Annotated in this window: 190 protein-coding genes, 4 tRNA genes and 1 rRNA gene (1 of these 195 only partly in view); 67 read left to right on the plus strand and 128 right to left on the minus strand. The window is 59.0% G+C overall.

Annotated features, from left to right (window positions below; all coding sequences use genetic code 11):
* Positions 1-887: the 5' portion of a cytochrome ubiquinol oxidase subunit I gene (locus tag AD668_RS23285; protein ID WP_053162602.1), read on the minus strand. 550 nt of this gene lie to the left of the window's left edge; 887 of the gene's 1,437 nt are visible here — the first part of the coding sequence; its start codon is at positions 885-887; its stop codon lies off the left edge, out of view.
* 563 nt (positions 888-1,450) lie between these two features.
* Between AD668_RS23285 and AD668_RS23290 the strand changes: the two genes are divergently transcribed.
* Positions 1,451-2,689, plus strand: coding sequence for an MFS transporter (locus AD668_RS23290; RefSeq protein ID WP_053162604.1), 1,239 nt, complete (start codon positions 1,451-1,453; stop codon positions 2,687-2,689).
* Between the two features lie 3 nt (positions 2,690-2,692).
* Here AD668_RS23290 and AD668_RS23295 read toward each other — a convergent pair whose 3' ends face one another.
* Both AD668_RS23295 and AD668_RS23300 read right to left on the minus strand, forming a co-directional pair.
* Complete coding sequence (locus AD668_RS23295) at positions 2,693-3,247, minus strand: DJ-1 family glyoxalase III (protein ID WP_053162606.1); 555 nt, start codon at positions 3,245-3,247, stop codon at positions 2,693-2,695.
* Between the two features lie 69 nt (positions 3,248-3,316).
* Complete coding sequence (locus AD668_RS23300; protein WP_053162850.1) at positions 3,317-3,763, minus strand: DUF4879 domain-containing protein; 447 nt, start codon at positions 3,761-3,763, stop codon at positions 3,317-3,319.
* Between the two features lie 223 nt (positions 3,764-3,986).
* Between AD668_RS23300 and AD668_RS23305 the strand changes: the two genes are divergently transcribed.
* The 5 genes from AD668_RS23305 (at position 3,987) to AD668_RS23325 (ending at position 8,822) form a co-directional block, all read left to right on the plus strand.
* Entirely contained in the window at positions 3,987-5,282 is a 1,296-nt protein-coding gene (locus tag AD668_RS23305) for an NCS2 family permease (protein ID WP_053162608.1), read from the plus strand.
* On the plus strand, positions 5,279-6,358 hold the full coding sequence (trmA, locus tag AD668_RS23310; protein WP_053162610.1) for a tRNA (uridine(54)-C5)-methyltransferase TrmA: 1,080 nt from the start codon (positions 5,279-5,281) through the stop codon (positions 6,356-6,358). The genes AD668_RS23305 and trmA overlap by 4 nt, the downstream gene beginning before the upstream one ends.
* Positions 6,359-6,469: 111 nt before the next feature.
* Positions 6,470-7,381, plus strand: coding sequence for a LysR family transcriptional regulator (locus AD668_RS23315; protein ID WP_053162612.1), 912 nt, complete (start codon positions 6,470-6,472; stop codon positions 7,379-7,381).
* Between the two features lie 140 nt (positions 7,382-7,521).
* On the plus strand, positions 7,522-7,962 hold the full coding sequence (gene aroQ, locus AD668_RS23320) for a type II 3-dehydroquinate dehydratase (protein WP_053162614.1): 441 nt from the start codon (positions 7,522-7,524) through the stop codon (positions 7,960-7,962).
* A gap of 5 nt (positions 7,963-7,967) precedes the next feature.
* Complete coding sequence (locus AD668_RS23325; RefSeq protein WP_053162852.1) at positions 7,968-8,822, plus strand: shikimate dehydrogenase; 855 nt, start codon at positions 7,968-7,970, stop codon at positions 8,820-8,822.
* Positions 8,823-8,958: 136 nt separating this feature from the next.
* Here AD668_RS23325 and AD668_RS23330 read toward each other — a convergent pair whose 3' ends face one another.
* A complete protein-coding gene (locus tag AD668_RS23330) occupies positions 8,959-9,636 on the minus strand; it encodes a TetR/AcrR family transcriptional regulator (RefSeq protein ID WP_053162615.1) in 678 nt (225 codons plus the stop codon).
* 102 nt (positions 9,637-9,738) lie between these two features.
* Positions 9,739-11,640 carry a 3-dehydroshikimate dehydratase QuiC gene (gene quiC, locus AD668_RS23335; RefSeq protein WP_053162617.1) on the minus strand — a complete coding sequence of 634 codons (1,902 nt, stop codon included), beginning with the start codon at positions 11,638-11,640 and terminating at the stop codon, positions 9,739-9,741.
* A 384-nt stretch (positions 11,641-12,024) separates the two neighbouring features.
* On the opposite strand from quiC, the gene AD668_RS23340 reads away from it, so the two are divergent.
* The gene (locus AD668_RS23340; protein WP_053162619.1) at positions 12,025-13,362 is read left to right on the plus strand and encodes an MFS transporter; all 1,338 of its coding nucleotides are present in this window, start codon (positions 12,025-12,027) and stop codon (positions 13,360-13,362) included.
* A 139-nt stretch (positions 13,363-13,501) separates the two neighbouring features.
* Here AD668_RS23340 and AD668_RS23345 read toward each other — a convergent pair whose 3' ends face one another.
* Positions 13,502-14,386, minus strand: coding sequence for a DMT family transporter (locus AD668_RS23345; protein ID WP_053162621.1), 885 nt, complete (start codon positions 14,384-14,386; stop codon positions 13,502-13,504).
* Positions 14,387-14,510: 124 nt separating this feature from the next.
* Positions 14,511-15,287, minus strand: a complete 777-nt coding sequence (locus AD668_RS23350; RefSeq protein ID WP_053162623.1) for an IclR family transcriptional regulator — start codon at positions 15,285-15,287, stop codon at positions 14,511-14,513.
* A gap of 155 nt (positions 15,288-15,442) precedes the next feature.
* Here AD668_RS23350 and AD668_RS23355 point away from each other — a divergent pair, with 155 nt between their 5' ends.
* Together AD668_RS23355 and AD668_RS23360 are read left to right on the plus strand one after the other, a co-directional pair.
* On the plus strand, positions 15,443-16,336 hold the full coding sequence (locus AD668_RS23355; protein ID WP_053162625.1) for a neutral zinc metallopeptidase: 894 nt from the start codon (positions 15,443-15,445) through the stop codon (positions 16,334-16,336).
* Entirely contained in the window at positions 16,337-17,296 is a 960-nt protein-coding gene (locus AD668_RS23360) for an alpha/beta fold hydrolase (RefSeq protein WP_053162627.1), read from the plus strand. It begins immediately after the preceding gene.
* A 113-nt stretch (positions 17,297-17,409) separates the two neighbouring features.
* Here AD668_RS23360 and AD668_RS23365 read toward each other — a convergent pair whose 3' ends face one another.
* From AD668_RS23365 to AD668_RS23375, 3 genes are all read right to left on the minus strand, one after another.
* Positions 17,410-18,003 carry an HAD family hydrolase gene (locus AD668_RS23365; protein ID WP_053162630.1) on the minus strand — a complete coding sequence of 198 codons (594 nt, stop codon included), beginning with the start codon at positions 18,001-18,003 and terminating at the stop codon, positions 17,410-17,412.
* Entirely contained in the window at positions 18,000-18,869 is an 870-nt protein-coding gene (tesB, locus tag AD668_RS23370) for an acyl-CoA thioesterase II (RefSeq protein WP_053162632.1), read from the minus strand. The genes AD668_RS23365 and tesB overlap by 4 nt, the downstream gene beginning before the upstream one ends.
* Positions 18,870-18,972: 103 nt before the next feature.
* On the minus strand, positions 18,973-19,542 hold the full coding sequence (locus AD668_RS23375; RefSeq protein WP_053162634.1) for a GNAT family N-acetyltransferase: 570 nt from the start codon (positions 19,540-19,542) through the stop codon (positions 18,973-18,975).
* Positions 19,543-19,621: 79 nt separating this feature from the next.
* Between AD668_RS23375 and AD668_RS23380 the strand changes: the two genes are divergently transcribed.
* Both AD668_RS23380 and AD668_RS23385 read left to right on the plus strand, forming a co-directional pair.
* Complete coding sequence (locus AD668_RS23380; RefSeq protein WP_053162854.1) at positions 19,622-20,542, plus strand: histone deacetylase; 921 nt, start codon at positions 19,622-19,624, stop codon at positions 20,540-20,542.
* A 282-nt stretch (positions 20,543-20,824) separates the two neighbouring features.
* The gene (locus tag AD668_RS23385) at positions 20,825-22,066 is read left to right on the plus strand and encodes a TIGR03862 family flavoprotein (protein WP_177330211.1); all 1,242 of its coding nucleotides are present in this window, start codon (positions 20,825-20,827) and stop codon (positions 22,064-22,066) included.
* Between the two features lie 117 nt (positions 22,067-22,183).
* Here the strand turns inward: AD668_RS23385 and AD668_RS23390 are convergent, their stop codons facing one another.
* Positions 22,184-23,524, minus strand: a complete 1,341-nt coding sequence (locus tag AD668_RS23390) for a DEAD/DEAH box helicase (protein ID WP_053162638.1) — start codon at positions 23,522-23,524, stop codon at positions 22,184-22,186.
* Positions 23,525-23,576: 52 nt separating this feature from the next.
* Entirely contained in the window at positions 23,577-24,506 is a 930-nt protein-coding gene (gene yedA, locus AD668_RS23395) for a drug/metabolite exporter YedA (RefSeq protein WP_053162640.1), read from the minus strand.
* Positions 24,507-24,669: 163 nt separating this feature from the next.
* Here yedA and AD668_RS23400 point away from each other — a divergent pair, with 163 nt between their 5' ends.
* Positions 24,670-25,122, plus strand: a complete 453-nt coding sequence (locus tag AD668_RS23400; RefSeq protein ID WP_007990688.1) for an Lrp/AsnC family transcriptional regulator — start codon at positions 24,670-24,672, stop codon at positions 25,120-25,122.
* 118 nt (positions 25,123-25,240) lie between these two features.
* Here the strand turns inward: AD668_RS23400 and AD668_RS23405 are convergent, their stop codons facing one another.
* From AD668_RS23405 to AD668_RS23415, 3 genes are all read right to left on the minus strand, one after another.
* A complete protein-coding gene (locus AD668_RS23405; RefSeq protein WP_053162642.1) occupies positions 25,241-25,846 on the minus strand; it encodes a PolC-type DNA polymerase III in 606 nt (201 codons plus the stop codon).
* A 22-nt stretch (positions 25,847-25,868) separates the two neighbouring features.
* Entirely contained in the window at positions 25,869-26,348 is a 480-nt protein-coding gene (locus AD668_RS23410) for an NYN domain-containing protein (RefSeq protein WP_007946629.1), read from the minus strand.
* 199 nt (positions 26,349-26,547) lie between these two features.
* Positions 26,548-27,282 (minus strand): DUF2076 domain-containing protein, encoded by a 735-nt coding sequence (locus tag AD668_RS23415; RefSeq protein ID WP_053162644.1) that lies wholly within the window; start codon positions 27,280-27,282, stop codon positions 26,548-26,550.
* A 178-nt stretch (positions 27,283-27,460) separates the two neighbouring features.
* On the opposite strand from AD668_RS23415, the gene AD668_RS23420 reads away from it, so the two are divergent.
* On the plus strand, positions 27,461-28,135 hold the full coding sequence (locus AD668_RS23420; protein WP_053162646.1) for a YciC family protein: 675 nt from the start codon (positions 27,461-27,463) through the stop codon (positions 28,133-28,135).
* Positions 28,136-28,201: 66 nt separating this feature from the next.
* Positions 28,202-29,281 (plus strand): endonuclease/exonuclease/phosphatase family protein, encoded by a 1,080-nt coding sequence (locus AD668_RS23425; protein ID WP_053162647.1) that lies wholly within the window; start codon positions 28,202-28,204, stop codon positions 29,279-29,281.
* 114 nt (positions 29,282-29,395) lie between these two features.
* Here the strand turns inward: AD668_RS23425 and AD668_RS23430 are convergent, their stop codons facing one another.
* From AD668_RS23430 to AD668_RS23450, 5 genes are all read right to left on the minus strand, one after another.
* Positions 29,396-30,229, minus strand: a complete 834-nt coding sequence (locus AD668_RS23430; protein WP_007975815.1) for an ABC transporter ATP-binding protein — start codon at positions 30,227-30,229, stop codon at positions 29,396-29,398.
* Positions 30,217-31,020 (minus strand): ABC transporter permease, encoded by an 804-nt coding sequence (locus AD668_RS23435; protein WP_053162649.1) that lies wholly within the window; start codon positions 31,018-31,020, stop codon positions 30,217-30,219. The genes AD668_RS23430 and AD668_RS23435 overlap by 13 nt, the downstream gene beginning before the upstream one ends.
* Positions 31,021-31,028: 8 nt before the next feature.
* Positions 31,029-32,015 (minus strand): ABC transporter substrate-binding protein, encoded by a 987-nt coding sequence (locus tag AD668_RS23440; RefSeq protein ID WP_053162651.1) that lies wholly within the window; start codon positions 32,013-32,015, stop codon positions 31,029-31,031.
* A gap of 391 nt (positions 32,016-32,406) precedes the next feature.
* A complete protein-coding gene (locus AD668_RS23445) occupies positions 32,407-33,777 on the minus strand; it encodes an aspartate aminotransferase family protein (protein WP_053162654.1) in 1,371 nt (456 codons plus the stop codon).
* Between the two features lie 21 nt (positions 33,778-33,798).
* Entirely contained in the window at positions 33,799-35,289 is a 1,491-nt protein-coding gene (locus AD668_RS23450; protein WP_053162656.1) for an aldehyde dehydrogenase, read from the minus strand.
* Positions 35,290-35,515: 226 nt separating this feature from the next.
* Here AD668_RS23450 and AD668_RS23455 point away from each other — a divergent pair, with 226 nt between their 5' ends.
* Positions 35,516-36,445 carry a LysR family transcriptional regulator gene (locus tag AD668_RS23455; RefSeq protein WP_053162658.1) on the plus strand — a complete coding sequence of 310 codons (930 nt, stop codon included), beginning with the start codon at positions 35,516-35,518 and terminating at the stop codon, positions 36,443-36,445.
* Between the two features lie 309 nt (positions 36,446-36,754).
* On the opposite strand, the gene hrpB is transcribed toward AD668_RS23455, so the two are convergent.
* On the minus strand, positions 36,755-39,271 hold the full coding sequence (hrpB, locus tag AD668_RS23465; protein WP_053162662.1) for an ATP-dependent helicase HrpB: 2,517 nt from the start codon (positions 39,269-39,271) through the stop codon (positions 36,755-36,757).
* A 100-nt stretch (positions 39,272-39,371) separates the two neighbouring features.
* On the opposite strand from hrpB, the gene AD668_RS23470 reads away from it, so the two are divergent.
* Positions 39,372-39,791 carry a hypothetical protein gene (locus AD668_RS23470; protein WP_053162664.1) on the plus strand — a complete coding sequence of 140 codons (420 nt, stop codon included), beginning with the start codon at positions 39,372-39,374 and terminating at the stop codon, positions 39,789-39,791.
* Between the two features lie 41 nt (positions 39,792-39,832).
* Positions 39,833-40,729 (plus strand): cation diffusion facilitator family transporter, encoded by an 897-nt coding sequence (locus AD668_RS23475; protein ID WP_053162666.1) that lies wholly within the window; start codon positions 39,833-39,835, stop codon positions 40,727-40,729.
* On the opposite strand, the gene AD668_RS23480 is transcribed toward AD668_RS23475, so the two are convergent.
* Positions 40,726-41,769, minus strand: a complete 1,044-nt coding sequence (locus tag AD668_RS23480; protein ID WP_053162668.1) for a DUF6515 family protein — start codon at positions 41,767-41,769, stop codon at positions 40,726-40,728. The two genes, AD668_RS23475 and AD668_RS23480, sit on opposite strands and share 4 nt — an antisense overlap.
* A 437-nt stretch (positions 41,770-42,206) precedes the next feature.
* Between AD668_RS23480 and AD668_RS23485 the strand changes: the two genes are divergently transcribed.
* On the plus strand, positions 42,207-42,686 hold the full coding sequence (locus AD668_RS23485; protein WP_007937367.1) for an Lrp/AsnC family transcriptional regulator: 480 nt from the start codon (positions 42,207-42,209) through the stop codon (positions 42,684-42,686).
* A gap of 214 nt (positions 42,687-42,900) precedes the next feature.
* A complete protein-coding gene (locus tag AD668_RS23490) occupies positions 42,901-43,110 on the plus strand; it encodes a DUF2788 domain-containing protein (RefSeq protein ID WP_003228500.1) in 210 nt (69 codons plus the stop codon).
* Here AD668_RS23490 and AD668_RS23495 read toward each other — a convergent pair.
* From AD668_RS23495 to AD668_RS23510, 4 genes are all read right to left on the minus strand, one after another.
* The gene (locus AD668_RS23495) at positions 43,105-43,740 is read right to left on the minus strand and encodes a pseudouridine synthase (protein WP_053162670.1); all 636 of its coding nucleotides are present in this window, start codon (positions 43,738-43,740) and stop codon (positions 43,105-43,107) included. The genes AD668_RS23490 and AD668_RS23495 overlap by 6 nt on opposite strands.
* 69 nt (positions 43,741-43,809) lie before the next feature.
* A complete protein-coding gene (gene amn, locus AD668_RS23500; protein WP_172681859.1) occupies positions 43,810-45,309 on the minus strand; it encodes an AMP nucleosidase in 1,500 nt (499 codons plus the stop codon).
* 179 nt (positions 45,310-45,488) lie between these two features.
* Entirely contained in the window at positions 45,489-47,138 is a 1,650-nt protein-coding gene (locus AD668_RS23505; RefSeq protein WP_053162672.1) for an acyl-CoA dehydrogenase family protein, read from the minus strand.
* Positions 47,139-47,212: 74 nt separating this feature from the next.
* Entirely contained in the window at positions 47,213-49,597 is a 2,385-nt protein-coding gene (locus AD668_RS23510) for a hybrid sensor histidine kinase/response regulator (protein WP_053162674.1), read from the minus strand.
* Positions 49,598-49,981: 384 nt separating this feature from the next.
* Between AD668_RS23510 and AD668_RS23515 the strand changes: the two genes are divergently transcribed.
* The 4 genes from AD668_RS23515 to AD668_RS23530 all read left to right on the plus strand — a co-directional run bounded on the left by AD668_RS23515 (position 49,982) and on the right by AD668_RS23530 (position 53,523).
* Positions 49,982-50,779 carry a hydroxymethylpyrimidine/phosphomethylpyrimidine kinase gene (locus AD668_RS23515; protein ID WP_053162676.1) on the plus strand — a complete coding sequence of 266 codons (798 nt, stop codon included), beginning with the start codon at positions 49,982-49,984 and terminating at the stop codon, positions 50,777-50,779.
* A gap of 26 nt (positions 50,780-50,805) precedes the next feature.
* Positions 50,806-51,429: a thiamine phosphate synthase gene (gene thiE, locus AD668_RS23520; RefSeq protein ID WP_053162677.1), complete on the plus strand. Its 624-nt coding sequence runs from the start codon at positions 50,806-50,808 to the stop codon at positions 51,427-51,429.
* 32 nt (positions 51,430-51,461) lie between these two features.
* Positions 51,462-52,745, plus strand: a complete 1,284-nt coding sequence (hemL, locus tag AD668_RS23525; protein ID WP_053162678.1) for a glutamate-1-semialdehyde 2,1-aminomutase — start codon at positions 51,462-51,464, stop codon at positions 52,743-52,745.
* Between the two features lie 223 nt (positions 52,746-52,968).
* Positions 52,969-53,523 carry a tetratricopeptide repeat protein gene (locus AD668_RS23530; RefSeq protein ID WP_053162680.1) on the plus strand — a complete coding sequence of 185 codons (555 nt, stop codon included), beginning with the start codon at positions 52,969-52,971 and terminating at the stop codon, positions 53,521-53,523.
* 153 nt (positions 53,524-53,676) lie between these two features.
* On the opposite strand, the gene AD668_RS23535 is transcribed toward AD668_RS23530, so the two are convergent.
* Complete coding sequence (locus tag AD668_RS23535; protein WP_003185742.1) at positions 53,677-54,006, minus strand: DUF1820 family protein; 330 nt, start codon at positions 54,004-54,006, stop codon at positions 53,677-53,679.
* A gap of 134 nt (positions 54,007-54,140) precedes the next feature.
* Between AD668_RS23535 and miaB the strand changes: the two genes are divergently transcribed.
* From miaB to lnt, 5 genes are all read left to right on the plus strand, one after another.
* On the plus strand, positions 54,141-55,469 hold the full coding sequence (miaB, locus tag AD668_RS23540) for a tRNA (N6-isopentenyl adenosine(37)-C2)-methylthiotransferase MiaB (RefSeq protein ID WP_053162857.1): 1,329 nt from the start codon (positions 54,141-54,143) through the stop codon (positions 55,467-55,469).
* Between the two features lie 212 nt (positions 55,470-55,681).
* Positions 55,682-56,689, plus strand: a complete 1,008-nt coding sequence (locus AD668_RS23545) for a PhoH family protein (RefSeq protein ID WP_053162682.1) — start codon at positions 55,682-55,684, stop codon at positions 56,687-56,689.
* Positions 56,682-57,176, plus strand: coding sequence for an rRNA maturation RNase YbeY (ybeY, locus tag AD668_RS23550; protein WP_053162684.1), 495 nt, complete (start codon positions 56,682-56,684; stop codon positions 57,174-57,176). The genes AD668_RS23545 and ybeY overlap by 8 nt, the downstream gene beginning before the upstream one ends.
* 5 nt (positions 57,177-57,181) lie before the next feature.
* Positions 57,182-58,021 carry an HlyC/CorC family transporter gene (locus AD668_RS23555; protein ID WP_027924283.1) on the plus strand — a complete coding sequence of 280 codons (840 nt, stop codon included), beginning with the start codon at positions 57,182-57,184 and terminating at the stop codon, positions 58,019-58,021.
* A gap of 8 nt (positions 58,022-58,029) precedes the next feature.
* Positions 58,030-59,553, plus strand: a complete 1,524-nt coding sequence (gene lnt, locus AD668_RS23560) for an apolipoprotein N-acyltransferase (protein ID WP_053162686.1) — start codon at positions 58,030-58,032, stop codon at positions 59,551-59,553.
* Positions 59,554-59,662: 109 nt separating this feature from the next.
* Here lnt and AD668_RS23565 read toward each other — a convergent pair whose 3' ends face one another.
* Both AD668_RS23565 and AD668_RS23570 read right to left on the minus strand, forming a co-directional pair.
* Complete coding sequence (locus tag AD668_RS23565) at positions 59,663-60,424, minus strand: YdcF family protein (RefSeq protein WP_053162688.1); 762 nt, start codon at positions 60,422-60,424, stop codon at positions 59,663-59,665.
* Positions 60,425-60,527: 103 nt separating this feature from the next.
* Positions 60,528-60,848, minus strand: coding sequence for a hypothetical protein (locus AD668_RS23570; RefSeq protein ID WP_053162689.1), 321 nt, complete (start codon positions 60,846-60,848; stop codon positions 60,528-60,530).
* 280 nt (positions 60,849-61,128) lie between these two features.
* Between AD668_RS23570 and leuS the strand changes: the two genes are divergently transcribed.
* From leuS to AD668_RS23595, 5 genes are all read left to right on the plus strand, one after another.
* On the plus strand, positions 61,129-63,735 hold the full coding sequence (gene leuS / locus AD668_RS23575) for a leucine--tRNA ligase (protein WP_053162691.1): 2,607 nt from the start codon (positions 61,129-61,131) through the stop codon (positions 63,733-63,735).
* Between the two features lie 87 nt (positions 63,736-63,822).
* Positions 63,823-64,428: an LPS assembly lipoprotein LptE gene (gene lptE / locus AD668_RS23580; RefSeq protein ID WP_053162693.1), complete on the plus strand. Its 606-nt coding sequence runs from the start codon at positions 63,823-63,825 to the stop codon at positions 64,426-64,428.
* 39 nt (positions 64,429-64,467) lie between these two features.
* Positions 64,468-65,505: a DNA polymerase III subunit delta gene (gene holA, locus AD668_RS23585; protein ID WP_053162695.1), complete on the plus strand. Its 1,038-nt coding sequence runs from the start codon at positions 64,468-64,470 to the stop codon at positions 65,503-65,505.
* Between the two features lie 200 nt (positions 65,506-65,705).
* Positions 65,706-65,870: an alternative ribosome rescue factor ArfA gene (arfA, locus tag AD668_RS23590; RefSeq protein ID WP_007946659.1), complete on the plus strand. Its 165-nt coding sequence runs from the start codon at positions 65,706-65,708 to the stop codon at positions 65,868-65,870.
* Between the two features lie 61 nt (positions 65,871-65,931).
* Positions 65,932-67,254: a lytic murein transglycosylase gene (locus tag AD668_RS23595; RefSeq protein WP_053162697.1), complete on the plus strand. Its 1,323-nt coding sequence runs from the start codon at positions 65,932-65,934 to the stop codon at positions 67,252-67,254.
* A 94-nt stretch (positions 67,255-67,348) separates the two neighbouring features.
* Here AD668_RS23595 and AD668_RS23600 read toward each other — a convergent pair whose 3' ends face one another.
* The 13 genes from AD668_RS23600 to AD668_RS23660 form a co-directional block, all read right to left on the minus strand.
* The gene (locus AD668_RS23600; protein WP_053162699.1) at positions 67,349-68,296 is read right to left on the minus strand and encodes an LD-carboxypeptidase; all 948 of its coding nucleotides are present in this window, start codon (positions 68,294-68,296) and stop codon (positions 67,349-67,351) included.
* Between the two features lie 174 nt (positions 68,297-68,470).
* Complete coding sequence (lipA, locus tag AD668_RS23605) at positions 68,471-69,469, minus strand: lipoyl synthase (protein ID WP_162130451.1); 999 nt, start codon at positions 69,467-69,469, stop codon at positions 68,471-68,473.
* A gap of 25 nt (positions 69,470-69,494) precedes the next feature.
* Positions 69,495-70,142 (minus strand): lipoyl(octanoyl) transferase LipB, encoded by a 648-nt coding sequence (gene lipB, locus AD668_RS23610; protein ID WP_053162701.1) that lies wholly within the window; start codon positions 70,140-70,142, stop codon positions 69,495-69,497.
* Positions 70,142-70,417, minus strand: coding sequence for a DUF493 domain-containing protein (locus AD668_RS23615; protein ID WP_053162703.1), 276 nt, complete (start codon positions 70,415-70,417; stop codon positions 70,142-70,144). Before AD668_RS23615 ends, lipB begins: the two co-directional genes overlap by 1 nt.
* 83 nt (positions 70,418-70,500) lie before the next feature.
* Positions 70,501-71,658 (minus strand): D-alanyl-D-alanine carboxypeptidase family protein, encoded by a 1,158-nt coding sequence (locus tag AD668_RS23620; protein ID WP_053162705.1) that lies wholly within the window; start codon positions 71,656-71,658, stop codon positions 70,501-70,503.
* Between the two features lie 184 nt (positions 71,659-71,842).
* A complete protein-coding gene (locus tag AD668_RS23625) occupies positions 71,843-72,850 on the minus strand; it encodes a septal ring lytic transglycosylase RlpA family protein (protein ID WP_053162707.1) in 1,008 nt (335 codons plus the stop codon).
* Positions 72,850-73,860 (minus strand): lytic murein transglycosylase B, encoded by a 1,011-nt coding sequence (gene mltB / locus AD668_RS23630; RefSeq protein ID WP_053162709.1) that lies wholly within the window; start codon positions 73,858-73,860, stop codon positions 72,850-72,852. The genes AD668_RS23625 and mltB overlap by 1 nt, the downstream gene beginning before the upstream one ends.
* Positions 73,861-73,877: 17 nt before the next feature.
* The gene (gene rodA, locus AD668_RS23635; protein ID WP_053162859.1) at positions 73,878-74,981 is read right to left on the minus strand and encodes a rod shape-determining protein RodA; all 1,104 of its coding nucleotides are present in this window, start codon (positions 74,979-74,981) and stop codon (positions 73,878-73,880) included.
* A gap of 31 nt (positions 74,982-75,012) precedes the next feature.
* Positions 75,013-76,908, minus strand: a complete 1,896-nt coding sequence (gene mrdA, locus AD668_RS23640; protein ID WP_053162711.1) for a penicillin-binding protein 2 — start codon at positions 76,906-76,908, stop codon at positions 75,013-75,015.
* Between the two features lie 10 nt (positions 76,909-76,918).
* Positions 76,919-77,386, minus strand: coding sequence for a 23S rRNA (pseudouridine(1915)-N(3))-methyltransferase RlmH (gene rlmH, locus AD668_RS23645; protein ID WP_007937439.1), 468 nt, complete (start codon positions 77,384-77,386; stop codon positions 76,919-76,921).
* Between the two features lie 9 nt (positions 77,387-77,395).
* Positions 77,396-77,890, minus strand: a complete 495-nt coding sequence (rsfS, locus tag AD668_RS23650) for a ribosome silencing factor (RefSeq protein WP_053162713.1) — start codon at positions 77,888-77,890, stop codon at positions 77,396-77,398.
* 72 nt (positions 77,891-77,962) lie between these two features.
* Positions 77,963-78,652 (minus strand): nicotinate-nucleotide adenylyltransferase, encoded by a 690-nt coding sequence (gene nadD / locus AD668_RS23655; RefSeq protein ID WP_172681860.1) that lies wholly within the window; start codon positions 78,650-78,652, stop codon positions 77,963-77,965.
* A 1-nt stretch (position 78,653) separates the two neighbouring features.
* Positions 78,654-79,925 (minus strand): glutamate-5-semialdehyde dehydrogenase, encoded by a 1,272-nt coding sequence (locus AD668_RS23660; protein ID WP_053162717.1) that lies wholly within the window; start codon positions 79,923-79,925, stop codon positions 78,654-78,656.
* A gap of 190 nt (positions 79,926-80,115) precedes the next feature.
* Here AD668_RS23660 and AD668_RS23665 point away from each other — a divergent pair, with 190 nt between their 5' ends.
* A complete protein-coding gene (locus tag AD668_RS23665) occupies positions 80,116-80,811 on the plus strand; it encodes a DNA-3-methyladenine glycosylase (protein ID WP_053162720.1) in 696 nt (231 codons plus the stop codon).
* A 112-nt stretch (positions 80,812-80,923) separates the two neighbouring features.
* On the plus strand, positions 80,924-82,240 hold the full coding sequence (locus AD668_RS23670; protein ID WP_053162722.1) for a bifunctional DedA family/phosphatase PAP2 family protein: 1,317 nt from the start codon (positions 80,924-80,926) through the stop codon (positions 82,238-82,240).
* Positions 82,241-82,380: 140 nt separating this feature from the next.
* Here AD668_RS23670 and AD668_RS23675 read toward each other — a convergent pair whose 3' ends face one another.
* From AD668_RS23675 to AD668_RS23690, 5 genes are all read right to left on the minus strand, one after another.
* Entirely contained in the window at positions 82,381-83,019 is a 639-nt protein-coding gene (locus AD668_RS23675; protein WP_053162724.1) for a hypothetical protein, read from the minus strand.
* Between the two features lie 104 nt (positions 83,020-83,123).
* Positions 83,124-83,297: a hypothetical protein gene (locus AD668_RS29695; RefSeq protein WP_172681861.1), complete on the minus strand. Its 174-nt coding sequence runs from the start codon at positions 83,295-83,297 to the stop codon at positions 83,124-83,126.
* 102 nt (positions 83,298-83,399) lie between these two features.
* Entirely contained in the window at positions 83,400-83,990 is a 591-nt protein-coding gene (locus AD668_RS23680; RefSeq protein WP_053162726.1) for an LON peptidase substrate-binding domain-containing protein, read from the minus strand.
* A 12-nt stretch (positions 83,991-84,002) separates the two neighbouring features.
* Positions 84,003-84,719 carry an LrgB family protein gene (locus AD668_RS23685; RefSeq protein ID WP_053162728.1) on the minus strand — a complete coding sequence of 239 codons (717 nt, stop codon included), beginning with the start codon at positions 84,717-84,719 and terminating at the stop codon, positions 84,003-84,005.
* Complete coding sequence (locus AD668_RS23690) at positions 84,716-85,081, minus strand: CidA/LrgA family protein (RefSeq protein ID WP_053162729.1); 366 nt, start codon at positions 85,079-85,081, stop codon at positions 84,716-84,718. The genes AD668_RS23685 and AD668_RS23690 overlap by 4 nt, the downstream gene beginning before the upstream one ends.
* Positions 85,082-85,276: 195 nt before the next feature.
* Between AD668_RS23690 and AD668_RS23695 the strand changes: the two genes are divergently transcribed.
* The 3 genes from AD668_RS23695 to AD668_RS23705 all read left to right on the plus strand — a co-directional run bounded on the left by AD668_RS23695 (position 85,277) and on the right by AD668_RS23705 (position 88,234).
* Complete coding sequence (locus AD668_RS23695) at positions 85,277-85,732, plus strand: MaoC family dehydratase (protein WP_053162731.1); 456 nt, start codon at positions 85,277-85,279, stop codon at positions 85,730-85,732.
* Between the two features lie 114 nt (positions 85,733-85,846).
* Positions 85,847-87,565 (plus strand): C13 family peptidase, encoded by a 1,719-nt coding sequence (locus AD668_RS23700; protein ID WP_053162733.1) that lies wholly within the window; start codon positions 85,847-85,849, stop codon positions 87,563-87,565.
* 27 nt (positions 87,566-87,592) lie between these two features.
* Positions 87,593-88,234 (plus strand): oxidoreductase, encoded by a 642-nt coding sequence (locus tag AD668_RS23705; protein WP_053162735.1) that lies wholly within the window; start codon positions 87,593-87,595, stop codon positions 88,232-88,234.
* A gap of 76 nt (positions 88,235-88,310) precedes the next feature.
* Here AD668_RS23705 and AD668_RS23710 read toward each other — a convergent pair whose 3' ends face one another.
* The 4 genes from AD668_RS23710 to AD668_RS23725 form a co-directional block, all read right to left on the minus strand.
* A complete protein-coding gene (locus AD668_RS23710; protein WP_053162737.1) occupies positions 88,311-88,595 on the minus strand; it encodes a YceK/YidQ family lipoprotein in 285 nt (94 codons plus the stop codon).
* Complete coding sequence (gene ubiX / locus AD668_RS23715) at positions 88,588-89,220, minus strand: flavin prenyltransferase UbiX (protein ID WP_053162741.1); 633 nt, start codon at positions 89,218-89,220, stop codon at positions 88,588-88,590. Before ubiX ends, AD668_RS23710 begins: the two co-directional genes overlap by 8 nt.
* A complete protein-coding gene (gene mpl, locus AD668_RS23720; protein ID WP_053162743.1) occupies positions 89,217-90,566 on the minus strand; it encodes a UDP-N-acetylmuramate:L-alanyl-gamma-D-glutamyl-meso-diaminopimelate ligase in 1,350 nt (449 codons plus the stop codon). Before mpl ends, ubiX begins: the two co-directional genes overlap by 4 nt.
* A 163-nt stretch (positions 90,567-90,729) precedes the next feature.
* Complete coding sequence (locus AD668_RS23725) at positions 90,730-92,640, minus strand: sigma-54-dependent Fis family transcriptional regulator (protein ID WP_053162744.1); 1,911 nt, start codon at positions 92,638-92,640, stop codon at positions 90,730-90,732.
* Positions 92,641-93,028: 388 nt separating this feature from the next.
* Between AD668_RS23725 and AD668_RS23730 the strand changes: the two genes are divergently transcribed.
* The 9 genes from AD668_RS23730 (at position 93,029) to AD668_RS23770 (ending at position 102,784) form a co-directional block, all read left to right on the plus strand.
* Complete coding sequence (locus AD668_RS23730) at positions 93,029-94,549, plus strand: aldehyde dehydrogenase family protein (protein WP_034148108.1); 1,521 nt, start codon at positions 93,029-93,031, stop codon at positions 94,547-94,549.
* Positions 94,550-94,943: 394 nt separating this feature from the next.
* Positions 94,944-96,338, plus strand: coding sequence for an ethanolamine ammonia-lyase subunit EutB (locus tag AD668_RS23735; protein ID WP_053162746.1), 1,395 nt, complete (start codon positions 94,944-94,946; stop codon positions 96,336-96,338).
* An 8-nt stretch (positions 96,339-96,346) separates the two neighbouring features.
* A complete protein-coding gene (eutC, locus tag AD668_RS23740) occupies positions 96,347-97,171 on the plus strand; it encodes an ethanolamine ammonia-lyase subunit EutC (protein ID WP_053162862.1) in 825 nt (274 codons plus the stop codon).
* A 113-nt stretch (positions 97,172-97,284) separates the two neighbouring features.
* Positions 97,285-97,740 carry an N-acetyltransferase gene (locus tag AD668_RS23745; protein ID WP_053162749.1) on the plus strand — a complete coding sequence of 152 codons (456 nt, stop codon included), beginning with the start codon at positions 97,285-97,287 and terminating at the stop codon, positions 97,738-97,740.
* 310 nt (positions 97,741-98,050) lie between these two features.
* Positions 98,051-98,707: a DedA family protein gene (locus tag AD668_RS23750; protein ID WP_053162750.1), complete on the plus strand. Its 657-nt coding sequence runs from the start codon at positions 98,051-98,053 to the stop codon at positions 98,705-98,707.
* 6 nt (positions 98,708-98,713) lie between these two features.
* Positions 98,714-99,526 carry a zinc-dependent peptidase gene (locus AD668_RS23755; protein WP_053162752.1) on the plus strand — a complete coding sequence of 271 codons (813 nt, stop codon included), beginning with the start codon at positions 98,714-98,716 and terminating at the stop codon, positions 99,524-99,526.
* A 113-nt stretch (positions 99,527-99,639) separates the two neighbouring features.
* Positions 99,640-100,167 carry an inorganic diphosphatase gene (gene ppa, locus AD668_RS23760; protein WP_003205933.1) on the plus strand — a complete coding sequence of 176 codons (528 nt, stop codon included), beginning with the start codon at positions 99,640-99,642 and terminating at the stop codon, positions 100,165-100,167.
* A 230-nt stretch (positions 100,168-100,397) separates the two neighbouring features.
* Positions 100,398-101,150 carry a S24 family peptidase gene (locus tag AD668_RS23765; protein ID WP_053162754.1) on the plus strand — a complete coding sequence of 251 codons (753 nt, stop codon included), beginning with the start codon at positions 100,398-100,400 and terminating at the stop codon, positions 101,148-101,150.
* A gap of 458 nt (positions 101,151-101,608) precedes the next feature.
* The gene (locus AD668_RS23770) at positions 101,609-102,784 is read left to right on the plus strand and encodes a diguanylate cyclase (RefSeq protein WP_053162756.1); all 1,176 of its coding nucleotides are present in this window, start codon (positions 101,609-101,611) and stop codon (positions 102,782-102,784) included.
* Here the strand turns inward: AD668_RS23770 and AD668_RS23775 are convergent.
* Genes AD668_RS23775 through AD668_RS23800 form a run of 6 tightly spaced genes read right to left on the minus strand, consistent with a single transcriptional unit; the run spans position 102,771 to position 112,924 of the window.
* Positions 102,771-103,583 carry a YfaP family protein gene (locus tag AD668_RS23775; protein WP_053162758.1) on the minus strand — a complete coding sequence of 271 codons (813 nt, stop codon included), beginning with the start codon at positions 103,581-103,583 and terminating at the stop codon, positions 102,771-102,773. The two genes, AD668_RS23770 and AD668_RS23775, sit on opposite strands and share 14 nt — an antisense overlap.
* 3 nt (positions 103,584-103,586) lie before the next feature.
* The gene (locus AD668_RS23780; RefSeq protein WP_053162760.1) at positions 103,587-105,206 is read right to left on the minus strand and encodes a DUF2300 domain-containing protein; all 1,620 of its coding nucleotides are present in this window, start codon (positions 105,204-105,206) and stop codon (positions 103,587-103,589) included.
* Position 105,207: 1 nt separating this feature from the next.
* A complete protein-coding gene (locus AD668_RS23785; RefSeq protein WP_082344554.1) occupies positions 105,208-109,767 on the minus strand; it encodes an alpha-2-macroglobulin in 4,560 nt (1,519 codons plus the stop codon).
* Positions 109,764-110,414, minus strand: a complete 651-nt coding sequence (locus AD668_RS23790) for a DUF1175 domain-containing protein (protein ID WP_053162762.1) — start codon at positions 110,412-110,414, stop codon at positions 109,764-109,766. The genes AD668_RS23785 and AD668_RS23790 overlap by 4 nt, the downstream gene beginning before the upstream one ends.
* Positions 110,399-112,096, minus strand: coding sequence for a DUF2138 domain-containing protein (locus AD668_RS23795; protein ID WP_053162764.1), 1,698 nt, complete (start codon positions 112,094-112,096; stop codon positions 110,399-110,401). Before AD668_RS23795 ends, AD668_RS23790 begins: the two co-directional genes overlap by 16 nt.
* A gap of 36 nt (positions 112,097-112,132) precedes the next feature.
* Entirely contained in the window at positions 112,133-112,924 is a 792-nt protein-coding gene (locus AD668_RS23800; protein ID WP_053162766.1) for a YfaP family protein, read from the minus strand.
* Positions 112,925-113,291: 367 nt separating this feature from the next.
* On the opposite strand from AD668_RS23800, the gene AD668_RS23805 reads away from it, so the two are divergent.
* The 4 genes from AD668_RS23805 to AD668_RS23820 all read left to right on the plus strand — a co-directional run bounded on the left by AD668_RS23805 (position 113,292) and on the right by AD668_RS23820 (position 118,443).
* Positions 113,292-113,534 carry an exodeoxyribonuclease VII small subunit gene (locus tag AD668_RS23805; protein WP_007970180.1) on the plus strand — a complete coding sequence of 81 codons (243 nt, stop codon included), beginning with the start codon at positions 113,292-113,294 and terminating at the stop codon, positions 113,532-113,534.
* A complete protein-coding gene (gene ispA, locus AD668_RS23810) occupies positions 113,531-114,418 on the plus strand; it encodes a (2E,6E)-farnesyl diphosphate synthase (RefSeq protein WP_053162768.1) in 888 nt (295 codons plus the stop codon). Before AD668_RS23805 ends, ispA begins: the two co-directional genes overlap by 4 nt.
* 91 nt (positions 114,419-114,509) lie before the next feature.
* Entirely contained in the window at positions 114,510-116,408 is a 1,899-nt protein-coding gene (gene dxs / locus AD668_RS23815; RefSeq protein WP_053162769.1) for a 1-deoxy-D-xylulose-5-phosphate synthase, read from the plus strand.
* 151 nt (positions 116,409-116,559) lie between these two features.
* Entirely contained in the window at positions 116,560-118,443 is a 1,884-nt protein-coding gene (locus AD668_RS23820) for a TonB-dependent receptor domain-containing protein (RefSeq protein ID WP_053162771.1), read from the plus strand.
* 26 nt (positions 118,444-118,469) lie between these two features.
* On the opposite strand, the gene AD668_RS23825 is transcribed toward AD668_RS23820, so the two are convergent.
* The 12 genes from AD668_RS23825 to nrdR form a co-directional block, all read right to left on the minus strand.
* Positions 118,470-119,270, minus strand: coding sequence for a cobalamin-binding protein (locus AD668_RS23825; RefSeq protein WP_053162773.1), 801 nt, complete (start codon positions 119,268-119,270; stop codon positions 118,470-118,472).
* Entirely contained in the window at positions 119,270-119,689 is a 420-nt protein-coding gene (locus tag AD668_RS23830; protein ID WP_053162775.1) for a hypothetical protein, read from the minus strand. Before AD668_RS23830 ends, AD668_RS23825 begins: the two co-directional genes overlap by 1 nt.
* A complete protein-coding gene (gene ribA / locus AD668_RS23835) occupies positions 119,686-120,303 on the minus strand; it encodes a GTP cyclohydrolase II (RefSeq protein ID WP_008053837.1) in 618 nt (205 codons plus the stop codon). Before ribA ends, AD668_RS23830 begins: the two co-directional genes overlap by 4 nt.
* Before the next feature lie 214 nt (positions 120,304-120,517).
* Positions 120,518-121,255 carry an ABC transporter substrate-binding protein gene (locus AD668_RS23840; RefSeq protein WP_053162776.1) on the minus strand — a complete coding sequence of 246 codons (738 nt, stop codon included), beginning with the start codon at positions 121,253-121,255 and terminating at the stop codon, positions 120,518-120,520.
* 39 nt (positions 121,256-121,294) lie between these two features.
* A complete protein-coding gene (locus AD668_RS23845) occupies positions 121,295-121,798 on the minus strand; it encodes a phosphatidylglycerophosphatase A (protein WP_053162780.1) in 504 nt (167 codons plus the stop codon).
* The gene (gene thiL / locus AD668_RS23850) at positions 121,795-122,760 is read right to left on the minus strand and encodes a thiamine-phosphate kinase (protein WP_053162782.1); all 966 of its coding nucleotides are present in this window, start codon (positions 122,758-122,760) and stop codon (positions 121,795-121,797) included. The genes AD668_RS23845 and thiL overlap by 4 nt, the downstream gene beginning before the upstream one ends.
* Before the next feature lie 18 nt (positions 122,761-122,778).
* Complete coding sequence (nusB, locus tag AD668_RS23855; protein WP_003185935.1) at positions 122,779-123,279, minus strand: transcription antitermination factor NusB; 501 nt, start codon at positions 123,277-123,279, stop codon at positions 122,779-122,781.
* Entirely contained in the window at positions 123,276-123,752 is a 477-nt protein-coding gene (gene ribE / locus AD668_RS23860; RefSeq protein WP_003228649.1) for a 6,7-dimethyl-8-ribityllumazine synthase, read from the minus strand. Before ribE ends, nusB begins: the two co-directional genes overlap by 4 nt.
* A gap of 91 nt (positions 123,753-123,843) precedes the next feature.
* Positions 123,844-124,935, minus strand: coding sequence for a bifunctional 3,4-dihydroxy-2-butanone-4-phosphate synthase/GTP cyclohydrolase II (gene ribBA / locus AD668_RS23865; protein WP_053162784.1), 1,092 nt, complete (start codon positions 124,933-124,935; stop codon positions 123,844-123,846).
* Positions 124,936-124,951: 16 nt separating this feature from the next.
* Positions 124,952-125,614: a riboflavin synthase gene (locus AD668_RS23870; RefSeq protein WP_053162786.1), complete on the minus strand. Its 663-nt coding sequence runs from the start codon at positions 125,612-125,614 to the stop codon at positions 124,952-124,954.
* Between the two features lie 47 nt (positions 125,615-125,661).
* Positions 125,662-126,795 carry a bifunctional diaminohydroxyphosphoribosylaminopyrimidine deaminase/5-amino-6-(5-phosphoribosylamino)uracil reductase RibD gene (gene ribD / locus AD668_RS23875; protein WP_053162787.1) on the minus strand — a complete coding sequence of 378 codons (1,134 nt, stop codon included), beginning with the start codon at positions 126,793-126,795 and terminating at the stop codon, positions 125,662-125,664.
* Entirely contained in the window at positions 126,792-127,256 is a 465-nt protein-coding gene (nrdR, locus tag AD668_RS23880) for a transcriptional regulator NrdR (RefSeq protein WP_003228656.1), read from the minus strand. Before nrdR ends, ribD begins: the two co-directional genes overlap by 4 nt.
* A 127-nt stretch (positions 127,257-127,383) precedes the next feature.
* On the opposite strand from nrdR, the gene AD668_RS23885 reads away from it, so the two are divergent.
* From AD668_RS23885 to trxA, 3 genes are all read left to right on the plus strand, one after another.
* A complete protein-coding gene (locus tag AD668_RS23885) occupies positions 127,384-127,848 on the plus strand; it encodes a YbaY family lipoprotein (RefSeq protein WP_053162790.1) in 465 nt (154 codons plus the stop codon).
* Complete coding sequence (locus tag AD668_RS23890) at positions 127,845-128,501, plus strand: methyltransferase (RefSeq protein WP_053162792.1); 657 nt, start codon at positions 127,845-127,847, stop codon at positions 128,499-128,501. The genes AD668_RS23885 and AD668_RS23890 overlap by 4 nt, the downstream gene beginning before the upstream one ends.
* Before the next feature lie 132 nt (positions 128,502-128,633).
* Positions 128,634-129,506 carry a thioredoxin gene (gene trxA, locus AD668_RS23895; RefSeq protein ID WP_053162794.1) on the plus strand — a complete coding sequence of 291 codons (873 nt, stop codon included), beginning with the start codon at positions 128,634-128,636 and terminating at the stop codon, positions 129,504-129,506.
* An 85-nt stretch (positions 129,507-129,591) separates the two neighbouring features.
* Here trxA and AD668_RS23900 read toward each other — a convergent pair whose 3' ends face one another.
* Positions 129,592-129,933 (minus strand): hypothetical protein, encoded by a 342-nt coding sequence (locus AD668_RS23900; RefSeq protein ID WP_053162795.1) that lies wholly within the window; start codon positions 129,931-129,933, stop codon positions 129,592-129,594.
* Positions 129,934-130,069: 136 nt separating this feature from the next.
* Here AD668_RS23900 and AD668_RS23905 point away from each other — a divergent pair, with 136 nt between their 5' ends.
* The 5 genes from AD668_RS23905 to AD668_RS23925 all read left to right on the plus strand — a co-directional run bounded on the left by AD668_RS23905 (position 130,070) and on the right by AD668_RS23925 (position 134,184).
* The gene (locus AD668_RS23905; RefSeq protein WP_053162796.1) at positions 130,070-130,639 is read left to right on the plus strand and encodes a DUF2796 domain-containing protein; all 570 of its coding nucleotides are present in this window, start codon (positions 130,070-130,072) and stop codon (positions 130,637-130,639) included.
* 163 nt (positions 130,640-130,802) lie between these two features.
* Complete coding sequence (locus tag AD668_RS23910) at positions 130,803-131,513, plus strand: ABC transporter ATP-binding protein (RefSeq protein WP_053162797.1); 711 nt, start codon at positions 130,803-130,805, stop codon at positions 131,511-131,513.
* Position 131,514: 1 nt separating this feature from the next.
* Complete coding sequence (locus tag AD668_RS23915; protein ID WP_053162799.1) at positions 131,515-132,780, plus strand: ABC transporter permease; 1,266 nt, start codon at positions 131,515-131,517, stop codon at positions 132,778-132,780.
* Between the two features lie 11 nt (positions 132,781-132,791).
* The gene (locus AD668_RS23920) at positions 132,792-133,310 is read left to right on the plus strand and encodes a DUF3299 domain-containing protein (RefSeq protein WP_053162866.1); all 519 of its coding nucleotides are present in this window, start codon (positions 132,792-132,794) and stop codon (positions 133,308-133,310) included.
* Positions 133,311-133,485: 175 nt separating this feature from the next.
* Positions 133,486-134,184 carry an OmpW family protein gene (locus AD668_RS23925; RefSeq protein WP_053162801.1) on the plus strand — a complete coding sequence of 233 codons (699 nt, stop codon included), beginning with the start codon at positions 133,486-133,488 and terminating at the stop codon, positions 134,182-134,184.
* A 184-nt stretch (positions 134,185-134,368) separates the two neighbouring features.
* Here AD668_RS23925 and AD668_RS23930 read toward each other — a convergent pair whose 3' ends face one another.
* Positions 134,369-135,298 (minus strand): NAD-dependent epimerase/dehydratase family protein, encoded by a 930-nt coding sequence (locus AD668_RS23930; protein ID WP_053162803.1) that lies wholly within the window; start codon positions 135,296-135,298, stop codon positions 134,369-134,371.
* Positions 135,291-136,175: a sugar nucleotide-binding protein gene (locus AD668_RS23935; protein WP_053162806.1), complete on the minus strand. Its 885-nt coding sequence runs from the start codon at positions 136,173-136,175 to the stop codon at positions 135,291-135,293. The genes AD668_RS23930 and AD668_RS23935 overlap by 8 nt, the downstream gene beginning before the upstream one ends.
* A 228-nt stretch (positions 136,176-136,403) precedes the next feature.
* On the opposite strand from AD668_RS23935, the gene AD668_RS23940 reads away from it, so the two are divergent.
* The gene (locus AD668_RS23940; RefSeq protein WP_053162808.1) at positions 136,404-140,720 is read left to right on the plus strand and encodes a DEAD/DEAH box helicase; all 4,317 of its coding nucleotides are present in this window, start codon (positions 136,404-136,406) and stop codon (positions 140,718-140,720) included.
* 127 nt (positions 140,721-140,847) lie between these two features.
* On the opposite strand, the gene AD668_RS23945 is transcribed toward AD668_RS23940, so the two are convergent.
* The gene (locus AD668_RS23945) at positions 140,848-142,977 is read right to left on the minus strand and encodes a mechanosensitive ion channel family protein (RefSeq protein ID WP_053162868.1); all 2,130 of its coding nucleotides are present in this window, start codon (positions 142,975-142,977) and stop codon (positions 140,848-140,850) included.
* A 225-nt stretch (positions 142,978-143,202) separates the two neighbouring features.
* Here AD668_RS23945 and AD668_RS23950 point away from each other — a divergent pair, with 225 nt between their 5' ends.
* Genes AD668_RS23950 through AD668_RS23965 form a run of 4 tightly spaced genes read left to right on the plus strand, consistent with a single transcriptional unit; the run spans position 143,203 to position 147,185 of the window.
* The gene (locus AD668_RS23950) at positions 143,203-144,129 is read left to right on the plus strand and encodes a DUF72 domain-containing protein (protein ID WP_053162809.1); all 927 of its coding nucleotides are present in this window, start codon (positions 143,203-143,205) and stop codon (positions 144,127-144,129) included.
* The gene (locus AD668_RS23955) at positions 144,126-144,923 is read left to right on the plus strand and encodes an endonuclease/exonuclease/phosphatase family protein (protein ID WP_053162811.1); all 798 of its coding nucleotides are present in this window, start codon (positions 144,126-144,128) and stop codon (positions 144,921-144,923) included. The genes AD668_RS23950 and AD668_RS23955 overlap by 4 nt, the downstream gene beginning before the upstream one ends.
* Positions 144,920-146,212, plus strand: coding sequence for a cardiolipin synthase ClsB (gene clsB, locus AD668_RS23960; RefSeq protein ID WP_053162813.1), 1,293 nt, complete (start codon positions 144,920-144,922; stop codon positions 146,210-146,212). Before AD668_RS23955 ends, clsB begins: the two co-directional genes overlap by 4 nt.
* Positions 146,199-147,185 (plus strand): lysylphosphatidylglycerol synthase domain-containing protein, encoded by a 987-nt coding sequence (locus AD668_RS23965; protein WP_053162815.1) that lies wholly within the window; start codon positions 146,199-146,201, stop codon positions 147,183-147,185. The genes clsB and AD668_RS23965 overlap by 14 nt, the downstream gene beginning before the upstream one ends.
* A gap of 66 nt (positions 147,186-147,251) precedes the next feature.
* Here AD668_RS23965 and AD668_RS23970 read toward each other — a convergent pair whose 3' ends face one another.
* From AD668_RS23970 to AD668_RS23980, 3 genes are all read right to left on the minus strand, one after another.
* Positions 147,252-148,010: a S9 family peptidase gene (locus AD668_RS23970; protein WP_053162817.1), complete on the minus strand. Its 759-nt coding sequence runs from the start codon at positions 148,008-148,010 to the stop codon at positions 147,252-147,254.
* Positions 148,000-149,109 carry a DUF3182 family protein gene (locus AD668_RS23975; protein ID WP_053162818.1) on the minus strand — a complete coding sequence of 370 codons (1,110 nt, stop codon included), beginning with the start codon at positions 149,107-149,109 and terminating at the stop codon, positions 148,000-148,002. Before AD668_RS23975 ends, AD668_RS23970 begins: the two co-directional genes overlap by 11 nt.
* 285 nt (positions 149,110-149,394) lie before the next feature.
* On the minus strand, positions 149,395-150,387 hold the full coding sequence (locus AD668_RS23980) for a GlxA family transcriptional regulator (RefSeq protein WP_053162820.1): 993 nt from the start codon (positions 150,385-150,387) through the stop codon (positions 149,395-149,397).
* Between the two features lie 102 nt (positions 150,388-150,489).
* Here AD668_RS23980 and AD668_RS23985 point away from each other — a divergent pair, with 102 nt between their 5' ends.
* Both AD668_RS23985 and AD668_RS23990 read left to right on the plus strand, forming a co-directional pair.
* Positions 150,490-151,044: a cysteine hydrolase family protein gene (locus AD668_RS23985; RefSeq protein WP_053162822.1), complete on the plus strand. Its 555-nt coding sequence runs from the start codon at positions 150,490-150,492 to the stop codon at positions 151,042-151,044.
* 36 nt (positions 151,045-151,080) lie between these two features.
* A complete protein-coding gene (locus AD668_RS23990; RefSeq protein WP_053162870.1) occupies positions 151,081-151,905 on the plus strand; it encodes an alpha/beta fold hydrolase in 825 nt (274 codons plus the stop codon).
* A 79-nt stretch (positions 151,906-151,984) separates the two neighbouring features.
* Here the strand turns inward: AD668_RS23990 and AD668_RS23995 are convergent, their stop codons facing one another.
* Both AD668_RS23995 and AD668_RS24000 read right to left on the minus strand, forming a co-directional pair.
* Positions 151,985-152,506, minus strand: coding sequence for a single-stranded DNA-binding protein (locus AD668_RS23995; RefSeq protein ID WP_053162823.1), 522 nt, complete (start codon positions 152,504-152,506; stop codon positions 151,985-151,987).
* A gap of 9 nt (positions 152,507-152,515) precedes the next feature.
* Positions 152,516-153,913 (minus strand): MFS transporter, encoded by a 1,398-nt coding sequence (locus tag AD668_RS24000; protein WP_053162825.1) that lies wholly within the window; start codon positions 153,911-153,913, stop codon positions 152,516-152,518.
* Positions 153,914-154,104: 191 nt separating this feature from the next.
* Here AD668_RS24000 and uvrA point away from each other — a divergent pair, with 191 nt between their 5' ends.
* The gene (gene uvrA, locus AD668_RS24005) at positions 154,105-156,939 is read left to right on the plus strand and encodes an excinuclease ABC subunit UvrA (RefSeq protein ID WP_053162827.1); all 2,835 of its coding nucleotides are present in this window, start codon (positions 154,105-154,107) and stop codon (positions 156,937-156,939) included.
* A gap of 63 nt (positions 156,940-157,002) precedes the next feature.
* On the opposite strand, the gene bfr is transcribed toward uvrA, so the two are convergent.
* From bfr to rrf, 50 genes are all read right to left on the minus strand, one after another.
* Positions 157,003-157,467, minus strand: coding sequence for a bacterioferritin (gene bfr, locus AD668_RS24010; protein WP_007970123.1), 465 nt, complete (start codon positions 157,465-157,467; stop codon positions 157,003-157,005).
* Between the two features lie 148 nt (positions 157,468-157,615).
* The gene (locus AD668_RS24015) at positions 157,616-159,070 is read right to left on the minus strand and encodes a catalase (protein ID WP_053162829.1); all 1,455 of its coding nucleotides are present in this window, start codon (positions 159,068-159,070) and stop codon (positions 157,616-157,618) included.
* 238 nt (positions 159,071-159,308) lie between these two features.
* The gene (gene rplQ, locus AD668_RS24020) at positions 159,309-159,695 is read right to left on the minus strand and encodes a 50S ribosomal protein L17 (protein ID WP_007970429.1); all 387 of its coding nucleotides are present in this window, start codon (positions 159,693-159,695) and stop codon (positions 159,309-159,311) included.
* Positions 159,696-159,737: 42 nt separating this feature from the next.
* Complete coding sequence (rpoA, locus tag AD668_RS24025; protein WP_007970428.1) at positions 159,738-160,739, minus strand: DNA-directed RNA polymerase subunit alpha; 1,002 nt, start codon at positions 160,737-160,739, stop codon at positions 159,738-159,740.
* A 22-nt stretch (positions 160,740-160,761) separates the two neighbouring features.
* Positions 160,762-161,382 carry a 30S ribosomal protein S4 gene (gene rpsD / locus AD668_RS24030; protein WP_003176404.1) on the minus strand — a complete coding sequence of 207 codons (621 nt, stop codon included), beginning with the start codon at positions 161,380-161,382 and terminating at the stop codon, positions 160,762-160,764.
* 18 nt (positions 161,383-161,400) lie between these two features.
* Entirely contained in the window at positions 161,401-161,790 is a 390-nt protein-coding gene (gene rpsK / locus AD668_RS24035; RefSeq protein ID WP_002555466.1) for a 30S ribosomal protein S11, read from the minus strand.
* Positions 161,791-161,820: 30 nt separating this feature from the next.
* Entirely contained in the window at positions 161,821-162,177 is a 357-nt protein-coding gene (rpsM, locus tag AD668_RS24040) for a 30S ribosomal protein S13 (RefSeq protein WP_009045849.1), read from the minus strand.
* A gap of 130 nt (positions 162,178-162,307) precedes the next feature.
* Entirely contained in the window at positions 162,308-162,424 is a 117-nt protein-coding gene (rpmJ, locus tag AD668_RS29590; protein ID WP_002555468.1) for a 50S ribosomal protein L36, read from the minus strand.
* A gap of 24 nt (positions 162,425-162,448) precedes the next feature.
* Complete coding sequence (gene secY / locus AD668_RS24050; RefSeq protein WP_003228718.1) at positions 162,449-163,777, minus strand: preprotein translocase subunit SecY; 1,329 nt, start codon at positions 163,775-163,777, stop codon at positions 162,449-162,451.
* Positions 163,778-164,215 carry a 50S ribosomal protein L15 gene (gene rplO, locus AD668_RS24055; RefSeq protein ID WP_003228720.1) on the minus strand — a complete coding sequence of 146 codons (438 nt, stop codon included), beginning with the start codon at positions 164,213-164,215 and terminating at the stop codon, positions 163,778-163,780.
* A gap of 3 nt (positions 164,216-164,218) precedes the next feature.
* Positions 164,219-164,395: a 50S ribosomal protein L30 gene (gene rpmD, locus AD668_RS24060; protein ID WP_003186033.1), complete on the minus strand. Its 177-nt coding sequence runs from the start codon at positions 164,393-164,395 to the stop codon at positions 164,219-164,221.
* A 2-nt stretch (positions 164,396-164,397) separates the two neighbouring features.
* Entirely contained in the window at positions 164,398-164,898 is a 501-nt protein-coding gene (gene rpsE, locus AD668_RS24065) for a 30S ribosomal protein S5 (RefSeq protein WP_003186035.1), read from the minus strand.
* A gap of 3 nt (positions 164,899-164,901) precedes the next feature.
* Positions 164,902-165,252, minus strand: a complete 351-nt coding sequence (rplR, locus tag AD668_RS24070; protein WP_053162831.1) for a 50S ribosomal protein L18 — start codon at positions 165,250-165,252, stop codon at positions 164,902-164,904.
* 10 nt (positions 165,253-165,262) lie between these two features.
* The gene (gene rplF, locus AD668_RS24075) at positions 165,263-165,796 is read right to left on the minus strand and encodes a 50S ribosomal protein L6 (protein ID WP_003176412.1); all 534 of its coding nucleotides are present in this window, start codon (positions 165,794-165,796) and stop codon (positions 165,263-165,265) included.
* Positions 165,797-165,808: 12 nt separating this feature from the next.
* The gene (gene rpsH / locus AD668_RS24080; protein ID WP_003186040.1) at positions 165,809-166,201 is read right to left on the minus strand and encodes a 30S ribosomal protein S8; all 393 of its coding nucleotides are present in this window, start codon (positions 166,199-166,201) and stop codon (positions 165,809-165,811) included.
* Between the two features lie 209 nt (positions 166,202-166,410).
* Positions 166,411-166,716 carry a 30S ribosomal protein S14 gene (rpsN, locus tag AD668_RS24085; RefSeq protein ID WP_003176414.1) on the minus strand — a complete coding sequence of 102 codons (306 nt, stop codon included), beginning with the start codon at positions 166,714-166,716 and terminating at the stop codon, positions 166,411-166,413.
* 13 nt (positions 166,717-166,729) lie between these two features.
* A complete protein-coding gene (gene rplE, locus AD668_RS24090; RefSeq protein ID WP_003210069.1) occupies positions 166,730-167,269 on the minus strand; it encodes a 50S ribosomal protein L5 in 540 nt (179 codons plus the stop codon).
* A 22-nt stretch (positions 167,270-167,291) separates the two neighbouring features.
* Positions 167,292-167,606 carry a 50S ribosomal protein L24 gene (rplX, locus tag AD668_RS24095; protein WP_003176416.1) on the minus strand — a complete coding sequence of 105 codons (315 nt, stop codon included), beginning with the start codon at positions 167,604-167,606 and terminating at the stop codon, positions 167,292-167,294.
* A gap of 11 nt (positions 167,607-167,617) precedes the next feature.
* A complete protein-coding gene (gene rplN, locus AD668_RS24100) occupies positions 167,618-167,986 on the minus strand; it encodes a 50S ribosomal protein L14 (RefSeq protein WP_002555479.1) in 369 nt (122 codons plus the stop codon).
* Positions 167,987-168,009: 23 nt separating this feature from the next.
* Positions 168,010-168,276: a 30S ribosomal protein S17 gene (rpsQ, locus tag AD668_RS24105; RefSeq protein WP_003176419.1), complete on the minus strand. Its 267-nt coding sequence runs from the start codon at positions 168,274-168,276 to the stop codon at positions 168,010-168,012.
* A gap of 2 nt (positions 168,277-168,278) precedes the next feature.
* Positions 168,279-168,470, minus strand: coding sequence for a 50S ribosomal protein L29 (rpmC, locus tag AD668_RS24110; RefSeq protein ID WP_002555481.1), 192 nt, complete (start codon positions 168,468-168,470; stop codon positions 168,279-168,281).
* Positions 168,470-168,883: a 50S ribosomal protein L16 gene (rplP, locus tag AD668_RS24115; protein ID WP_003228729.1), complete on the minus strand. Its 414-nt coding sequence runs from the start codon at positions 168,881-168,883 to the stop codon at positions 168,470-168,472. The genes rpmC and rplP overlap by 1 nt, the downstream gene beginning before the upstream one ends.
* Positions 168,884-168,895: 12 nt before the next feature.
* On the minus strand, positions 168,896-169,582 hold the full coding sequence (gene rpsC, locus AD668_RS24120; protein WP_007970424.1) for a 30S ribosomal protein S3: 687 nt from the start codon (positions 169,580-169,582) through the stop codon (positions 168,896-168,898).
* A 13-nt stretch (positions 169,583-169,595) separates the two neighbouring features.
* Positions 169,596-169,928, minus strand: coding sequence for a 50S ribosomal protein L22 (rplV, locus tag AD668_RS24125; protein WP_003103908.1), 333 nt, complete (start codon positions 169,926-169,928; stop codon positions 169,596-169,598).
* An 11-nt stretch (positions 169,929-169,939) separates the two neighbouring features.
* Positions 169,940-170,215 (minus strand): 30S ribosomal protein S19, encoded by a 276-nt coding sequence (gene rpsS, locus AD668_RS24130; protein ID WP_002555486.1) that lies wholly within the window; start codon positions 170,213-170,215, stop codon positions 169,940-169,942.
* A 16-nt stretch (positions 170,216-170,231) separates the two neighbouring features.
* Positions 170,232-171,056 carry a 50S ribosomal protein L2 gene (rplB, locus tag AD668_RS24135; protein WP_008053874.1) on the minus strand — a complete coding sequence of 275 codons (825 nt, stop codon included), beginning with the start codon at positions 171,054-171,056 and terminating at the stop codon, positions 170,232-170,234.
* A gap of 14 nt (positions 171,057-171,070) precedes the next feature.
* Positions 171,071-171,370 carry a 50S ribosomal protein L23 gene (rplW, locus tag AD668_RS24140; RefSeq protein WP_002555488.1) on the minus strand — a complete coding sequence of 100 codons (300 nt, stop codon included), beginning with the start codon at positions 171,368-171,370 and terminating at the stop codon, positions 171,071-171,073.
* Entirely contained in the window at positions 171,367-171,969 is a 603-nt protein-coding gene (gene rplD, locus AD668_RS24145) for a 50S ribosomal protein L4 (RefSeq protein ID WP_003228735.1), read from the minus strand. Before rplD ends, rplW begins: the two co-directional genes overlap by 4 nt.
* Positions 171,970-171,981: 12 nt before the next feature.
* Positions 171,982-172,617, minus strand: a complete 636-nt coding sequence (gene rplC / locus AD668_RS24150) for a 50S ribosomal protein L3 (RefSeq protein WP_003186059.1) — start codon at positions 172,615-172,617, stop codon at positions 171,982-171,984.
* A gap of 80 nt (positions 172,618-172,697) precedes the next feature.
* The gene (rpsJ, locus tag AD668_RS24155) at positions 172,698-173,009 is read right to left on the minus strand and encodes a 30S ribosomal protein S10 (RefSeq protein WP_003186070.1); all 312 of its coding nucleotides are present in this window, start codon (positions 173,007-173,009) and stop codon (positions 172,698-172,700) included.
* Positions 173,010-173,167: 158 nt separating this feature from the next.
* Positions 173,168-174,361 (minus strand): elongation factor Tu, encoded by a 1,194-nt coding sequence (gene tuf / locus AD668_RS24160; RefSeq protein ID WP_008053875.1) that lies wholly within the window; start codon positions 174,359-174,361, stop codon positions 173,168-173,170.
* Positions 174,362-174,392: 31 nt separating this feature from the next.
* Positions 174,393-176,498: an elongation factor G gene (fusA, locus tag AD668_RS24165; RefSeq protein ID WP_053162832.1), complete on the minus strand. Its 2,106-nt coding sequence runs from the start codon at positions 176,496-176,498 to the stop codon at positions 174,393-174,395.
* Positions 176,499-176,528: 30 nt separating this feature from the next.
* Positions 176,529-176,999, minus strand: coding sequence for a 30S ribosomal protein S7 (gene rpsG, locus AD668_RS24170; protein ID WP_002555493.1), 471 nt, complete (start codon positions 176,997-176,999; stop codon positions 176,529-176,531).
* A gap of 118 nt (positions 177,000-177,117) precedes the next feature.
* Positions 177,118-177,489, minus strand: coding sequence for a 30S ribosomal protein S12 (gene rpsL, locus AD668_RS24175; protein ID WP_002555494.1), 372 nt, complete (start codon positions 177,487-177,489; stop codon positions 177,118-177,120).
* A gap of 216 nt (positions 177,490-177,705) precedes the next feature.
* Positions 177,706-181,905: a DNA-directed RNA polymerase subunit beta' gene (rpoC, locus tag AD668_RS24180; RefSeq protein ID WP_053162834.1), complete on the minus strand. Its 4,200-nt coding sequence runs from the start codon at positions 181,903-181,905 to the stop codon at positions 177,706-177,708.
* A 64-nt stretch (positions 181,906-181,969) separates the two neighbouring features.
* Positions 181,970-186,043 (minus strand): DNA-directed RNA polymerase subunit beta, encoded by a 4,074-nt coding sequence (gene rpoB / locus AD668_RS24185; RefSeq protein WP_053162836.1) that lies wholly within the window; start codon positions 186,041-186,043, stop codon positions 181,970-181,972.
* 220 nt (positions 186,044-186,263) lie between these two features.
* Positions 186,264-186,629 carry a 50S ribosomal protein L7/L12 gene (rplL, locus tag AD668_RS24190; RefSeq protein WP_053162838.1) on the minus strand — a complete coding sequence of 122 codons (366 nt, stop codon included), beginning with the start codon at positions 186,627-186,629 and terminating at the stop codon, positions 186,264-186,266.
* 75 nt (positions 186,630-186,704) lie between these two features.
* A complete protein-coding gene (gene rplJ / locus AD668_RS24195) occupies positions 186,705-187,205 on the minus strand; it encodes a 50S ribosomal protein L10 (RefSeq protein ID WP_007970413.1) in 501 nt (166 codons plus the stop codon).
* A gap of 198 nt (positions 187,206-187,403) precedes the next feature.
* A complete protein-coding gene (gene rplA, locus AD668_RS24200; RefSeq protein WP_003186095.1) occupies positions 187,404-188,099 on the minus strand; it encodes a 50S ribosomal protein L1 in 696 nt (231 codons plus the stop codon).
* A complete protein-coding gene (rplK, locus tag AD668_RS24205) occupies positions 188,099-188,530 on the minus strand; it encodes a 50S ribosomal protein L11 (RefSeq protein WP_007933726.1) in 432 nt (143 codons plus the stop codon). The genes rplA and rplK overlap by 1 nt, the downstream gene beginning before the upstream one ends.
* Before the next feature lie 117 nt (positions 188,531-188,647).
* Entirely contained in the window at positions 188,648-189,181 is a 534-nt protein-coding gene (gene nusG / locus AD668_RS24210) for a transcription termination/antitermination protein NusG (protein ID WP_007984405.1), read from the minus strand.
* A gap of 9 nt (positions 189,182-189,190) precedes the next feature.
* Positions 189,191-189,559: a preprotein translocase subunit SecE gene (secE, locus tag AD668_RS24215; RefSeq protein ID WP_007984402.1), complete on the minus strand. Its 369-nt coding sequence runs from the start codon at positions 189,557-189,559 to the stop codon at positions 189,191-189,193.
* A gap of 45 nt (positions 189,560-189,604) precedes the next feature.
* Positions 189,605-189,680: transfer RNA gene (locus tag AD668_RS24220), tRNA-Trp, on the minus strand.
* Positions 189,681-189,854: 174 nt separating this feature from the next.
* A tRNA-Thr gene (locus tag AD668_RS24225) sits at positions 189,855-189,930 on the minus strand.
* Positions 189,931-189,956: 26 nt separating this feature from the next.
* Positions 189,957-190,030: transfer RNA gene (locus AD668_RS24230), tRNA-Gly, on the minus strand.
* A gap of 23 nt (positions 190,031-190,053) precedes the next feature.
* Positions 190,054-190,138, minus strand: a tRNA-Tyr gene (locus tag AD668_RS24235).
* 143 nt (positions 190,139-190,281) lie between these two features.
* Positions 190,282-190,719 (minus strand): hypothetical protein, encoded by a 438-nt coding sequence (locus tag AD668_RS24240; protein ID WP_053162840.1) that lies wholly within the window; start codon positions 190,717-190,719, stop codon positions 190,282-190,284.
* Positions 190,720-190,726: 7 nt separating this feature from the next.
* Positions 190,727-191,476: a pantothenate kinase gene (locus AD668_RS24245; RefSeq protein WP_053162842.1), complete on the minus strand. Its 750-nt coding sequence runs from the start codon at positions 191,474-191,476 to the stop codon at positions 190,727-190,729.
* On the minus strand, positions 191,466-192,422 hold the full coding sequence (gene birA / locus AD668_RS24250) for a bifunctional biotin--[acetyl-CoA-carboxylase] ligase/biotin operon repressor BirA (protein ID WP_053162844.1): 957 nt from the start codon (positions 192,420-192,422) through the stop codon (positions 191,466-191,468). Before birA ends, AD668_RS24245 begins: the two co-directional genes overlap by 11 nt.
* Positions 192,423-192,556: 134 nt before the next feature.
* Positions 192,557-192,672 (minus strand): 5S ribosomal RNA (gene rrf / locus AD668_RS24255).
* Positions 192,673-192,782: the final 110 nt, after the last annotated feature.

Below are 192,782 nucleotides of genomic sequence, written 5' to 3' on the forward strand. Positions count from 1 at the left end.
ATCAGGCTGCCCAGGTAAGGGATCTCTACGGCAAATTTGGTTCTCTCCTCTTTCATGTCCGGCCAGCCGAACAGGATCAACGGAGTCGCCTCATCGCCCTTGTTTTCCCAGTGCCCCTCGATTGCCGCAATTTTTGCTGGCTGATGCTCGAGCGTGTTGAGGCCGTGGAAGTCACCGATAACGGCCTGGATCGGCGCGACAATCAGGGCCATCCACATCGCCATCGAAAGCATTTTACGGATCGCCGGGTTGTCCTTGCCGCGCAGCAAATGCCAGGCCGCGGAAGATCCGACAAAGAACGCCGTGGCGACGAACGCCGCCGTCGCCATGTGCATCAGGCGGTACGGGAACGATGGGTTGAAGATAATCGCCAGCCAGTCGGTGGGGATGACCTGGCCATTGATGATTTCGAAGCCTTGCGGGGTTTGCATCCAGCTGTTGGAGGCGAGAATCCAGAAGGTCGAGATCAGTGTGCCGATGGCCACCATGACCGTGGAGAAGAAGTGCAGGCCACGCCCGACTTTGTTCCAGCCGAACAGCATCACACCCAGAAACCCGGCCTCGAGGAAAAATGCCGTGAGCACTTCGTACGTCAGCAACGGACCGGTCACCGCCCCGGCAAAATCGGAGAAGCGGCTCCAATTGGTGCCGAACTGATAGGCCATGACCAGGCCAGAAACCACCCCCATGCCGAAGTTGACGGCGAAGATCTTCGACCAGAAATGGTAGAGGTCACGGTAGGTGTCGTTGTGGGTTTTCAGCCACAGGCCTTCGAGAACCGCCAGGTAGCTCGCCAGACCGATGGTGATGGCCGGAAACAGGATGTGGAACGAGATGGTGAATGCGAACTGAATTCGGGCGAGATCAAGTGCCTCTAAACCGAACATAAGTCTTCCTCTGTCAGGTAGTACGGCTGCGGGCTGAAAGCCTGCACCCACGGCCCCCACGGATATGGAGTGTGGCGAATCTCTGTTTGTTCTTTTTTTATACGCATCACAACGCAGGGAGTCAGGCCTTGCGGCCGCCGGATCAATTCCATTTGAGGGTTTTGATCTGGATCAATCAACGTTGAAAGAGTAGTCCCATTTCCGGGGAGGACTCGCGTGGTCTTTTGCCGCGTGACAAGTTGCCTCAGGGTTGGCGAAATGGCCTGAAACAGATTTTTGGATAGAACAACATCAATGTGGTGAGGGGGCTCGTCCCCGTCAGGTTGTGAAGCGACTTCAGCCCCCGGCAAAAAATGCATTTATCAGTTAGCCCTGCTTGATCGTTTTTACGGCTGCTACGCAGCCGAACGGGGCAAGCCCCCTCGCCACAGCAAGCTCCCTCTCCAGAAGATTTTCTATTGAGTGGACAATCGATGTCTGGCTAACTAAATTTTCTGTCACTGCAACTTCCTGTTACAGCTTGGTGATAACCTCGCCGTTCCCCTCCCCCAGATTTGCCGCAGATGCCCAGCCAAGAGCCCTTGCTGTTACGTCACCATCGTCCGTTCCTCGCGTTCTGGCTGGCCCGGATTTTCACCGCCAGCGGTTTTCAGATGCTCACGGTGGCTATCGGCTGGAACCTGTACCAACTGACGGGGAACGTGCTCGACCTTGGCTTGGTCGGCCTGGTGGAGTTTGCCCCGCGCGTGTTGTTCATGCTGCACACCGGGCACGTCGCGGATCGCTATGACCGGCGCAAGGTCGCGGCGATCTGCCAGTCGTTGCAAGCGCTGATCGCCTTATCGCTGGCCATTGGCAGTGCGACGGATCATGTCACTCGGGAACTGATCTTCATCCTCGCCTTCCTGCTCGGTGCGGCCCGCTCCTTCGAGATGCCGACCACCCAGGCCCTGCTGCCGAGCATTGTGCCCAGCGCCCTGTTTCCCCGGGCCGTTGCCGCTGCACAGTCAGCGCAGCAATCGGCGACCATCGTTGCGCCGGCCCTCGGCGGTCTGCTCTACGCCTTCGGCAGTGTCTGGGTGTATGGCCCCACCGTGCTCCTCTATGTCATCGCATGTTCATTGATGCTCAACCTGCCGGCCCGGCAAACGCCGTTGAACAAAGGCAAAGCCACATTGGACTCGCTTTTGGCAGGCGTTCGTTTCATTCGCAGCCGACCGGACATTCTCGGGGCCATTTCCCTGGATCTGTTCGCCGTTCTGCTGGGTGGGGCGACGGCGCTGTTGCCGGTGTTCGCCAAAGACATACTGCTGACCGGCCCGTGGGGGCTTGGCCTGTTGCGCTCGGCACCGGCAGTGGGCGCCTTGCTGATGTCACTGTTCCTGGCGCGATTCGCCGTGGAACGCAATGTCGGGCGCGTGATGTTTACGGCCGTGGGTGTGTTCGGCGTGGCAACCATTGCCTTCGGCCTGTCGACCTCGTTCTGGTTCTCGCTGGCCGTGCTGGTGGTGCTGGGCGCCGCCGACATGATCAGCATGGTGATCCGCGCATCGTTCGTACAACTCGAAACACCGGACGAAATGCGCGGTCGGGTCAGCGCCGTGAACGGTTTGTTTATCGGTGCTTCAAATCAGTTGGGCGAATTTGAATCGGGATTGACCGCCCACTGGTTCGGCACCGTGCCAGCCGTGGTCATGGGTGGAATCGGTACGCTGGTGGTGACCGGGACCTGGATCAAGCTGTTCCCGACCCTGGCCAATCGCGACCGCATGCATGTGCCAAAGGAAGAGGTGAAGGCCTGACCCTCACTTGATCAACATCTCCCCCGCCACCGCCGAACGCGTGGCTTTGCCACAGAGTTGCTCAACCAGCACCAAGGCAAACGCCAATGCCGCGCCCGAGCCTTGGGCGGTGATGCAGTTACCGTCGACCACCACCGGCTGATCGACGAAGTTACAGCCCGACAGCTGATGACTGGCCGAAGGCAGGCATGTCATGCGCCGTTGCCGCAATACCCCAAAGGCTTGCAGCGCCACCGCAGGTGCTTCGGCAATTGCTGCGAACAGTCGACCGGCGGCGGCCTGGTCCTTGATCAATTGCTGCACGGGCTGGTGCGCCGCCAGATGTTGCGCACCCACCGCACCGCCTGGCAGGGCGATCAGGTCAAAAGGCTGGGCCAGCAAATCCACCAACATCGCATCGCAGGTCAGGCGGGTGCCGCGGGCGCAGGTGAGCATGCGTCGCCCCTCGATGCTTGCCACCACCACTTCAACCTGGGCGCGGCGGAGCACATCGATCAAGGTCACGACTTGCAGGTCATCAACACCCTCGGCGAGGGCAATCAAGGCACGAAAGGTCATGGGCTACGATCCACAAAATGATTCTTAAAGCGTAGTCAGCTTTCGTGCCCTCTGTTTCTGGTCCGGCCGTTACTTGATGTAAAGCTGAGTAGACAGCGTATTGCCCGGTGCATTGAGCGAGGTGTTGCTGAAGCTGAAAGTGCCTTCCTGTTTGCCCGCGAGATCGAAGGCATATAAATAGCCGACGGTTTTTTCTCCGGGGGTGCAGGTGGTCAGGTTTCCATTCCTGAAAGCACAGACCGGCGTGCGGGTGCCATTCACTTCGAAGCCGTCCAGCGCGACACGGGGCTCGCGGCCGTAACCGACTTCCAGCACGTAAACAAGGATGTTCGATCCGCTGTGGTCACAACGCGTCTGTTTTTGTCCCTCGTCGATACTTTCGACGCCGCAGGAAGGCGAAGCGACCTTGAGCACCTTCACTTCACTCAAGGGCGGGGCCGATGCCGCCTTGGCCACTTGAGTCCCGAGAAACAACGCCATCAGTACGCCAAATACGCCAGCCAGACGCTTTTTCATCCAGGACCTGTCCACCTCAAAAAACCAGCGCGCAGTATGGCGCACTTGGCTTTGTCGCAAAACATCGACGACGATCACCGCCATAAGCAGCCATAACCCCACGCGACTGGTATGATGCGCGGCTTTTTCCGACCCACAGTATTTTTCAGGCGCGTTCTGCGGTCTGTGCTTTGCTGTTGAGGTCGATACATTCACGGCGCCCGGCGCGCCACGGGGAGCAGACATGCTGGAAAGGCTGTTTCAACTCAAGGCACATAACACCAATGTACGCACCGAGATTCTCGCGGGCGTCACGACCTTTTTGGCCATGGCCTACATTCTGTTCGTCAATCCGAGCATCCTCGGCGAGACCGGCATGGACAAGGGCGCGGTGTTCGTCGCCACCTGCCTGGCAGCCGCCATTGGCTCCACGGTCATGGGCCTGATCGCCAACTACCCGATCGCCCTTGCACCGGGCATGGGTCTGAATGCCTTCTTCACTTATACCGTGGTCCTGCACATGGGCCATACCTGGCAAGTGGCGCTGGGCGCGGTGTTCATCTCGGCGGTGTGCTTCTTCCTGCTGTCGATCTTCCGCATCCGCGAATGGATCATCAACAGTATCCCGCTGCCGCTGCGCTCGGCGATTGCCGCCGGTATCGGTCTGTTCCTGGCCCTGATTGCCCTGCACAACGCCGGCATTGTTGTCAGCAACTCGGCGACCATGGTCGGCCTCGGCGACCTGAAACAGCCGGCGCCGATCCTCGCCACCCTCGGTTTTGCCCTGATCGTCGCCCTTGAAGCCCTGGCCGTGCGCGGTGCGGTGCTGATCGGTATTCTGGTGGTCACCATCATTTCCATCGTCATGGGCTTCACCCCGTTCGGCGGCGTGATGTCGATGCCGCCATCCCTGGCGCCGACGTTCCTGCAACTGGACATCAAAGGTGCGCTGGACATCGGTCTGGTCAGCGTGATTTTCGCCTTCCTGTTCGTCGACCTGTTCGACAACTCCGGCACCCTCATCGGCGTGGCCAAGCGCGCTGGATTGATGGGCAAGGACGGCCACATGCCGAAAATGGGCCGTGCGCTGATCGCCGACAGTACCGCTGCAATGGCCGGTTCCCTGCTGGGCACCTCGACCACCACCAGCTACATTGAGTCCGCTGCCGGCGTAAGTGCCGGGGGCCGCACCGGCCTGACCGCTATCGTCGTGGCGATCCTGTTCCTGTTGGCGCTGTTCTTCTCGCCACTGGCCGCCAGCGTTCCAGCCTTCGCCACTGCACCGGCCCTGCTGTTCGTCGCCGTGCTGATGACATCCGGCCTGGCCGAAATAGACTGGGACGACATCACCGTCGCTGCACCTGTCGTGATCACCGCGCTGGCCATGCCGTTCACTTACTCCATCGCTAACGGCATCGCCTTCGGTTTCATTGCCTGGACCGCCATCAAGCTGATGTCCGGTCGTGGTCGCGAGCTGAACCCGGCGCTGGTGATCCTGTCGATTCTGTTTGTGATCAAACTCGGTTGGTTCAACGCATGACTTTTGATTCCCAGGCTTACGCCACTCAACTCGAAGAGAAGGTCACGCGCTTGCGGGACCTGCTGGCCCCGTTTGATGCGCCGGAGCCGGCCGTATTCGACTCGCCGTTGCAGAACTTCCGCCTGCGCGCTGAGTTCCGCCTGTGGCGCGAAGCCGGCGAACGTCATTACGCGATGTTTTCCCAGGAAGACAAACGCACGCCAATCCTGATCGAAGAGTTCCCGATTGCCAGCCTGCGCATCAACCAGTTGATGCCGCAGCTGAAGGCAGCGTGGCAAGCGAGTGCGCCGCTGAGCCACAAGTTGTTCCAGGTGGAGTTCCTGACCACCCTGGCTGGCGATGCGATGATCACTCTTTGCTATCACCGTCCACTGGACGAGCACTGGCACGCGGCGGCCACAAAGCTGGCGGCCGAGCTGAATGTCAGCATCATCGGCCGTTCCAAGGGCAAGCGCGAAGTCATCGGGCACGATTACGTGGTCGAAAAGCTGGAAGTCGGCGGCCGCACTTTCAGCTATCGCCAGCCGGAAGGCGCGTTCACCCAGCCCAACGGCACGGTAAACCAGAAGATGCTCAACTGGGCATTCGATGCGCTTGGCGATCGCTCCGATGATTTGCTGGAGCTGTATTGCGGCAACGGCAACTTCACCCTGCCGCTCGCCACCCGCGTGCGCAAGGCGCTGGCCACCGAAATCAGCAAGACCTCGGTCAACGCGGCCTTGAGCAATCTCAGCGAAAATGCTGTGGATAATGTCACCCTGGTGCGTTTGTCCGCCGAAGAGCTGACCGAAGCCCTGAACGAAGTTCGTCCTTTCCGGCGCCTGCACGGCATCGACCTCAAGAGCTACGAGTTCGGCAGCGTGTTCGTCGACCCACCGCGCGCCGGCATGGACCCGGACACCTGCGAGCTGACCCGACGCTTCGACAACATCCTGTACATCTCCTGCAATCCGGAGACCCTGGCAGCCAACATCGCCCAACTGCACGACACCCACCGCATCACCCGATGCGCGATGTTCGACCAGTTCCCGTGGACTCATCACATGGAATCCGGGGTGATGCTGACCCGGCGTTGAGTGCATCTGCAAGACGCAAAAACCGTCCTCGTGACGGTTTTTTTGTATTCGTAGGTTTGGCGCTGATAAATACTGGGTCGAATACTTCATCTACCCCCGGTGTAACCCATCATGCAGCGACATTTCGACGATCTACAGCTGGGCAGCATCGAGCTGTTTTGCCTGGCCGCCGAGGCTGGCAGCTTCACCGCGGCGGCGCTGGTGGCAGGGGTAACACCGGCCGCGGTGAGCCGTTCAGTGTCACGCATGGAGGAGCGCCTTGGCGTGCGCTTGTTCGCCCGCACCACGCGCAGCGTCAAATTGACCGACAGTGGCCGCCGTTATTACGAAGAATGCCGCCAGGCTCTGGCACAACTGGTCGAGGCCCAGCGTGAGGTCATGGGTCAACAGCAAGAGCCATCAGGAACCTTGCGCATCAGTATTCCGACCACCTACGCACACCATCGAATTCTGCCGCTGCTGCCCGAATTCCGGGCGAGGTTCCCGGCTGTGAAAGTCGAGTCGCACATCAGCAATCGCAACATCGATTTCGTCGGTGAAGGCTACGACATGGCAATTCGCGTGCGAGCCATCCCGGATTCCGGTCTGATCGCCCGGCATCTGGAAGACGCCGCACTGGTGATGGTCGCCAGCGCGGATTACTTGAAACGTAACGGTACTCCGCAAACCCTCGGCGATCTTGAGCAACACGAATGCATTCAGTACGAATTGCCCAGCAGTGGTCGGCGTATTGCCTGGCTGTTCAATGATGCCGGCGTACAACGGGAGATTCTGGCCGAGGGCAACCTCAGTTGCTCCGACGACGTACTGGGTGGCGTGACCCTGGCCAAACACGGCGCCGGATTGTTCCAGACCTACCGCTTTATCGTGGAAAAGGAACTGGCCGATGGCTCGCTGCTGGAAGTGCTCAAGCCTTATGGCGGGCGCTCACGGCCGTTTACCCTGCTCTACCCGCAAAGCCGTCACGTGCCGCTGCGGTTGAGGGCGTTCATCGACTTCCTCGTAGAGCATTTACCGCGTTAGCCGCTGAAAGTGTCCGATCACCGCCCACAAACAGCCAGCGTGCAGTCACTTCAATTGACCGAATTAACCAGTTAGTACAATTTATCTCCACAGGCTGAAACATACGGCCGAATCCAAAAATAATAAGTGGAGAAATTGCGATGCCCCCTATCGTTCTGGTGCTCAACGGCCCGAACCTGAACCTGCTCGGCACCCGTGAACCGGCAACTTACGGCCACGAAACCCTGGCAGACATTTCGGTCCTGTGCGCACGTACCGCCGAAGAGTTCGGCCTGGCAGTGGAGTTTCGCCAGACTAACCATGAAGGTGAATTGCTCGACTGGATTCACGCCGCCCGCGGACGCTGTGCCGGGATCGTCATCAACCCTGCCGCGTGGACCCACACTTCCGTCGCCATTCGCGACGCCCTCGTCGCCAGCGAACTGCCGGTGATCGAAGTGCACCTGTCCAACGTCCACGCCCGCGAGCCCTTCCGCCACCACTCTTTTGTATCCGCCATTGCGACCGCTGTCATGGCCGGTTTCGGCAGCCACGGCTATCGCCTGGCGCTGGAGCATTTCAGTCAGCGTTTGAAGGGGTGACTACCGTGACTCAGAACTCCGCGATCCTGGCCGGGCTGATCGGCGCCGGCATTCAGGCCTCCCGCACACCAGCGTTGCACGAGCACGAAGGCGACGCCCAAGGGCTGCGTTATCTCTATCGCCTGATTGACCTTGATCAGTTGAAACTCGACAGCAATGCCCTGCCCGACCTGTTAATGGCTGCCGAGCGGATGAACTACACCGGGTTGAACATCACCTTTCCGTGCAAACAGGCGATCATCCCGCTGCTCGACGAACTGTCGCCGGAAGCCCGCGGTATCGGTGCGGTCAACACCGTGGTGCTGAAAGACGGCAAGCGCATCGGCCACAACACCGATTGCCTGGGATTTGCCGAGGGTTTTCGTCGCGGTTTGAAGGGTGTTGCCGTTGAGCGCGTGGTCCAAATGGGCGCCGGCGGTGCAGGTGCAGCGGTGGCTCACGCGTTGTTGAGCGAAGGCGTACAACAGCTGAGCATTTTTGACGTGGATATCCGCCGCGCCCAGGATCTGGCTGACAATCTCAATCAGCATTTCGGCGTGGCACGAGCGGTGGCCGGGTATGACCTGTCAACCGCCATGGCTCAGGCTGACGGTTTGGTGAACACCACGCCGATGGGCATGAAAAAACTGCCGGGCATGCCGGTGCCAGTCGAGCTGCTGCGAGCCGAACTGTGGGTGGCGGAAATCGTCTACTTCCCGTTGGAGACCGAATTGCTGCGCAACGCCCGTGCATTGGGTTGCCGGACTTTGGATGGCGGCAACATGGCGGTGTTTCAGGCGGTGAAGGCGTTCGAATTGTTCAGCGGTGTGGTGCCGGATGTCCAGCGAATGCTTGAGCATTTCCAGAGCATGAATGACTGAAGCGCCAACCTGCTTTTACGTAGGAGCCGGCTTGCTGGCGAAGCAGGCGATGCGGTGAATCAGGTCAGCCGCCTTCGCTGGCAAGCCAGCTCCTACAGAGTGTTGCGTGAATGCGATTGGTTGAGAACCAGGACAATCAAGCCTGCAGGTAGCGCAAAACCGACTCGCAAATCATCTCGCGATGACGCTGTTTGACAGCCTCGTCCGGCAGATCGATCTGAAAAATCTCCCCCACGGTATGGCGGTTCGAAACCCGATAGAAGCAGAACGAACTGATCAGCAGATGCACATCCAGCGGCACCAGGCCCGCGCGGAATACACCCTCTTCAACACCCCGGCGCAGAATCACATCGAGTGAATCGAGCACGGTGTTGTTCATCGCCCTGATCGCCTCGGAACGCTTTACAAACTCGGCGTTGTGGATGTTCTCGATGCTGACAATCCGCACGAAATCCACGTTGCGGTCGTGGTGATCGAAGGTGAATTCAACCATCCGCCGAATGGCATCCACCGGCGCCAGCTCGGTCAGGTGCAAACGGCTTTCGGTGTTGCGGATGTCGCCGTAAAGCTTCTCCAGCACCTCAACGTAGAGCTGTTCCTTACTGCCGAAGTAGTAATAGATCATGCGCTTGGAGGTGTGAATGCGCTCGGCGATGGCGTCGACACGAGCACCGGACAACCCCTGCTGGACGAACTCGACGATCGCCTCTTGCAGGATGTTCTCGCGGGTCTTTTCCGGGTTGTTCTTGCGACTCTTGCGCGGCTCGGCAACGGGCTGGTCGGGCACTGAAGAGAGTTCTGAAATTGTTGTCATCGCGGGCTCACGGCCATCACTGCACAGGCGGCGATTATGGGCTGCGCGGCACAGTGAAGGAAGCCGCGCAGCAGCGCTTTTGTTACCGTGATTACGATTTCCCTACAACTTTGCCTGACGTACGGCGCCGCTTCGGGATTTGGCCATGGCCGCCAAACGCACGGCTACGTTGGCCGCACCGTAGCCGGCGTAACCATTCTTGCGCTGGATGATCTCGAAGAAGAACCGCCCTTCGAACGGCTCGGTGTACACGTGGAACAGCTCGCCGCCCTGGGCATCGCGGTCGTACAGCACGTTGTAGTACGCCAGTTCGCTGAGGAACTCATCGTCGAAATCGAAGCGCGCCGCCAGGTCATCGTAATAATTTAGCGGGATGTCCAGCAGCGGCACACCCGCCTCTTTCGCCCGGCTGACCTGGGCAAAGATATCGTCACAATCAAACGCAATGTGATGCACCCCGGAGCCGCGATAACTCGACAGCGCGTGTGAGATCGCAGTGTTGCGGTTCTCGGAAATGTTCAGCGGCAGGCGGATCGAACTGTCCCGGCTGCGCAGTGCCCGACTCTTCACCAGACCATAGGGATCGGGCAACACCACTTCGTCATCGGCCTCGAAATCCAGCAGGCTCTTGTAAAACAGCACCCAGCTGTCGAGGCTGTCGGCGGGCAATGCCATGGCCATGTGATCGATGCGCTTGAGCCCTCCGCTGACCAGCGCTTGCGGGGACAGGTTGAAGTCGGTGCCATAGACATCGGCATCCTGATCCACCAGGTAAATCAGGCTGCCATCGGGTGCGCGCACGGCGGCGAGCTCCAGTTCATTGGGGCCGACCAGCCCGCGATACGGCTGACCTTTGTAAGCCACGGCCCGAGCCAGCGCACTGCTGCTGTCCTTGACCCGTACGGCGGTAGCACACAGCGAAGGACCGTGAGCCTCGAAGAAACTGTGCGCAAACGAGTACGGTTCAGAGTTGAGGATCAGGTTGATATCGCCTTGGCGAAACAGGCTGACGCTTTTGGAACGATGTTGCCCGGCTTTGGCGAACCCCAAGCGTTCCAGCCAATGGGAAAGCTTGGCGCCGAGACTTTCGTCCACTGCGAATTCGAGAAACTCGATACCGTTGTATTCGCTGGCCTTGGGCGTTTCAAAGAGAATTTCGCTGTTGCTCGCAGGCTGGGCTTCCATGGCCAGGCGTTCGCGGGTTTTTTCTTCCAGATACAGCAACGAACGCAATCCATCGGCGGCGTTGGCCCGAGGTGGCGCGGCGCGGAAGCCGTCGTTGAAGATTTCCAGCGATAGCGGCCCGGTGTAGCCACTCTTGATGATCGGTGCGAGAAAGCCTGGCAGATCGAATTCACCCTGGCCCGGGAAGCAGCGGAAATGTCGGCTCCACTCCAGTACATCCATGGCCAGAATCGGCGCGTCGGCCATTTGCACGAAGAAGATCTTGTCGCCGGGAATATCGGCGATGGCACTCGGATCCCCCTTGAGCGACAGCGTGTGGAAGCTGTCGAGCAGCACGCCGAGGTTGGGATGATCGGCCTGGCGCACGATGTTCCACACTTGCTGCCAAGTGTTCACATGCCGCCCCCAGGCGAGCGCTTCGTAACCGATGCGCAGCCCACGGGCACCAGCGTGCTCGGCCAGCAAACGCAAATCGTCGACTAAAATCTGTTCATCACCCATGGAGTCGGCCGAGGCGTTACTGCACACCAACACCAAGTCAGTGCCTAGTTCCTGCATCAGGTCGAACTTGCGTTCGGCCCGTTCCAGGTTGCGTGCCAATCGATCACGGCGGCAACCCTCGAAATCGCGGAACGGTTGAAACAGGGTGATGGCGATCCCGAGATCGGCGCACATCTGTTTAATTTCCCGAGGGCTGCCGTCGTAGTAGAGAAGGTCGTTCTCGAAAATTTCGACGCCGTCGAAACCGGCGGCGGCAATGGCTTCGAGTTTTTCCGGCAGGGTACCGCTCAAGGACACGGTGGCAATGGAACGCTGCATAGTTCGGCTCCCGGTGGAGGCAATCTTGTTAGGGGCGTTGCACGCTTTGTATGTAGGAGCTGGCGAAGGCTGCGATCTTTTGATGTTGATTTCGGTTGATCGAGGATGGCCAAAATCAAAAGATCGCAGCCTTCGGCAGCTCCTACGAGGATAGCGTTTGTCTTGGGAGAATTATTGGGCTGACAGCGTGACACAGCAATTCAAAGTGTACTATCTGGTTAGTTTTGTGTGCGATTATCGAACAAAATGGCCGTAGGCGAATTGACGGTTTTTCGTCTTCTGCCCAACATCGACTCCACATTGAGGCCATACCGGTCGCAGTGAACAACAACCAGTTCGATGCTTCAGAACACCACATAACAAATTCAAAAACGGGTGGCACACATGATTCCTTCCCAAAGCTCACGCATGGCTCCGGCCATGAGCGTCACTGCCGGCGGTATCGGCGACAAAATCCGCGGCGCCATGGCAGTCGGCAAAACCCGTTGGGGCATGCTGGCGCTGGTGTTTTTCGCCACCACCCTGAACTACATCGACCGCGCCGCCCTGGGCGTGATGCAGCCAATCCTGGCCAAGGAAATGAGCTGGACGGCGATGGATTACGCCAACATCAACTTCTGGTTCCAGGTTGGGTACGCCATCGGTTTCGTGCTGCAAGGCCGCTTGATCGACCGAGTTGGCGTCAAGCGCGTGTTCTTCTGCGCGGTGCTGCTCTGGAGCCTGGCGACCGGTGCCCACGGCCTGGCCACTTCAGCGGTCGGCTTCATGGTTTGCCGATTCATCCTCGGCCTGACCGAAGCAGCCAACTACCCGGCCTGTGTGAAAACCACACGCCTGTGGTTCCCGGCCGGCGAGCGCGCCGTAGCGACCGGTATCTTCAACGCCGGCACCAACGTCGGGGCGATGTTCACCCCAATGCTGCTGCCGCTGATCCTGCACGTCTGGGGCTGGCAAGCCGCGTTCCTGTGCATGTCGGCGCTGGGCGGGGTCTGGTTGCTGTTCTGGGGCTTGAAGTACTTCAACCCGGAAGATCATCCGAGCGTGAAACAGTCTGAGCTGGACTACATCCAGAACGAAGTCGAACCGGAACAAACCCGCGTACCGTTCTCGAAAATCCTGCGCATGCGCGGCACCTGGGCCTTCGCCCTCGCCTACTCGATGACCGCACCGGTGTTCTGGTTCTACCTGTACTGGCTGCCGCCGTTCCTCAACCAGCAATACAACCTGGGCATCAATGTGACCCAGATGGGAATTCCGCTGATCATCATCTACCTCACTGCCGACTTCGGTAGCGTTGGCGGCGGCATCCTCTCCTCGTTCCTGATCGGTCGCGGTGTCAACCCGATCAAGGCGCGACTGATGTCCATGTTCCTGTTCGCCTGCTGCATCATCGGGGTGATCATGGCGGCCGGTTCCAGCAACCTGTGGGTCGCGGTGGCTGCCATCTCCCTGGCCATCGGCGCCCACCAGGCCTGGACCGCAAACATCTGGAGCCTGGTGATGGACTACACGCCCAAGCACATGATGAGTACGGTGTTCGGCTTCGGTGGCATGTGTGCGGCGATTGGCGGAATGTTCATGACCCAGTTGGTCGGCCACATTCTGACCATCACCAACAACAACTACACCGTGCTGTTCACCATGATCCCGGCGATGTACTTCATTGCACTGATCTGGATGTACTTCATGGCTCCGCGCAAGATTCCGACCATCACCGACTGACGTTCGGCGCATTACCCCCTGTAGGAGCGAGCATGCTCGCGAAAAACCTGAGCGCGATGCGGGTATCCAGACAACCCGCGTCATCGTTAACGAACATCGCGAGCAGGCTCGCTCCTACAGGTCGTTTCTCTTTGGGCTTTTACCGGCGGCTTTGCTGCCACGCCGCCGCCAACCCACTGCAGCAGATCACGGCAATACCGATCACGGTGGTCAAGGTCGGCGTGTGGGAAAACAGCAGCCAGCCCAGCAGACCGGCAAAAATGATCTGGCAATAGCTGAATGGTGCCAGCAACGCCGGTGCCGCGAGGCGGAAAGCCTGGGTCAGAAACAGGTGCGCCGTCATCCCGCAAGCTCCCAGCGCCAGCATCATCGCGCCATGCACCAGGTTTGGTGTCTGCCAGAAGAACGGCACCAGCGCACTCATCACCAGCGTGTTGCACAAGCCGGCGAAGAAGTTACTGGTGGTCGGGCTGTCGATCTTGCTGAGCTTGCGCGTCAGCAGTTGATAGAAGCAGAAAAACAGCGCCGAACAGAATGGAAGCAATACCGCCGGGGTAAACAGATCCCCACCGGGATGAACAATGATCAGCACCCCGATAAACCCGAAAATCACCGCCAGCCATTGTCCTCGCGTCACCCGCTCGCCCAGCAGCGGCACCGACAGCGCAGTGACCAGCACTGGAGCCAGGAAGTTGACTGAGGTCGCCTCAGCCAGCGGGATATACATCAGCCCCGTGGTAAAAAACAGGCTGGTACCCAACAGGCACAGCGCCCGGGCCAGCTGAAGCAGTGGCCGCTTGGTTCGCAGTACTCGCAGCCCGGATTGCGGCAGGAAAATCCCGGCCATCAGCAAGGTATGCACCACATAGCGCGCCCAGACCACCATGACAATCGGGTAGAAACCGGACAGGTATTTGGAAAAAGCGTCGTGGCTGGAAAACAGGAAGGTGGCTACAACGATCAGCAAGATCCCTTTAAAGGGATGGTTGACGCCGGAAAGCGGGGTGCTGGTAGGCGACGTCAAAGCGAAGTCCTTTTTAGGTTGAGGCGCGATTCGATTAATTTAGAACTTGGTTCCACTTTTTCACACAGAGAAAGCAAAAAAAAGGGCGAATACCGCACACTTCAGAATGACAACGCCAAGGCGCTCAAGTGAACAACTCCGACGCCTGACTCGCCGCCGACAATTCCTCAGTGTATTTCAACAACGTGGGCGCCAACTCATGTAATAGCGCGCCCGGTAATCGTGCGCTCGGACCGGCAATGCTGAGCACGCCGATCACTCGCCCCTCCCGTGGATGGCGTATCACCGCCGCAATCGCCGAAGTGCCCACTGCAGAACTTTCTTCGACCCAGGCATAGCCCTGCTCCCGGGCCAGACGCAAGCGCTCCAGCAGTTCAATGTTGGAACGTGGTGCATTCGGTCCAATATCGTGAGGCAACTCTTGCGCCTGCTGCTCCACTCGCGACAACGCCTCGGCATCACTCATGCTGGCCAGCCAGGCGTGCCCGGAAGCGGTGTAGAACAATGGCGCGTCGCGTCCCATGTCGGGGTCGTATCGCAGGCCCGAACGGGCGCCCTGGGATTTGGCGATCCACACTTGTCGTTCGCCCTGGACAACGCCCAACCGCACCAGCTCACCGGTTTCCCGGGCCAAACGATCGAGCACTGGCTGAACGATATCCGCACCACTGACCGACAAGTAACGAAACCCCATGGCGACCAGTCTGGTGGACAGGTGATAGCGCAGGTTTTCCGGATTTTGTCGCACATAGCCCAAACGGATCAGCTCGGCCAACAAACGATGGGTCGCGCTTTTGGGGATGTCCAGTTGTTCGGCCAACGTCTGCATCGGCAAACCCTGAGGTTCACCGGTCAAACTTTCCAAAACGCTGAAGACACGTTCGATCTGACTGCCTGCCATGGGACGTTCCAAAGAAAAATTTTGTTGATTCTAGAAGATAAGGCGATTGAAGCGAAATCTGGAACCACAAGTACAAAAAGCAGTCTGACGACCGGACTGGCGCGGGTCCCACTCAACAGCAACACTCATCGCACGGACAACCAGAGGATTCCCACATGCTATGGAAAAAAGGCCGACGCAGCGACAACGTGGTCGACGCCCGTGGCGATAATGTCGGCGGTGGCGGTGGCGGCATGCGCTTTGGTGGTGGCAAGGGCCTGAGCCTGACGGCGATCCTCCTGATTGTCGGCATTGGCTGGATCACCGGCCAGGATCCGTTGCAAATCCTCGGGCAGTTGACCGGGCAAATGGGCCAGCAATCGGCACCGGCCACCAACCAGAGTCGTCAGGCGCCACCGGCCAATGACCAGGGGGCTGAGTTTGTGCGCTCGATCCTCGGCGATACCGAAGACACCTGGGGTCAGATCTTTCAGCAGGCCGGTCGTCAATATAAGGACCCGACTCTGGTGTTGTTCAGCAACCGCGTCAATTCAGCCTGTGGTCTGGCCACCTCCGCTACCGGTCCGTTTTACTGCCCCGCTGACCAAAAGGTCTACCTGGACATGGCGTTCTTCCAGGAAATGTCCCAACGGTTTTCTGCCGCTGGCGACTTCGCCCAGGCCTACGTGATCGCTCACGAGGTCGGACACCATGTGCAGACCTTGCTGGGCGTCTCCGCGAAAATTCAGACCGCGCGCCAACAGGGTCGGCAGATGGAAGGCGACGGTGGTCTGTTGGTACGCCAGGAACTGCAAGCCGATTGCCTCGCCGGGGTCTGGGCCAACAATGCGCAGAAGCGTCTGAACTGGCTGGAACCGGGCGATATCGAAGAAGCACTGAATGCAGCGAACGCCATCGGCGACGATCGGTTGCAGCAACAAGGGCAGGGCCGTGTGGTGCCGGACTCGTTTACCCACGGTACGTCAGCGCAACGGGTGCGCTGGTTCAAAACCGGTTTCGCCCAGGGCCAGGTTGGCCAGTGCGATACCTTTGCGGCGAAAAATCTGTAAATGAAGAAGTGGTTGTTGGTTGTTCTGTTCACATGCGCAACGTCCCAGGCCGCCGAACGGGCGGTCAACGAGATCAGTCCCGGACGCCTGCTGTTGAAATCAGGCGAAATTGCAGTGGGCATCAGCCCCGCCCCGGCAAAACTCGAACGGGTATTGATCATCCTCCACGGTCGCCTGCGCAATGCGCAAACCTATCTGCAAAGTGGTGAACGGGCGGCCGAACTGGCCGGGCAAAGCGCGACGACCCTGGTGATCGCCCCGCAATTTCTCAACGACACCGACGTCGCGCTGCATCCGGTAGCGGACACCGTTTTACGCTGGCAGGGCGACGAATGGATGGCGGGTGGGGAATCTACCGCACCGTTTCGCCTGAGTTCTTACCAGGCGCTGGACGATATCATCGCCCGCCTGGGTGACCGACAGCAGTTTCCCGAGGTGAAACAGATTGTCATTGCCGGACATTCCGGCGGCGCGCAGGTTGTTCAGCGCTACGCATTGCTCGGTCACGATCAGTCAGCCCTTGAAGCCTCCGGTGTGCAGGTGCGTTATGTGATTGCCAACCCTTCGTCTTACGCCTATTTCGACGAGCGTCGGCCGGTGGCGTTCAACCATGCAGGCTGTCCGGATTTCAATCGCTGGAAATATGGACTGGCTGATTTACCCGCTTACGCCGAAGGACAAACACCCGCACAGTTGCAGGAAAAGTACCTCAAGCGAGACATCGTTTACCTGTTGGGCCAGCAGGACACCAACCCGAATCATCCACAGCTAGACACGCGTTGCGAGGCCAAGGCTCAAGGTCCCTCTCGGTTGGCGCGGGGGCGTTTTTACTTTAGTTATCTGAAGCGGCTGCAACCCGAAGGGCTGAATCAGCAATTGATCGAAGTACCCGGCGTCGGGCATGACGGGGATGGGATGTTTACATCGCCGCAGGGCCAGAAGGCGCTGTTTGGGCAGTAGGGAATGCAGTGGCTGATATGACGCCATCGCGAGCAGGCTCGCTCCCACACTGGAAGGCGATCATCTGTAGGGCGAGCCTGCTCGCGATGGCGATCAAGCAGAGAACAACGCCCTCATGCGCAAAGCATTTGGCGTAACTCAATACAATCGGCTGCATGCCAATCGGTCAATTCCGGCCACGGATTATCCGGCAGATTGACCAGCACCGTCCGCGCTCCCGCTGCCCGACCGCAATCCAGGTCAAACCGGTAGTCACCCACCATTACCAATTCGCTGGCCGGCACGTTCCACGCTTGCGCCAGCTTCAGCAATCCGCCGGGATGCGGCTTCGGTGGTGCTTCATCGCGACCCAGAACATCTTCCACCGCAAAGCAGTCGGCCAGGCCGATAGCTTCCAGCGTGACGTGCGCCAGCTCGCGGGCATTGCGCGTGAGGATGCCCAGGCGATAACCGCGACCGGCCAGTTCACGCACCAGTTCCACGGCACCCGGCGCGGGTTTCGATCCCAGCGCCAGGTCTCGTTCGTGCTCCAGCAGCCAGGCGTGTTTGGCTGCCGCTTCATCGGCCGGCAACGCGGCGAGATGGGTCAGGATGTCGTCCTCGGCAGGAATCGACAACGCCACGCGAATCGCGGCGAAGTCGTGCACGGCGACGGTCAAGGTGCCGTCCATATCAAACACCCAATGACGCACGTCGACCAGACTCATGCCCAATCCTTGCGATGACGAATCAACCCTTCCTGGGTCACCGACGCCACCAGTTGTCCGGCACGGTTAAACACGCTGCCACGGTTGAACCCGCGTGAGTTGCCGGCCCACGGGCTGTCCATCGCGTAAAGCAACCAGTCGTCCGCGCGCAAATCCTGGTGGAACCACAACGCGTGGTCGAGGCTGGCGACCTGCATGTCCTTGTCCCAGACCGTTTTGCCGTGGGGTTGCATCGAGGTCACCAGCAGGCCGAAGTCCGAGGCGTAGGCCAGCAGATATTTATGCAGCGCCGCGGAGTCGGCCAAGGCGCCATCGGCGCGAAACCAGACGTACTTGACCGGATCGCACGGCAGCGGGTTGTAGGGATCTTTTTCGGTCACCGGGCGGAATTCGATCGGCTTGGGGCACAACAGTTTTTCGCGCATTTTCTCGGGGATCAGGTGTGCGCGCTGCTGAGTGATCTCCAGCTCCGACGGCAGGTTTTCCGGACCGACCACTTGCGGCATTTCGGTCTGGTGCCGGAAGCCTTCTTCGTCGTATTGAAACGACGCACTGCACGTGAAGATCGGGTGGCCTTTCTGGATTGCCGTCACCCGACGCGTGCTGAAACTGCCGCCATCACGCACCCGGTCAACCTGATACACCACCGGCAAACCGGCATCGCCCGGACGCAGGAAATAGCCGTGCATCGAATGCACATGGCGCGCCTCTTCAACCGTCTGACTGGCTGCCGATAGCGACTGGCCGAGCACCTGACCGCCGAACAACTGGCGAAAGCCCAGGTCCTGGCTGCGGCCACGGAACAGGTTTTCTTCGATCGGTTCCAGGGTCAACAGGTCGACCAGATCTTCCAACACTTGGCTCATTCAGACTCTCCTCACATACAACATTACCGCGCAGTCTTGACTGCGACAGTCAATTCAATTTCCGGACTGGGCCTATGGGGTCATTGTAAACATCCAAGCAGGCTTATCCATGCAAGGTTTGCAGCCATTGCTCACGGTTGATGCGATACAGCACATGGTGACGCAAGGGATGATCGACGGCGAGCTTGGGGTGGTTGAAATCGTCGGCCGGATCATGCTGCATACCGATTGCCTGCATGACTTTCTGTGATGGCAGATTGTTGTCAGCGGTGAACGAGACGATTTCATTGACCGAAAGGCGATCAAACCCGCACCGCAGAGCGGTCCACGCCGCTTCACTGGCGTAGCCCAGCCCCCAATGTTCACGAGCCAGGCGCCAGCCGATTTCAATGGCCGGGGTAAACGGCGCGTCGAAGCCGACGACGCCAAGCCCGGTGAAACCGATGAACTGGCCTGTGTCCTTGCGTTCAAGCGCCCACAGCCCGAAACCATGCTCGGCAAAATGTCCCCGGATTCGCCCGATCAATGAAGCACTTTCCAATCGACTCAAGGGGGCTGGAAAGTAGCGCATCACCTGCGAGTCGGCACACATTGCCGCAAATTCCGGCAAGTCCTCGTCGCGCCACTGACGTAACAACAATCGCGCACTTTCAAGTTCCAGTATCGGCTCCATTGTTCCCCCGCCCTCCGTTTGCATGCTGCAAGTCTACAACGCTGGTAGGATCCTTCTCTCATTCCTATCCGAAATGACCATGTCACTGCCACTGATTTATCACGAAGACTACAGTCCCGAGTTCCCGGCGGAGCACCGCTTCCCCATGGACAAGTTTCGCCTGCTGCGCGATCACTTGATTGACAGTGGTCTGACCCGCGATGTTGATTTGCTGCGACCTGAGTTGTGCCCGGCAGAGATTCTCGCCCTCGCCCATGACCCTTCGTATATCGAACGCTACATGAGTGGCGATTTGTCCCGCGAAGATCAGCGCCGCCTCGGCCTGCCGTGGAGCGAAGCACTGGCGCGGCGAACCGTTAGGGCAGTCGGCGGTTCGATACTGGCGGCCGAACAAGCGCTGGAACACGGCTTGGCCTGTCATCTGGCGGGCGGCACCCACCATGCTCATTACGACTACCCGGCCGGGTTCTGCATCTTCAATGACCTGGCGGTGATCAGTCATTACCTGCTGCAAAGCGGTCGGGTCAATCGGGTGCTGATCTTCGATTGCGATGTGCATCAAGGCGACGGAACTGCACGGATTCTGCACAACACTCCCGAAGCGGTGACCGTTTCCCTGCACTGTGAGAAAAATTTTCCGGCACGCAAAGCCGAAAGTGACTGGGACATTCCGCTGCCCAATGGCATGGGTGATACGGATTACCTGAGGGTGGTGGATGACGCACTCAATTACTTGCTGCCCCTCTATCAACCAGACCTTGTGCTGTACGACGCCGGGGTCGATGTGCACAAAGACGACGCCCTGGGTTATCTGAAGCTGACAGACGAAGGCGTTGGCGCCCGGGATGAAAGCGTCATGCGCCATTGCCTGGGCCGGGATATCCCGGTGGTCGGGGTGATCGGCGGCGGCTACAGCAAGGACCGCCATGCGCTGGCCCGTCGTCACGGCATCCTCCATCACAGCGCGCAGCGCGTCTGGGCGTCATCAGGTTGTCACTGACGTGTGGATGCTTTACCCACAATGCCTGTGGAACTGCCTGTGGATAACCTGAGTGAAAGCGCCTACAGCCCTTGCTACTTACAGACTACAGAGAAGTGGTTATTTTTTAACCAGCATTAAAAACACCGCTCCCCCCCCCTGTAGGAGCAAGCTTGCTCGCGATGGCGCAGGCACATTCAACGCATAACCTACTGACAGACCGCTATCGCGAGCACGCTCGCTCCTACAGGGGATCGGGCTGGTAGAATGCGCGGCTTATCCAGCCAAACCGCAGCGCACTCCATGACCCAGCCTTCGAATACCTCCCCTTCTACGGTCGCCATCATCGGTGGTGGCCCCGCCGGTCTGATGGCGGCCGAAGTGTTGAGCCAGGCCGGGATCAAGGTGGATCTGTACGACGGCATGCCTTCAGTCGGTCGCAAATTCCTGCTGGCCGGTGTCGGCGGCATGAACATCACCCATTCCGAAGCCTATCCGGCATTTCTCTCACGCTACGCCGAACGCGCCCCGCAGATCGCACCGTTGCTGAGAGGTTTCGGTGCCGATGCGTTATGCCAATGGATTCATGACCTGGGCATCGAAACCTTTGTCGGCAGTTCCGGCCGGGTGTTTCCGACCGACATGAAAGCCGCCCCCTTGCTGCGCGCCTGGCTCAAGCGCCTGCGCGACAGCGGTGTAGTTATCCACACCCGTCACCGTTGGCTGGGATGGAATAACCAAGGTGACTTGCGCATCGACAGCCCGGAAGGCGAAAAAACCGTGCAAGCCGACGCCACCCTCCTCGCCCTCGGCGGCGGCAGTTGGTCGCGCCTGGGCTCGGACGGCGCGTGGATGCTGCCGTTGGAGCAACGCGGCGTAGGACTTGCACCCCTGCAGCCGAGCAACTGCGGCTTCGAGGTGCAGGCCTGGAGCGATTTAATGATCAGCAAATTCGCCGGCGCCCCGCTGAAAAACATCGCCATTGGCCTCAATGACGACGTACCACGGCTGGGTGAATGCGTGATCACCGCCACCGGAATCGAAGGCAGTTTGATCTACGCCCTGTCTGCACCGATTCGCGAGGCGATCAACCGGCATGGCTCGGCAACGATTCATTTGGATCTGCTGCCGGGTCGGCCTGTGGATAAAATCCAGGTTGCGCTGAACAAGCCACGGGGCTCACGCTCCATGGCCAAGCACTTGCACAGTCAGTTGGGTATCGATGGCGTGAAAGCCGCACTACTGCGAGAACTGACCCCTGCCGACACTTTCACGGACCCGGCCCTGCTGGCCAACGCGATCAAGGCGTTGCCCCTGACGCTGGTAAAAACCCGCCCACTGGACGAAGCCATCAGCAGCGCGGGCGGTGTGCTGTTCGAGGCGATGGATGAACGCTTGATGCTCAAGCAAATACCTGGCGTGTTTTGCGCCGGGGAAATGCTCGATTGGGAAGCGCCGACGGGTGGCTATCTGCTGACCGCGTGTTTCGCCAGTGGGCGAGCGGCCGGATCGGGAATGGTGCAGTGGTTGCAGCGCAAGGGCTAATGACCGCGTAGCTCCCATCGCCAGCAGGCTGGCTCCCACAGGGGATATGTGTCGTTCACAAAAAACCTGTGGGAGCCAGCCTGCTGGCGATGACGGCCTAACGGACGCAGTGCGAAATTACGGCTTACGCTTACGCGGCCCAGTATTGAACACCGGCACTTTTCGCACAGGCTTGATCGACGGTTCCGCTGGCGCAGCTTCCCCGCTATCGACCCATTTACCCAGATTGCGTTTACCGCCGCCGCCGCCCGAAGCCTTTGGCTTCTTCGGTTTCTTCGGCTTCTTGACCACCTGACCGCTGGCATCGGTGTCCGGCACGCGGTGCTCCGGTTCAAAATCCGGCTCGCTCTGACGCTTCAAGGTCTGGCGCGTCAGCATCTCGATGGCCGACAGCAAATTCACTTCATCGGCACACACCAGCGAAATCGCCTCGCCAGTCGCACCCGCGCGACCGGTACGACCGATGCGATGGATGTAGTCCTCGGCCACGATCGGCAAGTCGAAGTTGACCACCAGCGGCAAGTCTTCGATGTCCAGGCCTCGGGCGGCCACGTCAGTGGCGACCAGGATTTGCACTTCACTCGCCTTGAAACGGTCCAGTGCACGCTGACGGGTTGCCTGGGGTTTGTCGCCGTGGATGCCGTCGGCATTGATGCCCAGGCCCTGAAGTTTTTCCACCAGCGCGTCCACGCCGTTGCGGGTCTTGGCGAACACCAGCACTTGTTTCCACTTGCCCTTGCGCATCAGGTGCACGAACAGTTCCGGCTTGCGTTTCTTGTCCACCGTCACGATCCATTGCTTGACCGTGTTGGCCGCGACGTTGCGCGGGCTCACTTCAACGGTCAGTGGGTCGTTGAGCATCTGCCCGGCAAGCAGGCGGATCTCATCGGAGAAGGTGGCGGAGAACAGCAGCGTCTGGCGTTTCTTCGGCAGCGCACGGTAAATGTTCGCCAACTCCTCGGAAAAGCCCAAGTCGAGCATGCGGTCGGCTTCGTCCAGTACCAGAGTTTGCAACTGGTTGAACTTCAGCGCGTTCTGGCGGAACAGGTCGAGCAAGCGGCCCGGGGTGGCAACCAGCAGATCAACGCCGCTGCGCAGCTTCATCATTTGCGGGTTGATGCTGACGCCGCCGTACACCGCGTAAGTGCGCAATGGCAGATTCTCGGCGTACTGGCGCACGGCTTCGTGAACCTGCTCAGCCAGTTCGCGGGTCGGCACCAGGATCAGCGCACGCACCGAGTTGGCGGTGACTTTCGGCCCTTCCATGGCCAGCAGTTGCAGCAGCGGCAGGGCGAAACCTGCGGTCTTGCCGGTGCCGGTCTGGGCGGCGGCCATCAGGTCGCGACCGGCCAGCACCGCCGGAATGGCTTGCGCCTGAACCGGCGTAGGCGTCTGGTAGCCGAGCGTCTCAAGGGAGCGCAGCAAGGGTTCGATCAGGCCAAGGGAGGCGAAAGTCATGGGAGTACCGTAGGAAAATTCAGCGCGGGTGTGCAATGCCGCGCAGTTTACCCTAATTCACGCGGGATTCTGTCGGCACTGCCGTCACCACTGGCCGCTGCGGTGTCCGGCGCCATTGCGGAAGGCCAATCAGCACCACCGCGCTGATGATCACCAGCATGGCCAATGCTTCCTCGATGCCGATGCTTTCACCGACAAACACGATGCCCAGCAACACCGCCACCGCCGGGTTGACGTAGGCATAGCTGGTCGCTGCCGCCGGACGCACGTGTTTCAACAAATACATGTAGGCGTTGAAGGCGATGATCGAACCGAACACGGTGAGGTACGCCAGTGCGGCCCAGCCTTCGATTGGCGGCATTTTCTCCAGGTGCTCACCGCTCGCAGCGCTGGCGATCAGAAGCACGACGCCGCCCACCAGCATTTCCACGGCACTGGCCATCGCGCCTTGGGGCAACGGCAGGTGTTTGCTCCACACCGAGCCGAACGCCCAGGTGGCCGCCGCAAAAATCAACAACGCCGCACCCAATGGACTCGATTGCAGGTTGGAACCCAGGTTGAGCATGGCAATGCCGATCATCCCGAGCACAATCCCGGCCCATTCGAGACGGGTATTACGTGCGCCCCAGAAATATCCGCAGAGCAAGGTAAACAACGGCACCGTCGCCACCGCCAGTGCCGCGACGCCGGAAGCCACGCCGGTGTGTTCCGCCACGCTGACCGCGCCATTACCGCACGCCAGCAGCAAGATCCCGATGATACCTGCCGCTTTCCACTGCGCCCAGGTCGGTGCCGGCGCCCCGCGCCAGCGCAGAAAGACGTACATCAGCGAGCCGGCAATGACGAAACGAATACCCGCCAGCAGCAACGGCGGCCAGTACTCCACGCCGATACGGATCACCAGATACGTCGAACCCCAAATCACGTACAACGCGAAAAAGGCAGCGATCAACGGCAAAGGAAAGCGACGGAGGCCAGGCATGGTGACAGCTCGCAGGCAAGACAAGTGAACGGCTATTCTAGAAAGGCCAACGGTGGAAAATAAGTTACAAAACGTGTTTATAGCGCCAGTACACTTTTCAAATCACGGAGTTTGTTGCAATAAACCGTGCTTTCGAAAGTCTGTCATTTCAGGAGCCTGCTCGATGGACAAATATGACCGCATGTTACTGAGCGCCCTGTTGGAAAACGGTCGCGCGTCCTACGCGGACCTGGCGCGCAAGGTCAACCTGAGCGCCCCGGCGGTGGCCGAACGCGTGGCCAAGCTCGAAGCCAGCGGCGTGATCACCGGGTACCAGGCGAAAGTCGATATGGCCAAGCTCGGGCTACCGATCCAGTGCGTGATCGAACTGCGCCTGAACCAGCACGGCAACCAGAAGGCCTACGACGACCTGATCAAAATCCCGCAATTGACCGAATGCCACCGGGTGACAGGTGACCCATGCGTGATCATGCAAGCGGCGGTGGGCTCGATGCCGGAGCTGGAAGAGCTGATCAACCGGATTGCCACGTTCGGGTTCAGCAAGACGTCGATTGTGTTGTCGAGTGCGATAGAGAAGCGCGTGCCGCTGGGGCATATCGAAGGGAATGGCAAATAGTTACATCTAGGCGCTGGCGTGCCAGCGATGACGGATTCAAATTCAAACCCAATGCTGGCTGATCCACTGCGTTCGCCAGCAAGCCGGCTCCTACAGCGGATATGCGGTGTACTCGGGATCAGCGATAGCGCTGGAGATGCTCGGTTACTTTCGCGGCCGGTACTTTCTGCAACTTGCACAGCAAATCATGGGACAGCTCGCGCAAGCCATGCTTCTTCAACAACTCTTCGGCGAGATGGGTGGTCAGGTTGGCCGCCATCTCGGCATCGGCCATCGCCCGGTGGGCCTTGCCGGTATTTGGCAGGTTGGCGAATGTGGTGAGCGTGCCGAGTTTGTGGTTCGGCGCAGCCGGCATCAGACGTCGGGCCAATAACAGCGAACAGGCAAAGTTCTGCAACCGGGTGCGCTTGATCCGCCCCAGTTCAAAATCCCAGAACTTCTGGTCGAACGCGGCGTTGTGCGCCAGCAGGGGCGTAGTGCCGACGAACTCATTGACCTCGTTCATCACCTGCTCCGCCGACGGCGCGGTGCGCAGCATGGCATTGCTGATGCCGGTAAGTTGCTCGATGAACGCCGGGACCCGCACACCGGCGTTCATCAGGCTCTGGTAACGCTCGACGATGCGCCCCTGTTCAAGGATCACCACGGCGATTTCCGTGGCCCGGCAGCTGCTGCTTGGGGAGATCCCGGTGGTTTCAAAGTCGATGACTGCGATGCGTTCCAAACCTGTTTCAACTCCGTAAAAATCAATTCTTGAGCAGCAACGCGCCTTCGATCGGCACGTAGCGGCTGGCGGCGCGGATCAGCGAATTGGCGGTCAGGCCTGGGACGCCGTAGGCCACCGCTTGCACGCCATGTTTACTGATGATGCGTTCGAGCAACATGTCGAAATCACCGTCGCCGGACGCCAACACGACTTCGTCGACATGGTCCGCGGCGTCCATGATATCGAGGGTAATGCCCACGTCCCAGTCGCCCTTGGCCGAGCCGTCGCTGCGCTGGATGTAGGGTTTGAGCTTCACGGTGAAACCGAGGTTGCGCAGGATCTGCTGGAACTGCTGCTGTTTGCTGTCGCCACGGTCGATGGCGTAGGCATAGGCTTCAACGATTTCGCCCTGTTTGCTGATGTCAGCCCACAGCGCGGCGTAGTTGAAATGGCAACCATAGGCCTGACGCACGGTGTAGTAGAGGTTTTGGACATCGGCGAACACTGCGATTTTTTTCACCGGCATTCCTCAAAGGCGGAAATCAGGCTCCAGGCCCGAAAGGCGCCCAGTATGCCAGCCCTGAGGAATGTTCCGCGAATAATCGGCTATGTGGCGAGGGAGCTTGCTCCCGTTGGGGTGCGAAGCAACGCGCTTGCTTTAGAACCCAAAGGGCCTGCTACGCAGTCCAGCGGGAGCAAGCTCCCTCGCCACAGGTGTGTCAGACGAAAGAATCGTCGTCGCCGCTGAAGAACGATTCATCACCGTAATCGGCGTCGTCGAAGCTACCCTGATCGTTGCCCGCCATACGCTGATCATCGCCCCAGGTGTTGTTGCTCTGGTCGTTGACCTGGGCCGGCTCTTCCTTGATGACTTCGACGACTTCCTGCGGTTGCTGATTGTGCTGGAACAGGCTGCTGATGCCTTGTGCCAGCATCACGCCACCCGCCACGCCAGCGGCGGTTTTCAATGCACCACCGAGAAAACTGCTCCCTGCCGCTGCTGGCGCCTGAGGGGCGTAATTGTGCTGCGGTGCTCCGAAGTTCTGCTGTGAACCGAACGACGAGCGTCCCGGTTCACGCCAGCCAGCGTTCGAAGGCGGCGCACTCTGGGTTGGCACGGGCTGTGGATCGCGGGTAGCGCCGCCGAAGATGCTCGACAAAAAGCCGCCGCTGCTCGCTGCAGGGGCCGGGGCCGACTGCGCCTTGGCTTGTTGCAGCTCAGCCTGCAATTGCTGGATCTGTTGGGTCTGTCGCCTGTTCTGTTCATCGAGACTCTTGATCGCCGCCTCTTGAACCAGAATCGCCTGAGTCATGAAATAACCTGCCGCCGGCTGGCGCGTCAGGTGTTCCTTGATCCGCGCCTCGGCCTGGCCGTCGCGCGGGGCTGCGTCCGATTCGGCTTGTTGCAGCCGGGAAAACAGTCCATCGATCAGGGTTTGTTCTTCGCTGTTCATGGCGACCTCATAGATTGCCGGGAAAATCGTTGCCTTTATCCATTAAGGATAAGGTGCTCGACCTTAATGGAGGCTGAAACAAGATGTTTCAATGTCCTTTACCGAACGTTTACGTTTGCTAACGCCTGCATATCATCGGTTACAGTGTGCACCTGATTACAACCTGCGATAACGACTGATGAACCCCTTAGATGTACTGCGTGACTCCCTGTATTTCTTCAAGCGCAATCTGGGTCAGATCGTGCAGCTATGCCTGCCGCTGGTGATCCTTGAAGCGCTGCTGCAACAAGTGGTCGACCACTCCACCGAGCCGGACAGCTTTCCCGGCATCAGCGTGATCGTCGGCCTGCTGGTGTACCCGCTGTACACCGCCGCACTGATTCTGTTTCTCGACGCTCGCAGCCGTGGCGAATCGCCGAGCAATCGCGAGCTGTTGTCGAGGGCCGCTTACCTGTGGCCACGCTTCGCCCTGTTGACAGCGCTCAACACCGTACTGATTCTGCTGGGTCTTTCGCTGTACTTCCTGCCGGGTATCTACTTGATGGTGACCTTGGCGTTCGGTGAATACCTGCTGGTCCTGCGTGGCCTGGCGCCACTGGCCGCGATGAAGGAAAGCCTGCGCACGACCAAAGGTCACTTCCTGCGCATCCTGCTGTGCATTCTGTGTGTGATGGGACCGTTGTGGCTGCTCAAAGGCCTGACGCTGGCGGCTTACCCGGAACCGCAGAACCCGGTGGTATCCGTGCTGATCGACAGCGCCCACAGCTTCCTTCAGCTGTTTACCAGCGTTGTGCTCTTCCGGCTGTTCATGCTGATCAACCCGTTGCCCGAGAACAATGACGCAGCGCTCTGACCGTGGGCGCGGCCATCGCGCTCAGGTATGCTCGGGAACAATTTTGTAACGCTAATAAGTCGAGCCATGACCCGTCTACTGCGCTACACCCTGCTGGGCCTGATGATTGTGACCGGTCTGCTCGCACTGTCGATCTACAGCCTGACCTGGCGCCCCGAGGCCAAGGAAGTGCTGCCGGTCAATTGCAGCTCCAAGGCACCGACACTGGTCCCCGGCCAGGCGCTGAAGGTGATGACCTGGAACGTTCAGTACCTGGCCGGCAAGCGTTATGTGTTCTGGAACGACCTGGCGGCCGGCACCGACGACAGCCCCACGCCCGAAGACATGGCCTTCAGCCTCGACGAAGTGGCGCGGGTGATTCGAGACGAGCAACCGGACGTGGTGCTGTTGCAAGAGCTCGACAACGGTGCCAAGGCCAGCGATTACCAGCACCAGCTCAAACTGCTGCAGGAACGGGTCGCCGACTTGTATCCGTGCAGCGCCAACGCCTTCGACTGGAAGGCGGATTTCATCCCCGATCCACACATCTTCGGCAGCGTTGGCCGGCAGTTGGCAACCCTGAGCCGCTTCCAGATCGAACATGCCGAACGATTGCAACTGCCGGTCGCCTCGGCCAACCCGATCAGCCGCCAGTTCAATCCCAAAAACGCCGTGCTGGTGTCCTACTTGCCGTCGAGTGATGGCGGGCAGATGGCGGTCCTCAACACTCATCTGGACCGCGCCACCCAGAGCGACGATACATTGCAGGCCCAGGTAAGCGCCGTGGCCAAGATGCTCGACAAGTTCGAAGGTCGTGGCACGCCGTGGCTGATCGGCGGTGACTTCAACCTGTTGCCGCTGGGCCAGTATCGACGCCTGCCGGAAGATCAACGCACGCCCTACTCCGCCGACAGCGCGCTGCATGTGCTGTGGGACAAGTACCCGATGATCCCGACCAACAACGAGGCCGGAGGTGTCGACCGCGAGCGCTGGCTGACCCACTACCCGAATGATACGGGGCTGAGCGGCCCGGACCGGACTGTCGACTATCTGTTCTACAGTCCGCGGATCAAACGGGTCGAGGCGCAGGTCAGGCAAGACGATACGCTGCGTATTTCCGATCACCTGCCGGTGATTGCCCGGTTCCTACTCCCGGCTGCGCCTTAACGCATAACCTGTAGGAGCTGGCTTGCCAGCGATGACGTAATGTCGACATCATCGTTGAATGTTCAATCGCCATCGCTGGCAAGCCAGCTCCTACAGGGGGTGTGCGTTGGCGGCTTAATGCACCTCTTCCAGATCATCATGCAGCAGCCCGAAGATCTCACGCTTCATCTCGATGAATGAGCGCTCCATGACCATATCGAGGTTGCGTGGACGCTCTATCGGCACATCCAGGATCTGTTTGATCCGTCCAGGTCTGGCACCCATCACGTACACCCGGTCGCCGAGCAGAATGGCTTCGTCGATGTCGTGGGTCACGAACAGAACGGTCTTCTTGCTGTTGCCCCACACCCGCAGCAACAACTGCTGCATTTGCAGGCGGGTCTGGCTGTCGAGGGCGCCGAAGGGCTCGTCCATCAGCAGGATCTGCGGATCGTTAGCCAATGCCCGGGCAATCGCCACGCGCTGCATCATCCCGCCGGACAGCTGCTTGGCGTAGTTGTCGGCAAATCCGCTCAGGCCCACTTCATTGACGTAATAGTCGACGATGTCCTTGCGCTGCGCCGCCGGCATGCCGCGACGCTTGAGACCGAATTCGACGTTCTGCCGCACGGTCAGCCACGGGAACAGCGTGTAGCTCTGGAACACCATGCCGCGATCCGCGCCCGGGCCTTCGACTTGCTGGCCGCCGACGTAAATCTCGCCTGAGGTCGGTTCCGCGAGGCCGGCGGTGAGGTACAGCAGGCTCGACTTGCCGCAACCCGACGGCCCGACGAGCACGGCGAATTGCTGGTCCGGCACTTCGAACGACACTTCCTCCAGCGCAGTAAAAGTACCGCCATCGGGTTTCTTGTAACGAAGGCTGACCTTGTCTACTTGCAGCCGGGGCGCGTTCACCGGGGCAGCCTGAGGGGCGACAAAACGATGAGTGGCGGCGGTTACTGAGCCCATGCGGTGATCCTCAGGCGAAGGAAACGAAACAGTTGATCGGTGAACAGGCCCAGCAGGCCGATGATCGCGATAGCGAGGAAAATCACGTCCACCTGAAAGCCGCGCATCGCCTTGAGGCTCAGGTAACCCAGGCCACTGGAAGCGGCGACCAGTTCAGCCACCACCAGGTAAGTCCAGGCCCAGCCCATGGTCACGCGCAGGGTGTCGAGCACACCGGGGAGGGAAGCCGGCGCGATCACATGCAGCACGGCATCGCGGCGATTGGAGCCCAAGGTGTAGGAGGCGTTGATCAGGTCCTTGGAGATGCCTTTGGACACGTCCGCGATCATCACCAGTTGCTGGAAGAACACGCCGAAGATGATCACCGACACCCGCTGCTCCAGACCGATGCCGATCCACAGGATGAACAGCGGCACGAACGAGGTTACCGGCAGGTAGCGAATGAAATTCACCAGTGGTTCAAGGAAGGCCTGGACGATGCGAAAACTGCCCATCAACAGCCCCAGCGGCACCGCCACCAGGGACGACACAATGAAGCCGACCATCACCACTTCAACGCTGGCCCATACATGCTGGCCAAGGGTGCCGTCGCGACCCAACCGCACGGCGGCCTCGACCACCGCGCCCGGCGTCGGCAGGAACATGCCCGGCACCACGCCGCCGTAGGACAACCCGGCCCACAGCCCGACCAACAGCACCCAGGCCAGGCCGCTCGCGCTCCAGATCACCGAGACCGGCAAACCGGTCTTGGGCGTTATGCAGCGGCTCAGCCATGAATTGCGCTTGAACATGCAGCCTCCTAGAGCGGGGTGACGAAGCGGTTGTCGATCAGGTCGTCATTGCTGACGTTGTAGGGCTTGCCTTGCAGCTCGCTGGCGGTCTCGTTGGCCAGCTTGATCAGCGGTGCGCTGTCACCCGGTTGGCCCGGCGAGCCCAACAGTTTTTCGCTCATCGCCTGATCGTAGAAACGTACCCCTTGGGCGGCGGCTTCCAGCTCTTTCGGATCGGACAGGTAACCGCCGACCCCCTTGGCCATGATTTTGTAGGCTTCCTGCGGATGGTCCTTGGTGTATTGCACGGCTTTATACAAACCGGCCACCAGCGCCTTGACGTCTTCCGGCTGTTTTTCGATCACGCTGCAGTTCAGTGCGACCACGTCGACGATCACTCCCGGCGTGCTGCTGCTGTCGATCAGCACCTTACCCTGCTGCTTGTCGCGGACCATCGACAGGTGCGGTTCCCAGGTCACGGCGGCCGGTACGCGACCGGCGATAAATGCAGTGGCGGCGTCGTCGGCCGTCATGTTCTGCACAGTGATGTCGCTCATGCTCATGCCGTGTTTTTTCAGCAGATACGAGAGCCAGAACTGCGAGGTCGAACCTTCGTTCACCGCCACGGCCTTGCCCTTGAGTTCCTGCAGGCTCTTGACGTCCTTGCCGACCAGCACGCCGTCGCCACCATGGCTGTCATCCAGCGCGGCCACAGCCTTGAAGCAGAATTGCGGACGGTACTTGAGCACCTCGTCGATGGTCGACGCCGAGCCGGACAACTCGCCGGACGCTTGCGCGGCCATGTACATCGCCGCTTCCTCGACCACCGGCAACTCGACGGTCAACCCGTTTTCCTTGAAGTAGCCAAGGTCCTGTGCGAGGTAAAGGGTGCCGTAGCCAACCCAGGTGGTATGACCGATGGACAGGGTGCCGGCCTGGGCGCTGGTGGCGACCGTCGCGGCGATGGCGGTGACCGCCAGTGGATGGGCAACGCGGGTAAGCAAGGACTTGATCATGGAGCACTCCCAAAGCTGTTGATTTAGTTTTGTCATGGGCAGTACGGCGAGCCCTGAATCGGCTGCAACCTGTGGTCTCTCGGGGACCCTTCGGTGGGCAGCGTTCGGTGGGCTGGCGAGATCGATGGTGGCCCAAGGGCGGGATTAGGAAAATGAGGAAATATGTGGATGTGGACGATGAAAATACTGCTTAGCGCGCACCGGGAAAGAGCGCTGTAGGCGGTGATGCCCGAGGTGGGTGCAGAACCTGGAGAATGTGTTGAATGTGCAATAGCGATCGCCGGCAAGCCAGCTCCTACGGTTCTTTGTCGCACCCAAAAAACAGGGTCGACGCAAACCCTTTAGGAGCTGGCTTGCCGGCGATCAAGGTCCGAAGAACCTTCAGGCGATATCAGAGCCGGCCGTATTCCTGCGCCGTACGATCCATCGCTTTCAGGGTCTTGCCGATCAGCTCGTCAATCTCTTCACGACTGGCAATCAACGCTGGCGCCATGATCATCCGCCCCAACGTCGAGCGAATAATTACACCTTCCTCGAAACCAATCGTGCGGCAGCGCCAGGCGATGTCATTCTCGTTGGCAAAGCGCTTGCGGCTGGTTTTGTCTTCAGCCAGTTGCAGCGCCGCAACCATCCCGGTGCCCTGAATGTCACCCACCAACGGATGCTTGCCGAACACTTCGCGCAGGCACTGTTGCAGGTACGGGCCGATGTCGTCCTTGACCCGCGTCACCACACCTTCATCGCGCAGGGCCTTGAGGTTGGCGATCGCCACCGCCGCCGCCACCGGGTGCCCGGAGTAGGTCAGGCCGTGGGCAAATACACCGCCCTGCTCCACCAGCACCGAGGCCATTTTCTTCGACAGAATCAAGCCGCCCATGGGGATGTAACCCGAGGTCAGGCCCTTGGCGATGGACAGGGTGTCCGGCTCGAAACCGAAGTACTCGTGGGCGAACCATTCGCCTGTACGACCGAAGCCGCCGATCACTTCATCGGCGCACAACAACACATCGTACTTGCGGCAGATGCGCTGGATTTCCGGCCAGTAGCTTTCCGGCGGGAAGATCATCCCACCCGCGCCCTGAAACGGTTCAGCGATGAAGCCGGCAACCTTGTCCGCCCCCAGTTCAAGAATCTTGGCTTCCAGTTGCTGCGCCGCACGCAGACCGAATTCGGCCGGGGTCAGATTGCCCTCGTGAGCGAAGAAGTAAGGCTCGTCGATGTGCTCGATGTCCGGAATCATGCCGCCCATTTCGTGCATGAATTTCATGCCGCCGAGCGCCGTCGCGGCCAGGGTCGAACCGTGGTAACCGTTCCAGCGGCCGATCATGATTTTCTTCTCGGGCTTGCCGAGCACCTGCCAGTAGCGACGCACCGTACGGATCAACACCTCGTTGGCTTCGGAGCCAGAGTTGGTGTAGATCGCGTGGCTGTAGTGAGCCGGCAGCAGGCTGAACAGCAGCTCGGACAGTTCGATCACCTGCGGGTGGGTGGTGTGGAAAAACATGTTGTAGTACGGCAGCTGTTCCAACTGCTGGCTCGCAGCGGCGGCCAGGTCCTTGCGCCCATAGCCGAGGTTGGTGCACCACAACCCGGACATACCGTCGAGGTAACGCCGGCCATCGTTGTCCCACAGGTGCAGGCGCTCGCCACGGACCATCACCCTTGGCCCCTCGTCGTTGAGGGCTTTCTGATCGACGAACGCATGGATGTGGTGCGCAGCGTCGGCGGCCTGGTAGTCGCGGGTATCACGTGGTGTGGTCATCACCGGTTCTCCGTTTTGTTATCAGCGCAATTGAAACCAGGTGGTCTTCAACTGGGTGTATTTATCGAATGAATGCAGGGACAGGTCGCGGCCGAAACCGGACTGTTTGCCACCGCCAAAAGGTACGGTCACGTCCAGCGCATCGACGCTGTTGACCGACACCGTGCCCGCTCGCAATTGTCGCGCCACACGATGAGCGCGGTTGAGGTCGTCGGTCCACAGCGAAGCCGCCAGACCGTAGACGCTGTCGTTGGCAAGTTGCAACGCGTGGGCTTCGTCGTCGAACGCCGTGACGGCCAATACCGGACCAAACACTTCATCGCGAAACAGCGGCATGTCCGGGGTCACACCGGTGAAAATCGTCGGCTGAATGAAGTTGTCAGAGCCGTTGAAAATCGACTGCCGACCGCCACAGACTCTGGTCGCGCCTTGCTGTTCGGCCTGTTGGATGAACTTCATGATGCGCGCGGTCTGACGGTTGTCGACGATGGCCCCCGCGGCGCTCGACGGGTCCAGCGGATCGCCCGGTAGCCAACGTTCGGCCTGGGCCTTGAGGCGCTCGACGAACTCGTCATGAATCGAACGCTGCACCAGCAACCGCGAGTTGGCCGAGCAGACTTCGCCCTGATTGAAGAAGATGCCGAACGCGGCTTTTTCCGCTGCCAGATCGAGGTCCTGACAATCGGCGAAAACCAGGTTCGCACTCTTGCCGCCGCACTCCAGCCACACCTGCTTCAGGTTCGATTGCGCCGAGTACTGCATGAAATATTTGCCGACTTCAGTGGAGCCGGTGAACACCAGGCAGTCGACGTCCGGGTGCAGACCGAGGGCCTTACCGGTTTGTTCGCCGAGACCCGGCAGCACGTTGAGCACTCCTGCTGGAATCCCCGCCTCTAGCGCCAGCTCAGCCAGGCGCAGAGCGGAAAACGGCGACTGCTCGGCAGGTTTGAGAATGACGGAGTTGCCAGCGGCCAGGGCCGGGGCGAGTTTCCATGCGGCCATGTCCAGCGGGAAATTCCACGGCACTACCGCTGCGACCACACCGAGTGCTTCGCGGGTGATGGTTGCCAGCACGTTCTGCGCACTCGGCGCGATCTGGTCGTAGAGTTTGTCGAGGCTTTCGGCGTACCAGCGGAACACCCCGGCGGCACCCGGCACGTCGATGTTGTAGGCGTCCGTGACCGGTTTGCCCATGTTCAGCGAATCGAGCAGCGCCAGTTCTTCACGGTTTTCCAGGATCAAGTCGGCCAGGCGCAACAGCACTTGCTTGCGTTCGCTCGGCGAGCGTGCCGACCAGGTACCGACCTCAAACACCTGCCGCGCATTGCGTACTGCCACGTTTACGTCTTCTTCGCCGCAGGCGGCAACGTTGGCCAGGCATTGCCCGGTGGCAGGATTGATCGAAGCGAATGTCTGCCCCGATTGCGCAGGGCGGCGTTGACCGTCGATCACCGCCAGGTCGGGAAACCGCACTGTGGCGGCCTTGCGTTGCCAATACTCAAGATCGAACACGTTCAGATGCTCCAGAGGACATTCTTGTGTATTGGATAGTCGCTCAGGCCCGAGCGGTGCAAAACCAGTAAAAATGTGTTCGCAGGCCAAGAAAAAACTACGTAGCCAATCTCCCTTCTGGCGCAGCATGTGGTTATTGTTCAAACACAACAAATCGCTACCCGAGTGGATAGGGGTGGCGCGCAAATTGCCAGGATGCCTGATCCGTTCTCCCCCGAGGTTTGCTGTGGCTGCCTACAATCTGCGTCAACTGAAATACTTCATCACCACCGTCGAGTGCGGCAGCGTCGCCGAGGCTTCACGCAAGCTGTACATCGCCCAGCCTTCGATCTCCACGGCCATCAAAGGGCTGGAAGACAGTTTCGGCGTGCAGCTGCTGATCCGCCACCACGCCCAGGGCGTGTCATTGACCCCCAGTGGTGCACGCTTCTACCGCAAGGCCCAGGAACTGCTGCGCATGGCCAAGGAGTTCGAACAGAACGCGTTGGCCGACAACGACGTAGTGTCCGGACAGATCGATATCGGCTGTTTCGAAACCGTCGCTCCGCTGTACCTGCCGCAATTGATCGCCGGGTTTTCGGCGTTGTATCCGGGGGTGGAGATCCGCATTCGCGACGGCGAACAACAAGAGCTGGTGCAGGGCCTGACCTCCGGCGCCTTCGACCTGGCGATTCTGTATGAACACGACCTCGACGGCACCATCCAGACCGAGCCCTTGATGCCGGCACAGAGGCCTTACGCGCTGCTGCCGGCGGATCACCGCTTTGCCCAACAGGCTCAGGTGTCACTGCGGGACCTGTGCCTGGAGTCGATGATTCTTCTGGACGTGCAACCGAGTCGGACCTACTTCGTCAGCCTGTTCGATGAGCTGGGCCTGACCCCACGCATCGCCTTCAGCTCGCCTTCCATCGAGATGGTGCGCGGCATGGTCGGCCAGGGATTCGGCTTCTCGATCCTGGTCACCAAGCCACACTCGGAGTGCACCTACGACGGGAAGAAAGTGGCGTGCGTGAACATTGCAGAAGAGGTCACCGGTTCAGGGCTGGTGGCGGCATGGCTCAAGCGCGGGCAACTGACCAAGCCGGCGCAGTTGTTTGCTGATTACTGCCGCGAACAACTCACCGCCAAATCCGAACGTTCACACCCTCCCCTGTAGGAGCTGGCTTGCCAGCGATGGCGTCATCGCAGCCGATGCAAATCTCAAGGGTCTCATCGCCAGCAAGCCGGCTCCTACAAAATCAAACCTGCGCACAACCCTCTGTAGGAGCTGGCTTGCCAGCGAAGGCGTCATCGCAGCCGATGCAAATTTCAGGGACCTTATCGCCAGCAAGCCGGCTCCTACAAAATCAAACCTGCGCACAACCCCCTGTAGGAGCTGGCTTGCCAGCGATGGCGTCATTACAGCCGATGCAAATTTCAGGGACCTTATCGCCAGCAAGCCGGCTCCTACGTAATCGCGTTGCGATTATTTACGCGGTTTGATCCGCGCAGTCGCCTCGGCCACCAACGGATCATCCGGCCAATAATGTTTCGGATAACGCCCTTTCAAATCCTTCTTCACCTCGGCATAGGTGCTGCGCCAGAAGTTCGCGAGATCCTGCGTCACCTGCACAGGCCGCCGCGCCGGCGACAGCAGATGCAGTTTCACCACTTGCCGACCACCGGCGATGCGCGGGGTTTCGGCCAGGCCGAACAACTCCTGCAAACGCACAGCGAGAATCGGCGGTTGCTCGCTGTAATCCAGACGAATCGAGGAGCCCGACGGTACGCTTAAATGGTGCGGCGCCAACTCGTCCAGCCGTTGTGGCAGCGGCCATGGCAACAAGTTGCGAATGATGCTCGACAGGTCGAGATTGGCAAAATGACTGAGTCGCGAAACTTTGCCCAGATACGGCATCAACCAGTGTTCGAGGCTTTTGAGCAGCGCAGCGTCGCTGACATCCGGCCATTCGCTTTCGCCCTTGCCGGTCAGATCCAGTTGCCGCAACAGTGCGACCCGCGCCTGCCACTGGCGCAGCTCAGGAGTCCACGGCAACAACTCCAGCCCTTTGCGTCGCACCAGGTTGACCAACGCCTGGCTGCGGGCACTTTCGTCGAGGCCGGTCAGCGGTTCGCGGCTGAGGATCAACTCCCCGACCCTACGCTGGCGCTCGGCGCGCAGCACACCTTCGCGTTCGTCCCAATCCAGTTGATCGACGCAGCGCACCTGTTCGGCCAGCACTGAATCAAACAGCGCCGGATCGAAATCCGTCGCCAGATAAATCCGTTCTTCACGCTGCCCCTGACGACTGCCCAGATCGGCAATCACCAGCCACGGCTGCTTCATCAAACTGTCGGCTTCGGCGAACAACGCGGCGCGACCGTTGGCCAGGCGATACTCCGCGCCACCGGCGCGGCGCTGTTGGGCCACGCGGTCCGGATAGGCCAGCGCCAGCAACGCGCCGAGCCAGCGTGGATGATCCGGATCGCTGATCGGTTCGGATGCTTTGCCGCGCAGATAGCCGCGATACTGCCGTGCCAATTGCCGAGCTCGCTGTACCCCGCCCTGTGCGCCGCGCGCGGCACGTTCCTCGCCGGATAACAGGGTCAATCGACTGTGCAGATCCGCCCCGGCGCCGCGCAGGATATCGCGCTCGCCAAGCAATGCGGCGACATCGCAAGCCATGTCCGCCAACCCCAACGCCTGACCACGCAACAGCAAATGGGCGATGCGCGGATGCGCCGGCAGTTCGGCCATGGACTGACCGTGACGGGTCAGCGTTTCCCCCTCCAGCGCACCGAGGCGCTGCAGCAAATCCTGAGCCTGTGCATAAGCGGCCGCGGGTGGCACGTCGAGCCACACCAATTGCCCCGGTGTCACGCCCCAACGGCGCAGTTGCAAGGCCAGCCCTGCGAGGTCCGCCGAAAGAATCTCTGCGCTGCCGTAAGCGGCCAGTTGCTCGTGCTGATCCTGCGACCACAAGCGATAACACACGCCCGGCTCCAGTCGCCCGGCACGACCCGCGCGCTGGGTAGCACTGGCCTTGGAAATGCGTTGGGTGTCGAGGCGGGTCATGCCGCTGCCGGGATCGAAACGCGGCACCCGCGCCAGCCCGGCATCGATAACCACGCGCACGCCGTTGATGGTCAAACTGGTTTCGGCGATGTTGGTGGCCAGTACCACTTTGCGTTTGCCCGCCGGTGCCGGATCGATGGCCGCACGCTGCGCGGCCAGGTCCAGTTCACCGTGCAACGGGCAGAGTAAAACCTGAGTATTTACGCCCAAGGCATCGGCCAGTTGTTGATGCACACGACGGATTTCCGCCTGCCCCGGCAGGAACACCAACACGCTGCCGGTCTCGTCGCTCAAGGCTTCGAGGATGGTCTGCACCAGACGCGGCTCGAGGAACTCTGCGGCCTGAAACGGCCGCCCCCAGCGCATCGCCACCGGGTACATGCGCCCTTCGCTGCGCAGGATCGGCGCGTCGTCGAGCAACCCGGCCAGGCGCTCGCCTTCGAGGGTGGCAGACATCAAGAGGATTTTCAGCGGCTGGTCATCCCGGAACAATTCCCGGCCGTTGAGGCTCAGGGCCAACGCCAGATCGGCATCGAGACTACGCTCATGGAATTCATCGAAAATCAGCAAGCCCACGCCTTCCAGCGCCGGGTCGTCCTGCAACCGTCGGGTGAGAATGCCTTCGGTGACCACTTCGATACGGGTGTTGGGGCCGACCTTGCTGTCGAGTCGAATGCGATAACCCACGGTTTCGCCGACCTTCTCGCCCAACTCGCTGGCCAGCCGTTCGGCCGCGGCGCGGGCAGCCAGGCGGCGCGGTTCGAGCATCAGGATGGTCTGCCCGGCCAGCCAAGGTTCGTTCAACAAGGCCAATGGCACGCGGGTGGTTTTACCGGCGCCGGGCGGTGCTTCGAGCACGGCTTCGTGGCGTGTAGCGAGGGCTTCACGCAGGGCGGGTAAAACTTCATCAATCGGCAAAGAAATCATGCTGGCTCCAAAACAGAGCGGCGAGTATAACGGCGAACTGTTTGGCGTAGTCTGGGCTCAAACCAGTAACGTTCTTGGCGTTCTACTCAGGAGATTTCATATGCGTGCTCCCTTTCGCCTGATTGGCGGTGTTCTGGTCGCAACCTTGCTGACTCAAGTGACCGCCTGTGGGTCGATTTTCTATCCCGATCGCCGTGGCCAGATCGACGGCAAGATCGACCCGGCCATTGCCGTGCTCGATGCCGTGGGCTTGCTGTTCTACATCATTCCCGGATTGATCGCGTTCGCCGTGGACTTCGCCACCGGCGCGATTTACTACGCACCGGGAGAGACCGCGCAAGTTGCACCGCAAAAGCTCAAGGAAGCCATTGGCGCCGACGGCAAAGTCGATAACTGCAAGTTGCAGACTATTCTCGAACGTGAACTGGGCCGCAGCTTTCCGCTGGACGATCCGCGCTTGATCCAGAGCAAAGGCAGCGCCCAGCAATTGGCGATGCTCGGCCTGCAACCGTCCGCGTAACCCATGCGGGTGAAGGATCACTTTAAGGAACAGCTGTCCCTATGACCTCCAGCTCCGAACACGCCCGCTTGCTGCGGTTGGCGACCCGTGCCTCGGTGGCGGTGGCGTGCACGCTGATCGTCGCCAAAGCCATCGCCTGGTGGCTGAGCGGTTCGGTGAGCATGCTCGCCGGCCTCACCGACTCGACACTCGACGGCGTTACGTCTCTGCTCAACCTGCTCGCTGTGCATTACGCCCTGCGCCCGGCCGACGACGATCATCGCTACGGGCATGGCAAGGCCGAGTCACTGGCGGGCATGGCCCAGGCGCTGTTCATTGGTGGCAGTGCGGTGCTGATTGCGTTGCAGGCCTACGATCGGTTGAAACATCCCGAGCCCGTGGGCGCGCCGTGGATCAGCATCGCGGTGATTGTGTTCTCGCTCGCGCTGACCCTGGCCTTGTTGATGTTTCAATATCGTGTGGTCAAGGCCACCGGTTCCAATGCGGTGCGCGCCGACTCCCTGCACTACCGCTCGGACATGCTGCTCAACGGCAGCATTCTGGTGGCTCTGGTGCTGGCCGGGTTTGGCCTGCATCAGGTCGACCCCTGGTTCGGTCTGGGAATCGCTGCCTACATTCTGTGGAGCGCGGTGCAGATCGCCCGGGAAAGTTTTGCGGTGTTGATGGATGAAGAGCTGCCACCGGATGTCAGCCAGCACATGCTGGAACTGGCTTGCAGCGTGCCCGGGGTGCTGGGCGCGCACGACCTTCGAACGCGCATCTCCGGCAATCAATGGTTCGTGCAATTGCATCTGGAATTGCCGGGGGATCTGACATTGTCAGTCGCTCATGGCATCAGCGACCAGGCCGCGGCAGCCATTCACAGCGCCTACCCGCGCGCCGAAGTGCTGGTGCACGCCGACCCGCAGGAAGTGGTGAACGCCGCACGGGCTCGCTAATTCACTTGATAGCCACGACTGCTCAGGCAGTTTCCCTGGGCTTGTTGGTAGCTTTGCACTACGGAAGGGTCTGGCTGATAGGTCGCTGTGCGCGGGTCAAAACCGCTCTGCTGCACCGCGTACTGATAACACTCGAAACCATCCCCGCTGACCTGTTCCGGCGACTGGCCGTTGGCCGGATACGCCACCACGTCATAACCATTGCTGCCGGCCGGTGGCACCGGTTGTGATTGCGGGCTGCCGACCGGCGGCTCGACCACGACGTAATCCTGAGTGCTTTGCTGATAGGCGTAATACGAGCCTGCCGCGAGGAACAGCAGCGCCCCGCCGATCCAGACTTGCTGGGCGTATTCAGGCAAGTAGCTGACACGAATCCCCCTCGGCGGCTCTACCACCACATAACGCGGACCAAGTGGGCGGTACCAGTAGCCACCGGAATAGTGGTAATCCATGCCCCGGTAAGGCACGCGGTAGTCGCGTTCCGGGAAGCGATCGATTACCTGGCCGGGACGATATCTGGGTCCGGGGCCCCAGCCGTTACCGTGTCCGCCCGGACGTCCCTGCCACTGATTGTCATGGCTGGGCGCCCCCACATAGCCGCCCCAATGCTGGTTGTAATCATTGCGACGCGGCGGGTCCTGATAGTAACCACGTTGAGGTTCCTGGGTCTGGCGCACGGTGTCGGGTTTACCCTGGATCGGCAGGTCATTGGCCGGCAATTGTGGTGGTGGTGGCGGGGAGCGAACCCGGCTGTTGTAGTCTGGTGGTGGGTGGTTCTGCGATTGGCCGTTCGGGTGCTGGCCGTTATGCTCGAACTGGCGACTGTTGTCGCCGTGAATGACGTCGCTGTTCTGTTGCTGGCCGTTTTGCGGGCGCGGTTGATCGTTGCCGCCATGTCCCTGATTGCTGCCCTGATGGCCGCCCTGGCCATGTTGTCCGCCATCGCCACCCCGATTCTGCGTCTCATCGGCCAGCGATTGCGCAGTGACACTGATACACAGCAAACCAACACCGGCCAAACGCCAGATGCGCGACTTCATGCTTTTCCTCATTGCCGGTTAGAGCCTGTACGTAAGACTGGGAAAGCACAGGCCGGTTCTGCAACAGGTTATCAGTCACGAAACTTATTTATTGAGGGGCGGCGGTAAATTACGGGTAAAGAAAAAGGGGAGACCCGTCGGCCTCCCCTTGAGAACTTCGTCCTGGCTCAACGCTTTTGACGTTGGCTCACCTCACGCCGTCTTCTGGACAGTGTGTAGCTCGGGGGCCGGCACATCCCCGGTGGGGGGCGGCGGCCGCCGCTGGCCTGATTGGGCGAGCGGCTGTGGACTGTTTGTCCGAGCAGTGATTCTGGTGATAAGAATAGGCTTGGAGCACCAGCAGAGGATTGCGAAGATTGCTGAAATAAACATCACTTGCGCAATTTTTAACCCTGGATAGATAATCCATCGCAATAGTTACAACAAAGGACTGATTGATGAGCAAGCTCGACCGTTATGACCTGAGCATTTTGGCGGAATTGCAGCGCGACGCGCGCATCTCCAACCAGGAGCTGGCCGAGCGCATCGGCCTGTCGCCTTCGCCGTGCTCGCGACGGGTCAAGCAATTGGAGGACGACGGCTACATTTCCCGCCAGGTCGCCCTGCTCGACCGCAAAATGCTCGGTTTGAGCCTGACCGCCTACGTGCTGATCGGCATGGACCGCCACACACCGGAGCGCTTCGAGAACTTTGAAGCGGCCATTCGCACCTTGCCGCAAGTGCTCGAATGCAGCCTGGTGACCGGGATGGACGCCGACTATCAGCTCAAGGTCGTGGTGCCGGACATGGATCACTATCAGAAGCTACTGCTGGGACACCTGACCCGGATTGAAGGCGTGACCAGTGTGCGCTCGAGTTTTGTGCTCAATCAGGTATTGAACAGCACCGAACTGCCGTTGACTCATCTGCGCAGTTGAGGACGCTATCGCTGGCAAGCCAGCTCCTACAGGTTTTGTGTCGTTCGCAACGTTGTGACCGGCGCTAGACCTTGTAGGAGCTGGCTTGCCGGCGATGGGGACGGCACAGGCGACGAATGACTGCGACACACCGACGCAGGTCGATACAGCGTGAACCCGCGCAGGCGTATACTCCCCGCGCCCTTTTTAGCCGCCTGCGCGCTGGAGATGTTCGATGGATCCTGCAGTATTCGAAGAGTGGATGATGACCGGACTGGTCAGCATCCTGATCATTTTCATGGGTTTCATCGTCTGGGATCTGGCAAAGAAGTCCAAGGCCGGGCGCTTTGGCTCGTTCATTCTGTTTTTCGTGCTGGGCCTGGGCGTGGCAGCGTTCATCATCAAGAGCGTGGTGATCGGCCTGATCGAATCCGGCGCCCTATAAGCGCGCTGGCACTTCCTTCCACTGGCCTTGATCGAGCCCTTCGATCGTCCAGTCGCCGATTCTGACCCGTACCAGGCGCAACGTCGGCAAACCGACCGCCGCCGTCATGCGCCGCACCTGCCGGTTGCGCCCTTCACGAATCACCAACTCCAGCCAGCTGGTGGGTACGCTTTTACGAAAGCGTACCGGCGGGTTGCGAGGCCACAATTCGGGTTCGTCCAGTGGACGCGCCTCGGCGGGCAGGGTCATGCCGTCATTCAATTCGACGCCGTCACGCAAGCGCTGCAACTGTTCGGCGCTCGGCTCCCCTTCAACCTGAACCCAATAGGTTTTGGCAAGCTTGTGTTTCGGATCGGCGATGCGCGCCTGTAGCTGGCCATCGTTGGTCAGTAGCAACAAACCTTCACTGTCTCGGTCCAGTCGCCCCGCCGGATAAATCCCCGGTACATCGATGTAATCCTTGAGCGTCGCCCGCCCTTCGCCGTCACTGAATTGGGTCAGCACATCGAACGGCTTGTTGAACAGGATCAGTTTCGGCTCCGCTGGCGGTGCCTTGGCAACACGGCGCGGGGCTGCAGCAGGAGGCTTCACACCGGGGCGGCGGGAAACGGGACGTTGAGGACGGGACATGGCGGCGAGAACATCTAGCGATCAGGGCTGACAATGCTAGTGCCCCGACCGCTAAATGACCATCGCGAATCAGCGGAACGGCGGCTCGTCGAAGCTGCGCAGTTTGCGCGAGTGCAACGAGTTAAGCTCGGTGCGCAGCAGATCCACGGCGGCGATACCGATTTTCAGGTGCTGGCTGACCGCACGCTCATAGAACGCGTTGGCCGAGCCCGGCAGCTTGATCTCGCTGTGCAACGGCTTGTCCGACACGCACAGCAACGTGCCGTACGGCACCCGCAGGCGATAACCCTGAGCCGCAATGGTGCCACTTTCCATGTCCACCGCCACGGCGCGGGACAAGTTGATCAGCGGACGTTCCTGGGCCCAGCGCAGCTCCCAGTTGCGGTCGTCGTAGGTCAGCACGGTGCCAGTGCGCAGGCGTTTCTTCAGCTCATCGCCCTTCTCCCCGGTGACATTGGCTGCCGCCTGCTGAAGCGCCATCTGCACTTCGGCCAGGGCCGGAATCGGAATGTTCGGCGGCACGACCCGGTCGAGAATCCCGTCACGGCGCATGTAAGCGTGCGCCAGCACGTAGTCGCCAATGGTCTGCGACTGACGCAAGCCACCGCAGTGGCCGATCATTAGCCAGCAATGCGGGCGCAGCACGGCCAGGTGATCGGTGATGTTCTTGGCGTTGGACGGGCCGACGCCGATGTTGACCAGGGTCACGCCGTGGCCATCACTGGCGATCAGGTGATACGCCGGCATCTGGTAGCGATGCCAGACCACGCCCGCGGCAATCGCCGATGCTTCGCCGTGATCCATGCTCTTTTCGATGATCACATTGCCCGGTAAGACCATGCGCACAAAACGCGGATCGCTGCGCAATTGTTCCAGGCCATGGACGATGAACTGGTCGACGTAACGGTGATAGTTGGTCAGCAGGATCCACGGCTGCACATGACGCCAGTCGCTGCCGGTGTAATGCACCAGCCGACGCAGGGAGAAGTCCACACGAGCGGCGTCAAATAGCGCCAGGGGTAGCGGATCGGTGTTTTCCCAATCGTACAAACCATCGGCAATACCGTCGGTCGCCGCCGACAGGTCGGTGCTTGGAAACACCCGCGCCAGGACGGCGGCGGTCACGCCGGAGCCGGCCAGCTCATCGCCCTGCTCGACCACGTACGGATATGGAATGTTCTGCTGACTGACACCGACTTCGACGGTCACCGTGAAGTCGTGCATCAGCGGCACGAGTTGCTCCAACAGGTATTTACGGAATGCGGCGGGATGGGTGACGGTGACGCTGTATGTGCCCGGTAACTGGACTTTGGCGTAGGCGCGGGTGGTTTGCGGGACTTCGCCCTGGCAATGGTAGGTCAGACGCAATTCGGGATAGCGGAACATCGAGCGCTGTTCGGCATCGGGCTCGACACGATCCTTGAGGTAACGCTTGAGCGCCTGATTCAGCGCGGTGGTTGCACGATTGTGCAAGAGTGCAAGCCGGTCCACGGCTTGCTCGGCGGTTTGAACGACAATAAAAGCTTCGGTCACGATCAGCATCCTGTGTTCTGACTTGCAGACCTTCATCTTGCCTGCATCATCGCTTCACGGGAACAGTGGCGTATTGGCAATGCAGAAGAATTGCGGTGAATGCAAAACCCCTGTGGGAGCCAGCCTGTTGGCGATAGCGCAATTACATTCACCCTGTCTGCTGGCTGTGGCACCGTTATCGCCAGCAGGCTGGCTCCCACAGGTTTTTACAGTGTTCAGAATCCTTGCGGGGTGGACCGAGCGACGATGGCTTCCACATCCAGGCCACGTGGCAAGGCGCCGTAAACCCGACCGTTCGAACCAAGTCGACTGGCAATAAACGCATCACTCACCACCGCATTCCCCGCCTCCAGCAACAGCTTGGCCTGCAACCCCAGCGCAATGTCTTCGGTCAGTTGTCGCGCCCGGTACTGAATGTCACCGGTGTCTTTGAACGCCGCCTGCAATTGATGGATGTGCGCCGCCAGCCGTTTATCGCCATGACCATCGCCCAATTCGCTGAACAGCGCATCGAGAACGCCGGGCTCTTTGGATAGCGCACGCAGCACGTCAAGGCACTGCACGTTGCCGGAACCTTCCCACGTCGAATTCACCGGGGCCTCGCGATACAGACGCGGCAGGATGCTGTCTTCGACATAACCCGCGCCGCCCATGCATTCGGCGGCTTCGTTGATCATCGCGGGGGCGCGCTTGCAGATCCAGTACTTGCCTACGGCCGTGACCAGTCGCGCAAACCTGGCTTCCTGGCTGTCGTCCAGATGATCCAGCGCCTTGCCCATGCGCAGGCTCAACGCCAGCGCCGCTTCGCTTTCCAGCGCCAGATCCGCCAGCACGTTCTGCATCAAGGGTTGTTCGCTGAGCAACTTGCCACCCACCGAACGATGGGCGCAGTGATGGCTGGCCTGCGTCAGCGCCTGGCGCATCAGCGAACTGGAACCGACCATGCAATCAAAGCGCGTCATGGCAACCATCTCGATGATCGTCGGGACGCCGCGCCCTTCTTCACCGACCATCCACGCCAGCGCGCCACGGAACTCCACTTCGCTGGAGGCGTTGGAGCAATTGCCGAGTTTGTTTTTCAACCGCTGGATGTAGAACTGATTGCGCGCGTCGTCGGGACGATGGCGCGGCAGCAGGAAGCAGGTCAGCCCCTTGTCCGTCTGTGCCAGGGTCAGGAACGCATCGCACATCGGCGCCGAACAGAACCACTTGTGGCCAACCAGTTCGTAGGCCTGGCCAGGACCGCTGGCGCCGACCGGATAGGCCTTGGTGGTGTTGGCGCGAACATCGGTACCGCCCTGCTTCTCGGTCATCGCCATGCCGATGGTTACGCCAGCCTTGTGGGCCATGCCAACATTGCGCGGGTCATATTCGGTGGCGAGGACTTTGGGCAACCACTGTTTCGCCAAGTCCGCTTGCAGGCGCAACGCCGGGACGCTGGCGAAGGTCATGGTCAGCGGGCAGCCACTGCCGGCTTCGGCCTGGCTGTGCAGATACGTCATGGATGCGCGAGCGACATGGGCGCCGTCCTGCGGGTGCGCCCAGGGCAATGAGGTCAAGCCGTGCTCGACGGCCGTGCGCATCAGTTCGTGATAGGCCGGATGAAACTCCACCAAGTCGATGCGATGACCATAACGGTCATGGCTGCTGAAAACCGGTTTGTTCTGATTGGCCAGGAACCCTGCTTCCATCAGCGGCCCACCCGCCAGTGCGCCGTAGGCCTCGATCCGCGATTGCGCCCAACCGGCACCGAACCGCCGCGACCATTCCTGCAACGGCAAGTCGATACGGTACAGATTGGCGCCGTCCAGTGATGGCGGCTGGTTGGTGACTTCGTGGGTTTCGGCGAACTGATGCAAGTTCATGACAGGGCTCCTTTGGTCGGCCAAGGGAGTTCAGTTAAGCACCGCCTCTTGACCGAACAAAGTGTCATATCCGCCTAATTGTCGGCGCTTTCGCCCTGCTGAAAACAGAGCACTCGACGATAGAGTATTGCCTGCAAGTCTTCGAACTTCACCGGTTTGCTGAGGTAATCGATCATTGCGCCGGTCGGGCAGTGCTCCCGGTCAATACCGAGGGCGATCATGAACAGCGGAACCTCGGCGTAACCCGCCAAGGCGCGAATCTGGCAGCAGAACGACACCTCTTCCCGACGCGGCGACCGATAATCGATCAGCACTGCGTCGAAGATTTCCTGCTGCAATTGTTCGAGCGCCATGGCGTCGTTGTCAGCCGTTCGCACACGAAAGCCAAGCTTGAGCAACATGCCGCGCATCACCAGTTGGCTGATGCTGTTGTCGTCCACCAGCAGCACCGTGCAATCCTGGGGCAGACGCAACGGTGGAAAAACCCTGGGCATCGAGGGCATCGCCGGCCGTTCCGCCATGGGTTGTTCTACCACGACGTCGAGCTGGAATCGGCTGCCGCGTCCGGGCTCGGAACGGTGAGTCAGGCGCCCTCCCAGCAACTCCACCAACTGTCGGCAAATCGCCAGGCCAACCCCCAAACCGCCGTATTCACGGGTCATCGAACCATCAAGCTGGAAGAACCGCTGGTACATCGTCGCTTCCCCCAGATCAGTGAAGCCGATGCCCGTGTCGATCACTGCAAAGGTCAGCGCAAGACGGTCGGGCTCGATGGTCTTGCCGGTCACACGCAGGGCCAGGCCGCCGATGCGGGTGAACTTGATGGCGTTGTCCAGCAGGCATTCCAGGCATTGCGCGATCTTGACGCTGTCGCCCTGCATACGATCCGGCACCCCCGTGGCCACATCGACCTTGAAATCCAGCGACTTGGCCAACGCATTGCCTTCGAACTGCATGCGCAATGCCTCGACCATTGCGCGCAGACTGAAGGTGCTCGCCGAGGCCTTGAGCTTGCCAGCCTGCAATTCGGTCAGGGTCAGTATGCCGTTGACCATGCGCATCATGTCCCGCGCCGAGACTGAAGCCGTTTGCTGATACTGCTCCAGTTCCGGGTCCATCTGGACAGTCTGCATCAGCTCCAGTGAGCCGATCACCCCGTTCATGGGCGTACGCAATTCATGGGTCAGGGTGGCGAGGAATTCATCCTTGAGCTGGTTACTGTGCGCCAGTTGCTGGTTCAGCACTTCGAGTTTTTGACTGGCATCGAACAGGGTTTGCGCCTGTTGCTCGCGCATGGCGTTGATGCGGTCGGCCAGGGCCAGGGACAACAACGCCACTTCAATCGCCGATCCGATCTGGCTGGAGTACATGGTCAGGAACACGTTTGGCAGGTATCCCAGCACCATCAGCGTATTGACGATGCCGCCCAGCAAAAACGCCGACCAGGCGATGATGAAGTACCGCGCCACCCGCAAACCGCGCAGCCAGGCAAATATACCGGCGGCAAAAATCGCCACGGTGAACGTCAACGCCAACGCCGTCGCCAGGCGTAGCGCCAGGGCGTAGCTGGCCATCAGCGACAGGCCGACCACGAGCGCACTGAACGCCACCAGCGCCAACAACAAGCGGTCGACCCAGCGGCTGTGCGTGGACATCTGCAAAAAGCTGCGGGCGAACTGACTGCCGAACAGCCCTGCGCACCCGATGAAAAACGGCGTCGCGGCGTTAGCCCACCACGGGTTGTCCGGCCAGAAATACTGCACCGCCGCCCCATTAACCGAGAGCTGATACAAGCCGAACGAAGCGATGTAGAAAATGTAATAAAGGTAACTGGTGTCACGTACGCTGAGATAGATGAACAGGTTGTAGACCAGCATCCCCAGCAGCACGCCGTAGATCAAACCCAACACGTAGAGGCGCACGGGCTGTTCTTCGAGAAACGCTGTACTCGACCATAAGGTCACCGGTGCCTGAATCGAGCCTTGGCTTTGCAGACGCAGATAAACGGTTTGCGCCTGATCGGGTTTGAACGTCAGGTCGAACAGATAATTGTTCTGGCGAATCTCACGACTGTCGAACGGCAAGGCATCGCCGGTCTGCCGCGCCAATTGATAGTTGCCGGCGGCATCCGGCAAATACAGATCGAGATGATCGAGAGGCGGGTAAGCCAGTTCCAGCAACCAGCTGCGCTGTGCCACCGGGTTGGACGGACGATAATGCAGGTCGATTTTTAGCCAGTACACCGAACGTGAATACCCGGCATTGAGCGTGTCTTTATTGTGGGGTTTGAAATTGCCCGCCGCCGCTTGCGCACGGATATCCGCGATGGTCGCCTGACCTGCCGCGTCTTCAAACACTTGCAGGGTTCGGCCCAAGGGAAGGCTCTGAGTGAACTCGTCGAACTCGACGGCGTTTGCCAAAAGGGGCAAACACAACAGCAACATTAGCAAATAGCGCATTTAAGCCCCAGCGTGGCCTGTCCGGTCCTGTCAGAAGCCCCCCATTTCCTTTTGAGCAGACGTAAAACCGGTATTACCTGTTATTGGTTTGGATCCACTCTAGCATAGCCGTTGATGGCCATTAAACACCATTGAAACATTTAAAGAAAAGGCTCTAGGACGGGCGTTACAGCGACACTTACGGTAAATCGAGCAACACTGTGGCGAGGGAGCTTGCTCCCGCTCGGCTGCGAAGCCGTCGTAAAGTCCGGCAACGCGGTATAGCAGAAAAAAAGCCAGGGCCGCTTCGCTGCCCAACGGGAGCTGGCCCGCTCGCCACAATGTATCGACCAAACACACTGCCACAACACCCGAAAAACAGGTTTGGTGGTAAGCTCGCGCACCATGAATATCTACAGCTCTCGCCCCGTTGTCCTCTGTCTCTCCGGCCACGACCCAAGTGGTGGCGCCGGCTTGCAGGCAGATATCGAAGCCCTGCTCGCTCAGGGTTGCCATGCGGCTCCGGCCGTCACCGCCCTGACCGTGCAAGACACCGTCAATGTCACTGACTTCCGCGTCCTCGACCGTGAGTGGGTAATGGCTCAGGCCAACGCCGTGCTTAACGATTCCGAAGTCGCGGCGGTTAAACTGGGCATGCTGGGCTCCCTGGAAATGGTCGACACCGTCGTCGAACTGCTTTCAGCGCACCCGCATTTGCCGGTGGTCTGCGACCCGGTGCTGCGCGCCGGCGGCGGCGGACGCCTGGGCAAGGACGAAGTCGGTTACGCCATGCGTGAGCGCCTGCTGCCCCTGTCGATCATTGCGACACCTAACCTTCCTGAAGCCCGCATCCTCGCCGAACTGCCTGAGGGCACCGCCGACGAGTGCGCTGAAAAACTCCTGCCGTTCGTCAAACACCTGCTGATCACCGGCGGTCATGGCGATGAAACCGAAATCCACAACCGCCTGTACAGCCGTGACGGCTTGCGCCAGACCTTTACCTGTCAGCGTCTGCCGGGCAGTTATCACGGTTCCGGTTGCACCTTGGCCAGCGCCTTGGCCGGTCGTCTGGCCCAAGGCGAAAACCTCGCCAGTGCCGTGCAGACCGCGCTTAACTACACGTGGCGCACACTGCGCGATGCCGAGCAGTTGGGCAAAGGCCAGTTCGTGCCGCGTCGCTTGCCACTGGATTTCTGTTCGTAATTCCTACATGCGGTGAGGCTTGTCCGATGAAACTACGTGGGCTGTACGCCATTACCGACAGTCAGCTACTGGCCGGTAAATTTCTTTCGTACGTGGAGGCGGCACTGGAAGGCGGCGTCGCCCTGCTGCAATACCGCGACAAGAGCAATGACGAGGCCCGCCGCCTGCGTGAGGCCGAGGCCCTGCGCGATCTGTGCGAACGCTACAAAACCCGGCTGATCATCAACGATGACGCCGAGTTGGCGGCACGCCTGAACGTTGGCGTACACCTGGGCCAGACCGACGGTCCGCTGACCCCGGCCCGGGCATTGCTCGGCTCCAGGGCCATCATCGGATCGACCTGCCACGCGCAACTCGAGCTGGCTGAACAGGCTGCCAGGGAAGGCGCCAGCTATGTCGCCTTCGGCCGTTTCTTCAATTCGAACACCAAACCCGGCGCGCCGACCTGCAGCCTCGAACTGCTGGACCACGCCCGCAAGCAATTGCACCTGCCGATCTGCGCGATTGGCGGCATCACCCTGGAGAACGCCGCCCCGCTGGTGGAGCATGGTGTCGACCTGTTGGCAGTGGTGCAGGGTCTTTTTGGCGCCGAGAGCACGGCTGAAGTGACCCGCCGAGCTCGCGCCTTCAACCAATTGCTTTCTATTTAATTCGCTTAAATATCTGATTTGAGAGCCCGATCATGTCTCGTTCCGAAACCCTGTTTGCCAACGCCCAGAAACACATTCCCGGGGGCGTGAACTCGCCAGTCCGCGCATTCAAGAGTGTCGGCGGCACCCCGTTGTTCTTCAAGCATGCCGAAGGCGCCTACGTGACCGACGAGGACGACAAGCGTTATGTCGATTACGTCGGCTCCTGGGGCCCAATGATCCTCGGCCACAGTCATCCGGACGTGCTGGACGCCGTGCGCAAGCAACTGGAGCACGGCCTGTCCTACGGCGCCCCGACCGAGATGGAAACCCAGATGGCCGATCTGGTTTGCTCGCTCGTGCCGTCGATGGAAATGGTGCGTATGGTCAGCTCCGGCACTGAAGCGACCATGAGCGCAATCCGTCTGGCCCGTGGTTTCACCGGTCGCGACAGCATCATCAAATTCGAAGGCTGCTACCACGGCCACTCCGACAGCTTGCTGGTCAAGGCAGGCTCTGGCGCACTGACTCAGGGCGTGCCGAGTTCCGCCGGTGTACCGGCGGCGTTTGCCAAACACACCCTGACCCTACCGTTCAACGACATCGACGCCGTCGAAGCCATGCTTGCCGAAGCAGGACCGGAGGTGGCCTGCATCATCGTCGAGCCAGTGGCTGGCAACATGAACTGCGTACCGCCGGCGCCGGGGTTCCTCGAAGGCCTGCGCACCCTGTGCGACAAGCACGGCGTTGTGCTGATTTTTGACGAAGTGATGACCGGTTTCCGTGTCGCCCTCGGCGGTGCCCAGGCTCACTACGGCGTAACGCCGGACCTGACCACCTTTGGCAAGATCATCGGTGGAGGCATGCCGGTCGGCTGCTTCGGCGGCAAGCGTGAAATCATGTCGCGCATCGCCCCGCTCGGCCCGGTCTACCAGGCCGGTACGTTGTCGGGTAACCCGCTGGCGATGGCCGCGGGCCTTACCACTCTGCGCCTGATCAGCCGCCCGGGCTTCCACGCGGAACTGAGCGACTACACGACCCGCCTGCTCGACGGCCTGCAACAGCGTGCCGATGCGGCCGGCATTCCGTTCGTGACCACCCAGGCCGGTGGCATGTTCGGCCTGTATTTCAGCGGCGCAGACGACATCGTCACCTTCGATGACGTGATGGCCAGTGACGCAGCGCTGTTCGGACGGTTCTTCCATCTGATGCTGGAAGGTGGAGTGTACCTGGCACCCAGCGCATTCGAAGCCGGTTTCACCTCGATTGCCCACGGCGAAGCCGAATTGAAACTGACCCTGGACGCGGCTGAACGCGCGTTCGCAGCATTGAAATAAGACTGCATCGCTGACGCTGGCCGCTGCCAGCGTCAGCTTTCACCGACATTCCTGCACATTCTTCTGCTCATCTGCTAATAATCTCTCGCATAGCGGGGAAATAATTCCCGCGTAGCAGAAAAACGAGTAAAGACTTTGTAAGGTTGGTCCTGCTTATTTCATAATGCGCGCTTATTGGATCCCTCGATGGGTCCGCGCGCCCTTCAGAGGTAAGTCGATTCCCATGAACCGCACCGGCCGCGCCCTTTCACTGGGCTGCCTGTTGCTCCTTCAGCCCCTGCTCGCGCTCGCACAAGCAGGCGGCAACTCGTTGTTAATCCCAGCGATGGGTCGCTGCACCCTCAATACTCAGCCGCAAGACCTGGCACAGGCACTCGCCGCCTGCCAGAAAGCGTCGAATGAAGGGGATGCCCAGGCGCAATACGAGTTGGGTGAGTTCTATTACGAAGGTAAAAATACGCCGCGCGACCTCAATCAAGCCTTGAGCTATTTCGAAAAGGCCTCACTGCAAGGCCATGCACAGGCGCAATTCAAGCTCGGCAGCATGTTTTTCCATGGCGAAGGCGTACCGGCCAATAACATCCAGGCATACATTCTGTTGAAGATGGCGGCGGTCAATGGCGCCGAAGAAGCATTGGATACTGCCGACGAAGTCACTGAAAAGATGCCCCGCGAAGAACTCGAGATAGCCACTCAGGTGCTGGGACAAATATTCCGTAAATATTTGATGGAATTGCAGAGCGCTGATGGGCGCACGCCTTTTTCGCCTCTTCCCTGATTTTAGCGCCGAGCCGGCTGTCGCCTTCGCTGCGATGCGGCGACCCGACAAGCCAGCTCCTACAGTTGATCTCGGGCGCTCACCCTATCGTGATCGCCACAATTCCCTGTGGGAGCTGGCTTGCCAGCGATAGGGGCGACCCGGTCCCTTGCCTTACTTCTCAGGCATCGGCATCGGAAACGGCATCACATTGCCGACCGCGCCCCGGGCTTCGCTGATTTTCGGTGTGCCCAGACGCTCGACTTCGTCGATGCGCACAATCGAATGCATCGGCACAAAACTGCGCACTACGCCTTCGAACTGAGCCTTGAGCTTCTCCTCGCTCGGATCGACGACCACTTGCGTGCGCTCGCCAAAGACGAACTCTTCCACTTCCAGAAAGCCCCACAGATCACTTTGATAGATCTGCTTGGCGTACATTTCGAACACCTGGCCCTGGTTGAGGAAAATCACCTTATAGATTGGAGCTTCACGTTTGGTCATGGTGGGCGAGTAACACGTCGGGGATAAAAATGAGGGCGCAAACTATAGCATAGCCACCGGACGCACAGCGGTAGGAACCGCGCAACATGTTCCCTATAATGGGCGGTTCTTTGAATCACGTGATGAATCTTTCCATGGCCAAGAAGCTTTACATCGAAACCCACGGTTGCCAGATGAACGAGTACGACAGCTCGCGCATGGTCGATCTGCTGGGCGAACATCAGGCCCTGGAAGTCACCGCCCGCGCTGAAGACGCCGACGTGATCCTGCTCAACACCTGCTCGATTCGCGAACGCGCGCAAGATCGCGTCTATTCCCAGCTCGGTCGCTGGCGCGAGCTGAAACTGGCCAACCCTGACATGGTGATCGCCGTCGGCGGTTGCGTAGCCAGTCAGGAAGGTGCCGCAATTCGCGATCGCGCCCCTTACGTCGATGTGGTCTTCGGCCCGCAGACCCTGCACCGCCTGCCGGAAATGATCGACGCCGCGCGCAGCAGCAAACTGCCGCAAGTCGACGTCTCGTTCCCGGAAATCGAAAAATTCGATCACTTGCCCGAGCCCCGTGTCGACGGCCCGAGTGCTTATGTCTCGGTCATGGAGGGTTGCAGCAAGTACTGCACGTTCTGCGTAGTGCCTTACACCCGCGGGGAGGAGGTCAGCCGGCCATTCGACGACGTGATCGCCGAGATCATCCACCTGGCCGAAAACGGCGTTCGCGAAGTCACCTTGCTGGGGCAGAACGTCAACGGCTACCGTGGAACCACTCATGAAGGTCGCCTGGCCGACCTCGCCGAGCTGATCCGCGTGGTTGCAGCCATCGACGGCATCGACCGCATCCGCTACACCACCTCGCACCCGCTGGAATTCTCGGACAGCCTGATCCAGGCCCACGCCGACGTGCCGGAACTGGTCAAACACCTGCATTTGCCGGTGCAATCGGGCTCGGACCGCATCCTCGCAGCGATGAAGCGCAACCACACCGCACTGGAATACAAATCCAAACTGCGCAAACTGCGGGCTGCCGTGCCGGGCATTTGCATCAGCTCGGACTTCATCGTCGGCTTCCCCGGCGAGACCGAGAAAGATTTCGAACAAACAATGAAGTTGATTCAGGACGTCGGGTTCGACTTTTCCTACTCGTTCGTCTACAGCCAGCGTCCGGGCACACCGGCCGCAGACCTTGCCGACGAGACGCCGGAAGCGCTGAAAAAAGAACGCCTCAACGCACTGCAGCATCGCCTGAACCAACAAGGTTTCGAAATCAGCCGACAAATGGTCGGTTCGATTCAGCGAATTCTGGTTACAGATTATTCGAAGAAAGACCCTGGCGAACTCCAGGGCCGGACCGAGAACAACCGGATCGTCAACTTCCGCTGCGATAATCCGAACTTGATCGGCCAGTTCGCCGATGTACATATCGATGCCGCGCAGCCGCACTCGCTGCGCGGTTCGTTGCTCCAATAACACCGATCCCTGTGGGAGCTGGCTTGCCAGCGATAGGGCCAGCAAGCCCGACAAAGATGTCGCCAGTTACATCGCCATCGCTGGCAAGCCAGCTCCCATAGTGAACTGCATTGCTCTTGAGAATGGATTGATCCATTTAAGAGCTTTCGCACCCGCGCCACTGGCGCTATCCTTGATTCATCTCAATTGCCCCAGGGCGGCTAAATACGACCTTGAACGCACCCATCGAACCACATCGTTTCATCCTCGAGCCCTTTGAAGCTCGCCGCTTCGCCAATCTGTGCGGGCAATTCGACGAGCACCTGCGCTTGATCGAACAGCGCCTGACCATCGAGATCCGCAACCGCGGAAACCAGTTCGAACTGATCGGCGAACCCAAACACACCACCTCCGCGGAAAACCTCCTGCGCCGCCTGTACCGGGAAACCAAGGGTACCGAGTTGTCGCCGGACATGGTTCACCTGTTCCTGCAGGAATCTGCCGTCGAAGAGCTGGACAACCACTCGCCCGCCGAAGCCTCCGTCGCCCTGCGTACCAAAAAAGGCATGATTCGCCCACGCGGCTTGAATCAGCTGCGCTATGTGAAGGAAATTCTCGGTAACGATATCAATTTCGGCATCGGCCCGGCCGGTACCGGCAAGACTTATCTGGCGGTTGCCTGCGCGGTGGACGCGCTGGAACGCGAACAGATTCGCCGCATCCTGCTGGTTCGCCCGGCGGTCGAAGCGGGTGAAAAACTCGGTTTCCTGCCCGGCGACCTGTCGCAGAAAATCGACCCTTATCTGCGCCCGCTCTATGACGCGCTCTACGAAATGCTGGGTTTCGAATACGTCGCCAAGCTGATCGAGCGTCAAGTGATTGAAGTCGCGCCACTGGCGTACATGCGCGGCCGTACGCTGAACAACAGCTTCATCATTCTCGATGAGAGCCAGAACACCACGGTCGAGCAGATGAAGATGTTCCTGACCCGGATCGGTTTCGGCTCAACAGCGGTCATCACCGGCGACATCACCCAGGTTGACCTCCCACGCGGCACGAAATCCGGCTTGCACCATGTGATCGAAGTGCTCAAGGACGTACCAGGTATCACCTTCACCCATTTCCAGCCCAAGGACGTTGTGCGCCATCCATTGGTGCAGCGCATTGTCGAAGCCTACGAGCGCTTCGAAACCAAAGCGGCCGATGATGCAGCCGCCAAGGATAGCCGCCGCGATGCTTGAGCTTGATCTGCAAATCGCCACCGACGCCGCTGCCCCTGGCGAGGCCGAGTTCCGCCAATGGTGCGAACTGGCCCTGCGCCAGCGCACTGCCGACTCGGAAATGACCATTCGTCTGGTCGACGAGGCTGAAGGTCGCGAGCTGAACCACACCTGGCGGCAGAAGGATTACGCCACCAACGTCCTATCGTTTCCGGCCGATGTACCGGACGAGTTTCTCGACATCCCGTTGCTGGGCGATCTGGTGATCTGCGTCGCCGTGGTCGAGCGCGAAGCTGCCGAACAAGGCAAGGCACTCAACGCCCATTGGGCGCATCTGGTGATTCACGGCTGCTTGCATCTACTTGGTTACGACCATATAGAGGACGAGGAAGCCGAAGAAATGGAAGCACTGGAACGAACGTTGCTTGCTGAACTGGGCTTTCCCGATCCGTACGCGGATGACGAAACTGACGTACCCCCTACCAAAACAACAAAGGATTCAGAGTAATCGCTATGAGCGAAGATCGATCGAGCAACGGGCAGAAGTCATGGCTGGGCAAGCTCACCCAGGCTTTTGCCCACGAGCCGAAAAACCGCCAGGAGCTGCTGGAGCTGCTGCGCGATGCACATCAGAACAAACTGCTGGACAGCGAAGCGCTGGCCATCGTCGAAGGTGCCATCCAGGTAGCCGACCTGCAAGTTCGCGACATCATGGTCCCGCGCTCGCAAATGGTCAGCATCAAGGCGACCCAGACACCCCGCGAATTCCTGCCTGCCGTGGTCGACTCGGCGCACTCGCGCTACCCGGTCATCGGCGAAAGCCATGATGACGTGATGGGCGTGTTGCTCGCCAAGGACTTGCTGCCGTTGATCCTCAAGGAGAACGGCGATAGCTTCAACATCAAGGACCTGCTGCGGCCGGCCACTTTTGTACCCGAATCCAAGCGCCTTAATGTGTTGCTGCGCGAATTCCGCGCCAACCACAATCACATGGCCATCGTCATCGACGAATACGGCGGTGTGGCAGGCCTGGTGACCATCGAAGACGTGCTGGAACAGATCGTCGGCGACATCGAAGATGAACACGACGTCGAAGAAGACAGCTACATCAAGCCACTACCCAGCGGTGACTTCCTGATCAAGGCCCTGACGCCGATCGAGAACTTCAACGAGTTCTTCGACAGCGAATTCTCCGACGACGAATTCGACACCGTCGGCGGCCTGGTGATGAGCGCATTCGGGCATCTGCCCAAGCGCAACGAAATCACGGAAATTGGCCCCTACCGCTTCCGCATCCTCAATGCCGACAGTCGTCGGATTCACTTGCTTCGCCTGACGCCTATTGCTCGCTAAGGATTGAAATGCGCTGGACAACCCGCCCCGGCTGGCCCGGTAACCTGCTGGCCGTGGCGGCCGGTGCAATCACCACCCTGGCGCTGGCGCCGTTCGATATCTGGCCATTGGCATTACTGGCAGTCGGCCTGTTCTACGCCGGTCTACGTGAACTGAGCCCGCGCCAAGCGCTGGGACGCGGCTGGTGTTTCGGCTTCGGCCTGTTCGGCGCCGGCACCAGCTGGATCTACTACAGCATCCACCACTTCGGTGGTGCTTCGGTGCTGCTGGCCGGCTTCCTGATGCTGATCTTCACCGCGGCGATTGCCTGGTTCTTCGCCCTGCCCGCCTGGCTCTGGGCGCGCTGGCTGCGCCGCAATGAGGCGCCGCTAGCCGATTCGCTGGCTTTCGCGGCGTTGTGGGTAGGCCAGGAAGCGTTCCGCGGCTGGTTCCTGACCGGCTTCCCATGGCTTTACTCCGGCTACAGTCAGCTCGATGGCCCGCTAACCGGGCTCGCGCCTGTCGGCGGGATGTGGCTGATTTCCTTCACCCTGGCTCTAACGGCCGCGCTGATCTACAACGGCTTGCGGCTGGTTCGTACGGGCCGTAAAGGCTTCATTGCTGCGGGTGTGGTTCTGTTGACCGGACCATGGGTGGCCGGCATGGCGCTCAAGCATCACGCCTGGACCAGCCCTTCAGGCGCGCCACTGAGTGTCGCGGCAATCCAGGGCAATATCGAACAGAGCATGAAGTGGGATCCGGCGCAGCTCAATGCACAGCTCGCGCTGTACCGTGACATGAGCTTGAGTTCCAAGCGTGTCGACTTGCTGATCTGGCCAGAAACGGCGGTTCCGGTGCTTAAGGAATCTGCCCAGGGCTATCTGGACATGATGGGCAAATTCGCTGCCGAGCGAGATTCGGCGCTGATTACCGGCGTGCCGATCCGGCAAATCGTTCATCAGGAAAAGCGCTTCTTCAATGGCATCACCGTTGCCGGTGAGGGCGACGGTACTTACCTCAAACAGAAACTGGTGCCGTTTGGCGAATATGTGCCGCTGCAGGACGTACTGCGCGGGCTGATCGCCTTCTTTGACCTGCCAATGTCGGACTTTGCCCGCGGCCCGGCCGACCAGCCGCTACTGCAAGCCAAGGGCTATCAGATTGCGCCGTTCATCTGCTACGAAGTGGTGTACCCGGAGTTCGCCGCCAGCCTGGCCGCCCGCAGTGATTTGCTGCTGACCATCAGCAATGACACCTGGTTCGGCACGTCCATCGGCCCACTGCAACACTTGCAGATGGCACAGATGCGTGCCCTTGAAGCCGGCCGCTGGATGATTCGCGCCACCAACAATGGCGTAACCGGCCTGATCAACCCCTTTGGCCAGATCACCGAGCAGATTCCGCAGTTCGAACGCGCAATCCTGTATGGCGAAGTGGTACCGATGCACGGCCTCACGCCTTATCTTCAATGGCGTTCTTGGCCGTTGATCATTGTTTGCGTGTTGTTGTTTGGCTGGGCGCTAATGGCGAGCCGGATGGCCAAGACTGTCTGAAGACTTGAGGCGACGGTGAAAAAATCGCAGCCTCATTTCACTCGACAGCTCCTACAGGGTGTACGCAATCCCAATGCAGGAGCTGCCGCAGGCTGCGATCTTTTGCTCTTCAGCGATAGAACAACGAGTACCCAACCTGCCCGACCGCTTCATTCATCAACTGCCCGCTCTGCCAGATCGACTTGAACTCCGGCATCCAGCCTCCCAACGGTCGAGCATTGTCCCCGCCCAAAAACCCAACGGGCGCGGGTATCACTTCAAATCCTGCCTTGCGAAAGCTCCAGACAGAACGAGGCATGTGTGCAGCCTGCGTCACGACCACCACGCGCTTGATCCCTTGGGGCAACAACACTTGCGCCGTGAGTTGCGCGTTTTCCCAGGTGGTACGGCTCTCGCCCTCCTGCCAGCGCACCGTCACACCAAAATCGTCACGCAGAGAATCAGCCATCAACTGCGCTTCGCTCGGTGGCGAACCGTAATGCAGTCCGCCGCTGGTCAACACCGGCAACCCGGACGCCTTGGCTAGCCGCGCCGCATAGCGTTGGCGCTCCAGACCAATGCCTGTGGGCTGATCGGCGCCCCAGGCCAGGTCACCCCGTTCACGCCCCGAGCCCAATACCACGATAGCGTCGGCGCGCTGACCCAAAGTTGCCCATTCGTCGCGTCTGAGCGGGGGTTCGGTTTCAAGCAGCCTGGCACTCCATTCCACCGCCACGGGCAGACTCATCAGCCAAAGCCCGCCCAAGCCCAGAGTAAAGCACACACCGGCCAGCCGCGGCCTTGAGCGGCGCAACCACCAGGCGAGCAAAAGCAGCAGCAAGAGAATGCCGGGCGGCAACAGTAGTTGTTTCATGAAATAACGAAAAGGCATCGAGCATCTCCTTGAGATGCCCGAAGCCTAAGTGGGTTGGCACAATGCGACAATAAATATGGAAGGACTATGCTTCAAAAAATCCTGGAGCATGGTTTTGTGACTACTTGTATTGCAAAGACCGGACCTTTACCGCGTCTCTGCCGGGAACCTTGTCCTTTAGCCAGATGATCTTGGCCGAACGTGGTGCATCAAGTTGCTTCACTGCTTCTGACAAGCATCCATGTGTCTCACGTTCACTGCGATCCAGATACGCCTTGACCAAAGCAAACTCTGCGGGGCTCAAGCCACGCAGTTCCAGTTCCAGAGGGCGTTCGTCGCGCAGCCGACCTGCGGTTTTTGCCGCTTCCAGGGCCAGCCCCAGACGATCGATCAGTCTTTCGTACAGCTCCGGTTTCGATGCTTTTTGCCGTGACTCAACCATCCCTCACCTCATTGGAAGATAAGACCTACTCCCCAGTTAGAGCTTAGCTTCCATCAACAAACCGGCTGAGTGCCGCGACCAACGGCCCTCGCAGCGGTTTTACGAGACGCGCGGCAGCAATCAGGGTTTCCCTCGGTAGAGCGCGGTCATGTATGCTACGGCGCTTCCTGTAACTCCACTTCCAGCTCGGCTGGACATCGAAAACGCCAATAGGGCGTGATCACTGTCCAGCGTTGCATTGAAGAGGATTAGGCCACCCCTATTCAGTTCAAAAGTAGCCATGCACGAACAATATCAGCCCCGTGAAATCGAAGCCGCCGCCCAGTCTTTCTGGGATGAGCAAAAGTCCTTTGAAGTCAGTGAACAGCCAGGCAAGGAGACCTTCTACTGCCTGTCGATGTTCCCTTACCCCAGCGGCAAGCTACACATGGGGCATGTGCGCAACTACACCATTGGCGACGTGATCTCCCGCTACCAGCGCATGCTCGGCAAGAACGTTCTGCAACCCATGGGTTGGGACGCCTTCGGCATGCCTGCGGAAAACGCCGCAATGAAGAACAACGTAGCGCCTGCCAAGTGGACCTACGAAAACATCGCCTACATGAAAACCCAGCTGCGCAGCCTGGGTCTGGCGGTGGACTGGTCGCGCGAAGTGACCACCTGCAAACCCGATTACTACCGCTGGGAACAGTGGCTGTTCACCCGCCTGTTCGAAAAAGGCGTGATTTACAAAAAAAGCGGCACCGTGAACTGGGACCCGGTCGACCAGACCGTCCTGGCCAACGAACAGGTGATCGACGGTCGCGGCTGGCGCTCCGGTGCGCTGATCGAAAAACGCGAAATCCCGATGTACTACTTCAAGATCACCGCGTACGCGGATGAGTTGCTGGAGAGCCTCGACGAGCTGACTGGCTGGCCTGAACAGGTCAAGACCATGCAGCGCAACTGGATCGGCAAATCTCGCGGCATGGAAGTGCAATTTCCGTACAACGTCGACTCCATCGGCGAATCCGGCGCGCTGAAAGTCTTCACCACCCGTCCAGACACTTTGATGGGCGCAACCTACGTTGCCGTGGCCGCCGAGCACCACCTGGCCACCCTGGCCGCACAGAACAATCCTGAACTGCAAGCGTTCATCGCTGAATGCAAAGGCGGTAGCGTGGCCGAAGCCGACGTCGCCACCCAGGAGAAAAAAGGCCTGCCGACCGGCCTGTTCGTCGAGCACCCGTTGACCGGTGAAAAACTCCCGGTGTGGGTCGCCAACTACGTGCTGATGCACTACGGCGACGGCGCAGTCATGGCGGTTCCCGCCCACGACGAACGCGACTTCGAATTCGCACACAAGTACAACCTGCCGGTCAAATCGGTTGTGCGCACCAGCTCCGGTGACACCAACCCCGCACCATGGCAAGACGCCTACGGCGAGCACGGCACGCTGATCAATTCCGGTGAGTTCGACGGCCTCGACTTCGTAGGGGCCTTCGATGCCATCGAAGTTGCGCTGATCAAGAAAGAACTGGGCGCCTCGCGCACCCAGTTCCGCCTTCGCGACTGGGGTATCAGCCGTCAGCGCTACTGGGGCTGCCCGATCCCGATCATCCACTGCAACACTTGCGGTGATGTGCCAGTGCCGGAAGATCAACTGCCTGTGGTGCTGCCGGAAGACGTCGTACCCGATGGTGCCGGTTCGCCACTGGCGCGCATGCCCGAGTTCTACGAGTGCAGCTGCCCTAAATGCGGCGCGCCTGCCAAGCGTGAAACCGACACCATGGACACCTTCGTCGAGTCCTCGTGGTACTACGCCCGTTACGCCTCGCCGCACTTTGAAGGTGGCCTGGTCGAAAAATCGGCGGCCGACCACTGGTTGCCGGTGGATCAGTACATCGGCGGAATCGAACACGCGATTCTTCACCTGCTGTACGCGCGCTTCTTCCACAAGCTGATGCGCGACGAAGGCCTGGTGAGTTCCAACGAACCGTTCAAGAACCTGCTGACCCAAGGCATGGTGATCGCCGAGACTTACTATCGTCGCGAAGCCAACGGGGCTTACACCTGGTTCAATCCGGCGGACGTCGAACTTGAGCGTGACAGCAAAGCCAAGGTGATCAGCGCCAAGTTGAAATCTGACGGCTTGCCGGTAGAAATCGGCGGCACCGAGAAGATGGCCAAGTCGAAGAACAACGGCGTCGACCCACAGTCGATGATCGACCAGTTCGGCGCAGACACCTGCCGTCTGTTTATGATGTTCGCTTCGCCACCAGACATGAGCGCAGAATGGTCCGACTCCGGCGTTGAAGGCTCACACCGTTTCCTCAAGCGCGTCTGGCGTCTGGCTCAGGCGCACGTCACGCAGGGTCTGCCGGGCAAACTCGACGTTGCCAGCCTGAACGATGAACAGAAGGCTGTACGCCGCTCGATCCACCTGGCCATCAAGCAGGCCAGCCAGGACGTCGGCCAGAACCACAAATTCAACACCGCCATCGCCCAGGTGATGACACTGATGAACGTGCTGGAAAAAGCCGCGCAAGGCACCGAACAGGATCGTGCACTGATTCACGAAGGCCTGGAAACCGTGACGCTGCTGCTGGCTCCGATCACGCCGCACATCAGTCATGAACTTTGGAATCAACTGGGCCACGCCGAACCGGTGATCGACGCTGGCTGGCCGGTGCTGGACGAAACGGCCTTGGTGCAAGACAGCTTGCAGCTGGTGATTCAGGTCAACGGCAAACTGCGCGGTCACATCGAAATGCCGGCCAGCGCCAGCCGCGAAGAAGTCGAAGCCGCCGCCCGCGCCAACGAGAACGTTCTGCGCTTTGTCGACGGCCTGACCATTCGTAAAGTGATCGTAGTGCCCGGGAAACTGGTCAATATCGTCGCCAGCTAATTGGAGCAGGCGCCAGGTCAGCCTGGCGCCGAGTAAAACCTTTCGGGCCGCTCGATCGGCCCACATGGTTTCAAGGGGAACAACAAGATGATCAAACGCAATTTGCTGGTAATGGGCCTTGCGGTTCTGCTGAGCGCCTGCGGTTTCCAGCTGCGTGGTACCGGCACCAACGAACTGGCGATCAAGGAACTTGATCTGAGCGCCCGCAACGCTTACGGCGAAACCGTGACGCAACTGCGTCAGATGCTGACCAGCAGCGGCGTCAAGGTTTACACCGGCGCACCCTACAAGCTTGTGCTGACTGACGAGCAGGAAAGTCAGCGCATCCTCAGCTACGCCGGTGCCGGCCGTACGGGTGAATACCAGGTGACGACCGTACTCAACTACGACATCCGTGGCCAGGGCAACCTGCCGCTGTTAAGTGACAAGCTTGAAGTACAAAAAATCTTCCTTCACGACGGCAACAATCTGGCGGGCTCGGACCAGGAAGCCACAACCGCCAAGACGGAAACCCGTCGTGAGCTGGTTCAACGCATGATGCTGCGCCTGTCGCAGCTGAGCCCAGCGCAACTGGATCAGCTGCAACAGACCGCCGAAGCCAAAGCCAGGGCTGATGCTGCGGCACTGGAAGCGGCGCAAAAAGCTGAAGCGCAAACGCCGCGTCAGTCGCCAATCCAACTGCCGAAGCAGTAAGACTTACGGGGCGCTCAAGCGCCCCGTTCGCCCTCTCTTATGAAACTCGCCCCCGCCCAACTCGCCAAACACCTGCAAGGTGCCCTCGCGCCTGTCTACATCATCAGCGGCGATGATCCGTTGCTGTGCCAGGAGGCCGCGGATGCCATTCGCTTGACCGCCCGCCAGCAGGGTTTTGATGAACGCCAGGTGTTTGCCGCCGATGCCAGTTTCGACTGGGGTACATTGCTGCAGGCTGGCGCCAGCATGTCGCTGTTCGCCGAAAAGCGCCTGTTGGAATTGCGTCTGCCTTCCGGCAAACCCGGTGACAAAGGTGCAGCCGCGCTCATTGAGTATTGCTCGCGACCGGCCGAAGACACACTGTTGTTGATCAGCCTGCCCAAGCTCGATGGCAGCGCGCAGAAGACCAAGTGGGGCAAGGCCCTGGTTGAAGGCCAGCAAACCCAGTTCGTGCAGATCTGGCCGGTGGATGTCAGCCAGTTGCCGAGCTGGATCCGCCAGCGCCTGTCCCAGGCCGGGCTTTCTGCTAACCAGGATGCCGTTGAGCTGATTGCCGCGCGGGTCGAAGGTAATCTGTTGGCCGCAGCCCAGGAAATCGAGAAGCTCAAACTGATGGCCGAGGGTGGCCAGATCACCGTTGAAACAGTGCAGGCGGCCGTGGCCGACAGTGCTCGCTTCGACGTGTTCGGTTTGACCGATGCGATCCTCAATGGCGAAGCGGCCCATGCCTTGCGAATGCTCGAAGGGTTGCGCGGTGAGGGCGTCGAGCCACCCGTGATTCTCTGGGCCCTGGCCCGCGAACTGCGCCTGCTGGCCAACATTTCGCTGCAATACAGTCAGGGCACGCCGCTGGACAAAGCCTTCAGCCAGGCCAAGCCGCCTGTCTGGGACAAACGCAAACCGTTGATGAGTAAAGCCCTGCAACGCTACTCGGCGCAACGCTGGGCGCAGTTGTTGCTGGAAGCGCAACGCATTGATGCGCAGATCAAAGGCCAGGCGGCTGGTTCGCCGTGGATGAGCTTGAGTCGGTTGACACTGTTGATGGCTGGGCAAAAATTGGCGTTGCCTGCCGAGTAAGATCAAGAAATCGCAGCCTTCGGCAGTTCCTGCAGATTGAAACGCGATCCTGCGTAGGAGCTGCCGAAAGCTCGGGCCGCATTCGGACCATCCTTTGATCTTTGTTCCTGCAAAGTCCCCATCGATCGCCCCTATAGACAGAACCTCAACTTCAGCCGATGATTTACCCCGCAAAAACCACACACTTGCGAGAAATCATCATGAGCAAAAAGCCATCAACGCATGGCCCCAACAAGGCCAAATCCATCATCGCCCAGCCACTGTTCCGCAGCCGTCAGGAACGTGCCGGCAAAGGCAAAGGCAGCTACCGCCGCGAAGCCTTCCAGTCTAATAGCTGGGAGGCTTCTTACTTTCTGGCCGCTTGAAGCAGAACACCCCTTCTACATGTTAAGGTCTGTACCTGAATCGTTTTCCCTGGACCTGTGCATGCCCTTTTGTATTCCCCGTCGTTGGCACCTGCGCCAATTGATTGCTGCCTCCAGCCTTGTTTTGCTTGTCGCCTGCGCGGAAAAACCGACCGCTGCCGACGCTCAACCCCTCCAGACGTCGCCCGTTGCCACCGCCCCGGCGGTTGTTCCGCCAGTGGTTCCGACCGGTGAGAACGTCGACATCCAGCCGACGCAGACCTTCGCCGAATGGCAGGCAGGTTTCCGCAAGGATGCCTTGGCCGCCGGCGTGCGCGCCGATCTGTTTGATCGCGCTTTCGCCAATGTCAGCTTCGACCCCAGCGTGATTCGTGCCGATCGCAGCCAACCGGAATTCGCAAAACCGGTGTGGGAATACCTCGACGGCGCCCTGTCGCCACTGCGCGTGCGCAAGGGCCAGACGCTGGTCACCCAATACGCCGATGTCCTGCAAAGTATCGAGCAGCGCTACGGCGTCGATCGCCAGGCGTTGGTGGCGGTGTGGGGCATGGAGAGTAACTTCGGGCAATTCCAGGGCAGCAAATCGGTGATCAATTCGCTGGCGACTCTGGCCTATGAAGGTCGCCGCCCAGGCTTCGCCCATGCGCAATTGATCGCGGCCCTGCAGATCCTGCAACAAGGTGACATCGAGCCTGAGAAGATGCTGGGCTCCTGGGCGGGCGCGATGGGCCAGACCCAATTTATCCCGACCACCTACAACACCCACGCCGTGGACTTCGACGGCGACGGCCGCCGCGATATCTGGGGCAGTTCGGCAGATGCCCTGGCCTCGACCGCGCATTACCTGCAAAGCTCCGGCTGGCAGAGAGGTCAGCCATGGGGCTTTGAAGTCCAGCTGCCGGGCGGTTTCGATTACGTATTGGCCGACGGTACGATTCGCAAGACTGTCGCCGAATGGCGCCAACTGGGCGTCATGTTGCCCAACGGCGGCCAGGCCCCGGCCGGCTCCGAGCAGTTATCCGCCGCCCTGTTGCTGCCGGCTGGCTATAGAGGCCCGGCATTCCTGGTGCTCGATAACTTCCGCGCGATTCTCAAGTACAACAACTCGTCGTCCTATGCCCTGGGGGTGAGCCTGTTGTCCGAACGCTTCAACGGCGCTGGCTTGATCAGCGGTTCGTGGCCCAAGGATGACCTGCCGCTGAGCCGTACCGAACGGATTGAACTGCAAAACCTGTTGAGTGCCCAGAACTACGACGCAGGCACCGCCGACGGCATCATTGGCGCCAACACGCGCAAGGCCATCCGCAGCGCCCAGCAGTCGTTTGGCTGGCCGGCGGATGGTTACCCGACGCACAAGTTGCTCGAAGGGTTACGCAACCGCTAAAAGCAAAAGATCGCAGCCTGCGGCAGCTCCTACGGGATTTGGGGTACATCCGTAGGAGCTGCCGCAGGCTGCGATCTTTTCAGATGCTCGCGACTTAACTGACCACCACATCCTGCTCCAACAGTAACTCCTTGTTCCCAGCATCCAAGCGCACCAACGCCCCCATGGGTAGCGTAAGGTTCGGATCGCAATGGCCGCTTCGCCACCCGGACAACACCGGAATCTTCAATGGCGCGAAGGTCTGCTTGAGCAACCGGTCCAGCGCTGCCACCTCAACACCCGCGACATCCCCGACCAACACGCCGCGCAGCTTGTGCAACGTGCCGGCCAGCCGCAGCTGCGTCAGCAACCGGTCGATGCGATACAGAGGCTCGTTGATATCCTCGATCAACAGAATGACGCCCTCGACATCAATCTCGTAGGGCGTGCCCATGGTCGCGGCGATCATGGCCAGATTGCCTCCGAGCAAGCGTCCATGAGCAACGCCTGGCTCGATCGTCGTCAGCGGGTAAGCCACCGGATGAGCCAGCACCGTGCCCGCCCTTACCTGCCCGCGCAACATGTTGAAGAACGAAGACTCCGTAGGTATTTGCTTGTCACCCAGCAGGTCAGCATTGAGCAACGGACCATGAAAGGTCACGAAGCCGGCATAACGACTGATCGCCAAATGCAGCGCGGTGATATCGCTGTAGCCGACGAACGGCTTGGCGTTGTCACGCAGCAAATCAAAATCGATGCGATCGAGCAGTCGCGGTGTGCCGTAACCGCCGCGCAGGCAGATGATCGCATCCACCTCGCTGTCGGCGAATGCTGCATGCAGGTCGCCAAGTCGCACCTCGTCGCTACCGGCCAGGTAACCGTTTTTTTCGTAGACCCCGGGAAACACTTTCAGTGAATAACCCCGGGCACGCATCCATTGCACCGCCTTGTCGGTGTCCAGCGGCGCGGGACCGGCGGGTGCGATGACACCGATCATGCCTTCCGACGGCAGTGCCGGGACGGGGGCATGAGGGCAAAGGGTGTGGGTCGGTCGAGCGGTCATCCGTGAATCTCCCTGTGTGAAATCTTCAGCACACAGTAGTCAGGAACGGGGACAAACAGAAGAGGAACCGTTGCCCCGCAGGTTGCAGGAAAAAACAGCCATTGCCGTAGGCCAGGCAAAAAAACGCCCGCGAGGCTGGATGCCGTGCGGGCGCTTTTCATTTCATTGCGTCGATCAGGACGACATCAGTTCAGCCTTGACCAGCTTCGCCTGCTCGTCGGCGTGATACGAAGAACGTACCAACGGGCCGGATGCGACGTTCTTGAAGCCCATCTTGTAACCTTCTTCGGCGAACCAGGCGAAGGTATCCGGGTGCACAAAACGTTGCACCGGCAAGTGGCTGCGGGACGGCTGCAGGTATTGGCCGAGGGTCAGCATGTCAATGTCGTGTTCGCGCATGCGCTTCATGACTTCGATGACTTCTTCGTCGGTCTCGCCCAGGCCCAGCATCAAGCCGGACTTGGTCGGAATGTGCGGCATCATCTGCTTGAAGCGTTGCAGCAGGGTCAGCGACCACTGGTAGTCGGAACCCGGACGCGCAGCCTTGTACAGGCGCGGCACGGTTTCCAGGTTGTGGTTGAACACATCCGGCGGCTCGGCGGCAGTGATTTCCAGGGCTATGTCCATGCGGCCACGGTAGTCCGGAACCAGGGTTTCCAGTTGCACATTCGGCGACAGCTTGCGGATTTCACGGATGCAGTCGGCAAAGTGCTGGGCACCGCCGTCACGCAGGTCGTCGCGGTCTACCGAGGTGATCACCACGTACTTGAGACGCAGGTCTGCAATGGCGATGGCCAGGCTTTCCGGTTCGTTGACGTCCAGCGGCTTCGGACGGCCGTGACCAACGTCGCAGAACGGGCAACGACGGGTGCAGATGTCACCCATGATCATGAAGGTCGCGGTGCCCCCGGAGAAGCACTCACCCAGGTTCGGGCAGGACGCCTCTTCGCAGACGCTGTGCAGCTTGTGTTTGCGCAGCAGGGCCTTGATGCGGTCGACTTCCGGCGAAACCGGGATGCGTACGCGAATCCAGTCGGGCTTCTTCGGTAGTTCGGTGGTCGGAATGATCTTTACCGGGATGCGTGCAACCTTCTCGGCGCCGCGCAGCTTGACGCCGGCTTCAACCTTGGGACGCGGGGCCGGGCGCTCGGAGACATCGAGCGTCGGGATCATGGTTTGCACTGCATCAGTAGTCATATCAGTCGATTCCGCCCGTCAGGGTCGTCTGCTCAGCATAGTCGAGGTGTTTGACGAGCTGCGCGCGCAGCCGGGCACTTACCTCGGCAAATTCAATCGGTCCTGCGTGATCGCTCAGCTGGGTCATCGCCAGCCCGGCATAGCCGCAGGGATTTATCCGTCGAAACGGTTCCAGGTTCATGTCCACGTTCAGGGCCAGGCCATGAAAGGAACAACCGTGGCGGATCCGTAGACCCAGGGAAGCGATTTTCGCTCCATTGACGTAGACACCCGGCGCGTCGGGCTTGGCCGCGGCGGTCACGCCGTAGCTCGCAAGCAGCTCGATCAGACACTGCTCCATCCGGCTGACCAGATCGCGCACGCCAAACCCCAGCTTGCGCACATCCAACAGCAAATAAGCCACCAACTGGCCGGGACCGTGGTACGTCACCTGACCACCACGATCAACCTGCACCACCGCAATATCGCCGGGGAGCAGCAGATGCTCGGCCTTGCCAGCCTGTCCCTGGGTAAATACCGGCGGGTGCTCGACCAGCCAGATCTCGTCGGCGGCATCATTGCCGCGTTCGTTGGTGAATCGTTGCATGGCGTGCCAGACCGGCTCGTAAGCCATCTGGCCGAGTTCGCGAAAGCCCAGCGTGCCAGACATCACAGCACCATGTGCACGAAACCGGTGGCCCGCAGTGCGCTGTTGATGTTGTACAGCTGGTCCTGGTCGGTCGCAACGATGTGCAACTGAATCGTGGTGTATTTGCCGTTGCTGCTCTGGCGCTCGTCAATTCGCTCATCATTGATCGTGGCGTACTTCTTGACGATGTCGATGATCCTGTCCTTGTTGCCCACGCCGGTGTCGCTGATCACCTTAACCGGGTAATCGTTGGCAGGGAATTCGATCTTTGGCGCCTTTACTTCGGTATCGGTCATGGCGTAACGGCCTCGTAAGCGTAAGCCGTGGCGACGGCAAGGCCCTACGCCAGATCAGCGCGGGGCCTTGCAGGTGCACACTATCAGTTGAACAAGCCGTAGAAGAATAGACGGATGCTATCCCACATGCGGCGGAAGATACCACCCTCCTCGACAGCGTCCAGGGCGATCAGGTCGGCGCTGTGCACCACTTTGTCGTCCAGTTTCACTTCGACTTTACCGATCACGTCACCCTTGGCGATTGGCGCGATCAGTTGCGGGTTCATGGTCATGCTGGCCGCGAGCTTTTTCAGCTGGCCTTTGGGCAGGGTCATGGTCAGGTCTTGCGCCAGGCCAGCCTTGACTTGATTGGTGGAGCCTTTCCAGACCGGCGCCTGAGCCAGCTCGGCGCCTTTCTGATAGAAGGTCTGGGTTTCGAAGAAGCGGAAACCGTAGGTCAGCAGCTTCTGGGTCTCGGCGGCGCGGGCCACTTCGCTGTTGGTGCCGAAAACCACAGCAATCAGGCGCATGCCATCACGTACGGCCGAGGACACCATGCAGTAGCCAGCTTCGTCGGTATGGCCGGTTTTCAGACCGTCGACTGTCTTGTCACGCCACAGCAGCAGGTTGCGGTTCGGCTGCTTGATGCCGTTCCAGAAGAACTCTTTCTGCGAGTAGATCGCGTAGTGAGCAGGATCTTCGTGGATGATTGCACGAGCCAGCACCGCCATGTCGTGAGCCGACGAATAGTGCTCAGGGTTCGGCAGACCGGTCGGGTTCATGAAGTGGCTGTTGGTCATGCCCAGGTCGCCAACGGTTTTGTTCATCATGTCGGCAAAGGCGTCTTCGCTGCCGGCGATGTGCTCGGAAAGCGCAACGCTGGCGTCGTTGCCCGACTGGATGATGATGCCGTGCAGCAGGTCGCTGACGGTGACTTGCGAGCCGACCTTGATGAACATCCGCGAACCGCCGGTACGCCAGGCATTTTCGCTGACGGTCACCGGATCGTTTTCGCCGATCTGGCCACGACGGATTTCGAGGGTCGCGATGTACGCGGTCATCAGCTTGGTCAGGCTGGCCGGCGGCAGACGCTGGTCACCATTGTTCTCGACCAGCACGTTGCCGCTGCTGGCATCCATGAGCACGTAGGCCTTGGCGGCCAGTTGTGGTGGCGACGGCATCATCTCGACCGCGAAAGCGGCGGGTGAGAGGAGCAGCGGGACTAACAGGAACAGGCGTTTGGCAAAGGTGGTGATGTTCATCCGTCTCTCGAAATCGCTAATGGAAACTGCCCAAGGGCAAAACTAATCAAATAACCTTCTAACGGGTTATCGCGTGTTCAGTTGCTCACTCCAGTCACCCTTGCCGGGCTTTTGTTCTTCAACGAGTCAACAACCTGGTCCGCCCCCCAAAACCGCAGACGAACCGTCAATCAAGTCTTACGTATTACTCAGTCACAACACTTGGCGAACCGAGGTTGGCCAGGCGCACACTGTTCTGTACCTGCTGGACTTCACCCGGCGAACCGATCGGCCCCAAGCGCACCCGGTGCAGGGTCTGCTGATTGCGCACGATCGAACTGATGAACACCGGAGCGCTCACCATCCCGCTGAGCTTCGATCTCAGGAGTTCTGCAGCGTCCGGGTTGGCGAACGCGCCCACCTGCAGATACTGGCCAGAGGCTGCTGCAGAAGCGTTTTTTTTTGCATCAACCGGTACAGGCACTACCGCGGCGGCGTGTTGCTGCGGTGGCGGCGTCCATTGCTCGACAGTGCCGGCCGAAGCCGTAATCACCGGAGCGCTATTTTGCGCGACTTTCGGTTCATTGAGCATTAACGGTGCCGGACGGCCCTTGGCGGCCCACCATTGCTGCGGATCGATACCTTCAACCTTGACCCGCGCAGTGCCGGTTTCGGCATAACCGAGTTTTTTGGCGGCCGCATAAGACAAGTCGATGATCCGGTCCGAGTAGAACGGCCCCCGGTCGTTGACCCGCAGGATCACGCTCTTGTTGTTGTCCAGGTTGGTCACCCGAACGTAACTCGGCAACGGTAGCGTCTTATGCGCGGCACTCATGCCGTACAGGTCATACACCTCGCCGTTGGCGGTGTTCTGGCCGTGAAACTTGGTGCCATACCAGGACGCCGTGCCCGACTGCACATAGGTCTTGGACTCTTGCAGCGGGAAGTAGGTCTTGCCCAGCACGGTGTACGGGTTAGCCTTGTACGGGCCGGTGTGCAGGGTCGGCGTGGCGTCCGGGATACGCGAAACATCGACGTCCCACCAAGGCGCGCCATCCTTGTGGGCGCGGTTGATGTCCAGTCCCGGTGTCGTGCGTACGGCGGCAGGAGCCTTCTGCGCTGGTGGGCGACTGGTCGAACAACTGGCGACCAGCATCGCCAGCGCGGCAAATGCCATCAGCTTCAGGGGTTTATTCATAGGCAATGCCCGCATTACTTGACGCCCCGTGCTTGGACCAGCTGTTCAGACAGTTGATGTACGGCCATGGCGTACATCACGCTGCGGTTATAACGCGTAATCGCGTAGAAATTCTTCAGACCCATCCAGTATTCGGGGCCATTGTCGCCTTCCAGGCGGAAAGCTGTAACCGGCATATCATCGCGCAGCGCATCATGACTTGACCACCCCAAGGCTCGCAACTCCCCGACGGTTTTCGCCGGCTCGATGCCCGTGGTCAAACCTTCGTCCACCTGCTCGCCGCGCACATCGGCGCGGCTGACCACCGGTTCGCCGGCGACCCAGCCATGACGCTTGAAATAACTGGCGACACTGCCAATGGCATCGTCCGGGTTGTTCCAGATATTGATGTGGCCATCACCGTCGAAATCCACTGCATAGGCGCGAAAACTGCTCGGCATGAATTGCGGCAGCCCCATTGCCCCGGCGTAAGAGCCCTTGAGTGTCAACGGATCGACCTGCTCCTCACGGGCCAGCAAAAGGAATTCACGCAGTTCCTTGCGGAAAAATTCGGCACGGGGAGGATAGTCGAAACCCAGCGTCGACAAGGCATCGATTACGCGGAAATTACCGGTATTGCGCCCGAAAAAGGTCTCAACGCCGATGATCGAAACAATGACCTGCGCCGGTACGCCGTATTCCTGCTCGGCTCGTGCCAGGACTGCCTCGTGCTGGCGCCAGAAGTCCACACCGCGTGCAATGCGCGCGTCGGTAATGAACATCGGGCGATACTCGTTCCACTGTTTTACCCGTTCGGCAGGTTTGGAGATGGCATTCAGAATCGACTGTTTGCGCTCGGCTTCGCGGAACACGCCCATCAGTTGCTCACCAGCGAACCCGTAGTCGCGGGTCATTTCACCGACGAATTCGGCCACCTGGGGTGAACCTTCGTAATCGCCGGCCAATGCTGTCTGCATTGTGCCAAGGATGCTTACCAGGCCGACCCATGGCGCGTATCGAGTCGCCCAGCCACGCATTACTTGCATTGAAATCTTCACCTTATTCAAACCTGCGCGATCCACTTGCGATGGGTATGGATCGACATCAAAACCCCAAACGCTGACAGTAGCGTCACCAGCGAAGTTCCTCCGTAGCTAATGAACGGCAACGGAACCCCCACCACCGGCAACAGGCCACTGACCATACCGATGTTGACGAAAACATAAACAAAAAACGTCATGGTCAGGCTGCCCGCGAGCAATTTGCCGAACAATGTCTGGGCCTGGGCGGTAATCACCAGGCCACGACCGATGAGCAGCAGATAAATCAGCAGCAGCGCGCAGATACCCACCAGGCCGAACTCTTCACCCAGTACCGCAATAATGAAGTCGGTGTGGCTTTCTGGCAGAAAGTCCAGGTGCGACTGGGTGCCGAGCAGCCAGCCTTTGCCGAACACCCCACCGGAGCCGATGGCGGCTTTCGACTGAATGATGTTCCAGCCAGTGCCTAACGGGTCACTTTCCGGGTCGAGGAAAGTGAGGACGCGCTGTTTCTGGTAATCGTGCATCACGAAGTACCACATGGCCACGGACACCGGCACGGCAGCAGCGAGCACGCTGAGGATCCAGCGCCAGCGCAGGCCGCCCATGAACAGCACAAAGGCGCCCCCCGCCAGAATCAGCAATGAAGTGCCGAGGTCGGGCTGACGCACGATCAGGATGAAGGGCAAGCCAATCAGGAACAGGCTGACCCCCACATGTTTGAGTTGCGGCGGCAAGGTGCGCTTGGACAGGTACCAGGCGATGGTCGCCGGCATCAGGATCTTCATGAATTCCGAAGGCTGGAAGCGGATGACCCCGGGAATGTTGATCCAGCGCGTGGCGCCCATGGCGTTGTGCCCCATGATGTCGACGACCACCAGCAACAACACGCCGAGCACATAACCCACCGGGACCCAACGGGCCATGAAACGCGGTTCGAACTGGGCGATGACAATCATCGACACCAGGCCGATGCCGAACGAAGTGGCTTGTTTGGCCAGTAGATCCCAGCTTTTGCCACTGGCCGAATAGAGTACGAACAGGCTGCCGGCCGCCAGAGTCAGCAGCAGGATCAGCAACGGGCCGTCGATATGCAGACGCTGCAGCAACGTCGCACGACGACGCATCACATCCTCGCTCGAGAGCATGCGATCGAAATTATTCTTCACGGGCTGTTGCCTCAGGGCTGATAGGGCTGGCGTATTCAGGCTTCAACCGGCCATTCTGGTCCAGGAGCCAGGCGTCCATGATCTGCCGCACCACGGGCGCGGCGACACCAGAGCCGGACTCACCGTTCTCGACCATTACCGAGACCACGATTTTCGGATCATCGGCCGGCGCGAAGCCAACGAACAAGGCGTGGTCGCGATGGCGCTCCTGAACCTTGGAACGGTCGTACTTCTCGCCCTGCTTGATCGCGACCACCTGGGCCGTACCCGACTTGCCGGCAATCCGGTACTGCGCACCGATCGCGGCCTTGCGCGCCGTACCCCGGGCACCGTGCATCACCTGCTGCATGCCATGGTTGACCTTGTTCCAGTCCGACGGGTCGCGCAGGATGATGTCCGGCATCGGATTCTCATCAACAGGTTTCACACCCTCGATGGTCCTGGCCAGGTGCGGACGGTTCCAGACGCCTTTGTTGGCGACCAGCGCGGTGGCTTGGGCCAGTTGCAGCGGGGTCGACTGCATATAGCCCTGCCCAATCCCGAGAATCAGCGTTTCGCCCGGGAACCACGCCTGCCGACGGGTCGCACGTTTCCATTCGCGGGACGGCATCAACCCCGGTGATTCTTCGAACATGTCCAGCGAGACTTTTTGACCGATGCCAAACTTGGTCATGTATGCCGCCAACCGATCGATCCCCAGCTTGTGGGCCAGGTCATAGAAGTAGGTGTCGTTGGAGCGCATGATCGCCGTATCGAGGTCGACAAAGCCGTCACCGGTACGGTTCCAGTTACGGTATTTGTGATCGTAGTTGGGCAGCATGTAATAGCCCGGATCGAACACTCGCGACGACGCCGTCACCACACCCGCGTCCAGACCGGCAATCGCCACCGCCGGCTTGATGGTCGAACCTGGCGGGTACAGGCCTCGCAATACGCGGTTGAACAGCGGCCGGTCAATGGAGTCGCGCAGTTCGGAATAGGCCTTGAAACTGATGCCGGTGACAAACAGGTTCGGGTCGAAACTCGGCTGGCTGACCATGGCCAGTACTTCGCCGGTTTTCGGGTCCAGTGCGACCACCGCGCCACGACGACCACCGAGCGCCGCTTCGGCGGCTTCCTGCAATTTGATGTCCAGGCTCAGGACGATGTCCTTGCCGGGAATCGGATCGGTACGCTTGAGCACGCGCAGAACGCGGCCCCGGGCGTTGGTCTCGACTTCCTCGTAACCCACCTGGCCGTGTAATTCAGGCTCGTAGAAACGCTCGATACCGGTTTTGCCAATGTGGTGAGTGCCGCTGTAATTGACCGGATCGAGGGACTTGAGCTCCTTCTCGTTGATCCGCCCCATGTAACCAACCGAGTGCGCAAAGTGCGCACCCTGCGGATAGTGACGTACCAATTGCGCGACCACTTCCACACCAGGCAGGCGGAACTGGTTCACCGCGATCCGGGCGATCTGTTCTTCGCTCAACTCAAACAGGATTGGCACCGGCTCGAACGGACGACGGCCCTGGCGCATGCGTTTCTCGAAAATCACCCGATCCTCGGGCGTCAGCTCCAGCACTTCGACAATCACATCGAGCACTTGCTGCCAGTCGCCGGAGCGCTCGCGGGTCATACTCAAGCTGAAACTCGGCCGGTTGTCGGCAATCACCACGCCATTACGGTCGAAGATCAAACCGCGCGTCGGCGGAATCGGCTGCACATGGACACGGTTGTTTTCCGACAGGGTCGAGTGGTACTCGTACTGGATGACCTGGAGAAAATACAGACGCGCAATCAACACGCAGATCAGCGTCACCACTGCAATTGCCCCGAACACGACGCGGCCACGCACCAGACGGGCGTCTTTTTCGTGGTCCTTGATGCGGATCGGCTGGGACATGAGGGCAGAATTACTTGTGGTAAGGGTGACCGGACAGCACGGTCCAGGCACGGTACAACTGTTCGCCGATCAGAATCCGCACCAGCGGGTGCGGCAACGTCAGCGGCGACAACGACCAGCGCTGGTCAGCCCGGGCACAGACTTCCGGCGCCAGCCCTTCTGGGCCGCCGACCATGAAGTTGACGGTGCGCGAGTCCAGCCGCCAGCGATCGAGTTCGACCGCCAGTTGCTCGGTACTCCAGGGCTTGCCATGGACTTCGAGGGTGACAACACGCTCGTTCGGCCCGACCTTGGCCAGCATGGCTTCGCCTTCCTGACGGATGAAGCGTGCCACGTCGGCGTTCTTGCCCCGGGTGTTGAGCGGTATTTCCACCAGTTCCAGCGCCAGCTCGGACGGAAGACGCTTGGCATATTCATGCCAGCCTTCTTCCACCCATTTAGGCATGCGGGAGCCGACGGCGATCAGTCGCAGTCGCACAGCCGTTCCTTATTCCTGGTCTTTGTTGAGCTTGGTGAAATGCTCGTGACCAACTTCAGGGCTGTGGTGTTTGCCATCAGCGGCACGGCTCTGCTCGGCGCCTTTCCACAGGCGCTCCAGGTCGTAGAACTGACGGGCGTTGGAGGTCATCATGTGGACGATCACGTCATCCATGTCCAACAGGACCCAGTCGCTGTCGCCCTTGCCTTCTTCGCCCAGCGGCTTGATGCCCAAGGCCTTGACCGCTTCGCGAACCTTGTCCAGCATCGCGCCGATCTGGCGGTTCGAGGTACCGGTGGCGATGATCATGAAGTCGGTGATGCTCTGCTTGTCGCGAACATCGATCACCAGCACGTCCTGGGCCTTGACGTCTTCCAGGGCGGCTACGGCGACCTTGACCAGCTCGTCACCTTTAGGCGGCTCGACGGCGAGAACTTTCTCAGGCAGCGGGGCGCTCTTGAATGTGCCTTTGCGTTTAACTTTGCTTTCGTTGTTGCTCGTCATATAAAACTCGTTTTGCTCGTTTGTTCGGGGCTTCGATACACGTTGTTGCCACGTGCCTTGAAGCACTCCTATTCAGTTCGACGCACGGTAGAGCCCGTGCGCATCGATGTAGGCCAGGACCGCGTCGGGCACCAGGAAACGTACCGACTTACCGCTGGCCAGCAGTTGACGGATCTGGGTGGCGGATACCGCGAGCGGTGTCTGCCAGACGAATGCAATCTGTCCGCTCGGCCCCTTGAGGGCCAGCGGGTCGCTCACCGAGCGCGCTGCCAGCAGGTTGCGCAAGGCATCCGGCGGTTCGCTGTCGGCATCCGGGCGTTGCAACACCAGGATATGGCAATGCTGGAGCAACTCTTCCCAGCGGTGCCAAGTGGGCAGGCCGCAAAATGCGTCCCAGCCCAAAAGCAGAAAAACCTGGTCGGACACAGCCAGTTCGGCGCGCATCAGTTCCAGGGTATCAATGGTGTAGGACGGTTTGTCCCGCTGCAATTCGCGGGCGTCCACCACCAACGGAGCCACACCGGCCACCGCGCACTCGACCATCGCCAGACGGTCTTGTGCCGAAACCTGGGGTGTGTCCCGATGAGGCGGCCTGGCACTGGGTGTCAGACGCAGCTCATCGAGCGCCAGGGTTTCGGCGACTTCCAGCGCACCGCGCAAATGGCCGATGTGCACCGGATCGAAGGTTCCGCCCAGTACGCCAATGCGCCGAGGTGCTGGCTCGCTGGCGGTCAACGGGGCTGACGGGTCGAGATCGCCCAAGTCAGACCGGCTCCTGTCCGCGCAGCTGTCCATCACCGACTACGATGTACTTCTCGCAGGTCAGGCCTTCGAGGCCGACCGGGCCACGGGTGTGCAGCTTATCAGTAGAAATGCCGATCTCGGCACCCAATCCGTATTCAAAGCCGTCGGCGAAGCAGGTCGGCGTGTTGATCATCACCGATGACGAGTCGACTTCAGCCACGAAACGCCGGGTGTCACCCTGGTGTTCGCTGACTATCGAGTCGGTGTGGTGAGAGCCGTAATGGTTGATGTGTTCGATCGCCTGGTCCAGCCCGTCGACCACACGGATCGACAGAATCGCCGCCAGGTACTCGGTGCTCCAGTCGTCTTCGCTGGCCGGTATGGCATCAATGATCGACCGGGTGCGTTCGCAACCGCGCAGCTCGACGCCTTTTTCGCGGAACTGGGCCGCCATCGACGGCAGGAAATTGTTGGCAACGGTTTGATCGACCAGTAACGTTTCCATCGCACCGCAGATGCCATAACGGTAAGTCTTGGCGTTGAACGCGATGCGCTGGGCTTTTGCCAGGTCGGCGTGTTCGCTCACATAAACGTGGCAGATACCGTCCAGATGCTTGATGACCGGCACGCGGGCGTCGCGACTGACACGCTCGATCAGGCCACGACCGCCACGGGGCACGATGACGTCGACGTATTCAGGCATGGTGATCAGTGCGCCGACGGCAGCACGGTCCGTGGTTTCGACCACTTGCACCACGGCCGCCGGAAGATTGGCCTCGGCCAGACCACGCTGAATGCAGGCAGCGATGGCACGATTGGAGTGAATCGCCTCGGAACCGCCGCGCAGGATGGTCGCGTTACCGGACTTCAGGCACAGGCTGGCGGCATCGATGGTCACGTTCGGCCGGGATTCGTAGATGATCCCGATCACTCCCAGCGGTACGCGCATTTTGCCGACCTGAATGCCGGACGGACGGTAGCTCATATCTCGGATCGCACCGACCGGGTCCGGCAATGCCGCGACCTGACGCAAGCCGATAATCATGCCGTCGATGCGCGCAGGGGTCAGCGCCAGGCGCTCCAGCAAAGCCGGCTCCAGACCATTGACGCGGCCGGCTGCCAGGTCTTGCTCATTGGCAGCGGTCAGCTCGGCGCGTGCAGCGTCCAACGCGTTGGCGGCAGCCTGCAAGGCGCGGTTTTTCTGCGCGGTGCTGGCACGGCCGATCACGCGGGAGGCTTCGCGGGCAGCGCGACCCAAGCGGGTCATGTAGTCAAGAACGGACTCAGTCATGGTCTGGGCGAGGTCTTTGCTAAGGTCGTGGTAAAGAGTAAAGCGGCAGATTATAGCTGTCGCGCCTTCCGACTAACAGCGGTGACGGGCGGATGGTCGAAATCGAGGGTGATTTGTCCACGTTCAGCCGGAATTAAGCTGCAAATTGTTATCATCACGACTCATTCAACCCTGACAAACGCCGAATATCATGTCCAACCTGACCATTCGAGCACCCACCACTGGCCAGCCCACGGGTCTTCCAGACGTATTTTTCGACCGCGACGCGCAGACTCTGGCCCGGGACCTACTGGGAAAAGTCATCCGCCACCGAGTCGGCGACCTGTGGCTCAGCGCTCGAATCATCGAGACCGAAGCCTATTACTGTGTCGAAAAAGGCAGCCACGCGTCCCTCGGCTACACAGAAAAGCGTAAGGCTTTGTTTCTGGAAGGCGGCCACATCTATATGTATTACGCCCGGGGTGGCGACTCATTGAACTTCAGCGCCCAAGGACCGGGCAATGCGGTTTTGATCAAATCCGCCTATCCGTGGATCGATGAGTTGAGCGGACCGGCCAGCCTGGCGCAGATGCTGTTGAACAATCCCGACGCCCAAGGCCATCCTCGCCCGTCACAAAAGCTTTGCGCAGGCCAAACCTTGCTGTGCAAGTCTCTGGGCTTGAAGGTGCGGATGTGGGACGCCAAGCGTTTTGACCATGAGGTGCTACTGGTCGAAGACGTCGGTCCTGTGCCGGCACAAATCATCCAGACGACACGCCTGGGTATCCCCCATGGGCGCGATGAACACCTGATGTACCGTTTCGTCGATGCGGCCTATGCGCCGTACTGCACGCGCAACCCGCTGCGGCGGGGGCAAGTCGAAGGGCGCGATTACATCCTGCTGTAAACAAATTCCTGTAGGCGCTGCCGCAGGCTGCGATCTTGTGATTTTTGAAAGGCAAAAGATCGCAGCCTGCGGCAGCTCCTACGGAGCAACCAATGAAAATGGAGTTGGACTTATGGGCCCATGGCTCGACAGCGTGACCGGATGGCTGGCGGTCAACCCGCAATGGCTGGCCGCGGCGGTATTCATCGTGGCTTTTGTCGAGTGCCTGGCGATTGCCGGGCTGATCGTCCCAGGCACCGTGCTGCTGTTCGCCGTGGCGGTATTGGCCGGCAGTGGCGCGCTGACGCTGAGCGAGACGCTCTTGCTGGGCTTCGTCGCCGGGGTGCTGGGCGATGTCGTTTCGTATTTCCTGGGCCGTCACTTCCACCAGAACATCCGGCGCCTGCCGGGCTTGCGCCATCATCCGGAATGGATTGCCGGGGCCGAGTCTTATTTTCAGCGCTACGGTATTGCCAGCCTGCTGGTCGGACGCTTTATCGGCCCCCTGCGTCCGATGCTGCCGATGGTGGCCGGGATGTGCGACATGCCGTTCCCGCGCTTCTTCGCCGTCAGTCTGTTGGCCGGTGCGGGCTGGTCGGTGGCTTACCTGATGCCTGGCTGGGCAACCGGAGCGGCAATACGCTTGCCGTTGCCGGAAGGCTTCTGGCTCCAGGCCGGAATTGTTGCCGGCAGTATTGCGGTGATGATTGGCTTAAGCGCGACCAGCAGCCTGCGCCGGCATCGCCGCGCGACGCTGTTCATTGCCGGGATGAGCCTGCTGATTCTGGCGGGACTGTTTATCGGTTACTCGCACCTGTCTGCACTCGATCAAGGCGTGATGACGCTGGTGCAGGAACATCGAAAACCGATGCTGGATGAAGTGGCAGTGGTGTTCACCCTGATCGGGGAATTCCGCAACATGTTGCTGCTCAGTGCGCTGCTGACCGGTTTGTTGCTACTGATGCGGCAATGGCGACACGCTATTTTCGTCGGCGGCACACTACTCTTCACGGCACTGGCCAATACCGCGACCAAATACTTTTTCGCCCGTCTGCGCCCGGAAGTGTTGAGCGATCCGCTCACCAGCTACAGCATGCCCAGCGGCCACGCTTCAGGGTCTTTCGCGCTGTTCCTCACCCTCGCCGTACTGGCCGGCCGCGGACAACCCCCGCGGATGCGCCTGACCTGGTTGCTGGTGGGTTGCCTTCCGGCGCTGGCGATTGCTTTGTCACGCGTCTATCTGGGCGCGCACTGGCCAACGGATGTGCTGGCCGGCGCCATGCTGGCGGCATGTGTCTGTGCGGCGAGCCTGGGGTTGAGTCAGCGCCAGACGCCACTCAACGCCATGCCACCCAAGGTCTGGTGGCTGATATTGCCGGCAATGGTGGCGCTGTTCGGGTTCTTTGCGTTGCGGCACCTGCCCCATGCCATGATGAAATATGCCTATTGACGCGCAATCCCTTGAAGCAACTGCTGCAGGTCGCATTTATTAGTGTTCGCCAGGCGAACCACCTCACACTGAAAATCACACAGCAACGTCTGAATCATATTCAGCCGTTGCTGCAGACCTATAAGTCACAACAAGGCATATTATCCAGCCAGAAACCAGTCATCACCATCGTCCCACTCAGGCTGCTTAACCACCTTAAGAACAAATTTCGCGACCTCTCCGTTAAAAGCGTCATGCCCGGTAAAGTTAGGATTTACATCAACAATAATTTTCTTGACGGCCGGCCTTTTAATATCCGGTCGCTTATCTCGATAATTTGTAGTGGTCAGATAAATCCCTGATTTTCGCTCTTCACTCACCAACACCACCGACAAAGAGCCAACACTCAAATCGTCTACACCCAGCCTCACCCCTTCCTTTCCTATGAGCGAGAAAAGCGCATCCGTGGAGCTATCCACCACACTCATATGCCGTTTTACCGGATCCATATGCAAACGCCACCCTTGGTACTTGCCAGGCGAATCCGCATACATTTCATAGACGTTATCGCCAGCCACTACAAAACGAAACAATAGCGGATCGTCATCGTCATGAGCGGCAACTGTCACAAACCGTGGCAGATCCTTATCCGCCAGATCAGAATCGACCTGCAGACGCTCATTCGTCGTTATACGCTTATCAAGTAGTCGCTGCTCCATATGGTGTAGATTCAGCACCAGCGGGAGTCCATTTACAAAAAGATGAGCAGAAAAATCTAACCGGGGCCATTCCGTTATCATAAAACACCTGAATATCCATATCAAACCAGCCATTCTTCAGCAAGTGCAGCCGAATGTTTTGGCAACCCAATCAATTGGGAATTATCAACGTATAAAAACCCGACTCATTCTGGATTTTTCTTACGCTTGCGCTTGCGTCGCTCAATTACCATTTGGTCTGCATAGAAACCAGCCGCCTCGATAATATCCTTGGCACTCGTATCATTTGAAGCGTGCTTTAAAATGAACCTGCCTGCAATATCATCCCAAAAAGCATACTCATCTTCATAAATAGTCATAAGATCATCCATTAATTATCAAACAGCTCAGCGCATCCGAGCCATTGGAAAAATAATTGACGAGCAGAGAAAAAACAACAGCCCACATAATTCAAAGTACAACTATGCAAACAACTCACCCTGCAACTCGTCCAACAACGCCTGAATTGCATCCAGTCGTTGTTGCGGATCATCAAGTTGCAGCAAGTCGATCTTGTCGACTTCGGCAAACGGCAGCAGGTACGCCAATTGATTGGCCAGTGATTGTTGCCCGGTCGCCTCAGTGCCCATGTTCAACGCTTCGACCATCGGGTGTTCCGCCAGGGCCTTGAGCAATGCCACCAGGTCGGCGTCCTCATCCTGCAGTGGCTGCTCGGGCTCGTCTTCCAGCCACTCGACCTCGGCGACGGTCAACTGATCGCGCTGGACTTCCGTTCGCAATACATGGAAACGCCGTCCGCCCTGAACCCGAATCCCCAGCAGGCCGTTGTCCTGCTGTTTGAAATCGGTGATCAGCGCCTCACACCCGACCAGGGCGTAACCCGCCGGGGCGATACCGACTTCTTCACCTTCGAGGATGCACACCACGCCGAAGCCGCCGCCCTGCTTCATGCAGCGACCGATCATGTCCAGATAGCGCGCTTCGAATATCTGCAAATCGAGGATGCAGCCAGGAAACAGCACTGTGTTCAGCGGGAAAAGCGGCAGACTCATAGACATTTTTCCTTACACCACCATCGACACCACCAACGGCAGGAACACCGCCGTGGCCACGCCCATCAGACTCATCGCCAGCGCCGCGAAGGCGCCGCACTCTTCACTTTCCTGCATCGCCACCGCTGTGCCGACCGCATGGGCGGTCATGCCCAACGCCATGCCCCGGGCTTCGGCGCTGTGCACACCGAGCCAAGTCAACAGACCTGGACCGAAGATGGCTCCGATCACCCCGGTGATCAATACAAACACCGCTGCCAGCGCGGCGACCCCACCGATCTGCTCGGCCACCAGTATGGCGATTGGCGAGGTCACCGACTTCGGCGCCATGGTCATCAGGATCATGTGTTCGGCGCCGAACCACCAGCCGAGCAACACGCCCATCCCCGTGGCCACCACGCCGCCTATCACCAGCGTAGTAAATATCGGCCAGAACAACTGTCGAATCCGCCGCAGGTTCAGATAAAGCGGAACAGCCAGCGCCACTGTCGCCGGGCCGAGCAGGATGCTGAGAATTTCGGTGCTCTTGCGGTACTCGGCGTAGGTCAGGCCGCAGCCCACCAGCACACCGATCACCAACAGCATGGAGACCAGCACCGGCTGCAAAAAGATCCAGCGGGTTTTCTCGAACGCTGCCAGCACCAACTGATAAGCACCGAGGGTGATACCGATCCCGAACAGGGGATGATGAATTACCGACGCCCAGGCGCCGTGCCAATCGAAGATCATTGCCCGTCCTCGGGGTGATGAGCGTGACGCTTGACCAGGCGCTGCATCAGCACGCCGGCAAAGGCCATCGACAACAGCAGCGACAGTACCAGTGCACCGACGATGGCCCAGAAGTCCGCCGCAATGTCGGCGGCATACACCATCACACCCACGGCCGGCGGCACCAGCAACAATGGCAAGTATCGCAACAGGCTGCCGGCCGCCAGGTTCAGTGGCTCACCGACCTGACCACGACAAATGAGATACACCAGCAACAGCAGCAACCCGACAATCGGCCCCGGCAACACGGGTAAAAACAAATGATTGATCGCGGTGCCCAGCAATTGGAACAGCACCAGCCACGTCAGGCCCCGTAACAACATTTTCGATCTCCTGAAAAACCCGTCACCCGCATTGGACCGGGCATTATAAGCACGCCTGCGCTATGAACCGGCATTCGCCAAAAGCATGGTGAGTTGACCGGAGCGTTTTGCCATGATGATCTAAAGTGGTAATCCGGGAGGTCAAATCCCCCCCACCTCAAAACTATAAAAGCGATACACCCAAGGAGAGTCTCAATGCCCTATGTTCCCGTTGCAGAGCTCAAAGATTATATCGGCAAGGAACTTGGACGTTCCGAATGGCTCACCATCGATCAGGACCGCATCAACCTGTTCGCCGAAGCCACAGGGGATTTTCAGTTCATCCACGTCGATCCCGTCAAGGCCGCGCAAACGCCTTTCGGCAGCACCATCGCCCACGGTTTCCTGTCGCTGTCACTGATCCCGAAACTGATGGAAGACATCCTCGTCATGCCCGAAGGCTTGAAGATGGTCGTCAACTACGGTCTTGATAGCGTGCGTTTCATTCAGCCGGTCAAAGTCGATTCGAAAGTGCGCTTGAAGGTCGAACTCACTGAAGTCAACGAGAAGAAACCTGGCCAATGGCTGCTCAAGGCCACCGCCACCCTGGAAATCGAAGGTTCGGACAAACCGGCCTACGTCGCCGAGCCCTTGTCGCTCTGCTTCGTGTAAACCTTCGCTGATGCGAAGCAGCTCACGCTGTTTCGCACTGTCTCGCTCTGCCCCACTCTATATAAGGACACATGGCTGCGGCATACTCGGTCGCCTAATTGCCCGGAACCCGCTATGCGCCCACTTGCACTGCTTGCCTTGACCCTGCTGCTCACCGCTTGCGGAGACGGCGAATCGCCATTACCCCCCGATGCTCGCCTGCCGGACGGCGGACGTTATCGCGGCGATCTGGTCGACGGCATGCTGCAAGGCCAGGGTCGCATCGACTACCCGAATGGTAGCTGGTACGCCGGCGAATTCGACAAGGGCCAGTGGCATGGCCAGGGCGAATGGCACGGCAGTAACGGCGAGGTCTATCGCGGTCAGTTCAATCAGGGACTGTTCGACGGCCAGGGCACTTTGACCACCAGCGCCAGCAGTTACAGTGGCGGTTTCAAAGCCGGCCGACGCTCGGGCGAAGGGACCCTCAAAGAAAACGGCATGAGTTATCGCGGCGAATTCAAAGCCGATCAGTATTCAGGCCTGGGTCGCCTCGAACTCGATGACGGCAGTTCCTACCAGGGCCAATTCGCCCACGGCAAACCCAACGGCGAAGGCCAGCGCGGCGACGCCAGCGGCAACCAGTTCACCGGTCACTTCGTCGACGGCCAACTGGAAGGCAACGGGACTTTCAACAGTGCCGACGGCGACATCTACATCGGCGCCTTCAAGAACAACCAATTGCACGGCAAAGGTCGTTACGAAAACGCGGACGGCGATGTCTGGCTGGGCCAGTTCAAGGAAGGCTCGCTCAATGGCAAGGGCGAATTGATTGGCGCGGACGGCAGTCACTACATCGGTCAGTTCAACGACTGGCGTTTCAGCGGCCAAGGCCGATTGAACCTGGCGGACGGTAGCTTCTACACCGGACAATTCGACAACGACAGCTATCAGGGCCACGGCACGTTGGTGCTGACGGACGGGACTGTACTGAGTGGAACATGGGTCAACGGCCAGCGCGTACGGGACTCTGCGGGCAAATTGTTGCCCGATACGCTGGAGCTTGGCCTGCTGGCCCAGGGGCGCTTGCTCGAAGAAGCGCTGGCCAACGTTCCAGCCTCGACCCCCGCCGTTGAACTCTACTCATTGACCCTTGCCGGTGACGGCAAGCAAAGCGTGTTCCTGCGCGAGTCGGATTATGTCGCCAACATGCTCGCCAGCCGCTTTGGCGCCTACGGCCAGATCCGTCTGGTCAACCACCGCGACCACCTTGGCGACCGCCCGATGGCCACTCGGGAAAACCTGCGCCGCGCCGCCTTGACCCTGGCTGAACGCAGTGGACCGGAAGACCTGATCTTCCTTTACCTGACCAGCCACGGCACCAGCGAACACGAACTGGTGCTCGATCAACCGCGTATGGAACTGGCCGATCTGCCGGCCGACGAAATGGCCGCGGTCCTCGCCCCGCTGAAAAATCGGGACAAGGTGATCGTAATCTCGTCCTGCTATTCCGGCGGTTTCATCCCGGCCCTCAAGGATGAACGGACCTTGATCATGACGGCCTCGCGGGCCGACCGGGTTTCCTTCGGCTGCTCGGAGGAAGCCAATTTCACTTACTTCGGCGATGCCCTGTTCTCCCAGGCATTGAACCAGACCGATGACCTGGAACAGGCCTTCAAACTCGCCAAGGCCACCGTTGCCGAACGCGAACTGGCGGACGGTTTCGAAGCATCGGAACCACAGATCTGGGCACCGAAAACCGTCCTCTCGCACTGGCAGCTGTTACGTAAGCAGCAGGCACGAAAAGCCTTACAAAGTGCCTTGATCAACGGCAAGCCTGCAAACAACAACTAAGCTGAACAGTATCAAGGGAGAAACACTATGTACTTGACGCCTCAGCACGTATTGCTTGCCGGAGCTACCGGTTTGACCGGTGAGCACCTGCTTGATCGCCTGCTTAACGAGCCCACGATCAGCCGGGTATTGGCGCCTTCGCGCCGGCCACTGGCCAAGCATCCGCATCTGGAAAACCCGGTAGGGGACCCAACGGTTTTTCTGCCGCAACTGAACGGCCGCGTCGACATTGCCTATTGCTGCCTGGGCACCACCATCAAGCAAGCCGGCTCGGAAGAAGCGTTCCGCGCGGTGGATCTGGACATGGTGGTGGCCTTTGCCAAACGCGCACGGGAGATGGGCGCACGGCATCTGATTGTGATCAGTGCGCTGGGAGCCGATCGCAGATCTTCGATTTTCTACAACCGGGTCAAAGGCGAGATGGAGCACGCATTACGCGCGCAGGACTGGCCACAACTGACCATCTGCCGCCCCTCGCTGCTGCTGGGCGAGCGCACTCAACCACGCTTGGGCGAGAAAGTTGCCGGCCCCTTGTCGCGGCTGATCCCCGGTAAATACCACGGCATCGAAGCCTGCCAACTGGCCCGCGCGATGTGGCGTCTGGCGCTGGAAGAACAGGACGGCGTGCGGGTTGTCGAGTCGGATGAGTTGCGCAAATTAGGCAAGTAGGTTCAAAAGATCGCAGCCGTCGGCAGCTCCTGCTCAATCATCTGCAGGAGCTGCCGAAGGCTGCGATCTTTTGTTTTTACAACCCGCCCGTGGCCTGAAAGCTGACACCCAAGACCGTCAACAACGACAGCGGCAACAGTAGCGTGTCGAGCAAAGCGCTGGCCGGCAGGTCGACTCCGGGATAACTCGGCGCCTCGGCACCGAAACGGTCCATGGCGCAGCAACCCCCCTTCAACGCATACAAATCCAGACGCGTTCCCGAGTACACCACCGGCGCCCCCGGCTTGGCCGCATCCAGCGTTCGCACCGTGGCGCAACCGGTCAGTTGCAACACCAGCACCATCACCAACAGCTTATTCATCGCTGGTCAGATGATGCTCGCCCCAGCGCGGCAGCATGTCCTGGGGAATATTCAGCAGATTGAGAATCCGTGCGACGACGAAGTCGATCAAATCGTCGATGGTTTGCGGCTGATGATAGAAGCCCGGTGACGCCGGCAAAATCGTCACGCCCATGTTCGACAACTTGAGCATGTTCTCAAGGTGAATGCTCGAATACGGCGCTTCACGAGGGACCAGGATCAACGGGCGACGCTCCTTGAGCGTCACGTCAGCGGCCCGTTCGATCAGGTTGTTGCAAGCGCCGGTAGCGATGGCCGACAAGGTGCCCGTGGAACACGGCACCACTACCATCGCCGCTGGAGAGCCGGAACCCGAAGCCACCGGCGACATCCAGTCTTCCTTGCCATACACGCGTATCTGCCCGGCGGCGGCGCCGGTGTATTCGGTCAGGAATGCCTGCATCATCTGCGGTTTGGCCGGCAGCGTGACGTCGGTTTCGGTGGCCATCACCAATTGCGCAGCCTTGGAGATCAGGAAGTGCACTTCCCGATCCTCTCGCACCAGACAGTCGAGCAGGCGCAAACCGTATTGAGCGCCCGAAGCGCCGGTCATCGCCAGCGTAATGCGGTCCGGGCCGTTGTTCATTTCAGCGCCTCGGCAAGTTTGCCGTGCAGGCCGCCGAAGCCGCCATTGCTCATGATCACCACGTGGGTGCCCGGCTGCGCCTGACTCTTCACACGCTCGATGATGCCTTCCAGCGAATCGCTGACAATCGACGGCACGGTGCACAGGGCCGCAGTGCCCGCCAGGTCCCAGCCGAGATTGGCCGGTGCGTACCAGATCACCTGATCGGCATCGACCACGCTTTCCGGCAATCCGTCACGGTGTGCGCCAAGCTTCATGGAGTTGGAGCGCGGCTCGATGATTGCGATCAACGGTGCATCACCAATGCGTTTACGCAGGCCATCCAGCGTGGTGGCAATGGCCGTCGGGTGGTGAGCGAAGTCGTCATAAATGGTGATACCACGGACTTCCGCGACTTTCTCCATCCGGCGTTTCACGCTTTTGAAGGCGCTCAAGGCGGCGATGCCCATGGACGGAACCACACCAACGTGGCGTGCGGCAGCCAGGGTCGCCAAGGCGTTGGCAACGTTGTGCTGGCCAGTCATGTCCCACTCGACCACGCCTTGGGCGACGCCTTCGAACATCACTTCGAACTTCGAGCCATCTTCGCTGAGCAACTTGACCTGCCACTGACCGCCGGCACCGGTGGTTTGCACCGGAGTCCAGCAACCCATCTCAATGACCCGCTGCAACGCGGGTTCGGTGGTCGGGTGAATCACCAGGCCTTCGCTCGGGATGGTCCGCACCAGGTGATGGAACTGCCGTTCGATGGCCGGCAGGTCCGGGAAAATGTCAGCGTGGTCGAATTCAAGGTTGTTCAGGATTGCCGTGCGTGGACGGTAGTGAACGAATTTGGAACGCTTGTCGAAGAACGCGCTGTCGTATTCATCGGCCTCGATAACGAAAAACGGCGTATCACCAAGACGCGCCGACACCGAGAAATTCTGCGGCACGCCGCCGATCAGGAAGCCGGGGCTCATACCTGCGTGTTCCAGCACCCAGGCGAGCATGCTGCTGGTGGTGGTTTTGCCATGCGTACCGGCAACCGCCAGCACCCAACGACCTTGCAGCACGTGATCGGCCAGCCATTGCGGACCTGAAACATAAGGCAGGCCTTTGTTCAGAACATACTCAACGGCCGGATTACCCCGGGACATGGCGTTACCGATCACCACCAGATCAGGGGCCGGATCCAGTTGCGCCGGGTCGTAGCCTTGGGTCAGTTCAATCCCCTGAGCCTCCAGCTGAGTGCTCATCGGCGGATAGACGTTGGCATCGGAGCCCGTCACGTGATGACCCAGCTCTTTGGCCAGAACCGCCATCGAGCCCATGAAAGTCCCGCAGATACCCAGAATATGAATGTGCATAGTCGACCTCGTAAAACATGGCCGCAGGTTAGCGTAGGGAGGGGAAAATCGCACCTTTGTTTCGATTGTGCTCAGTGCAAAACCTGTAGGAGCCGGCTTGCTGGCGAAGCAATCTCAAGATCGCCTTCGCCAGCAAGCCGGCTCCTACAGGTCGTCGTGGCAATTAGCGGGCAATACCATGTTTGCGCAGCTTGCGATAAAGGGTATTTCGGCTAACCCCCAATTGCTCAGCCGTATGCGTCATGTGCCACCGCGTATGCTCCAGCGCATTCAACAGCGCCAGCCTCTCGGCATCTTCCAGCGGATATTCGCAAGGTTCATCAACCGCGTGTTCAGCCGGTCGCGCCTGACGAATCATTACCGGTAAATCTTCCAGTCCGATCCGCCCGTTCTCACAAAGCGCGGTCAACGTACGCAGTACATTTCGCATCTGCCGCACGTTGCCCGGCCAGGCAAACCCAAGCAACGCCTCACGAGCGGCTGTGTCGATCAATACGGTTTCCCCGCCCGCCTCCTGAGTTAGCAAAAAATCGAGCAGTCGGGATTTGTCACTGCGTTCACGCAGCGCGGGCAACGCAATCTCCAAACCATTGAGGCGGTAATACAAGTCCTCGCGGAAACCACCGTCCTGCACCCGCGCCAGCAAATCTCTGTGCGTTGCGCTGATGATCCGTACGTCCACCGATTCCGGCTCCCCACCAATCGGCACCACCTGACGATCCTCCAGCACCCGCAACAGCCGCGTTTGCATGGCCAGCGGCATATCGCCGATTTCGTCGAGGAACAACGTCCCGCCATCGGCCTGCTGCAACTTGCCGCGCATGCCTTCCTTGCGTGCACCGGTAAAGCTGCCACCGCGATAACCGAATAGTTCACTCTCGATCAGACTTTCAGGGATGGCTGCACAGTTGAGGGCGACAAAGGCTTTTTGCGCCCGCTGGCTGGCCTGATGCACGGCTTTGGCGAACGCTTCCTTGCCCGACCCGGTTTCACCATTGACCAGCAGCGGCACATCCCGCTCGTAAACCCGCAAGGCCTTGCGAAAGCTTTCTTGTAGCGACGAATCCCCAAGACAAATACCGGACGTACCTGCCTGCGCCTCAACCAGCGGCCGCTGCACCAACGGAGCCTGAATGCGACGGGGTTGCCCACGCAAGACGGCAAACAAACTGCGCCCGTCACGGGTGCGCAGTGGCCAGCTGGCGTTGGCATCGATGCTGGCGCGACCGAGCAATTCATCCAGCGAGCAATCGAAAAACGCCTCCACCGGATGACCCAGCAAGCCGCTGCGAATATGCCCCAGCAGGTTCAGCGCGCTCTGATTGACCGCGCTGATGCGTCCTTCCCCGTCAAACGCCAGCAACCCTTCACTGAACAAACCGACAGATTCGGCCTGCAAGTGAAAACGCAATAACCAGTGATTGTCGAAGCTGCGCAGAAAGTAGCAACTCTCGATCATCTTCGCCGACAGATTGACCAGCGCCATGGTGTGGAACTGGCTTTGCCGCGAGACATCCCGGCGGGCCGAGGAAACGTCCAGAACAGCGAGCAATTCGCCATGGGGATCGAAAACAGGACTCGCCGAACAGGTCAAGCCAGTGTGGCGACCGCGAAAATGCTCATCTTGATGGATAGTCAGCGACTGGCGCTCCACCAGGCAGGTGCCGATACCGTTGGTACCTTCGCAGGACTCACTCCAGTCAGCGCCCAGCCAGAGACCGGCGCGCTCGAAGATCTGGCGTTCGGCCGGGGCCGTCACGCAGTTGAGAATCACGCCCCGGGCATCGGTCAACAGCACCGCATGTCCGGCACCTGAGAGCTGTTGATGCAGGCTGGTCATTTCATTGCCGGCGATGTGCAGCACTTGCTGCAACCGTTCGCGACTTTCGAGGACGCGGCCATGTTCCAGCACCGTAGGCGCCATGGTCAGGGCCGGGTCGAGGTGATAATCCTCAAGGCAGCGCAGCCAGGAACGGGCGATTGACGGATCGCTGCCAGGCCCCTGCGAATGGGCTTTACCCTGGGTCACGGTCAACACCTGGCGAGCATGTCGACTCAAATGGTTGTCGTGCATTTTCTTATTATTCTCCCCGAAAAGTCCTACTCAGCGTAGGAGCTGCCGAAGGCTGCGATCTTTTTGATGTTGATTTTTCAATCCATAAAATCGCAGCCTTCGGCAGCTCCTACAGCTTGTCTCTGCAGCGATGGCCCGAGCATCCTCCAGCCTGACCTGCATTGCAATGCTGGTAAGACCGATCGGTCACGAGCTGTGCCATTAGCGGTACAAAGTGTCACATCACCTGTACCAAAAGCGTCACAAGCGTACTCCATCCGTCCGACAAAAACGTTGCAAGGCCTTGATCTTCCTGACCTGCACGGCACTGGCCCGCCCCTTGCTCTACGCTTATACCAAGCGCACATGCGCGCCTCCCTAATAAGCACAAAAGCCAGGAGAAACCACCATGCGTTACGCTCACCCCGGTACTGAAGGCGCTATCGTTTCGTTCAAAGCCAAATACGGTAACTACATCGGCGGCGAGTTCGTCGCGCCTGTCAAAGGTCAGTACTTCACCAATACCTCGCCAGTGAATGGCCAACCGATTGCCGAATTCCCGCGCTCCACGGCCGAAGACATCGACAAGGCCCTGGACGCCGCCCACGCCGCTGCCGATGCCTGGGGCGCCACGTCCGCTCAGGCGCGTTCACTGGTGCTGCTGAAAATCGCCGACCGCATCGAGCAAAATCTCGAACTGCTGGCCATCACCGAATCCTGGGACAACGGCAAAGCCGTTCGCGAAACCCTGAACGCCGACATCCCGCTGGCTGCCGACCACTTCCGCTACTTCGCCGGTTGCATCCGCGCCCAGGAAGGCAGCGCTGCCGAGATCGACGGCAACACCGTGGCTTATCACATCCATGAACCACTGGGCGTGGTCGGGCAGATCATCCCGTGGAACTTCCCGATCCTGATGGCCGCCTGGAAACTTGCCCCGGCCCTGGCTGCCGGTAACTGCGTAGTGCTCAAGCCTGCCGAACAAACCCCGCTGGGCATCACCGTGCTGGTTGAACTGATCGGCGACCTGCTGCCACCCGGCGTACTGAACATCGTACAAGGCTTCGGCAAAGAAGCCGGCGAGGCCCTGGCAACCAGCAAACGCATCGCCAAGATTGCCTTTACTGGTTCGACCCCGGTCGGCTCGCACATCATGAAATGCGCAGCGGAAAACATCATTCCGTCCACCGTGGAGCTGGGTGGCAAATCGCCGAACATCTTCTTCGAAGACATCATGAAGGCCGAACCGTCTTTCATCGAAAAAGCCGCCGAAGGCCTGGTACTGGCGTTCTTCAACCAGGGTGAAGTCTGCACCTGCCCTTCCCGGGCGCTGGTGCAAGAGTCGATCTACGACGAATTCATGGCCGTCGTAATGAAGAAAGTCCTGCAAATCAAACGTGGCGACCCGTTGGACACCGACACCATGGTCGGCGCCCAGGCGTCCGAACAGCAATTCGACAAAATCCTTTCATACCTGGAAATCGCCAAGGGTGAAGGGGCCGAGCTGCTGACCGGTGGCAAGGTGGAAAAACTCGAGGGCAACCTGGCGAGCGGCTATTACATCCAGCCAACCCTGCTCAAGGGCACCAACAAAATGCGTGTGTTCCAGGAAGAAATCTTCGGCCCGGTGGTGAGCATCACCACGTTCAAGGACGAAGCCGAAGCCCTGGCCATCGCCAACGACACCGAGTTCGGCCTGGGTGCCGGCCTCTGGACCCGCGACATCAACCGCGCCTATCGCATGGGCCGCGCCATCAAGGCCGGTCGTGTGTGGACCAACTGCTACCACCTGTACCCGGCGCATGCCGCGTTCGGTGGCTACAAAAAGTCCGGCGTCGGCCGAGAAACCCACAAGATGATGCTCGACCACTATCAGCAAACCAAAAACCTGCTGGTGAGCTACGACATCAATCCGCTGGGCTTCTTCTGACCGAATAGCAGCCATTCGCCAGCAAGCCGACTCCTGCAAGATCGCGCAAAACCTGTAGGAGCTGGCTTGCCAGCGAAGCCCGCCACTAACACACAAGGCCAGACCGCTCCGGCGCGGTCTTTGCTTGCCCATCATTCAGTAATGCTCTTGACCGTCGGCCAGGCAGCGCTCCAGGGGCCCGCCGACGCTATGCACAGTCGAGATCACCGGCACCTGGAGAGTTGGCCGGTGTCTGCCTTGTTGAGGTGCATGAAGATCCAAAACGGGAACGGGTTCGCCCGTGAATGCGGTGTGTCATTGTGCATAAAAGCCTCTGGCAAATCGCATTCGCGAGCAAACTCCAACGGAAATTCGCGAAGCAATCAATGCTTGTACACAACAGGAGCCCCGCCCCATGGCCGCATTTGCCCATTCCGTCGGCGCCCAGACCTACCGATTCGACAGCCTCAAGGACGTCATGGCCAAGGCCAGCCCGGCGCGTTCCGGCGACTTTCTGGCAGGCGTGGCAGCGCTCAATGATGGCGAGCGTGTGGCCGCGCAGATGGTATTGGCCGATATTCCGTTGCGCCACTTCCTGCAGGACGTCCTGATTCCCTACGAAGCCGATGAAGTCACCCGACTGATCATCGATACCCATGACAAACAGGCTTTCGCCGTCGTCAGCCATCTCACGGTGGGCGACTTTCGCGACTGGCTGCTTAGCGACGACGCCGACGAACAGAGCCTGCGCGCCCTCGCCCCCGGCCTGACCCCGGAAATGGCCGCCGCCGTGTCGAAGATCATGCGCGTACAGGATCTGGTCCTGGTGGCGCAAAAAATCCGTGTAGTCACCCACTTTCGCGGCACCCTCGGCCTTCGCGGCCGCCTGTCCACCCGCCTTCAACCCAACCACCCGACCGACGAGCCGGCCGGTATCGCCGCAAGTATTCTCGATGGCCTGTTGCACGGTAACGGCGATGCAATGATCGGCATTAACCCGGCCACCGACAGCGTCGCCTCGATCTGCGCCATGCTGGAGATGCTCGACGCGATCATCCAGCGCTACGAAATTCCGACGCAGGCCTGCGTGCTGACCCATGTCACCACGTCGATTGAGGCGGTAAACCGTGGCGTGCCACTGGACCTGGTGTTCCAGTCGATCGCCGGCACCGAGGCGGCCAACGCCAGCTTCGGCATCAACCTGAACGTGCTAAAGGAAGGGTACGACGCCGGATTGAGCCTGAATCGCGGCACACTTGGGCAAAACCTGATGTATTTCGAAACAGGCCAGGGCAGCGCTCTGTCGGCCAACGCCCATCACGGTGTCGATCAACAGACCTGCGAAGCCCGTGCCTACGCTGTAGCGCGACACTTCAATCCGTTTCTGGTGAACACCGTCGTAGGCTTCATCGGCCCGGAATACCTGTACAACGGCAAACAAATCATCCGCGCCGGACTCGAAGACCACTTCTGCGGCAAGCTGCTGGGCGTACCGATGGGCTGTGACATCTGTTACACCAACCACGCCGAAGCCGACCAGGATGACATGGACACCCTGCTGACCCTGTTGGGCGTAGCCGGGATCAACTTCATCATGGGCATTCCAGGGTCCGATGACATCATGCTCAACTACCAGACCACTTCATTCCATGATGCGCTCTATGCCCGCCAGACGCTGGGACTCAAACCGGCACCGGAATTCGAGCAGTGGCTGGCCAAAATGGGCATCTTTACCCAGCCGGACGGCAAGGTTCTCTTTGGCGACAACCTGCCGCCAGCCTTCCGCCAGGCCCTGGCGCAACTGGGATGAATGATGACATGGATAAACTACCCTTCGACCCGCACAATCCATGGCTGGAACTGCGCCGGCTGACACCCGCCCGGATCGCCTTGGGCCGTACTGGCACCAGCATCCCCACCCGCGCACAACTGGACTTCCAATACGCGCATGCTCAGGCGCGGGACGCTGTTCATTTGCCTTTTGATCATGTCTCACTCGGTGCGCAACTGCTCGATCGTGGTCGCGAGAGCTTGTTCCTACATAGCGCGGCGCCGGATCGAAACACTTACCTGCAACGCCCGGATTTGGGGCGAAAACTCAGTGATGCATCGGCGCAGACCCTGCGCGAATACGCGTCAAGCCATCCCGACGGCGTTGATCTGGTCATTGTGATCGCCGATGGCCTGTCGGCATTGGCCGTCCATCGCCATAGCCTGCCGTTTCTGGCACGCCTCGAGGAACAGACTTCAGTCGAGGGCTGGTCCGTTGCACCGGTCATCCTCGTGGAACAGGGACGCGTGGCGGTCGCCGACGAAATTGGCGAACTGCTTGGTGCGAAAATGACCGTGATACTTATCGGTGAGCGCCCCGGCCTCAGTTCCCCGGACAGCCTGGGCCTTTACTTCACCTACAACCCGAAGGTCGGCCTGACGGATGCCTGGCGCAACTGCATCTCCAATATCCGTCTCGAAGGCCTGAGTTACGGCATGGCGGCACATCGCTTGGTGTATTTGATGCGGGAAGCCTGCCGGCGGCAGCTATCGGGAGTCAATCTGAAGGACGAGGCACAGGTTCATACGCTGGATGCGGACATGAGTGCAGACATGAAAAGTAATTTTCTGTTGAATCCTCCGAAAACCTGAACCGTTTCCGCATTGCGTTTGCATTCCGATTTGAGGCAGGATCGATTCACGGCCGCCAGGGTTTCCCGTCGCCGACAAAGATGTGAGACAGCCACTTGCAGACGAGACCTACCATGCGGATTATTCAAGCGACCCTCGAACACCTGGACCTGTTGACTCCGCTGTTCGTCAGATATCGCGAGTTTTATGGTTCCCTGCCGTATCCGGACTCGTCCCGGGCATTCCTCGAAAAACGCCTGCGTCGCAAGGAATCGGTGATTTACCTGGCCTTGGCCGATGACGACAAACTGATGGGCTTCTGTCAGTTGTACCCAAGTTTCTCGTCGCTATCGCTAAAGCGCGTCTGGATCCTCAACGATATCTACGTTGCAGAAGATGCCCGTCGCCAACTGGTGGCCGACAACCTGATCCGTACTGCGAAAAAAATGGCCAAGGAAACCAATGCCGTGCGCATGCGGGTTTCCACCAGCAGTCACAACGAAGCCGCGCAGAAAACCTATGAGTCCATCGGATTCCGGGAAGACACCGAGTTCAAGAACTATATATTGCCAATCAGCGACGAACTGTAAGTTCGCGCCAACAGGACGGGCTTCTGCGGCGAGCCCCTCCTGTTCGACTGCCGTAAAGCCGTCAATCCAGCCCATGGAATTTTTCTTGAGCCGCAAACTCAAGATCTGTAGCACGTCGCGGGGGTTATTAATTGTCACCCGAGTTTTGATCTTTGTATCGACATCCCCCGCTACAATCTCGACGCGCTTTTCACCACCCGGCTCGTATAATGCCGACCTTTCTGACTTGTAAGAAAATCTACACCCGTCTGTAGTCTTTCGAAGTCATCGCACAGGCCCGCAGCCCCGGACCGTTAACACAGGTGCCCCCATGGATTTCAACCCGATCGATCTTGTCCTGCATCTCGACGTGTACCTCGATATGCTCGTGACCAACTATGGGACCTGGATCTACGCCATTCTGTTTATGGTGATTTTCTGTGAAACCGGCCTGGTAGTAATGCCCTTCCTGCCTGGCGACTCTCTGCTGTTTATCGCTGGCGCCGTGGCGGCGGGTGGCGGCATGGACCCGGTATTGCTGGCAGGTCTGTTGATGCTCGCAGCGATTCTGGGCGATAGCACCAATTACGTGATTGGACGAACGGCAGGTGAAAAACTGTTCAGTAATCCGAACTCGAAAATATTCCGTCGCGACTACCTGCAACAAACTCACGATTTCTACGACAAGCATGGTGGAAAAACCGTGACGCTGGCGCGCTTCCTGCCGATCATCCGCACATTTGCACCGTTCGTCGCCGGCGTGGCAAAAATGCCCTACCCCCGCTTCTTCGCCTTCAGCGTCCTTGGCACCATCCTGTGGGTCGGCGGCCTGGTGACCCTCGGTTTCTTCTTCGGCAACGTGCCGTTCATCAAATCGAATCTGTCACTGCTGGTGGTCGGCATCATCCTGCTGTCGTTGGTACCGATGATCATTGGCGTCGTGCGCAGCCGCTTCGGTAACGCGGCATCCAAAGCCCACCCGCGCTGATCGTCGATGTGGTCCCTGAGCGCCTGGCGCCGCCAGCGTATCCTGGCCAGGCACCCGATTGCCGATGACATGTGGCAGCGGGTGCGTCATCACCTGAGCCTTCTCGACGGTATCAGCGCTGCCGAAGATCAATGGCTGCGCGAAGCCTGTGTGCTCTTTCTGGACGACAAACACCTGACCGCCCTGCCCGGGGTGGAGTTACACCAGGAACAACGCCTGCTGCTCGCTGCCCAGGCGCAATTGCCCTTGATGAACCTTGGCGATCTGAACTGGTATCAGGGCTTTCACGAAATCATCCTTTACCCGGACGATTTCCTGAGCCCCCAGCGCCATCGCGACGCCAGTGGCGTCGAACACGAATGGGATGGCGAACACAGCGGTGAGGCCTGGCAGCAAGGTCCGGTCATCCTGGCCTGGCCCGGGGTAATGGCCAGCGGTGGTTGGGAAGGCTACAACCTGGTGATCCACGAACTGGCGCATAAGCTCGATATGCTTAACGGTGACGCCAATGGCTTACCGCCGCTGCACGCCGACATGCGGGTCAGCGAATGGGCCACAGTCATGCAGGAAGCCTACGACGACCTCGACCGGCAACTGGATCGCAATCCCGACGCCGAGACCGCCATCGACCCCTACGCTGCGGAAAATCCGGCCGAGTTCTTCGCCGTCACCAGCGAGTACTTCTTCAGCGCCCCGGATGTGCTGCAAGACACTTATCCACAGGTGTATGCGCAGTTGAAGTTGTTCTATCGCCAGGACCCATTGGGCCGGCTGCGGCAACTTCTGGCGCAAGACCCGGTCTACCGGACCCACGACTAAGGTCTACGCGACTTCTGGTACATGGCGTCGCCGTAGGAATATGCCTATAATCGCCGCCACTTTTTGGTCAATCCGGCCAAGTGTTTCTGGTCAACTAACGGGGGCAACGCCCAATGAGCTACAGCAAGATTCCGGCTGGCAAAGACCTGCCGAACGACATCTACGTCGCGATCGAGATTCCGGCCAACCACGCGCCGATCAAATACGAAATCGACAAAGACAGCGATTGCCTGTTCGTTGACCGTTTCATGGCCACCCCAATGTTCTACCCGGCCAACTACGGTTACATCCCGAACACCCTGGCTGACGACGGTGATCCCCTCGACGTGCTGGTTGTTACCCCTTATCCGGTAGCTCCAGGTTCGGTGATTCGCGCGCGTCCAGTCGGCATCCTGAACATGACCGACGACGGCGGCGGCGATGCCAAAGTGATCGCGGTTCCACACGACAAGCTGTCCCAGCTGTACGTCGACGTGAAGGAATACACCGACCTGCCACCTCTGCTGATCCAGCAGATCGAGCACTTCTTCGCGAACTACAAAGATCTCGAAAAAGGCAAATGGGTGAAGATCGAAGGCTGGGCCGGCGCAGACGCCGCCCGCGAAGCGATCACCAAGTCGGTTGCTGCCTATAAAGGCTAAGCGCAGCTGCGCTGCTTCTAGCGGTAAGCGGCAAGAAAAACCCCGGTGATCCGGGGTTTTTTGTGGACGTTGCAAAAGCGCTCCATAACGCGTCGTTTAATACCGGGGCGCATTGGTTTTTTCCTGTTTAACCTCCCCCCAACACCTCTTACATCCAGTCTTAAATTACCCCTGAAATTTGAACGTCTCGTTGAATCAAAGCCTTATGCCACGCGGGTAGACTCGCGTTTATGAAAAAGACCAAGACCTGCGGTTCACGATTCAAAATGCTCCTCGAAGAGGCGAACATTACGACGACTGGATTTGCCGAATTCCTGAAGATTTCAAAACCACAAAATGTTCACAACTGGTACACCCGCGGAGTGCCTCATTACCGCATGGAAGAAGTTGCCAGAAGACTGTCCGTGAACAGCGACTGGCTGAAAACCGGCGACGGCCCGAAGGACGCGAAAGAACTACGCCTGCTCGACGAGTCCGGCAATGCCTTCGATGCTCAGGCGATACGCGGTATTTACAAGGTCATCGAACCCACCGATATCGAACTGCCCCTCTTCAAGGAAACAGCCATCAAGCCCGACTCCAACAAAACCCATGTCATCGAAGTCCCCAATCAGTCCATCCGGCTCCCCCGAAGCGACCTCGACTCTCTGGAAATCAATTATGCCGATGCCATCTGTGCACGCATGATCGGCAACAGCATGGCGGAAAAAATTGAAGATGGCTCCCTCATCGCCATTGACCGTGGGCTCACGCAAATTATCGATGGAGAGATTTACGCCGTCGAACATGACGGCATGCTGCGAATAAAATACCTGCACAGAGTTCCGGGCAATTCACTGCGCATGCGCAGTCACAACAGCGCCGAGTACCCGGATGAAATTTTTAGAGCCGCACACATAGAAGAACAAAACATCAGAGTACTGGGCTGGGTGTTCTGGTGGTCCACGCTCAACAAACGCAGGCCGACGGTACCGTTTCTGTAGTGCCGACCCGTTCCAATCAGCTTGGCACTTCACGCCAGACTGGGAATTCCCCAAAAAAATCAGTATGCTGCGCCCCACATTTGCGCATCGACCCGCCCCGCGGCCGAGATCGCCCCGACCCGGCAGATGATTTTCTCGCCAGGTCCCACAGCCGGACGCAAGATCCGGATGTACGTTTTGAAGGCTGGCGCGGTTTACCAAAAATGATCCAAGCCAGTCCCCGAGAAGCCGGCCACAAGCCGGCTTTTTAATGCCTCAAAGAAAGTAATTCACGACCATAGGTTTGCGACAGCTTCCTGTCTGACGCCCAGCAGTCCGTGCTGAATACGAGCGAGTTGATTGGCTTGCCAAGGCGAAATCGCTGATGCTAAATCCACCTCGTCCAAAGACCGTTACCCTTACCCGGAAGAAGCTCTGCCGGTCGGACTTCGCATTCAAGCTCAACGGAAACCTTCGCAATGGATCTGCACATCCCGACCCTGCTGGTAGTCTCGGTCTTCGTTTTCATTTTGATGGGGTTGTTGACCTGTCATGCCTGGTGGCGTGAAACCCGCGAGCGGTCGCTGGCTTATCTGGGTGCAATGATGCTGCTGGCTGCACTTGGTGTGGTGCTGGTCAGTTGGCGGTCGCGGGGAGTGGATGTTATCCCGCTCGTTTTTGGCAACATGGCGCTGTTGCTGAGCGCCGCTATGAACTGGACCGCCATGCGCGTGTTTGTCGGGCGTGCGCCGTCGCTGCCGGGAATTTTCGCGGGCGCCGGCATCTGGCTGATCCTGTGCTTTATCCCGGCGTTCTATGACGCCATGCCCCTGCGAGTTGTGGCGTATTCACTGATGGCGGCCGGTTACGGCGTGCTGACGGCATCGGAGTTCTGGCGCAGCCGCAGTAAGCTTGAAGTCGCGTACATGCCAGCGCTGGCACTGACGCTGTTGCACACGACTTTCTATATCGTTCGCAGCGTGATCGATAAGAGTCTGCCACTGGAACAAGCCCTGTCAGGCCTCGGCGATGGTGTGCGTTTTTTCTCCTTCATGCTGTTCGAATCCATGCTGTATGTCATCGGGATTGCTTACGTGACGCTGGCCATGGTCAAGGAGCGCGCCGAGTTGAAGCTCAAGGCTGCTGCGTTCTGTGATCCGCTGACCGGAATCGGCAACCGTCGCGCCTTCATGTCACACGGAAAACTCCTGCTGACCCGCTGCAAGCGCCGCGAAGAACCCGCTGCATTGCTGCTGTGCGACCTGGATCACTTCAAGCGTCTGAACGATAGCTTTGGTCATCCGATGGGGGATCAGGCACTGATCGCGTTCAGTCGAATCTTGACAGCTCACCTTCGCAGTCACGATGTGTTCGGTCGGATCGGAGGAGAGGAGTTTGCCTGCCTGCTCAAAGAGGCCGATGAACAGGAGGCGGTTCAGGTGGCGGAACGTATTCGCCAAGCGTTTTTCCGGCTGGCGATGCTGGAGCCAGGGTTGCTCAGCGTCAGTATCGGCGTAGTCACCACTCGCGAATCGGGCTACGACCTTTCGAGCCTGCTTTCACAAGCGGATGAAGCCCTGTATGGCGCCAAGGATCACGGGCGCAATCGTGTGCAAACGCTGCGCATGTTGTACCTCGACCTCACGGATAGCTGAATGACTTCACCAGCGTCAGCTCCCCCACCGCCCGCATCGGCACCAGGAACGTTTCCATCTTCTCGCTCGGCGTCCCCTCCTCGGAAATCACCGTTACCTGCGCCGTGGTCAGCGGCTGACCCGCATCCTCCTGCCCTTCTTCATCGCTGCGATACCCGCCGCCAAAGTAGTTCACATACACCAGATACTGTCCCTTGATCGGCGCGGGCATGGCGAAGATTTCCGGGCCGTAGCCGGTGGTCACGTCGACATCGAGTGCTGCGCCATTGGGAACAACACGGTCGCCGTACCAGATGTGGGCGCCGTCGGGGGTGATGAGGTGCAGGTCCAGGTCGGTGTTGTCGCTGTCCCAGGACAACAGCACGCGCAATTTGGCCGGGGTCGCACCCCCACTGCTGTTGAGAAATTGCGTGCGCTGACGTTGCTGGCCGTTGGGGCTGCGAACCTCGACGCTGTTGCTGCCGTTGGGGAATGAGAACGGGCGATCGAAACGGCCGGCTGGATCGATTTTCAGCGGCATACTGACCCCGTTGACGATCAGACGGCCGGGCTCTGTGGATTTGGCTGTCGCTTTGATTTGCCCGCTGATGCGAGCCGTGTTGGCTTGACCTGGCGGGGTGTTCACCGACGAGGCCGGGTAGTTGACGGTCTGCCGGAAGCTTTCCCCTTCGCCCTCAGGTGCGCCGGTGCGCCAACCGCCGGCGGGCGTGTCGAGCTTGACGCCTTCAGCCGCCATCACCGATGGCAATGCCACCAGCGAACAGAGAAACAACAATAGCTGTGGAAAACGGGTTTTCATGGACTATTCCAGCAAGAGGTGGCGGGCGAGCCCTTCGATGTAGGTTTCATCCTGGCCGTTGGGGTGCGCTTCGAAGGCCAGATGCAGGTATTCGTGGGTCAGGTCGAGCCGGTCTTGCAGCGACAGCACGCCGCGCACATAAATGCGCTGGCGTTCGCGGTCGACATAGGGTCGGCCGAAGGTCAGGCGACACACGGCGAAGCTGCTGATTTCGTTGTAGCCGGTTTCACTATCGAGGCGCGGGCGCCAGGTGTGACGCTGCTTTTGCAGCCAGTCTTGTGCGGCGGGAAGCACCTCGCAGGAAGCGACCGGGTTGTCCCAGCGGCTGAGGCTGGCACGTGGGTAAGCGTGCAACAGGATGGCGTCGTAACGCTGGCCGGCGTTGGCTTGCTCGACGGCTTGTTGCCAGGACAGCCTGTCGGGGCCGGGTTGATCGGAGTGGTAGGTGACGGCGCTGCCTGCCAGTACCAGGTCGCTGGTCCACGCGGCGATGTTGCGCGTCCCGGCACTGGCCGGACGCGGTGCAACGCGCTGACGGCTGCTGCTGTCATCGATGCTTAGGCAATCACCATGTCGCGTGGCGTTTTGCAGCAAGTAAGTGCGGATGGCCACAGCCAGGGCTTTGGCAGCTTCGACGGGTTCTGCACTGGCTTCACGTTGCAAAACCCGAGCGACGTATTCTTCGCGATCCACACGGGCAACGAGCGTGTCGTTCAGCAGAAAAAGTTCACCGTCGCTGTGAATATCCAGCGCGTTACCGTTCATGAATTCGACACGATAATCGCCACGCAAGGGTCCCGCGGACACCACGCTCTCACCCGATAGCACACGCCGCAGCGGGTATCGCGAGAACAGCCCGACCTCGACGCACCGTCCAGCATCGACCGGCCATTCAACGGGAATGACCGACGCCAACGCCTGCGCATAATCACGCAAAACCCGTTGACTGGTCCCGCGCCCACCGGCCCAGATCGGCTCTGCGTCTGCCGTCCAACCGGCAAATCCACCTTGGCGCGATGCGGCATCCTGATCCCTCAACCAGCTCCAGGTTTTCACCCGCAAGCGGCTGCCGAGTTCGCCTGCGACATTGCCATCCGCCGCATTCAGTACCACATCGAGCAACACACGCCGGGCCTGATCCTGTGCCGGCATGACCGCCAGCACCTTCAACAGCGCCGCCACCGAAACCCGTGTGGCCGGTTGCAGCGAAGGTAAATCGAGTAGCCATTCCGGTGCTTGCCGCGCCTGCCAATACACCCGCCAATCGGCGTCCTTGATGCCCAATCGCGCCGGCTCGAAATACAAACCACAGGATTTCACCAGCGCCTGATCACGTTCGATCTTGCCGCCCGGCGTGCAGCAATAAACTTCTTCCTTCGACTGCCCACGACATTCATAGGCCGGTTCTCGTGCGCCGGTATCCACCAGCCAGGCATAGACAAACAACTTCCACACACTGCCCAGCGGCGCCTGCAAATCTGCAGGCAACGGCTCGCGAGAGATCGCTTGAGCACGATTCAACGACAACAATTCGCCCTTGAATGCCACGCGCAGCGGTTCGTCCTGCGCCATTGCCAGCGCAGGGATCAAACACAGCAGCCACCCGAGCAGAGGCCGCCACACGTCAGTGAACCGTGACCTGACCGAGGGCCGGTGTCTGTTCCCGGGCCTGATGTTGTGGCGCATAAACCTGAGTGAAACGCACCGGCGGCAGGTTGAACTGGCCTTTTTGCGAGAAGCGCACCAAGTGCCGCAGACGCAATTCACCGCTCAAGGCATCGACCGCAATGGCGTAGGCCATTTGCCCCGGCTCGAAGCGCGCTTTTTCCAGCGCGCTCGGCTCGGTGCCGGCCTTGCCCATGAGCTTGATGCCCCAGGTCGTACGTTCAACATCTGCGCCCGGTGGCAACGGCACTTCGAGCATGCCGTAGCGCAGCGGTTTGGCGGCTTTGCTGGTGATGATCACTTCGTCCAGATACAGGCTGTCGCTGGACAGCGGCGCGTTGCCGACCGCTTCCAGTTTGAAGGTGAATGCTTCATCCCCCGGCACCAGACGCGACAGACGACGGGTGATAGTGACCGCCATCGGATCGACCACAGGTTGCTGGCTTTGGAAGCTCAATGCGGCACGCAGCGGACGCTCTTGCTCCCCGGTCAGTGACAACACGGCGGGCACCGGCGCAGCCCCCTGCCACGTCCAATACATTTCACCAGAAACGCCATGCTGCTTCTTCCAGCCTTCACCTGGCGCCAGTGCGATGGTAGGCGACGCCTGTTCGATACTGCGTTGCAGCCACGTCAGCGCCAGCGCACGCTCCAGGGTTGATTGCTGCGGCAACAGACGTCGCAACAACGCTTGAGCATGAGCCTGATTGAACGGTTGCAACGACAGGTCCAGCGCTTCGGCAAACGGTTGGGAACTGGCCGCCAATCGTTGCTGCGCATCGGCCAGTTGCCGGTTGAAAGTCTCTGGCAGAGCGACCTTGGATTGTTTGGCCAAGGAGGCCGTCAGCACGCGTGCGGCGGCCAGACCGAGAGCGGAATCCGGATCGCTCATGACGAGGCTGTCTTCGCCATCCTCCATCAGGTTCGCGGCAGTGCCCTCCCCCGCTTTCGACAGATCGTCCATCAAACCGCTGAGCAGCGTATTGACCGGCAATTGCATCTGTTTGGCGAACGATAGAATTAGCGCACGCTGCAACAGCGGCGTGTTCTTCGCCTGCTTCGCGTACACCTCCAACACCCGCTGCCAATGCTCCGGCGGCAGGCTCAGGTCCAGTACCTGACTGGCGTGCCAGTCGGCGTAATAGGCGTAAGCGGTGAGGAACGCGTCCGGCTCGCCGTCCATGCCCCACCAGGTGAATGCCGCCGACGGCCCAGCCATTTGCACCAGACGCAAGCGACTGTTCTGCATGATCAGGCGTAAGCGATCGCGGATCTGCGGATTCGTTGCAAGGGTCGGGTAAGCGATGCTCAACGGCAACAGACGACTGGCTGTTTGCTCGACGCCGCCGTAGGGATAACTCAGCAGATCATCCAGCGCCGAGCGGAACAGCGCTTGCGGGCTGTCGTCCAGTCGCAGGTGGATGTCCGTTGCATCAGCCGGCAAGGTCAACGGTGTATCGCCAGTGGCAACGTCCAGGTTTTGGCTTTGCCTGACCTGCCAGCCTTCACCGGTCACGGCCAGATGCACGGCCAGGGCATCAGCGGGTTTACCGTCCAGCAGCAACTCGGCCGTCCACTCACCATTGGCCAATGGGAATGCCGGCAAGGCGATGTAGTTGATGCCGCTATTGAGCGTGACAGGCAAGCGCTGTTCGGTGCCTGCGTAATGGGTCACCAGTTCAGCCTTGACTGGTTTTTCGGCCTGACTGAACGCGAACACGCCGAGGTCCGGTTTGTCGCCACTGCGGAATCGGTTCGGCCCGCTCCACTTCAGGTAAAGGGGTTTTTCCGAGCGCACGAATTGCTTCTTCTGCCCAACCTGACCGTCATCGGCGATGGCCCGCGCCGTGATGCGCCAGCGGGTCAGCGAGTCAGGCATTTTGAAGGTGAAACGGGTTTTACCATTGGCATCGGTCAGCAACTCCGGTTGCCACGCAGCGGTGTCGACGTCTTCGCGACGCGGCCGCTCCAGCACTTTCACCCCGCGCTCACTGCGATTGGCTTTGCCCGGCGCGCCGGGGCTGCCTGGCAATGCCACGTCGTAACTGATGAACGACAGACTGGCGCTGGTACGCACGTTGTTTCGCCGTGGATGGTAGAAAAACTGGTCGATCGTCGGCGCGACTTCCGGTTGCAGCGCGTAGACCATTTCGTCGACCACGCTGACCGTCAGATGCGCCGGAATCGGTTTGCCGGCGAACAGTGTGGTCAGGTCCACCGAGACCGTTTCGCCGGGCTGATAAGCCTCTTTGTCCGTCGCGATGGCCACGTCGATCTGCGGGGTAATCACCTTGATGCCGGCGTTCTGGAAGCTGTACTGACCGCCCTTGGTGTAGAGCACCGAGAAGGTCAGGTTAGGCGCGAAACCGTCGCGCACCGGAATACGTGCGCGGTATTGGGTGTCACTGAGTTTTTCCATCTTCAACCAGTCGCCGCCCTTGGACAGCAACGCGGTGGCCTCGACCTTGTCACGCTCCAGCGACAGCAGCGCATCACTGATCGGCTCGGGAAAAGTAATCAGCGCCAGCGCTTCATCGCCAGTTTTGTACTCGGGTTTGTCGAGGACGATTTCCACGGTGCCGGGGACCGCTTTGACACCTTCGCCCGTGACCGAATGCCCGGTCGCGCCGAGCGTGCGGCCATGATCATCCCTGAGTGTCAGGCTGTATGTCCCCGGACGCTCGAAGGCCAGGGTGAAGCCTTTGTCGGTTGCAGCCAGTTTGCCTTCGCCCGTGCTCTGATCTTCCAGGCGTACCCAACCGTAACTGCTTGGTGTAATCGCTTGCGCGTGCTCACCCTCGCGGGCGTAGCTGAACCCAACCTTGTCGCCCACCGCGCTGAACCGTTGCGACGCGCTCAACCGGACATTCGCCGCACCGCGATCGATGAGGATTTCCTTGGTGGTCCTGACCCGGTACGCCGCACCATCGCTGGCGAAAACGGTGAGCATGTAGCGACTCGGTTTCTCGGCCGCCGGCAGATCGAGCGTCGCGTTGCCTTTGGCGTCGGTGGTCAGTTCCGTGCTGGTCAACTCCACCGGGAATTGCCCGAGGTATTGCAGTTCGTTGTCGACCATCGACAGTTGCTGGGCGCGCAGGCTCAGGCTCAATTTGGCATTGGCCACCGGTTTGCCATCCGGGTACAACAGCACCAGATTGCCCTTCACCGGCTCGTCGGTGCGGTAATCCGGCTTGGCCAGATTCAGGGAAATTTCGAAATGTGGCTTGATGTATTCGGCCACGCGGAACGCACTGCTGTAGACCTGATCCTTGTAGTTGAACCGCAACTCGTAGCCACCGGCCACCGCGTTATCCGGCAATTGGAAGCGACCCTCGGCACCCGCCGTGGAATCGAGTTTCAAGGCCAGACTTTGCAGCGCCGTTCCCGTCGCATCCAGCACGCTCACGTTGACGTCGGCAGCGCTGGGCTGCACCGAATCCCGGGCGTTCTTGAACTCGCGTCCGACGATTTTCAGCGACACCCAATCCCCCGGCCGATACAGCGGCCGGTCGGTGAAGGCGTAGAGTTTGGTGTCGTAAATTTCGCTGTCGTAGTAGAAGTTTTCCGAGACGAACACCCCGCCCTCTTCGTCCTCGCCAATCACGAACGAGCGCTCGGGGCTCACGTGTTTCAGTCGCATTAAACCGTCGGCATCGGTGGCACCGCTGTTCATCACGCCGAGACCATCGGTCCACAGCACATTGACCTTCGCCACCGAACTGCCTTCGTGTTTGCGCGCCGCCCACACCAGCAATTCGTCGCCGGTAATCTTGCTCACCGCCACGGTGTTGGAGACGAAGACCATGGTCGTCGCGCGGTACTTGCCGATCAGCGCTTCCACCAGGTACAAACCCGGTTTCAGGTTGCCCAACGGAATATACACGTTGCCCGGCGCCACACTGACAAACTCACTGGAAGACCCCGCCAGGTTTACCCCCGCTGGCGGCTGAATCGGCTTGGCTTGCCACAGCGGATAACGGAACTGGCTGACCACCGGCAAACCCGGAATCAGTGCGAATTGCGGCTGTGCATCGTAGGGCGTTGGCGCGGCCATGGTGTCGCCCATCTTCAGTTCCGGCACTTGCTCGGTGACCTGTTTACGCGACTCGTAGGAAAACGCCCGCTGCATCACGCGCCGGGATTTGCGGTACCAGTTGTCCCACAGGTACGCCAACGTATTGGACAGCCCCTCACCCTTGAACTGGCCGTCACTCACCACGCGATGCAGGTTCTTTTGGCGCTTGAGGAAATCCAGCGGCTTGTCGATGCGATACACCCGAATGTCGGCGCCACCGTACGGTTCCATGCGATAACGCCGGTAGTCACGACCCGGCGCCTCGAGGCGCACCATCGCCTGTTCATCGCTGGCGAAACTGCTGTCGGCCAGCAGGAAAAAACTTTCGCCCGCCACCGGCGTGTAGCCGCTTGGCTCGACGGTGTCTTCGGCATTGACCGCCGAGAACGGCAGTATCAACACCAACAGCAGAGACAGAAAACGCAGCATGCGGGCACCGGTCATTGGGAGAGAAAATTCAGTCGATAGACGCCGATGAAGTTGGGGTTGGCTGCATCGGGTATCCATCGCGTGTCCTTCCATGTCATGAGTTGCTGCAGGCTTGCCGAACGCATGCCGTTGTCGGTGGGGGTGGTGGTGCCGGTGTGATAGGCGATGTAGCGGCCCATCCAGATCATCAGGTGCTGATCGTCGCCCTGATCGAAAAACATCAGGTCGCCAGGACGAGCTTGAGACACATCGCGACTGACCAGATGACTGTTGAACTGAATCAGTTTGATCGCGTTGACGTACGGCCCGACCTTGCCACCGCCCTGCTGCCATTGCTGGGCGAGACGACGCTGGGCATTGCTCAGTTGCAACTCCGGCGGCAGGTAGCGATTGGACAGGCCATTGCTGCGCAGCCATTTGTCGTCATGGATTTTCAGCGCTTCATTGGCGGCAAATCGCACCAGCCCGGCGCAGTCCTGCTGATACCAGCGTGGGCTTGGGCCCTGGCTCAGTTGCTCCTGGGCGATGCGCACAAACCAGGCGCGGAAGACCTGGGATTGCTGCGGATCGAGCGCGGGCGCTTCGATGGCCCGGGCGCCCGCACTCAGCAGCAAAGCGAGTAAACCAAGGCTGCGGATCAGTGCGCTCACAGGGCTTTCCATTCCAGCGGCAACCAGTGCCAATGGCCGTCGGGCTCACTGCCTTCGGGCAAGGTCAGCGCATATTTGCGGTAGCCGCCGAGCTGGCGCAGTTTCGGAATCAGGTAGGTCTGCGCGGCGTTGTAGAACACCGGTTCCATGTCTTGGGGCAGGCTGTCGAGGGTTTCCTGCTGTATCAATTGCGCCATGGATTCCGGGCCGAAGTACACCGGCATCAGCAGGTCTTTGGGCACCACATCGGCCATCGGCGGGAAGCGTTTGTCGAGGGTGCCGAGGGCCTTGTCGACCAGTTTGTCGTCGAGGGAAAACAGCAGTGTCGAACCGTGCCGCGCCAGGCTCACACGCATGAATGCCTTGCCGCTGATCGCCTCCGGATTCTCGGCGTCCTTGGCTTTGTACGGGCCGAAACTGGAACTGACTTGCCGCTGCCACTGATGGCTCTGCCCCTCCTGTTTCTCCACCACCGGGAAGACGCGCTCGGCGACATTGCCTTCATAGGCACCCACCATCGAGCCAAACAACGTGCCCAGATCGCCATCGAGCTTGCCGCCCTCCTCATCATTCAGACTGGCCACCAGCAACGGCGTATACAGCCGCGAATCGGCGTACCAGCACAGCCCCGCCGCGCCGGCCATGTGTTCGGTCAACGCTTGGGCAACACGGTCTTCGGCGCCGAGTTTCACCAGCAGCGGCTTTTGTTGTTCGGCGGCCAGCGGCAACGCTACGCAAGCGCTGGCGCCCATGGGCATGGCTTGCCAGATCGGTTTGAAATCGAAGTCCGGCTGATTGTCCAACTCGTCCATCGCGAGAAAGCTGTGCCAGCCCTTGTCGTCCATGTCGAAACGCAGGCCGGCGAAATTCGGAATGAAGCGCTGATACCCCATGGCCAACACACTGGCATTGACCGACAGGCGTTGCTTCACCTCCGGCGCACGGGGTGGCAGGCCGAAGGCTTCGGGGAACAATTTTTCGCCGTTGAGCAGCGCCGCGATGGATTGGGTCGAAACGCTCCCGGCGTCCTGTGAAGCGCCGCGTTGCGGGTCGTAGAGTTTCGCCGGATTGGACAACACCACCAGTTTGTCGCCATGGGAAGCGAACAGCAGCGCCTTGCTGGCGTTGTAAGTCAGTTGATAGAGCGCCACATCCTCGGCACCGACTTTCACGTCGGCGATTTTGCTCAATTGCGAATCATCCAGCGCCACTTTCGCCAGCGGTTCCAGGACCTTGGCCAGGCCACCGCGATCCATCACCAGCAGGAAATCCTTAAGCCGTCCATCCGTACCGCGCCACAACGCCACGTCTGCCGGTTGATCGAACAGTTGCTCGATCAGCGAATCCTGAAACTTCAGGTCATGCTCGTAAATGATCCGCCGCAGACTGCCGATCAACCCAAGGCGATCGGCGTGGGCTTGATAATAGAAAACGAAATCTTCGGTCAGGGTTTCCTTGAGAAACGGCACAGCCAACAGGTCCTTGGGCAACTGGCTCAAGGAATGGGTTTCGAGCAATCCATCGGGGCGGCTCATGCCGAGTTTTTCCGCCGCCAGTTGCGGTGCCGGCGCTTTGTTTTTTTGCATCAGCCAGCCCATGCCAGCGACCACGCCTGAGACCAGGCACAGCCCGACGACAATGGCTGGCCAACGGCGGGACGGTTTGACGGCCGGCGTTGCAGTGTTTTCGCTCATGTTCACAAAACCCAGTTCATCCGTGGAGCGGGATGTTTAGTAGTTGAAAGTCTTGACCAGCAGCAGGTCGCCGATTGCGCGCAGGGGCACGATGAACGTCTCGCGTTTTTCATCGACGGTATTTTCGTTGAGCACCAGATTGATCTGCGAAGTGATCACCTCGTTCTGGTTGCCGGCCTCATCGAAGTTATAGCCGCCGCTGCCGAAGTTGCCCCAATAGTTCACGTAAACCAGATAAGAGCCACGCAGCGGTGCGGTCATGGTGAACATTTCCGGACCCGGACCATCGACGCCGTCAGGGTCCAGGCCCCCGCCATTGGTCAACGCCGGGTGCGCCCAGAAGGCATGCTGGCCATCGGGCGTGACAATATGCAGGTCGAGTTCGGCTTTCGGATCGTCCCAACCCAGCACCACGCGAATCCGCGCCGGGGTGCGCAGATTGTTGGCCTCATAGAATTGAACACGCTTGAGTGACTGACCTTCGGCGCTGCGTACTTCGACGCTGTTGGAGCCGGCGCCAAACGCATAGGGCCGGGCAAAACGCCCTTGTTCGTCGGTGTAGAGATTCAGCGGATTACCGTTGACCGCCAAGGTGTGCGGCCCGCGCTGGGTGCCGAGGGCCTTGAGCCGGCCTTCGATCATCGTGCGATTACGCTGCACGCCCCGGTCAATGGGTGGCGTGGGATAGGCGACTTGCGGGTTTTCTGTGCGATCGAGCAACCCGTTGAAGCGCCATCCGCCCACAGGTTCCGATAACTCGGCATTCGGCGCAGCCAGAATCATGGGCGCGAAAACCACCCCGATCAGCAGCAAAAGAAATGAGCGCATGCGACGCCTCCTGCCATGCATGACGAAACCTTGCGCCTGATCCTGGACGCGTTATAGATGCCAATACTGCGTTTCGTCTGAAAGACCCGTGACTGTCGAGTCGTAGAGGGGGCGCAGGTTAGCCATTGGGACGTTTTTAAACAATCGGATGGATCTGAAATTGCGGTCGGAATCACGGTAACGGGTGGACGGTGAGCCGAATAGCGTTTCTATTCGGCTCATAATGCGAGCCGAATAATCCGTATCATCGGGGGCCACGAACTTTGAGGCACTCAAAATCAAGGCCTTCGAATCCCCCCTTCATTTGCCCACGCCCCCCCTATCTGCTAGTGTCGCGCCGGTTTAACGTCAACCGGAAATCGCCGCCATGGCCCGCAAAAAAGCTGCACTGGATTTCGAACAGTCCCTCGCCGACCTGCAAACGCTGGTGGAGCGTCTGGAGAATGGCGAATTGTCGCTGGAGGACTCGCTGGCCGCTTTCGAGCAGGGTATCGGTCTGACTCGCGATTGCCAGGCGGCGCTGGCCCAGGCCGAGCAAAAGGTTCAGGTGCTGCTTGAGCGTGATGGCGAGCTGGCCGAGGAACCCTTCGACGCGGATCAACCAGAATGATTGCAGCGTACTCGGCAAGCAGTCAGGCCCGCGTCAACACAGCGCTGGAAACCCTGTTCACCGCGCCGAGCCCGGAACTGGCGCGGCTGTACGAAGCCATGCGCTACAGCGTGATGAATGGCGGCAAACGCGTGCGCCCACTGCTGGCCTATGCCGCGTGCGAAGCACTGGGTGGCAAGCCCGAGCAAGCCAACGGCGCGGCCTGTGCCGTGGAACTGATCCATGCCTATTCGTTGGTGCATGATGATTTGCCGGCCATGGACGATGACGATCTGCGTCGCGGCCTGCCCACCACCCACAAGAAATTCGACGAAGCCTGCGCGATTCTCGCTGGCGACGGCTTGCAGAGTCTGGCCTTCAGCGCCCTGCTCGACCCGCGCCTGAGCACATTGGACGCTGTGATCCACCTGCAAATGGTCAGCGCCCTGGCACTGGCCGCAGGCCCGGCGGGCATGGTCGGTGGTCAGGCCATCGACCTTGGCTCGGTCGGTTTGAAGCTCGATCAAAAAGCCCTTGAATACATGCATCGGCACAAGACCGGCGCGCTGATCGAGGTCAGCGTCAAGCTCGGCGCCCTGGCCAGCGGCCGTGCCGAGAAAGACGAACTGCAAGCCCTGCAAACTTATGCGCAGGCCATTGGCCTGGCATTCCAGGTCCAGGACGACATTCTCGACGTCGAAAGCGATACCGCCACGCTTGGCAAACGCCAGGGCGCCGACATCGCGCGGGACAAACCGACCTACCCGGCCCTGCTCGGTCTCGAAGCCGCCAAGGCCTATGCCCTGGAACTGCGCGACCAGGCCCTGCAGTCGCTGCGACCGTTTGACGCGGCGGCCGAGCCGTTGCGCGATCTGGCCCGTTATATCGTCGATCGCCGCAGCTGACGGCGATTACGCCAAAAAAAACCAACGCGTGGGCAGGGGGCGATGCATCAGGTAAACTGCCGCATCTTTTATACCTATAACGATTCGCCTGATGCCCACGACGTTTCATGAGATTCCCCGCAAGCGCCCGACCACGCCCCTGCTCGACCGCGCGAATACGCCGGACGGCCTGCGCCGGTTAGGCGAAGCCGAGCTGGAAACCCTGGCCGATGAGTTGCGCCTGGAATTGCTCTACACGGTCGGCCAGACCGGTGGGCATTTCGGTGCCGGGCTGGGCGTGATCGAGCTGACCATCGCGTTGCATTACGTCTTCGACACCCCGGACGACCGGTTGGTGTGGGACGTGGGTCATCAGGCGTATCCGCACAAGATCCTCACCGGTCGCCGCGAGCGCATGGGCACCCTGCGCCAGAAGGACGGTATTGCCGCTTTCCCGCGCCGCTCAGAGAGCGAGTACGACACCTTTGGCGTTGGCCATTCCAGCACCTCGATCAGTGCAGCGCTGGGCATGGCGATTGCCGCCCGCCTGCAGAACAGCGATCGCAAGGCGATTGCCGTCATTGGTGACGGCGCGTTGACGGCCGGCATGGCGTTCGAGGCGCTGAACCATGCGCCGGAAGTGGACGCCAACATGCTGGTAATCCTCAACGACAACGACATGTCGATCTCGCGCAACGTCGGCGGCCTGTCGAATTATCTGGCGAAAATCCTTTCCAGCCGCACTTACGCGAGCATGCGTGAAGGCAGCAAGAAAGTCCTGTCGCGCCTGCCCGGCGCCTGGGAAATTGCCCGCCGCACTGAAGAATACGCAAAAGGCATGCTGGTCCCCGGCACGCTGTTTGAAGAGCTGGGCTGGAATTACATCGGCCCGATCGACGGCCATGACCTGCCGACCCTGATCGCCACCCTGCGTAACATGCGCGATCTGAAGGGCCCGCAGTTCCTGCACATCGTCACCAAGAAAGGCAAAGGCTTCGCTCCCGCGGAGGTCGACCCGATCGGTTACCACGCCATCACCAAACTCGAACCGCTGGACGCCCCGGCCGTCGCGCCGAAGAAGGCCAGCGGGCCGAAGTATTCCGGTGTGTTCGGTGAGTGGCTGTGCGACATGGCCGCTGCCGATCCGCGCCTGGTCGGGATCACCCCGGCGATGAAGGAAGGCTCGGACCTCGTGGCCTTCAGCGAGCGTTTCCCGCAGCGCTACTTCGATGTGGCGATTGCTGAACAACACGCCGTGACTCTCGCCGCCGGTATGGCCTGCGAAGGCGCGAAACCGGTGGTGGCGATCTACTCGACGTTCCTGCAACGCGGTTACGACCAGCTTGTTCACGATGTGGCGGTGCAGAACCTCGACGTGCTGTTCGCCATCGACCGTGCCGGTCTGGTGGGCGAAGACGGCCCGACTCACGCCGGCAGCTTTGACCTGTCTTATTTGCGCTGCATCCCCGGCATGCTGGTGATGACGCCGAGCGACGAAAACGAACTGCGCAAAATGCTCACCACCGGCCACCTCTACAACGGCCCGGCGGCGGTGCGCTACCCGCGCGGCAATGGCCCTAATGCGACGATTGAAAAAGATCTCGAACCGATTGAAATCGGCAAGGGTGTGATTCGTCGTCAGGGCAGCAAGGTCGCCTTGCTGGTATTCGGCGTGCAATTGGCCGAGGCGCTGAAAGTCGCCGAGAAGCTGGAGGCGACCGTCGTCGACATGCGCTTCGTCAAGCCGCTGGATGAAGCGCTGGTTCGCGAAATCGCCGGCAGTCATGAACTGCTGGTGACTATCGAAGAAAACGCAATCATGGGCGGCGCCGGAGGCGCGGTCAGCGAATTCCTCGCTCGCGAGAACATCCTCAAGTCGATGCTGCACCTGGGCTTGCCGGACATCTACGTCGAACACGCCAAACCTGCGCAGATGCTGGCCGAATGCGGTTTGGATGAGGCCGGGATCGAAGCGTCCATTCGCGAACGCCTGCAACTGCTGAACCTCTAAACACCTAACCCTGTGTAGGAGCTGCCGAAGGCTGCGATCTTTTGATCCTGGCTTTCGGCAGCGCCAAATCTGAAAAATCAAAATCAAAAGATCGCAGCCTTCGGCAGCTCCTACAGGGGCGTTGTGTCGCATCTGAAATCCCGGATCCTCCATGAAACTCTCTCCCCTCGCCCTGACGCTGACCCTGTTGCCAGCCGGCCCACTGCTGGCCGACACCTTCGAACGCGATCAAGCCCTGAAATTGCCCGACGTGCTGATCAGCGCCAACCGCCAGGTCGAGGCGCGCAATGACAGCAGCGCCGCCAACACTGTATTCACCCGCGAAGACATCGACCGCCTGCAACCCGACAGCGTCACTGATCTGCTGCGTCGTGTGCCCGGTGTTCAGGTCGCACAGACCGGTGGGCGCGGCAGCCTGCCGGGGGTCTACATCCGTGGCACTCAATCGGCGCAGAGTCTGGTGCTGGTGGATGGCCAACGCATCGGCAGCTCAACCTCCGGCGACAGCAACCTGCAACACATCAACATCGAACAGGTCGAGCGCGTTGAAGTGTTGCGCGGCTCCCGTTCGGTGATTTATGGCAGCGATGCAATTGGCGGGGTAATCCAGATTTTCACCCGCCGTGGCGGCGAACCAGGATTGCGGCCGCAACTGCATGTCGGCTTTGGTAGCAATCAGACCTGGGAACGCAGTCTCGGGCTGTCCGGTGGCGATGAGCAAACCCGCTTCAATCTCGGCGCCAGCCTCGATGAAACCGCCGGGATTGATCGCACTCACCAGTCATATCCCAGTGACGGTGATCACGATGCCTACCGCAACAAGTCGCTCAGCCTGAGTCTGAGCCACGCGCTCAGCGACGACATCGAGATCGGTGCCAACCTGCTGGATAACCGCGGCAAGAGCGAATACGACAACCCGTTCGGGCGCTTCGACCTGAACACCTTCGGTCAGCAGCAGCCCTACAACGAATTCGATGTGAGCAGTGTCAGCAGCTATGCCGACGCCCGGATCAACGAGGTGTGGAAATCCCGCGCTGAATTCGGCCACAGTGAAAACAGCGAGAAAACCTTCGACAAGCTCAGCGATGAGCGCAGCGTGTTCAACACCTATCGCGACTCGGTGAACTGGCAAAACGACCTGACACTCACTGAGCGCAACAGCCTGATGATTGGCGGCGACTGGTACGAAGACCGGGTCAACAGCAGCACCGCGTTCGATGAAGACAGCCGCTGGAACCGTGCCGCGTTTATCCAGCATCGTTATCAGGCCGACAGTTTTGCCACCGAACTGGGCTTGCGTCATGACGACAACCAGCAGTTTGGCAGCCAGAACACCTGGAGCGGTACCCTCACCCTGCCGCTGAACCCTGACAATGAAATGTTGCTGACCTACAGCGAAGGTTTTCGCGCACCGACCTTTAATGATCTGTATTACCCGGACTTCAGCAACCCGGATTTAAAGCCCGAGACGTCGAAAAGCTATGAACTGCAATGGCGAAGCCAACTGACCGAGAGCAGTAGACTGGAGGCTTCGCTCTACCGGACGGACCTTGAAGACGCGATCATTTTCGGCAGCAACTCGCGACCGGAAAACGTTGCTTCGGCGCGGATCAACGGTTTCGAAGCGGCGTTGAAACAGGAGCTGTTCGGCTGGCAGAGCAACCTTGGCGTGGCGATCATCGACCCACGGGACCGCGACACCGGCCATACCTTGGCCCGCCGCGCACGACGCACGCTAAGCCTGGACCTGGATCGACAGTTCGATCGTCTCGGGCTCGGCGCCAGTTGGCAGGCGGTCAGCAGCAGCTACGACGACTTGAACAATCAACAGCCGTTGGGTGGTTACGCGTTGCTGGGGTTGCGCAGCAGTTGGGCACTCAACCGTGAAATTCAGTTGGAGCTAAAGGTGGATAACTTGCTGGACAAGGGCTACAGCCGGGCGATGTACAGCCATGAAGGCAGTCAGTATGGGTATCGCGAAGAAGGTCGGGCGTGGATGTTCGGGGTGACGTGGACACCGGAAATACAGTTGTAGGAGGTAGCGCGTAGGTACGCCGCAACTCAGCGCTCAGGATCGATAAGTTGACACAGCTTTGCAGTCGCCTCGACCATCTGCCCACTCGGCCGCTCCAGGCCTTTGTCTGTCACTAAGCGCAATTGCTGCTGCTTGACCGCCGCCACCTGCGGCCACGCTTTCCACGCCTCGAGCTGCGCCTGATCACTGGCCAGAATCACCTCGGGATTGCGCTGAAGCACGGCCTCTACGCTGACTTGCGGTGCTGGCAGCGGCAGGTCGGCAAACACGTTCTTCGCCCCGCAGACTTCCAGCGCATCGCTGATGATCTGACCTCCCCCCACCGTGTACAGCGGCTTGTCCCAGACCTGATAGAACACGCGTAACGGCTGCTCTCGTCGATAGCGTTGACGCAGTTCATCCAGCCGCTGGCGCAACTGGGTGGACAAGGCAGCCCCACGCTCAGGCCGACCCAGCTGAGTTGCAATCGCCTCGATCTGCACGGTCAGTTGAACCACGCTATGGGGTTCGGCGACGAAAGTCGGGATGTTCAGACGCTTGAGCTGGGCACGCTGGGCCGGGCCGACGCTGCCGGGCCAGAGCAACAGCAAATCAGGTTTCAGGCTGAGCAAACGCTCCATGTCCAGCTGACCGTAACGACCCACTGAGGGCAAGTCCTTGAGTTCGGCAGGACGTTCGCCCGCATCCAGGACACCGACCAGAAGGTCTGCCGAATCCAGTTCAACGACAATTTCAGACAGGGAAGGCGCAAGGCTGACAACGCGCTCGACAGCCGCTGCCGGACCGCTGATGGCCAGCAGCAAAACTGCCAGCCAGACAGGACGCATCAACCGAGTTGACGCGGAATACGATAGAGGTAGAACAGCACGGCGGTCGACAGCGCCAGCAGCATCAGTGGCACCGCCTCGAGACCGACGAACACCGCCAGCGCACCGATCCATGCCGGAAGGCCGGCGGCGAGAAAGGCTGTGCGGCGCTTGGCGGCCAGGCTGATCCATGCGGCGGGCTCTTCAGGGGAGTCGAGAGCTTTCTGAGTGGCGATCAGCGCGTGTTTGTAGGCACCGAAAAATTTCAGGCTGACAAACATCGAGGCCACGCCAGCGATGAACAGCGGCATCGCCAGCACCGGCAGGATCGCCTCGCTCTGGCCAAACACCGCATTGATCACAAAGAGAGGCAACAAGGCCAGCGCCAGGTATTGCCACCAGCTGACTGACAGTCGCCGCCGTACCTGACCGCGGGTCACGCCCGGTCTACCTCGCCCTGATGTTCATTGCCCATCATGTGGTCGAGTTTGCTGGCCTTGGTCGCCAGGTAGAGGCGGTTGTGCGGATTGTGACCGGTGTGCAGCGGCACCCGCTCGGCAACCACGATTCCCATGTCGGTCAAGGCTTTGACCTTGCGCGGGTTGTTGGTCATCAGGCGCAGGGATTTCACGCCCAGATGCTCCAGCATCGGCAGGCACATGGCGTAGTCACGCTGATCAGCGGCAAAACCCAGACGCTCGTTGGCCTCAACGGTGTCGGCACCGCCGTCTTGCAATTCATAGGCACGGATCTTGTTCAGCAGGCCAATGCCACGGCCTTCCTGACGCAAGTAGAGCAATACGCCACGACCCTCACGGGCGATAGCCTGCAAGGCGGCCTCCAGTTGCGAGCCGCAGTCGCAACGCTGGCTGAACAAGGCATCGCCCGTCAGGCATTCGGAGTGCAACCGGCCGAGTACCGGGGCACCGTCGTCGAACTCACCCAGGCTCAATACGACGTGCTCCCGGCCGGTGGCTTCATCGAGAAAGCCGTGCATGGTGAATTGCGCAAAAGGCGTTGGCAGCTTGGAAGCGGCGACAAAAACGACAGGCACCGGTGTGCTCCTGATCTAAAGAATCTGAAGTTCGCATAAAGCGGGCATTGTAACAGCAGGATCCGGAGGACGCTTAGGCTGAATTATCGGCGATAACCATCAAAAAGTTTGATATCTATAGATCTGCCATCAAGGTAGGAGCTGCCGAAGGCTGCGATCTTTAGATCCTAAAGCGTCAAGATCAAAAGATCGCAGCCTTCGGCAGCTCCTACATTTAATGGTCGTCAAACGGATACGGCTGCTTCCAGCGCTCAAAGATCGGTTTGAGTTCGCCGTTTTTCACCAGTTGCTCCATGCGCTGATCGAACAACGCCATCAGCGTGCGGGCTTTGTCGGTCTTGGCAAAACACAGATACAGCGGCAACTCGGCGATATGGGTACGGCGCAACTGCGACGGATCCTTGGCCCGATTGAGAACGAAATCGACCTCGGTCAGGGCATCGATATAAAAGTCCGCGCGATTGTGAGTCAGCATCGACACGATACCGGTGCGCCGGATCACTTCGTCATAGCGGTGCACGTTGGGCAGGTAATCCTGAAAATCGTAACCGCGGACCCACGCCAGCCGATAATTGCCCAGGGTTTCAGGGGTTGGCACCGGGCTGCTCGCCAATCCCAAGGCATAGATATGATCGGTGTCGAAATTCCAGCGGGGATAAAGCACGCCTTTGGATTCGTTGCCATAAGAGCCGACGCAGGCATCGACCTCACCACGCTCGGCCAGGCCCATTGAACGTACATAGGGCTCGGAACGAATGTCCACTTTGACACCCGCCGGTTCGAAGACATGCCGCAGCACGTCCCAACCCAATCCATGGCCATCGGCAGCGGTGTAGTCTTCCCAATCTTCGCTGGCCAGGTGAATTACGGACGGAGTCGTCTCAGCCTCTCCCGCTTGAGCGAGTGAGCAAAAAAAGGCGAATACCATCACCACCAACCCGTGTCGAGCCATCCCTAGTTCTCCCACTTGACGCCTGATGACCTGCCCAGGTCAGGCGAATATCCATACCAACCCTTGCATCGCCAGCCAGGCAAACACCCCGGCCAATACATCATCGAGCATGATCCCGACGCCACCGTGCACATGCCGGTCAATCCAGCGAATCGGCCACGGCTTGAGAATATCGAAGAAGCGGAACATCAGAAAACCCGCGAGTAACCACTGCCAACCTTCCGGCACCAGCCACAGGGTAATCCACATCCCGACCATTTCGTCCCAGACGATGCCTTCGTGGTCGTGTACGCGTAAATCATCGGCCACCTTGCCGCACAGCCAGAAGCCGAACAGCATGGTGATGCCCAGCATTAGCCAGTAACCCCAATCCGGTAGCATCTGCCATACCGGTATAAAGGGTAGCGCAACTAACGAGCCCCAAGTGCCCGGCGCTTTTGGCAAGGTGCCTGAGCCGAAGCCGAACGCGAGGAAATGCCAAGGATTGCGCCAGACCGACGGCGGTACGAACTCTGCCGGAACCTGTTTGGGGTGATCTGTCACGGTGACTCCCGAAAATGTTGATAGCCCCGGATTTGCGGGGTGATGTCTTGCCCGTCGGCATCCAGCAACGTCACGCCCTGCCCCGTCACTACCCGCCCGATCACATGGATCGGCCAGCCATCGGCAAGCAAACCGGGTAACTCGACGGACGGTAGGGTGAAGGCCAGTACGTAATCGTCACCGCCGCTCAGGGCCGCCACTTGTGCGTCAAAGAAACCGACAAATGCGACCAGGGCCTGCGACAGTGGCAAGCGGTCCCGCTCGATGCGGATACCAACCTTCGAGGCCAGCGCGATATGCCCGCAATCCGCGAGCAGGCCGTCAGAGATATCCATTGCCGACGTGGCCTTGCCGCGTAAAGCCTGTCCCAAACCGAGCTGCGGTTGCGGCGACCAGTAATGCGCTAGCAACGGCTCGGCGATGTCAGGCCTGGCTGTGCGCTGACCGAGCACCAAGGGCAACGCACCGGCGGCGTTGCCCAGATTACCGCCCACGCACAGCAGATCGCCCGGTTGCGCACCGCTGCGTGTCAACGCCAACCCACCCGGCACACGACCGAACACCGTCATGGTCAGGCTCAACGGCCCACGGGTGGTATCACCACCGACCAATGCCACACCACAACTTTGCGCCATTTGATTCAAACCACGGGCATAGGCTTGCAGCCATTCGGCTGTCACCGTCGGCAAGGTCAGGGCAAGGGTAAAGGCAATGGGCGTGGCGCCCATGGCGGCCAGGTCGCTGACCGCGACGGCCAGCGAGCGCTGACCGAGCAAAAACGGATCGCAGGGGTCGGCGAAATGCACACCGGCTACCAGCGTATCGGTAGAAATCGCCAACTGTTCCCCCGGGGGAACAGCCAGCAAGGCGCAGTCATCGCCGATCCCGAGGGCAACGCCCTCGCCGCCCTGCGCACAAGGCGCGGCGGCGAAAAAATGGCGGATCAGCTCAAACTCACCCATCGCAGATCCAAGCGCTGGTTAGCGCTTGAACGCCTTGACTTCAGCTTCACGCAGACGCGGGGCCAGCTTGTCGAGCACACCGTTGACGAACTTGTGGCCGTCGGTGGAACCGAAGACCTTGGCCAGTTCGATACCTTCGTTGATCACAACGCGGTACGGCACATCGACGCGCTTGAGCAGTTCCCAGGTCGACAGGCGCAGAACCGCCAGCTCAACCGGATCCAGCTCTTCGATGGTCAAATCGAGGCAAGGCGTGAGTGCGGTGTCGATTTCGGTCTTGAACTGCGGAACCCCATGCAGGATCTCGCGGAAGTACGCGCCATCGACATCACTGAAATCGTTATCGACCCGAAACTGCGCTTCGATCTCGTTCAACGACTGCTTGGCCATGTGCCATTGGTACAGCGCCTGAGTCGCGAGCTGACGAGCTTCGCGACGCTTGACGCTTTTCGATGGCTTGCCGGCATCCGCAGGCTTTGGATCGCGCGGGTTGAAACGATCGCTTTCGTCGCTAATCACTTGGCCTCCAACTGCGCCAGCAGGCTGACCATTTCCAGAGCGGACAGGGCAGCTTCAGCACCTTTGTTACCGGCCTTGGTGCCGGAACGTTCAATGGCTTGTTCGATGGAATCAACGGTCAGGACGCCGAAAGCGACCGGGACGCCGAATTCCATGGACACCTGGGCCAGGCCCTTGGTGCACTCGCCAGCCACGTATTCGAAGTGCGGAGTGCCGCCACGAATGACCGCGCCCAGGGCGATGATTGCCGCGAACTCGCCTTTCTGAGCGACTTTCTGCGCAACCAGCGGGATTTCGAAGGCGCCAGGTGCGCGGATGATAGTGATGTCGCTTTCGCTCACGCCGTGGCGAACCAGGGCATCAACAGCACCGCTGACCAGGCTTTCAACAACGAAGCTGTTGAAACGGCCCACTACCAAAGCGTAGCGGCCTTTAGGGGCGATGAAGGTACCTTCGATGGTCTTCAGGGTCATTCGTTAGATCTCTTAAAGAGCCGGGACGCGTCTCGTACGCATCCCTCAGTGATATTTGAACCGCGAATTCAAGGCCGCAAACAACCGGTCATTATTCGGAGGGCACGTATTCTACAACTTCCAGATCGAAACCGGATATCGCATTAAATTTCATCGGTGCCGACATCAGGCGCATTTTGCGCACGCCCAAGTCACGCAGGATCTGCGAGCCGGCTCCCACGGTGCTGTAGGTGGTCGGTTTTTTCACCGCTTGCTGGTCGGCAGTTTCGCGGATGTGCGCAAGCAATACGTCGCCATCGAGCGGATGACCGAGCAACAGCACCACACCGCTGCCAGCCTCGGCAACCTTGGCCATGGCGGCGCGCAGGCTCCAGCGGCCCGGTTGTTTGACCATCAACAGGTCGCGCAGCGGGTCCATGTTGTGCACGCGAACCAGGGTCGGTTCTTCGGCGCAGACATTGCCCAGGGTCAGTGCCATGTGCACATCGCCCTCTACCGAATCACGATAGGTCACCAGGTTGAATTGGCCCAGTTCGCTGTCCAGTGGCTGCTCGGCAATCCGCTGAACGGTACGTTCGTGGATCATCCGGTAGTGAATCAGGTCGGCGATGGTGCCGATCTTGATGTTGTGCTCGGCAGCAAAAGCTTCCAGTTCTGCCCGACGGGACATTGTGCCGTCGTCGTTCATCACTTCGCAGATCACGCCGCTCGGCTCGAAACCGGCCATGCGCGCCAGGTCGCAGGCCGCTTCGGTGTGGCCAGCGCGGGCCAGCGTACCGCCAGCCTGGGCCATCAACGGGAAGATGTGGCCAGGGCTGACGATATCATCAGCCTTGGCATCACGGGCGGCGGCCGCTTGCACGGTGCGTGCGCGGTCGGCGGCGGAGATGCCGGTGGTCACGCCGGTGGCCGCTTCGATGGACACGGTGAACTTGGTACCGAAACCCGAACCGTTGCGCGGCGCCATCAATGGCAACTTGAGCAGTTCGCAGCGCTCGCGGCTCATCGGCATGCAGATCAGGCCACGGGCGTGCTTGGCCATGAAGTTGATGTGCTCGGGCTGGCAGCACTCGGCGGCCATGATCAGGTCGCCTTCGTTCTCGCGATCTTCGTCATCCATGAGGATGACCATCTTGCCTTGGCGGATGTCTTCAACCAGTTCTTCGATGCTATTGAGCGCCACAAGGCACCCCCTTGGGTCAGGATTTTAGGTAGCCGTTGGCGGCCAAAAAGCTTTCAGTGATGTTACCGGAGGTCGGCTCTGCGGCTTTGTCTCCCAGCAGCAAGCGCTCCAGGTAACGAGCCAGCAAGTCCACTTCCAGGTTCACCCGGCGACCCGGCTGGTACGACGCCATGATGGTTTCGCTCAGGGTGTGGGGAATGATGGTCAGCAGGAACTCGGCGCCATCGACTGCGTTCACGGTCAGGCTGGTGCCGTCGACGGTGATCGAGCCTTTATGGGCGATGTACTTGGCCAGGTCCTTCGGCGCGCGGATGCGGAATTCCACAGCCCGCGCGTTCTCGGTACGGGCAACCACTTCGCCCACGCCGTCGACGTGACCACTGACCAGATGCCCGCCGAGGCGAGTGGTCGGGGTCAGGGCTTTTTCCAGATTGACCGGGCTACCGCTTTTCAGGTCGTTCATGGCGGTGCAGTCGAGGGTTTCGCGACTGACGTCGGCCGCAAAGCCATTGCCCGGAAGTTCGACAGCAGTCAGGCACACGCCGTTGACCGCGATGCTGTCGCCCAGTTTGACGTCGCTCAGGTCGAGCTTGCCGGTTTCGACGTGAACCCGCACATCACCGCCCTTTGGGGTCAGTGCACGGATACTGCCGATGGATTCGATGATGCCGGTGAACATGGGGTTCTCCTCGAGAACAAAGCCAGCGCTAAAGCGATGGCCGGGAATTATACGCTCGCGGTTGACAAAGGAATGGCGATGACTCGCCAGTCATCGCCCACTGCGCGAATTTCAGTAATTTTGAGCTCGGGCGCATCCTTCATCTGGGCGAGCGGCCAGTCCAGCAACGGTCGTGCAGAAGAGCCCATGAACTTGCCGGCGATGAAGATCTGGAACTCGTCCACCAGACCGAGTTGGGCAAAGGCGCCCGCCAACCGCGGGCCGGCCTCGACCAACACTTCATTGACGTCACGATTGGCAAGCTCGACCAGCAGCTGTCGCAAATCGACCTGACCATCGTAGCCGGGCACGATCAGGCATTCCGGGCCGTTTGCATACTGCTCTTCCACCGCTACGCAGGTGGCAACCAGCGCTGGGCCAGCCTTGAAGAACGGCGCATCCAGCGGCACGCGCAAACGCCCGTCGACCAACACACGAAGCGGCGGTCGACTCATGGCCAATGCTGTTTGTTCGGCATCCAGACCGAGCTCTTCGGCGCGTACGGTCAAACGGGCGTGGTCCGCCAATACCGTGTCGGCACCGGTCAGCACCACGCTGGCCTGGGCGCGCAGGCGCTGAACCGCCGAACGCGCCGCCGGGCCGGTGATCCATTGGCTTTCGCCGCTTTCCATCGCAGTGCGGCCGTCCAGACTCATCGCCAGTTTGACCCGCACGAACGGCAAGCCGTGTTCCATGCGTTTCAGGAAGCCCTGATTGAGCTTGCGCGCTTCACTTTCCAGCACGCCGCTTTCGGTGGCGATACCGACCTGCTCCAGGCGTTGCAGACCACGACCGGCGACTTCCGGGTTCGGGTCCTGCATCGCCGCGACCACCCGCGCCACGCCGGCATTGACCAGCGCATCGGCGCAGGGTGGCGTGCGGCCGTGGTGGCTGCACGGTTCCAGCGTCACGTATGCGGTGGCGCCTCGAGCCTGCTCGCCCGCCGCGCGCAGGGCGTGGACTTCGGCGTGGGGCTCACCGGCACGGACATGCCAGCCTTCGCCAACAATCTGCCCGTCACGCACGATCACGCAGCCAACCCGAGGATTGGGGTGCGTCGTGTAGTGACCCTTGCGCGCCAGTTCCAGGGCGCGGGCCATGAAATGCGCGTCGAGGATGGCTTGTTCGGTAGGCGTGCTCATTCTTTCACCGGCTCACGGGCCAGGCGATCGATCTCTTCGCGGAACTCGTTGAGGTCCTGGAAGCGGCGATACACCGAAGCGAAGCGGATATAGGCGACTTCGTCGAGTTTTTGCAGCTCGGCCATCACCAGTTCACCGACCACGAGGGATTTGACCTCGCGTTCGCCGGTGGCGCGCAGTTTGTGTTTGATGTGCACCAGCGACGATTCGAGGCGCTCGACACTCACCGGGCGCTTCTCCAGCGCCCGCTGCATACCGGCGCGCAGTTTTTCTTCGTCGAACGGCTGGCGACTGCCGTCGGTTTTGATCAGGCGCGGCAACACCAGTTCAGCCGTCTCGAACGTCGTGAAACGCTCGCCGCAGGCCAGGCATTCACGCCGGCGGCGAACCTGTTCGCCCTCGGCGACCAGACGCGAGTCGATGACCTTGGTGTCGTTGGCACCGCAGAAGGGACAGTGCATGGTGGCAGGCAACAAAAAAAGGGAGGGCCATGGTAGCGCATCCCTGTGGCAAGACAAGCCATAGGGTTTGCGGTATACAGACGGGATGATCACTTGATCCATGGATTTCATCTTTCCGGAGCCGCCAATGTCGTTACGTCCGCTCGTTTTGCTCAGTCTTTTCGGCCTGTTGGTGGCCTGCAGCAGCGATTCACCCCAGCCCCAGCCGCCGACACCCGGTCCCGCACCGCAGCAAGCGCAGAAAAAAGCTCGGGAAGCGGCTGAACTCGGCCCGCTGCCGGCGTATCAGCGTGAATTGAGCGGCACCCTGCAAGGTGTACCGGCCGGCGCCGAAGTCGAACTCGCACTGCTGGTGATCGATGACAAGGATCGGCCACAACAATTGCTCGCCAGCTCCAGCCTGATCGGCACCAATCAGGCCTTGCCGTTTCGCCTGCGCTTCAATCCTGAATCCTTTCCGACCGGTGCCCGCGTTGAATTGCGTGGCCGCGCCAGTCAGTCCGGGCAACTGATCCTGCATCTGCCGTCGCGAACGATCACGCAGCCGACGACCCAGGCCGTGGGCCAATTGCAGTTCGTCAAAGCCCCATGAGTGCACCGCCAGACCTGCAACAGGCCTTGGGTGAACTGTTGGGCGATGCGCAACTGGTGGCGTGCGGGCTGCCGGGAACCGAGCTGAAGTTGTGGCTGATCGACGGCGACAACATGGACCGTGCCTTTAGCCCGGAAGAAACCCGGCGCATCCTGCATGAGCCGCCGTACTGGAGTTTCTGCTGGGCCAGTGGTCTGGCCGTAGCCCGCTATCTCGCCGAAAACCCGCATTGGGTCAAAGGCAAGCGAGTGCTGGATTTTGGCGCCGGTTCTGGCGTGGCAGGTATTGCTGCGGTCAAGGCCGGGGCGCTCGAAGTCGTGGCTTGCGACCTTGATCCGCTGGCGATTGCCGCCTGTCGGGCCAATGCCGAGCTCAATGACGTGCAGCTCAATTACTCCACGGATTTTTTCGCCGAGGACGATCGCTTCGATCTGATTCTGGTGGCGGACGTGTTGTACGACCGGGCGAACCTGCCGCTGCTCGATGAGTTTCTCAGTCGCGGGCGCGAAGCCCTGGTGGCGGATTCGCGGGTCAGGGATTTTCGCCATCCGTTGTACCGGCGCATTGAAATGCTCGAAGCCATGACTTTGCCGGATCTGGCCGAGCCGGAAGAGTTCCGGCATGTGAGCCTGTATCACGCACGACGTATTTGAAACCGTTGAAAGATCGCAGCCTTCGGCAGCTCCTACAGGGGGAATGCGGTTTAGCCGTAGGAGCTGCCGAAGGCTGCGATCTTTTACGCCAGCCCTTATAGTGAGCACATTCACGCTTTTACGAGATTGCCCATGAGTCAGGAAACGCCGTACATCTTTGACGCCACGACTGCCGATTTCGACCAGTCAGTGATCGAGAACTCCTTTCACAAACCGGTGCTGGTGGATTTCTGGGCCGAATGGTGCGCGCCGTGCAAAGTGCTGATGCCACTGCTTCAGACCATCGCCGAGAGCTATCAGGGTGAGTTGCTGCTGGCCAAGGTCAACTGCGACCTGGAGCAAGACATCGTTGCCCGCTTCGGCATTCGCAGCCTGCCGACCGTGGTGCTGTTCAAGGATGGCCAGCCGGTAGACGGTTTTGCCGGTGCTCAGCCGGAATCGGCCGTGCGCGCCTTGCTCGAACCCCACGTACAGATGCCCCCGCCAGCCGCCGCCGACCCGCTCGAGCAGGCTCAGGCGTTGTTTGATGACAGCCGCTTCGCCGATGCCGAAGCCATCCTCAAAGTGCTGTTGGGCGAGGACAACACCAACGCCAGGGCGCTTATCCTCTACGCCCGCTGCCTGACCGAACGCGGTGAATTGGGCGAAGCTCAAGCCGTGCTGGATGCCGTCAAAAGCGACGAACACAAAGCCGCACTGGCCGGCGCCAAGGCGCAGATCAAGTTCCTCGGCCTGGCCCGGGACCTGCCGGACGCCGCTGACCTGAAAGCTCGCCTGGCGAAAAACCCCCTGGACGATGAAGCGGTTTATCAACTGGCGATCCAGCAGCTGGCCCGTCAGCAATACGACGCCGCGCTGGATGCTTTGCTGAAATTGTTCATCCGCAACCGCAGCTACAGCGAAGGCTTGCCGCACAAGACCTTGCTGCAAGTGTTCGACCTGCTGGGCAGCGATCATCCGTTGGTGAGCACGTACCGTCGCAAACTGTTTGCTGCGCTTTATTAAAAGTCCAAAGATCGCAGCCTGCGGCAGCTCCTACAGAGGAATGTAAACCCTGTAGGAGCTGCCGCAGGCTGCGATGTTTTGCGGTTTATTCGATCCAACTGTAAAGCGGCGTGTCCCCACCACTCACCACTTTGACTTGCGGACTGTGGCGCAAACGCACCAACAGTCGCTTGCCTGCCGCCGCGCTGCCGGCCAGCCCTTCGAGCTGATCAAGCAGCTGCGGCCCGCTCAATTGCCCGGCCTTGCGCAACAAGTCCTTGGCAACCTGCCACAGTGCCTCGTCCTGATTCAGCGGTTTCGCCGCAGGCGTGCTGACGGCGGTTTTCTCCACCTGCAACTGCGCACCCAGCCGTGCCCAGTCGCTGTCATCCATTTCCAGGGTCAAATCCACCGGCCATTCGCCGATGCTTCCGCGAATTCGCAACATAACTCCGCTCCCGCACATTTCTTCGCTTGCATGCTCCCATGGGACTTGTGCAACGCCAAGCAGACAGTCAAACTCTCTGCACTTACGTTATAAGATTACATAACATTTTATTCATTTTACTGTTTGGAGACTCGCCATGCGCCGCCTGCTTCTCGCCTTGCCGTTTGCCTTGCTGCCGCTGGCTGGCGCCCACGCCGCTGATGAACATGACCATGAGCACGGCAGCCTCGGCGCCCACGAGCATGGCGTCGGTCGCTTGAACGCGGCACTGGATGGGCAAACGCTGCAACTGGAACTGGAAAGCCCGGCGATGAACCTGGTGGGCTTCGAACACGCCGCCACCAGCGATGCCGATAAAGCCAAAGTCGCGACCGTACGTGCTCAGCTTGAATCACCATTGGCGCTGTTCAACTTGCCGAAAGCCGCTGGGTGCGTGGTGGAAAATCAGGCACTGGAAAGCCCATTGTTCGGCGACAAACCAGATGCCGACGAGGATCACGATGAAGGCGAACATCACCACGACCACAGCGAAATCCACGCCCGTTACCAACTCACCTGCGCTACGCCCGACGCACTGAAGACCCTGGATCTGGCGAACATTTTCAACACGTTCCCGGCCACCCAAAAAATTCAGGTACAACTGATCGGCCCGAGCGGGCAGCAAGGGGTTGATGTGGCGGCCAAAGCGGCTGCTCTCAAATTCTAAACTCACCGAAGATCGCCCTGTAGGAGCTGCGGCGTGAAACGAGGCTGCGATCTTTTGACCTTCAAAGATCAAAAGATCAAAAGATCAAAAGATCAAAAGATCAAAAGATCGCAGCCTGCGGCAGCTCCTACACAGGTCAATCAACACCCATGAAATCGGCTAAATGACCCAACCACTCATCGAACTGTCCGACCTGGGCTTCAGCTGGCCCGGTCACCCGCCACTGCTGGACATTCCGGTCTTTGTCCTGGAGCGCGGGGAAACCCTGTTCCTCAAAGGCCCCAGCGGCAGTGGCAAGACCACCCTGCTCGGGCTGCTCGGCGGCGTGCAAAAGCCTGATCACGGCAGTATCCGCCTGCTCGGCCAGGAACTGACGCAACTCTCGGCCGGCGCTCGCGATCACTTTCGCGTCGATCACACCGGCTACATCTTCCAGCAGTTCAACCTGCTGCCGTTTCTGTCGGTGCGCGAGAATGTCGAGCTGCCCTGCCACTTCTCGAAACTGCGTGCCGAGCGGGCCAGACAGCGTCACGGCAGTGTCGATAAAGCGGCGGCCACCCTGCTCGCCCACTTGGGCTTGAAGGATGAAAACATCCTCGGTCGGCGCGCCGATTCGTTGTCCATCGGCCAGCAACAACGGGTCGCCGCCGCACGGGCATTGATCGGACAGCCCGAGCTGGTCATTGCCGATGAGCCAACCTCGGCGCTGGATTACGACGCCCGCGAGAACTTCATTCGCCTGCTGTTCGCCGAGTGCCGCGAGGCTGGCTCGAGCCTGTTGTTCGTCAGCCATGACCAGAGCCTGGCACCGCTGTTCGACCGCAACCTGTCGCTGGCCGAACTCAATCGCGCCGCCACCCCGTCCGAGGTCTGAGATGTATTTGTTCCGTCTAGCCATGGCCAGCCTGGCTAACCGCCGCTTCACTGCGATCCTCACCGCGTTCGCCATTGCCTTGTCGGTGTGCCTGCTGCTGGCCGTCGAGCGTGTGCGCACCGAGGCCAAAGCCAGTTTCGCCAACACCATCAGCGGCACCGACCTGATCGTTGGCGCCCGTTCGGGCTCGGTGAATCTGCTGCTGTATTCGGTGTTCCGCATCGGCAACGCCACCAACAACATCCGTTGGGACAGCTTCGAGCATTTCGCCAACAACCCGAAAGTGAAATGGGCGATCCCGATGTCCCTCGGCGATTCCCATCGCGGTTATCGGGTGATGGGCACCACCGAAGCCTACTTCGAGCATTACCAGTACGGCCGCCAGCAGCACCTGCAACTGAGCGATGGCCGGGCCTTCCAAACCGATCCGTTCGAAGTGGTGCTTGGCGCCGAAGTGGCCGAAGCGCTGCATTACAAACCGGGCGACAAACTGGTGCTGGCCCACGGCGTGGCAGCGATCAGCCTGGTCAAGCACGACGACAAGCCATTCACCGTGGTCGGCATTCTCAAGCGCACCGGCACGCCGGTCGACCGCACGTTGCACATCAGCCTCGGCGGCATGGAAGCGATCCACATCGACTGGCACAACGGCGTGCCGGCCCGGGGCGAGGGTCGCGTCACGGCTGATCAAGCGCGCAACATGGACCTGAAACCGCAGGCGATCACCGCGTTCATGCTCGGCCTCAACAACAAGATTTCAACCTTTGCCCTGCAGCGCGACATCAACGAATTCCGTGGTGAACCGTTGCTGGCGATCTTGCCGGGCGTGGCGCTGCAAGAACTGTGGAGTTTGATGGGCACGGCGGAAAAAGCGTTGTTCGTGGTTTCGCTGTTTGTGGTCCTGACCGGTTTGATCGGCATGCTCACGGCGATTCTCACCAGCCTCAACGAACGCCGTCGGGAGATGGCGATCCTGCGCTCCGTGGGGGCGCGCCCGTGGCACATCGCGACGTTGCTGGTGCTGGAAGCTTTTGCCTTGGCGCTGTCGGGCGTCGTGACGGGCGTAGCACTGCTCTATGCGTGTATCGCCGCAGCCCAAGGGTACGTGCAAGCCAATTACGGTCTGTTTTTGCCGCTGAGTTGGCCAAGCGAATATGAATGGACGCTGCTCGGTGGCATCCTTGGCGCCGCATTGCTGATGGGCTGCGTGCCGGCCTGGCGCGCCTATCGCCAATCGTTGGCCGATGGTCTGTCGATCCGTTTATGAGGATGTTGAAAATGCCCCGCGCTGTACTTGCGCTGTTGATGCTGGTCGCCCTGCCCCTGTGGGCGGCACAGCCCAAAGACCTGACCTGGTCGGAAATGATTCCGCCTGACGCGCCGGTTGAAGTACCGAACATGACACCGCTGCACGATCTGTCGAAGATGAGCGATGCGTTGTCGGCCGAATCGGCGCCGGCCGCCAGGCAAGACCTGCCCAACGCACCGGTGGTCAAGGCGCTCGACGGTCAGAACATCCGCTTGCCGGGCTACATCGTGCCGCTGGAAGTGAACGAAGAAGGACGCACCACCGAGTTTCTGCTGGTGCCGTATTTCGGCGCTTGCATCCATGTGCCGCCACCGCCGTCGAACCAGATCGTGCACGTCAGGAGTGAAGTCGGGGTGAAAGTCGACGAGCTGTATCAACCGTACTGGATCGAAGGTGCATTGCAGGTCCAGGCGTCCAGCAGCGAGCTGGCGGATGCCGGATATCAAATGGGGGCGGACAAGATTTACCTCTATGAATTGCCGGAGTGAATCCGCTGCCCTTGTGTTGTCTGTTAGTGCCTCATCGCGAGTCTGCTTGCAATGAGGCCAGCAAAAACACCATAAAACCTATCCATTTCAAATTTATTGAGCTACATCAACAACAGAAATTCATTAGCCCGCTACCATTGGTCATAGAAAATTTTTAACGTCCTCTGGAGCCCCCATGAACAAGTCCTTGCTCAGCGCCTCGATGGTTGCCCTCGCGCTCGCAGCCCCGCTCGCCCACGCCCACGAGGCCGGTGACATTCTCATCCGCGCCGGTGCAATCACTGTCAACCCGGAAGCCGACAGCTCCCACGTCAAGGTCGATCAAGGCCCGCTGGCGGGTGCCGACCTGGGTGGCAAGGCGACCCTGAGCAGCGACACGCAATTGGGCTTGAACTTCGCCTACATGCTCACCGACCACGTGGGTATCGAGCTGCTGGCAGCGACACCGTTCGAGCATGACGTGAAACTCAAGGGCACAGCGCTGAGCGCGGCCAACGGCAAACTTGGCACGCTCAAGCACCTGCCACCGACCCTGAGCCTGGTGTACTACCCGCTGGATCCGAAGTCGGCGTTCCAGCCGTACGTCGGCGGCGGCATCAACTACACCTATATCTACGACGAACATGTGGGCAGCGAAGCCGAGGCCGCCGGCTTCAGCAACTTCAAGGCGGAAAACTCCTGGGGCATGGCCTGGCAGGTCGGTGCTGACTACATGCTGACAGACAACGTCATGATCAACGCCCAGGTGCGCTACATCGACATCGATACCCGCGCCACCGTTGAAAACAACGCGATTGCCCCAGGTACCCGGGCACGTGTGGACGTGGATGTGGACCCGTTCATCTACATGGTCGGTCTGGGTTACAAGTTCTAAAGAACGTTCACGTGGTGGTGAACCTGGCTTAGTGGTGAGCAGACTTAGAACTGATGGCGACTGCATTGCGGTCGACCGGGAGCAAGCTCCCTTGCCACAGGAATTGCGCACGTTGTAACGTAAATTCCGGCCGTGAAAAAGGCGCCTGTAAAAAGGCGCCTTTTTCATGTCCGCTTGAAACGATTTATCGTTCCAACAACCGCGCCAGGCCAACACTCATGGGTGTCTGTTCGGTGGTTTTGAAGCGCTCCAACAGCCGCCGGTTGTTCGCCCGGGAATGCCGAATGTCACCGCAACGGGCCGGACCGTAGCTCACGGGAGGCAACTCACCGACCACGGTTTCAAGGGCTTCGAGCAACTGTTTTAGCGTCGTTGCCTGGTTCCAGCCGACGTTGATTGCGCCCGATTCGACCTGGTTTTTTTCGATGGCTTGCACCAGCAGATCGACCAGGTCTTCGACGTAGACAAAATCACGCGTCTGCTCGCCATCACCGAACACCGTGATCGGCAGACTTTTCTGCGCGCGCTCGCTGAAAATACTGATCACCCCGGAATACGGCGAGGACGGATCCTGGCGCGGGCCGAAGATATTGAAGAAACGAAAGATCACCGGCTCCAGCGCATGCTGGCGTCGATAAAAATCCAGGTAATGCTCGCTGGCCAGCTTGTCCGACGCATAAGGCGTCAACGGCGCTTTCGGCGTGTCTTCGTCGATGGACTCGCCTTCGCCGTTATTGCCGTACACCGCGGCGCTGGAGGCAAACAACACGCGTTTGACCCCGGCCTGGCGCATGGCTTCGCAGACGTTCAGCGTACCGATGAAGTTGCTCTGGTGCGTTTTCACCGGATCGTCCACCGAGGCCTGCACCGAGGCCACGGCCGCCAGGTGCGCCACTGCACTGCAACCGACCATCGCCCGGGCAACCAGCGCTGCGTCGGCAACATCGCCCACCATCAGCTCGACCCTGGGATTATCCAGCGGCAGGTTGCTGCGCTTGCCGGTGGACAAGTCATCGAGAACGCGCACCGAATGGCCCTTGGCTAGCAGGGCATCGGTCAGGTGCGAGCCAATGAAACCGGCACCGCCGGTGATTAAAACGGGACCTTCAGCCATGGCGATAGAACCTGTCCAGTAGACCGGGGAGTGCCGCACGCCAGGCGCGTGGCTTGATCCCGAAAGTGTGGAGAATCTTCTTGCAGGCCAGCACAGCGTGTTGCGGCTCTTCGGCGGCATCCGGACGCGTGGCATGAGCCTGGGCGGTCGGCGCTTCGATGGCCAGCTCATGCAGGTTGCGGGCTTCGGTAAGAATTGCCTGCCCCAACGCCAGCGGCGTGGTCGCCTCATGCCCGGCGTAGTGGTAGGTGCCCCACAGCGGCGCGGAGCAATCGAGTTGTTTGAGCACCGAAATGATCACGCGAGCGGCGTCGTCTACCGGCGTTGGATTACCGCGGCGATCATCGGCCATCAGCAGCTCTTCCGGCTTTTCGGCTCGGGCGAGGAAGCGGCCAAGGGTCCCATCGGGGCTGTCATCGAGCAGCCAGCCGAAACGCAGCAATACATGTTGCGGGCAGGTGGCACGCACACTTTGTTCGATCCGCCATAACGCCTGACCGCGCAGGCCCAGGGGCAGTGGTTCGTCTTTTTCGCTGTAGGCGGTAGCGCGGGAGCCGTCGAACACCCGATAGCTCGAAGGTTGCAACAGCACGATATTGTGGTGCTGGCACAGTTCGGCCAGACGCTCGATCGCCCGTTCCTGTCGGGCCAGGCGTTGTTCGCTGACCGCTTCGGCCTGAAACCAGTCGAAGTAATAGGCGAGGTTGATCAACGCGTCCGGGCGCGTGTCGTCGAGCAGTTGCGTCAGGCTCGCGGCATCCCAGCCATCTTGTGGCGGGCGGGGGGCGAGGAAACCGATGTCTTCCTCTGCACCGAGGCGAATCAGCGCCTGCCCAAGGGCATTTCCGCCGCCCAGTAACATAAGGCGCATTCGCATAGAGTCAGCAGGCCCAGTCTGATTGGAACGATGGTTTGTCGACAGCGCTTGCGGGCGATGTCGTTGAAAGTTGCGCGAATCGTTGCATTTTGCGGGTTTAGTGCGCAACCGTCATCCGTAAAGTGTAGATGTCCGGGATTTGTGGTGATGCTACTGGCCCCATTGCCAGCAAGCCCAGATCCCCAGCGGTACTTGCATCTTGGCCCACCCACCCGCATAAATTGCCCCATGAACCTGCCCATCCCCGCAGACAGTGCCCTGAACGGCTTCCACCCCGCCGTCAGCGCCTGGTTCAGCCACACCTTCCCTGCGGTCACCGCCGCCCAGGCCCGGGCGTGGCCGTTGATCCGCCAGCGCCGCTCGACATTGATCGCCGCGCCCACCGGTTCCGGAAAGACCCTCACCGCCTTCCTCGCCGTGATCGACGATCTGGTCCACCGAGGCCTTGAAAGCCCTGGCGGCCTGCCTGACGAAACCCTGGTGGTTTACGTTTCGCCGCTCAAAGCCTTGTCCAACGACATCCAGATCAACCTGCAAAACCCATTGGCCGGAATTACCGAGCAATTGCGTGCAATGGGTCTGCCCGAGGTGCAGATCGCCACCGCCGTTCGCACCGGCGATACCCCGCAGAAAGATCGCGCGGCGATGCGCAAGATGGCGCCGCACATCCTCGTCACCACCCCCGAATCGCTTTACGTGCTGCTGGGTTCCGACTCCGGCCGGCAGATGCTGGCAACCACCCGCACGGTGATCGTCGACGAGATCCACGCCATCGCCGCCAGCAAACGCGGCAGTCACCTGGCCCTGAGCCTTGAACGCTTGCAGACCCTGTGCGCCGAACCGCTGATGCGCATCGGTCTGTCGGCCACGCAAAAACCCATCGGGGCAGTCTCGCGTTTTCTGGTGGGTCGTGATCGTCCTTGCGAGATCATCGACATCGGTCATGCCCGGCCCCGTGATCTGGACATCGAAGTACCTCCGGTACCGCTGTCGGCGGTGATGGCCAACGATGTCTGGGAACTGGTCTATGACCGTCTCGCCGCCCTCGCCCGGCAACACCGCACCACGCTGATTTTCGTCAACACCCGGCGCCTGGCCGAGCGCCTCAGTCGTCACCTCAGCGAACGCCTGGGCAAGCAAGCCGTGGCCGCCCACCACGGCAGCCTGGCCAAAGAGTTTCGCCTCGACGCCGAACAGCGGCTCAAGCGCGGCGACCTGCAAGTGCTGATCGCCACGGCATCGCTGGAGCTGGGGATCGATATCGGCGACGTCGACCTGGTGTGCCAGATCGCCTCGCCACGTTCGATTGCCGGTTTTCTGCAGCGAGTCGGTCGCTCCGGGCACCAGGTTGGTGGCACGCCCAAGGGTCGACTGTTCGCCACCACCCGCGACGACCTGATCGAATGCTCCGCGCTGCTCGACTGCGTGCGTCGGGGCGAGCTCGACACGTTGTCGATTCCCAAGGCACCGCTGGATGTACTGGCGCAGCAGATCATCGCCGAAGTCAGCTGCCAGGAATGGCAGGAGCAAGCGCTACTGGACATGTTCCGCCGGGCGTCGCCGTATGCGGGACTCGACGACAAGCATTATCAAGCGCTGCTGCACATGCTCGCCGAGGGCTACAACGGGCGTCAGGGCATCCGTAGCGCCTACCTGCACCGCGACGCCGTGACCCGCACCCTGCGCGGTCGCCGGGGCGCAAAACTCACCGCCGTGACCAGCGGCGGGACGATTCCGGACAACGCTGACTACAGCGTACTGCTGGAGCCCCAAGGGCTGAACATCGGCACCATCAACGAAGACTTTGCGGTGGAAAGCATCGCCGGCGATATCTTCCAGTTGGGCAATACGTCCTATCGGATCCTGCGCGTCGAAACCGGCAAGGTCCGGGTCGAAGACGCCCAGGGTCAGCCACCGACCATTCCGTTCTGGCTCGGCGAAGCACCGGGGCGCAGCGCTGAATTGTCTTGGGCGGTAGCGCGCCTGCAAGCGCACCTCGATAAGTTGCTTGGCTGCACGCCGGGCAACTTGCAACCGGCACTCGACTGGCTGACCGAGACCCTTGGCCTGAACGTCGCCAGCGCTGAACAACTGGTGGACTACCTGGCTCCAGCGCGTCAAACCCTGGGCGCCCTGCCGTCGCAAGACACGCTGCTGATGGAGCGCTTTTTCGACGAGTCCGGTGGCACACAACTGATCATTCACACGCCGTTCGGCAGCCGCATCAACCGCGCCTGGGGTCTGGCCCTGCGCAAGCGTTTCTGCCGCACCTTCAACTTCGAATTGCAGGCCGCCGCCAGCGAAGACGCCATCGTGCTGTCGCTGTCCACCAGCCACAGCTTCGAACTGGACGATGTCTGGCGATATATCCACAGCAACAGTGCCGAACACCTCCTGATTCAGGCTGTGCTCGACGCGCCGCTGTTCGGCGTACGCTGGCGCTGGAATACCGGGGTGGCCCTGGCGTTACCGCGCTACAGCGGCGGGCGCAAAGTGGCGCCGCAAATCCAGCGAATGAAAAGCGAAGACCTGATCGCCAGCGTGTTCCCCGATCAGATCGCTTGCGTGGAAAACCTCGCCGGCGAACGGGAAATTCCTGACCATCCGCTGGTGGAACAAACCCTCGACGATTGCCTGCACGACGCCATGGACTGCGAAGGCTGGCTCGCCTTGCTGCGCCGCATGGAGCGCGGCGAGGTGCGTCTGATCAGTCGCGACCTGCCGGCGCCCTCCCCGTTGGCAGCAGAAATTCTCAGCGCCCGGCCCTACACCTTTCTCGACGACGCGCCGCTGGAAGAGCGCCGCACCCAAGCTGTGCTCAACCGGCGCTGGAGCGACCCGCAATCGACCGACGACCTCGGTGCACTGGATGCCGAGGCGATCAACGCTGTGCGCAAAGAAGCCTGGCCTGCGCCCACGGGCATCGATGAAATGCATGAAGCGCTGATGAGCCTGGCGTGTATCACTGACGCAGAAGCCGAGGTCAATCCGCAGTGGCGCAACTGGCTCAACGCGTTGGCCCAGAGCGGTCGCGCCAGCCGTTTGCAGATCAACGCTGTGCAATCGTTGTGGCTGGCGTTGGAACGGCTGACCTGTCTAAGGGCGATTTATCCACAGGCACAATGTTCGCCACCCTTGCTGGCGCTACCGGGTTTCGATGAAGTCTGGGAGCGGGACGAAGCCTTGGTCGACATGATCCGGGCGCGACTCAGCGCCTTCGGACCGCTACCGCTGCATGCTATTGCCGAACCCCTCGGCTTATCCGGCCCTGTCGTGAGCCAGGCCTTGGCGCAACTGGAGCGTGAGGGCTATGTCCTGCGCGGACGTTTCAACCCCGGCACCCAAGAGGAAGAATGGTGCGAGCGGCATTTGCTCGCACGTATTCATCGCTACACGGTCAAGCGCCTGCGCCGGGAAATCGAGCCGGTGGCTTTGCAGGACTTCATGCGGTTTCTGTTCGATTGGCAGCATGTGTCCAGTGCCAATCAGGGTCAAGGCGCGGCCGTGTTGCCGGTCGTGGTCAGCCAATTCGAAGGCTACCCCGCCGCCGCTTCTGCGTGGGACAGCGACATCCTGCCGGCGCGGATCAAGGATTACTCGGCGTTGTGGCTCGATGAGCTGTGCCGTAGCGGCAGGCTGGTGTGGACGCGTCTGAGCGCGCGCAACAAGGGCACCGGCACCGCGTTGCGCAGTACACCGATTGTGTTGCTGCCGCGCAGTCAGGTCGGGCTCTGGAGCGGGCTGACCGAGCAGACGCCAATCAGTGAACTGTCACCGAAAACGCAAAAGGTTCACGCCGCCCTCAGTCAGCACGGCGCGCTGTTTTTCGATGAGCTGATTCACGAGGCCCATCTGCTGCGTTCGGAACTGGAAATCGCCTTGCAGGAACTGGTAGGCGCCGGACTGGTGAACGCCGACAGCTTCGCCGGACTGCGCGCGCTGATTACGCCGGCCAGCAAGCGGCAGAACCGCAGCAGTCACCGCGGACGTGGGGCCTTCATCGGCGGCATGGACGATGCGGGGCGATGGGCGCTGTTGCGTCGCGCTCCCGCCGTGCCGGCTGTGGATAACCCACGTCCGGCGCCGACACCCGCCGATACGCTGGAACACATTGCCATGACCTTGCTGCGCCGCTACGGCGTGGTGTTCTGGCGCCTGCTGGAACGTGAGGCGGACTGGCTGCCGAGCTGGCGCGAGCTGCTGCGCACTTTTCATCGCCTGGAGGCTCGGGGCGAGATTCGTGGCGGGCGGTTTGTCAGCGGCCTGGCGGGGGAGCAATTTGCGCTCCCCGAGGCGATTCCGTTATTGCGAGAAGTACGGGGCCGACCGAAGGATGGCAGTCTCGTCGCCGTTTGCGGGGTCGATCCGCTGAATCTCGCCGGCACGCTGTTGCCCGGTGCGAAAGTCCCGGCGCTGGCGAGCAATCGGCTGGTGTATCGCGATGGCCTGCCGGTGGCTGCCGAGATTGCCGGCAAGCCTTTGTTCTGGGTGGAACTTGATCAGCAAGCCAGCGAAGAGGTGCGCAATAAGCTGATCCGGCATTGATGGCGTTTGCGCTGGCCCCTTCGCCAGCAAGCCGGCTCCTACTGGTTGATGTACCTGCGCATATCCCTGTAGGAGCCGGCTTGCTGGCGAAGGGGCCCTCAAACCCAACAAAAACCTCCCGGACGACTTACTGCGACCGCGACCCATCGGGCATCAATACCGAATGCTCCGGCTCTGACTCAACCTGCGGCGGCGCCTCGACTGGATGCCTCGGCACCAGCGCCTGCTGTGGATAAGTCTGCGCGAAGTGCACCCACGGACTGTTATCCACAAGTTTTTTCAAACGCTGATTGAACGCCCGGCTCACCGCATATTGCCCGCCGGACACCGTGCGGAATTGCGAGGTCAGCACCACTCCGTTGAGGTCCATCTTGTCGACGCCGAAGACATCCAGCGGCCCTTGCAGGTTGTAACGCAGGAAGGGATCGTTGCTGATCGAATGCCCGGCTTCGCGAATCAACTCGATGGCCTTGTCCACATCCGTGTCATAGGTGAACTGTACCGAGAAAAACGCATAGGCGAATTGCCGCGATTGGTTGGTCACCGCCTTGATCTGGCCGAACGGCACCGAGTGCACGAACCCCTTGCCGTCACGCAGGCGCAAGGTGCGAATGGTCAAGCCCTCGACGGTACCGGCATGACCGGAATCGAGCACCACCCAGTCGCCGATGGACAGGGTGTCTTCGATGATGATGAACAACCCGGTGATCACGTCCTGCACCAGTTGCTGGGAACCGAAACCGATCGCCAGGCCCACTACCCCGGCACCAGCCAGGAACGGCGCAACGTTGATTCCCAGGTTGGCCATGGTGGTGATTGCGCAGATCACCACCAGGATGATTTTGATCGCATTGCGCAACAGCGGCAGGATGGTTTTCACCCGTGTACTCGGCTGGCGCGCCGAGCGCTTGCTTGCCGGTGGTTTCAAGGCCTCCTGAATGGCCGTGTCGAGCACCACCCAGACCATCCACGTCACCAGGAAGATCAGACCGATATGGCTCAGGGAATCGCTGATCGCTCGGCCCACTGCGTTACTGACCGCAAACTCGAACAACGACACGCCCCAGATGCGTCCCAGGACATCGATGAACACGACGGCCATGGCAATGCGCAACAACGCGTGGGACAGGTTCAGGAAACGCTCTTTGTAGGCACTGCCGCGCCGCACATCCGATTCGCTGCGTGCCTTGAACAAATGATGCAGCGTGGTGCTGAGAAACACCGTGGCAATCAGCAACACGGTGGTGAACAGCGCGCTGCGCAGCACAGTCTGATTGTCGTCACCAATGCCGATCAGGTTGATGATCGATACCAGCACCATCAACAGGATTGGCCAGTACCAGAGCCCGGAAAATATGCGCAGGGTTTCACGCAATGCCGGCTGGCTGACGCGCTGGGCCAGCGGCAGAATCCGAATCACATGAGCCACCGGCCGACGCATGCGGATCACCAGCAAGCCAAACGAAATTGAAGCGGCGAGCCCGGTAAAAACGGCGACGCTGCTGGTGAGGTTATTACCCAGTTGATGGGCGATCTGCGGGCTGGTCAGGGCATCGCTCAGGGCAACCAGAAAACCGATGGAGAACAGCGGCCGGGGACTGTGTTCTCGGATGATCCGCACCGCCCGGCGCTTGTGCCCGACGTTGAACACCACCACCAGCGACATCACCAATGACGCGGCAAAAACGCCGGCGCTCGTCGCGTAGGCAAAACACAGCGCCAGGGCCCGACCCGCTGAAACCTGCAAAAACTGGCTGGCATATATCGTCAGCGGCAAACTGACTACCGCCGGAATTGCGTAGGGCAACAAGTAGCCGAGCAACGCTTGGCCACGCTCGCGACTGAGCAGCCAGCGATGTGCACCCAGACGTTGCGCCAACAGGCGCCCGACCAGCCAAAGCAGCGCAAATACGCCAGCCCAGACGCAGGTCAGCAGAAGGAAATCCCCCAGGACGCTCCAGCTCGAGCGAGCCGATGGACGATTGACCAGCTCATCGACTTCATCCACCGCCCGATCAGCGCGCAGGCGCCAGGTGTCGACCAGGTGCTCGTTGAGGTCGAGCTTGCTCTGGACCTCGTCAATGCTCGAACTGATGGCGCCCAGCAATCCGCCCTGCACCAGCGGTTCTGGGTGCGCCGCGGGTGTCGCGGCGGTACTGGCGGCAGCCGGCAATCCCGGTATCGCCGCTGCTTCGAGCGTCTCGCTGCCCAAAAACAGCAGTGCACCCAGTAAAGTCGCGATCTTGAGCCCGATCAAAGCACCCTCTCCGTTGGCTGTGACTGTAAGGAACTGATCGAGAAATGCCGGACAAGTTCGCACCTGGCCCGCCAATGCATCGTCGAAAAACTCGCCGGGTGACATTAGCACGCATGCTGCGCCAGCTCCTACGCTGCAAGCGGCGGTCAACCGTCCGTAGCCCCGTCGAAACTTTCGGCGCCACCGTGCAGTCCTTCAAAGACAGGGCATCGGACCGGAGGCGACATGGCGGCGATTCATATCGGTATTTCAGGTTGGCGGTATACGCCCTGGCGCGGGGATTTCTACCCGAAGGGGCTGGCCCAGAAGCGAGAATTGCAATTCGCCTCACGGGCGGTCAACAGCATCGAAATCAATGGATCGTTTTACGCCCTGCAGCGGCCGGAACGTTACGCTCAGTGGTATGGCGAAACGCCCGCCGAGTTCGTGTTCAGCGTCAAAGCCCCGCGTTTCATCACCCACATCAGACGCCTGCGGGAGGTTCACAAGCCCTTGGCGAACTTCTTTGCCTCCGGGGTACTGGAGCTGAAAGAAAAGCTCGGACCGATCCTCTGGCAGTTCCCTCCTGACTTCAAATTCGACGCTGGGCTGTTCGAGACCTTCCTTGACCAGCTGCCCCGCGACACCGAACAAGCCGCCGCCCTCGCCCGTCAGCATGACGCCCACGTCAACGGCCATGCCAGCCTGAAGGCCTACAAAAAGAAGCGTTTACGCCACGCCGTGGAAATCCGCCACGAGAGCTTTGTCGACCCGGCGTTCATTCGCCTGCTCAAACGCTACAACACCGCCCTGGTGATCGCCGACACCGCGGGTAAATGGCCGTACCGCGAAGACATCACCAGCGACTTTGTCTATCTGCGACTGCATGGCGCCGAAGAACTCTACGCCAGCGGTTACACGCCGCAGGCCTTGCAGCGCTGGGGCGACCGGATCGAAGCATGGCAGCACGGCCGACAACCGAGCGATCCGCAGCTGATTGCACCTCGCCTGAAGCCAAAGCCACGCAAGTCCCGTGAAGTCTTCTGCTATTTCGATAACGACATCAAAGTCCGGGCGCCTTTCGATGCCCGTCGTTTACTGGAGCGATTGCACCTCGACAAGGATCTGGACACCGTTCCCGGTGAGCCCGCTGTGGAGGGCGTGTTGTCATGAGCATTTCAGAGCCTGTCGGCGTGACGGACGAACAGTCCAGCATCGACACCCAAGTGCGTCGGTTCACGGTGCTGACGGTCAACACCCACAAAGGATTCACCGCGCTCAATCGGCGTTTCATCCTGCCGGAACTGCGCGAAGCGGTGCGCAGTGTGTCCGCCGATGTGGTGTTTTTGCAGGAAGTCCATGGCACCCACGAGCAGCATCCAAAGCGCTACAACAATTGGCCGACGATACCGCAGTACGAATTCCTCGCCGACACCCTTTGGCCACAGTTCGCCTATGGGCGCAACGCGGTCTATCCGGCGGGCGATCACGGCAACGCGCTGCTGTCGAAATTCCAGATTATTCGTCATGACAATCTCGACGTGTCCATCAGCGGTCACGAAAACCGCGGGATTCTGCATTGCGTGTTGCGCCTGCCCGGCGACGGTCGCGAGGTGCACGCCATCTGCGTGCACCTGGGCCTTCGGGAAACCCACCGCAACGCGCAACTCGCTCTGTTGGCCCAACGCCTGGACGCGCTGCCAGACGACGCGCCGGTAATCGTTGCCGGTGACTTCAATGACTGGCGCCAGCGCGCCGATGCGTTGCTCAAACCCAGCGGATTACGCGAAGTCTTTGCCGAACATCATGGCAAACCGGCGCGCAGTTTTCCCGCACGTTTGCCGGCTTTGCGTCTGGACCGCATCTACGTGCGCCACCTCAAGGCCAGCCATCCGCAGGTGCTGGCAAGCCGGCCCTGGTCCCACCTTTCCGACCACGTCCCGCTATCGGTGGAGATCGAGCTATGAGCAGCCAGTCGATGGAAAAAACCACGGTTGAACACATCCCCGCGCCGCCGGTACGCGAGCCGACAGCAGTCGATGTCGAATACGGCTGGCAAGGCAGCAATCGAGTCGAGTTGCTGGAAAATGGCGAGGCGTATTTTCCTCGAGTGTTCGAAGCGTTGCGTCAGGCCCAGAACGAAATCCTGCTGGAAACCTTCATTCTGTTCGAAGACAAGGTTGGCAACGAACTGCAACAGATCCTCATCGAAGCGGCACAAAGGGGCGTGCGCACCACCGTCAGCCTCGACGGCTTCGGTTGCGGCGAATTGAGCACCGGGTTTCTCACCGCTCTAAGCGGCGCGGGCGTGCATTTGCAGATGTTCGATCCGGCACCGAAACGCCTGGGCATCCGCACCAACTGGTTCCGACGTTTGCATCGCAAAATCGTGGTGGTGGACGGGACTGTCGCCTTCATCGGCGGGATCAATTTTTCCGCCGATCATCTGGCTGACTTCGGCCCTGAGGCCAAGCAGGATTATTCGGTTGAAGTACAGGGGCCGGTGGTCGCTGACATCCATCACTTTGCCTTGCTGCAATGCGGTCGCCCGGCGCGGGCCAAATACTGGTGGCAAAGGCGCCGACAACGGCGCTCCGAACTGGCCATCAACGATCATGACGGTCAAGTGCGGTTGGTGTACCGCGACAACGGCGAACACCCGACGGACATTGAAGAGGTCTATCGGCAGGTGTTGCGCACTGCACAACGGCGGGTGGTGATCGCCAATGCCTACTTCTTTCCGGGTTATCGGCTGTTGCGCGAAATTCGCAACGCGTCGCGCCGGGGCGTCGATGTGCGGCTGATCCTGCAAGGCCAACCAGACATGATGGTGGCCAAGCTCGCGGCGCGCATGACCTACGACTACTTGCTCAAGTCCGGGGTAAAAATCTACGAATACTGCGACCGACCGCTGCACGGCAAAGTGGCGCTGGTGGACGAAGACTGGAGCACCGTCGGCTCCAGCAATCTGGACCCGTTGAGTCTGTCGATGAACCTTGAGGCCAACGTGCTGATTCGCGATCGCCAGTTCAACCGTGAGCTGTACGACCGACTCGAAGACCTCAGCGACCATCACTGCAAGATCATGTCCCCCGAAAAAATGCCACGCGGACGGGTCTGGCACATGACCGTCGGCTTTCTGGTATTTCACTTTCTGCGGCATTTTCCGGCATGGGCCGGTTGGCTACCGGCGCACAAACCACGCCTGAAACCCTTCACGCCTGCGACCGGGAGCGATCACCATGAGCCACGCTGATACCGGATCGACGTCCCACACCGAGCACCCGGCCAAGTCGCGCTGGAGCCGTTGGAAAAAACCGCTGACCATGTTGTTTTTTCTGGCGCTGATTGTGTTGTTGACGATGTTCGCCCAGCGCATCGAATGGGCCGAAGTGCTCGAGACCCTGGCCGATTTCAAAGTGCGCACCTTGATCATCGCGTCCTCCCTGACAGTGCTGAGTTTTCTGGTGTATGCCTGTTTCGATCTGATCGGGCGCACTTACATCCGTCAGGACCTGACCTGGAAACAGATCCTCCCGGTGGGCATCATCAGCTACGCCTTCAACCTCAACTTGAGTGCCTGGGTCGGTGGCATTGCCATGCGTTATCGGCTGTACTCGCGCCTCGGGGTGAGCAAGAGCAACATCGCGAAAATCCTCGGCCTGAGCCTGGCGACCAACTGGATCGGCTACATGCTGATCGCCGGCGTGGTGTTCAGCAGTGGATTGGTGCGCATGCCACCGGGCTGGAAACTGAGCAGCGGTGCGCTGCAAGCGGTGGGAGTGTTGTTGCTGCTGGTGAGTGCCGGATACCTGGCGGCTTGCCGTTTTTCCAGTCGTCGGGAATGGTCGATTCGTGGAGTGGAAATCAATTTGCCGTCGCTGCGCATGGCGATCCTGCAACTGTGCCTCGGCGCGCTGAACTGGTCGCTGATGGCAGCGGTCATTTTCACCCTGCTGCCGAGCAAGCTCGATTACCCGTTGGTGCTGGGTGTATTGCTGATCAGCGCAATTGCCGGGGTCATCACGCACATCCCCGCCGGGCTCGGCGTGCTGGAAGCGGTGTTTGTGGCGCTGCTGCAACATGAGGCATCACGGGGCAGTCTGGTGGCAGGATTGCTGGCATATCGGGCGATCTATTTTCTGTTGCCGCTGTTGATCACCTTAGTGATGTACCTGATCGTCGAAGCCAAGGCCAAGTCGTTGCGGATCAGCAAGAAACCCAAGTGAATTGTTGTTGGTAGTCAGGACGCCATCGCGAGCAAGCGGCGAAGGCATCCGCGAGAACGCCTCAAATCATTTCGATTGAATAATGCTCAACCGTTCACCCACTACCATCTCCGTGATCCAGTCCACCAGGATCGACGTGTAGGCCTGCTGTGAAACCGGGTCGCTCAAGGCGTGATCGGCACCATCGATGATGCGGTGCGTCAGCGAATGCGTCTGCTGACACGCCGCGCGATAACTCATGATCGTTGCGTGGGGAACAAAGTCGTCGGTCTCGGACTCCACCAGCAACACATCTCCGGTAAATGCCGAACACGCATGCAACGCACGGTTTGTGTCGGCGCGCACCAGGGTACTGCGGTAATCGCACAAATCGAGCTTGTCCAGATCGCGTTTAGGCGTGTGCCATTCTTCGTCGCGATACAGCGCCGGCACCCGCAGTGCCAACCAGCGCACCGGCCTGAGCGACGTAAGGATCGAAGCCAGGTAGCCGCCGTAACTGGTGCCGACCACGGCAATCGCCGAGGTATCGAGCGCAGGATGCGCAAGCAAACGATCATAGGCTGCCAGCAAGTCCCGCAAATTGTCCTCGCGCGTCACTCGGGTCAAGGGAATGCCTGTGCCCCCGGTATGGCCGCGCAAATCAAACGTCAGGCACACACAACCCAGCCCGGCGATACCTTTGGCCCGCTCCAGGTCGCGCTCCTGACTGCCGCCCCAGCCGTGCACAAACAACACGCCGGGGACTTTCGATTTTGGACTGAGAAAGGTCCCGCTCATCTGTTCGTCGTCGATGTCGATTTGAATGCTTTCGCTTCTAGCCGTCATAGGATTTGACCGTTACGTACTTGAGTAGAAAATCACTGTCCTGAGCCGGGCCGCGATACACCTCAATGGCGTTTGGCGGCAGCGGCTGGTCGATGTAGGTCTCGACGGCAGACACGCGAATGGCGCGCATGTCCGGATCGTTGATGAAACTCTGCAATGCCGCGACCTCGGCGCTGCTGGCCCCGCCCAGGCGCCAGGATTGTTCGAGCACGCCACTGCGTTGCCGACCGTTGCTGTCCACCCCCTGAGCGATGTCGTAGTTGCGCCGCGACGCAAAAAATCCGGGGTAGGCTTCATTCGCAGCGCTGTCGAATACCTGGGCCTGCTCAATCGCCAGGCGCACGTCTTCAGCCAGGTCGAGCAACAGCAAATCGTCATACTCGCCCTGCACCACCAGCAGGTCGGAGCCGCCGTATACCGGCTCGCCATGGGCGTCTTCGGTCAAGTATTGCTCACCGCAGTAACTCAGTACTTTGTCGCCGACAAAACTCTGACCCACGCTGTGGGTGATGACCTGCTCCAGATCCTGCTCCAGTACCACGCCTTCGTTGAACAGGGTTTTAGCGTCTGGCCGGGCAAGGATGTCGTCGAATTGATCGAGGCTTTTGATCACTTCCTGCCCGCGCCCCGCACAGGCATGAATCGGCTTGAGGCGAATCGGCCCGTTGTACAGCAGATGTTCCGCTGCCGGCCGCGCATCTTCAAAGGAAAACACGCTGAGACCGTCGAGCACCACGCTGCGCACCCGCTCGGAGAACAACGGCGCCCAACCTTGAGGTGCACGAGCGTTGTGGTTCAGCAAGCCGTGGCTGATGGCCTTGGTGCAGATGAAATCGTGGTCGACATAACCGCCCCACAAATCGTCTGGCCCCTCGACCCCCAATGCTCTTGCTGCGGCGGCGCCGACCAGGGTTTGGGTGGGCAACAGATACAGATCCTTTCCGTCATGCAAGTCGGCGTTGTAACTGCCCGCGTATTTGAGCCCGAGTATTTGCGCGAGCCAACGGGCGAGTGCCCGGTTGGTCTCGACTTCGTGCAACGGCGCGTCGGCGTTAACCGAATGAGCGACCACCAGTTTCTTGCGGTTTGCCGGGGTCATGCATCCCCCTTCAATCGGCGCGTGATGAATGTAGTGATAGGGAGTGCAGAGATCACGCCAATGACCAGGCGGGTGCAATGGCTTTCAAATCAATGGGTTGCGCAAAACGTGATGGCAACTTGCCTGTTTTAATCTGCACGAAGCCTGTTGAGGTTCAGGCATTTTGCACGACCCCCTGTAGGAGCGAGCTTGCTCGCGATGGTGGAATGCCAGTCAACATCTATGTTGAATGCTAAGCCGCTATCGCGAGCAAGCTCGCTCCTGCATGGGTTTGTGGTGAGGCATCTAGCGTGTGGCGCTAGCCGGCGTGACACCAAACCGCGTTCGATAATCACTCGGCGCCAGCCCGGTGATTTTCTTGAAGGTCGAGCGAAATGCTCCGGGGTCCTGATAACCCACAGTCCAGGCAATGTGATCGATGGTGCCGTTGGTGAATTCGAGCATTTCTCGGGCCTTACCCACGCGCAGATGTTGGCAGTATTCGGTGGGCTTGAGCCCGGTGGCTGAACGGAAACGCCGCAGAAATGTGCGCTCTTCCAGCCCTGCCCGCTCGGACATCGCCGACAATGAAACATCGGTCGCGCCGGTGCTTTGCAACCAGTGCTGCACTTTCAGGATCGATGCATCGCCATGGCTGAGGATCGGCGCAAAGTTGCTGCCGCATTCACTGGCACTGTCGCTGTGCTCCACCACCAGAAAACGCGCCGTGCCGGTGGCGATACTCGGCCCGAGCAAGCGGTCGACCAGACGTAAACCCAACTCGGACCAAGCCATCAATCCAGCAGTGGTAATCAAGTCACCGTCATCGACAATGGGTGTATCGGCCTTGAGTTTGATGGCCGGGTAACGCTCGGCGAAGGTTTTCGCAGAGGTCCAGTGCGTGGTGGCGCTGCGGCCGTCGAGCAAACCGCTTTCAGCCAGCAGGATCGACCCTACGCATACTCCGCCCAGCGTCGCACCGCTGGCATGTTGTTCGCACAACCAGCGGATCAAACCCTGCGGCGCCTGGCCTTCGGAGAAACCGGCAATCGATGGCGGAATCAGCACGGCCACCATGGCGCGATCCGGCCCTGGTTGGCTGTCGAAGACGCGCTCCGGCACTTGCTCGTCCCGGACCTGCCAATGGCTGACGCGTAGCAACGGCAACTGCACAGCCTGATGCTCGGCAGCGATCCGGTTGGCCACGCCGAACAAGTCCGTCAACCCATGCACGGCCGCCATCTGCGCGCCGGGGTAAATCAGTACCCCCAATTCGGCGATTGCCCTTTGTGCGTCCATTGTCAGTTTTCCCCCTCTTATTGTCGGTGCGGCCAATCCTCGGAATGTCAGCTAAACCTGATACTTCATTCCACACCCAACACACACTTCGAGGTAACAGTCATGGCCAAGCAAGCGCTCATCGTAGTCGATATCCAGAACGACTACTTCCCCCAAGGCAAGTGGCCGCTGGTCGGTGCCGACGCCGCTGCGGACAATGCCGTGCGCCTGATCAAGGCCTTCCGCGACGCAGGTGATTCGGTGGTGCACATCCGCCACGAGTTCACCTCCGAGGATGCACCGTTTTTCACCCCGAACTCCGAAGGCGCCAAACTGCATCCCAAAGTCCTCAACCGCGCCAACGAGCCAGTGGTGCTCAAGCACTTCGTCAACTCGTTCCGCGAAACCGAACTACAGTCAATCCTCGATGAGAAAGGCATCAAGGAGTTGGTGGTCGTGGGCAGCATGAGCCACATGTGTGTCGACGGCATTACCCGCGCCGCCAATGATCTGGGCTACAGCGTCACGGTGATTCACGACGCCTGTGCCAGCCGCGACCTGGAATTCAACGGCCTGACCGTTCCGGCAGCCCACGTGCATGCGGCCTTTATGTCCGCCCTGGGCTTTGCCTACGCCAGTGTGGTCTCCACCGACGACTTCCTGACTGCCAACCAGTAAACACCCAACCCACGCTACGTTCTGGAGATGTTCGACATGGCTACTCTGACGACTCGCGAAGGCAACACCCTTTACTACAAGGATTGGGGCAGCGGACAACCGGTGGTGTTCAGCCACGGTTGGCCCTTGAGCGCCGACAGTTGGGAATCGCAGATGCTGCACTTCGCCAACAACGGCTTCCGCGCCATCGCGCACGATCGTCGGGGCCATGGCCGATCCAGCCAGCCGTGGGACGGCAACGACATGGATCACTACGCCGACGACCTGGCGGAGTTGATCGAACACCTGGACCTCAAGGACGTGATTCTTTTCGGCTTTTCCACCGGCGGCGGTGAAGTGGCCCGTTACATCGGCCGTCACGGCACCAAACGCCTGGCCAAGGCCGGACTGATCTCCGCCGTACCACCGCTGATGCTGAAAACCGAAAGCAACCCCAAGGGCTTGCCGATCGAAGTCTTCGACGGCATCCGCGCCGGCTCCATCGCCGACCGCTCACAACTCTACAAGGACATTGCCGGCGGTCCGTTCTTCGGTTTCAACCGTCCGGGCGCCAAATCCTCCCAGGGGCTGATCGACTCGTTCTGGATGCAAGGCATGATGGGCGGCCACAAGAACACCCTTGACAGCATCAAGGCATTCTCGGAAACCGATTTCCGCGAGGATCTAAAGAAATTTGATGTGCCGACCCTGATCCTCCACGGCGATGATGACCAGATCGTGCCGATTCAGGCTGCGGGCCTGGAGAGCAAGCGGTTGATCGAGCATGCGCAGTTGCTCGTCTACCCCGGCGCGCCCCATGGGCTGACCGATACCCATAAAGAGAAGGTGAACGCGGACATGCTGGCGTTCGCCAAGGGCTGAATCGCCACATACGAAAAACAAAAAGCCCGTAGCGTGTAAGCGCTACGGGCTTTTTTATACCGTTCGGTCTAACGAATGCTTAGAACGGGATATCGTCATCAAAGCTGTCGAAATCCGGAGCCGGTTGCGGCGCAGCCTGCTGTGGAGCCGGAGCCGAACGCTGTTGCGGTGCCGACTGCTGAGGACGCGGTGCCTGTTGGCGCGGAGCGGATTGTTGGTAGTTGTTACCACCGCCCTGGCCCTGTTGGTCGCCCTGTGGACGGCCGCCCAGCAGTTGCATGGTGCCTTGCATGTCGACCACGATTTCAGTGGTGTAACGCTTGATGCCGTCTTTTTCCCACTCGCGGGTCTGCAGTTTGCCTTCGATGTAGACCTGCGAACCTTTACGCAGGTATTCGCCGGCGATTTCTGCAACCTTGCCGAACATCGATACACGGTGCCATTCGGTCTTTTCGACTTTCTGACCGGTTTGCTTGTCGGTCCACTGTTCGCTGGTCGCCAGACTCAGGTTGGTCACGGCGTTACCGTTAGGCAAGTAGCGAACTTCGGGATCCTGGCCGCAAGTGCCGACCAATATGACTTTGTTAACCCCACGGGCCATAACGTTCTCCTAGGCTACGCACGCTGCCCCGGCCGGGTTGTTCACCAGGCGCTCAAGGGTGGTGCGATCCAATAGTTCGGTGTCCAATTTGATGTAAATAGCCGCTTCTTCCGCGACGATCACTGCATCTGTTACCCCTACGACCGCCTTCAGGCGCTCGACCAGACCCGCTTCGCGGATCGCCTCAGGCGACAACAGCAAGCGCAGGCTTGTGACGTAGGGAGGTTCGCGCATGGTAACAGCAAAGACCAGCCAGAGGGCAGCCAGACCGGCGCATCCGAGGAACACAACCGACAGACCGCCATGCTGGAACATCCAGCCGCCGAGAATGCCGCCCAGTGCCGACCCGAGGAACTGGCTGGTGGAATAAACCCCCATCGCAGTGCCTTTGCCACCCGCCGGTGAAACCTTGCTGATCAGCGACGGCAACGAAGCTTCCAGGAGATTGAACGCAGTGAAAAACACCACCGTACCAATCACCAGAGCCCGCAAGCTGTCGCCGAACTGCCAGAAGAATAGCTCAGTGAACAGAAGCGTCACGACGGCGCCGAGTAAAACTCGTTTCATTTTGCGTTTCTTCTCGCCGTAGATAATGAACGGGATCATGGCGAAGAAAGAAATCAGCAGCGCGGTCAGGTAGACCCACCAGTGTTGCTCCTTGGGCAGGCCGGCTTTTTCGACCAGGGCCAGGGGCAAGGCAACGAAACTCGACATCAACATGGCGTGCAACACAAAGATGCCGAGATCCAGGCGCAGCAGGTCCGGATGTTTGAGCGTCGGCATCAGCGCCTGACGCGCCACACCGGACTCACGATGCTGCAACGGCCCGGTGGAGCGCGGCACCATGAACATCACGATGACGATGCCGAACAGCGCCATGCCACCCGTGGCGTAAAACAACCCGGACAGGCCGAAAACACGCGTCAGCAACGGCCCTATGACCATGGCGACCGCGAACGACAGACCAATCGTCATACCGATCATGGCCATGGCCTTGGTCCGGTGCTGCTCGCGGGTCAGGTCTGACAGCAATGCCATGACCGCCGCGGAAATCGCCCCGGCGCCCTGCAGGATTCGTCCGGCGATAACGCCCCAGATCGAATCGGCATTGGCCGCCAGCACACTGCCGAGGGCGAAGACGATCAACCCCAGGTAAATCACCGGGCGACGACCTATGCGGTCGGAAATGATACCGAACGGAATCTGGAAAACCGCCTGCGTCAGGCCGTAAGCGCCAATCGCCAGACCGATCAAGGCCGGGGTTGCTCCCGCCAGATCCATCCCATAGGTCGCCAGTACCGGCAACACCATGAACATGCCAAGCATACGGAAGGCGAACACCAGGGCCAGACCGCTTGCTGCGCGGGTCTCGCTGCCACTCATACGCTCGCTGTGGGGATCGTGCATGGAAAAACCTCATGTGAACCGGCGGCGATTCTACCAGTCCCATCGATTGACGGGATATATCGCGACGCTTTGCCGCGCATTGCTGACACACTCTTCATGTACGACAGTAACCCACTTGCTTGATAGTGTGCATCCATCCAGTATTTGGCCGTATACTCCTATGTTTTCGACGCCCGCCGAGCGAGGCCACTTTGGACAAGATCCTGATTCGTGGGGCTCGAACCCACAACCTGAAGAACATCGACCTGACCCTGCCACGGGACAAGCTGATCGTCATCACCGGCCTGTCCGGTTCGGGCAAGTCATCCCTGGCGTTCGACACCCTGTACGCCGAAGGTCAGCGCCGCTACGTCGAATCGCTGTCGGCCTATGCCCGGCAGTTCCTGTCGATGATGGAAAAGCCAGATGTCGACACCATCGAAGGCCTGTCGCCGGCGATCTCCATCGAACAGAAGTCGACCTCGCACAACCCGCGCTCGACCGTCGGCACCATCACTGAAATCTACGACTACCTGCGCCTGCTGTATGCACGCGTAGGTATTCCGCGTTGTCCGGATCACGACATCCCGCTCGAAGCGCAGACCGTCAGCCAGATGGTCGACCTGGTCCTCGCCGAACCGGAGGGCAGCAAGCTGATGCTGCTGGCCCCAGTGATCCGCGAGCGCAAAGGCGAACATCTGTCGGTCTTCGAAGAGCTGCGCGCACAGGGCTTCGTCCGCGCCCGAATCAACGGCAAGCTCTATGAGCTGGACGAAGCACCCAAGCTCGACAAACAGAAAAAACACACCATTGATGTCGTGGTCGACCGCTTCAAGGTTCGCGCCGACTTGCAACAACGCCTGGCCGAATCCTTCGAGACCGCGCTGAAACTGGCGGACGGCATCGCCCTCGTGGCGCCGATGGACGATGAGCCCGGTGAAGAAATGATCTTCTCCGCGCGCTTCGCCTGCCCGATCTGCGGCCATGCCATCAGCGAACTGGAACCCAAGCTGTTCTCCTTCAACAACCCCGCCGGTGCCTGCCCGACCTGCGATGGTTTGGGGGTTAAGCAGTTTTTCGACATCAAGCGACTGGTCAACGGTGATTTGACCCTGGCCGAAGGTGCGATTCGCGGCTGGGATCGGCGCAACGTCTATTACTTCCAGATGCTCGGATCGCTGGCTTCGCACTATAAGTTCAGCCTCGAAGTGCCGTTCAACGAGCTGCCGGCCGATCAGCAGAAATTCATCCTGCACGGCAGCGGTTCGCAAAACGTCGACTTCAAATACCTGAACGACCGTGGCGATATCGTCAAACGCTCGCACCCGTTCGAAGGCATCGTGCCAAACCTGGAACGCCGTTACCGCGAAACCGAGTCGGCCTCGGTGCGTGAAGAGCTGGCCAAGTTCCTCAGCACTCAATCCTGCCCTGATTGCCGCGGCACCCGCCTGCGCCGTGAAGCACGGCACGTATGGGTCGGCGAGAAGACCCTGCCGGCAGTGACCAACCTGCCCATCGGCGATGCTTGCGAATACTTCGGCGGGTTGAAACTGACCGGCCGTCGTGGCGAGATTGCCGACAAGATCCTCAAGGAAATCCGTGAGCGCCTGCAGTTTCTGGTCAACGTAGGTCTCGATTACCTGTCGCTTGATCGCAGTGCCGACACGTTGTCGGGCGGCGAGGCCCAGCGAATCCGCTTGGCCAGTCAGATCGGCGCCGGTCTGGTCGGCGTGCTGTACATCCTCGACGAACCGTCGATTGGCCTGCATCAGCGCGATAACGACCGGTTGCTTGGCACTCTTAAACACCTGCGCGACATTGGCAATACGGTGATCGTGGTCGAACACGATGAAGACGCCATTCGCCTGGCCGACTATGTGGTGGACATCGGTCCAGGCGCCGGCGTGCACGGCGGGCATATCGTCGCCGAAGGTACGCCGGCGGAAGTCATGGCTCACCCGGATTCCTTGACGGGCAAGTACCTTTCAGGGCGCGTGAAGATCGAAGTCCCGGCCAATCGCACGCCGCGCAACAAGAAGCTGACGCTGTCCCTCAAAGGAGCTCGTGGCAACAACTTGCGCAATGTCGACCTGGAGATTCCGATCGGCCTGCTGACCTGCGTGACCGGTGTGTCCGGCTCGGGCAAGTCGACGCTGATCAACAACACGCTGTTTCCATTAAGTGCCACGGCGCTGAACGGCGCGACCACGCTTGAGGCTGCCGCCCACGACAGCATCAAGGGCCTGGAACACCTGGACAAGGTCGTGGACATCGACCAAAGCCCTATCGGCCGTACACCGCGCTCCAACCCGGCGACTTACACCGGATTGTTCACGCCGATCCGCGAGTTGTTCGCCGGCGTGCCGGAATCCCGCTCCCGGGGTTACGGGCCAGGGCGCTTCTCCTTCAACGTGAAGGGCGGACGCTGCGAGGCCTGCCAGGGCGATGGCCTGATCAAGGTGGAGATGCACTTCCTGCCGGACATTTATGTCCCGTGCGACGTCTGCAAGAGCAAGCGTTACAACCGCGAAACCCTGGAGATCAAGTATAAGGGCAAGAGCATTCACGAAACCCTCGAAATGACCATCGAGGAAGCAAGGGTGTTCTTCGACGCGGTCCCCGCACTGGCGCGTAAGCTGCAAACGTTGATGGATGTCGGTCTGTCGTATATCAAACTCGGACAATCGGCGACCACTTTGTCCGGTGGTGAAGCCCAGCGGGTGAAACTCTCCCGCGAATTGTCCAAACGCGACACCGGCAAAACCTTGTACATCCTCGACGAGCCAACGACCGGCCTGCACTTCGCGGACATTCAGCAACTGCTGGACGTACTGCATCGCCTACGCGATCACGGCAATACCGTGGTGGTGATTGAACACAACCTGGACGTGATCAAGACCGCTGACTGGCTGGTGGACCTTGGGCCGGAAGGTGGCTCCAAGGGTGGGCAGATCATTGCGGTTGGCACACCCGAGGAAGTCGCCGAGATGAAGCAATCTCACACCGGCTACTACCTGAAACCGCTGTTGGAACGTGATCGGGCTTAATCCGACTCATGAAAAAGCCCCTGTCACTTCATCAGTGACAGGGGCTTTTTTGTATCCGTTGAATCAGGCGTGGGATTGCAGGTAGTTCTCAAGCCCGATCAACTTGATCAGACCCAACTGCTTCTCGAGCCAGTAGGTGTGATCTTCTTCGGTGTCATGCAATTGAACCCGCAGCATTTCGCGGCTGACATAGTCCTTGTGCTGCTCGCAGAGCTTGATGCCCTTGCACAGCGCAGCACGGACTTTGTATTCCAGGCGCAAATCCGCTTCGAGCATCTCGGTCACCGTAGTGCCGACATCAAGATCGTCCGGGCGCATGCGCGGCGTGCCTTCGAGCATCAGGATCCGGCGCATCAGCGCATCGGCGTGCCCTGCTTCCTCTTCCATCTCGTGGTTGATACGTTCGTAGAGCTTGGTGAAACCCCAGTCCTCATACATCCGCGAGTGGACGAAATATTGATCACGCGCGGCCAGTTCGCCGGTCAGCAACGTGTTGAGGTAATCGATTACGTCTGGGTGGCCTTGCATTGCCCTACATCTCCCTGCTTGAAAGTTACAGTTTGAACCAACCCGACCATAACGTCACTCGCCAGACGCAATAAAAGCGAAGATATTCTGAGAAAAGCAGCTTAAATAACGCAAAAACCGCCTAAACAAGGGCGGTTCTGCTTCTCATTTAGACTTCGTTAAGCTGTACGTTGAGCTGCTTTGCGATTGCTTCTCCATACGCCGTATCAGCCTTGTAGAAGTGCTGGAGCTGACGATCAATTACATCGCTGGAAACACCCGCCATCGCACCTGCGATGTTGCTGACCAGCAGTGATTTCTGGTCCTCTGTCATTAAGCGGAACAATGCTCCAGCATGGCTGTAGTAGTCGGTGTCTTCGCGGTGATCGTAGCGATCAGCCGCTCCGTTCAGCGCCAATGCAGGCTCAGCAAAATGAGGTGCCTGCTTGGGTGAATGGACGTAGCTATTCGGCTCGTAGTTCGGCGCTGCGCCGCCGTTGCTGCCAAACGCCATCGAACCATCACGTTGATAGGTGTTGACCGGGCAGCGAGGCGCATTCACCGGTAATTGCTGGTGATTGGTGCCGACGCGGTAGCGATGTGCATCAGCATAGGCAAATACCCGACCCTGCAGCATACGATCCGGCGAAAGCCCCACACCCGGTACCATGTTGCTAGGGCCGAATGTGGCCTGCTCGACTTCAGCGAAGTAATTTTGCGGGTTGCGATTGAGCTCCAGCTCACCGACCTCGATCAGCGGAAACTCTTTCTGCGACCAGGTCTTGGTGACATCAAACGGGTTCTCGTAATGCGCAGCGGCTTGAGCTTCGGACATGATCTGGATGCAGACGCGCCATTTCGGGAAATCACCGCGCTCAATGGCCTCGAACAAGTCACGCTGGGCGTAATCAGGATCTGTACCAGCCAAACGTGCTGCATCGGCTGGTGCCAGGTTCTTGATTCCCTGCTTGGTCTTGTAGTGCCATTTGACCCAATGCCGCTCGTTATCGGCGCTGATCAGACTGTAGGTGTGGCTCCCGAAGCCGTGCATGTGACGGTAGCCGTCAGGAATGCCACGGTCCGAAAACAGGATCGTTACCTGATGCAGTGCCTCAGGCGAGTGCGACCAAAAGTCCCACATCATCTGGGCACTTTTGAGATTGCTTTGCGGCAGACGTTTTTGGGTGTGGATAAAGTCAGGGAACTTCAACGGATCACGGATGAAAAATACCGGGGTGTTGTTGCCAACGATGTCCCAGTTGCCTTCTTCGGTGTAGAACTTCAACGCGAAACCACGGGGATCACGCTCAGTGTCAGCCGAACCGCGTTCGCCACCGACCGTAGAGAACCGCAAAAAGGTCGGGGTTTGCTTACCTAGCGATTCAAACAGTTTTGCGCTGGTGTATTGAGTGATATCGCGAGTGACCGTGAACGTACCGTAGGCGCCCGAGCCTTTCGCGTGCACGCGGCGCTCCGGGATGTTTTCACGGTTGAAGTGGGCGAGCTTCTCGATCAGGTGAAAGTCGTCGAGTAGCAGCGGGCCACGGGGGCCGGCGGAACGGGAATTCTGGTTATCGGCAACAGGTGCGCCACTGGCGGTTGTAAGCGTTGTGTTCTGACTCATGCGATCGTCCTTCCTCTGTCGGTCTTGAACTGCCGGCTAATCGGCTGAGAAGGAGTATTGATCATCAATGTGACACCTACAAATTCATTGACTCATAGACATCGATAGATAATTCCTAACGATCCTCCCCTCTACATCATGACGGCTTGGAGGAAGAAGAGATCTGTACAACCAACACATTTGTTTCAGACACAAAAAACCGGGCACTAGGCCCGGTTCTTTGTTTCAGACTGACGTCTTACTCGGCGGATACAGCTTCGCCGGCAGTAGCACGATCAACCAACTCGACGTACGCCATAGGCGCGTTGTCGCCAGCGCGGAAACCGCACTTGAGGATGCGCAGGTAGCCACCCTCACGGGTAGCGTAACGCTTGCCCAGGTCGTTGAAGAGCTTACCAACGATAGCTTTCGAACGAGTACGGTCGAAAGCCAGACGACGGTTAGCAACGCTATCTGTCTTGGCCAAAGTGATCAGCGGCTCAGCAACGCGGCGCAGTTCTTTAGCTTTTGGCAGAGTAGTTTTGATCAGCTCGTGCTCGAACAGCGACACCGCCATGTTTTGGAACATGGCCTTGCGGTGCGAGCTGGTGCGGCTCAGGTGACGACCACTTTTACGATGACGCATGGTTCATTCCTTACCAAACACTACGTTCGGTGATTACGACGATCAGGCAGTCGCCTTGTCGTCCTTCTTAAGACTTGCAGGCGGCCAGTTGTCGAGGCGCATGCCGAGGGACAGACCGCGGGAGGCCAGAACGTCCTTGATTTCAGTCAAGGATTTCTTGCCCAGGTTCGGAGTCTTCAACAGCTCTACTTCGGTACGCTGAATCAGGTCACCAATGTAGTAGATGTTTTCCGCCTTAAGGCAGTTAGCCGAACGTACAGTCAGTTCCAGATCGTCAACCGGGCGAAGCAGGATCGGATCGATCTCGTCTTCCTGCTCGACAACCACTGGCTCACTGTCACCTTTGAGGTCGACGAACGCAGCCAACTGCTGTTGCAGAATGGTTGCAGCGCGACGAATAGCCTCTTCAGGATCCAGGGTGCCGTTGGTTTCCAGATCAATAACCAGCTTGTCCAGGTTAGTACGCTGCTCGACACGGGCGTTTTCCACCACGTATGCGATACGGCGAACCGGGCTGAACGAAGAGTCAAGCTGCAAGCGACCGATGCTGCGGCTTTCGTCTTCATCGCTCTGACGCGAGTCTGCCGGTTCATAACCACGACCACGAGCTACTACTAGCTTCATGTTCAGGGCGCCGTTAGACGCCAGGTTAGCGATTACGTGATCGGGATTAACGATCTCGACATCATGATCCAGCTGAATATCGGCAGCGGTAACCACCCCCGAACCCTTCTTCGACAAGGTCAGCGTAACTTCGTCACGACCGTGCAGCTTGATAGCCAGACCTTTAAGGTTCAACAGGATTTCAATTACGTCTTCCTGTACACCTTCGATGGCGCTGTACTCGTGGAGCACACCGTCAATCTCGGCCTCGACTACTGCACAGCCGGGCATTGAGGACAACAGGATGCGGCGCAGCGCGTTGCCCAGGGTATGGCCAAAGCCACGCTCGAGAGGCTCGAGCGTGATCTTGGCGCGGGTTGGACTGACAACCTGCACATCAATGTGGCGGGGTGTCAGGAACTCATTTACCGAAATCTGCATGGATGCACCTATTTTCTAGCCCTTACTTGGAGTAGAGCTCGACAATCAGGCTTTCGTTGATGTCGGCGGACAGATCACTGCGAGCTGGAACGTTCTTGAAAACGCCCGACTTCTTCTCAGTGTCTACTTCTACCCATTCTACGCGGCCACGTTGGGCACACAGATCGAGAGCTTGGACAATGCGAAGTTGATTTTTTGCTTTCTCGCGAACAGCGACCACGTCACCAGCACGAACCTGGTAAGACGGAACGTTAACGGTCTGACCGTTTACGCTGATCGACTTGTGCGATACCAGCTGACGGGATTCGGCACGAGTCGAACCAAAGCCCATACGGTATACAACGTTGTCCAGACGGCATTCGAGCAGTTGCAGCAGGTTTTCACCGGTTGCACCTTTCTTGCCAGCAGCTTCTTTGTAGTAGCCGCTGAACTGACGCTCGAGAACGCCGTAGATACGACGGACCTTCTGCTTTTCACGCAGTTGGGTGCCGTAGTCGGACTGGCGACCGCGGCGTTGGCCGTGGATACCAGGTGCTGCTTCAATGTTGCACTTCGATTCGATCGCGCGCACGCCGCTCTTCAGAAAGAGATCGGTGCCTTCGCGACGAGCGAGTTTGCATTTTGGACCAATGTAACGAGCCATTCTTTACAATCTCCTGGATTACACGCGGCGCTTCTTCGGCGGACGGCACCCGTTGTGCGGGATTGGCGTCACGTCGGTGATGCTGGCGATCTTGTAGCCACAGCCGTTCAAAGCGCGGACTGCGGATTCACGACCTGGACCTGGACCTTTGACATTGACGTCAAGGTTTTTCAGGCCGTATTCCAGCGCAGCTTGACCAGCACGTTCAGCAGCTACTTGAGCAGCAAACGGGGTGGACTTGCGGGAACCGCGGAAACCCGAACCACCGGAGGTAGCCCAGGAAAGAGCGTTACCTTGACGGTCGGTAATGGTCACGATGGTGTTGTTAAAAGATGCATGGATGTGGGCGATGCCATCAACCACTGTCTTTTTAACTTTTTTACGAGGACGAGCAGCAGGTTTTGCCATGATAATTTTCCTGTCGATTCGCTGGGGCGATTACTTGCGGATCGGCTTACGCGGACCTTTACGGGTACGCGCGTTGGTCTTGGTACGCTGACCGCGTACTGGCAGACCACGACGATGACGCAGACCGCGATAGCAACCGAGGTCCATCAAGCGCTTGATTTTCATGTTGATTTCGCGACGCAGGTCACCTTCAGTGGTGAACTTCGCCACTTCGCCGCGCAGCTGTTCAATTTGCTCGTCGCTCAGATCCTTGATCTTTGCGGCTGGGTTTACCCCAGTCTCTGCACAAATTTTCTGTGCAGTAGTGCGACCAACACCATAGATGTAGGTCAGCGAGATAACAGTATGCTTGTTATCTGGAATGTTAACGCCTGCAATACGGGCCATTCAGTGGGACTCCAATTGACAGCTACCTACGCCCCGGAAGCCAAGAAATAGGGCGCGAGATAATATCGCTGTAATAACAAATAATCAACCCGGTAGCGCACTAGCTACCGGGCTTGAAGCACAATCACACTCAGCCTTGGCGCTGTTTGTGACGCGGTTCCGCGCTGCAAATTACTCGAACAACACCTTCGCGGCGAATAATCTTGCAGTTACGGCACAGCTTTTTCACCGATGCACGAACTTTCATCACCAACTCCTCGAACCTTATGGGTCAGCGCAGCATGCCGCTGCCGTAACCCTTCAGGTTGGCTTTCTTCATCAGGGATTCGTACTGGTGCGAAACGAGGTGCGATTGTACTTGGGACATGAAGTCCATCACAACCACGACGACGATCAGCAACGAGGTCCCGCCAAGGTAGAACGGAACGTTGGCTGCGACCACCAGGAACTGGGGCAACAGGCACACGGCCGTCATGTAAAGAGCACCGAACATGGTCAAGCGAGTCAGAACGCCATCAATGTAGCGCGCAGACTGCTCACCTGGACGGATGCCCGGAATAAAGGCACCGGACTTCTTCAGGTTTTCCGCTACGTCTTTCGGATTGAACATCAACGCCGTATAGAAGAAGCAGAAGAAAATAATCCCTGCACTAAACAGCAGAATATTCAACGGCTGACCAGGAGCGATCGACTGCGAGATGTCCTGCAACCAGCCCATACCTTCAGACTGACCAAACCAGGCACCCAACGAAGCCGGGAACAGCAAAATGCTGCTCGCGAAAATAGCCGGAATAACACCGGCCATGTTCACCTTCAGCGGCAAGTGGCTAGTCTGCGCAGCGAAGACCTTACGGCCCTGCTGACGCTTGGCGTAGTGAACAGCAATACGACGCTGACCACGCTCAATGAACACCACGAAACCGATAATCGCTACTGCCAGCAAACCGATGGCAACCAAAGCGAAGATGTTGATATCGCCCTGACGTGCAGACTCGAAAGACTGCCCGATCGCTCTCGGAAGACCGGCGACGATACCCGAAAAAATCAACATCGAGATACCGTTGCCAACACCACGCTCAGTAATCTGCTCACCCAGCCACATCATGAACATCGCACCAGCCACAAAAGTGGATACCGCGACGAAATGGAAGCCAAAGTCACCAGTGAACGCAACGCCCTGCCCCGCCAGACCAATGGACATACCAATAGCCTGGACGAGAGCGAGGACGACAGTGCCGTAGCGGGTGTACTGGCTGATCTTGCGACGGCCAGCTTCACCTTCCTTCTTCAACTGCTCCAGTTGCGGGCTGACGGCGGTCATCAGCTGCATGATGATCGATGCCGAAATGTACGGCATGATCCCCAGTGCAAAGATGCTCATCCGCTCCAGCGCGCCGCCGGAAAACATGTTGAACAAGCTAAGAATGGTCCCCTCATTCTGTCGAAACAGGTCCGCGAGTCGGTCTGGGTTGATACCTGGAACCGGGATGTGTGCGCCTATTCGGTAGACGATAATCGCCAGGAACAGAAAACGCAGACGAGCCCAGAGTTCAGACATACCGCCTTTGCCGAGCGCAGAGAGAGCACCTTGCTTAGCCATTTATTCCTCGAACTTGCCGCCAGCTGCTTCGATAGCCGCACGCGCACCTTTGGTGGCGCCGATTCCCTTGCCGATAGTGACAGCGCGAGTCACTTCACCGGACAGCATGATTTTCACACGCTGTACGTTGACGTTGATCACGTTGGCATCTTTCAGGGACTGCACGGTGACGATGTCGCCTTCCACTTTAGCCAGCTCGGACAAACGCACTTCTGCGCGATCCATGGCCTTCAGGGAAACGAAACCGAACTTCGGCAGGCGACGATGCAGCGGCTGTTGACCGCCTTCAAAGCCTGGAGCGATGGTGCCACCGGAGCGGGAGGTCTGACCTTTGTGGCCACGGCCACCGGTCTTACCCAAACCGCTACCGATACCACGGCCCGGACGATGCTTTTCGCGACGGGAACCCGGCGCTGGACTCAGATCATTGAGTTTCATCGATTAACCCTCGACACGCAGCATGTAGTAAGCCTTGTTGATCATCCCGCGATTCTCGGGAGTATCCAGGACTTCTACAGTGTGACCGATGCGACGCAGACCCAGACCCTTAACGCACAGTTTGTGGTTAGGGATGCGGCCGGTCATGCTTTTGATCAGCGTAACTTTAACGGTAGCCATGATCAGAAGATCTCCTTGACGCTTTTGCCACGCTTGGCGGCAATGGATTCAGGAGACTGCATAGCCTTCAAACCTTTGAAAGTGGCGTGAACCACGTTTACCGGGTTAGTCGAGCCGTAGCACTTGGCCAGAACGTTCTGAACGCCAGCAACTTCGAGGACAGCACGCATAGCGCCGCCAGCGATGATACCGGTACCTTCAGAAGCAGGCTGCATGTACACCTTCGAAGCGCCGTGAGCGGACTTCATTGCGTACTGCAGAGTGGTGCCGTTCAGATCAACTTGGATCATGTTGCGGCGAGCAGCTTCCATTGCCTTCTGGATCGCAGCAGGCACTTCACGCGACTTGCCACGGCCGAAGCCAACACGGCCCTTACCATCACCCACCACGGTCAACGCGGTGAAAGTGAAGATACGGCCGCCTTTAACGGTTTTGGCTACGCGGTTAACTTGAACCAGCTTCTCGATGTAGCCTTCGTCGCGCTTTTGGTCGTTATTTGACATAACTTAGAACTCCAGCCCAGCTTCACGAGCAGCATCAGCCAGCGCTTTAACGCGGCCGTGATACTTGAAGCCAGAGCGGTCGAAAGCCACTTGCGAGACGCCAGCGGCCTTAGCACGCGTAGCGACCAGCTGGCCAACCTTAGTGGCCGCGTCGATGTTGCCAGTGGCACCATCACGCAGTTCTTTATCCAAAGTCGAGGCGCTTGCCAGGACTTTGCTGCCGTCGGCCGAAATGACCTGGGCGTAGATGTGCTGCGAAGAGCGGAACACGCAGAGACGCACGACTTCGAGTTCGTGCATTTTCAGGCGTGCTTTGCGAGCGCGACGCAGTCGAGTAACTTTTTTGTCGGTCATTTGCTATGCCCTACTTCTTCTTGGCTTCTTTACGACGGACGACTTCGTCCGCGTAGCGCACACCTTTGCCTTTGTACGGCTCTGGTGGACGGAAGTCGCGGATCTCGGCGGCCACTTGACCTACCAGCTGCTTGTCGATGCCCTTGATCAGGATATCGGTCTGGCTAGGAGTCTCAGCGGTGATGCCTTCCGGCAGTTCGTAATCCACTGGATGCGAGAAGCCAAGAGCCAGGTTCAGCACTGTGCCTTTTGCTTGCGCTTTGTAACCAACACCGACCAGCTGGAGCTTGCGCTCGAAGCCTTGGCTTACGCCTTGGACCATGTTGTTTACCAACGCACGAGTGGTACCAGCCATTGCGCGAGTTTGTTGATCGCCATTGCGAGCAGCGAAACGTAGCTCACCAGCTTCTTCAACAATCTCAACGGACGAATGGATGTTCAGTTCGAGAGTGCCCTTGGCACCCTTCACCGAAAGCTGTTGGCCTGCGAATTTTACTTCGACACCGGCTGGCAGCTTAACGGGGTTCTTAGCGACGCGAGACATGCTTATCCCCCCTTAGAACACAGTGCAAAGAACTTCGCCGCCGACACCGGCAGCGCGCGCAGCACGATCAGTCATCACACCCTTGTTGGTGGAGACGATAGACACACCGAGACCGCCACGAACTTTTGGCAGATCATCGACGGACTTGTACTGACGCAGGCCTGGACGGCTAACGCGCTTCACTTCTTCGATAACCGGACGGCCTTCGAAGTACTTCAGCTCGATGGACAGCAGTGGTTTGATTTCGCTGCTGATCTGATAACCCGCAATGTAACCTTCGTCCTTCAGGACTTTGGCAACAGCTACCTTCAACGTGGAAGATGGCATGCTTACGACGGACTTTTCAGCCATCTGGGCATTACGGATACGAGTTAGCATGTCCGCTAACGGGTCCTGCATACTCATGGGCTAGACGCTCCTAATACAAAAAAATTAGCCTTGCGGCTATTACGTGTCGCCGAGAATCTCCGAGCATGAAAAACACGGGCTCAGGCGAGCCGGGTATTCTAGACACACTGCGGAAATGAAACAAGCCCCAAAAGGGGCTTGTTTCAGATTCAAGGCCACCGGTGGTCAGGATCTTGCGATCCTGGACACCGAGACTTTGATAGTACTTACCAGCTGGCTTTAACCAGACCCGGTACGTCACCACGCATGGCAGCTTCACGCAGTTTGTTACGGCCGAGGCCGAACTTGCGGTAAACGCCGTGTGGACGACCGGTCAGGCGGCAGCGGTTACGCATGCGCGAAGCGCTTGCGTCACGTGGCTGCTTCTGCAGAGCTACTGTAGCTTCCCAACGCGCTTCTGGACTTGCGTTCAGATCAACGATGATAGCTTTCAGTGCTGCACGCTTTTTGGCGTACTTGGCAACCGTGAGCTGACGCTTCAGCTCGCGGTTTTTCATGCTCATCTTGGCCATGGTCCTACTCCAATCAGTTGCGGAACGGGAATTTGAACGCACGCAGCAGAGCGCGGCCTTCATCATCGTTCTTGGCAGTGGTGGTCAGGGTGATGTCCAGACCGCGGAGAGCATCGATCTTGTCGTAGTCGATTTCCGGGAAGATGATCTGCTCTTTCACGCCCATGCTGTAGTTACCACGACCATCAAAGGACTTGGCATTCAGGCCGCGGAAGTCGCGAACCCGAGGCAGGGAGATCGACAGCAGACGATCCAGGAACTCGTACATACGCTCACGGCGCAGGGTCACTTTGACGCCGATCGGCCAACCTTCACGGACTTTAAAGCCAGCGATGGATTTGCGAGCGTAGGTCACAACGACTTTCTGGCCGGTGATCTTTTCCAGGTCAGCAACAGCGTGCTCGATGACTTTTTTGTCGCCGATCGCTTCGCCCAGACCCATGTTCAGGGTGATTTTGGTAACGCGCGGAACTTCCATCACGTTCGAAAGCTTAAGTTCTTCCTTAAGTTTCGGAGCAATTTCCTTCCGGTAAATCTCTTTTAGTCGTGCCATGGTCTCATCTACCTAGCAGTGTTCAAGCATCAACCGCTTTTTGGGTCGACTTGAAGACACGAATTTTCTTGCCGTCTTCTACTTTGAAACCAACGCGGTCAGCCTTGTTGGTTTCGCCGTTGAAAATGGCGACGTTAGAAGCATCCAGTGGAGCTTCTTTTTCGACGATACCGCCCTGCACGCCCGACATCGGGTTAGGCTTGGTATGACGCTTGACCAGGTTCAGACCACCAATAACCAGACGGTTGTTAGCGAGAACCTTAAGCACCTTACCGCGCTTACCTTTGTCTTTGCCGGCGATCACGATGATCTCGTCGTCACGACGAATCTTTTGCATGTCGGATCTCCTTACAGCACTTCTGGGGCGAGCGAGACGATCTTCATGAACTTCTCAGTACGAAGTTCACGGGTCACTGGCCCAAAGATACGGGTGCCGATCGGCTCTTGCTTGTTGTTCAACAGAACAGCAGCGTTGCCATCAAAGCGGATAATGGAGCCATCAGCACGACGTACGCCGTGACGAGTGCGGACTACAACAGCAGTCATCACTTGGCCTTTTTTCACTTTACCGCGAGGAATTGCTTCCTTCACGGTAACTTTGATGATGTCACCGATACCAGCGTAACGACGATGGGAGCCACCCAGCACCTTGATGCACATAACACGGCGAGCGCCGCTGTTATCGGCCACATCGAGCATGGATTGAGTCTGAATCATATAATTTCTCCGACCCCTAGTCCTTAGACTTCCACAGCGCGTTCGAGAACATCAACCAGCGCCCAAGACTTGGTCTTGGCCAAAGGACGAGTTTCACGAATAGTGACTTTGTCGCCGATGTGGCACTGATTGGTTTCGTCGTGCGCGTGCAGCTTAGTCGAACGCTTAACGTATTTACCGTAGATCGGGTGCTTAACGCGACGCTCGATCAGAACGGTGATGGTTTTGTCCATCTTGTCGCTGACAACACGGCCAGTCAGCGTACGGACAGTTTTTTCGGCTTCAGCCATGATTACTTACCTGCCTGCTGGTTGAGCACAGTCTTCACGCGAGCGATGTCACGCTTAACTTGCGAGAGCAGATGAGACTGCCCCAACTGGCCAGTTGCTTTCTGCATACGCAGATTGAACTGGTCGCGCAGCAGGCCGAGCAGTTGCTCGTTCAGCTGCTGTGCGGATTTTTCACGAAGTTCATTCGCTTTCATCACATCACCGTCCGTTTAACAAAGGAGGTGGCGAGCGGCAGCTTTGCAGCAGCCAGGGCGAAAGCCTCACGCGCCAGCTCTTCAGAAACACCCTCGATTTCATACAGGACTTTGCCTGGCTGAATCTGGGCAACCCAGTATTCGACGTTACCCTTACCTTTACCCATCCGAACTTCGAGTGGCTTCTTGGAAATAGGCTTGTCCGGGAATACACGGATCCAGATCTTGCCGCCACGTTTTACGTGACGGGTCAGAGCACGACGCGCTGACTCGATCTGACGAGCGGTGAGACGACCACGAGCAACAGACTTCAGCGCGAACTCGCCGAAGCTGACTTTGCTACCGCGCAATGCCAGGCCACGGTTGTGACCAGTCATTTGCTTGCGGAACTTCGTACGCTTTGGTTGCAACATTTGGCGTACCCCTTACTTAGCAGCTTTTTTACGAGGCGCTGGTGCTTGTGGTTTCAGTTCTTCTTGGCGACCACCAATTACTTCGCCTTTGAAGATCCAAACCTTTACACCGATCACACCGTAAGTGGTGTGAGCTTCGTAGTTGGCATAGTCGATGTCGGCACGCAGGGTGTGCAGTGGCACACGACCTTCGCGATACCATTCAGTACGTGCGATTTCAGCACCGCCGAGACGACCGCTCACTTGGATTTTGATGCCTTTGGCACCAATGCGCATGGCGTTCTGTACAGCGCGCTTCATAGCGCGACGGAACATTACGCGACGCTCCAGCTGCTGAGCTACGCTCTGCGCAACCAGCATACCGTCGAGCTCCGGCTTGCGGATCTCTTCGATATTGATGTGCACAGGCACACCCATTTGCTTGGTCAGGTCCTGACGCAGTTTCTCAACATCTTCACCTTTCTTCCCGATAACGATACCTGGACGAGCGGTGTGGATGGTGATGCGTGCAGTTTGGGCCGGACGATGGATATCGATACGGCTTACGGACGCGCTTTTTAGTTTGTCTTGGAGGTACTCACGCACATTCAGATCTGCGAGCAAATAGTCCGCATAAGTCCGACCGTCTGCGTACCAGACGGAGGTGTGCTCCTTGACGATTCCCAGGCGAATGCCAATGGGATGTACTTTCTGACCCATCTCTTCGACTCCGTTACTTGTCAGCAACCTTGACAGTGATATGGCAAGACCGCTTGACGATGCGATCAGCACGGCCTTTGGCACGCGGCATGATGCGCTTCAGCGAACGCCCTTCGTTGACGAAAACGGTGCTGACCTTCAGGTCATCAACGTCTGCGCCTTCGTTATGCTCGGCGTTGGCTACGGCCGACTCCAGCACTTTCTTCATGATCTCGGCGGCTTTCTTACTGCTGAAAGCCAACAGGTTGAGCGCTTCGCCCACCTTCTTCCCGCGGATCTGGTCGGCGACCAAGCGGGCTTTCTGGGCGGAGATTCGAGCGCCCGACAACTTAGCGGCTACTTCCATTTCCTAACCCCTTAACGCTTGGCTTTCTTGTCTGCCACGTGCCCGCGATAAGTGCGGGTACCGGCGAACTCGCCCAGTTTGTGGCCGACCATGTCTTCGTTCACGAGAACTGGGACGTGCTGACGACCGTTGTGTACTGCGATGGTCAAACCGACCATTTGTGGCAGGATCATCGAACGACGCGACCAGGTTTTCACCGGTTTGCGATCGTTCTTTTCCGCCGCCACTTCGATCTTCTTCAGTAGGTGAAGATCGATAAAAGGACCTTTTTTCAGAGAACGTGGCACTGTCGTATCCCTCTATTTACTTGCGACGACGGACGATCATTTTGTCGGTACGCTTATTACCACGAGTCTTCGCGCCCTTAGTCGGGAAGCCCCATGGCGATACCGGATGACGACCACCAGAGGTACGACCTTCACCACCACCATGTGGGTGGTCAACCGGGTTCATGGCAACACCACGAACGGTTGGGCGAACGCCACGCCAGCGTTTGGCACCAGCTTTACCCAGCGAACGCAGGCTGTGCTCGGAGTTCGAGACTTCGCCCAGGGTCGCACGGCATTCAGCCAGGACTTTACGCATTTCACCGGAACGCAGACGCAGGGTAACGTACACGCCTTCACGAGCGATCAGCTGAGCCGAAGCACCAGCGGAACGAGCGATCTGTGCGCCTTTACCTGGCTTCAATTCGATGCCGTGTACGGTGCTACCAACTGGAATGTTACGCAGTTGCAGAGCGTTGCCCGGCTTGATCGGTGCGAGAGCACCTGCGATCAGCTGGTCGCCAGCGCTCACGCCTTTAGGGGCGATGATGTAGCGACGCTCGCCATCTGCGTACAGCAGCAGAGCGATGTGAGCAGTACGGTTTGGATCGTATTCGATACGCTCGACAGTGGCAGAGATGCCATCTTTGTCGTTGCGACGGAAGTCGACCAGACGATAATGCTGCTTATGACCACCACCGATGTGACGAGTGGTAATACGGCCATTGTTGTTACGACCACCAGACTTCGACTTCTTCTCGAGCAGCGGTGCGTGAGGAGCGCCTTTATGCAGCTCCTGGTTGACCACCTTGACCACAAAACGGCGGCCAGGGGAAGTCGGTTTGCATTTAACGATTGCCATGATGCACCCCTTCCTTACTCAGCACTGCTGCTGAAATCGAGATCTTGGCCTGGCTGAAGGGAGATAACTGCCTTCTTCCAGTCATTACGCTTGCCCAGACCGCGAGCAGTGCGCTTGCTCTTACCCAGAACATTCAGGGTAGTAACACGCTCTACTTTCACGCTGAACAGGCTTTCGACGGCCTTCTTGATTTCCAGCTTGGTTGCGTCGGTAGCAACCTTGAAAACGAACTGGCCTTTCTTGTCTGCCAGAACCGTAGCCTTCTCGGAAACGTGCGGGCCAAGCAGAACTTTAAATACGCGTTCCTGGTTCATCCCAGCAGCTCCTCGAATTTCTTCACGGCCGACACGGTGATCAACACCTTGTCGTATGCGATCAGACTAACTGGATCGGAACCTTGCACGTCACGTACATCAACGTGTGGCAGGTTACGAGCAGCCAGGTACAGGTTCTGATCAACAGCGTCCGACACGATCAAAACGTCGGTCAGGCTCATGTTGTTCAGTTTGCCCAGCAGGTCTTTGGTTTTCGGCGTTTCAACGGCGAAATCCTGAACTACTACCAGACGATCAGTACGCACCAGCTCAGCAAGGATGGAACGCATTGCTGCGCGATACATCTTCTTGTTCAGCTTCTGGGAGTGATCCTGAGGACGAGCTGCGAAAGTGGTACCGCCGCCACGCCAGATTGGGCTACGGATAGTACCGGCACGAGCGCGGCCAGTACCTTTCTGACGCCAAGGGCGCTTACCGCCACCACGAACGTCGGAACGGGTCTTTTGCTGCTTGCTACCTTGACGGCCGCCGGCCATGTAGGCCACGACTGCTTGGTGAACCAGCGTCTCGTTGAATTCGCCGCCAAATGTCAGTTCGGAAACTTCGATCGCTTGAGCGTCATTTACATTTAATTGCATGTCAGCTTCCCCTTAACCGCGAGCCTTGGCTGCTGGACGTACAACCAAGTTGCCGCCAGTAGCGCCAGGAACAGCGCCCTTGACCAACAACAGATTGCGTTCAGCGTCCACGCGCACTACTTCGAGGGACTGCACGGTCACGCGCTCAGCGCCCATATGACCGGACATTTTTTTGCCCTTGAATACACGACCAGGAGTCTGGCACTGGCCGATAGAGCCTGGAACGCGGTGGGATACGGAGTTACCGTGGGTGTTATCTTGCCCGCGGAAATTCCAACGCTTGATCGTACCCTGGAAGCCTTTACCTTTGGACTGACCGGTTACATCAACCAGTTGACCAGCGGCGAAGATTTCAGCGTTGATCAGATCGCCGGCCTGGTACTCGCCTTCTTCAAGGCGGAATTCCATTACGGTACGACCGGCGGCAACGTTCGCTTTAGCGAAGTGGCCAGCCTGAGCTGCTGTTACACGCGAAGCACGACGCTCGCCGACAGTGACTTGCACTGCACGATAGCCATCGGTCTCTTCAGTTTTGAACTGGGTGACGCGATTCGGCTCGATCTCAATGACCGTGACCGGAATGGAGACACCTTCTTCGGTGAAAATACGGGTCATACCGCATTTACGACCGACTACACCAATAGTCATGTTGTAAACCTCATGAGTGTACGGGGCTTTCACCCGCTATGGCCGCCCATTTCAGAGCGTTACACGACTAAGACCGAGTCTTAGCCGAGGCTGATCTGCACTTCCACACCGGCCGCAAGATCAAGCTTCATAAGAGCATCAACGGTTTTATCCGTTGGCTGGACGATGTCCAGAACGCGCTTATGAGTACGGATCTCGTACTGGTCACGCGCGTCTTTGTTGACGTGCGGGGAGACCAGAACGGTGAACCGCTCTTTACGGGTAGGCAGTGGAATTGGACCACGCACTTGAGCACCAGTACGTTTCGCGGTTTCCACGATTTCCTGGGTTGATTGGTCGATCAGGCGATGGTCGAAAGCCTTCAACCTGATACGGATTTGCTGATTTTGCATTGGATTTCAGACTCCGGCTGCTATTCCCACCGAGCGCAATACGCCCGTTAAAAGGAGGCGCAATTCTATAGACGCCCCAGATAGGTGTCAACCCAATAAAAAAGCCCCCGCTGAGCGGGGGCTTTTTCAAAGCATCGAAGCTATCTCAAAAGAGATGCTTACTCGATGATTTTGGCTACGACGCCAGCGCCGACGGTACGACCGCCTTCACGGATAGCGAAACGCAGACCGTCTTCCATTGCGATGGTCTTGATCAGGGTAACTTCCATTTGGATGTTATCACCTGGCATTACCATTTCAACGCCTTCTGGCAGCTGGCAGTTACCAGTCACGTCAGTAGTACGGAAGTAGAACTGTGGACGGTAGCCTTTGAAGAACGGAGTGTGACGACCGCCTTCTTCCTTGCTCAGAACGTAAACTTCTGCGGTGAACTTGGTGTGCGGCTTAACCGAACCTGGCTTAACCAGAACCTGGCCACGCTCAACGTCGTCACGCTTGGTACCACGCAGCAGAACGCCGCAGTTCTCGCCAGCACGACCTTCGTCGAGCAGCTTGCGGAACATTTCAACACCGGTGCAGGTGGTGGTGGTGGTGTCACGCAGACCAACGATTTCCAGTGCATCTTGAACGCGAACGATACCGCGCTCGATACGACCAGTCACAACAGTACCACGACCCGAGATCGAGAATACGTCTTCGATTGGCATCAGGAATGGCTTGTCGATAGCGCGCTCTGGTTCTGGGATGTAGCTGTCCAGAGTTTCAACCAGTTTACGAACGGCAGTGGTGCCCATTTCGTTGTCGTCTTTGCCTTCCAGCGCCATACGAGCCGAACCGATGATGATTGGAGTGTCATCGCCTGGGAAGTCGTAGGTGGACAGCAGGTCGCGAACTTCCATCTCGACCAGTTCCAGCAGCTCAGCGTCGTCTACCAGGTCAGCCTTGTTCAGGAAAACCACGATGTACGGAACGCCTACCTGACGGGACAGCAGGATGTGTTCACGGGTTTGTGGCATCGGACCATCAGCGGCCGAGCAAACCAGGATCGCGCCGTCCATCTGGGCAGCACCGGTGATCATGTTCTTCACGTAGTCAGCGTGACCTGGGCAGTCAACGTGAGCGTAGTGACGGATCTTCGAGTTGTACTCGACGTGCGCGGTGTTGATGGTGATACCACGAGCTTTTTCTTCTGGCGCGCTGTCGATTTTATCGAAATCAACGATTGCCGAGCCGAAAACTTCGGAGCAAACGCGAGTCAGAGCTGCGGTCAGAGTGGTTTTACCGTGGTCAACGTGACCGATGGTGCCAACGTTGACGTGCGGAAGGGAACGATCAAATTTTTCTTTAGCCACGACAATTAACTCCTAGCCTAAAGGGGCTGAATCAGCCTTGTTTTTTGGTTACAGTTTCGACGATGTGCGACGGAGCTGTATTGTATTTTTTGAATTCCATAGAGTAGCTTGCGCGACCCTGGGACATGGAACGAACGTCGGTCGCATAACCGAACATCTCGCCCAACGGAACTTCGGCACGAATTACTTTACCGGAGACCGTATCTTCCATACCCAAAATCATGCCGCGACGACGGTTAAGGTCGCCCATCACGTCACCCATATAGTCTTCAGGCGTAACAACCTCTACCGCCATGATCGGCTCAAGCAGCTCACCACCGCCCTTCTGGGCCAGTTGCTTGGTCGCCATGGAAGCAGCCACCTTAAACGCCATCTCGTTCGAGTCGACGTCGTGGTAGGAACCATCAAACACGGTAGCCTTCAGGCCGATCAGCGGATAGCCGGCAACAACACCGTTCTTCATCTGCTCTTCGATACCTTTCTGGATAGCCGGGATGTATTCCTTAGGAACCACACCACCCACTACTTCGTTCACGAATTGCAGACCTTCCTGACCTTCGTCAGCAGGAGCAAAACGGATCCAGCAGTGACCGAACTGGCCACGACCGCCGGACTGACGAACGAACTTGCCTTCGATTTCACAGCTCTTCGTGATGCGCTCACGATAGGAAACCTGAGGCTTGCCGATGTTGGCTTCGACGTTGAACTCACGGCGCATCCGGTCAACCAGGATGTCCAGGTGCAGCTCGCCCATGCCGGAGATGATCGTTTGACCAGTCTCTTCATCAGTTTTTACGCGGAAAGACGGGTCTTCCTGAGCAAGCTTGCCCAGAGCGATACCCATTTTTTCCTGGTCATCCTTGGTCTTAGGCTCAACAGCAACCGAAATAACCGGCTCCGGGAAGTCCATGCGAACCAGGATGATTGGCTTGTCAGCGTTGCAGAGGGTTTCACCAGTGGTGACGTCCTTCATGCCGATCAGGGCCGCGATGTCGCCAGCGCGCACTTCCTTGATCTCTTCACGGGCGTTTGCGTGCATCTGCACCATACGACCCACACGCTCTTTCTTGCCTTTGACCGAGTTGATCACGCCGTCGCCGGAGGCCAACACGCCCGAGTAAACGCGGACGAAGGTCAAGGTACCCACGAATGGGTCGGTAGCGATCTTGAACGCCAGAGCCGAGAACGGCTCGTTGTCGTCCGCATGACGCTCCATCTCTTCTTCCTCGTTATCAGGGTTGGAACCCTTGATAGCAGGAATGTCGACAGGAGCCGGCAGGTAGTCGATAACGGCGTCGAGAACCAGGGGAACGCCCTTGTTCTTGAAGGAAGAACCGCAAACAGCCAGAACGATCTCACCAGCGATAGTACGCTGACGCAGAGCGGCCTTGATTTCCTCGATGGTGAGCTCTTCACCTTCCAGGTACTTGTTCATCAGCTCTTCGCTGGCTTCGGCCGCAGCCTCAACCATGTTGCCGCGCCACTCTTCAGCCAACTCCTGCAACTCGGCAGGGATGGCTTCACGACGTGGAGTCATGCCCTTGTCAGCATCGTTCCAGTAAACAGCTTCCATGGACATCAGATCGATCTGACCCTGGAAGTTGTCTTCGGAACCGATAGCCAACTGGATCGGCACCGGAGTGTGACCCAGACGCTGCTTGATCTGAGCGATCACGCGCAGGAAGTTAGCGCCGGCACGGTCCATCTTGTTCACGTAAACGATACGCGGAACACCGTATTTGTTGGCTTGACGCCATACGGTTTCGGACTGCGGCTCAACGCCGGAAGTGCCACAGAACACAACGACAGCGCCGTCGAGTACACGCAGGGAACGCTCAACTTCAATGGTGAAGTCTACGTGGCCCGGGGTATCGATTACGTTGAAGCGGTATTGGTCTTTGTGCTGCTTGGCCGAACCCTGCCAGAAGGCGGTAATGGCAGCAGAAGTAATGGTAATACCACGCTCCTGCTCCTGAACCATCCAGTCAGTGGTCGCAGCGCCGTCATGCACTTCGCCCATCTTGTGGCTTTTGCCAGTGTAAAAAAGGACGCGCTCGGTGGTGGTGGTTTTACCAGCATCCACGTGAGCTACGATACCAATGTTACGGTAGCGGTTAATCGGTGTAGTACGAGCCATAAAGCCCTCGCAAAATTAGTGACGCAAAAATTAGAAGCGGTAGTGCGAGAAAGCTTTGTTAGCTTCAGCCATACGGTGCACGTCTTCACGCTTCTTAACTGCAGCACCTTTACCTTCGGCAGCGTCCAGCAGTTCGCCAGCCAAACGCAGAGCCATAGACTTCTCGCCGCGCTTACGGGCGAAGTCTACCAACCAGCGCATTGCCAGAGCGTTACGACGGGACGGACGAACTTCAACCGGAACCTGGTAAGTAGCACCGCCTACACGGCGCGACTTTACTTCGACCAGCGGAGCGATGGCGTCGAGAGCTTTCTCGAAGATTTCCAGGGGGTCGCTGTTCTTGCGTTCTTTAACCTTTTCCAGCGCGCCATAAACGATACGCTCGGCAACGGCTTTCTTGCCGCTTTCCATCACGTGGTTCATGAACTTGGCCAGAATTTGGCTTCCGTATTTTGGATCGTCAAGCACTTCGCGCTTGGCTGCTACGCGTCTTCTTGGCATGGATAAGCCCTCAAACGGTCTTCAGGTTCGCTCGGAATCGGTGCCCTTACGGGACGCCTCCGACCTTACTCTTATCGACTCAGAAAAATAGAAAATCAGTTTTTACAAAAAGCCGCTACTACTTAGGCTTCTTGGTACCGTACTTCGAACGACCCTGGTTACGACCTTTAACGCCGGAAGTATCCAAAGAACCGCGTACGGTGTGGTAACGAACACCTGGCAAGTCTTTTACACGACCGCCGCGGATCAGCACCACGCTGTGCTCTTGCAGGTTGTGGCCTTCACCGCCGATGTACGAGGAAACCTCGAAACCGTTGGTCAGGCGCACACGGCATACTTTACGCAGTGCCGAGTTAGGTTTTTTCGGCGTGGTGGTGTACACACGGGTGCACACGCCACGGCGTTGCGGGCAGTTCTGCAGCGCAGGTACGTCGGATTTCTCGACGATACGCTTACGCGGCTGACGTACCAGCTGGTTGATAGTTGCCATCTACTAGCTCCACTGTTGTCTTGCGACGCTATTGTCTTGCAAGAAAAGCAAAATGGCAGGAACGAATTCCCGCCAAATTTAGGGGTACAAGAGTCTAAAGAGGATCTTGTCCCCAGTCAAGGCAAGGCCCCGCCCTCTCCGCTCATCCAACCTCGACAAATTGTCTCGATTCGATGAACGGAGCGACCAGGGCCTCACGCTCATTTACCGCAGAACTCAGTTACCGCTCGAGTTCAGCGCTTCGGTCAGTGCAGCTTCCACTTCACTGGCGCTTACGCGCAACGGCTTGTCAGCATCACGACGGCGCTTACGCTCGCTGTGATAGGCCAGGCCGGTACCAGCCGGGATCAGACGACCCACGACCACGTTTTCTTTCAGGCCGCGCAGGTAATCGCGCTTGCCGGTTACCGCCGCTTCGGTCAGTACGCGAGTGGTTTCCTGGAAGGAAGCCGCCGAGATGAACGATTCGGTGGACAACGACGCCTTGGTGATACCCAGCAGAACGCGAGTGAACTTGGAGACAAACTTGTCTTCGCCGCTCAGACGCTCGTTCTCTACCAGTACGTGAGTCAATTCCATCTGGTCGCCCTTGATGAAACTGGAATCGCCGGATTCAGCGATCTCAACTTTACGCAGCATCTGACGCAGAATGGTCTCGATGTGCTTGTCGTTGATCTTCACGCCTTGCAGACGGTAAACGTCCTGGATCTCGTTAACGATGTACTTGGCCAGCGCACTCACACCCAACAGACGCAGGATGTCGTGCGGATCGCTTGGACCGTCGGAGATAACTTCGCCGCGGTTTACCTGTTCGCCTTCGAATACGTTCAGGTGACGCCACTTCGGAATCAGCTCTTCGTACGGATCGCTACCGTCGTTCGGCGTGATAACCAGACGGCGCTTGCCTTTGGTCTCTTTACCGAACGCGATGGTGCCGCTGACTTCAGCCAGAATCGACGCTTCTTTCGGACGGCGAGCTTCGAACAAGTCGGCAACACGCGGCAGACCACCGGTGATGTCACGGGTCTTCGAAGTTTCTTGCGGGATACGAGCGATAACATCACCGATCGCGATCTTCGCACCATCCGCTACACCGACCAGGGCGTTGGCTGGCAGGAAGTACTGAGCGATAACGTCAGTGCCTGGCAGCAACAGATCCTTGCCGTTGTCATCGACCATCTTCACGGCAGGACGGATGTCTTTACCGGCAGCTGGACGATCTTTGGCATCGAGTACTTCAATGTTGGTCATACCGGTCAATTCGTCAGTCTGACGCTTGATCGTGATGCCTTCTTCCATGCCCACGTAGGTCACGGTACCTTTCATTTCGGTAACGATTGGGTGAGTGTGCGGATCCCACTTGGCCACGATAGCGCCAGCTTCGACCTTGTCACCCTCTTTAACCGAAATCACGGCACCGTACGGCAGCTTGTAACGCTCACGCTCACGACCGAAGTCATCAGCGATGGCCAGCTCACCAGAACGGGACACTGCAACCAGGCAACCATCCACTCGCTCAACGTGCTTCAGGTTATGCAGACGGACGGTACCGCCATTCTTCACCTGAACGCTGTCGGCTGCGGAGGTCCGGCTTGCCGCACCACCGATGTGGAACGTACGCATGGTCAGCTGGGTACCCGGCTCACCGATGGACTGGGCAGCGATAACGCCGACCGCTTCACCGATGTTCACCTGGTGACCACGAGCCAGATCGCGACCGTAGCACTTGGCGCAAATACCGAAACGGGTTTCGCAGCTGATCGGCGAACGCACGATCACTTCGTCGATGCTGTTCAGTTCGATGAACTCGACCCACTTCTCGTCTACCAGAGTGCCGGCAGGAACGATGACGTCCTCGGTACCTGGCTTGAATACGTCACGGGCGATAACACGACCCAATACGCGCTCACCCAGCGGCTCTACAACGTCACCGCCTTCAATGTGCGGAGTCATCAGCAGACCGTGTTCGGTGCCGCAATCGATCTCGGTTACAACCAGATCCTGCGCCACGTCTACCAGACGACGAGTCAGGTAACCCGAGTTCGCCGTTTTCAACGCGGTATCCGCCAGACCTTTACGAGCACCGTGAGTGGAGATGAAGTACTGGAGTACGCTCAAACCTTCACGGAAGTTCGCAGTAATCGGCGTTTCAATGATGGAACCGTCCGGCTTGGCCATCAGGCCCCGCATACCGGCCAGCTGACGAATCTGTGCTGCGGAACCCCGCGCACCCGAGTCAGCCATCATGTACATCGAGTTGAAAGATTCCTGGTCGACTTCGACGCCATGACGGTCGATGACTTTCTCTTTCGAGAGGTTGGCCATCATCGCCTTGGAAACTTCGTCGTTCGCCTTGGACCAGAGGTCGATCACTTTGTTGTACTTCTCGCCCTGGGTTACCAGGCCGGAGGCGTACTGGCTTTCGATCTCTTTCACTTCATCAGTAGCAGCATTGATGATGCGGGCTTTTTCATCCGGGATAACGAAGTCGTTAACACCGATGGAAACGCCGGAAATGGTCGAATAAGCAAAACCGGTGTACATCAACTGGTCAGCGAAGATCACAGTCTCTTTCAAACCAACCACGCGGTAGCACTGGTTGATCAGCTTGGAGATTGCCTTTTTCTTCATCGGCAGGTTGACGACGTCGTACGACAGACCTTTTGGCACAACCTGGAACAACAGCGCACGGCCGACAGTGGTGTCGACGATACGGGTGTTGCTCACGCTGCCGCCATCACGGTCGTTGACGGTTTCGTTGATCCGGACTTTGACCTTGGCGTGCAGTGCGGCTTCGCCGGCACGGAATACACGGTCAACTTCCTGCAGATCCGCGAACACACGACCTTCGCCCTTGGCGTTGATCGCTTCACGAGTCATGTAGTACAGACCCAATACAACGTCCTGCGACGGAACGATGATTGGCTCACCGTTGGCTGGCGACAGAATGTTGTTGGTCGACATCATCAACGCGCGCGCTTCGAGCTGGGCTTCCAGCGTCAGCGGTACGTGCACGGCCATTTGGTCGCCGTCGAAGTCGGCGTTGTACGCGGCGCAGACCAGAGGGTGCAGCTGAATAGCCTTACCTTCGATCAGTACCGGTTCAAACGCCTGGATACCCAGACGGTGAAGGGTCGGTGCACGGTTGAGAAGCACCGGGTGTTCGCGAATCACTTCGGCGAGAACGTCCCAAACTTCCGGCAGCTCGCGCTCAACCATCTTCTTGGCAGCCTTGATGGTGGTAGCGAGACCACGCATTTCCAGCTTGCCGAAAATGAACGGCTTGAACAGCTCGAGAGCCATCTTCTTCGGCAGACCGCACTGGTGCAGACGCAGGGTCGGACCTACGGTAATTACCGAACGACCGGAGTAGTCAACACGCTTACCGAGCAAGTTCTGACGGAAACGACCCTGCTTACCCTTGATCATGTCAGCCAGGGATTTCAGAGGACGCTTGTTGGAACCTGTGATAGCGCGGCCACGACGACCGTTGTCGAGCAGTGCGTCGACAGCTTCCTGCAACATACGCTTTTCGTTGCGCACGATGATGTCCGGAGCGGACAGATCCAGCAGGCGCTTCAAACGGTTGTTACGGTTGATCACTCGACGATACAGATCGTTGAGGTCGGAAGTCGCGAAACGACCGCCATCGAGCGGAACCAGTGGACGCAGATCTGGCGGCAGAACCGGCAGAACGGTCAGCACCATCCACTCTGGCAGGTTGCCGGAACCCTGGAAGGCTTCCATCAACTTCAGACGCTTGGACAGCTTCTTGATCTTGGTTTCGGAGTTGGTTTGCGGAATTTCTTCACGCAGGCGGCCAATCTCGTGCTCCAGGTCGATAGCGTGCAGCAGTTCGCGGACAGCTTCAGCACCCATGCGGGCATCGAAATCGTCGCCGAACTCTTCCAGCGCTTCGAAGTACTGCTCGTCGTTGAGCAGTTGGCCTTTTTCAAGGGTGGTCATGCCTGGATCGATAACGACATAGCTCTCGAAGTAGAGAACGCGCTCGATATCACGCAGGGTCATGTCCATCAGCAAGCCGATACGGGACGGCAGCGATTTCAGGAACCAGATGTGGGCAACTGGCGAGGCCAGTTCGATGTGCGCCATGCGCTCACGACGAACTTTAGCCAGCGCAACTTCAACGCCGCACTTCTCGCAGATCACACCACGGTGCTTCAAGCGCTTGTACTTACCGCACAGGCACTCGTAATCCTTTACCGGGCCAAAGATCTTGGCGCAGAACAGGCCGTCACGCTCAGGTTTGAACGTACGGTAGTTGATGGTTTCCGGCTTTTTAACTTCACCGAACGACCACGAACGGATCATCTCAGGCGATGCCAATCCGATACGGATGGCGTCGAACTCTTCGACTTGACCCTGGTTTTTCAGCAAATTCAGTAGGTCTTTCAAGGCCTTTCCTCCTGGCGGAGCAGAGAGCGGGCAATCCTGCCCCGCTCTCGATTCGCGTCACGTGTTATTCGGTTTCCAGATCGATATCGATGCCGAGGGAACGAATTTCCTTGATCAACACGTTGAAGGACTCGGGCATGCCCGGCTCCATACGGTGATCGCCATCCACGATGTTTTTGTACATCTTGGTACGGCCGTTCACATCGTCCGACTTCACTGTGAGCATTTCTTGCAGAGTGTAAGCGGCACCGTATGCTTCCAGTGCCCAGACCTCCATCTCCCCGAAACGCTGACCACCGAACTGCGCCTTACCACCCAGCGGTTGCTGGGTAACCAGGCTGTACGAACCGGTAGAACGAGCGTGCATCTTGTCGTCTACCAAGTGGTTCAGCTTCAGCATGTACATGTAGCCAACGGTAACCGGGCGCTCGAACTTGTTGCCGGTACGGCCGTCGGTCAGCTGCATCTGGCCGCTTTCTGGCAGGTCCGCCAGTTTCAGCATGGCCTTGATTTCGCTTTCCTTGGCGCCGTCGAACACTGGAGTGGCCATTGGAACGCCGCCACGCAGGTTTTGAGCCAGATCCAGGATTTCCTGGTCCGAGAAGTCATCGAGGCTTTCCTGACGACCGCCGATCTCGTTATAGATCTCGTGCAGGAATTTACGCAGCTCGGCAACTTTACGCTGCTCTTCAATCATGCGGTTGATCTTCTCACCCAGACCTTTGGCCGCGAGGCCCAGGTGGGTTTCAAGGATCTGACCAACGTTCATACGCGAAGGTACGCCCAACGGGTTGAGGACGACGTCGACCGGGGTGCCATTGGCATCGTGCGGCATGTCTTCAACCGGCATGATCACGGAGACCACACCCTTGTTACCGTGACGACCGGCCATCTTGTCGCCCGGCTGGATGCGACGACGGATTGCCAGGTAAACCTTGACGATTTTCAGCACGCCTGGAGCCAGGTCATCGCCTTGCTGCAGTTTGCGCTTCTTGTCTTCGAACTTGTCGTCCAGCAGACGGCGACGATCAACGATGTAGGCCTGAGCCTTCTCGAGCTGCTCGTTCAGAGCATCTTCAGCCATGCGCAGTTTGAACCACTGGCCGTGCTCAAGACCGTCAAGAACTTCGTCGGTGATGTCCTGGCCTTTCTTCAGACCGGCGCCGCCTTCGGCTTTGTGGCCGACCAGAGCGGAACGCAGACGTTCGAAAGTAGCGCCTTCAACGATACGGAACTCTTCGTTCAGGTCCTTGCGGATCTCGTCCAGCTGGGACTTCTCGATCGACAGTGCACGAGCATCACGCTCAACGCCGTCGCGGGTGAAGACCTGTACGTCGATGACAGTACCTTTGGTACCGGTAGGTACGCGCAGGGAAGTGTCTTTAACGTCGCTGGCTTTTTCACCGAAGATCGCACGCAACAGCTTCTCTTCTGGAGTCAGCTGGGTCTCGCCTTTCGGAGTGACCTTACCGACCAGAATGTCGCCTGCGCCAACTTCAGCACCTACGTAAACGATACCGGCTTCGTCCAGCTTGTTCAGTGCCGCTTCACCCACGTTCGGGATGTCGGCAGTGATTTCCTCTGGGCCAAGCTTGGTGTCACGGGCCACACAGGTCAGTTCCTGGATGTGGATCGTGGTGAAACGGTCTTCCTGAACAACACGCTCGGACAGGCAGATGGAGTCTTCGAAGTTGAAGCCGTTCCATGCCATGAACGCGATGCGCATGTTCTGACCCAGTGCCAGTTCACCCATGTCGGTGGACGGGCCGTCGGCCATGATGTCGCTACGCTGAACCCGATCACCTTTACGCACCAGCGGACGCTGGTTGATGCAGGTGTTCTGGTTGGAGCGGGTGTACTTGGTCAGGTTGTAGATGTCGACACCGGCTTCACCGGTTTCAACTTCGTCATCGGCAACACGAACCACGATACGACTGGCGTCGACGGAGTCGATCACGCCGCCACGACGAGCCACGACGCAAACGCCGGAGTCACGGGCTACGTTACGCTCCATGCCGGTACCTACCAGCGGCTTGTCGGCGCGCAGGGTTGGTACAGCTTGACGCTGCATGTTCGAACCCATCAACGCACGGTTGGCGTCGTCGTGCTCGAGGAACGGAATCAGCGACGCAGCAACCGAAACTACCTGCTTCGGCGATACGTCCATCAAGGTGACGTCTTCCGGCGCCTTGACGGTGAATTCGTTCAAGTGACGAACAGCTACCAGCTCGTCGATCAGGACTTTCTTGTCGTTCATCGTGGCCGAAGCCTGAGCGATCACGTGATCGGCTTCTTCGATGGCGGACAGGAATACGATCTCGTCGGTGACCAGAGCGTCTTTCACCACACGGTACGGGCTTTCCAGGAAGCCATACTGGTTGGTGCGCGCATAGGCAGCCAGGGAGTTGATCAGACCGATGTTCGGACCTTCCGGCGTTTCGATCGGGCAAACACGACCGTAGTGCGTCGGGTGAACGTCTCGAACTTCAAAGCCGGCACGCTCACGAGTCAAACCGCCAGGGCCGAGTGCTGAAACACGACGCTTGTGGGTGATCTCGGACAGCGGGTTGTTCTGGTCCATGAACTGGGACAGCTGGCTGGAGCCGAAGAACTCCTTCACCGCCGCAGCCACTGGCTTGGCGTTGATCAGGTCTTGCGGCATCAGGCCTTCGCTTTCAGCCATCGACAGACGCTCTTTGACCGCACGTTCAACACGTACCAGGCCAACGCGGAACTGGTTCTCGGCCATTTCGCCTACGCAGCGAACACGACGGTTACCCAGGTGGTCGATGTCATCGACGATGCCTTTACCGTTACGGATGTCGACCAGAGTCTTCAGTACCGCGACGATGTCTTCCTTGCACAGCACGCCCGAACCTTCGATCTCGGTACGACCGATACGACGGTTGAACTTCATCCGGCCGACCGCTGACAGATCATAGCGCTCAGGGCTGAAGAACAGGTTGTTGAACAGGGTCTCGGCAGCGTCTTTGGTTGGCGGCTCGCCTGGACGCATCATGCGATAGATCTCGACCAGCGCTTCCAATTGGTTGCTGGTGGAGTCGATCTTCAGGGTGTCGGAGACGAACGGACCGCAGTCGATATCGTTGGTGTACAGAGTTTCGATGCGAACAACCTGAGCCTTGGCGATTTTGGCCAGGATCTCGGTGTTCAGCTCGGTGTTGCACTCTGCCAGGATTTCGCCGGTTGCCGGATGCACGATGACCTTGGCGGTTGTGCGACCCAGGACGTAGTCCAGAGGCACATCCAGCTCTTTGATCCCGGCTTTTTCCAGCTGGTTGATGTGGCGAGCGGTAATACGACGACCTTGCTCGACAATAACCTTGCCTTTGTCATCCTGAATATCAAGGACAGCGATTTCACCACGCAGGCGCTGAGGCACCAGCTCCAGGCTCAGGGTCTCGCCCTTCACGTGGAATACGTTGGTGGTATAAAACGCGTCCAGCACTTCTTCAGTGGTGTAACCGAGCGCGCGCAGCAGTACCGAAGCAGGCAGCTTGCGACGACGGTCGATACGCACGAATACGCAGTCTTTCGGGTCGAACTCGAAGTCCAGCCACGAACCGCGGTAAGGAATAATGCGCGCGGAATACAGCAGTTTACCGGAGCTGTGCGTCTTGCCACGGTCGTGGTCGAAGAACACGCCCGGGGAACGGTGCAGCTGGGAAACAATTACACGCTCGGTACCGTTGATTACGAAGGTACCGTTTTCAGTCATCAGGGGGATTTCACCCATGTAGACTTCTTGCTCTTTGATGTCCTTGATCGCTTTGTTCGACGATTCTTTGTCGAAAATGATCAGGCGCACTTTTACCCGCAAAGGTACGGCGTAAGTAACACCGCGCAATACGCATTCTTTGACATCAAATGCCGGTTCGCCCAGACGATATCCGACGTACTCCAGCGCAGCATTGCCGGAGTAGCTGATGATCGGGAAAACGGATTTGAAGGCCGCATGCAGGCCCACGTCGCGGAACTGATCTTTAGTCGCTCCCGCTTGCAAGAATTCACGATACGAATCCAGCTGGATGGCCAGGAGGTACGGCACATCCATGACGTCCGGCAACTTGCTAAAGTCCTTGCGGATACGTTTTTTCTCAGTATATGAGTAAGCCATCAGCGTTCCCCAGCTTGGTCACCTGCTTGTTTGGCCCCTCCCGACGGGAGCAGCCAGAAAATCGTGCAAACCCCATGGTTTGCGCCACCGCATCGGGTGGTTACAGCACGTTATCGGTGCCGACCCAGTCGGCTGCCAATAACGGAAAAAGGCCGGTGGCAAGAGCCACCAGCCATCAGCCTGTCGCTTAACGCTCGGGCTGGAGGAGCAAAGTCGATGCTTACTTCAGCTCGACTTTAGCGCCTGCTTCTTCCAGAGTTGCTTTGGCTTTGTCAGCTGCTTCTTTGGCAACAGCTTCCAGAACCATGGCAGGAGCGCCGTCAACTACAGCCTTGGCTTCTTTCAGGCCCAGACCGGTCAGTTCACGTACTGCCTTGATCACGTTAACTTTCTTCTCGCCAGCTTCGGTCAGCATGACGTTGAATTCAGTTTGCTCTTCAACAACGGCGGCAGCAGCAGCTGGACCAGCCGATGCAGCAGCAGCGGTAACGCCGAATTTTTCTTCGAAAGCTTTGATCAGCTCAACAACTTCCATTACGGACATGTTGCCAACTGCTTCAAGGATATCGTTCTGAGAGATAGACATGAATCTAATTCCTGATATTGGGGACGGCCTACGCGACCATCGAAAAAAACAAAAAACGCGAGAAGTTGACGAGCCTTAGGCTGCAGCAGCTTCTTTCTGGTCGCGAATTGCCGCCAGAGTACGAGCCAACTTGCTGGTAGCGCCTTGAATCACGCTCATCAGCTGAGAAATTGCTTCGTCACGGGTCGGCAGAGTTGCCAGTACGTCGATTTGGTTAGCTGCGAGGAACTTGCCCTCGAACGCAGCTGCCTTGATCTCGAACTTGTCCTGACCCTTTGCGAACTCTTTGAAAATCCGGGCAGCAGCGCCTGGATGTTCTTTGGAGAATGCAATCAGGGTAGGGCCAGTGAACACGTCGTTGAGGACACTGAATTCAGTGTCAGCAACAGCGCGCTTGAGCAGGGTGTTACGTACAACACGTACGTAAACGCCAGCTTCACGAGCCTCTTTACGGAGTCCGGTCATCGCGCCTACTGTTACGCCACGGGCATCAGCCACGACAGCGGACAGAGCGACTTTGGCAGCCTCGTTGACTTCAGCGACGATGGCCTTCTTGTCTTCGAGTTTAATTGCCACGGGTTTAACTCCTGCTTGTTACCGTTTCATCTGGTCGAAACCCGATGTCGTTTTGGTGTCTGATTCGGTAAGGAACCGGGAGCACCATCTGCGTAGGCTTGAGGTTTAAGACTTGCGTCGCCTACGGTCTTGGATAGCCCCCGCCAGGCAGGGACCCCAATTTTTCAATTGGCGCAATCGCTTGCGCCAATCTGTGTCTTACGCGTCGAGCGAGCTTTGGTCGATGACCAGACCTGGGCCCATAGTGGTGCTCAGGGTAACGCGCTTGACGTAAATGCCTTTCGAGGAAGCTGGCTTGATACGCTTCAGATCAGCGATCAGGGCTTCAACGTTTTCCTTCAGCTTGACGGCGTCGAAGCCGATCTTGCCAACGGAAGTGTGGATGATGCCGTTTTTGTCGGTGCGATAACGAACCTGACCAGCCTTGGCGTTTTTAACCGCGGTAGCGACGTCTGGCGTTACGGTGCCGACTTTAGGGTTAGGCATCAGGCCACGTGGACCGAGGATCTGACCCAACTGACCTACAACGCGCATGGCATCCGGGGATGCGATCACTACGTCATAGTTCAGGTCGCCGCCTTTCATTTCGGCAGCCAGGTCGTCCATGCCCACACGGTCAGCGCCGGCAGCCAGAGCGGCTTCAGCAGCAGGACCTTGAGTGAACACAGCAACGCGAACGGTCTTGCCAGTGCCGTGCGGCAGCACAGTAGCGCTACGAACGACCTGGTCGGATTTACGCGGGTCAACACCCAGGTTTACAGCAACGTCGAACGACTCGCTGAACTTGACAGTCGACAGCTCAGCCAGCAGGGCAGCAGCGTCTACAAAGTTGTAGGCCTTGCCTGCTTCGATTTTGCCGGCGATAGCCTTTTGACGCTTGGTCAGCTTAGCCATTACACACCCTCCACGTTAAGGCCCATGCTACGAGCAGAACCGGCGATAGTACGCACGGCTGCTTCCATATCAGCTGCAGTCAGATCCGCGTTTTTGGTTTTCGCGATTTCTTCCAGCTGAGCACGAGTTACAGTGCCAACCTTAACGGTGTTCGGACGAGCGGAACCGCTGGTCAGACCGGCCGCCTTCTTCAGCAGAACCGAAGCAGGGGTGGATTTGGTTTCGAAAGTGAAGCTACGGTCGCTGTAGACAGTGATGATCACTGGAGTCGGCAGACCTGGCTCAAGACCCTGAGTACGGGCGTTGAAAGCCTTGCAGAATTCCATGATGTTCACGCCGTGCTGACCCAAAGCAGGACCAACTGGTGGGCTTGGGTTAGCCTGAGCGGCTTTCACTTGCAGCTTGATGTAAGCGGTAATCTTCTTGGCCATGAGGCACTCCAATTACGGGTTCAAGCGCCTCGAAAGGCTCCCCGGTTACTTGCGCGTTTATCCCAGTGACGACAAAACCCCACAGCCTACGGCTGCGGGGTTGGGATTTTTGTTCAACTAGACCTTTTCGACCTGGCTGAACTCGAGCTCCACCGGAGTAGAGCGACCGAAAATGAGCACCGCGACCTGGATCCGGCTCTTTTCGTAGTTAACTTCTTCAACAACACCGGTAAAGTCTGCGAACGGACCGTCATTGACACGCACCGACTCGCCCGGCTCGAACAACGTCTTCGGCTTCGGCTTGTCGCTGCCATCGGCAACGCGGCGCAGAATCGCTTCTGCCTCTTTATCGGTGATTGGTGCAGGCTTATCGGCAGTACCGCCAATGAAACCCATCACCCGAGGAGTATCCTTGACCAAGTGCCAAGTACCCTCATTCATATCCATCTGCACCAGCACATAGCCAGGGAAGAATTTACGCTCGCTTTTGCGCTTCTGGCCATTGCGCATTTCAACCACTTCTTCAGTGGGAACCAGAATCTCGCCGAAGCCATCTTCCATACCGGCCAGCTTTACGCGCTCGATGAGCGAGCGCATAACATGCTTCTCGTAACCGGAGTAAGCATGCACAACATACCAACGCTTAGCCACGGGACACCCTTAGCCGACAATCAAGGAAACAAGCCAGCCGAGCAGGGAATCAAGCCCCCACAACAGCAACGCCATAACCAGAACAACAGCCACAACGATCAACGTGGTCTGCGTGGTTTCTTGGCGAGTTGGCCAAACGACTTTACGAATTTCGGTGCGCGCTTCCTTAACCAGTACAAAGAAAGACTTGCCCTTGACCGTCTGCAGGCCTACAAAGGCAGCTACAGCAGCAATAGCAAGCAATGCGAGTACGCGGTACAGGATCGGCGAAGCAGAAAAGTACTGATTGCCAACAACGCCAACAACCACCAGAGCGACTACTACAAGCCACTTGAGGAGGTCGAAACGAGAGCCTTGAGCTTCAGCTTTAGGAGTCATCTATGAAGATCCTGTGAAAAGAAAGCCAGACACACCGAGTGAATCTGGCAGGTCAGGAGGGAATCGAACCCCCAACCTACGGTTTTGGAGACCGTCGCTCTGCCAATTGAGCTACTGACCTAAAACAAAATCAGGCCGACCATTATGCCGACCCGAAAAAGACTTTACAACACTTACTAGGCAACCCTGGCTGCAACACCGGCATTCACGACACCGGCAACCTTCAAAAACACAATCAGGCGCAACCACTACCACCTAAAACAAAGGCAGATATTTTCATATCTGCCTTGTTATATGGAGCTCTTGAGCGGATTTGAACCGCTGACCTCACCCTTACCAAGGGTGTGCTCTACCAACTGAGCTACAAGAGCGTAAAACTGTGCAAAACCTGTAAACTTGGAGCGGGTAGCGGGAATCGAACCCGCATCATCAGCTTGGAAGGCTGAGGTTCTACCACTAAACTATACCCGCGAGGCTTACAGCTCTCGCTAAAATGGTGGAGGGGGAAGGATTCGAACCTTCGAAGTCGTAGACGTCAGATTTACAGTCTGATCCCTTTGGCCGCTCGGGAACCCCTCCTAAGCGAGCCGGCATTCTACATCATGCCAGCCTTCTGTCAAGCATTTTTCTCATTAAAAACCTGAGCTTAGCTGCGTTGACCTCGCTTCACACCGCTTACCGTTTCCGGTGTTCGCTGTGGAGCGGGCGCCATTCTATGCAAACTATTCAGTGGGCGCAACCCCCTCGCATAGCATTATTTTATGTTTTAACTCGTTGAATTCTTTAGAAAGGTTTATCAGCTGCAGATCATCCAGCCATCGCCTGCTTTCAGGCGCGATACGCACCCAGTAACCAGAGGCCTCTCCCCCACTCCTTGGCAACGATTGAAACTTTACGTCCATGCCAGTCAAGCGCCGCTCTACCGCTTGTGCGGCGTCCTGACGAACATATCCCCCCAAATAAAGGCAGTTATTGTCCGCAGGCGCCTTGGCTTTGTCTCGGGGGGCTTCAGATGCTTCGCTCAACAAGCGGATATCTTGCTGAGCGCTGCGATACAAATTCAAGGGTGTTACGTCTTTCGCACGCAGAGGCGCTTCCTGCTGATGCCAGATGTAATAAAAGCCATTGAGGACCAGTAGCAGCAGAAACAACCAACGCATAAAAACCTCAGGACAAAGGGCAAGCCATAGCCAAACCGACAAAGACCAGGTCCGGAACGACTCTGGCCTGAGGCACAACCTCGGCGACCAGACTCGCATCCCCACCAGTGAGGAAGACGGTGAAATCTTCACCCCAGTAGCTGCGTGCCAATTCGAGCTGAGTCAGAACAAAGCCACGCAACATCAGGGAGCAGCCCCTCTCGACAGCTTCGACAGTGGTTCGACCAGGAACAAGCACCTCCAGTGCCCGCTCAGCCGCCAGATCTCCATATCGAATTTTACGGGTATGGGTACGCAGCTGGTTGCGCATCAATGGCATGCCGGGGCAGATGAAACCACCTAGATGCTCTCCGTCCGCAGCAACGAAGTCAGCAGTGACCGCTGTTCCGAAATCAAGCACAAGGCAGGCGCCGCCCGCCAAATGGAAGCCACCAAGCATAGCCAGCCAACGATCAAGCCCTAGACGCTCGAACTCTTCATATCCATTTCGAACGCCAGACATCTCACGCGCCGGCCCAGCACAGACTACGGAGACGCTGAAGGCGCCTGAAAGCAACGACATCAAAGCGGTGGTTTCCTCTGCAGTCCTGACACTTACCAGCCGGCAAAAGGTAAGAGCAAGCCCTCCAATCGCCTCAAGACTCTCCAGTAACGCAAGGTCCGAATCAACGACCCCCTCACCAACTACCTGCCGGACATGCGTTGCGAGCACACGCCATTTGATGAAGCTGTTTCCACAGTCGAGCTCAAGAATCATCACGCAACCTCAGGCTCAGCTCACCACCACTGAAAACTTTCTCCACGCCACCAACCCTCAAACGCAACGCACCCTGACTGTCGATACCTATCACCTGGCCTTCTATTTTGTTGACGCCAGCAATCAACGACACATTTCGCCCTTGCCACAGGTGATTTTGCTCCCACTCAGACTGGATAGCCAAAAAGCCATCCGCCTGATGACGAGCCAGGTATCGTTGAAGCGTCACACTCAACGATGCGACCAAATGATTGCGATCAAAGACCCTGCCTGATTCGAGCCGCATGGATGTCCACTCCTGATCAACCTCATCAGTCGATTGCATGTTCACATTAATCCCAACACCAAGGACCACGTGACAAACATCAGCAGGATCCCCGACCAACTCCAACAGTATCCCGGCTATTTTTTTCTGCCCTACCAGGACATCGTTAGGCCATTTCAACCCGACTCCTGGAATACCCAGTTCACGCAAGGTCTGCATTACGGCAAGCCCAACAACCAGGCTTAAGCCTTCTAGCTGACGCATACCACCATCAATACGCAAAACGAGACTGTAATAGGCATTTTCTGCAAATGGGCTCACCCATTTGCGGCCGCGTCGCCCGCGACCGGCCGTTTGCCGCTCAGCAAGCACTAGAAAGGGTGCCGCCTGGCCCCGCTCGATGAGACGCAGCGCCTCTGCATTTGTAGAGTCGATCGAGTCATAAACGAGGGCTGGCCAGGCACAGGAAGATGCTCGCAGGATCTCCGCAGGGTCCAGCAGTACCAATGAAGTCGATAGCTGATAACCACGACCTCTGACCTTGTGAATAGAAAGACCTAGTTCAGCTTCTAGATGCTGGAGCTGTTTCCACACGGCACTACGACTGATACCCAAGGCCGCCCCCAAGGCTTCGCCGGAGTGAAATCGACCATCTTTAAGAAGCTTTAACAACGTCAGCATGCAAGTCTCGCCTCACAATGAGGCCCGCATAATAGCCACGCTCCGAGCCATTGCATAGAAATCCCGGAGACGAAACTTTCCCGCGGACAAAACAAAACCCCAACTGCTTTCGCAATTGGGGTTTCGGAATTTAATCTTGACGATGACCTACTCTCACATGGGGAAACCCCACACTACCATCGGCGATGCATCGTTTCACTGCTGAGTTCGGGATGGGATCAGGTGGTTCCAATGCTCTATGGTCGTCAAGAAATTCGGGTACCGAATCGTGGCCAGTCGGCCGCGCTTCAGCAAATTGGGGATGTGATAGAAATCGGTGTTTTGTGAGATACGAACTTTCGGTTCATTGCGTCTTCACAC

It is taken from the genome of Pseudomonas sp. P1.8 (genome assembly GCF_001269805.1).
GTDB lineage: Bacteria > Pseudomonadota > Gammaproteobacteria > Pseudomonadales > Pseudomonadaceae > Aquipseudomonas.

Coding starts and splice junctions, on each gene's coding strand:
- AD668_RS23290 (WP_053162604.1), top strand. CDS start 1,451: ATGCCCAGCCAAGAGCCCTTGCTGTTACGTCACCATCGTCCGTTCCTC.
- AD668_RS23295 (WP_053162606.1), bottom strand. CDS start 3,247: ATGACCTTTCGTGCCTTGATTGCCCTCGCCGAGGGTGTTGATGACCTG.
- AD668_RS23300 (WP_053162850.1), bottom strand. CDS start 3,763: ATGAAAAAGCGTCTGGCTGGCGTATTTGGCGTACTGATGGCGTTGTTT.
- AD668_RS23305 (WP_053162608.1), top strand. CDS start 3,987: ATGCTGGAAAGGCTGTTTCAACTCAAGGCACATAACACCAATGTACGC.
- trmA (WP_053162610.1), top strand. CDS start 5,279: ATGACTTTTGATTCCCAGGCTTACGCCACTCAACTCGAAGAGAAGGTC.
- AD668_RS23315 (WP_053162612.1), top strand. CDS start 6,470: ATGCAGCGACATTTCGACGATCTACAGCTGGGCAGCATCGAGCTGTTT.
- aroQ (WP_053162614.1), top strand. CDS start 7,522: ATGCCCCCTATCGTTCTGGTGCTCAACGGCCCGAACCTGAACCTGCTC.
- AD668_RS23330 (WP_053162615.1), bottom strand. CDS start 9,636: ATGACAACAATTTCAGAACTCTCTTCAGTGCCCGACCAGCCCGTTGCC.
- quiC (WP_053162617.1), bottom strand. CDS start 11,640: ATGCAGCGTTCCATTGCCACCGTGTCCTTGAGCGGTACCCTGCCGGAA.
- AD668_RS23340 (WP_053162619.1), top strand. CDS start 12,025: ATGATTCCTTCCCAAAGCTCACGCATGGCTCCGGCCATGAGCGTCACT.
- AD668_RS23350 (WP_053162623.1), bottom strand. CDS start 15,287: ATGGCAGGCAGTCAGATCGAACGTGTCTTCAGCGTTTTGGAAAGTTTG.
- AD668_RS23355 (WP_053162625.1), top strand. CDS start 15,443: ATGCTATGGAAAAAAGGCCGACGCAGCGACAACGTGGTCGACGCCCGT.
- AD668_RS23360 (WP_053162627.1), top strand. CDS start 16,337: ATGAAGAAGTGGTTGTTGGTTGTTCTGTTCACATGCGCAACGTCCCAG.
- AD668_RS23365 (WP_053162630.1), bottom strand. CDS start 18,003: ATGAGTCTGGTCGACGTGCGTCATTGGGTGTTTGATATGGACGGCACC.
- tesB (WP_053162632.1), bottom strand. CDS start 18,869: ATGAGCCAAGTGTTGGAAGATCTGGTCGACCTGTTGACCCTGGAACCG.
- AD668_RS23375 (WP_053162634.1), bottom strand. CDS start 19,542: ATGGAGCCGATACTGGAACTTGAAAGTGCGCGATTGTTGTTACGTCAG.
- AD668_RS23380 (WP_053162854.1), top strand. CDS start 19,622: ATGTCACTGCCACTGATTTATCACGAAGACTACAGTCCCGAGTTCCCG.
- AD668_RS23385 (WP_177330211.1), top strand. CDS start 20,825: ATGACCCAGCCTTCGAATACCTCCCCTTCTACGGTCGCCATCATCGGT.
- AD668_RS23390 (WP_053162638.1), bottom strand. CDS start 23,524: ATGACTTTCGCCTCCCTTGGCCTGATCGAACCCTTGCTGCGCTCCCTT.
- yedA (WP_053162640.1), bottom strand. CDS start 24,506: ATGCCTGGCCTCCGTCGCTTTCCTTTGCCGTTGATCGCTGCCTTTTTC.
- AD668_RS23400 (WP_007990688.1), top strand. CDS start 24,670: ATGGACAAATATGACCGCATGTTACTGAGCGCCCTGTTGGAAAACGGT.
- AD668_RS23415 (WP_053162644.1), bottom strand. CDS start 27,282: ATGAACAGCGAAGAACAAACCCTGATCGATGGACTGTTTTCCCGGCTG.
- AD668_RS23420 (WP_053162646.1), top strand. CDS start 27,461: ATGAACCCCTTAGATGTACTGCGTGACTCCCTGTATTTCTTCAAGCGC.
- AD668_RS23425 (WP_053162647.1), top strand. CDS start 28,202: ATGACCCGTCTACTGCGCTACACCCTGCTGGGCCTGATGATTGTGACC.
- AD668_RS23430 (WP_007975815.1), bottom strand. CDS start 30,229: ATGGGCTCAGTAACCGCCGCCACTCATCGTTTTGTCGCCCCTCAGGCT.
- AD668_RS23435 (WP_053162649.1), bottom strand. CDS start 31,020: ATGTTCAAGCGCAATTCATGGCTGAGCCGCTGCATAACGCCCAAGACC.
- AD668_RS23440 (WP_053162651.1), bottom strand. CDS start 32,015: ATGATCAAGTCCTTGCTTACCCGCGTTGCCCATCCACTGGCGGTCACC.
- AD668_RS23445 (WP_053162654.1), bottom strand. CDS start 33,777: ATGACCACACCACGTGATACCCGCGACTACCAGGCCGCCGACGCTGCG.
- hrpB (WP_053162662.1), bottom strand. CDS start 39,271: ATGATTTCTTTGCCGATTGATGAAGTTTTACCCGCCCTGCGTGAAGCC.
- AD668_RS23470 (WP_053162664.1), top strand. CDS start 39,372: ATGCGTGCTCCCTTTCGCCTGATTGGCGGTGTTCTGGTCGCAACCTTG.
- AD668_RS23475 (WP_053162666.1), top strand. CDS start 39,833: ATGACCTCCAGCTCCGAACACGCCCGCTTGCTGCGGTTGGCGACCCGT.
- AD668_RS23480 (WP_053162668.1), bottom strand. CDS start 41,769: ATGAAGTCGCGCATCTGGCGTTTGGCCGGTGTTGGTTTGCTGTGTATC.
- AD668_RS23485 (WP_007937367.1), top strand. CDS start 42,207: ATGAGCAAGCTCGACCGTTATGACCTGAGCATTTTGGCGGAATTGCAG.
- AD668_RS23490 (WP_003228500.1), top strand. CDS start 42,901: ATGGATCCTGCAGTATTCGAAGAGTGGATGATGACCGGACTGGTCAGC.
- AD668_RS23495 (WP_053162670.1), bottom strand. CDS start 43,740: ATGTCCCGTCCTCAACGTCCCGTTTCCCGCCGCCCCGGTGTGAAGCCT.
- amn (WP_172681859.1), bottom strand. CDS start 45,309: ATGAAGGTCTGCAAGTCAGAACACAGGATGCTGATCGTGACCGAAGCT.
- AD668_RS23505 (WP_053162672.1), bottom strand. CDS start 47,138: ATGAACTTGCATCAGTTCGCCGAAACCCACGAAGTCACCAACCAGCCG.
- AD668_RS23510 (WP_053162674.1), bottom strand. CDS start 49,597: ATGCGCTATTTGCTAATGTTGCTGTTGTGTTTGCCCCTTTTGGCAAAC.
- AD668_RS23515 (WP_053162676.1), top strand. CDS start 49,982: ATGAATATCTACAGCTCTCGCCCCGTTGTCCTCTGTCTCTCCGGCCAC.
- thiE (WP_053162677.1), top strand. CDS start 50,806: ATGAAACTACGTGGGCTGTACGCCATTACCGACAGTCAGCTACTGGCC.
- hemL (WP_053162678.1), top strand. CDS start 51,462: ATGTCTCGTTCCGAAACCCTGTTTGCCAACGCCCAGAAACACATTCCC.
- AD668_RS23530 (WP_053162680.1), top strand. CDS start 52,969: ATGAACCGCACCGGCCGCGCCCTTTCACTGGGCTGCCTGTTGCTCCTT.
- AD668_RS23535 (WP_003185742.1), bottom strand. CDS start 54,006: ATGACCAAACGTGAAGCTCCAATCTATAAGGTGATTTTCCTCAACCAG.
- miaB (WP_053162857.1), top strand. CDS start 54,141: ATGGCCAAGAAGCTTTACATCGAAACCCACGGTTGCCAGATGAACGAG.
- ybeY (WP_053162684.1), top strand. CDS start 56,682: ATGCTTGAGCTTGATCTGCAAATCGCCACCGACGCCGCTGCCCCTGGC.
- AD668_RS23555 (WP_027924283.1), top strand. CDS start 57,182: ATGAGCGAAGATCGATCGAGCAACGGGCAGAAGTCATGGCTGGGCAAG.
- lnt (WP_053162686.1), top strand. CDS start 58,030: ATGCGCTGGACAACCCGCCCCGGCTGGCCCGGTAACCTGCTGGCCGTG.
- AD668_RS23565 (WP_053162688.1), bottom strand. CDS start 60,424: ATGCCTTTTCGTTATTTCATGAAACAACTACTGTTGCCGCCCGGCATT.
- AD668_RS23570 (WP_053162689.1), bottom strand. CDS start 60,848: ATGGTTGAGTCACGGCAAAAAGCATCGAAACCGGAGCTGTACGAAAGA.
- leuS (WP_053162691.1), top strand. CDS start 61,129: ATGCACGAACAATATCAGCCCCGTGAAATCGAAGCCGCCGCCCAGTCT.
- lptE (WP_053162693.1), top strand. CDS start 63,823: ATGATCAAACGCAATTTGCTGGTAATGGGCCTTGCGGTTCTGCTGAGC.
- holA (WP_053162695.1), top strand. CDS start 64,468: ATGAAACTCGCCCCCGCCCAACTCGCCAAACACCTGCAAGGTGCCCTC.
- arfA (WP_007946659.1), top strand. CDS start 65,706: ATGAGCAAAAAGCCATCAACGCATGGCCCCAACAAGGCCAAATCCATC.
- AD668_RS23595 (WP_053162697.1), top strand. CDS start 65,932: ATGCCCTTTTGTATTCCCCGTCGTTGGCACCTGCGCCAATTGATTGCT.
- AD668_RS23600 (WP_053162699.1), bottom strand. CDS start 68,296: ATGACCGCTCGACCGACCCACACCCTTTGCCCTCATGCCCCCGTCCCG.
- lipA (WP_162130451.1), bottom strand. CDS start 69,469: ATGATCCCGACGCTCGATGTCTCCGAGCGCCCGGCCCCGCGTCCCAAG.
- lipB (WP_053162701.1), bottom strand. CDS start 70,142: ATGTCTGGCACGCTGGGCTTTCGCGAACTCGGCCAGATGGCTTACGAG.
- AD668_RS23615 (WP_053162703.1), bottom strand. CDS start 70,417: ATGACCGATACCGAAGTAAAGGCGCCAAAGATCGAATTCCCTGCCAAC.
- AD668_RS23620 (WP_053162705.1), bottom strand. CDS start 71,658: ATGAACATCACCACCTTTGCCAAACGCCTGTTCCTGTTAGTCCCGCTG.
- AD668_RS23625 (WP_053162707.1), bottom strand. CDS start 72,850: ATGCGGGCATTGCCTATGAATAAACCCCTGAAGCTGATGGCATTTGCC.
- mltB (WP_053162709.1), bottom strand. CDS start 73,860: ATGCAAGTAATGCGTGGCTGGGCGACTCGATACGCGCCATGGGTCGGC.
- rodA (WP_053162859.1), bottom strand. CDS start 74,981: ATGCGTCGTCGTGCGACGTTGCTGCAGCGTCTGCATATCGACGGCCCG.
- mrdA (WP_053162711.1), bottom strand. CDS start 76,908: ATGTCCCAGCCGATCCGCATCAAGGACCACGAAAAAGACGCCCGTCTG.
- rsfS (WP_053162713.1), bottom strand. CDS start 77,890: ATGACGAGCAACAACGAAAGCAAAGTTAAACGCAAAGGCACATTCAAG.
- AD668_RS23660 (WP_053162717.1), bottom strand. CDS start 79,925: ATGACTGAGTCCGTTCTTGACTACATGACCCGCTTGGGTCGCGCTGCC.
- AD668_RS23665 (WP_053162720.1), top strand. CDS start 80,116: ATGTCCAACCTGACCATTCGAGCACCCACCACTGGCCAGCCCACGGGT.
- AD668_RS23670 (WP_053162722.1), top strand. CDS start 80,924: ATGGGCCCATGGCTCGACAGCGTGACCGGATGGCTGGCGGTCAACCCG.
- AD668_RS23675 (WP_053162724.1), bottom strand. CDS start 83,019: ATGATAACGGAATGGCCCCGGTTAGATTTTTCTGCTCATCTTTTTGTA.
- AD668_RS29695 (WP_172681861.1), bottom strand. CDS start 83,297: ATGACTATTTATGAAGATGAGTATGCTTTTTGGGATGATATTGCAGGC.
- AD668_RS23680 (WP_053162726.1), bottom strand. CDS start 83,990: ATGAGTCTGCCGCTTTTCCCGCTGAACACAGTGCTGTTTCCTGGCTGC.
- AD668_RS23685 (WP_053162728.1), bottom strand. CDS start 84,719: ATGATCTTCGATTGGCACGGCGCCTGGGCGTCGGTAATTCATCATCCC.
- AD668_RS23690 (WP_053162729.1), bottom strand. CDS start 85,081: ATGTTGTTACGGGGCCTGACGTGGCTGGTGCTGTTCCAATTGCTGGGC.
- AD668_RS23695 (WP_053162731.1), top strand. CDS start 85,277: ATGCCCTATGTTCCCGTTGCAGAGCTCAAAGATTATATCGGCAAGGAA.
- AD668_RS23700 (WP_053162733.1), top strand. CDS start 85,847: ATGCGCCCACTTGCACTGCTTGCCTTGACCCTGCTGCTCACCGCTTGC.
- AD668_RS23705 (WP_053162735.1), top strand. CDS start 87,593: ATGTACTTGACGCCTCAGCACGTATTGCTTGCCGGAGCTACCGGTTTG.
- AD668_RS23710 (WP_053162737.1), bottom strand. CDS start 88,595: ATGAATAAGCTGTTGGTGATGGTGCTGGTGTTGCAACTGACCGGTTGC.
- ubiX (WP_053162741.1), bottom strand. CDS start 89,220: ATGAACAACGGCCCGGACCGCATTACGCTGGCGATGACCGGCGCTTCG.
- mpl (WP_053162743.1), bottom strand. CDS start 90,566: ATGCACATTCATATTCTGGGTATCTGCGGGACTTTCATGGGCTCGATG.
- AD668_RS23725 (WP_053162744.1), bottom strand. CDS start 92,640: ATGCACGACAACCATTTGAGTCGACATGCTCGCCAGGTGTTGACCGTG.
- AD668_RS23730 (WP_034148108.1), top strand. CDS start 93,029: ATGCGTTACGCTCACCCCGGTACTGAAGGCGCTATCGTTTCGTTCAAA.
- AD668_RS23735 (WP_053162746.1), top strand. CDS start 94,944: ATGGCCGCATTTGCCCATTCCGTCGGCGCCCAGACCTACCGATTCGAC.
- eutC (WP_053162862.1), top strand. CDS start 96,347: ATGGATAAACTACCCTTCGACCCGCACAATCCATGGCTGGAACTGCGC.
- AD668_RS23745 (WP_053162749.1), top strand. CDS start 97,285: ATGCGGATTATTCAAGCGACCCTCGAACACCTGGACCTGTTGACTCCG.
- AD668_RS23750 (WP_053162750.1), top strand. CDS start 98,051: ATGGATTTCAACCCGATCGATCTTGTCCTGCATCTCGACGTGTACCTC.
- AD668_RS23755 (WP_053162752.1), top strand. CDS start 98,714: ATGTGGTCCCTGAGCGCCTGGCGCCGCCAGCGTATCCTGGCCAGGCAC.
- ppa (WP_003205933.1), top strand. CDS start 99,640: ATGAGCTACAGCAAGATTCCGGCTGGCAAAGACCTGCCGAACGACATC.
- AD668_RS23765 (WP_053162754.1), top strand. CDS start 100,398: ATGAAAAAGACCAAGACCTGCGGTTCACGATTCAAAATGCTCCTCGAA.
- AD668_RS23770 (WP_053162756.1), top strand. CDS start 101,609: ATGGATCTGCACATCCCGACCCTGCTGGTAGTCTCGGTCTTCGTTTTC.
- AD668_RS23775 (WP_053162758.1), bottom strand. CDS start 103,583: ATGAAAACCCGTTTTCCACAGCTATTGTTGTTTCTCTGTTCGCTGGTG.
- AD668_RS23785 (WP_082344554.1), bottom strand. CDS start 109,767: ATGACCGGTGCCCGCATGCTGCGTTTTCTGTCTCTGCTGTTGGTGTTG.
- AD668_RS23790 (WP_053162762.1), bottom strand. CDS start 110,414: ATGGAAAGCCCTGTGAGCGCACTGATCCGCAGCCTTGGTTTACTCGCT.
- AD668_RS23795 (WP_053162764.1), bottom strand. CDS start 112,096: ATGAGCGAAAACACTGCAACGCCGGCCGTCAAACCGTCCCGCCGTTGG.
- AD668_RS23800 (WP_053162766.1), bottom strand. CDS start 112,924: ATGCGCTCATTTCTTTTGCTGCTGATCGGGGTGGTTTTCGCGCCCATG.
- AD668_RS23805 (WP_007970180.1), top strand. CDS start 113,292: ATGGCCCGCAAAAAAGCTGCACTGGATTTCGAACAGTCCCTCGCCGAC.
- ispA (WP_053162768.1), top strand. CDS start 113,531: ATGATTGCAGCGTACTCGGCAAGCAGTCAGGCCCGCGTCAACACAGCG.
- dxs (WP_053162769.1), top strand. CDS start 114,510: ATGCCCACGACGTTTCATGAGATTCCCCGCAAGCGCCCGACCACGCCC.
- AD668_RS23820 (WP_053162771.1), top strand. CDS start 116,560: ATGAAACTCTCTCCCCTCGCCCTGACGCTGACCCTGTTGCCAGCCGGC.
- AD668_RS23825 (WP_053162773.1), bottom strand. CDS start 119,270: ATGCGTCCTGTCTGGCTGGCAGTTTTGCTGCTGGCCATCAGCGGTCCG.
- AD668_RS23840 (WP_053162776.1), bottom strand. CDS start 121,255: ATGGCTCGACACGGGTTGGTGGTGATGGTATTCGCCTTTTTTTGCTCA.
- thiL (WP_053162782.1), bottom strand. CDS start 122,760: ATGGGTGAGTTTGAGCTGATCCGCCATTTTTTCGCCGCCGCGCCTTGT.
- ribE (WP_003228649.1), bottom strand. CDS start 123,752: ATGACCCTGAAGACCATCGAAGGTACCTTCATCGCCCCTAAAGGCCGC.
- AD668_RS23870 (WP_053162786.1), bottom strand. CDS start 125,614: ATGTTCACCGGCATCATCGAATCCATCGGCAGTATCCGTGCACTGACC.
- ribD (WP_053162787.1), bottom strand. CDS start 126,795: ATGAGCACGCCTACCGAACAAGCCATCCTCGACGCGCATTTCATGGCC.
- nrdR (WP_003228656.1), bottom strand. CDS start 127,256: ATGCACTGTCCCTTCTGCGGTGCCAACGACACCAAGGTCATCGACTCG.
- AD668_RS23885 (WP_053162790.1), top strand. CDS start 127,384: ATGTCGTTACGTCCGCTCGTTTTGCTCAGTCTTTTCGGCCTGTTGGTG.
- AD668_RS23890 (WP_053162792.1), top strand. CDS start 127,845: ATGAGTGCACCGCCAGACCTGCAACAGGCCTTGGGTGAACTGTTGGGC.
- trxA (WP_053162794.1), top strand. CDS start 128,634: ATGAGTCAGGAAACGCCGTACATCTTTGACGCCACGACTGCCGATTTC.
- AD668_RS23900 (WP_053162795.1), bottom strand. CDS start 129,933: ATGTTGCGAATTCGCGGAAGCATCGGCGAATGGCCGGTGGATTTGACC.
- AD668_RS23905 (WP_053162796.1), top strand. CDS start 130,070: ATGCGCCGCCTGCTTCTCGCCTTGCCGTTTGCCTTGCTGCCGCTGGCT.
- AD668_RS23910 (WP_053162797.1), top strand. CDS start 130,803: ATGACCCAACCACTCATCGAACTGTCCGACCTGGGCTTCAGCTGGCCC.
- AD668_RS23915 (WP_053162799.1), top strand. CDS start 131,515: ATGTATTTGTTCCGTCTAGCCATGGCCAGCCTGGCTAACCGCCGCTTC.
- AD668_RS23920 (WP_053162866.1), top strand. CDS start 132,792: ATGCCCCGCGCTGTACTTGCGCTGTTGATGCTGGTCGCCCTGCCCCTG.
- AD668_RS23925 (WP_053162801.1), top strand. CDS start 133,486: ATGAACAAGTCCTTGCTCAGCGCCTCGATGGTTGCCCTCGCGCTCGCA.
- AD668_RS23930 (WP_053162803.1), bottom strand. CDS start 135,298: ATGGCTGAAGGTCCCGTTTTAATCACCGGCGGTGCCGGTTTCATTGGC.
- AD668_RS23935 (WP_053162806.1), bottom strand. CDS start 136,175: ATGCGAATGCGCCTTATGTTACTGGGCGGCGGAAATGCCCTTGGGCAG.
- AD668_RS23940 (WP_053162808.1), top strand. CDS start 136,404: ATGAACCTGCCCATCCCCGCAGACAGTGCCCTGAACGGCTTCCACCCC.
- AD668_RS23950 (WP_053162809.1), top strand. CDS start 143,203: ATGGCGGCGATTCATATCGGTATTTCAGGTTGGCGGTATACGCCCTGG.
- AD668_RS23955 (WP_053162811.1), top strand. CDS start 144,126: ATGAGCATTTCAGAGCCTGTCGGCGTGACGGACGAACAGTCCAGCATC.
- clsB (WP_053162813.1), top strand. CDS start 144,920: ATGAGCAGCCAGTCGATGGAAAAAACCACGGTTGAACACATCCCCGCG.
- AD668_RS23965 (WP_053162815.1), top strand. CDS start 146,199: ATGAGCCACGCTGATACCGGATCGACGTCCCACACCGAGCACCCGGCC.
- AD668_RS23970 (WP_053162817.1), bottom strand. CDS start 148,010: ATGACGGCTAGAAGCGAAAGCATTCAAATCGACATCGACGACGAACAG.
- AD668_RS23975 (WP_053162818.1), bottom strand. CDS start 149,109: ATGACCCCGGCAAACCGCAAGAAACTGGTGGTCGCTCATTCGGTTAAC.
- AD668_RS23980 (WP_053162820.1), bottom strand. CDS start 150,387: ATGGACGCACAAAGGGCAATCGCCGAATTGGGGGTACTGATTTACCCC.
- AD668_RS23985 (WP_053162822.1), top strand. CDS start 150,490: ATGGCCAAGCAAGCGCTCATCGTAGTCGATATCCAGAACGACTACTTC.
- AD668_RS23990 (WP_053162870.1), top strand. CDS start 151,081: ATGGCTACTCTGACGACTCGCGAAGGCAACACCCTTTACTACAAGGAT.
- AD668_RS23995 (WP_053162823.1), bottom strand. CDS start 152,506: ATGGCCCGTGGGGTTAACAAAGTCATATTGGTCGGCACTTGCGGCCAG.
- AD668_RS24000 (WP_053162825.1), bottom strand. CDS start 153,913: ATGCACGATCCCCACAGCGAGCGTATGAGTGGCAGCGAGACCCGCGCA.
- bfr (WP_007970123.1), bottom strand. CDS start 157,467: ATGCAAGGCCACCCAGACGTAATCGATTACCTCAACACGTTGCTGACC.
- AD668_RS24015 (WP_053162829.1), bottom strand. CDS start 159,070: ATGAGTCAGAACACAACGCTTACAACCGCCAGTGGCGCACCTGTTGCC.
- rplQ (WP_007970429.1), bottom strand. CDS start 159,695: ATGCGTCATCGTAAAAGTGGTCGTCACCTGAGCCGCACCAGCTCGCAC.
- rpoA (WP_007970428.1), bottom strand. CDS start 160,739: ATGCAGATTTCGGTAAATGAGTTCCTGACACCCCGCCACATTGATGTG.
- rpsD (WP_003176404.1), bottom strand. CDS start 161,382: ATGGCTCGTTACATTGGTCCAAAATGCAAACTCGCTCGTCGCGAAGGC.
- rpsK (WP_002555466.1), bottom strand. CDS start 161,790: ATGGCAAAACCTGCTGCTCGTCCTCGTAAAAAAGTTAAAAAGACAGTG.
- rpsM (WP_009045849.1), bottom strand. CDS start 162,177: ATGGCCCGTATTGCAGGCGTTAACATTCCAGATAACAAGCATACTGTT.
- rpmJ (WP_002555468.1), bottom strand. CDS start 162,424: ATGAAAGTTCGTGCATCGGTGAAAAAGCTGTGCCGTAACTGCAAGATT.
- secY (WP_003228718.1), bottom strand. CDS start 163,777: ATGGCTAAGCAAGGTGCTCTCTCTGCGCTCGGCAAAGGCGGTATGTCT.
- rplO (WP_003228720.1), bottom strand. CDS start 164,215: ATGAAACTCAATGATCTGAGTCCAGCGCCGGGTTCCCGTCGCGAAAAG.
- rpmD (WP_003186033.1), bottom strand. CDS start 164,395: ATGGCTACCGTTAAAGTTACGCTGATCAAAAGCATGACCGGCCGCATC.
- rpsE (WP_003186035.1), bottom strand. CDS start 164,898: ATGTCAAATAACGACCAAAAGCGCGACGAAGGCTACATCGAGAAGCTG.
- rplR (WP_053162831.1), bottom strand. CDS start 165,252: ATGACCGACAAAAAAGTTACTCGACTGCGTCGCGCTCGCAAAGCACGC.
- rplF (WP_003176412.1), bottom strand. CDS start 165,796: ATGTCTCGCGTCGCTAAGAACCCCGTTAAGCTGCCAGCCGGTGTCGAA.
- rpsH (WP_003186040.1), bottom strand. CDS start 166,201: ATGAGTATGCAGGACCCGTTAGCGGACATGCTAACTCGTATCCGTAAT.
- rpsN (WP_003176414.1), bottom strand. CDS start 166,716: ATGGCCAAGATGAGCATGAAAAACCGCGAGCTGAAGCGTCAGCTCACG.
- rplE (WP_003210069.1), bottom strand. CDS start 167,269: ATGGCACGACTAAAAGAGATTTACCGGAAGGAAATTGCTCCGAAACTT.
- rplX (WP_003176416.1), bottom strand. CDS start 167,606: ATGCAAAAGATTCGTCGTGACGACGAGATCATCGTGATCGCCGGCAAA.
- rplN (WP_002555479.1), bottom strand. CDS start 167,986: ATGATTCAGACTCAATCCATGCTCGATGTGGCCGATAACAGCGGCGCT.
- rpsQ (WP_003176419.1), bottom strand. CDS start 168,276: ATGGCTGAAGCCGAAAAAACTGTCCGTACGCTGACTGGCCGTGTTGTC.
- rpmC (WP_002555481.1), bottom strand. CDS start 168,470: ATGAAAGCGAATGAACTTCGTGAAAAATCCGCACAGCAGCTGAACGAG.
- rplP (WP_003228729.1), bottom strand. CDS start 168,883: ATGTTGCAACCAAAGCGTACGAAGTTCCGCAAGCAAATGACTGGTCAC.
- rpsC (WP_007970424.1), bottom strand. CDS start 169,582: ATGGGTCAGAAAGTACATCCCATTGGCATTCGCCTGGGAATCGTCAAG.
- rplV (WP_003103908.1), bottom strand. CDS start 169,928: ATGGAAGTAGCCGCTAAGTTGTCGGGCGCTCGAATCTCCGCCCAGAAA.
- rplB (WP_008053874.1), bottom strand. CDS start 171,056: ATGGCAATCGTTAAATGCAAACCGACTTCCCCTGGCCGCCGTTTTGTG.
- rplW (WP_002555488.1), bottom strand. CDS start 171,370: ATGAACCAGGAACGCGTATTTAAAGTTCTGCTTGGCCCGCACGTTTCC.
- rplD (WP_003228735.1), bottom strand. CDS start 171,969: ATGCAATTAAATGTAAATGACGCTCAAGCGATCGAAGTTTCCGAACTG.
- rplC (WP_003186059.1), bottom strand. CDS start 172,617: ATGACTATTGGTGTAGTCGGTCGTAAATGCGGTATGACCCGTATTTTC.
- rpsJ (WP_003186070.1), bottom strand. CDS start 173,009: ATGCAAAATCAGCAAATCCGTATCAGGTTGAAGGCTTTCGACCATCGC.
- fusA (WP_053162832.1), bottom strand. CDS start 176,498: ATGGCTCGTACTACACCGATTAACCGCTACCGTAACATTGGTATCGTA.
- rpsG (WP_002555493.1), bottom strand. CDS start 176,999: ATGCCAAGAAGACGCGTAGCAGCCAAGCGCGAAGTGCTTGACGATCCA.
- rpsL (WP_002555494.1), bottom strand. CDS start 177,489: ATGGCAACTATCAACCAGCTGGTACGTCAGCCGCGTAAGCGTATCGTC.
- rpoB (WP_053162836.1), bottom strand. CDS start 186,043: ATGGCTTACTCATATACTGAGAAAAAACGTATCCGCAAGGACTTTAGC.
- rplL (WP_053162838.1), bottom strand. CDS start 186,629: ATGTCTATCTCTCAGAACGATATCCTTGAAGCAGTTGGCAACATGTCC.
- rplA (WP_003186095.1), bottom strand. CDS start 188,099: ATGGCTAAGCTGACCAAGCGTCAAAAGGCTATCGCCGGCAAAATCGAA.
- rplK (WP_007933726.1), bottom strand. CDS start 188,530: ATGGCCAAGAAGATTACCGCTTACATCAAGCTGCAAGTGAAAGCCGCT.
- secE (WP_007984402.1), bottom strand. CDS start 189,559: ATGACTCCTAAAGCTGAAGCTCAAGGCTCTCGTTTCGACCTCCTCAAG.
- AD668_RS24240 (WP_053162840.1), bottom strand. CDS start 190,719: ATGCGTTGGTTGTTTCTGCTGCTACTGGTCCTCAATGGCTTTTATTAC.
- AD668_RS24245 (WP_053162842.1), bottom strand. CDS start 191,476: ATGATTCTTGAGCTCGACTGTGGAAACAGCTTCATCAAATGGCGTGTG.
- birA (WP_053162844.1), bottom strand. CDS start 192,422: ATGCTGACGTTGTTAAAGCTTCTTAAAGATGGTCGATTTCACTCCGGC.